The 227,657-nt window shown below is 72.9% G+C and carries 199 protein-coding genes (2 of these 199 only partly in view); 110 read left to right on the top strand and 89 right to left on the bottom strand.

Features of this window, described 5'->3' with window-relative positions; translation table 11 throughout:
* Positions 1–603 carry the 3' portion of a hypothetical protein gene (locus tag AB5J54_RS02830; RefSeq protein WP_369142251.1) on the top strand. Its footprint begins 351 nt before the window's first position, so the window shows 603 of its 954 coding nt (coding positions 352–954); its start codon lies off the left edge, out of view; it ends in the stop codon at positions 601–603.
* Positions 604–630: 27 nt separating this feature from the next.
* Here AB5J54_RS02830 and AB5J54_RS02835 read toward each other — a convergent pair whose 3' ends face one another.
* Positions 631–1,554, bottom strand: coding sequence for a zinc-binding alcohol dehydrogenase family protein (locus AB5J54_RS02835; RefSeq protein WP_369142252.1), 924 nt, complete (start codon positions 1,552–1,554; stop codon positions 631–633).
* 109 nt (positions 1,555–1,663) lie between these two features.
* Here AB5J54_RS02835 and AB5J54_RS02840 point away from each other — a divergent pair, with 109 nt between their 5' ends.
* Positions 1,664–2,107 (top strand): MarR family winged helix-turn-helix transcriptional regulator, encoded by a 444-nt coding sequence (locus tag AB5J54_RS02840; RefSeq protein WP_369142253.1) that lies wholly within the window; start codon positions 1,664–1,666, stop codon positions 2,105–2,107.
* Between the two features lie 95 nt (positions 2,108–2,202).
* The gene (locus AB5J54_RS02845; protein ID WP_369149200.1) at positions 2,203–2,718 is read left to right on the top strand and encodes a GNAT family N-acetyltransferase; all 516 of its coding nucleotides are present in this window, start codon (positions 2,203–2,205) and stop codon (positions 2,716–2,718) included.
* Between the two features lie 21 nt (positions 2,719–2,739).
* On the opposite strand, the gene AB5J54_RS02850 is transcribed toward AB5J54_RS02845, so the two are convergent.
* The 3 genes from AB5J54_RS02850 to AB5J54_RS02860 form a co-directional block, all read right to left on the bottom strand.
* A complete protein-coding gene (locus AB5J54_RS02850; protein WP_369142254.1) occupies positions 2,740–3,279 on the bottom strand; it encodes a GNAT family N-acetyltransferase in 540 nt (179 codons plus the stop codon).
* A 27-nt stretch (positions 3,280–3,306) separates the two neighbouring features.
* Positions 3,307–3,894 (bottom strand): histidine phosphatase family protein, encoded by a 588-nt coding sequence (locus AB5J54_RS02855; protein ID WP_369142255.1) that lies wholly within the window; start codon positions 3,892–3,894, stop codon positions 3,307–3,309.
* 102 nt (positions 3,895–3,996) lie between these two features.
* Positions 3,997–4,569, bottom strand: coding sequence for a TetR/AcrR family transcriptional regulator (locus AB5J54_RS02860; protein ID WP_369142256.1), 573 nt, complete (start codon positions 4,567–4,569; stop codon positions 3,997–3,999).
* A 91-nt stretch (positions 4,570–4,660) separates the two neighbouring features.
* Between AB5J54_RS02860 and AB5J54_RS02865 the strand changes: the two genes are divergently transcribed.
* Positions 4,661–5,056, top strand: a complete 396-nt coding sequence (locus AB5J54_RS02865; RefSeq protein WP_369142257.1) for a nuclear transport factor 2 family protein — start codon at positions 4,661–4,663, stop codon at positions 5,054–5,056.
* Positions 5,057–5,112: 56 nt separating this feature from the next.
* On the top strand, positions 5,113–6,123 hold the full coding sequence (locus AB5J54_RS02870; RefSeq protein ID WP_369142258.1) for an NAD(P)-dependent alcohol dehydrogenase: 1,011 nt from the start codon (positions 5,113–5,115) through the stop codon (positions 6,121–6,123).
* Positions 6,124–6,127: 4 nt separating this feature from the next.
* Here AB5J54_RS02870 and AB5J54_RS02875 read toward each other — a convergent pair whose 3' ends face one another.
* On the bottom strand, positions 6,128–6,919 hold the full coding sequence (locus tag AB5J54_RS02875) for a DUF4239 domain-containing protein (protein WP_369142259.1): 792 nt from the start codon (positions 6,917–6,919) through the stop codon (positions 6,128–6,130).
* A gap of 523 nt (positions 6,920–7,442) precedes the next feature.
* Between AB5J54_RS02875 and AB5J54_RS02880 the strand changes: the two genes are divergently transcribed.
* Positions 7,443–8,072, top strand: a complete 630-nt coding sequence (locus AB5J54_RS02880; protein ID WP_369142260.1) for a S8 family serine peptidase — start codon at positions 7,443–7,445, stop codon at positions 8,070–8,072.
* Positions 8,073–8,153: 81 nt separating this feature from the next.
* Here the strand turns inward: AB5J54_RS02880 and AB5J54_RS02885 are convergent, their stop codons facing one another.
* The 4 genes from AB5J54_RS02885 to AB5J54_RS02900 all read right to left on the bottom strand — a co-directional run bounded on the left by AB5J54_RS02885 (position 8,154) and on the right by AB5J54_RS02900 (position 12,913).
* A complete protein-coding gene (locus AB5J54_RS02885) occupies positions 8,154–9,056 on the bottom strand; it encodes a hypothetical protein (protein WP_369142261.1) in 903 nt (300 codons plus the stop codon).
* Between the two features lie 104 nt (positions 9,057–9,160).
* The gene (locus tag AB5J54_RS02890) at positions 9,161–10,669 is read right to left on the bottom strand and encodes a right-handed parallel beta-helix repeat-containing protein (RefSeq protein ID WP_369142262.1); all 1,509 of its coding nucleotides are present in this window, start codon (positions 10,667–10,669) and stop codon (positions 9,161–9,163) included.
* A 267-nt stretch (positions 10,670–10,936) separates the two neighbouring features.
* Entirely contained in the window at positions 10,937–11,344 is a 408-nt protein-coding gene (locus AB5J54_RS02895; RefSeq protein WP_369142263.1) for a hypothetical protein, read from the bottom strand.
* Positions 11,345–11,515: 171 nt separating this feature from the next.
* Positions 11,516–12,913 (bottom strand): APC family permease, encoded by a 1,398-nt coding sequence (locus AB5J54_RS02900; protein WP_369142264.1) that lies wholly within the window; start codon positions 12,911–12,913, stop codon positions 11,516–11,518.
* Between the two features lie 385 nt (positions 12,914–13,298).
* Here AB5J54_RS02900 and AB5J54_RS02905 point away from each other — a divergent pair, with 385 nt between their 5' ends.
* From AB5J54_RS02905 to AB5J54_RS02920, 4 genes are all read left to right on the top strand, one after another.
* A complete protein-coding gene (locus AB5J54_RS02905; protein WP_369142265.1) occupies positions 13,299–13,733 on the top strand; it encodes an ester cyclase in 435 nt (144 codons plus the stop codon).
* Positions 13,734–13,803: 70 nt separating this feature from the next.
* Positions 13,804–14,286 (top strand): MarR family winged helix-turn-helix transcriptional regulator, encoded by a 483-nt coding sequence (locus tag AB5J54_RS02910; protein WP_369142266.1) that lies wholly within the window; start codon positions 13,804–13,806, stop codon positions 14,284–14,286.
* Entirely contained in the window at positions 14,283–14,729 is a 447-nt protein-coding gene (locus AB5J54_RS02915; protein WP_369142267.1) for a MarR family transcriptional regulator, read from the top strand. The genes AB5J54_RS02910 and AB5J54_RS02915 overlap by 4 nt, the downstream gene beginning before the upstream one ends.
* A 306-nt stretch (positions 14,730–15,035) precedes the next feature.
* On the top strand, positions 15,036–17,018 hold the full coding sequence (locus tag AB5J54_RS02920; RefSeq protein WP_369142268.1) for an ABC transporter ATP-binding protein: 1,983 nt from the start codon (positions 15,036–15,038) through the stop codon (positions 17,016–17,018).
* A gap of 4 nt (positions 17,019–17,022) precedes the next feature.
* Here the strand turns inward: AB5J54_RS02920 and AB5J54_RS02925 are convergent, their stop codons facing one another.
* From AB5J54_RS02925 to AB5J54_RS02940, 4 genes are all read right to left on the bottom strand, one after another.
* Entirely contained in the window at positions 17,023–18,282 is a 1,260-nt protein-coding gene (locus tag AB5J54_RS02925) for a serine hydrolase domain-containing protein (RefSeq protein ID WP_369142269.1), read from the bottom strand.
* A gap of 232 nt (positions 18,283–18,514) precedes the next feature.
* Positions 18,515–19,252 carry a hypothetical protein gene (locus AB5J54_RS02930; protein ID WP_369142270.1) on the bottom strand — a complete coding sequence of 246 codons (738 nt, stop codon included), beginning with the start codon at positions 19,250–19,252 and terminating at the stop codon, positions 18,515–18,517.
* Positions 19,249–19,938, bottom strand: coding sequence for an HAD family hydrolase (locus AB5J54_RS02935; RefSeq protein WP_369142271.1), 690 nt, complete (start codon positions 19,936–19,938; stop codon positions 19,249–19,251). Before AB5J54_RS02935 ends, AB5J54_RS02930 begins: the two co-directional genes overlap by 4 nt.
* An 87-nt stretch (positions 19,939–20,025) precedes the next feature.
* Positions 20,026–21,054 (bottom strand): helix-turn-helix domain-containing protein, encoded by a 1,029-nt coding sequence (locus tag AB5J54_RS02940; protein WP_369142272.1) that lies wholly within the window; start codon positions 21,052–21,054, stop codon positions 20,026–20,028.
* A gap of 117 nt (positions 21,055–21,171) precedes the next feature.
* On the opposite strand from AB5J54_RS02940, the gene AB5J54_RS02945 reads away from it, so the two are divergent.
* Positions 21,172–22,068, top strand: coding sequence for an alpha/beta hydrolase (locus AB5J54_RS02945; RefSeq protein WP_369142273.1), 897 nt, complete (start codon positions 21,172–21,174; stop codon positions 22,066–22,068).
* Between the two features lie 8 nt (positions 22,069–22,076).
* Here the strand turns inward: AB5J54_RS02945 and AB5J54_RS02950 are convergent, their stop codons facing one another.
* The 7 genes from AB5J54_RS02950 to AB5J54_RS02980 form a co-directional block, all read right to left on the bottom strand.
* A complete protein-coding gene (locus AB5J54_RS02950) occupies positions 22,077–23,273 on the bottom strand; it encodes an IS110 family transposase (RefSeq protein WP_369142274.1) in 1,197 nt (398 codons plus the stop codon).
* Positions 23,274–23,584: 311 nt separating this feature from the next.
* Positions 23,585–24,850 carry an alpha/beta fold hydrolase gene (locus AB5J54_RS02955; protein WP_369142275.1) on the bottom strand — a complete coding sequence of 422 codons (1,266 nt, stop codon included), beginning with the start codon at positions 24,848–24,850 and terminating at the stop codon, positions 23,585–23,587.
* 86 nt (positions 24,851–24,936) lie between these two features.
* Positions 24,937–26,322 (bottom strand): aldehyde dehydrogenase, encoded by a 1,386-nt coding sequence (locus tag AB5J54_RS02960; protein ID WP_369142276.1) that lies wholly within the window; start codon positions 26,320–26,322, stop codon positions 24,937–24,939.
* Between the two features lie 102 nt (positions 26,323–26,424).
* Positions 26,425–27,333, bottom strand: coding sequence for a dihydrodipicolinate synthase family protein (locus AB5J54_RS02965; RefSeq protein WP_369142277.1), 909 nt, complete (start codon positions 27,331–27,333; stop codon positions 26,425–26,427).
* 80 nt (positions 27,334–27,413) lie between these two features.
* Complete coding sequence (locus AB5J54_RS02970) at positions 27,414–28,862, bottom strand: FAD-dependent oxidoreductase (protein ID WP_369142278.1); 1,449 nt, start codon at positions 28,860–28,862, stop codon at positions 27,414–27,416.
* The gene (locus AB5J54_RS02975) at positions 28,843–29,157 is read right to left on the bottom strand and encodes a (2Fe-2S)-binding protein (RefSeq protein WP_184930662.1); all 315 of its coding nucleotides are present in this window, start codon (positions 29,155–29,157) and stop codon (positions 28,843–28,845) included. Before AB5J54_RS02975 ends, AB5J54_RS02970 begins: the two co-directional genes overlap by 20 nt.
* 31 nt (positions 29,158–29,188) lie before the next feature.
* Positions 29,189–30,346: an NAD(P)/FAD-dependent oxidoreductase gene (locus tag AB5J54_RS02980; protein ID WP_369142279.1), complete on the bottom strand. Its 1,158-nt coding sequence runs from the start codon at positions 30,344–30,346 to the stop codon at positions 29,189–29,191.
* 218 nt (positions 30,347–30,564) lie between these two features.
* Here AB5J54_RS02980 and AB5J54_RS02985 point away from each other — a divergent pair, with 218 nt between their 5' ends.
* From AB5J54_RS02985 to AB5J54_RS03010, 6 genes are all read left to right on the top strand, one after another.
* On the top strand, positions 30,565–32,307 hold the full coding sequence (locus tag AB5J54_RS02985; RefSeq protein ID WP_369142280.1) for an ABC transporter substrate-binding protein: 1,743 nt from the start codon (positions 30,565–30,567) through the stop codon (positions 32,305–32,307).
* A gap of 8 nt (positions 32,308–32,315) precedes the next feature.
* A complete protein-coding gene (locus tag AB5J54_RS02990; protein ID WP_369142281.1) occupies positions 32,316–33,248 on the top strand; it encodes an ABC transporter permease in 933 nt (310 codons plus the stop codon).
* Positions 33,245–34,231 carry an ABC transporter permease gene (locus tag AB5J54_RS02995; protein ID WP_369142282.1) on the top strand — a complete coding sequence of 329 codons (987 nt, stop codon included), beginning with the start codon at positions 33,245–33,247 and terminating at the stop codon, positions 34,229–34,231. The genes AB5J54_RS02990 and AB5J54_RS02995 overlap by 4 nt, the downstream gene beginning before the upstream one ends.
* Positions 34,231–35,235, top strand: a complete 1,005-nt coding sequence (locus AB5J54_RS03000; protein ID WP_369142283.1) for an ABC transporter ATP-binding protein — start codon at positions 34,231–34,233, stop codon at positions 35,233–35,235. Before AB5J54_RS02995 ends, AB5J54_RS03000 begins: the two co-directional genes overlap by 1 nt.
* Positions 35,232–36,221: an ABC transporter ATP-binding protein gene (locus tag AB5J54_RS03005; RefSeq protein ID WP_369142284.1), complete on the top strand. Its 990-nt coding sequence runs from the start codon at positions 35,232–35,234 to the stop codon at positions 36,219–36,221. Before AB5J54_RS03000 ends, AB5J54_RS03005 begins: the two co-directional genes overlap by 4 nt.
* Positions 36,222–36,312: 91 nt before the next feature.
* On the top strand, positions 36,313–37,557 hold the full coding sequence (locus tag AB5J54_RS03010) for an NAD(P)/FAD-dependent oxidoreductase (RefSeq protein WP_369142285.1): 1,245 nt from the start codon (positions 36,313–36,315) through the stop codon (positions 37,555–37,557).
* A 74-nt stretch (positions 37,558–37,631) separates the two neighbouring features.
* Here the strand turns inward: AB5J54_RS03010 and AB5J54_RS03015 are convergent, their stop codons facing one another.
* The 4 genes from AB5J54_RS03015 to AB5J54_RS03030 all read right to left on the bottom strand — a co-directional run bounded on the left by AB5J54_RS03015 (position 37,632) and on the right by AB5J54_RS03030 (position 43,093).
* Positions 37,632–38,573, bottom strand: coding sequence for an ornithine cyclodeaminase family protein (locus AB5J54_RS03015; protein ID WP_369142286.1), 942 nt, complete (start codon positions 38,571–38,573; stop codon positions 37,632–37,634).
* A 5-nt stretch (positions 38,574–38,578) separates the two neighbouring features.
* The gene (locus AB5J54_RS03020) at positions 38,579–39,538 is read right to left on the bottom strand and encodes a proline racemase family protein (RefSeq protein ID WP_369142287.1); all 960 of its coding nucleotides are present in this window, start codon (positions 39,536–39,538) and stop codon (positions 38,579–38,581) included.
* Positions 39,539–39,625: 87 nt separating this feature from the next.
* Positions 39,626–41,974, bottom strand: coding sequence for a collagenase (locus tag AB5J54_RS03025; protein WP_369142288.1), 2,349 nt, complete (start codon positions 41,972–41,974; stop codon positions 39,626–39,628).
* Positions 41,975–42,196: 222 nt separating this feature from the next.
* Positions 42,197–43,093, bottom strand: coding sequence for a tetratricopeptide repeat protein (locus AB5J54_RS03030; RefSeq protein ID WP_369142289.1), 897 nt, complete (start codon positions 43,091–43,093; stop codon positions 42,197–42,199).
* A 167-nt stretch (positions 43,094–43,260) separates the two neighbouring features.
* Here AB5J54_RS03030 and AB5J54_RS03035 point away from each other — a divergent pair, with 167 nt between their 5' ends.
* Entirely contained in the window at positions 43,261–43,950 is a 690-nt protein-coding gene (locus AB5J54_RS03035; protein WP_369142290.1) for an esterase/lipase family protein, read from the top strand.
* Here AB5J54_RS03035 and AB5J54_RS03040 read toward each other — a convergent pair.
* Positions 43,947–45,278, bottom strand: a complete 1,332-nt coding sequence (locus AB5J54_RS03040) for an MFS transporter (RefSeq protein WP_369142291.1) — start codon at positions 45,276–45,278, stop codon at positions 43,947–43,949. The two genes, AB5J54_RS03035 and AB5J54_RS03040, sit on opposite strands and share 4 nt — an antisense overlap.
* Before the next feature lie 46 nt (positions 45,279–45,324).
* On the bottom strand, positions 45,325–46,386 hold the full coding sequence (locus AB5J54_RS03045) for a C45 family autoproteolytic acyltransferase/hydolase (protein WP_369142292.1): 1,062 nt from the start codon (positions 46,384–46,386) through the stop codon (positions 45,325–45,327).
* 128 nt (positions 46,387–46,514) lie between these two features.
* On the opposite strand from AB5J54_RS03045, the gene AB5J54_RS03050 reads away from it, so the two are divergent.
* Positions 46,515–47,528 carry a LacI family DNA-binding transcriptional regulator gene (locus AB5J54_RS03050; protein ID WP_369142293.1) on the top strand — a complete coding sequence of 338 codons (1,014 nt, stop codon included), beginning with the start codon at positions 46,515–46,517 and terminating at the stop codon, positions 47,526–47,528.
* A 10-nt stretch (positions 47,529–47,538) separates the two neighbouring features.
* Here the strand turns inward: AB5J54_RS03050 and AB5J54_RS03055 are convergent, their stop codons facing one another.
* The 3 genes from AB5J54_RS03055 to AB5J54_RS03065 all read right to left on the bottom strand — a co-directional run bounded on the left by AB5J54_RS03055 (position 47,539) and on the right by AB5J54_RS03065 (position 51,666).
* Positions 47,539–49,152, bottom strand: a complete 1,614-nt coding sequence (locus AB5J54_RS03055) for an FAD-dependent oxidoreductase (protein WP_369142294.1) — start codon at positions 49,150–49,152, stop codon at positions 47,539–47,541.
* A gap of 73 nt (positions 49,153–49,225) precedes the next feature.
* The gene (locus AB5J54_RS03060; RefSeq protein WP_369142295.1) at positions 49,226–50,185 is read right to left on the bottom strand and encodes a diiron oxygenase; all 960 of its coding nucleotides are present in this window, start codon (positions 50,183–50,185) and stop codon (positions 49,226–49,228) included.
* Positions 50,182–51,666 carry a flavin-containing monooxygenase gene (locus tag AB5J54_RS03065; RefSeq protein ID WP_369142296.1) on the bottom strand — a complete coding sequence of 495 codons (1,485 nt, stop codon included), beginning with the start codon at positions 51,664–51,666 and terminating at the stop codon, positions 50,182–50,184. Before AB5J54_RS03065 ends, AB5J54_RS03060 begins: the two co-directional genes overlap by 4 nt.
* A gap of 162 nt (positions 51,667–51,828) precedes the next feature.
* Between AB5J54_RS03065 and AB5J54_RS03070 the strand changes: the two genes are divergently transcribed.
* The 4 genes from AB5J54_RS03070 (at position 51,829) to AB5J54_RS03085 (ending at position 56,653) form a co-directional block, all read left to right on the top strand.
* Positions 51,829–52,509, top strand: coding sequence for a TetR/AcrR family transcriptional regulator (locus tag AB5J54_RS03070; protein WP_369142297.1), 681 nt, complete (start codon positions 51,829–51,831; stop codon positions 52,507–52,509).
* 95 nt (positions 52,510–52,604) lie between these two features.
* Positions 52,605–54,803, top strand: a complete 2,199-nt coding sequence (locus AB5J54_RS03075) for an MMPL family transporter (RefSeq protein ID WP_369142298.1) — start codon at positions 52,605–52,607, stop codon at positions 54,801–54,803.
* Positions 54,804–54,807: 4 nt separating this feature from the next.
* Complete coding sequence (locus AB5J54_RS03080; protein WP_369142299.1) at positions 54,808–56,004, top strand: sensor histidine kinase; 1,197 nt, start codon at positions 54,808–54,810, stop codon at positions 56,002–56,004.
* A gap of 1 nt (position 56,005) precedes the next feature.
* Complete coding sequence (locus AB5J54_RS03085) at positions 56,006–56,653, top strand: response regulator (RefSeq protein WP_369142300.1); 648 nt, start codon at positions 56,006–56,008, stop codon at positions 56,651–56,653.
* Between the two features lie 62 nt (positions 56,654–56,715).
* On the opposite strand, the gene AB5J54_RS03090 is transcribed toward AB5J54_RS03085, so the two are convergent.
* Positions 56,716–58,755 (bottom strand): calcium-binding protein, encoded by a 2,040-nt coding sequence (locus AB5J54_RS03090; RefSeq protein WP_369142301.1) that lies wholly within the window; start codon positions 58,753–58,755, stop codon positions 56,716–56,718.
* Between the two features lie 304 nt (positions 58,756–59,059).
* Here AB5J54_RS03090 and thpR point away from each other — a divergent pair, with 304 nt between their 5' ends.
* Positions 59,060–59,677 (top strand): RNA 2',3'-cyclic phosphodiesterase, encoded by a 618-nt coding sequence (thpR, locus tag AB5J54_RS03095; RefSeq protein ID WP_369142302.1) that lies wholly within the window; start codon positions 59,060–59,062, stop codon positions 59,675–59,677.
* Here the strand turns inward: thpR and AB5J54_RS03100 are convergent.
* On the bottom strand, positions 59,638–60,558 hold the full coding sequence (locus tag AB5J54_RS03100; protein ID WP_369142303.1) for an N-acetyltransferase family protein: 921 nt from the start codon (positions 60,556–60,558) through the stop codon (positions 59,638–59,640). The genes thpR and AB5J54_RS03100 overlap by 40 nt on opposite strands.
* A gap of 809 nt (positions 60,559–61,367) precedes the next feature.
* On the opposite strand from AB5J54_RS03100, the gene AB5J54_RS03105 reads away from it, so the two are divergent.
* On the top strand, positions 61,368–61,922 hold the full coding sequence (locus tag AB5J54_RS03105; protein ID WP_369142305.1) for a DinB family protein: 555 nt from the start codon (positions 61,368–61,370) through the stop codon (positions 61,920–61,922).
* A gap of 24 nt (positions 61,923–61,946) precedes the next feature.
* Here the strand turns inward: AB5J54_RS03105 and AB5J54_RS03110 are convergent, their stop codons facing one another.
* Genes AB5J54_RS03110 through AB5J54_RS03130 form a run of 5 tightly spaced genes read right to left on the bottom strand, consistent with a single transcriptional unit; the run spans position 61,947 to position 69,128 of the window.
* Complete coding sequence (locus AB5J54_RS03110; RefSeq protein ID WP_369142306.1) at positions 61,947–64,748, bottom strand: hypothetical protein; 2,802 nt, start codon at positions 64,746–64,748, stop codon at positions 61,947–61,949.
* The gene (locus AB5J54_RS03115) at positions 64,745–65,866 is read right to left on the bottom strand and encodes an AAA family ATPase (RefSeq protein ID WP_369142307.1); all 1,122 of its coding nucleotides are present in this window, start codon (positions 65,864–65,866) and stop codon (positions 64,745–64,747) included. The genes AB5J54_RS03110 and AB5J54_RS03115 overlap by 4 nt, the downstream gene beginning before the upstream one ends.
* Positions 65,867–65,884: 18 nt before the next feature.
* Positions 65,885–67,234, bottom strand: a complete 1,350-nt coding sequence (locus AB5J54_RS03120) for a VWA domain-containing protein (protein WP_369142308.1) — start codon at positions 67,232–67,234, stop codon at positions 65,885–65,887.
* Complete coding sequence (locus tag AB5J54_RS03125) at positions 67,231–68,625, bottom strand: hypothetical protein (RefSeq protein WP_369142309.1); 1,395 nt, start codon at positions 68,623–68,625, stop codon at positions 67,231–67,233. The genes AB5J54_RS03120 and AB5J54_RS03125 overlap by 4 nt, the downstream gene beginning before the upstream one ends.
* Positions 68,625–69,128 (bottom strand): hypothetical protein, encoded by a 504-nt coding sequence (locus tag AB5J54_RS03130; protein WP_369142310.1) that lies wholly within the window; start codon positions 69,126–69,128, stop codon positions 68,625–68,627. Before AB5J54_RS03130 ends, AB5J54_RS03125 begins: the two co-directional genes overlap by 1 nt.
* 739 nt (positions 69,129–69,867) lie before the next feature.
* Here AB5J54_RS03130 and AB5J54_RS03135 point away from each other — a divergent pair.
* The 21 genes from AB5J54_RS03135 to AB5J54_RS03235 all read left to right on the top strand — a co-directional run bounded on the left by AB5J54_RS03135 (position 69,868) and on the right by AB5J54_RS03235 (position 97,440).
* A complete protein-coding gene (locus AB5J54_RS03135) occupies positions 69,868–71,346 on the top strand; it encodes a sugar transferase (RefSeq protein ID WP_369142311.1) in 1,479 nt (492 codons plus the stop codon).
* A 73-nt stretch (positions 71,347–71,419) separates the two neighbouring features.
* A complete protein-coding gene (locus tag AB5J54_RS03140) occupies positions 71,420–72,736 on the top strand; it encodes a nucleotide sugar dehydrogenase (RefSeq protein ID WP_369142312.1) in 1,317 nt (438 codons plus the stop codon).
* Positions 72,726–73,991 (top strand): glycosyltransferase family 4 protein, encoded by a 1,266-nt coding sequence (locus tag AB5J54_RS03145; protein WP_369142313.1) that lies wholly within the window; start codon positions 72,726–72,728, stop codon positions 73,989–73,991. Before AB5J54_RS03140 ends, AB5J54_RS03145 begins: the two co-directional genes overlap by 11 nt.
* Entirely contained in the window at positions 73,988–75,355 is a 1,368-nt protein-coding gene (locus AB5J54_RS03150) for a polysaccharide biosynthesis protein (RefSeq protein WP_369142314.1), read from the top strand. The genes AB5J54_RS03145 and AB5J54_RS03150 overlap by 4 nt, the downstream gene beginning before the upstream one ends.
* Complete coding sequence (locus AB5J54_RS03155; protein ID WP_369142315.1) at positions 75,352–76,872, top strand: Wzz/FepE/Etk N-terminal domain-containing protein; 1,521 nt, start codon at positions 75,352–75,354, stop codon at positions 76,870–76,872. The genes AB5J54_RS03150 and AB5J54_RS03155 overlap by 4 nt, the downstream gene beginning before the upstream one ends.
* Positions 76,873–76,874: 2 nt before the next feature.
* Positions 76,875–78,809, top strand: a complete 1,935-nt coding sequence (gene asnB / locus AB5J54_RS03160; protein ID WP_369142316.1) for an asparagine synthase (glutamine-hydrolyzing) — start codon at positions 76,875–76,877, stop codon at positions 78,807–78,809.
* 17 nt (positions 78,810–78,826) lie between these two features.
* On the top strand, positions 78,827–81,013 hold the full coding sequence (locus tag AB5J54_RS03165; RefSeq protein WP_369142317.1) for a bi-domain-containing oxidoreductase: 2,187 nt from the start codon (positions 78,827–78,829) through the stop codon (positions 81,011–81,013).
* Positions 81,010–82,971 (top strand): alginate lyase family protein, encoded by a 1,962-nt coding sequence (locus tag AB5J54_RS03170; protein ID WP_369142318.1) that lies wholly within the window; start codon positions 81,010–81,012, stop codon positions 82,969–82,971. Before AB5J54_RS03165 ends, AB5J54_RS03170 begins: the two co-directional genes overlap by 4 nt.
* 11 nt (positions 82,972–82,982) lie before the next feature.
* On the top strand, positions 82,983–84,518 hold the full coding sequence (locus AB5J54_RS03175) for a right-handed parallel beta-helix repeat-containing protein (protein WP_369142319.1): 1,536 nt from the start codon (positions 82,983–82,985) through the stop codon (positions 84,516–84,518).
* Between the two features lies 1 nt (position 84,519).
* The gene (locus AB5J54_RS03180; protein WP_369142320.1) at positions 84,520–85,797 is read left to right on the top strand and encodes an O-antigen ligase domain-containing protein; all 1,278 of its coding nucleotides are present in this window, start codon (positions 84,520–84,522) and stop codon (positions 85,795–85,797) included.
* Between the two features lie 7 nt (positions 85,798–85,804).
* The gene (locus AB5J54_RS03185; protein ID WP_369142321.1) at positions 85,805–87,085 is read left to right on the top strand and encodes a glycosyltransferase family 4 protein; all 1,281 of its coding nucleotides are present in this window, start codon (positions 85,805–85,807) and stop codon (positions 87,083–87,085) included.
* Entirely contained in the window at positions 87,082–88,317 is a 1,236-nt protein-coding gene (locus tag AB5J54_RS03190) for a class I SAM-dependent methyltransferase (protein WP_369142322.1), read from the top strand. Before AB5J54_RS03185 ends, AB5J54_RS03190 begins: the two co-directional genes overlap by 4 nt.
* Entirely contained in the window at positions 88,314–89,108 is a 795-nt protein-coding gene (locus tag AB5J54_RS03195; protein WP_369142323.1) for a glucose-1-phosphate cytidylyltransferase, read from the top strand. The genes AB5J54_RS03190 and AB5J54_RS03195 overlap by 4 nt, the downstream gene beginning before the upstream one ends.
* Positions 89,105–89,767 (top strand): PIG-L deacetylase family protein, encoded by a 663-nt coding sequence (locus tag AB5J54_RS03200; protein WP_369142324.1) that lies wholly within the window; start codon positions 89,105–89,107, stop codon positions 89,765–89,767. Before AB5J54_RS03195 ends, AB5J54_RS03200 begins: the two co-directional genes overlap by 4 nt.
* 3 nt (positions 89,768–89,770) lie before the next feature.
* On the top strand, positions 89,771–90,796 hold the full coding sequence (locus AB5J54_RS03205; RefSeq protein ID WP_369142325.1) for an NAD-dependent epimerase/dehydratase family protein: 1,026 nt from the start codon (positions 89,771–89,773) through the stop codon (positions 90,794–90,796).
* Positions 90,793–92,067 carry a DUF4910 domain-containing protein gene (locus tag AB5J54_RS03210; RefSeq protein WP_369142326.1) on the top strand — a complete coding sequence of 425 codons (1,275 nt, stop codon included), beginning with the start codon at positions 90,793–90,795 and terminating at the stop codon, positions 92,065–92,067. The genes AB5J54_RS03205 and AB5J54_RS03210 overlap by 4 nt, the downstream gene beginning before the upstream one ends.
* A 5-nt stretch (positions 92,068–92,072) precedes the next feature.
* Entirely contained in the window at positions 92,073–93,362 is a 1,290-nt protein-coding gene (locus AB5J54_RS03215; RefSeq protein WP_369142327.1) for a hypothetical protein, read from the top strand.
* The gene (locus AB5J54_RS03220) at positions 93,359–94,306 is read left to right on the top strand and encodes a glycosyltransferase family 2 protein (protein WP_369142328.1); all 948 of its coding nucleotides are present in this window, start codon (positions 93,359–93,361) and stop codon (positions 94,304–94,306) included. Before AB5J54_RS03215 ends, AB5J54_RS03220 begins: the two co-directional genes overlap by 4 nt.
* The gene (locus tag AB5J54_RS03225; protein ID WP_369142329.1) at positions 94,303–95,559 is read left to right on the top strand and encodes a polysaccharide pyruvyl transferase family protein; all 1,257 of its coding nucleotides are present in this window, start codon (positions 94,303–94,305) and stop codon (positions 95,557–95,559) included. The genes AB5J54_RS03220 and AB5J54_RS03225 overlap by 4 nt, the downstream gene beginning before the upstream one ends.
* Entirely contained in the window at positions 95,556–96,107 is a 552-nt protein-coding gene (rfbC, locus tag AB5J54_RS03230) for a dTDP-4-dehydrorhamnose 3,5-epimerase (protein ID WP_369142330.1), read from the top strand. Before AB5J54_RS03225 ends, rfbC begins: the two co-directional genes overlap by 4 nt.
* 7 nt (positions 96,108–96,114) lie before the next feature.
* Positions 96,115–97,440 carry a glutamate-1-semialdehyde 2,1-aminomutase gene (locus tag AB5J54_RS03235; protein ID WP_369142331.1) on the top strand — a complete coding sequence of 442 codons (1,326 nt, stop codon included), beginning with the start codon at positions 96,115–96,117 and terminating at the stop codon, positions 97,438–97,440.
* Positions 97,441–97,473: 33 nt separating this feature from the next.
* On the opposite strand, the gene AB5J54_RS03240 is transcribed toward AB5J54_RS03235, so the two are convergent.
* On the bottom strand, positions 97,474–98,106 hold the full coding sequence (locus AB5J54_RS03240) for a phosphatase PAP2 family protein (RefSeq protein ID WP_369142332.1): 633 nt from the start codon (positions 98,104–98,106) through the stop codon (positions 97,474–97,476).
* Positions 98,107–98,649: 543 nt separating this feature from the next.
* On the opposite strand from AB5J54_RS03240, the gene AB5J54_RS03245 reads away from it, so the two are divergent.
* The 7 genes from AB5J54_RS03245 (at position 98,650) to AB5J54_RS03275 (ending at position 111,487) form a co-directional block, all read left to right on the top strand.
* Positions 98,650–102,321, top strand: coding sequence for an efflux RND transporter permease subunit (locus AB5J54_RS03245; RefSeq protein WP_369142333.1), 3,672 nt, complete (start codon positions 98,650–98,652; stop codon positions 102,319–102,321).
* Positions 102,318–105,485 carry an efflux RND transporter permease subunit gene (locus AB5J54_RS03250; RefSeq protein WP_369142334.1) on the top strand — a complete coding sequence of 1,056 codons (3,168 nt, stop codon included), beginning with the start codon at positions 102,318–102,320 and terminating at the stop codon, positions 105,483–105,485. Before AB5J54_RS03245 ends, AB5J54_RS03250 begins: the two co-directional genes overlap by 4 nt.
* A gap of 71 nt (positions 105,486–105,556) precedes the next feature.
* The gene (locus tag AB5J54_RS03255; RefSeq protein ID WP_369142335.1) at positions 105,557–106,483 is read left to right on the top strand and encodes a hypothetical protein; all 927 of its coding nucleotides are present in this window, start codon (positions 105,557–105,559) and stop codon (positions 106,481–106,483) included.
* Between the two features lie 76 nt (positions 106,484–106,559).
* On the top strand, positions 106,560–107,237 hold the full coding sequence (locus AB5J54_RS03260) for a response regulator transcription factor (protein ID WP_369142336.1): 678 nt from the start codon (positions 106,560–106,562) through the stop codon (positions 107,235–107,237).
* Between the two features lie 6 nt (positions 107,238–107,243).
* The gene (locus AB5J54_RS03265) at positions 107,244–108,632 is read left to right on the top strand and encodes a sensor histidine kinase (RefSeq protein ID WP_369142337.1); all 1,389 of its coding nucleotides are present in this window, start codon (positions 107,244–107,246) and stop codon (positions 108,630–108,632) included.
* A 75-nt stretch (positions 108,633–108,707) separates the two neighbouring features.
* Entirely contained in the window at positions 108,708–110,078 is a 1,371-nt protein-coding gene (locus AB5J54_RS03270; RefSeq protein ID WP_369142338.1) for a hypothetical protein, read from the top strand.
* A gap of 131 nt (positions 110,079–110,209) precedes the next feature.
* A complete protein-coding gene (locus tag AB5J54_RS03275; protein WP_369142339.1) occupies positions 110,210–111,487 on the top strand; it encodes an aromatic acid exporter family protein in 1,278 nt (425 codons plus the stop codon).
* Here the strand turns inward: AB5J54_RS03275 and AB5J54_RS03280 are convergent.
* The 4 genes from AB5J54_RS03280 to AB5J54_RS03295 all read right to left on the bottom strand — a co-directional run bounded on the left by AB5J54_RS03280 (position 111,450) and on the right by AB5J54_RS03295 (position 116,282).
* A complete protein-coding gene (locus AB5J54_RS03280) occupies positions 111,450–112,649 on the bottom strand; it encodes a lactate 2-monooxygenase (protein WP_369142340.1) in 1,200 nt (399 codons plus the stop codon). The genes AB5J54_RS03275 and AB5J54_RS03280 overlap by 38 nt on opposite strands.
* 101 nt (positions 112,650–112,750) lie before the next feature.
* Positions 112,751–114,745, bottom strand: a complete 1,995-nt coding sequence (locus AB5J54_RS03285; protein ID WP_369142341.1) for an NAD-binding lipoprotein — start codon at positions 114,743–114,745, stop codon at positions 112,751–112,753.
* Positions 114,746–114,810: 65 nt separating this feature from the next.
* On the bottom strand, positions 114,811–115,578 hold the full coding sequence (locus AB5J54_RS03290; RefSeq protein WP_369142342.1) for an NPP1 family protein: 768 nt from the start codon (positions 115,576–115,578) through the stop codon (positions 114,811–114,813).
* Between the two features lie 137 nt (positions 115,579–115,715).
* A complete protein-coding gene (locus tag AB5J54_RS03295) occupies positions 115,716–116,282 on the bottom strand; it encodes a TetR/AcrR family transcriptional regulator (protein ID WP_369142343.1) in 567 nt (188 codons plus the stop codon).
* Between the two features lie 79 nt (positions 116,283–116,361).
* On the opposite strand from AB5J54_RS03295, the gene AB5J54_RS03300 reads away from it, so the two are divergent.
* The 7 genes from AB5J54_RS03300 (at position 116,362) to AB5J54_RS03330 (ending at position 124,119) form a co-directional block, all read left to right on the top strand.
* Complete coding sequence (locus AB5J54_RS03300) at positions 116,362–117,534, top strand: FAD-dependent monooxygenase (RefSeq protein WP_369142344.1); 1,173 nt, start codon at positions 116,362–116,364, stop codon at positions 117,532–117,534.
* 33 nt (positions 117,535–117,567) lie between these two features.
* Positions 117,568–118,779 carry a macrolide-inactivating glycosyltransferase gene (mgt, locus tag AB5J54_RS03305; protein ID WP_369142345.1) on the top strand — a complete coding sequence of 404 codons (1,212 nt, stop codon included), beginning with the start codon at positions 117,568–117,570 and terminating at the stop codon, positions 118,777–118,779.
* 124 nt (positions 118,780–118,903) lie between these two features.
* Positions 118,904–120,355 carry an ABC transporter substrate-binding protein gene (locus AB5J54_RS03310; RefSeq protein ID WP_369142346.1) on the top strand — a complete coding sequence of 484 codons (1,452 nt, stop codon included), beginning with the start codon at positions 118,904–118,906 and terminating at the stop codon, positions 120,353–120,355.
* Positions 120,352–122,103, top strand: a complete 1,752-nt coding sequence (locus AB5J54_RS03315; RefSeq protein WP_369142347.1) for an ABC transporter permease subunit — start codon at positions 120,352–120,354, stop codon at positions 122,101–122,103. The genes AB5J54_RS03310 and AB5J54_RS03315 overlap by 4 nt, the downstream gene beginning before the upstream one ends.
* The gene (locus tag AB5J54_RS03320) at positions 122,084–123,022 is read left to right on the top strand and encodes an ABC transporter ATP-binding protein (RefSeq protein WP_369142348.1); all 939 of its coding nucleotides are present in this window, start codon (positions 122,084–122,086) and stop codon (positions 123,020–123,022) included. The genes AB5J54_RS03315 and AB5J54_RS03320 overlap by 20 nt, the downstream gene beginning before the upstream one ends.
* Positions 123,019–123,711, top strand: a complete 693-nt coding sequence (locus AB5J54_RS03325; RefSeq protein WP_369142349.1) for an ABC transporter ATP-binding protein — start codon at positions 123,019–123,021, stop codon at positions 123,709–123,711. Before AB5J54_RS03320 ends, AB5J54_RS03325 begins: the two co-directional genes overlap by 4 nt.
* 9 nt (positions 123,712–123,720) lie before the next feature.
* Positions 123,721–124,119: a DUF4440 domain-containing protein gene (locus AB5J54_RS03330; protein ID WP_369142350.1), complete on the top strand. Its 399-nt coding sequence runs from the start codon at positions 123,721–123,723 to the stop codon at positions 124,117–124,119.
* A 56-nt stretch (positions 124,120–124,175) separates the two neighbouring features.
* On the opposite strand, the gene secD is transcribed toward AB5J54_RS03330, so the two are convergent.
* Together secD and AB5J54_RS03340 are read right to left on the bottom strand one after the other, a co-directional pair.
* Entirely contained in the window at positions 124,176–126,458 is a 2,283-nt protein-coding gene (gene secD, locus AB5J54_RS03335) for a protein translocase subunit SecD (RefSeq protein WP_369142351.1), read from the bottom strand.
* Positions 126,459–126,599: 141 nt separating this feature from the next.
* Entirely contained in the window at positions 126,600–127,040 is a 441-nt protein-coding gene (locus tag AB5J54_RS03340; RefSeq protein ID WP_369142352.1) for a hypothetical protein, read from the bottom strand.
* Between the two features lie 185 nt (positions 127,041–127,225).
* On the opposite strand from AB5J54_RS03340, the gene AB5J54_RS03345 reads away from it, so the two are divergent.
* Complete coding sequence (locus tag AB5J54_RS03345) at positions 127,226–127,906, top strand: lysophospholipid acyltransferase family protein (protein ID WP_369142353.1); 681 nt, start codon at positions 127,226–127,228, stop codon at positions 127,904–127,906.
* A gap of 14 nt (positions 127,907–127,920) precedes the next feature.
* On the opposite strand, the gene AB5J54_RS03350 is transcribed toward AB5J54_RS03345, so the two are convergent.
* Positions 127,921–128,313, bottom strand: coding sequence for a DUF4345 domain-containing protein (locus tag AB5J54_RS03350; protein ID WP_369142354.1), 393 nt, complete (start codon positions 128,311–128,313; stop codon positions 127,921–127,923).
* Between the two features lie 93 nt (positions 128,314–128,406).
* Here AB5J54_RS03350 and AB5J54_RS03355 point away from each other — a divergent pair, with 93 nt between their 5' ends.
* A complete protein-coding gene (locus tag AB5J54_RS03355; RefSeq protein WP_369142355.1) occupies positions 128,407–129,015 on the top strand; it encodes a TetR/AcrR family transcriptional regulator in 609 nt (202 codons plus the stop codon).
* 25 nt (positions 129,016–129,040) lie between these two features.
* On the opposite strand, the gene AB5J54_RS03360 is transcribed toward AB5J54_RS03355, so the two are convergent.
* The 6 genes from AB5J54_RS03360 to AB5J54_RS03385 form a co-directional block, all read right to left on the bottom strand.
* On the bottom strand, positions 129,041–129,964 hold the full coding sequence (locus AB5J54_RS03360; RefSeq protein WP_369142356.1) for a glutaminase: 924 nt from the start codon (positions 129,962–129,964) through the stop codon (positions 129,041–129,043).
* The gene (locus tag AB5J54_RS03365) at positions 129,961–131,025 is read right to left on the bottom strand and encodes an enoyl-CoA hydratase/isomerase family protein (RefSeq protein ID WP_369142357.1); all 1,065 of its coding nucleotides are present in this window, start codon (positions 131,023–131,025) and stop codon (positions 129,961–129,963) included. The genes AB5J54_RS03360 and AB5J54_RS03365 overlap by 4 nt, the downstream gene beginning before the upstream one ends.
* A gap of 262 nt (positions 131,026–131,287) precedes the next feature.
* Positions 131,288–131,971: a GNAT family N-acetyltransferase gene (locus tag AB5J54_RS03370; RefSeq protein WP_369142358.1), complete on the bottom strand. Its 684-nt coding sequence runs from the start codon at positions 131,969–131,971 to the stop codon at positions 131,288–131,290.
* Between the two features lie 287 nt (positions 131,972–132,258).
* Entirely contained in the window at positions 132,259–132,960 is a 702-nt protein-coding gene (locus tag AB5J54_RS03375; protein WP_369142359.1) for a ribonuclease H, read from the bottom strand.
* 66 nt (positions 132,961–133,026) lie between these two features.
* Complete coding sequence (locus AB5J54_RS03380) at positions 133,027–133,944, bottom strand: AAA family ATPase (protein ID WP_369142360.1); 918 nt, start codon at positions 133,942–133,944, stop codon at positions 133,027–133,029.
* A 2-nt stretch (positions 133,945–133,946) separates the two neighbouring features.
* A complete protein-coding gene (locus AB5J54_RS03385) occupies positions 133,947–135,155 on the bottom strand; it encodes an RNA ligase (protein ID WP_369142361.1) in 1,209 nt (402 codons plus the stop codon).
* A gap of 191 nt (positions 135,156–135,346) precedes the next feature.
* Between AB5J54_RS03385 and AB5J54_RS03390 the strand changes: the two genes are divergently transcribed.
* The 3 genes from AB5J54_RS03390 to AB5J54_RS03400 all read left to right on the top strand — a co-directional run bounded on the left by AB5J54_RS03390 (position 135,347) and on the right by AB5J54_RS03400 (position 137,728).
* Positions 135,347–135,643, top strand: coding sequence for a hypothetical protein (locus AB5J54_RS03390; protein WP_369142362.1), 297 nt, complete (start codon positions 135,347–135,349; stop codon positions 135,641–135,643).
* A gap of 105 nt (positions 135,644–135,748) precedes the next feature.
* Positions 135,749–136,330: a dienelactone hydrolase family protein gene (locus tag AB5J54_RS03395; RefSeq protein WP_369142363.1), complete on the top strand. Its 582-nt coding sequence runs from the start codon at positions 135,749–135,751 to the stop codon at positions 136,328–136,330.
* Between the two features lie 219 nt (positions 136,331–136,549).
* On the top strand, positions 136,550–137,728 hold the full coding sequence (locus tag AB5J54_RS03400) for a YncE family protein (RefSeq protein WP_369142364.1): 1,179 nt from the start codon (positions 136,550–136,552) through the stop codon (positions 137,726–137,728).
* Positions 137,729–137,742: 14 nt separating this feature from the next.
* On the opposite strand, the gene AB5J54_RS03405 is transcribed toward AB5J54_RS03400, so the two are convergent.
* Positions 137,743–138,315, bottom strand: a complete 573-nt coding sequence (locus AB5J54_RS03405) for an NADPH-dependent FMN reductase (protein WP_369142365.1) — start codon at positions 138,313–138,315, stop codon at positions 137,743–137,745.
* A 123-nt stretch (positions 138,316–138,438) separates the two neighbouring features.
* On the opposite strand from AB5J54_RS03405, the gene AB5J54_RS03410 reads away from it, so the two are divergent.
* Positions 138,439–139,821 (top strand): NAD(P)/FAD-dependent oxidoreductase, encoded by a 1,383-nt coding sequence (locus tag AB5J54_RS03410; protein ID WP_369142366.1) that lies wholly within the window; start codon positions 138,439–138,441, stop codon positions 139,819–139,821.
* Between the two features lie 51 nt (positions 139,822–139,872).
* Here AB5J54_RS03410 and AB5J54_RS03415 read toward each other — a convergent pair whose 3' ends face one another.
* On the bottom strand, positions 139,873–140,670 hold the full coding sequence (locus AB5J54_RS03415) for a hypothetical protein (protein ID WP_369142367.1): 798 nt from the start codon (positions 140,668–140,670) through the stop codon (positions 139,873–139,875).
* A 153-nt stretch (positions 140,671–140,823) separates the two neighbouring features.
* Here AB5J54_RS03415 and AB5J54_RS03420 point away from each other — a divergent pair, with 153 nt between their 5' ends.
* From AB5J54_RS03420 to AB5J54_RS03430, 3 genes are all read left to right on the top strand, one after another.
* Positions 140,824–141,264, top strand: a complete 441-nt coding sequence (locus AB5J54_RS03420; RefSeq protein ID WP_369142368.1) for a GNAT family N-acetyltransferase — start codon at positions 140,824–140,826, stop codon at positions 141,262–141,264.
* A gap of 81 nt (positions 141,265–141,345) precedes the next feature.
* A complete protein-coding gene (locus AB5J54_RS03425; protein WP_369142369.1) occupies positions 141,346–142,425 on the top strand; it encodes a dihydrodipicolinate reductase in 1,080 nt (359 codons plus the stop codon).
* On the top strand, positions 142,422–142,910 hold the full coding sequence (locus AB5J54_RS03430; protein ID WP_369142370.1) for a carboxymuconolactone decarboxylase family protein: 489 nt from the start codon (positions 142,422–142,424) through the stop codon (positions 142,908–142,910). Before AB5J54_RS03425 ends, AB5J54_RS03430 begins: the two co-directional genes overlap by 4 nt.
* A gap of 55 nt (positions 142,911–142,965) precedes the next feature.
* Here AB5J54_RS03430 and AB5J54_RS03435 read toward each other — a convergent pair whose 3' ends face one another.
* From AB5J54_RS03435 to AB5J54_RS03450, 4 genes are all read right to left on the bottom strand, one after another.
* Positions 142,966–144,615, bottom strand: coding sequence for a GMC oxidoreductase (locus tag AB5J54_RS03435; protein ID WP_369142371.1), 1,650 nt, complete (start codon positions 144,613–144,615; stop codon positions 142,966–142,968).
* Positions 144,616–144,652: 37 nt separating this feature from the next.
* Complete coding sequence (locus AB5J54_RS03440) at positions 144,653–145,489, bottom strand: aminoglycoside adenylyltransferase family protein (protein ID WP_369142372.1); 837 nt, start codon at positions 145,487–145,489, stop codon at positions 144,653–144,655.
* A gap of 56 nt (positions 145,490–145,545) precedes the next feature.
* Entirely contained in the window at positions 145,546–146,979 is a 1,434-nt protein-coding gene (locus AB5J54_RS03445; protein WP_369142373.1) for an aspartate ammonia-lyase, read from the bottom strand.
* Between the two features lie 244 nt (positions 146,980–147,223).
* Entirely contained in the window at positions 147,224–148,345 is a 1,122-nt protein-coding gene (locus AB5J54_RS03450) for an asparaginase (protein WP_369142374.1), read from the bottom strand.
* Positions 148,346–148,463: 118 nt separating this feature from the next.
* On the opposite strand from AB5J54_RS03450, the gene AB5J54_RS03455 reads away from it, so the two are divergent.
* The 10 genes from AB5J54_RS03455 (at position 148,464) to ehuA (ending at position 156,601) form a co-directional block, all read left to right on the top strand.
* Positions 148,464–148,928 carry an Lrp/AsnC family transcriptional regulator gene (locus AB5J54_RS03455; RefSeq protein ID WP_024757018.1) on the top strand — a complete coding sequence of 155 codons (465 nt, stop codon included), beginning with the start codon at positions 148,464–148,466 and terminating at the stop codon, positions 148,926–148,928.
* A 174-nt stretch (positions 148,929–149,102) separates the two neighbouring features.
* Positions 149,103–149,906, top strand: a complete 804-nt coding sequence (locus tag AB5J54_RS03460; protein WP_369142375.1) for an endonuclease I family protein — start codon at positions 149,103–149,105, stop codon at positions 149,904–149,906.
* 307 nt (positions 149,907–150,213) lie between these two features.
* The gene (ectA, locus tag AB5J54_RS03465; protein WP_369142376.1) at positions 150,214–150,744 is read left to right on the top strand and encodes a diaminobutyrate acetyltransferase; all 531 of its coding nucleotides are present in this window, start codon (positions 150,214–150,216) and stop codon (positions 150,742–150,744) included.
* 62 nt (positions 150,745–150,806) lie between these two features.
* The gene (ectB, locus tag AB5J54_RS03470) at positions 150,807–152,078 is read left to right on the top strand and encodes a diaminobutyrate--2-oxoglutarate transaminase (RefSeq protein WP_369142377.1); all 1,272 of its coding nucleotides are present in this window, start codon (positions 150,807–150,809) and stop codon (positions 152,076–152,078) included.
* Between the two features lie 36 nt (positions 152,079–152,114).
* Positions 152,115–152,531 (top strand): ectoine synthase, encoded by a 417-nt coding sequence (locus tag AB5J54_RS03475; RefSeq protein WP_369142378.1) that lies wholly within the window; start codon positions 152,115–152,117, stop codon positions 152,529–152,531.
* 96 nt (positions 152,532–152,627) lie between these two features.
* On the top strand, positions 152,628–153,524 hold the full coding sequence (gene thpD, locus AB5J54_RS03480) for an ectoine hydroxylase (protein ID WP_369142379.1): 897 nt from the start codon (positions 152,628–152,630) through the stop codon (positions 153,522–153,524).
* Entirely contained in the window at positions 153,521–154,438 is a 918-nt protein-coding gene (gene ehuB, locus AB5J54_RS03485) for an ectoine/hydroxyectoine ABC transporter substrate-binding protein EhuB (protein WP_369142380.1), read from the top strand. The genes thpD and ehuB overlap by 4 nt, the downstream gene beginning before the upstream one ends.
* Positions 154,439–154,525: 87 nt before the next feature.
* Positions 154,526–155,188 carry an ectoine/hydroxyectoine ABC transporter permease subunit EhuC gene (ehuC, locus tag AB5J54_RS03490; RefSeq protein WP_369149201.1) on the top strand — a complete coding sequence of 221 codons (663 nt, stop codon included), beginning with the start codon at positions 154,526–154,528 and terminating at the stop codon, positions 155,186–155,188.
* A complete protein-coding gene (gene ehuD / locus AB5J54_RS03495; protein WP_369142381.1) occupies positions 155,188–155,823 on the top strand; it encodes an ectoine/hydroxyectoine ABC transporter permease subunit EhuD in 636 nt (211 codons plus the stop codon). The genes ehuC and ehuD overlap by 1 nt, the downstream gene beginning before the upstream one ends.
* Positions 155,813–156,601, top strand: coding sequence for an ectoine/hydroxyectoine ABC transporter ATP-binding protein EhuA (gene ehuA / locus AB5J54_RS03500; protein ID WP_369142382.1), 789 nt, complete (start codon positions 155,813–155,815; stop codon positions 156,599–156,601). Before ehuD ends, ehuA begins: the two co-directional genes overlap by 11 nt.
* 99 nt (positions 156,602–156,700) lie before the next feature.
* Here the strand turns inward: ehuA and AB5J54_RS03505 are convergent, their stop codons facing one another.
* The gene (locus AB5J54_RS03505) at positions 156,701–157,567 is read right to left on the bottom strand and encodes a SigB/SigF/SigG family RNA polymerase sigma factor (protein ID WP_369142383.1); all 867 of its coding nucleotides are present in this window, start codon (positions 157,565–157,567) and stop codon (positions 156,701–156,703) included.
* A 180-nt stretch (positions 157,568–157,747) separates the two neighbouring features.
* On the opposite strand from AB5J54_RS03505, the gene AB5J54_RS03510 reads away from it, so the two are divergent.
* The gene (locus tag AB5J54_RS03510) at positions 157,748–158,176 is read left to right on the top strand and encodes an ATP-binding protein (protein WP_369142384.1); all 429 of its coding nucleotides are present in this window, start codon (positions 157,748–157,750) and stop codon (positions 158,174–158,176) included.
* A gap of 22 nt (positions 158,177–158,198) precedes the next feature.
* Here the strand turns inward: AB5J54_RS03510 and AB5J54_RS03515 are convergent, their stop codons facing one another.
* Positions 158,199–159,674 carry a SulP family inorganic anion transporter gene (locus AB5J54_RS03515; protein ID WP_369142385.1) on the bottom strand — a complete coding sequence of 492 codons (1,476 nt, stop codon included), beginning with the start codon at positions 159,672–159,674 and terminating at the stop codon, positions 158,199–158,201.
* 231 nt (positions 159,675–159,905) lie between these two features.
* Positions 159,906–160,469, bottom strand: a complete 564-nt coding sequence (locus AB5J54_RS03520; protein WP_369142386.1) for an HPP family protein — start codon at positions 160,467–160,469, stop codon at positions 159,906–159,908.
* 172 nt (positions 160,470–160,641) lie between these two features.
* Between AB5J54_RS03520 and AB5J54_RS03525 the strand changes: the two genes are divergently transcribed.
* The 3 genes from AB5J54_RS03525 to AB5J54_RS03535 all read left to right on the top strand — a co-directional run bounded on the left by AB5J54_RS03525 (position 160,642) and on the right by AB5J54_RS03535 (position 162,680).
* Positions 160,642–161,436, top strand: coding sequence for an N-formylglutamate amidohydrolase (locus AB5J54_RS03525; RefSeq protein ID WP_369142387.1), 795 nt, complete (start codon positions 160,642–160,644; stop codon positions 161,434–161,436).
* A gap of 46 nt (positions 161,437–161,482) precedes the next feature.
* The gene (locus AB5J54_RS03530; protein WP_369142388.1) at positions 161,483–161,731 is read left to right on the top strand and encodes a DUF6296 family protein; all 249 of its coding nucleotides are present in this window, start codon (positions 161,483–161,485) and stop codon (positions 161,729–161,731) included.
* Positions 161,732–161,963: 232 nt separating this feature from the next.
* Positions 161,964–162,680: a flavodoxin family protein gene (locus AB5J54_RS03535; protein ID WP_369142389.1), complete on the top strand. Its 717-nt coding sequence runs from the start codon at positions 161,964–161,966 to the stop codon at positions 162,678–162,680.
* Between the two features lie 58 nt (positions 162,681–162,738).
* On the opposite strand, the gene AB5J54_RS03540 is transcribed toward AB5J54_RS03535, so the two are convergent.
* The gene (locus AB5J54_RS03540) at positions 162,739–163,995 is read right to left on the bottom strand and encodes an MFS transporter (RefSeq protein WP_369142390.1); all 1,257 of its coding nucleotides are present in this window, start codon (positions 163,993–163,995) and stop codon (positions 162,739–162,741) included.
* 139 nt (positions 163,996–164,134) lie between these two features.
* Here AB5J54_RS03540 and AB5J54_RS03545 point away from each other — a divergent pair, with 139 nt between their 5' ends.
* Both AB5J54_RS03545 and AB5J54_RS03550 read left to right on the top strand, forming a co-directional pair.
* Entirely contained in the window at positions 164,135–165,016 is an 882-nt protein-coding gene (locus tag AB5J54_RS03545; protein WP_369149202.1) for a winged helix-turn-helix transcriptional regulator, read from the top strand.
* A 52-nt stretch (positions 165,017–165,068) separates the two neighbouring features.
* Complete coding sequence (locus AB5J54_RS03550) at positions 165,069–165,446, top strand: nuclear transport factor 2 family protein (RefSeq protein WP_369142391.1); 378 nt, start codon at positions 165,069–165,071, stop codon at positions 165,444–165,446.
* A gap of 107 nt (positions 165,447–165,553) precedes the next feature.
* On the opposite strand, the gene AB5J54_RS03555 is transcribed toward AB5J54_RS03550, so the two are convergent.
* The gene (locus AB5J54_RS03555; RefSeq protein ID WP_369142392.1) at positions 165,554–166,366 is read right to left on the bottom strand and encodes a hypothetical protein; all 813 of its coding nucleotides are present in this window, start codon (positions 166,364–166,366) and stop codon (positions 165,554–165,556) included.
* Positions 166,367–166,549: 183 nt separating this feature from the next.
* Here AB5J54_RS03555 and AB5J54_RS03560 point away from each other — a divergent pair, with 183 nt between their 5' ends.
* The 10 genes from AB5J54_RS03560 (at position 166,550) to AB5J54_RS03605 (ending at position 177,381) form a co-directional block, all read left to right on the top strand.
* Positions 166,550–169,258, top strand: a complete 2,709-nt coding sequence (locus AB5J54_RS03560) for an ATP/GTP-binding protein (protein WP_369142393.1) — start codon at positions 166,550–166,552, stop codon at positions 169,256–169,258.
* Between the two features lie 220 nt (positions 169,259–169,478).
* Positions 169,479–170,087, top strand: coding sequence for a hypothetical protein (locus AB5J54_RS03565; protein WP_369142394.1), 609 nt, complete (start codon positions 169,479–169,481; stop codon positions 170,085–170,087).
* 88 nt (positions 170,088–170,175) lie between these two features.
* The gene (locus AB5J54_RS03570) at positions 170,176–170,316 is read left to right on the top strand and encodes a hypothetical protein (RefSeq protein ID WP_369142395.1); all 141 of its coding nucleotides are present in this window, start codon (positions 170,176–170,178) and stop codon (positions 170,314–170,316) included.
* Positions 170,317–170,374: 58 nt separating this feature from the next.
* Entirely contained in the window at positions 170,375–171,595 is a 1,221-nt protein-coding gene (locus AB5J54_RS03575) for a metallophosphoesterase (RefSeq protein ID WP_369142396.1), read from the top strand.
* A 670-nt stretch (positions 171,596–172,265) separates the two neighbouring features.
* On the top strand, positions 172,266–172,997 hold the full coding sequence (locus tag AB5J54_RS03580) for an NUDIX domain-containing protein (RefSeq protein WP_369142397.1): 732 nt from the start codon (positions 172,266–172,268) through the stop codon (positions 172,995–172,997).
* A gap of 158 nt (positions 172,998–173,155) precedes the next feature.
* Entirely contained in the window at positions 173,156–173,695 is a 540-nt protein-coding gene (locus AB5J54_RS03585) for a hypothetical protein (RefSeq protein WP_369142398.1), read from the top strand.
* A gap of 224 nt (positions 173,696–173,919) precedes the next feature.
* A complete protein-coding gene (locus tag AB5J54_RS03590) occupies positions 173,920–174,090 on the top strand; it encodes a hypothetical protein (protein ID WP_369142399.1) in 171 nt (56 codons plus the stop codon).
* 195 nt (positions 174,091–174,285) lie between these two features.
* The gene (locus AB5J54_RS03595; RefSeq protein WP_369142400.1) at positions 174,286–175,185 is read left to right on the top strand and encodes an RNA polymerase sigma-70 factor; all 900 of its coding nucleotides are present in this window, start codon (positions 174,286–174,288) and stop codon (positions 175,183–175,185) included.
* A 94-nt stretch (positions 175,186–175,279) separates the two neighbouring features.
* Positions 175,280–176,554: a VWA domain-containing protein gene (locus AB5J54_RS03600; RefSeq protein WP_369142402.1), complete on the top strand. Its 1,275-nt coding sequence runs from the start codon at positions 175,280–175,282 to the stop codon at positions 176,552–176,554.
* Positions 176,554–177,381, top strand: a complete 828-nt coding sequence (locus tag AB5J54_RS03605; protein ID WP_369142403.1) for a hypothetical protein — start codon at positions 176,554–176,556, stop codon at positions 177,379–177,381. The genes AB5J54_RS03600 and AB5J54_RS03605 overlap by 1 nt, the downstream gene beginning before the upstream one ends.
* Positions 177,382–177,481: 100 nt before the next feature.
* Here AB5J54_RS03605 and AB5J54_RS03610 read toward each other — a convergent pair whose 3' ends face one another.
* Positions 177,482–178,699 (bottom strand): MFS transporter, encoded by a 1,218-nt coding sequence (locus tag AB5J54_RS03610; RefSeq protein WP_369142404.1) that lies wholly within the window; start codon positions 178,697–178,699, stop codon positions 177,482–177,484.
* Between the two features lie 63 nt (positions 178,700–178,762).
* On the opposite strand from AB5J54_RS03610, the gene AB5J54_RS03615 reads away from it, so the two are divergent.
* On the top strand, positions 178,763–179,143 hold the full coding sequence (locus AB5J54_RS03615; protein ID WP_369142405.1) for a MerR family transcriptional regulator: 381 nt from the start codon (positions 178,763–178,765) through the stop codon (positions 179,141–179,143).
* Positions 179,144–179,250: 107 nt separating this feature from the next.
* Here the strand turns inward: AB5J54_RS03615 and AB5J54_RS03620 are convergent, their stop codons facing one another.
* On the bottom strand, positions 179,251–181,431 hold the full coding sequence (locus AB5J54_RS03620) for a hypothetical protein (RefSeq protein WP_369142406.1): 2,181 nt from the start codon (positions 181,429–181,431) through the stop codon (positions 179,251–179,253).
* A 106-nt stretch (positions 181,432–181,537) separates the two neighbouring features.
* On the bottom strand, positions 181,538–183,271 hold the full coding sequence (leuA, locus tag AB5J54_RS03625) for a 2-isopropylmalate synthase (protein WP_369142407.1): 1,734 nt from the start codon (positions 183,269–183,271) through the stop codon (positions 181,538–181,540).
* A 173-nt stretch (positions 183,272–183,444) separates the two neighbouring features.
* Between leuA and AB5J54_RS03630 the strand changes: the two genes are divergently transcribed.
* Positions 183,445–184,137, top strand: a complete 693-nt coding sequence (locus AB5J54_RS03630) for a FadR/GntR family transcriptional regulator (RefSeq protein WP_369142408.1) — start codon at positions 183,445–183,447, stop codon at positions 184,135–184,137.
* Between the two features lie 251 nt (positions 184,138–184,388).
* Here the strand turns inward: AB5J54_RS03630 and AB5J54_RS03635 are convergent, their stop codons facing one another.
* The 3 genes from AB5J54_RS03635 to AB5J54_RS03645 all read right to left on the bottom strand — a co-directional run bounded on the left by AB5J54_RS03635 (position 184,389) and on the right by AB5J54_RS03645 (position 187,753).
* Positions 184,389–184,820, bottom strand: coding sequence for a MarR family winged helix-turn-helix transcriptional regulator (locus AB5J54_RS03635; RefSeq protein ID WP_369149203.1), 432 nt, complete (start codon positions 184,818–184,820; stop codon positions 184,389–184,391).
* A 72-nt stretch (positions 184,821–184,892) separates the two neighbouring features.
* Positions 184,893–185,372 carry a (2Fe-2S)-binding protein gene (locus AB5J54_RS03640; protein WP_369142409.1) on the bottom strand — a complete coding sequence of 160 codons (480 nt, stop codon included), beginning with the start codon at positions 185,370–185,372 and terminating at the stop codon, positions 184,893–184,895.
* A 14-nt stretch (positions 185,373–185,386) separates the two neighbouring features.
* Positions 185,387–187,753: a molybdopterin cofactor-binding domain-containing protein gene (locus AB5J54_RS03645; RefSeq protein ID WP_369142410.1), complete on the bottom strand. Its 2,367-nt coding sequence runs from the start codon at positions 187,751–187,753 to the stop codon at positions 185,387–185,389.
* A 165-nt stretch (positions 187,754–187,918) separates the two neighbouring features.
* On the opposite strand from AB5J54_RS03645, the gene AB5J54_RS03650 reads away from it, so the two are divergent.
* The 3 genes from AB5J54_RS03650 to AB5J54_RS03660 all read left to right on the top strand — a co-directional run bounded on the left by AB5J54_RS03650 (position 187,919) and on the right by AB5J54_RS03660 (position 190,259).
* Positions 187,919–188,572 carry a class I SAM-dependent methyltransferase gene (locus AB5J54_RS03650; RefSeq protein ID WP_369142411.1) on the top strand — a complete coding sequence of 218 codons (654 nt, stop codon included), beginning with the start codon at positions 187,919–187,921 and terminating at the stop codon, positions 188,570–188,572.
* 447 nt (positions 188,573–189,019) lie between these two features.
* The gene (locus AB5J54_RS03655) at positions 189,020–189,802 is read left to right on the top strand and encodes a type 1 glutamine amidotransferase (protein WP_369142412.1); all 783 of its coding nucleotides are present in this window, start codon (positions 189,020–189,022) and stop codon (positions 189,800–189,802) included.
* 19 nt (positions 189,803–189,821) lie between these two features.
* The gene (locus tag AB5J54_RS03660; RefSeq protein ID WP_369142413.1) at positions 189,822–190,259 is read left to right on the top strand and encodes an OsmC family protein; all 438 of its coding nucleotides are present in this window, start codon (positions 189,822–189,824) and stop codon (positions 190,257–190,259) included.
* 23 nt (positions 190,260–190,282) lie between these two features.
* On the opposite strand, the gene AB5J54_RS03665 is transcribed toward AB5J54_RS03660, so the two are convergent.
* On the bottom strand, positions 190,283–190,975 hold the full coding sequence (locus AB5J54_RS03665; RefSeq protein WP_369142414.1) for an RraA family protein: 693 nt from the start codon (positions 190,973–190,975) through the stop codon (positions 190,283–190,285).
* Between the two features lie 322 nt (positions 190,976–191,297).
* On the opposite strand from AB5J54_RS03665, the gene AB5J54_RS03670 reads away from it, so the two are divergent.
* From AB5J54_RS03670 to AB5J54_RS03680, 3 genes are read left to right on the top strand one after another with little or no spacing between them, the layout of a single operon-like run.
* Positions 191,298–192,254 (top strand): NmrA/HSCARG family protein, encoded by a 957-nt coding sequence (locus AB5J54_RS03670; protein WP_369142415.1) that lies wholly within the window; start codon positions 191,298–191,300, stop codon positions 192,252–192,254.
* Between the two features lie 25 nt (positions 192,255–192,279).
* The gene (gene ligD / locus AB5J54_RS03675) at positions 192,280–193,221 is read left to right on the top strand and encodes a non-homologous end-joining DNA ligase (RefSeq protein ID WP_369142416.1); all 942 of its coding nucleotides are present in this window, start codon (positions 192,280–192,282) and stop codon (positions 193,219–193,221) included.
* Positions 193,222–193,254: 33 nt separating this feature from the next.
* Positions 193,255–193,872: a DNA polymerase ligase N-terminal domain-containing protein gene (locus AB5J54_RS03680; protein ID WP_369142417.1), complete on the top strand. Its 618-nt coding sequence runs from the start codon at positions 193,255–193,257 to the stop codon at positions 193,870–193,872.
* A 23-nt stretch (positions 193,873–193,895) separates the two neighbouring features.
* Here the strand turns inward: AB5J54_RS03680 and AB5J54_RS03685 are convergent, their stop codons facing one another.
* Positions 193,896–196,127 (bottom strand): sulfatase-like hydrolase/transferase, encoded by a 2,232-nt coding sequence (locus tag AB5J54_RS03685; RefSeq protein ID WP_369142418.1) that lies wholly within the window; start codon positions 196,125–196,127, stop codon positions 193,896–193,898.
* A 164-nt stretch (positions 196,128–196,291) separates the two neighbouring features.
* A complete protein-coding gene (locus AB5J54_RS03690) occupies positions 196,292–197,734 on the bottom strand; it encodes a carboxylesterase/lipase family protein (protein WP_369142419.1) in 1,443 nt (480 codons plus the stop codon).
* Between the two features lie 152 nt (positions 197,735–197,886).
* On the opposite strand from AB5J54_RS03690, the gene AB5J54_RS03695 reads away from it, so the two are divergent.
* Positions 197,887–198,252: a hypothetical protein gene (locus tag AB5J54_RS03695; protein WP_369142420.1), complete on the top strand. Its 366-nt coding sequence runs from the start codon at positions 197,887–197,889 to the stop codon at positions 198,250–198,252.
* 6 nt (positions 198,253–198,258) lie between these two features.
* On the opposite strand, the gene AB5J54_RS03700 is transcribed toward AB5J54_RS03695, so the two are convergent.
* The 8 genes from AB5J54_RS03700 to AB5J54_RS03735 form a co-directional block, all read right to left on the bottom strand.
* Positions 198,259–200,574, bottom strand: a complete 2,316-nt coding sequence (locus tag AB5J54_RS03700) for an arylsulfatase (protein WP_369142421.1) — start codon at positions 200,572–200,574, stop codon at positions 198,259–198,261.
* Positions 200,571–201,503, bottom strand: a complete 933-nt coding sequence (locus AB5J54_RS03705) for a formylglycine-generating enzyme family protein (RefSeq protein ID WP_369142422.1) — start codon at positions 201,501–201,503, stop codon at positions 200,571–200,573. Before AB5J54_RS03705 ends, AB5J54_RS03700 begins: the two co-directional genes overlap by 4 nt.
* Positions 201,500–203,365: an ABC transporter ATP-binding protein gene (locus tag AB5J54_RS03710; RefSeq protein WP_369142423.1), complete on the bottom strand. Its 1,866-nt coding sequence runs from the start codon at positions 203,363–203,365 to the stop codon at positions 201,500–201,502. The genes AB5J54_RS03705 and AB5J54_RS03710 overlap by 4 nt, the downstream gene beginning before the upstream one ends.
* The gene (locus tag AB5J54_RS03715; RefSeq protein ID WP_369142424.1) at positions 203,362–204,225 is read right to left on the bottom strand and encodes an ABC transporter permease; all 864 of its coding nucleotides are present in this window, start codon (positions 204,223–204,225) and stop codon (positions 203,362–203,364) included. Before AB5J54_RS03715 ends, AB5J54_RS03710 begins: the two co-directional genes overlap by 4 nt.
* Before the next feature lie 5 nt (positions 204,226–204,230).
* Positions 204,231–205,175 carry an ABC transporter permease gene (locus tag AB5J54_RS03720; protein WP_369142425.1) on the bottom strand — a complete coding sequence of 315 codons (945 nt, stop codon included), beginning with the start codon at positions 205,173–205,175 and terminating at the stop codon, positions 204,231–204,233.
* Position 205,176: 1 nt separating this feature from the next.
* Entirely contained in the window at positions 205,177–206,769 is a 1,593-nt protein-coding gene (locus tag AB5J54_RS03725; protein ID WP_369142426.1) for an ABC transporter substrate-binding protein, read from the bottom strand.
* A gap of 249 nt (positions 206,770–207,018) precedes the next feature.
* Positions 207,019–207,090: a putative leader peptide gene (locus AB5J54_RS03730; RefSeq protein ID WP_313896399.1), complete on the bottom strand. Its 72-nt coding sequence runs from the start codon at positions 207,088–207,090 to the stop codon at positions 207,019–207,021.
* Between the two features lie 76 nt (positions 207,091–207,166).
* Complete coding sequence (locus AB5J54_RS03735) at positions 207,167–208,399, bottom strand: ROK family protein (protein ID WP_369142427.1); 1,233 nt, start codon at positions 208,397–208,399, stop codon at positions 207,167–207,169.
* 569 nt (positions 208,400–208,968) lie between these two features.
* On the opposite strand from AB5J54_RS03735, the gene AB5J54_RS03740 reads away from it, so the two are divergent.
* Complete coding sequence (locus AB5J54_RS03740) at positions 208,969–209,910, top strand: TauD/TfdA dioxygenase family protein (RefSeq protein WP_369142428.1); 942 nt, start codon at positions 208,969–208,971, stop codon at positions 209,908–209,910.
* Between the two features lie 49 nt (positions 209,911–209,959).
* Here AB5J54_RS03740 and AB5J54_RS03745 read toward each other — a convergent pair whose 3' ends face one another.
* The gene (locus tag AB5J54_RS03745) at positions 209,960–210,331 is read right to left on the bottom strand and encodes a cupin domain-containing protein (RefSeq protein WP_369142429.1); all 372 of its coding nucleotides are present in this window, start codon (positions 210,329–210,331) and stop codon (positions 209,960–209,962) included.
* A gap of 304 nt (positions 210,332–210,635) precedes the next feature.
* Between AB5J54_RS03745 and AB5J54_RS03750 the strand changes: the two genes are divergently transcribed.
* The 3 genes from AB5J54_RS03750 (at position 210,636) to AB5J54_RS03760 (ending at position 213,129) form a co-directional block, all read left to right on the top strand.
* Positions 210,636–211,073, top strand: a complete 438-nt coding sequence (locus AB5J54_RS03750) for an SPW repeat protein (protein WP_369142430.1) — start codon at positions 210,636–210,638, stop codon at positions 211,071–211,073.
* Positions 211,074–211,289: 216 nt separating this feature from the next.
* Entirely contained in the window at positions 211,290–211,646 is a 357-nt protein-coding gene (locus AB5J54_RS03755; RefSeq protein WP_369142432.1) for a DUF805 domain-containing protein, read from the top strand.
* Between the two features lie 193 nt (positions 211,647–211,839).
* The gene (locus tag AB5J54_RS03760) at positions 211,840–213,129 is read left to right on the top strand and encodes an ATP-binding protein (protein WP_369142433.1); all 1,290 of its coding nucleotides are present in this window, start codon (positions 211,840–211,842) and stop codon (positions 213,127–213,129) included.
* Here the strand turns inward: AB5J54_RS03760 and AB5J54_RS03765 are convergent.
* The 9 genes from AB5J54_RS03765 to AB5J54_RS03805 form a co-directional block, all read right to left on the bottom strand.
* On the bottom strand, positions 213,107–214,030 hold the full coding sequence (locus AB5J54_RS03765; protein ID WP_369142434.1) for a carbohydrate kinase: 924 nt from the start codon (positions 214,028–214,030) through the stop codon (positions 213,107–213,109). The genes AB5J54_RS03760 and AB5J54_RS03765 overlap by 23 nt on opposite strands.
* A 3-nt stretch (positions 214,031–214,033) precedes the next feature.
* Positions 214,034–217,624: a glycoside hydrolase family 32 protein gene (locus AB5J54_RS03770; protein WP_369142435.1), complete on the bottom strand. Its 3,591-nt coding sequence runs from the start codon at positions 217,622–217,624 to the stop codon at positions 214,034–214,036.
* Between the two features lie 90 nt (positions 217,625–217,714).
* Positions 217,715–219,211, bottom strand: coding sequence for a glycoside hydrolase family 32 protein (locus tag AB5J54_RS03775; protein WP_369142436.1), 1,497 nt, complete (start codon positions 219,209–219,211; stop codon positions 217,715–217,717).
* Positions 219,208–220,221, bottom strand: coding sequence for an ATP-binding cassette domain-containing protein (locus AB5J54_RS03780; RefSeq protein WP_369142437.1), 1,014 nt, complete (start codon positions 220,219–220,221; stop codon positions 219,208–219,210). The genes AB5J54_RS03775 and AB5J54_RS03780 overlap by 4 nt, the downstream gene beginning before the upstream one ends.
* Positions 220,218–221,165, bottom strand: a complete 948-nt coding sequence (locus AB5J54_RS03785; RefSeq protein WP_369142438.1) for an ABC transporter ATP-binding protein — start codon at positions 221,163–221,165, stop codon at positions 220,218–220,220. The genes AB5J54_RS03780 and AB5J54_RS03785 overlap by 4 nt, the downstream gene beginning before the upstream one ends.
* Positions 221,162–222,097 carry an ABC transporter permease gene (locus AB5J54_RS03790; protein ID WP_369142439.1) on the bottom strand — a complete coding sequence of 312 codons (936 nt, stop codon included), beginning with the start codon at positions 222,095–222,097 and terminating at the stop codon, positions 221,162–221,164. The genes AB5J54_RS03785 and AB5J54_RS03790 overlap by 4 nt, the downstream gene beginning before the upstream one ends.
* Before the next feature lie 15 nt (positions 222,098–222,112).
* Positions 222,113–223,090 carry an ABC transporter permease gene (locus tag AB5J54_RS03795; RefSeq protein WP_369142440.1) on the bottom strand — a complete coding sequence of 326 codons (978 nt, stop codon included), beginning with the start codon at positions 223,088–223,090 and terminating at the stop codon, positions 222,113–222,115.
* 66 nt (positions 223,091–223,156) lie between these two features.
* Complete coding sequence (locus tag AB5J54_RS03800) at positions 223,157–224,845, bottom strand: ABC transporter substrate-binding protein (protein WP_369142441.1); 1,689 nt, start codon at positions 224,843–224,845, stop codon at positions 223,157–223,159.
* A gap of 74 nt (positions 224,846–224,919) precedes the next feature.
* On the bottom strand, positions 224,920–225,906 hold the full coding sequence (locus AB5J54_RS03805; protein ID WP_369142442.1) for a LacI family DNA-binding transcriptional regulator: 987 nt from the start codon (positions 225,904–225,906) through the stop codon (positions 224,920–224,922).
* A 206-nt stretch (positions 225,907–226,112) separates the two neighbouring features.
* Here AB5J54_RS03805 and AB5J54_RS03810 point away from each other — a divergent pair, with 206 nt between their 5' ends.
* The gene (locus tag AB5J54_RS03810) at positions 226,113–226,664 is read left to right on the top strand and encodes a YdeI family protein (RefSeq protein WP_369149204.1); all 552 of its coding nucleotides are present in this window, start codon (positions 226,113–226,115) and stop codon (positions 226,662–226,664) included.
* Positions 226,665–226,673: 9 nt separating this feature from the next.
* Here AB5J54_RS03810 and AB5J54_RS03815 read toward each other — a convergent pair whose 3' ends face one another.
* Positions 226,674–227,195, bottom strand: a complete 522-nt coding sequence (locus tag AB5J54_RS03815) for a GNAT family N-acetyltransferase (protein WP_369142443.1) — start codon at positions 227,193–227,195, stop codon at positions 226,674–226,676.
* 241 nt (positions 227,196–227,436) lie between these two features.
* Here AB5J54_RS03815 and AB5J54_RS03820 point away from each other — a divergent pair, with 241 nt between their 5' ends.
* On the top strand, positions 227,437–227,657 hold the 5' portion of the coding sequence (locus tag AB5J54_RS03820) for an NADPH-dependent F420 reductase (protein WP_369142444.1). It continues 253 nt past the right edge of the window; the window shows 221 of its 474 coding nt (coding positions 1–221); it begins with the start codon at positions 227,437–227,439; its stop codon lies beyond the right edge, outside the window.

The raw sequence follows: 227,657 nt of genomic DNA on the forward strand, positions 1-227,657 counted from the left end.
GTCGAGAAGGCCTTCGCCGATCTCTGGGAGCGGAGCGCCCGCGGCATGTCCGCACGGTGGCGGGCACGGTCCGCCTACAACTGGGAGTGGTACTTCGCGTGCCACCCCGCCGAGGCCGCCGGCCGGCTCTCCGGGCGGCTCCCGGACCGGGAGAGCTATCTGGCGCTGCGCCGTGGGACGGCGGCCATGGAGACCCTCTTCGACATGGTCGAGCGGCTCAACCGCTTCGAGCTGCCACAAGAGGTGCTGCACCACCCGACCCTCCGCCGGATGCGTCAACTGGCCGCCGACATACCGTCGTTCACCAATGACGTGCATTCGTACGCGCAGGAGCTCGCCCGCGGTGACGTCGCCAACCTGGTGATGATCGTCCGCGAGGAACGCGGTGGCACCCCCGAGGAGGCGGCGGTGCAGGTGATGCGCGAGGCCCAGGCGATGGTCGACCGCTTCGTGGCGCTGTCCTCCGAAGTCCCCGAGATCTGCGACCTGTTCGACCTCGCGCCGACCGCTCGCGAGGCGGCCCGCCGCTACGTCGACGGTCTCGCCTCCTGGATCGCCGGCTACCACCGCTGGGAGGTCGACACCGGCCGCTACGACCGCTGAGCCGCACGGCCCCTGACCCTTCAGGCCTCAGGGGACGAGGACGACCTTGCCGAGGTTCCGCCGGGACTCGACGAGTTCATGGGCGCGCGCCGCTTCGGCGAGCGGGATCTCGGCGGCGACACGGGGGCGCAGCACCCGGTCGCGGTGGAGCTGCCACAGCTCCTCGCGCCAGCGCGCGTACACCTCCGGCTCGCCCCGGGCGATGGCCGCCATCTGGAAGCCGATCACCGACGCGCCCCGGACCAGCAGCTCGTACGCGTCGATCGTGCCGCCGCCCGAGCTGAAGGCGACCAGCCGGCCACCGGGGGCGAGCGCGCGCACGGCGGGTCCGAGGAGTTCGCCGCCGACCCCGTCGATGACGATGTCGACCGGATCGCCCCAGGACTCGTCCTCGTACACCACGACCTCGTCGGCGCCGAGGGAACGCACGAACTCCGCCTTGTCCGCGCTGCTGACGGCCGCGACGACGCGGGAGGCGCCGCCCGCCCTGGCGTACTGGAGGGCGAGCGTGCCGACCGCGCTGGCCGCGGCGGTGACCATGACGGCGTCGCCGGGGCGGGGGCGGCCGGCCTCGTAGGCACCGCGCGCCACGAGGCCGCTGCGGACCAGGGCCACGGCGTCGACGGCGGTCGCCGCGTCGGGGATGCGGGAGGCCATCGCCTCGTGGACGAGGGCCAGTTCGGCGTAGGCGTGGGAGAAGCAGAGGCCGGTGACGCGGTCGCCCACGGAGAAGCCGGTGACGCCTTCGCCGACGGCGGCGACGGTGCCCGCCACCTCGCCGCCGAGCGGCCCGGGTTCGGTCCCCTCGCGCACCTTCCGTACGGCGGGCAGGGTGACCCCGACCGCTTCGGACCGGACGAGGAGCTCACCCGGGCCGGGCTCCGGCACCGGGGCCTCCTCGACGAAGAGGACCTCGGGGCCGCCGGTCACTTCATGGCGGACACGACGCATGGACACCTCCAGGTGCGGGACGAGTACAGAATCATTGGGGATCCCAACGAGTTCCACCGTAGAGGCATACCGTTGGGAAGTCCAATGAATTGGGGATAGCCTTCCGCTCATGACTCCTACGGAAGCCCCGCGCGCCCTGGCGCACATCCAGTCCCTGCCGAGCTGGCTGCTCGGCCGCGTGGCGGCGCGCGGCCGGGACCTGGTCGCCGAGGCGATCGCCGAGGAGGGCCTGAAGCTCCCGCAGCACGCCGTGCTCGCGGCGGTGTCCGAGTACGGCCCGGTCGCCCAGGCCGATCTGGTGCGCCGACTGGGCTTCGACGCGAAGGACGTGGTCCTCCTGCTCAACCACCTGGAGGAGGCCGGGCTCGCGCGGCGGCAGCCCGATCCGCGCGACCGGCGCAAGAACGCGGTGACGGTGACACCGGAGGGCGCGCGGGTCCTGGAACGGTGCGCGGAGCTGGCCGAGCGGGCCAACTCCGAGCTCTTCGCGCCGCTGGGCGCGGCGGAGGCCCGCCGCCTGATGGAGCTGCTGACCCGGTTGTACGAGGGATAGCGACGGCCCGCGCGAGGCCGTCGTCGGCGGAGAGAAATCCGTTGTCGTGGCGTCGCCGCGACCGCATGCTTCGGTGCGTGAACACCCCGCAGAACATCCCGCAGAGCGCCCCGCACGACTTCCCGCAGACGGCCGTCACCCTGCCTGTCAGGGTGCGTGATCTCCTGCCCCGGGATCTGCCGGCGTGCACCTGGTCGGGCTCGGCCACCCATCTGCGCCACGTGGAACAGGAACTGGCGCGCGCCGCGCTGGGCGAGGTGGACTACCTGGCCGTGTGCACGCCCGCGGATCTGCCGGTCGCGATCGGCGGCGTCGACTACCGGGTCTCCGCGGGAGCCGGAACCCTCTGGCAGCTCGCCGTGCTGCCGGCGCTCCAGTCCTGCGGCCTGGGAACACTGCTCGTCCGGGCAGCCGAACGACGGATCCGGGACCGCGGGCTGCGCACGGCCGAGCTCGCCGTGGAGGAGGACAATCCCCGGGCACGCGCCTTGTACGAGCGCCTCGGTTATGTCGCGTACGGCCGTGAGCCGGACGCCTGGGACGAGGGGGGGCCCGACGGCTCGGTCCGCCGCCACGAGACGATGTGCGTCCTCCTGCGCAAGTCCCTCTGAAGCCGCCGCGGCGGCCTTGGCTCAACAGCCGTGGCCAGGGGGCTCCTCGCGCAGGACCCGGATGTACCGGTCGAAGCGTGCTCCGGCGTTGCCGTGCGGCTGCCTGCCGGGACTGAATCCTGCGCGCCGCGCGACCGCGGCCGACGCGGGATTCTCGGGATCGACCTGGATCACCGCTTCCCGCGCGCCCTCGGCGGCCGCGTACCGGGATGCCAGGAAGACCGCGCGGGTGGCCAGGCCACGGCCCCTCCAGGACGGATAGAGGCCGTAGGCGACGTTCACCTGGCCGGGAGCCAAGCCCTCTCCTTCGAACCGCAGGTCGACCGTCCCCGCGAGCACCTCGTCGGCGCCCGCCCGGATGCCGAAGGCCCGGAGCGGCCCGGCCGTGTCCCACTGCTTCCGGCAGTACCGGACGTACGCCTCGACGCCCTCGCACGTACCGGGGCCTCCGTTGAGCCAGCGGACCAGCAGCTCGTCCTCCCCCGCGAGATGCGCCTCCACATCGTCCGGACACAGCGGCGACAACGTGATGATCCCGTCGGACAGCGCTGCTTCGGGCATTCCGCCCATGGGCAAGTCGGCCCTGCCCTACGGGACGTTCCAGGCCGCGACGACGGGGTGACCGTCCTCGGTGGCCAGGAAGCCGAGAGTGCCCGGATGCGGGTGGCCGAGCAGGTGGCTCGCGGACGCGTCGAGGCCGAGCCAGCGCACGGTGAGCACGCGCGCCAGGTGGCCGTGCGCGACCACCGCCACATCACCCTCCGCCAGCAGCGGACGGATGCGGTCCAGCACCGCGTCCGTGCGCGCGGCGACCTGGGCGAGCTCCTCGCCGGGGTGCTCGGCGTCGCCGGGAACGACGCCGTCGCGCCACAGGTCCCAGCCCGGCCTCGTGTCGCGAATCTGCTCGGCGGTCAGGCCCTCGTAGCCGCCGTAGTCCCACTCCAGCAGGTCGGGATCGGGCTTGGCGCCGGTGAGGCCTGCGAGTTCGGCCGTCCGCATGGCGCGGCTCAGCGGGCTGCTGAACACGGCGACCAGACGCCGACCGGCCAGTCTCGGAGCGAGAGCACGAGCCGCGGCCTCGCCCGATTCGGTCAGCGCCACGTCGGTCCGCCCGGCATGCCGGCCCGACAGGCTCCACTCGGTCTGACCGTGCCTGATCACCATCAGTTCACCCATGGCCGGGCACGCTATCCGATCTTGACGCGCTCCGAGACGGATTCCCCGTCTTCACCGTCGTCGCCGGTCCTCACCGCCCGACGCCGGGGCGCGGGGACCGCCCTACGCACGACCCGCGTCGATCAGGTACTCGGCGAGGTCGCGGGCCGCCGCCCCGGGTTCGCTGCCGGGGCGGGTCGCGCCGGCGGCGAGGAGGCCGTCGACGAGAAGGAGGAGCTGGTCGGCGGCGAAGCCGGGCCGGGGGTGCCCGAGGGCGGCGAACTCGTCCGTGAACAGGCCGTGGATGGTGTGCCGGTACGCCCTGGTGACCTCGTGACCGGGGTGGTCCGGGTCGGTGAGCGCGAGGTCGGCGGCGAGGTAGCGGCACCCGTGGAAGTCCGGGTCGGCCGCGATGCCGCCGAGCCGGTCGACGACCGCGAGGAGCCGGGCACGGGGGTCGTCCCCCGCGGCGTCCATCGTGGAGCGGTACCGCTCCACGTCCTCGGCGGTGCTGCGGCGCAGCACCTCGGCGATGAGGCCGTCCTTGCCGCCGAAGTGCTCGTACAGCGAGCGGCGGGCGACACCGGCCCCCTTGAGCAGGGCGTCCACGCCGATGCCGACACCCTGGGTGTACGTCAACTCCTGGGCGGCGAGCAGGAGTCGCTCGCGGGGGCCGGGCTTCACGGAAGTGCTCATGACTCGATTCTGCAGCACTTGACACGGTAGATCAACCGGTCTATCTATTGCCTCGTAGACCGAACGGTCTATCTCTCCCGAGGAGGCGTCCATGCCCGTACGCACCACCGCCGAAGTCATCGACCGTTTCAACCGCGCGTTCACCGACCGCGAGGCCGGCCTCCTGACCGACCTGATCGCCGACGACTGCGTCATGGAGAGCGTCCAGCCCGCGCCGCGCGGGGAGCGGGTCTCCGGCCGCGAGGCCTGTACGCAGTGGTGGACGGCCCTGGTCGACGACCTCGGCGCTCAGTTCACCCCGCAGGACGTCATCGTGGCGGGCGACCGCGCGACGATCGTGTGGACCTACCGCTTCGGCGACGGCGCCGACCAGTGGGTGCAGGGCGTCAACGTCATGCGGGTGACGGACGGCCGGATCGTCGAGGCGCTCGGCTTCAGCAAGACCGCGGGCGAGGTCCCTCTGGCCGCCGAGTCCGACGCCGAGTGACGCCCGAACCCGCACCCCCCACCGCCACCACCCACCTCGCACGAAGGGCACGAACGATGCGGAGCTACCACCTGTCGCACACCGGGGCCGGGCTGTCCGGTCTCTCCGTCCGCGAGCACGACGTCCCGGCGCCCGGCCCCGGTCAGGCCCTGGTGGCGGTACGTGCGACGTCCCTGAGCTTCCGTGAACTCATGGTGCTCGACGGGACCTACGTCCTGCCGGTCAAGCCGGACGTCGTCCCGGTCTCGGACGGGGCCGGCGAGGTCGTCGCGGTCGGCCCGGGAACCGACTCGGTACGCGTCGGGGACCGCGTGGCCGCCACGCTCTTCCCCTCCTGGCAGGACGGACCGTTCGCCGTCGAGCACGCCGCGCAGCGCGGCGGCTCGCTGGACGGCATGCTCACCGAGTTCGCCCTGGTCGACGCGGACGCGCTCGTGACCGTACCCGCGCACCTGACGTACACGGAGGCAGCCACCCTTCCCTGCGTGGCGGTCACCGCGTGGAACGCGCTGACCGGCGACGCGGCCGGGGTCCGCCCCGGCGACACCGTCGTCGTGCAGGGCTCCGGCGGGGTCTCCCTCTTCGCGCTCCAGTTCGCGAAGGCGCTCGGCGCCCGCGTGATCGCCACGACCAGCAGTTCCGCCAAGGCCGCGCGCCTGCGCGAACTCGGCGCCGACGAGGTCGTCGACTACACGGCCACCCCCGACTGGGCCGGCGAGGTCCGCGCCCTCACCGGCGGCCGCGGCGCCGACCGCGTCGTCGACGTCGCGGGGCTCCTCCACGAGTCCGTCCGCGCCGTCACCCTGGCGGGCACCATCGCGCTGGTCGGCTTCACCGGCAGGACCGCCGCGCCGCTCGACCCGCACGCCCTGTTCGCGTCCGGTGCCACCGTCCGCAGCGTGGCGGTGGGCAGCCGCGCCCAGTTCACCGCCATGAACGCCTTCATCGAGAAGCACGGGCTGCGGCCCGTCGTCGACCGCGCCTTCCCCTTCGACGAGGCCGTCGACGCCTACCGCCACTACGCCGGCGGAAGCTCCTTCGGCAAGGTCGTCATCGACCATTCCTGACCGCTCATTCGACCCAGTACCGGGCGAGCGCCCCCTCCCGGTACGGAGCGGGGCTCACGCTCAGATCGCCGGCGAACGGACGGTCGAGGACGAAGACGAGGAGCAGGCTGAAGCCGATGAGGGCGGCGACCGAGGCGACGAAGAGCAGCTGGATCCGCAGCTTGCGCATGCCGTAGAGGAAGGTCAGCGGTACGAGGACGATCGCGCCGCCGAAGGCCAGGACCTGGAGCAGGGGCGGCAGTTCCTGCTGGGCCATGGTCAGCCGGGCGCGGCGCTGGGCGGCGACGTCGTTGAGGTGGGAGACGGCCTCCTCGTAGAACACCTCTTCGCGCGGGGACTTCGGGTCGTACGTCTGCAGGACGTCGAAGGCGGCCCGGAGGTGCCCCTCGGTGGCCCCGTAGCTCGCCTTCCCGGCGCGCATGCGTGGCCACTGGTCCTCGACGACCGCGTGGACGTAGCCGCTGAGCGCGGTGTCGAGGTCGGCGCGGACGGCGGGCGGGAACGCGGCGGCGTCGCGGGCGATGAGCGCGGCGTCGGTGGCCTCGCTGGCGACGATGGTCTGCGTGCTGTCCAGCTGGGTCCAGAGGGTGACGATGACGAAGGCGAGGATGATCCCGTAGATCGCGCCGAACATCCCCAAGGTCACCCCGACCATGTCGTTGTGCTCCCCCCGGGCCAGCGACGGGTACCTGCGGCGGAGCAGCACGCTGCCGGCGACGGCCAGCACGACGGTCCCGCCGACGGTGACCACGGCCAGGGTGAAGGTGCTGAAGTGATTGAGGAGCCAGAGCGACATGTGCGGGGAGTCTAGGTGCGGCGCCAGGCCGTTCCCGGCCCACGGCGGCGATCGCCGTGAATGATCACTCGCCCGTGTCGGCGATGGAACACGATGTCGCCCTGCCGGGCCCGTGACCTTGTCGCCCGAGGGGCGGAACGGGCGGATGCGCGCCCCGGATGTCCTGCTTGGCGTGGTGCGCATGGCCGAAGACCCGCAGTGGCCTCCGCTTCGCGAACGGGACGACGGGAACCGGGCGTCCGGTTCCGCGGACCCGGCTGAACGTCTTCTGCGTGGTGACGGCCGGACCGCGACTCGCTCCCGACCACCACTGAGCGACGGGCCCCTGCGGTGGCGGACCCGCCCTCCGTCACGGAGGCTGGTCGGGGTCGGCGTGGCCGGTGGGCCGCGCCGTTCGTCCGACCGCATGACCGCGCACTCGGGGTTCGGGAGTCCTCACCATGCTGAACGCGCGTATCGGGCGCCGGACGGTGGACGAACGACGTGATGGCGGACTCCGCCCGCGAGACCGTCCTCGACCTTCGTGGCCTCCTCCGGTGACGACGGCGTCCACGACAATGGTGACGCCCCGAACGCGGCCACGTCCTCCGTCCGTACGGTCGACTGGCCCGGCAGCGACCCGAACGTGACCGCCGTCGGCGGCACCCTCGTCACCCTCGACGACCAGGGCGGACGTCTGCGGCCGGACGTGGTGTGGAACGACAACGGCGCCGCGTCGGGCGGCGGCGTCTCCGGCGTCTTCACCCGCCCCGCCTTCCAGCACGGCGTCGCACCCGTCACCGGCGCCGGCCGCGGCCTGCCCGACATCTCGCTCACCGCATCCGAGGACATGAGCACGGTGATCCGCTTCACCGACGACGTGCGGGCAGCCTGGGTCGGCATCGGCGGTACGAGCCTGGCCGCACCGCTCTTCGCCGGCTTCGTCGCCCTCGCGGACCAGCAGGCCGGCGGGCGCCTCGGCAACGTCAACACCAGGCTCTACGCCCTCGCCCGCACGCCCGAGGAGGCCAGGAAGGCCGGCATCGTCGACATCACCAGCGGCGTCAACGGCCAGGACGGCTACCGCGCCGCCCCCGGCTACGACCTGGCCAGCGGCCTCGGCACCGTCGACGCCTCGGCCCTCGTCCCGGCCCTCGCGGCGAGGACCGGCTGACGAGGCCGAGTCCTCCCCCGCCGCCGGAACGGCGACGCCCGTCGTCGGCCGCGGGGTCCGCCCCGGGGCCGACGACCTGCCTCAGAATCCGCCGCCGCAGCTGAACCCGCCGGTGAAGCCGCCCGTGCCTCCGGTGGCGGTGCCGCCCGACGGATTGCCCCGGCCGTATGAGGAACTCCGGGGCGGGGGCGGGGAGGTGACGGTGCGGTAGTCCTCGTGGAACAGGTCACGCCACCAGAGCCCGAAGTCGATGCCCGCCAGCTCGCGCTCCGTCTCGGCGAGCGCCGTCGCGTCCCACCGCACGTCGGGCAGACCGAGCTCCGTGAGCGCCCGGCGCAGGCCCCGCAGATCGACCTGGGGGCTCTCTCCCGGCACGGCCCCCGGGACGTCGTGTCGGAAGACGTACACGGCGCGTCCGCCTTCGTCGGTCACCTCCGACCAGCCCCAGACGGGCCGCGCGGCGAGCACCGACCGGCCGCGCCGGACCTCTTCCGCCCGCCGGGTCCGTTCGTACGCCTCCTCCGCGGCCCTCTCCTCCGCCTCCTGGACGGCCTGCCGGATCTCCCTGCCTACGGGTTCGTACGCCTCGGCGGCCTCCCGCATCACCCGCTCGTAACGCCTCCGGATCTCCTCCCAGTCGACGAGGGCGCGGCGTACGGCGAGGTGCCGCCACCACGGGAGGGAGGCGGCGCGCCGGTGCGCGGCGGACAGTTCGGCGGAGACCTCGTCCACGGCTGCCGCGTAGTCGATGACGGCCTGTACCCAGCGCTGGCATGCCTCCGGCGTGCACGTGACGAGGACTCCCGCGGGATGCGTCGGTCTCGGGGTCCACACGAAGAAGACGGCGGGCGCCCGTACTCCTTCGAGCAGCCGGTGGAAGACGTGTTCGTGGACACGGACCTCGTCGTTCCGCGGCTCGACCTCCTCCTGTCTGGGGTTCAGCTTGCCTTGGTTGGTGAGATCCGGCAGTTTCCGGCGACTCATCGGCTCCACCCCCGCGATCCGTCCCCTTGAGGCTTCCCCGGCCGCCCGGTGCCGAAGCCCGGGCGCCGGCCCCACCCGTCTCGGCGCCCGGTCGGAGGCAGGAGCTACAGGACCGGCCCGTTGTACGCGCCGCGGTGCGGCTTCGTGGTCGCGCTCACCGGGTTCGCCCAGTAGTCGCGGCCTCCGTTGCCGCTGATGACGGAGCCGTTGTTCAGGGCGGGGGACGTGGCGCGCAGCTTGTAGCCGTCGACGGAGTGGATGCTGTCACCGCCCGTGCCGGGGTTCACGAACTGCGGGTCGCCGACGATGCCGTTGGCGGTCGGCCGGGGCACGCCCTGGAAGACGTTCCACAGCCAGGAGATGCCGGCGCCCGTGGGCAGCCGGGAGTCGGTGGTCCCCACCCAGATGTTGTTCTCGACGACGCTCTCGTCGGGGAGCGTGATGCTGAACTTCTTGTCGGTGCAGTAGAGGACGTTGTTGTACATGTGCAGCGCCGAGCGTCCGGCACTGACGCTGCTCATGCGGCAGTCGTTCTCGGAGATGTTGTAGCGGATGAGCTGCTGAGCGCCGCCGATGGTGCCGCAGCCGTCGCAGTCGAGGAAGAAGCCGCCGATGTTGTCGCGGCTGAAGTTGTACTGGATGGTGCAGGTGCCGGTGTTGCCCCAGTCGCAGTCGAAGGCCTGGCTGTCGGCGACGGACATGCGCGTGATGCCGTACACGGCGTTCTTCTGGATGGTCGGGTTGTGGTCGCCGAGCACCCAGATGCCGGCGAAGTTGCCGCCGGAGAAGGGGTAGACGCCGTTGCCGACACCGGAGGCGTTGTTGTACTGGATCAGGGGCGCGTCGGCGTAGCTGGTGATGATGCCGTCGCCGCCGACGTCCTTGATCGTGTTGTTCTCGATGAGGACCCCGGTGCCCTTGACGGCCATGGCGCCGACGCGGATCTTGAGGCCGCCGCCGCCCGTGTTGCTGATCTGGTTGTCGTGGACGTGGACGTCGTCGAGGGTCGAGTTCGTGCCGCTCGCGCCGGTGACGATGCCGGCGGACTGGACGAAGTCCTCGGTGGTCGGGCTGTTCTTGTTCGTCTGGCCGGCCACCCGGTCGATGACGAGGTCGCCTATGTCGAACCCGCGGTGCGCCGTGCCGTCGGTGGCGGAGATCCGCAGTCCGGTGCGGCGGGCGAGTGTGGAGGCGGGGTTGGTGAGCTTGAGGCCGGTGATCCTCCAGTGGTCCTGGTTGGTCAGGGAGACGGCGTTCGGGGCGCCACCGCCGTCGATCACGGGCAGGGCGCCCGTGCCGTAGCCGGTGAGGACGATGGGGGCGGCGGCGGTGCCGCTGCCCTGCGGGGCGAGGGCGCCGGTGCAGGTGGTGCCGGCGGCGAAGGCGAGCGTGTCGCCGGGCCCGTACGTCTTCCCGTTGGCCTGTCCGACGCTGTTGAACGGCGCCCCCTGGCTGCCGTCCCCGGCGGTCGCCCGCGAGCAGTCCACGTAGGTGACGCTCCCCGCGGCCGCGGCGGGCGTGCCGGTGAGGGCGGTGGTTCCGCCGAACGCGAGGGCGGCGGCGACGAGTCCGCGGCCGAGCAACTGTCGTGCGGGCACAGCTCTGTTGGTCATGACGCAACAACCTTTCTGACGGTCGGGTGCGGCCAGAAGTTAGGTGCGTCCGGTGATCGAGTCAATGCGTTCTTGTCGATTGATCGAATTTCGATCAGGGGGTGGGCGATTGGTCGATCCCGTGGCCCTGGGTGTCGACGCGTCCCCGTCCGAGCCCGTCGACGGACGGACTGCTCGGCGCGGTCGACCGCGTGTCCCGCCGGTGCTCCGGGGCCCTGCGCCGAGTCGCAGTTCCCCGGCCCCGGTCGCGCCTCCGGGCCCCGCCCGTCAGAACCCGGCCGCCGCCGGCACCAGGCGGAGGCGGCAGGCATCCAGTGCGCTGTCGACATGAACGTCGAGGCGTGGGTCGGGGGCAAGTACGGAAAGACGGTGCATCGTCAGCATCGCGTCCCATGCCGCGGTCCCGGCCAGGGGTGACGGGCTCCAGGCGGCGTCTTCGAGATGGGTCCAGAGATGGCCCCCGAAGCCCAGATGAATCGTTCCTGCCCGGGATTCCTCCTCATCGAGGGCTCGACGGGCCGCCGCCAGGAAGGTCATGGCGTGCTCGGGCCCGAGCGCCGAGACGACGACCCGGAGGTGAGCGGCGATCAGGGACGTGACCTCGGCCCAGTCGGCCACGTCACCGAAACGCTCGCACAGACGTACGTTCAACAGGTGTTCCATGTCAGTGGTCATGCATGCACAGATACGTTTCCGCCCCCCATGGCGGCCGTCACGACACGCGGGAGCCGGGGTCCACCCCCCGTACGGAGTGATCGTCCGACATGCCGGCGCCGGCCGGGCGTACGCCCGAGGGCCGGGGCGCAGGAAGCGCCCCGGCCCTCGGGTCGGACGGTGCCGGCAGGATCAGACCTGCTCGTCCTCCGGAATGCTGACCAGCCAGCGGGTGTCCTTGCGCGGCCGCAGGTACAGCGCCCAGTAGAGGGTGGCCACCGCCGTGATGCCGCCGGTCCACAGCAGGTACTCGACGTCCTGCATGTAGAGGACGTACGCGAGGACGGCGATGAGGACCACCGGGATGGCCGGCCACAGCGGCATGCGCCACGCGGGGACCTCGCGGTGCGCGCCCCGGCGGCTGAACAGGGCGGCCACGGCGACGAGCAGGTACATGCCGGTCACGGAGACGCCGGTGACGCCGTAGAGGGTGTCGAGGTTGACGAAGCACAGGCCCGCGCCCGGGACGCCGACGAGCAGGGTGGCCACCCACGGGGAGCCGAAGCGGCCGAGGCGGGACAGGGCGTTGTTGACGGGCTCCGGCCAGGCCTTGTCACGGGCGGAGGCGAACAGCACACGGGAGTTCTGGATGACCATCACGATGCCGGCGTTGATGATCGCGAGGGCGACGCAGAGGCTGATGAAGGTGCCGACGGCCGAGTTGGACCAGGCCACGATCATGCCGCTGATGTCACCGCCGGTGAGGGTCTCCAGGTCGCCGGCGCCGAGGGTGATGGCGACGACGGGCACCAGGATGACGGCGGTCGAGATGGCGAGGGTGGCGAGCACGGTGCGGGCCACGGACTTGCGCGGGTTCTCCAGCTCCTCGGAGAGGTAGACGGCCGTGGAGAAGCCCTGGGTGATGAAGAGGGCGATGGCGAGGCCGGAGACGACCATGGCGCCGGTGACGAGCGAGTGCGTGCCGCCCTCGGCGGCGACCTGGCCGTGGACGAGGGAGCCGAGGCCCCGCTCCGAGTGGGAGAAGCCGAGGACCGCGACGATGCCCGCGGCGATCACCTCGAGGACGAGGAAGATGCCGGTGATCCAGGCGTTGGCGCGCAGGTCGAGGAGGCCCGCGAGGGTCGCGAGGAGCATGACGCCGGCGCCGGCGATCGGGGCGGGGATGTGCACCAGGGGCGCGAGGTAGTCGGCGGTCCCCATGGCGATCACCGGTGGCACGATCATCACCACCAGCAGGGACAGGACGAACACCAGCCAGCCGGCGAGACGGCCCGAGAGGGTGGAGACGATGGCGTACTCGCCACCCGCGCTGGGGATCAGGGTGCCCAGCTCGGAGTAACAGAACGCCACGCCGATACAGAGCAGCGAGCCGATGGCGATGGTGAGGGCGGCGTACGTGCCGACGCCGTCGAACAGGTCGGGTACGACCACGAAGAGGGTGGAGGCGGGCGTCACGCACGACAGCGTGAGCAAGGTGCCGCCCACGACACCGATGGAACGCTTGAGCTTCTGCGGCACGGGGCCGGTCTGGGGGGCCAACGCGTGCGGTGCGCTGAGGGTGTCGGTCATCAGGCGGTTCCGATCGATGCGAGCGGTGGTTCTGAGCGGGAGCGGTATCGCCTCCGAGGCGGCTGGTGATCAAGTGGTTCCGGGGCTCCCGGGCTGAATGGAAGCGTGAGCAGAACCGCAGGTCAATGGCCTCTTCACTGCGGAATCCGTTGCTGCGACACGCCCGAGCGGGGTCACGGGGCGCCAAGAACGCGTCAAGACGGCGGAATCGCTCCGTGCGGGAACCGCAGGTCACCGGCCAGGACTTTTCCCGCGCTTTACCGCCGCTCCACATTCCGGACCGCCCAGCGACCCCGGCGACACACGGACGCGCCGTGTCACATTCCCGGCCGCCGTGTCGTCCCAGGGGCGAAACGACCTGCCCTGACCGAGAAGGAGGCTCCGCATGCCGGCAGCCGAGGCAATGAGCAACATCGCGGTGATCCAACGCTTCCACACGGCCACGAACAGCGGCGACCCGGCCCTCGTCGCGCAGGCCGTCAACGAGCTCACCGCACCGGACCTGGTGTTCCACGCGCCGGTGGCGCTGGGCGCGACCGGTCCGGAGGCCCTGAAGCGGGTCTGGGAGGTGCTGCTGCGCGCGTTCCCCGACCTCCACGTCACCGTGGAGGAGACGATCGCGGAGGGCGACAAGGTGGTCTCGCGGAACACCGTGACCGGGACGCACCTGGGCGAGTACCGGGGCATGCCGCCCACCGGGAAGTCCGTCGGCTACGGCGAGATCTTCGTCTTCCGCTTCGCGGACGGACGGATCGCCGAGATCCGGGGCGTCGTGGACGTCCTCACCCAGCTGCGACAGCTCGGCGCCCTCCCGTCCTGACCGAGGCCAGGAGCGCGGGTGGCGCCGAAAATAGTAGCCATGGACATAGTAGCCATGTACTGTATCTCTCATGAGTTCAGCGAACGAGAGGGCCACAGCAGGCTTCCTGGTCTGGCGCCTGTCCATGAAGTGGCGGGTGGCCGTCGACCGGGCGGTCGCACCGCTGGGCCTGACCCATGCGCAGTACGCCTTGATGGGGTCCCTGTACGGCATGGCGCGCTCCGGCCTCGAACCGAGCCAGCGGCAGCTCGCCGACCACACCGGGCTCGAAGCGCTGTACGTCTCCAAGCTCGCCCGCGCGCTGGAGGCGGCCGGACTCGTCGCCCGCACCCGGGACCCGAACGACCCGCGCGCCATGCGGCTCTCGCTCACCGAGCAGGGGCGCGACGTCACACACCGTGCCATCACGGTGGTCCAGGGCCTCCTGGACCGGATGCTGGAACCGCTCGGGGGGCAGAACAGCCCGCGCGCCGAGCAGTTCACCCGCGACCTGGCGACCCTGCTCGACACACCGCTCGATCCGCACACCGAGAACGACGAGGAGCAGTCATGACCACCACCGCACCCACGACCAACGGCCGGGTCATCGCCCTGGCGCACTACTCCGCACGCGCCCTCCTGGAGGGCGTCCTGACCCGCCACGGCGCCACGTTCGAGCAGAGCGTGACGCTCCGGGCCGTCGCCGTCGCGGGCGACTCCATCGGCCGGGACGAGCTCGTCACCGACGTCATCGGCTCACTGAAGGCCGAGGAGTCGGTCGTGCGCGGAGTGATCGACGACATGACGGCCACGAAGCTGCTGGAGCAGGACCCGGCGGCCGACTCCCGGCTACGGCTCACGGACGCCGGACGGGAGCTGTACCAGTCCACCACCGCCGAGACCGCCGAGATCTCCGCCCGGCTGTACGCCGGCATCCCGGCCGAGGACCTCGCGGTCGCGGGCCGCGTACTGACCCTCCTCACGCAGCGCGCGAACGCCGAGCTGGCGGGGTCCTGAGTCGCCGCCGGGGCCGCGGCAGCGCCGGGGAGGCGCTGTCGCGGCGTTTCGGCCACGCCCCGGCGAGGCGACGACCCACCTCCCGCAAGGGTCGATGCATCCCGCACGAACGCGCATTCGCTCTGTCCCGGGGTTCGGGCACCGTCCGAAACACATGTGTTCGACCCGGCCGACCTTGTCGTTGAGCTCTCCGACAGCAAAGACCCCGGCCCCGGAGAACGCCATGTGCCCCTTTCCCGACCGTCCTCACCTCCCCCTTCCCTCAGAACACCGCCGTGCGCGCGGCCGGGATGCGAGGTGGGCGGCATGACGACCACCACCGACGACGCATCGTCCACGGCCCCCACCGAGACCGTCTCGGCCTCCGAGCGGCTCCTGTTCGGCGGCGAGCTCGCCTACGACCAGGGCTGGAGCCAGCACCGCGGCACCTGGGTGAAGCTCGGCATGTGGCGCATGGCCGTGACCTTCCCCCGCCAGGTCGGGATCGCCGTACGCCTCGCCCGGCAGGCCGACCGGCGCGCCCTGTACACGGTGGCGGTCAGCGAGATCGGCCGCGGCGTCGCGCAGGCGTTCTCCCTCGTGGCGGTGAACGCTCTGCTGACCGAGCTCCTCGCGTCGGGAATCCTCGTCGACCGGCTGAGGGCCGCCCTCCCCTCACTGGTGTTCGTCTCCGTGATGGCGGTCGTCTCCTCCCTCCTCAAGTCGGCGTCGACCGCCTCCACGGGCATCCTGGAACCCAAGGTCCAACGGGTCGCCACCGAGCGGTACCTCGGCCTCGTCGCCCGGGTCGAGATGGACGCGATCGAGGACGACGCCTTCCACAAACTGATGGACTCGGCGCAGTGGGGCGCCGACGGGGCCCGGCGCATGGTCGGCTACTGCACGGCCGTCGTCGCCTCGGCGATCTCCCTGATCGCCGCCGCGAGCGTGCTGACGGTCCTGCACCCGGCGCTCCTTCCGCTCCTGGTGGCGATGGCACTGCCGAGCGCATGGGGATCCCTGACGATGGCCCGGGCCCGGTACGAGAGCTGGCACCGGTTCGTCCAGCACGCGCGCGCCGCGCAGCTGCTCAGCCGGCTCCTGATCGACCAGCAGGCGGCCGGCGAGGTCCGGGTCCACGACGTGGGGCCGTTCCTCCTCGAACACTTCCGGGGCATGGCGGAGACGAGCGAGCGGGAACAGACCCGGCTCGCGTGGATCGGGGCCCGCACGGGACTGCTCGCCGACGGCGCCCGCGGTGTGGCCACGGTCGCCGCGTACGCGGTACTCGGCCTCCTCCTCTGGAACGGGCAGATGGCGCTCGCCGTCGGCGGCACGGCGGTGCTCGCGATCCGGGCCGGGTCGGCGAGCATCACCGACCTGGTGCTGCGCGTCGCCGACCTCCAGGAGGAGTCCCTCTTCGTCGCCGACCTGGAACGGCTCTGTACCGAGGCCGAGCGGCGGGCGATCCCGGAGGCGGGCCTGGACCTGCCCGAGGACTTCGACGCGATCCGTTTCGAGAAGGTCACCTTCTCCTACCAGGGGGCCGAGGAGCCGTCGCTGCGGGAGGTGGACCTGGTCATCCCCCGCGGCAGGACCGTGGCCCTCGTCGGGGCGAACGGGTCCGGCAAGACCACGGTGTCCAAGCTGCTGTGCGGTCTGCACATGCCCGCGACCGGCCGGGTGATGTGGGGCGAGGTCGACGCGGCGGAAGCCTGCCGGGCCCGGCTCTTCTCCCGCGTCGCGATGGTCGCCCAGAACTTCCATCGATGGCCGTTCACCGCCCGGGTCAACATCGGGATCGGCCGGCCCGGCGGCGCGATCGACGACCGCGACGTCGAGGCCGCGGCCGCCTACGCGGGCGCCGACGACGTCGTGGCGAAGCTCCCCCGCGGCCTGGACACGCTCCTCGCCCGCGGCTATCAGGGCGGTCAGGAGATCTCCGGCGGACAGTGGCAGAAGATGGGGCTCGCCCGCGCGCGGTACCGGAACGGACAGGTCCTGGTCGTCGACGAGCCGACCAGCGCCCTGGACCCGGTCGCCGAGCAGCGGGTGTTCGACCAGCTCCACCGGCTCGCCGGTACGGGCCAGACCACCGTCCTGATCACCCACCGGCTCCACAGCGTCCGCCACGCCGACCTGATCTACGTCCTGGAGCGGGGCCGGGTCGTCGAGCACGGCACGTTCGAAGAGCTCATGGACCCGGCCGGCGGCACCGGAGCCTTCCGGGAGGCGTACAACCTGCAGGCCCGCCAGTTCCTGGCGCCCACCGTCCCCGAACAGACCGGGCCGGAGACAGCTCCCCGATGACGCGCTAGCGACCCTGCCCCTGCACACGCGGGGGCGCGGTCACGTCGGTCACGTCGGTCACGTCGGTCACACCAGCGAACGCGGCGCCGGCCACGGCCTGTATGTAGTCGCCGTACTGGCGCCCCGTCCCGGTGCCGTTGGGGTTGAAGGAGTAGACGAGGCGGCGTTGGAGGTCACGGGTGGCGAACATCCCGTTCTCCCAGCCGGGGCGGGACCCCGTCTTGCCCCAGACGGTGACGCCGTTGTTCAGGGTGATCCGCATCATCCCTCCGGGGCCGAAGCACGCGGTGCCGGCCTTGAGGCAGTTCTTGTTCGCCGGGGCGTTGGGCACCTCGGGGACCGAGAACGCCACCTTCTGCTCGGCCGGCGGGAGCAGCCGGCCCCGGAAGAGGGCCGTCATGAAGCGGTCCAGGTCGGCGGCCGTGGATATCATCCCGCCCTCCGCCCACGGGTAGGGGTTCTGCTCGGTGACATCGTCGCCGTCGACGTACACACGGGTGTGCGGGCTGGGGAGGCTGATGTCGTCGGCAGCGGGCAGGCTGGTGTCCCGCAGCTGAAGGGGGCGGAGGATGCGCCGGTCGAGCTCGTGCCCGAAGGTGTGTCCGGTGGCCTTCTCCACGAGCAGGCCGACGATCACGGTGTTGATCCCGTTGTACTGCTGGACCGTGCCGGGGGCGGGCCGGTGTGCGTTCCACTCGTGGTCCCACGCGGCGAGCGCGAAGGTGTCCCGGACTCCGTCCGAGGGCGTCACGCCCTTCAGCCACCACCCCGGGTCGCCGCCGGGGCTCGGCGGCGGGCCGGGGGTGGGGGCGGGCTTCGGAAGCCCGCTGGTGTGGTCGAGCAACTGCCGCACCGTGACCGTGCCGTAGTCCGCCGGAATCAGCTCCGGGAGGTGGAGCCGCACCGGGTCGTCGAGACCGATCCGGTGCTCGGCGACCAGCTGCAGGGCCACCGTGTGGGTGAAGACCTTCGTGACACTGCCGATGCGGAAGTGGTCGTCCGCGGTGACGGGACCGGCGGTCCCCGTCCACAGCGGCCCGCGGCCCGGTCCGTCGACTCTGACGAGTACACCGGCCTGGTGACCCGGCAGGGGCGTGACCAGTCTCCGCACGGGCTCGGGGTCGAAGGCGGACGCGGTGCCCGCCGTGCGCGGTTCCCCCGGAGCGAGGGCCGTCGCGGCGGGGACGCCGGCTCCGATCGTGAGGACCGAGGCGGCGAGGCCGGCCACGGCGAGGCGGCGGAGAGTGGTCGGACGGGCGCGCACGGGCTGCTCCGTTCTGCTGAGGCGGTGGGGCTCACTGCGCCCCCCTGACACCATCAACTCTCCCGTCCGCGCAGCCCGGTGACCATCCGTGATCACCCGGAGTCGACCCCGAATCCCCCGGACCGGGCCCTGAGAGTCGACCCCGAATCCCCCGGACCGGGCCCCTGAGAGTCGACCCCGAATCCCCTGTACCGGCCTCCTGGGAGCCGACCCCGAGAACCGCCCCGTACACCTACCGTCCGCGCATCAGCTCCAGGTCCTCGCCCCACGCGTCGAGCACCCCTCCGTGCCCGTGGCGTCGGGCCGCTTCCTCCACGCGGGCGAAGAGCCCGCGTTGGGCGGGCACGTCGCTCGTCCCCGCGATGCGACCCAGGATGTCGAGCAGCGCGTCGGTGTCCCAGCCGGGCAGGGGGTACCGGACGAGCTCCCACTCCAGGTACTTGTTGTAGGGCCGAGGGCGACGGTCGAGCGCGAAGAGCAGTTCCAGCAGGTGGCCGATGCTGTCGGTGGCGTCGAGCCGGGCGGCGAGGCCGTGTCCGTCCCTGTCGTTCTTCAGGGAGCGGTAGAGGGAGTTGGCGTAGGCGTCGAGCCACGTGGCGGCTGCGCGGGACGCCTCGTCGGCGGTGAGGCGCGCCTTGGCGGCCAGGATCCGGCCGATGTCGCCGTCGAGCCGGTCCAGCACGACCCGGGCGCGGGAGAGGGCGTACCGCTCGAAACCCGGCATCCCCACGGCCCGGAAGGCGTCGAGGGAGAGGAGGACGAGGTCGAGCTCTCGGGTGCGGTGCCCCGTGTACCCGGTGAGCGGCGTCGGCACGCCTTCGGCGAGGACGACGTACAGGTCGTGGTCGGAGTGTTCGGTGGTCATGCCCTCGTGTGCCCGGGACCCTTTCAGGACGAGGCCGAGGACCGCCGGGTCGGTGGCGGCGCGTTCGACGAACGCGTCGTAGGCGAGGGGCTGTTGAGCGGTCATCGGGAGAGCCCGCAGGCGCCGAGCACCAGGTGCAGCCGTTCCTCGGTGGTCCGGGTCAGGGGCGGGAGGAGGAGGGTCGCGAGGCCGGCTTCGACGGCTCCGCCGTCGGGGGCGGATCGGTCGCCGACCATCAGGGCCTCGTCGGGGCGCACCCCGAGCCGGTCCAGGGCCAGGTCGAAGAAGGCGGGGTCGGGTTTGCACAGACCGTGTTCGAAGGAGAGGGCGTAGCTGTCGACGTACGCGTCCAGGCCGGTCGCCTCGAAGGCGGGCCGGAGGTCGAAGTGGATGTCGCTGATGACGGCCACCTTGAGGCCCGCGGCCTTCAGCGCCGCCAGGGTGGGTGCGACATCGGTCGCGAACGGGTTGCCGGCGGGGTCGGAGAGGGTCGTGTAGAGGGCGTCGGCCAGGTCGGGGTCGATCGCCGCGGCCCGCACCCAGGTGTCGTATCCCTCGCGGTGCGCGGCGGCAGACACGTCGGACCAGCGCCCTGCCACCTCCGGCCGCTTACTCGCCTCGCTCAGGGCCTCGCTGATCCGCCGTATCTCCGTCTCCGAGGCGTCACGGCCGATCCGGAGCAGGGTCCGTGCGATCCACGGGGCCCCCTTAGGCCGCTCGGGCACCGGGCCCCACTTGGGCACGACGAGCGTTCCGACCCAGTCGAACAGCACTGCTTCGAAGTAGGGCATGTCTCCCCCGAGACCGTCAGTTCATGATCGCAGGCAGATTCTCAGGCGCGTACGGAGGCGTCAACGCCTCCTCCTCGCCCAGGGTGTTCAGTCGTCGAGCAGGCGCCAGGTGGTGAGGGCCAGGCGGGCGCGGGTCAGGCCCGTGGGGGTGGTGAGGTCCAGGGTGAGGGTCTTACCGATGTGGTCGAGGCGGCGGGCGATGCTGCTGTGGTGGAGGTGGAGGACGTCGGCCGCGCGCCGGACGGAGGCGGTGGCGCAGTAGGTGTCCAGGGTCTCCAGGTCCTCCGGGGACAGCCGGGCGATCGCGGTCACGTCGGGGTTGTCCCGTACGGCTTCCGCGGGGATGTCCGCGAGGAGGGCGAGCGCGCCCAGCTCGGCGTGGTGGACGACGGGTTCGCGCGCGGAGGTGAAGCGGAGCGCCGTGCGGGCCTGACGCCACGCGCGGTCGGGGCTGTCGGTGGCGCCGATACCCGCTCGTACGCCTGCGGGGAAGCCCGTACGGTCCAGGGTGGTGGCCAGGATGACGCCCACGTCGGCGAGCGGGGCCGCTTTCACCGGGCGGGCCGGGCAGACCAGGGTGCCGACACGGTCGAGCGGCAGGCAGGTGCGTACGGCGACGACGTGGACGGGCAGGTCGGGGGCGAAGCCCAGGAGGCGGAGCGCCCGGGCCCGGGCGGCGTCGTCGCTCTCGGCGCTGACGGCCAGTTCGACGAGGGCGGGGTCGGCCATGGTGGTGCGGGCGGGGCCGTAGCGTTCGGCGGCGGCCGCGGCGGCGATGGCGAAGCGGTCGAGGAGGACTTCGTCGAGCGGGTTGGGCGGGCCGGGGCGCTCCAGCCAGACCGTGCCGATCTCCTCCTCGTCGAGGGTGATCGGCGCCTCGGTGGACGCGGGCGCTGGCGGTGTGGACGCCTGGGTGCCGTGCGGCGAGACGCGGGTCGAACGGCCGGTGCCGTGGAGCCGGATCCCGGCGACGCATTCGGCCAGGCCCGCCGAGGCGCGGGCGAGCGCCGCGAGGTCGACACGGCGGCGCATCAGGGTGTCGTAGAACGCGACGATGCGCATCGCGCCGTCGACGTACGGATCGAGTCCCGACAGCCGTACGGCCAGTGCCTCCATGGCAGAAGGATCGCAGAAGGACGGGCGGACGGGGCGCGCCGATCGGTGCGTGATCGGGGCGGGACGCGCGACGGATGGCGGGTGACCTCGCGGACGCCCGCACGGAGGATGGTCGTCATGGATCCCGAACTCGAAGCGTTCATCCCCTTCTTCCCGCGCAACGACCTGTCCGACCCCGTCGCGTCCCGCCTGCACTTCGCCTGCCTGGCGGCCGCCGTGCCCGCGCCGGACACGGCGGAGATGGAGGTCGAGGACCGTGTCGTGCCCGCCGATCCGGACGTGGTGGTGCGGATCTACCGGCCGCGCGAGGCACAGGGCGCCGTGGTCTGGCTGCACGGTGGCGGATTCGTCATGGGCGACGTGGACACCGAGCACCCGTGGGCGACCCGCATCGCGGAGAGTTCCGGCGCGGTGGTGATCTCGGTCGGCTACCGGCTGGCACCCGAGCACCCCTTCCCGGCCGCCCTGGACGACGCCTACGCCGTACTGAACTGGACCTCCGAGCACGCCGCCGAACTCGGCGTCGCCCCGGCGCGGATCGCGGTCGGCGGCCACAGCGCGGGCGGCGGGCTCGCGGCCGCGGTGGCGCTGCGGGCACGTGACGAGCAGGGGCCGCCGATCCGTTTCCAGCTGCTCAACCAGGCGGGGCTCGACGACCGGCTCGACACGTGGTCGGCACGGAACTTCACGGACACGCCGTGGTTCCACCGGGGCAAGGCGATCGCCGGGTGGCGCCACTACCTGGGCTCCCGGCCGGCCACGCCGTACGCCGCCCCCGCTCGGGCCGCCGATCTGTCCGGTCTCCCGCCGGCCTACATCGCCTCGGCCGAGTTCTGCCCGAACCGCGACGAGGACCTCGCCTACGCCCTCCGGCTGCTCCAGGCGGGTGTCTCCGTCGAGATCCACCAGTGGCCCGGCACGTTCCACGGCTCGCAGGCGATCCTCTCCGCCGAGGTCTCGCAGCGGCAGAACGCCGAACTCGGCGCCGTGCTGCGCCGTGCCCTCGCTTCCTAATGCTGTTGTCAAGCGTCCGTCGTGACCGGCGGTGTCACTTCGTAGCACCGTCGGTCACGGATCAGGGCCCAGATGACGTTGACGCGTCGGCGGGCGAGGGCGAGCACGGCCTGGACGTGTTTCTTCCCCTCGGCGCGTTTACGGTCGTAGAACTTCCGCGAGTTCGGGTCGTAGCGGACGCTGACGAGGGCGGAGGTGTAGAAGACCCGCTGGAGTCTTCGGTGGTAGGTGATCGGCCGGTGGAGATTGCCGCTGACCTTGCCCGAGTCACGCGGTGCTGGGGCGACGCCGGCGAAGGCCGCCAGGGCGTCGGGGGAGTCGAACTCGGCCAGGTCGCCGCCGACGGCGGCGAGGAACTCGGCACCGAGGGTCGATCCGATGCCGGGGACGCTCAGGAGTGTGTCGGCGAGCTCGTGCTCGCGAAACCGGCCCTCGATGAGCTTGTCCATCTCGGAAACCTGCGCGTTGAGGGCCATCACCTCCTCGGCCAGGGTGTGGACCAGCTTCGCGATGGTCTTCTCCCCGGGGACGGAGGTGTGCTGCCGCTCGGCAGCCTCGACCGCCGTCTCGGCCAGAACTCTCGCGTTGCGGACCTTGCGGTGGGCCAGCCACTTCGTCAGCCGGGCGATGCCGGCGCGGCGGATCAAGGCCGGGGTCTGGTAGCCCGTCAGCAGCCTGAGCGGGCCGGTGTTGGTCACGTCCAGGGCCCGTTCCAGGGCCGGGAACATGCTCAGCAGTGTGCCGCGCAAGCGGTTGACGACACGGGTGCGGTCCTCGACCAGGTCGGACCGGCGGCCGGTCAGCAGCTTGAGTTCGATGGCGGCTTCGTCACCGGGCCGGATGGGCCGCAGATCGCGGCGCATCCTGGCCTGATCGGCGATGACGTAGGCGTCGCGGGCATCGGTCTTGCCCTCGCCGCGGTAACCGTCGGAAGCCCGGTTCACCAGACGACCGGGCATGTAGAGGATCTCCTGACCATGGCCGACGAGGAGGGCCAGCAGCAGCGCCGGCTCACCGCCGGTCATGTCAATCGCCCATGTGACCTCGCGGCCGTCGGCCTCGTCCAGGACGTCACCTATCAGCTTCAGCAGCTCCGGCTCGTCGTTGGCGACCCGCCGCGACAGCAGCGTCTTGCCTTCCGCGTCCAGGACGAGGCCGTGATGGTGGCCCTTGCCGCTGTCGATCCCCGCCCATATCCGGCTCATCGCGCTCCTGACGTGCTCGCTCGTACGGTTCGTGCCACGGACGACCTCGCCGGCATTGCTCTACACAGCGACTTGTTCGCACTTCCTCATCGGCGGCCGAGTCGTCGTGGGGCGCTGGGCGGCGAAGCGAGGACAGCCACGAGTCGGCAGCCGACTGATAGCCACACCCAGCACCCCTGGGCGACCCAACCCTACGAATGGCTCGATCAACCCGATCAAGACGGTAGAGCCGACTGAACCCGCGGCACAGCGGTCGGTCAGGCCCGGCCCGCCGCCAGCTCGCCGACTGAGTCCGCGGCACACCGGGTCGGTCAGGCCCGGCCCGCCGCCATGTCCATCAGACGGGCGAGGACGCGGCCGCCCGAGGCCGAGAGGCCGTCGTGCTCCCACTCGTTGGTGACCCAGACGCGCGTGGCGCCGACCTCACGGGCCGTGCGCAGGGAGAGGCCCGCGTCGACGTACATGTCGTCGTGGTAGACGACCGCGGCGAGCGGCACCTCGTTGGCCGCGAGGCGGCGCGGGTCGTACAGGGGCGGCCAGTCGGTGCGCGCGGCGAGGAGGTCGGCGGCGTCCGCGAACGGGCGCAGGCCGCGGATCTCGCGGACCATCCAGGGGTACATCATCTCCCCGGTGAGCAGGAGCGGGTCGGCGTCGTCGGCGAACTCGGGAAAGTCCGCGAGGGCGCGGGCGGCCGCCCATGCGGTGGGGCCGTCGCCCTGCCCGTACAGGCTCTCCTGCAGGACGGCGAAGAGCGGGTTGTCGGCGAAGCCGGTCAGGGTCATCACCTGGTGCAGGAAGGTGTCGGTCAACTCGCCGTCGGGATCGAGGGCTTCGTCGAGCAGCCAGTGGAGGCGTTCGAAGCCGTCCCCCATGCCGAGGGCGAGTCCCAGCGTGCGCAGCCGGCGCGGGGTGAGCCGGTCCCCGTCCGGCAGGCGGACGTCCTCGGCTCCGAGGAGGTCGGCGATCTTCCGCAGCCGGGGAGCGTCCTGCGGGTACCGCCGGTAGAAGTCGAGGACCCGGTCGCGGACCCGGGGGTAGGTGCGGGCGTACACGTCGTCGGCGGCGGCGGTGAGACCGGGCAGTCCTCCCGTGACATAGCAGGCGCGCAATCCGGCAGGGGCCTGGGAGAGGTAGGTGAGGGTGAGGAAACCGCCGTAGCTCTGCCCGAGGGTCTCCCAGGGGGTGTCGCCGCAGAGTGCGCGGCGTATCAGCTCCGCGTCGGCCACGATCGAGTCGGCGCGGAAGTGCGCCAGGTGGTCGGCGAGGCGCTCCGCGGACGCGAAGCGGGCGGCGGAGCGCGCGGTGACCGGGCTGGAGCGGCCGGTGCCTCGCTGGTCGAGGAGCAGCACCCGGTGGGTCTTCAGGGCGTGGGGCAGCCAGCCGGGTGAACCGGTGGACGGACGGGGCGATCTACCGCCGGGTCCGCCCTGGAGGTAGAGCAGCCAGGGCAGTTCCTCGCTCGCGCGGGCGGGGTCGGTGACCTCGCGGGCGAAGACCTGGAGGGTGGGGCCGTCGGGGGCCCGGTGGTCCAGGGGGACGGTGAAGGTGTGGTCGGTGGTCGCGTACGCGGGATTCATGGGTCTTCTCGCTCTGTGGGCGGGGCGGGTTGTCCCTTGGTGCGTACGGTGGTGAGCCTTCGGGCCGGACTCACCACCGTACGAGGTCAGGCCGCCGGCCCCGCCGGCGCCAGGGTGTACGTCCGGCCGGACGTGTAGAACTCCAGGCCCGCTCTGCCCTGCTCGCGCGGCCCGTGGCTGGAGGCCTTGGAGCCGCCGAACGGCAGATGGAAGTCGACGCCGGTGGAGGGGGCGTTGATCCGGATCATGCCGGTGTCGAGCAGGTCGAGGCCGTGCAGGGCCGTGTTCAGGTCGGCGGTGTGGACCGAGGTCACCAGGCCGTACGGAACGGAGTTGGCGATCCGGATCGCGTGGGCGAGGTCGTCGGCGGCGAGCAGGGCCGCGACGGGCCCGAACACCTCCTCGCGCAGCAGCTTGTGTCCGGGCGAGACCTTCTCGACGAGGGTCGGTGCCGCGTACCAGCCGGGCCTGTCGAGCGCGGTGCCGCCGGCGAGCGTGCTCAGCCCGCGGCAGGCCTCGACCATCCGGTCGCGGGCGCCTTCCTGGATGAGCGGCCCGCACACGGTGGCCGGGTCGGCGGGGTCGCCGACGGGGAGGGCCTTCAGCGCCTCGGAGAGTGCCTCGCGCAGCGGGTCGAGAGCGGCACCGACCGCGATGACGCGGCTGGTGGCGGTGCACTTCTGGCCCGCGTATCCGGCGATGGAGGCGGCGATGTGGCCGGCCGCCTGTTCGATGTCCGCGTCGGGCAGGACGAGCGCCGCGTTCAGTCCGCCCATCTCGGCCTGCGCCGGGATGCCCCGGGCGGTCGCGGCCCGGGCGACGGCCTGGCCGACGGGGGTGGAGCCGGTGAAGGAGACGACGTCCGCGGCCGAGACGAGCGCGTTGCCCTCGGTGGCGCCGCCGGGGAGGACGGTGAACACCGCTTCCGGGACGGCCTTCCGGACGATCTCGGCGAGGCGCTGGGCGCACGCGGTGGCCTCGGGCGCGGGCTTGAGGACGACCGTGTTCCCGGCCGCGAGCGCGGGGGCGGCCTTCCAGGTGGGGATGGCGAAGGGGAAGTTCCAGGGGGTGATGAGCCCGGCCACGCCGTGCGGGCGGCGCCGGGTCAGGAGCAGTCCGGCCCCCGCCGCCGTCTCGTGGACGGCGCCGGTGGGTTCGTACGGGGCCTGGGCGTAGTAGCGCCAGATCGCGGCGGTCCTGGCCACCTCGGCTCTGGCTTCGGAGAGCGGTTTGCCGACCTCGCGCACGGCGAGCTCGGCGAGTTCGCCGGCCGCGGCCTCGACGGCGGTGGCGATCGCGCCCAGGGCGACGGACCGCGCGGCGGCTCCGGCGAGCAGCCAGCCGGGCTGCGCGGCACGGGCCCGCTCGACGGTGTCGACGGCGGCGAAGGCACCGGGCGCGGCCATCTGCAGGAGTACGTCGGCGGGGTCGGCCGGGTTGCGGGAGACGAGGGTGGGAAGTGCGTCGGTCACGGGGGGAGGCCTCCAGGGAAGGGGTCGTCCGGGAAGGTGCCGCGCGGCGCCGACGGCGGGTGTCGGCCACCGCCGTCGGTGAGCCGCTTCAGCGGGGGCGCGTCAGTGGTGGCCCTCCGCGACGGCCTTCTCGGTCGCCGTCCGCACCGCGGCCTCGATGGCGCCCGTCAGAGGGTGGCGCGGCGGGCGGGTGGGGCCGCCGGGGCGGCCGGCGATGTCCATGGACAGCTTGATGGACTGGACGAACTCCGTCTTCGAGTCCCAGCGCAGCAAGGAGTGCAGGGACTTGTAGAGCGGCAGCGCGGTCGCCAGGTCGCCCGCGACGGCTGCGTGGTAGAGCGTGGCGCAGCTGGCCGGGAAGGCGTTGGGGTAGCCGGCGATCCACCCGACGGCGCCCGCCACGGCCAGCTCCAGGAGGACGTCGTCCGCCCCGATCAGCAGATCCAGCTCCGGGGCGAGTTCGGCGATCTCGTACGCCCGCCGGACGTCGCCGCTGAACTCCTTCACCGCGACGATGCTGCCGTCGCCGTGGAGCCGCGCGAGCAGATCGGGGGTGAGGTCGACCTTCGTGTCGAAGGGGTTGTTGTACGCGACGACCGGGATGCCCACGCCGGCCACCTCGGTGTAGTGGGCACGTACGGCGGCGGCGTCGGCGCGGTAGGTGTTGGGCGGCAGGAGGAGGACCGAGCCGCAGCCGGCCTCCGCGGCCTGCTCGGCCCAGCGGCGGGACTCGGCGCTGCCGTAGGCGGCGACGCCCGGCATGACCCGGGCTCCGTCGCCGGCCGCTTCGACGGCGGTACGGACGACCTGGGCGCGCTCGGCGTCGGTGAGGGTCTGGTACTCGCCGAGGGAGCCGTTCGGGACGACGCCGTCGCAGCCGTTGGCGATCAGCCAGGCGACGTGCTCGGCGTAGGCGTCGTGGTCGACGGAGAGGTCCTCGCGGAAGGGGAGGGTGGTGGCGACCATGATGCCGCGCCAGGGGCGGTCGGTGTTCCAGGTGGTGGCGGTCATGTCGATGACCTTTCTATAGTGTGTGACATTTTATAGAGGGGCGAAAGCGGAGAGGCCCGCACAGGCCTCTCCTCGGGGCTCTAGGAAGCGTCGGGTTCCGGGTCCTCGTCCAGGTCGGCGAGCACCGAGAGCCGGACCGGGACGGCGAACGGGCGTCGCTCCGCGGGCGGTTCGGCGGCACCGTCGCGCGCGGCGAGGCAGGCGACGGCCGTCCCGCACATCCGCCCCTGGCACCAGCCCATGCCGGCCCGGGTGAGGAGTTTGACGGTGCGCGCGTCCCGTGCGCCGAGCTCGGTGACGGCCTCGCGGACGCGGCCGGCACTGACCTCCTCGCAGCGGCACACGTCCGTCTCGTCGGTGAGCCAGCCCTGCCATCCGGGGCCCGGTGCGTGAGCGGCGGCCATGACGTCGGCGAAGGCGCGCATCCGGTTCCGCCGGCGCCGGAGCTCGGCGACCCGGCCCGCGCCGGCGCGGCGGCCGAGGAGTCGCGCGGCGACGGCCCGGGCCGCCAACTCACCCTCGGTCCTGGCGAGTTCCGCGCCTCCCACGCCTCCGGTCTCGCCCGCTGCCCACAGGCCGGGCTCCGAGGTCTCCTGGAGGTCGTCCAGGACGAGGCCGAGGGTGCCGTCGGGGAGGGGCCGGGTGGCGCAGCCCACGGTCGTGGCCAGTTCGATCTGCGGGACCAGGCCGTGGCCGACGGCCAGGGCGTCGCAGGCGATCCGACGGCCCGTCCCCGCTACGGGGCGCCAGTCGGCGTCCAGGCGGCTGACGGTGACACCCTCGACCCGGTCGGTGCCGTGCACTTCGGTGACGGCGCTGCGCAGCCGGACGGGGACCCGGTGCCGGAGCAGTCCGGTTCCGTGCAGCAGGGCCTCGGCCGCCTTTCCCGGGTTGGCCAGGAGCGCGCGGGGGCTGCGGGCGTACCGGAGATATCCGGCGGCCTCGACCACGGCCGGTACCTGCGCGCCGGCGGCGGCGAGGGACGTGGCGACGGCGAGCAGCAGGGGGCCGCTGCCGGCCACGACGATGCGGCGGCCGGGCAGTACGAGGCCGGACTTGAGCATGGCCTGGGCTCCTCCGGCGCCGACGACGCCGGGCAGGGTCCAGCCGGGGAAGGGGAGTTGGCGTTCGTACGCGCCGGTGGCGAGCAGCAGCGCCCGGGCGCGGACGCGTACCGGCCGTTCCCCGTCGCCGTCGGCTCCGGTGACCGCGTGGACGGTCCAGGTCCCGTCGCCCTCCCGCACGGTGGACCACACGTGGTGTCCGGCGAGGTGGGCGGCGCCGCTTGCCGCGAGGCGTCGGCGGAGGTCGGTGAAGGCGGACCAGTCGTGGTGCAGCGCCTCGGGCCGTACGGCGCCGAGCGCGGGCGCGGGGTGCCGGTAGTACTGCCCGCCGGTCTGGGTGGAGGTGTCGAGGAGGGCGACGGAGAGGCCGAGTTCGGAGGCGGTGACGGCGCCGGAGAGTCCCGCGGAGCCGGCTCCCACGACCGCCAGGTCGTATGTCTGCGGCTCAGACGGTGAGGCGGTCATGGCCGTGTCCCTCCTGGGTGGTGATCGCGTCGCCGGGGCGGGCCGGGACCAGGCAGGCGCGCCGGTTGGGTTCGCCGTTGACGGTGGCGAGGCAGTCGTAGCACTGGCCGATGCCGCAGAAGGCGCCGCGCGGCCGGCCGCCGTCCCGGGTGGTGCGCCAGGCCAGGATGCCGGCGCCCCAGAGGGCGGCGGCGACGGTCTGGCCCGGCAGGGCGGTGACGCGACGGCCGTCGAAGGTGATCTCGAACGGCGGATCGGGCTGTGCGCCGACGAGGTCGGCGGGGGTGCGGGCCACGGGCCCTCCTCTCGTGACGGTGGGTGCGCGGTCAGGCCGCGGGCTCGGCGAACCGGTCCGGTCTGAACGGGTGGATGTCGAGCGGTGGTTCGGCGCCGGTGAGGCAGGCGGCGACGATCCGCCCCGTCACGGGGGCCAGTCCGATGCCCGCTCCTTCGTGGCCGCAGGCGTGGAGCAGTCCGGGGACGCGGGGGTCGGGGCCGATCGCGGGCAGGTGGTCCGGCAGGTAGGGGCGGAAGCCGAGGTAGGTGCGGACGGCCCGTACGGTCCCGAGGACCGGGAACAGCGCGGTGGCCCCGACGGCGAGCCGGCGCAGGACCTCGGTGGAGAGCGTGCGGTCGAAGCCGACCCGTTCGCGGCTGGCGCCGATCAGGACCGGGCCCGCCGGGGTGCCCTCGACGACGGCCGAGGTCTGGAGCGCGGCGGAGCCGCTGGCGACGTCGGCGACGTAGTCGGCGGCGTACACCTTGTGGCGCACCACGCGCGGGAGGGGTTCGGTGACGAGGACGAAGCCCCGGCGGGGCAGTACGGGCAGGTGTACGCCCGCGAGTTCGGCGAGGGCGCCGCCCCAGGTTCCGGCGGCGTTGACCACGTACGGGGCGTGGAGCTCGCCGCGTGTGGTCCGTACGCCGCGGACCTCTCCGGCCGCGCCGGTGAGCAGGGCGGTGACCTCCTCCCCCAGGCGCAGCCGGATCCGGTCGCCTTCCGTGCGCAGCAGCAGGGCCGCGGCCTGGGCGGGCATCACCTGGGCGTCCTGGGGATAGTGGAAGCCGCCCGCCAGGGTGGGTGCGAGGTGGGGCTCCAGGTCGTGGAGCCGGTCCGCGGGGACCTCCTGGCTGGTGACGCCCGCCTTCTCCTGGCGGGCCGCGAAGTCGCGCAGGGCGCGCATCCCGGACTCGTCCGAGGCGACGACGAGGCCGCCTTTCGCCTCGTACTCGACCTGCGGCGGGAGCAGTTCGGCCAGCTCCCGCCACAACGCGGTGGCGATCAGGGCGAGTTCGAGTTCGGGCCCTGGTTCCTTGTCGGAGACCAGGAGGTTTCCCTCGCCCGCCCCGGTCGTTCCGCCGGCGACGGAACCGCGGTCGACGACGGTGACGGAGAGGCCGGCTCGGGCGGCGTAGTGGGCGCAGGCGGCGCCGACGACGCCGGCGCCGACGACGATGAGATCCGAGGTGTTTCTCGTGGGCACGGCAGTAATATTTCACATGGCACTGGAGTTGCCAAGACCCGCGGGGAGCTTCTCAGTTGGCGCGTCGCCGCCGCTCCCGCCGCCGGGACACGGATGAGTAACGGAGCTCCCGACACCTTGTCAGTACAATTTCACATTACTATGTTACCGGTCACATTCCAGCCGCTCGCCTCGTCGACGCCGGCTGTCCGCCTGCTGCTCTCTCGGAGTGACCACCCATGAACCAGCGCACCCGCACCTTGGCCACCGCCCTGGTGACGACCCTCGCCCTCGGCGTGACCGGCTGTACCGGCGGCGGGAAGTCCGGCGGCTCCCCGGACCGCAAGAACCCCGCCACCTCCACCAACGGCGCGATCGTCGGCGGGACCCCGCAGAAGGGCGGCACGCTCACCGTCCTGTCCAACCAGGACTTCACCCATCTCGACCCGGCCCGCAACTGGGTCATGAGCGACATGGACTTCGGAACCCGGCTGCTCTACCGCACCCTCGTGGCGTACCAGGCGGAGCCCGGCGCCAAGGGCGGGCGGCTGACCCCCGACCTCGCCGAGGACCTCGGCACCTCCTCCAACGGCGCCAAGACCTGGACCTTCAGGCTCAAGCCGGGCCTGAAGTACGAGGACGGGACTCCGATCACCGCCCAGGACGTCAAGTACAACGTGGAGCGGTCCTTCTCCCCGGACCTGCCCGGCGGCCCCGACTACGCGGCCCGCTACCTCGTGGGCGCCGAGGGCTACCAGGGCCCCGCGAAGGGCAGGCACCTCGACTCCGTGAAGACGCCCGACGCCCGCACCATCGTCTTCGAACTCCGCAAGCCCTTCGCCGAGTTCCCCTACGCGACCGTGCTGCCCACGTTCGCGCCCGTCCCCAAGGCCCAGGACAAGGGACCCCAGTACGACAACCGTCCCTTCTCCTCCGGCCCGTACAAGATCGACTCGTACGCCCGGGACAAGCAGCTCGTCCTCGTCCGCAACACCCACTGGGACCCGAAGACCGACACGGTCCGCAAGGCGTACCCGGACCGGATCGTCGTCACCATGGGCCTGAAGGCCAACCAGATCGACGACCGGCTGATCGCCGCCGCCGGCGCCGACGCCTCCGCGGTCTCCTGGGACAAGCTCCGCCCCGAGTCCACCCCCAAGGTCCTCACCAGGCCCGAGGTCAGGGCTCGACTCCTCGCCGAATCGACCAGCTGCACCGAGATGGTCCAGATGCACACCGGCCGGGCGCCCTTCGCCGACGTCAAGGTCCGGCAGGCGGTGCAGTACGCGCTGGACCGCGAGGCGATCCTGACCGCCTCCGGCGGACCCGCGCTCAACGACCCGGCCACCGCGCTCATGCCCGCCTCCCTCTTCGGCGGCAAGCAGCCCGACACCCTGAAGATCCCGCTCACCGGCGACGTGGAGAAGGCGAAGCAGCTCCTCAAGGAGGCGGGGAAGGCCGACGGCTTCTCGACGAGCATCACCGTCTCCAACGGCGACAAGTCGGTGGGCGAGGCGATCCAGCAGTCCCTGGGCCGCGCCGGGATCAAGGTCACCATCGAGACCGTCGACCCCTCCGCCTTCTACGACACCATCGGCGACACCAAGAACCGCACGGACCTCGTCTACACCGGCTGGTGCCCCGACTTCCCCTCCGGGTCGACCTTCCTGCCCTTCGTCTTCGACGGCCGCTACATCAAGGAGAAGGGCAACTCCGGCAACCACTCCCTCTTCCGCGACGACGCCACCATGCGGCGGATGGACGCGATCGCCGCGATGACCGACGCCGCGCAGGCCGACAAGGCGTGGCGAGAGCTCGACGGCGAGATCCTCGCCAAGGCCCCGACCGCGCCCGTCGTCGTCGAGCGCAGGCCCCTGCTGCTCGGCACGAACATCGCCGGCGCCTTCGGCCACACCTCCTTCGGCGGACAGGTCGACTTCGCGACGGTCGGCCTCAAGGACCCGTCGAAGAGCGCGAGCTGACGGCAGCCATGACCACCACCTCGACCTCCCCGCCCATGACGCGGGGCAGCGGGCCCTGGCAGCTCGCCAGGACCGAGCTGCGCCGCCGCACCTCCGTGAAGCTCTCGCTCGCCGTCGTCGTCTTCTTCGCGCTCCTGACCGTGGCCGCCCCGCTGATCGGCTCGCTGGGCGGCTGGGGCCCGGAGGAGTTCGACAAGAGCGCCGTCGATCCGTACCTGGGCGGCCAGCCCATCGGGCCGCTCGGCGGCGTCTCGGCGGAGCACTGGCTCGGCGTCGAACCCGTCACCGGCCGCGACCTGTTCGCCCGGGTCGTGCACGGCGCCCAGGTCTCCCTGCTCATCGCCTTCTCGGCGACGGCGATCGTCGTCGTCGCCGGAACGGCGGCCGGCATCGCCGCGGGCTACTTCGGCGGCCGCACCGACACCGTGCTCTCCCGGCTGATGGACCTCACCATGTCCTTCCCCTCCCTCATCTTCATGATCGCGATGATGTCGGTGGCCAGGGACGTCAACCGGATCGTCCTCATGACCGCCGTCATCGGCCTCTTCGGCTGGCCCGGCATCGCCCGCGTCGTCCGCGGCCAGACCCTGTCGCTCAAACACCGCGAGTACGTCGACGCCGCACGCGTCGGCGGCTCGGGACCCTGGCGGATCCTCGCCCGCGACATCCTCCCGGGCGTCGCCGGACCCGTCATCGCGTACACCACCCTGATCGTCCCCGGGATGATCGCCACCGAGGCGGCCCTCAGCTATCTCGGCGTCGGCGTCCGCCCGCCCACCCCGTCCTGGGGCCAGATGATCGCCGAGAGCGTCGCCTACTACGACACGGATCCCATGTACTTCGTCGTCCCGAGCCTCTGCCTCTTCCTCACCGTGCTCGCGTTCACCCTCCTCGGCGACGCGCTGCGCGACGTCCTCGACCCGCGCGGGAGCGGCACGTGATCCTCTACCTCGGGCGCCGGCTCCTGGGCGTGCTCGGCGTCCTCGTCGCCATCGCCGCCGTCACCTTCACCATCTTCTACGTCCTGCCGTCCGATCCGGCGGCCGCGGCCTGCGGCAAGTCGTGCAGCGCCGAACGCCTGGAGGCGATCCGCGCCCACATGGGCCTGGACGCCCCGCTGTGGCGGCAGTTCACCGACTTCGTCACGGGCATCTTCACGGGCCGCACGATGGGCAGCGGCCAGTACGCCCTGCACTGCGGCTTCCCGTGCCTGGGCTACTCGTACGAGAACAGCCAGGGCGTGTGGGACCTGCTCGTGGACCGGCTGCCGGTCTCCGCCTCCCTCGCCCTGGGCGCGGCCGCGATCTGGCTGCTGCTCGGGCTCTCCGCGGGCGTCACCGCCGCCCTGCACAAGGACACGCTCACCGACCGGGCCCTGATGGTCGGCGCGGTCGCCGCCGCCTCGCTGCCCGTCTACTTCACCTCGGTGCTGCTGATCTACGGGCTGATCCGGGTCTCCGGACTGTTCCCCTACCCGCAGTACGTGCCCTTCGGCTCCGACCCGCTGTCCTGGGCCACCAACCTGCTGCTCCCCTGGCTGGCGCTCGCGATCCTGTACGCCGCGATGTACGCCCGCCAGAGCCGCAGCTCGATGATCGAGTCCATGGCGGAGCCGTACATCCGGACCGCACGCGCCAAGGGGCTGCCGCGCCGGACGGTGGTCGTCAAGCACGGGCTGCGCGCGGGCATGACACCGATCCTGACCATCTTCGGGATGGACCTGGGCGGACTGCTCGCCGGCGCGGTGATCACCGAGTCCATCTTCGGACTGCCCGGCATCGGGCGCCTCTTCTACGGGGCCCTGTCCACCGGCGACCAGCCCGTCATCCTCGGGGTGACCCTGCTCGCCGCCACCTTCATCGTCGTCGCCAACCTGGCCGTCGACCTGCTGTACGCCGTCGTCGACCCGCGAGTGAGGTACTGATGGGCGACCTGGCCCCCCTGCTGTCGGTACGGGACCTCACGGTCACGTTCCCGACCAAGCGCGGCCCCGTCCGTGCGGTCGACTCCCTCTCCTTCGACGTCCCGCCCGGGCGCACCCTCGGCATCGTCGGCGAGTCCGGCTCCGGAAAGTCGGTCACCTCGCTGGCCGTGATGGGCCTGCACACCGGCGCCGAGGTCACCGGCTCCGTCGCCCTGGCCGGCCGCGAACTTGTCGGCCTGCCGGAGCGCGAGCTCAACCGGCTGCGCGGCCGGAGGATGGCGATGATCTTCCAGGACCCGCTGTCCAGCCTGCACCCGTACTACACGGTCGGCGAGCAGATCGCCGAGCACCACCGGGTCCACTTCGGGTCCCGTCGCGCGGCCGCCCGCGAGCGGGCCGTCGAGGCGCTCGGCGAGGTCGGCATCCCCGAGCCGCGTCGCCGGGCCGGTGAGTACCCCCACCAGTTCTCGGGCGGCATGCGGCAGCGCGTGATGATCGCGATGGCGCTCGCCTGCGAGCCCGACCTGCTGATCGCCGACGAGCCGACGACGGCGCTCGACGTCACCGTCCAGGCGCAGATCCTGGAGCTGATCGCCCGCCTCCAGCAGGACCGGGGCCTCTCCGTCGTCATGATCACGCACAATCTGGGCGTGGTGGCCCGGGTCGCGCACGACGTCCTGGTGATGTACGGCGGCCGGGCCGCCGAACGCGCCCCGGTGGACGCCCTGTTCGCGACCCCGGCCCATCCGTACACCCGGGGACTGCTCGACTCGCTGCCCCGGCTCGACGACCACGACGACGCGCCGCTCCGGGCGATCCCCGGCAGCCCGCCGTCCCTGCTCGACCCGGCACCGGGATGCGCGTTCGCGCCCCGCTGCTCCCGCGCGGCCGCCGGCTCCGAGGAGGAACGGGCCCGCTGCACGGGCGAACGCCCGCCGCTCGGCGGCCCGGACGGACACCCGGCCGCCTGCCACTTCCCCGCGTACGAAGGCGTTCCCTCATGACCAGCACAGCCCGATCCCTGTTGAGCGTCCGGGACCTGACCATGACGTTCCCCGGCCGCCGGGCCCGCTCGGCGCCCGTCCGGGCCGTCGACGGCGTCTCCTTCGACGTGGCGGCGGGCGAGACCCTCGGTCTCGTCGGCGAGTCCGGCTGCGGCAAGTCGACCACCGGCCGCATGATCGTGCGGCTCCTGGAGCCGACCGCGGGCTCCGTCTCGTACGACGGACGCGACATCAGCCGTCTGTCCCAGCGCGAGCTGAAACCGCTGCGGCGCGAACTCCAGATGGTCTTCCAGGATCCGCACTCCTCCCTCAACCCCCGGCAGACCGTCGCCCGGATCATCTCCGACCCGCTGCTCGTCCAGGGGACTCCGGCCGCCGAGGCGCGCAAGCGGGCCGTGGAGCTGATGGAGCTCGTCGGGCTCATCCCGGAGCACGTCGACCGCTACCCGCACGAGTTCTCCGGCGGGCAGGCCCAGCGCATCGGCATCGCCCGCGCACTGGCCACCGGCCCCCGCCTCGTCGTCGCCGACGAACCCGTCTCCGCCCTCGACGTCTCCGTGCAGGCGCAGATCGTCAACCTCATGGAACGGCTCCAGCACGAACTCGGCCTCGCCTACCTCTTCATCGCACACGACCTCTCCGTCGTGAAGCGGGTCTGCGACCGGGTCGCCGTGATGTACCTCGGCCGCATCGTGGAGATCGGCGCGAAGGAGCGGGTGTACGCGGCGCCCGCCCACCCCTACACCCGGGCGCTGCTCTCCGCCGTCCCCCTGCCCGACCCGGCGGCCGAGCGGGCCCGGGAGCGGATCACGCTGCTCGGCGATCCTCCGAGCCCCGCCGCTCCCCCGCCGGGCTGCACCTTCCACCCGCGCTGCCCGAAGGCCCGGGAGATCTGCCGCACCGAGGCGCCGCTGCTGCGGATCGCCGTCCCGGGCGAGGCCCGGCAGGTGGCCTGTCACTTCCCCGAGGGTCAGGAGGAAACGTGAAGGCGTACCCGCACTCTTGACAACTGCTCATGTTCCTCGTCCTCATGTTCCTGACAGAAGTGTCACCAGACCACGGGGGGACGATCAGAGCATGACCAAGCCCGAGAGCGCCGGACCCGACTACGACGTCGTCATCAGCGGGGCCGGCCTCGCCGGCTGCGCCGCGGCGATCCTGCTCGCCCGGCGCGGTGCCCGCGTCGCGCTGCTCGAACGCCGTTCGCGCCCCGGGGCGTACAAGGCGCTGTGCACCCACTCCATCACCGCCAACGCCACCCCGGTGCTCGACGAACTCGGCCTCATACCGGCGCTGGAGAAGGCCGGAGCCGTGCGCAACGAGGCGCGCTGGTACACCCGTTGGGGATGGATCGAGCCCGGCGCCGCGCCCGGCCCCGAGCTGCCGTACGGCTACAACGTCCGGCGCAGCACCCTCGACCCGCTGATCAGGTCCCGTGCGGCCGAGACCCTCGGCGTCGACGTGCTCCTCGGCCACAAGGTGACCGGGCTGATCCGGGAGGCCGGGCGCACGGTCGGGGTGCGTGCGTCGACGCCCGAGGGGGAGCGCGAGATCCGGGCCCGCCTGGTGGTCGGCGCCGACGGCAAGGACTCGGCCGTGGCCGGGTTCGCCGGGGTGCCGACCCGACGGCACGAGAACGCGCGCTTCGGCTATCTCGCGCACTTCCGGAACCTGCCCCTGCGGGACGGGATCAGTCACGCCTGGTTCCTGGTGCCGGACATGGCGTACGCGTTCCCGAACGACGACGGGGTGACGGTCGTCGCGGTGCTCCCGGACAAGAAGCGGCTTCCGGCCTTCCGGGAGGATCTGGAGGGCAGCTTCCTGGAGTTCGTCCGCTCCCTGCCGGACGCGCCGGCCATCGATGCCGCCGAGCGCGTCACGAAGATCACCGGCACGGTCGACTACCCGCTCCACACGCGCAAGGCGGCCGCACCGGGGCTCGCGCTCATCGGCGACGCGGCCCTGACCGGGGATCCGCTGTGGGGCGTGGGATGCGGGTGGGCGCTGCAGTCCGCGCGGTGGCTGGCGGAGGCGGTCGCCCCGGCCCTGACCGGCACGGGCGACCTCGACAAGTCGCTCGCGGCCTACGCGCGCACGCACCGGCTCCGGCTCGGCGGGCACCAGTACCTGGCGGCCGACTTCGCCAAGGGCAGGCCGTTCAATCCCCTGGAGCGGCTGATGTTCTCGGCGGCGGCGCGCGACGGGGCCGTGGCCCGGCACATGCACATGTTCGCGTCGCGGCTGATGGGTCCGCTGGGCTTCCTGAACCCCCTGATGGTGACCAGGGCGGCGGTCGTGAACCTCAGGCATCGCGGGGCGTGACCCTGTCCGGGTCCTCCGTCCGGGCAGCCCGACGCCGGCACCGCTTCGGGCGAGCGGTGCCGGCGTCGGTGTGTTCAGGCGGCCTCGCGGGCCGCGCGGTACAGGGCGCCCGCGACGGCGAGGTCCTCCCAGGCCATGCCGACGCTCTTGAAGAGACGCGGACGCCCGGAGGGGACCCGGCCGTGCACCAGGTCGGCGAGGGTGCCCGCGATGTGGTCCTCGCCGATCGCCCCCTCGGCCAGGGGGACGAGCAGGTCGCCCGCCTCACGGAGCGCCGCCGAGCGGGCCTCGACGTGGACCTCGGCGCGGGCCACGAGGGCGGTGTCGGTCTCCCGGGCCGCCGGCTCGTGCGAGCCGACCGCGACGACGGTGGCGCCGTCGGCGACCAGCGTGCCGTCGAAGAGGGGTTCGCGGGCCGTGGTGCAGCAGACGACCAGGTCGGCTCCGGCCACGTCGTCGGCCGTGCCGGCACGGGCGGGCACGTCGAGGGTCCGCGCGTATCCGGCGAGGGCGCGGGCACCGACCGCGTTGCGTCCGACGACGACGGCCTCGGCGACCCCGCGCACGGCGAGGACGGCCTCCAGGTGGCCGTACGCCTGGGGCCCGGTGCCGAAGAGCACGAGCCGCAGGGGACGGTCGTCGGGCGTCAGATGCCGTACGGCGAGGGCCGAGACGGCCGGGGTGCGCAGCTCGGTGAGCGCCGCGCCGTCGAGCAGGGCGAGCGGCTGGAGGCTGCTGCCGTCGAGGAGCAGGTACGAGCCGGTGATGCGGGGCAGCCCGAGGGCCGGGTTGCCGGGGGCCACGCCCGCGATCTTCACCCCGGCGTATCTGTGATCGGCGGCGGGCATGAGGAGGAGCTCGCCGGCCGGGACCGGCACGACGGTGCGGGGCGGGGCGGTCTCGGGGTCGAATCCGGCGCGCAGGACGTCGGCGAGGACGTCGACGGCCGCGGCCGGGGTCAGGAGGCGGGTCATGGCGGGGGCGTCGATAGGGAGCAGGCCGGTCGTGGGCGTCATGGTGGTCACAGCAGGAATCCCGTGCCCAGCTCGTCGTGGGGGTCGAGGACGAAGGTGTGGGTGCCGGTGCGGTGCGTGGATCCGGTCACCTCCGTGATCCCGCCGGGCAGCAGTCGGCCGGTGAACACGGTGTCCGCCACGGACTCGTGCGTGAGGGTGTCCCCGGGGGCGAGCAGCCCGTCCTCGCCGAGCAGGGCGAGCCGTGCGGAGGTGCCGGAGCCGCAGGGTGAGCGGTCGATCTGCCCGTCGGCGAAGACGGTGACGTTGCGCTGGTGCGGCCCGTGGGGAGTGCGGGGCAGGTCCTCGTACAGGATGACTCCGTACACGTCGTGCTCGGGGAGCGCGGCGCGGATCTCCCGTCCGGCCCGGACGAGCGCGGGCAGGGAGCCGCGCGTGGTGTCCAGGGCGAGGGCGGAGGCGGGGACGGAGACGTAGCAGGCGCCGGAGTCGGCGAGGTCGACCTCGACGGTGCCGGAGGGGATGGTCACCGGGACCTTGCGCGCGACGACCCGCGTCGGGACGTTGCGGAAGGTGACGCCGGTGGTGCGGCCGGCCGCGCGGTGCACGGTCGCGGTGACGCGCCCGGAGGGCACGTCGATGCGGACGGGGACGTCGCCGTCGTCGGGTGCGGGGACGCGCCCGGTGTCGACGGCCCAGGCGCCGAGCGCCATCGTGCCGTGCCCGCAGGCGGTGGAGTAGCCGTCCTTGTGCCAGAACAGCACGCCGAAGTGGGCGCCGTCGTCGTCGGGCGGGACGATGAAGCCGCCGTACATGCCGGAGTGTCCGCGTGGTTCCCGGACGAGGAGGCGGCGGAGCTCGTCGAGGGGGCCGAGCCGGAGTGCGAGGGCGCGGCGTTCGGCGACGGTGTCGCCGGGGATCGGCGGCAGGTCCTCGTCGACGATCCTGAAGGGTTCGCCTGCGGTGTGGTAGTCGGTGGTGCGGACCGAGTGCGGGGTGGTGCTCACGTGGTACGGCCTCCGGAGGAAGGGGGGCGGTGCCGGGCCGGCCCCTCCCCCCGTGGAAGGACCGGCCCGGACGGGTGTGTGGTGCGGTCAGCTGCGGAGGGGGCCCTCGCAGCTGTAGCTCGACGTGCCCGCGACCTTGGTGGACCAGATGTCGATCGGTCCGAAGCTGCAGTTCATGTCGGCCAGGTTGTTCGACGCGGCGCCGGCGCGGTCGAGGAGGAAGTAGTCGACGGTCTCGGACATGTCCTTGAAGTTCTGGTCGGCGCTGGCCCAGTTGGACAGGTTGGCGGTGATCCGGCCGGTGCAGAGGAAGCGGCGCTTGCCGGGCTCGCCGTTCTCCACGCAGTCGGGGTTGCTGGCGGTGGCGGCGTAGAAGGAGGACTTCACGGATGCGAGGTCCGCGTCGCGCAGCTGGGCGTTGGGCGTGTACGTGGTGTTCGGGACGTACAGCTGGTCGACCTTGGCGATCTGCGTGTCGAGGAAGCGGTCGTAGTCGCGCTGGAGGGCGGCGTCGGAGCTCAGCCGGTCGCGCCAGGCGTCGTACGCCGTCACGTCGTTCGCCCGCAGGTGGGTGTACATCTCGCGGAGCAGCGAGGGCTTCTCGGTCCAGAGGAACTCGAAGAACGTGCCCGCGTAGTTGTAGAAGCGGAAGCCGTCGCCGTCGTAGGTGGCGTGGAGGATCTGGCGGACGTTCATCCGGGGGCCGCCGCCGGCGGTGTCGTTGATGATGCCGCGGACGAGGGACTTGCGGACGGCGATGCCATTGTCGCGGGTGGCCCCGTCGAAGAACTCGGCGGTGCCCTCGTCCATGGCGGTGGTGCGGTCGCCCTGGTACCAGGGGCCTTCGCCGAAGAAGCCGGGGACGGCCCAGCGGCCGTTGAGGTAGTGGGTGTACTCGTGGCGGAAGAGCTCTTCCAGCGTCAGCGAGGAGTCCTGGGGGACGCGCCGCTGGTACGTGTAGAAGGTGGCGCCGCGCTCGATGTAGATGCCGCCGTTGTTGGTGCCCATGCCGGTGAGGATGGGGTGGTAGTTCTCGTAGTCCGCGCGGGAGGCGTAGAGCACGATGTTCAGGGTGGTGTTGTTGTCGCCCGCGAGCGGCTGCTCGGTGCCGAGGACGCGGTGGTACTGCGCCTTGACCTGCTTGCTCGCGTAGTAGAGCTGGTCGACGGTGGCCCGGTCGAGGGCGGTGCGGACCTTGATGGCGCCGTTGTCGTAGGTGTACGTGTACGGGAAGAGCTGCTTCTCGATGTCCTCCTTGCACACGCCGTACGGCTTGCAGGCCTCGTAGAGGTTGAGCCAGGAGACGATCTTCGCCCAGGGCTCGCTGCCGCGGCCGAAGGTGCCGACGACGGTGGTGAGCATGGTGCCGAGGTCGGCGACGGTCGCGTCCCTGAGGCCGTCGACCTGGCCGAAGCGTCCGTACTCGCTGACGGCGTCGCGGGCGACCCAGGCGTTGACGGTCCCCTTCAGGTGTCCGTAGCCGGCGAAGGCCTTGAAGACCGCGCGGTACGCCGGGTCGGCGGCGACGGCCGCGTGGAAGGCGCTGTCCTGGTTGCCGGGGTAGACGCCGAGGTAGTTCACGGAGAGACCGGCGAGCGCGGCACCGGCCCAGGCCGGGTCGAGGTTCGTGGCGGTGTGCGACGGGTCCATGGTGGCCAGGACCCGCTTGATCAGGGCGAGTTGGTACTGGCGGAGGCCCGGCGCGCTGGCCGCGTAGAGGGCCTCGCGGAGGGTGTTCGCGTTCGTCTTCGTGACGTCGAAGGTGCGGGCGGCGGCGCCGAAGTCGGCGACGGCCTGCCGGATCGCGTTCACCGTGGGCGCGTCGGTGATGTCGATCTCGTCGCGCGAGTAGTCGTGGTAAGCGACGGCGTGCAGGTACGTGAACATCTCCTCCAGGTGGGAGGAGTTCCGTCCGTCGTGGGCGGCGGACAGGCTCGATATGCGGCGGGCGACGGCCTGGACGTGGGCGTCGGACATCACCGGTGCGAGCCGCGCGTCCCAGGTCCATATGAGGCCGCGCAGACAGCCGTCGGCGGTGACCGCGGGGTCGGCGAGGAAGTCGGCGAACTGTTCGGGGGCGAGGCCGGTGATCCCGTCGAGGGTGCAGGGGACGCCGGTGGTCGTGGTGGCGGCCGCCGCGAAGGAGCGTGCGGTCGTGCCGGACGGGGCCCGGCCGGGAACGCGGCCCGTGGCGTGGCCGCCGGGGGCGGGCGCGGGTCCGAAGGTGGTGCGCGGGGCGGAGGCCCGGTGCTCGACCTCGTCGAAGGGGTTGGCTCCCGGCTGTGCCTGCGGGGCCGGCGCGCCGAGCACGGGGGCCGGGGCCGACTGGTCGTCCGTGCTCGCCGCGGAGGCACCGGCCTGGCCGACGGAGGCGAGGAGGGTGACCGCGATGGCGGAGGCGAGCAGGGACGAGCGCACACGTCTGTGGAGGGACAACAGAACTCCTGCTGGTGAGGGGGGTTGGTGCGGGGATGGGTTCGCGGCACTGGTCAGGTGCGCGAACTGGTCGCTTTCGCACGGCGTATGACGGACGTTCATCAGACCGTGTGCGCTGTAACATAGTAATGTGAAATTGCACTGACAACCCCTGTGGCGGCATCACTTCCCCGCGGAGGCCCGCGGGCCTCCGCCGAAGAGGGTCAATCCGTCACACAAGCCTCAGGATTCGGCGGCCTTCCTGCGCCACGCCCGCGCCTGGCGGGTGTGGCCCTGCTCCTCCGAGAGCCGGGCCAGCTGGATCATCGCCCCGACGTGGCCCGCCTTCGCCGCCTTCTCGTACCAGCCCTGCGCCGCGTACAGATCGCCGCTCAGCTCCCTGGACCGCCCGAGCGCGACGCACGCGTCGACCTCCCCCTTCCGGGCGCGCTCGGTCAGCCGGTCCTCGAGCTCGGCGAGCGTCTCGGCGCGGGTGAGCAGCCCCGCGAGCAGGCGGCTCCCCTCGCCGTCACCGGCCGCCATCGACTTGCGGTACCAGGCCTTCGCGGCCTCCCGGTCCCCCTTGTCCTGCGCGAGGATCCCGAGGGTGTTCATCGCGGCGGTGCTACCGCCGTCCGCCGCCCGGCGGGCCCACCGCTCGGCCTCGGCGGTCTCGCCCCGCTCGTGCAGCAGCGTCCCGAGGGCGTACGCGGCATCGGCGAGGCCCGCTTCGGCTGCCCGCCGGTACCAGTCCTCGGCCTCGGACAGGGCGTCCCGCTCGCGGCTCAGCTCGCCGAGGACCGCCATCGCGTGCGGGTTGCCGCCCTCGGCCGAACGCCGGTACCAGAGAACGGATTCGGCGTGCTCGCCGCGCTGCCGCAGGAGGTAGCCGACGATCTCCATCGCCCGCACGTGTCCGGCCCCGGCCGCCGCCCGCAGCAGCGGCTCCGCCTCGGCGTGCCGTCGCCACCCGTGGAGCAGCACGCCGAGGGTCACGCCGGCCTCGGGATGCCCCGCCGCGGCGGCCCGGCGCAGCCACCGCTCGCCGCCCTCCCGGTCGTCGTTCGTCCCGAGATGCAGGCCGTACCGGAACATCGCCGTGACGTCCCCGGTCTCGGCGGCCTCGCGAAGACGCGCCACCTCGTCACCACGCCCGCCGCTCCCTCTGCTCGCCCGCACGCGCGTCCCCCTTCGCGATCACCTGACGGACCCGGGGGCCGACGAGGCCGTACAGGGGCTGGCCTTCCGCCCCCTCAACCCCCACCATGCTCGTGACTACTCGTGCGTAACTCATCTTAGGGGAGAGCGTGTTGAGACTCCGTGGCCGGACCGCCGTTGCTCTGCTCGCCGTCGCCGCGTCCCTGTTCCTGCCGACGGCACCTGCCCACGCCGAGGCGTCCGCCCGTATCCCCGTCGTCCTCGTCCACGGCTACAACGCCGATCCCGGCGTCTGGGGCGGGCTGCGTGCGGACCTCAAGGCCGACGGGTACACCGACGCGGAGCTGTTCTCCTTCGGCTACGACACGCACAGGTCCGTCAACGAGGTCCTGTCCGGCGAACTCGCCGCCTACGTCGAAGGCGTGAAGCGGCAGACCGGGGCGAGCCGGGTCGATCTCGTCGCCCACTCCTTCGGCAGCCTCGTCACCCGCTGGTACGTGAAGTTCGACGCCGCCGGCCAGTCCTCCGTCGCCCACTGGGTCTCCCTCGCCGGCCCCAACCACGGCACGAGCACCGCATGGGCCTGCGCGCTCTGGGACCAGGCCTGCCGCGACATGACCCCCGGCTCCTACGTCCAGAAGCGGCTCGCGGAGGGCGACGAGACGCCCGGGGCCGTGCGGTACGCGACCTGGTGGTCGAACTGCGACGAGGTCATCAACCCGGACAGCAGCGTGCCGTTGACCGGCGCCGTCAACAACGGCGCCGGCTGTCTCGACCACAACGAACTCCTCGGCGACGACGCGGTGTCGCAGGGGGTCCGCGCCTTCCTCCGCTCCTAGACGGGCACCCGGTCGGCGGCGGGGGCCGTGGCCGGTGCGCCGAGCCGGGCCGTCGGGGTCCGGTAGGTCTCCCGCAGGCCCCAGGCGCACAGCACGAGGACGAGGGCCGCCGCGCCGGAGTAGAGGCCGACGCCGATCGGGTCGTTGTCGTAGGCGAGGAACAGGGCGGTCGCGGCGGTCGCCGCCGTGCCGCCGCCCAGGGCGGCCCCGGTCTGGTAGGTGGCGGAGATCGACGAGTAGCGGGTGGCCGCGGAGAACTGCTCGCCCAGGAAGGCCGGGATGCAGCCCTGCGGGGCGGCCATCAGCACGTTCACCAGGACGCAGGCGAGCGTGGCCAGGACGAGGACGTGGCCGTCCACCAGGGGGAAGTACAGGAAGAAGAAGGCCGCGTAGGCGAGGGTGCCGAGGATGACGACCGGCTTGCGGCCCCTGCGGTCGGAGAGGAGGGCCATCACCGGCACGGCGATCGTGAAGGCGAGGGAACCCGCCACCTGGAGCAGCAGGGACTCGGTGGAGGTGTAGCCGCGCTCCTCGGCGTACGTGACGGTGAAGATCGTGCCGATGTACGCGAGGGTGTTGTAGCCGAAGGCCACGCCGATGGCGAGGAGCATCTGGCGCGGGTGGCGCCTGATGGAGTCCAGGATGGGGACGCGGGGCGCGCTCTCGGTACGGCGCTCCTCCTGGGGCATGCGGCCGCGGGCGACGACGCCGACCAGGACGAGGAGCCCGCCCAGCCAGAACGGCACGCGCCAGGCCCAGGCCTCCAGCTGGTCCTCCGGCAGCAGGGTGATCAGGGTGAAGACGCCCGTGCCGAGGAGGCTGCCGATGCCGATGCCGGCACTGGTGAAGCTGCCCCACAGGCCGCGCCGGTCCTCGGGGGCGTTCTCGATGCCGAAGAGGGAGGCGCCGCCCCACTCCCCGCCGGCCGCGAAGCCCTGGACGAGGCGCAGGGCGACGAGCAGGACCGGTGCGGCGATGCCCAGGGTGCCGTACGAGGGCAGGCAGCCGATGAGGAAGGTGCTGCCGCCCATGATCAGCAGTGTGAGGATCAGCATGGACCTGCGGCCGATCCGGTCGCCGAAGTGTCCGATGACGATGCCGCCGAGCGGGCGGGCGACGAAGCCGCTGCCGAACGCGGCGAAGGCGACCAGGGTGCCCACCGTGCGGTCGAAGCCGGGGAAGAAGACGGTGGGGAAGACGATCGCGGCGGCGAGGCCGTAGATGATGAAGTCGTAGAACTCCAGCGCCGTTCCGAATCCGGAGATGAGGAAGGTGCGGGAGCCTCTGGCCGCACGGGCCTTGAGGGCGGGCCGGACGGTGTCCGTCATGGCGGTTCCTTCGGGGGTGGGGAGGGAGCGGTGAGCGGGGGGAGGGTCAGAAGCGCGCGAGGCCGGCCGCCGGGGCTTCGTGCGGGGCGCCGGCCAGGTAGTCGATCGCGCAGCGGGTGACGTCGAGGCCGACGGTGAGCAGGGTCCCCCACTGCTCGTGCCGCGGCTTGTTCTCGTCGGGCCGCATGCAGACGACGGCGTCGGCCCCGCCGTCGCCGCAGAAGGCCCGCGCCCGCTCGGCGGGCGAGAGGTCCGGCATCGCGGCGCGCACCTCGCGCAGATGAGCGAGCCGCTCGGTGGTCATCGAGTCGGCCGGTCCGGTGTCCGCGGCCGCGAGTCCGGGGTCGAGGAAGTGGTTGGTGTGGAGCAGCCAGCCGTCCTCGGCCGCCGGGACCACCGCGAGGCCGGCCGGGGACAGCTCCAGGCTCGCGGCGGAGGAGGCGGTGACCACGGTCAGCGAGGTGGACGCGCTGACACGTGCCGTCGAGGCGATCTCGACGGCCTGGTCGAGGGTGTCCGCCTCGTCGAGGATGCGGCGGGCGACCGCGTGCACGGGGACGCCGCCGCTCGCGGAGTCGGACGCGTGGAAGAGGATGTTCAAGTGGACGCCGAGGCCCGCGCTGTTGACGCCGATCTTGCCGGGGGCGCCGAACTCGGTGAAGAGCTTGACCGTGCGTCCCTCGCTCGGCGTCAGCTCGTGCAGCAGCGCGTCGGGCACGAGCAGGTCGTGCCAGTCCCAGGTCTGTAGGGTCTGGGGCGCGGCTCCGGCGGGTGCGAACACCGCGGTCGAGCACTCGCCCTTCCCGGGCTGCGGGCAGCCGGCGAGGATCTCGGTGCGGGCGCCGACGGCGGCCACCGTCCACCGCTCGGCACCGGCCGCGTCGGCGCAGGCGTCGGACTCCTCGGCCAGGTGCGGCGCCCAGGCCCGCAGGGCCTCGTGGCTGCGGGTGGCGAGGGAGCGGACCTGGTCGGCGGGCATGCCGAGGAGGGCGAAGTGCTCCCGGTAGAGCTCGGCGACGCGACGGACCCGGGCGCCGAATCGGGTGCCGAGCAGGGTTCCGCGCTCGCGGGGGTCGGTCGTCTCGGTGATGAGGGTGTGCAGTTCCACGCGGGTTCCTTCGACGCTGGTGTGGCCGCATGCCAAGGGGGCGGCGCGCATCAAGCTAGGAACGTAAAACGTTTTATGCAATGCTTCGGGGAAGTATTCGGAAGTATTCGTTCGGAACGGGCGGCACGATGGCACGGACGCGGGGCATCACGATCAAGGACGTGGCGCGCAGGGCGGGGGTCTCCATCACCGCCGTCTCGCACGCGCTCAACGACAAGGGCACCCTCAGCGAGGCCACCCGCGCGCACATCCGGACCGTCGCCGACGAGATGGGGTACGAGGCGGACGCCCTGGCCCGCGGCCTCCGCCGCTCCACGATGGGGGCCGTAGGTCTCGTCCTGCGTTCGCTGGACGCCCTGGGCGACTACGCGCCGGCGGGCGTGGACGTCTTCGAGCGGTTCGTGGGCGCGGCCGCCTCACAGGCCCTGGCCCGCGGCCTCAGCCTCATGCTGGTGCCGGACCTGACCCGGGCGCCGGTCCCGCCGCTCGCCTTCTCCCTGGACGGCTACATCGTCACCAACCCGCACGTGGACGACCCGGTCATCGCCCGCCTGGAGGAGCGCGGCATCCCGTACGTGACCTACGGACGCCCGCCGGGGCGCCCGGACTTCACGCACTGGGCCTCGGAGGACGACGAGGTCGCGGCCCGGCTGGTCCTGGACCACCTGGCGGCCGCCGGGGCCCGCTCCGTCGCCTTCGTACGGGGCACCGACCCGAACGCCTGGAACCTCGAACACCAGGACATCTACCTCGGCTGGTGCGAGGAGCGGGGCAGTACGCCACGGCTGTACGAGCTCCCCGAGCGGGCGGGCGTCGAGGGCGGCGTGGCCCTCGCGCAGCGGCTCGTCGAGGACGGGCCGCCGGACGCCGTCTTCTGCCTCACCGGGCGGCACGCGGCCGGCGTGCAACGGGGGCTCATGGCCCGGGGCGTACGGGTGCCGGCCGACACGATGGTGGTCGCCGGGTCCGACTCCGAGCACGCGCGCAACAGCCGCCCCGCCATCTCCGCCCTGGAACTGAACCCGGTCGACAGCTCGGCCGCCCTCCTCGACCTCCTCCAGTCGCTGATCGCCGGCCGCCCGGCCGACTCCCCCCGCCTCACGCAGGCCCGGTTCCGCCCGAGGGCGTCGACCCGGCGGTAGTCCGGCGGGGTCAGCGAGTCGAGCGGGAGAAGAGCCGGCCGGCGGGCCGGGAAGCGGGGCCGGAGCGGGCCGCGGCGAGCAGGGCCTCCCTGTCGACGATCTTGACGCGGGGGCGGCCCTGGAGCCGGCCTTCGGCCCGCTCCTGCTCGTCGATCGCCCGCCAGCCGCCGAGGTCGACGGCGTCCGGGTGGGCGCCGGGCGCCGGGTCACCGCCGGCGGGGGCGGTGAGGAGCCCGGCTTCGAGATCGTCGAGGAGCGCCGAAACGGTCTCCTGGGCACAGGACTTGTTGGTGCCGATGAATCCGCTGGGGCCGCGTTTGATCCAGCCCGCCACGTACACGCCCGGCCGGACCCTGCCCCGGTCGTGGGGCACGGTGCCGGTGGTCCCGTCGAACGGCAGGCCCGGGACGGGCCAGGCGCGGTAGCCGATCGCGCGCAGGACGAGCGAGGTGTCGATGGTCTCGACGCTCCGGGTGTCGTGTGCCGTCCCCTCGACGGTCAGACCCGTCACCCGGTCGTCGCCGACGATCCGCACCGGCCTCGTCCGGAAGCGCAGGACGATGCGGCGCCGCCCCGGTACGGGGGTCCGCGCGGCGAGCCCGGCGAGGATCTCGGTCTTCGGCGTGGCGTCCGCGGGCAGGTCCGCCGGCCACCCCTCGACGAGGACGTCGACGCCGTCGAGGGCGGCGAGGGCGAGCAGTTCGGGCAGGGTGAAGGCGGCCTCGGCGGGTCCGCGGCGGCCGAGCACGACGACCTCCCGGATACGGCTCGTGCGCAGCGCGGCGAGTGCCCGGTCGGAGATGTCGGTGCGGGAGAGGCTGTCGGGGTCCGCGGTGAGGACGCGGGCCACGTCGAGGGCCACGTTGCCGTTGCCGATGACGACGGCCCGTTCGCCGTCCAGGGCGTAGCGGGTGGCGCTGTGGTCGGGGTGGCCGTTGTACCAGGCGACGAAGTCGGTGGCGGAGGCGCTGCCGGGCAGTTCCTCGCCGTCGATGCCGAGCCGCCGGTCCGTCGCCGCGCCGACGGCGTAGATCACGGCGTGGTGGTCGCGGAGCAGGTCCTCGTGGCGCAGGTCGCGGCCGATCTCCGTGTTGAGCCGGTACGAGAAGCCGGGCTGGCTCTCGACGGCCCGGAAGAGGCGGGCGACCTGCTTGGTGTCCTGGTGGTCGGGCGCGACTCCCGCGCGGGCGAGCCCGTACGGGGTGGGGAGCCGGTCGTGGACGGTCACCGTCACGCCGGGATACCGGAGGAGCTCGTCGGCGGCGAAGAGGCCGGCGGGCCCGGCGCCGACGACGGCGACCCGCAACCCCTGCGCGGAGGTGCGGCGTTGCGGGGGCACGACGGCCATCGGCGCCCGGTCCTCGTGCGGATGGTCGTCGTAGTAGCCGCGGTTGAGTTCGAGGAACGGCAGCTCCGCGTCGGTGAGCTTGGTGTGCGGCTTGAGCGCGTCCACCGGGCAGGCGGTCGTGCAGGCGCCGCAGTCGACGCAGGTGCGGGGGTCGACGTACAGCATCTCGGTCTGCCCGAAGTCCGGTTCGCCCGGGGCGGGGTGGATGCAGTTGACCGGGCAGGCGAGGACGCAGGAGGCGTCGACGCAGCACGACCGGGTGACGACGTAGGGCATGGCTCTCCGTTCCAGGGACCTGCGGGCCGCGTCGGGCGGCGTGCGAGGCGGGTCAGGCGGCCTGCGGGCCGCGTCAGGCGGCGTGCGGGGCGGGTTCGCCGCGGTGGCGGGACGGGCGGCCGTCGATGCGCAGCGCCTTCCACACCCGCCGTGCGGTCCTGTTCATCAGGCCGATGTCCTCGGCGAGCATCCGTACGTCGGAGAAGAGGTCGCGGAGCATCTTCTCGCCGTCGGGCGACTTCCAGAAGATGTCCTTGATCACCCAGTGGGGCACGCCGATCGTCTCGGCGGTCTTCCGGTCGGGAACCATGATGACGTCGCCGAGCACCCGCATGATCACCGGGAAGGCGACCGACAGCGCGCCCCTGCGTGCCCTGCCGTAGCCGGGGACCTTGGCGCGCAGGAACTCGTGGGCGAAGGAGATGTGCCGGGCCTCCTCGGCGACGTGGATCTGCATCAGCCGCCGCATCAGCGGATGGATGTCCTCGCCGCCGCGCAGGATCGCCTTCTGGAGGTGGTCGATGGGCTCCTCGCCGGCGAGGACGCCGGTGAAGAAGGACTCCGGGATCAGGGAGCCGGCCAGCGGCAGGAAGCGGCTGAGGACGCGGAAGGAGCGTCGCCCGCCGGGCACGTCGGCGCCCGCGCGGTTCACGAACTCCTGGAACATCTGGGTGTGGTGGCACTCCTCCGTGACCTCGTGGGTGAGGTAGCGGAACTCCGGGTCCTGGTTGCGCAGCGAGAAGAGGTAGTCCATCACGCCGCGTATGAGCACGTTCTCGAACTGCATGCCCACCTTGACGATGTTGGCGTACCGCCACAGTCCGATGCGGGTCCGGACCTCCAGCGGCTGCTCCTGGTACCACGGGTGGCCGCCCAGGGGGTCGGCCGCGGGGAGGACCCAGCGGGGGTCCGCCGGGTCGATGGCGAAGTCGGGGTGGTCCCAGTCGATGTCGGTGAACGCGTCGAAGTGGATGTGCACCGATGCCTCGGACAGGGTCCGGAGCCGCTCGTGATAGCTCTGCACGCTGGTCATGGTCGTCCTCCTTCGGTGGGCGCGGGGTCGAAGCGGAGTGCGGGGTCCTCGATCGGGGACCGCCGCAGGGCGCGGCGGTCGCGGTAGTAGTTGTTCCGGATCCGCCACGGGTCGCGGGTGCCCTGGCGGGGCATGATCGCGTCGCCGCGTGCGATGTAGCCGGAGGTCAGCGACTCGCCCATGACGGAGACGGAGGAGCGGTCGGCCTCGGCGGCGAAGGGGGTGACGGCGCCGAGCCCGTGCCGGTCCATGTGGGCGACGAGCCGGCTGATGTAGTCGGCGGCGAGGTCGGCCTTGAGGGTCCAGGAGGCGTTGGTGTAGCCGATGATCATCGCCAGGTTGGGGACGCCGTCCAGCATCACGCCCTTGTAGAGCAGGTGGTCGCGGGTGACGACGGGCTTGCCGTCGACGGCGAGTTCCATGGCGCCGGCGAGCTGCATGCGCAGGCCGGTGGCCGTGACGACGATGTCGGCGGGGATCTCCTCGCCGGACCCGACCTTGACGCCGGTCTCGGTGAACGTCTCGATGTGGTCGGTGACGACGGAGGCCCGGCCGCTCTTCAGCGTCGTGAAGAGGTCGCCGCCGGGGACGACGCAGAGCCGCTGGTCCCAGGGCTTGTAGACCGGGGTGAAGTGGCGCATGTCGACGCTCTTGCCGAGCCGGGCCCGTACCGCCCCGAGGAGCACCTTGCGCATGAGGCGGGGGGCCTTGCGGCACAGGGCGTAGAGGCCGCGCTGCATCGCGATGTTGCGGGTCCGGCCGACCCGGTGGACGACTGCGGCCGGGACGCGCAGCCTGCGCAGGAGGACCGAGAGGGGGTCGTCGGCGGGGAGGGCCAGGATGTACGTGGGCGAGCGCTGGACCATGGTGACGTGCGCGGCTTCGGGGGCCATCGCGGGGACGAGGGTGATGGCGGTGGCGCCGCTGCCGATGACGACGACACGCTTGCCGGTGTGGTCGAGGTCCCGCGGCCAGTGCTGCGGGTGCACGAGGGTCCCCCGGAAGCGCTCCTCGCCGGGGAACTCGGGGCGGTGGCCCGCGTCGTAGTCGTAGTAGCCGGTGGCGCCGACGAGGAAGCGGGCCGTGAGGACGTGGGTCTCGCCGGTGGCCTCGTCGAGGGTCTCGACGGTCCAGCGCGCCTCCTCGCTCGACCAGTCGGCCCGGACGGCCCTGCGGCCGAAGCGGATGTGGTCGGTGACGCCGTGCTCCTCGGCGGTGGCCCGGATGTAGCGGCGGATGTCCGTGCCGCCGGCGAGGACCTTGGTGCCGTGCCAGGCCCGGAAGCCGTAGCCGAAGGTGTACATGTCCGAGTCCGAGCGGATGCCGGGGTAGCGGAACAGGTCCCAGGTGCCGCCGATCGCGGAGCGCCGCTCGATGAGGGCGTACGTGGTTCCGGGGTTCCCGGCGAGCAGGTGGCAGGCGGCACTGATGCCGGACAGCCCCGCGCCGATGATCAGCACGTCGACGTGCCGGTTCTCCATGTCCATCCCCTCTGCGGCCGGTGGTGGCGGTGCATTCTCCCCCGGCACTCACCCAGGCACCGGAATTTACCTGCGTCACCGCGTCCAGGATACCGGCGGTAACGTGACGTGCGCCACCCCCGAAGCGCCGCTCCTTCTTGATCGCCGGGTACCATCCACGCCGTGGCCGAGGACAGACACACACGCAACGACGGGCGCCCCGACGGCCGCGACACCCGCTGGACCGGCCACCGGGCCGAGCGCCGGGACCAGGTCCTCACCGCGGCCCTCACCGTCATCGGGCGCGAGGGAACGACGGTCAGCGTGGCGGCGATCGGCGCCGAGGCCGGCATGCCCCGCTCCGTCGTGTACCGGATCTTCCGCAGCCGCGAGGACCTCGACGAGCAGATCCGCGCACGGATCACCGACGAGCTGATGGCCGCCCTCTCCCCCGCACTCGACCCCCGGGGCACCATCCGGGAGGCGATCGAGCTCGCCGCCGCCACGTACGTGGGCTGGGTGGCACTGCACCCCGAGCTGTACCGGTTCCTGGGCGCAGGCTCCCCCGCCGTCACGGGCACCCGCACCGCCGTCGCCCTCCACCTCGCGCGGCTCCTGGACTCGTACGCCGATCGGTTCCTCGACGGCGAACCGGCGCCCACCGGCTTCCACCTCAACCTGGCGTTCGGCATGGTGGGCCTGGTGGACGGCGTGGTGAACCAGTGGGCCGCCCGCCCCGAGTCGAGGAGCTCCCTCGACGACCTGACCCTCTTCCTGAGCGACGCCCTCTGGGGCCTCCTCGCGAGTGCCACCGCCCGCCTGGGCATCAAGCTCGACCCGGACCAGCCGATCGGGCCGACCTGACCCGAGTCGGCGGTCCGGTGTCAACCGACCGGTGGACACCGGGTTCAACCGGCCGATCCTGTCGGCCGCGGCCCTCCGCCGACGAGTCTGGGCGCATGACGAACCCGACCGTACGCATGGCCCGTCACAGCGCCCGGCACCCCTGGCGCGCGCTGATCGGCTGGCTCCTCTTCGTGGCCCTCTGCCTGGGCGCGGGCATCGCCCTCGGATCCCGCCCCGCGACCACGGAGGACTTCCGCATCGGCGAGGCCGGCCGGGCCGAGGCCCTGGCCGCCGAGGGCGGGCTCCAGCAGAAGCCCCTCGAACGCGTCCTCGTCCAGGCCGCACCCGGCACCGGCCCCGTCGACCGGGCCGAGGCCGAGGCCGCCGCGCGCGAGATCGCCTCCCGCATGCGGCAGTTGCCCGAGGTGCTGTCCGTGGCCGGCCCGGTCGCCGACGCGCACCACACCACCCTGCGCGTCGACGTCACCATGAAGGGCGCCGAGTTCGACGGGAAGAAGCACGTGGACGCGCTCCTCGCGCAGACCGCCGAGGTGCGGGCCGCCCACCCGCGGCTGCTCGTCGAGGAGGTCGGCAGCCCCTCCATCGGCAAGGGCGTCGACAAGCTCCGCGGCGACGACCTCTCCCGTACGGAGGTCATCGCGCTGCCGGTCACCCTGATCACCCTGCTGATCGTCTTCGGCTCCGTGGTGATGGCCGTCGTCCCGCTGCTGCTCGCGCTCTCCTCGATCGTGGCCGCCGTCGGCCTGTCGATGATCGCCTCCCACGTCTTCCCCGACGCCGGGGTCGGCACCAACGTCATCCTGCTCATCGGCCTCGCCGTCGGCGTCGACTACACCCTCTTCTACTTGAAGCGGGAGGGCGAGGAGCGGGCCCGCGCCGCGGACGGACGCCTCTCCACGCAGGCCGTCGTGGAACTCGCCGCGGCGACCTCGGGCAGGGCCGTGGTGGTGTCCGGCCTCGCCGTGGCCGTCTCCAGCGCCACCCTCTACCTCGCGGACGACGTCATCTTCTCCTCCATCGCCACCGGGGCCGTCGTCGTCACCCTGGTCGCCGTCCTCAGCTCACTGACCGTCCTGCCCGCGCTCCTCGCCCTCCTCGGCGAGCACGCCGAACGCCGCAGGGCCCGCAGGAAGCCCGGACCGGACCGCGCCCCCCGTACACGACGCACCGGCGGCCGGCTCACCGCCGCGGTCCTCCGTCCCGTCGCCAAGCACCCCGCCGTGACGCTCGCCGTCTCCACCCTCGCGCTCCTCGCGCTCGCCCTGCCCGTCCTGCACATCAACATCACCGAGATGAGCCGCGAGACGCACTCCCGCGCCATCCCCGCCATGCGGACCTACGACCGGCTCATGGCCGCCTATCCCGAGCTGAAGGCCATGCACCAGGTGGTCGTACGAGCGGACGCGCAGCGGGCCGACGAGGTCGCCGGCGCCCTGCGCACGCTCGCGGACCGGGCGGGCGCCGAGGACCCGGCCATCGGCGGCACTCCCGTCCTGCGGACCTCCGCCGACCGCCGCACGACCCTGCTCGAACTGGCCGTCCCGCGCTCCGTGAACAGCCCCGAGGCCAGGGCCTCGCTCGACCTGCTCCGCACCGATCTCGTCCCCGGAACCGTCGGCGCGCTCGCCGGAACCGAGGTCGCCGTCACCGGCGAGGTCGCCCGCTACGCCGACTACCCCGACCACCAGAAGCGGAAGCTGCCGCTCATCATCGGGGCACTGCTCCTCGTCACCTTCGTGATGACGGTCTGGGCCTTCCGGTCCGTGGTCCTCGGGCTCGTCGGCGTCCTCCTCAACCTGCTGTCGGCGTTCGCCTCCCTCGGCGTCCTCGTCCTGGTCTTCCAGCACCGGTGGGCCGAAGGGATCCTCGACTTCACCTCCACGGGCTCGATCGGATCCCGCGTCCCCCTCTTCCTGTTCGTGATCCTCTTCGGGCTCTCCATGGACTACCAGGTCTTCGTGATCAGCCGGATCCGTGAGGCCCGCATGGACGGCGTCCCCACCCGGCAGGCGGTCCTCCAGGGGCTCTCCTCGTCCGCCGGGGTCGTCACCAGCGCGGCCGTGGTGATGGTGACGGTCTTCGCGAGCTTCGCCGCGCTCCACCTCATCGAGATGAAGCAGATCGGCTTCAGCCTGGCGGTCGCGGTCCTCCTCGACGCCTTCGTGATCCGCGTCCTCGTGCTGCCGTCCCTGATGCTGCTGCTCGGCGAGGCGAACTGGTGGCCCGCGCGCGGCATGAGCCGGTCCGCGGAGCCCGAGCCGGCCGGGACAGCGCCGCTGTCCGTAGGCTGACCGCATGACTGACGGGACACCAGACGCGGTGACGGAGCGGCCTGCCCTCACCGCCCTCCGCCGCTGGTACACGGCCGCCTGGCTGCTCCTCGGCCTGGTCCCCTCCGTCATCGGCGTCGGCAACGACTCGGGACCCGTCAAATGGGCCTCACTGGCCCTGGTGGCGGCGGCCCTCGCGTACACCGCCGTCCACCGGGCCCGCCACCACTCGCCGGTCTACCTGGTGGCCCTGGCCGCCGGGCTCGGGGTGATGGCGGCCCTCCCAGGCGGCGGCGCGGCCCTTATGATCGCCGCCCTCCCCCAGTTCTGGTTCCAGAACCGCGGCCCCCGGACCGCCGTGCTGCTCAGCGGCTGCGCGGCGGCCGCGACGGCGGCGGGGAGCATCTGGCGCGACTCGCCGGGGAACGCGGCCGCCGCCCTGACCGGATACGCCGTGTCCGTCCTGGCCGGGCTCCTGCTGCACCGGCTCGTCGCCGACGGCGATGCCCGCGCCACTGCCCTGGCTGGCGAACTCGCCCTCACCCAGGAGCAGTTGGCGGCGGCCCATCGCGCCCAGGGCGCGGCGGCCGAGCGGGAGCGGATGGCCCGCGAGATCCACGACACCCTCGCCCAGGGCTTCGCCTCCATCATCGTCCTCGCCGAAGCCGCCCGATCCGGTCTGGACGCAGAACCGGAGCACACGGCCCGGCAGCTGCGCGCCATCGAGGCGACCGCCCGCGAGAACTTCGCCGAGGCCCGGGTCCTGGTGGGGGCGGCCCCGCACAGCGGCCTCTCCCCCGGCTCCGTCGTCCCGACCCTGCGGCGCACCCTGGAGCGGTTCGCCCAGGACACGGGGATCACGGTCGACGCGGAGCTGGCCGAGGACGTCGACTGCGACCAGCAGACCCGGATCGCGCTCCTCCGCTGCACCCAGGAGTCGCTCGCCAACGTGCGCAAGCACGCCGACGCGAGCACCGTCGGCGTGGTCCTCACCCAGGGTCCGTACGCCATCGAGCTGGAGATCACCGACGACGGGCGCGGCTTCGTGGTCGAGGAGTCACGCGGCTTCGGCCTGGACGGCATGCGCAAGCGGCTCGCCGAGCTCGACGGCGATCTGACGGTGACCAGTTCGGTCGGGGACGGCACACGCGTCCTCGCGAGCTTCCCCACGACGCTCCCCACGACCTTCCCCACGACCTTCCCCACGAACGGACGGCCCTGACATGCCCGAAGCGCACGCGCCCCTCCGGGTCGTGGTCGTCGACGACCACACCGTGATGCGCGCCGGAGTGGTCGCCCTCCTGGCGCCGGTCCCGGACATCACCGTCGTCGGCGAGGCGGCCGACGGCCGCGAGGCTCTCGGTCTCGTCGAGCGGCTGACGCCCGACGTCGCGCTGGTCGACCTGCGGATGCCGGTCATGGACGGGGTCGAGGCCACCGCCGCGATCACCGCGGGATCCGCCCCGACCCGGGTGCTCATCCTCACCACGTACGACACGGACGTGGAGATCGAGCGTGCGGTCGAGGCCGGCGCCATCGGCTACCTCCTGAAGGACACCACCGCCCACCAGCTCGCCGAGGCCGTCCGCTCCGCGGCCCGCGGCGAGACCGTCCTCGCGCCCCGCGTCGCCGAACGCCTGGTCGCCCTCATGCGCCGGCCCGCGCCGGTCGTCCTGACCGCGCGTGAACAGGACGTCCTCGGCGCGGTGGCCGACGGCCTCTCCAACGCCGAGATCGGCCGCCGTCTCGTCATCGCGGAGGCCACGGTCAAGACCCATCTCCTGCGCGTCTTCGCGAAGCTGGACGTCAGCGACCGCACCCACGCCGTGGTCGTGGCCCTGGAGCGGGGCCTGCTGCCCGGCAGGGGCTGAGGACGGGCCCGCCGGATCTCGTCCGGCGGGCCCGCTCGTCGGGAAGACCCGGCAGCGTGGGGTCAGGGGCAGCTGATGCGGGAGTCGCCCGGGTCGGTGGTGCAGGTGTCGGTGCCGGAGCCGCCGTTGGCGATGTCGTTGCCGGAGACGCCGTCGGTGGTGGTGAGGCGGTCGTTGCCGTAGTAGCCGGTCAGGGTGTCGTTGCCCGGGCCGCCGTTGAGGGTGTCGTCGCCGAAGCCGCCGTCGATGTCGTCGTTGCCGAAGCCGCCGTACGCGGTGTCGTTGCCGTAGCCGGCGCGGATGGTGTCGTTGCCGCCGAGGCCGCAGATGACGTCGTTGGAGAAGCCTCCGTTCAGGGTGTCCGCGCCGCTGGTGCCGATGACGGTGCAGCCGCGGGAGTTGTTGACCGCGGTGGTCGCGGTGGCCGTGTTGTTGGGGGTCGCCGGGTCCGGCTGGGTGGCGCTGACGCCCGCGGTGTCGGTGAGCGTGCCGGTGGCGCGGGGTTCGGCCGTCACCGTGACGGTGGCGGCGGCGCCGGGGGCGAGGGAGCCGAGGGCACAGGTGGCGCCCGTCGCGGTGGTCGTGCACGTCCCCTGCGAGGGGACCGCGGAGACGAGGGTCGCGCCGGCTCCGGAGAGCGTGTCCGTGAGCGTGACGCCGGTCGCGGTGGCGGTGGAGGACGCCGCGTTGGAGACCGTCACCGTGTAGGTGGCGCGGTCGCCGATGCTCACCGTGGTCGTACCGGACTTCGTCACCGAGAGGTCCGCGTACGGCGTGGGCGGAGGCGTACCGTCGCCGCCCTGGTAGCGGGCGAGGGTGAAGGCGAAGCCCGCCCCGTAGCCGGCCGCGACGACGGTGCCGTCCGGCTGGACGAGCACTCCGCGGGCCTCGTCGAAGTCGCCGAAGCCGGTGACCACGAAGCCGTCGCCGCCGAAGCCGGTGTCGACGGTGCCGTTCGTGGTGAAGCGGACCAGGCCGAAGTCGTTGGCCTCGGAGCTGTTCGGGTCGGTGGCCCGGCCGGCGAGCACGATCTTGCCGTTCTGCTGGAGCGCCATGGCGTACGCGATGCCGCCGTCGCCCGGGGCGTTGACCGAAGTGCGCCCGGCCGTGCCGAAGCCCGTGTCGGGGGTGCCGTTGCCGTTGTAGCGGAGCAGGGCGTAGCCGGCGCCGCCGGAGCCCGCGGCGAGGATCTTGCCGTCGGGCTGTACGGCCACGGCGTTGCCGAACTCGGTGCCGCCGAAGTCCGCGGTGACCATGCCGTCGCCGCTGAAGCCGGTGTCGAGCGTGCCGTTGCTGGTGTAGCGGGCGACGCCGATGTCGAAGGCGGTGCTGCCCACATAGCCGACCGCGACGATCTTGCCGTCCGGCTGCAGGGCCATGCTCTTGGCGATGCCGCCGGCGTCCTGGGGCGAGGTGGGCGTGAACCCGGCGACCACGGTCCCGTCGCCGCCGAGGCTGGGATCGAAGTTCCCGCTGGTGTCGAGGCGCACGAGCGCGAAGCCGCTGCCACCGGGCTTCCCCGCGGCGATGATCTTGCCGTCCGGCTGCACGGCGATGTCGGCGCCGTCCGCGGAGCCGCCGAACTCGTCGACGCGGACCAGGCCGCCGTTGCCGAAGCCCGTGTCCAGGGTGCCGTCGGTGTTGTAGCGGGCCACCGAGAAGAAGCAGCAGCCTCCGCCCTCCTCGGCGATCACCTCGGTGGTGCCCGCCACGACGATCTTGCCGTCCGAGGGCTGGATCGCGACGGCGTTGGCCGACGCGGCCCCGCCGTCGAAGCTGCTGGTCGTCGTGCCGCCGGTGCCGAAGGTGGAGTCGAGGCCACCGCCGGTGTTGTAGCGGGCGAGCGTGAAGCCGGCCTCGCTCGTCCCCACCACGACCAGCTTTCCGTCGGCCTGCCGCACGATGTCGTGGCCCTCCGCGTACCCGGTGATGGGCGTCGTCACGCGGCCGCCGGTCCCGAAGGTCGGGTCCAGGTCGCCCGGGGCGGCGAGGGCGGTGCCGGGCAGGGCGAGGACGAGCGCGAGCCCGAGCGCCAGCGGCGCCGCGGCCCTCCCGCCCGGTCTGCGCCGCCGTGCCGCGGCTCTGAGAAGTGCGTGGGTCATGGGTGGACGAACCTCCGTCTGCGCAGGTGAACAGTGTTCGAAGGTGGACAGGGGCAGCGGACAGCTTCGACCCGGAGCGCTCCGCGTCCGTGCGGACCGTGCCGCACTGCGCCCCACTGGCCCTCGGGGAACCACCCCCGCGGGGGAGCGCGAGGGAGCGTGCGGGGTCGGTGGGCGCCCCTGACGCGGAGTCGGGGGAGGTTCAGGGGGCGATCGGGGAGATCCCCGGCGCAGGTGATGGCCGGGGCACCGCGTACCCTCGCCTGCGAAGGCTGTGGGACAGACGGTGGGCAGGGTACGGAAGATGGCTGAGGCGCCCGGGCGGGGTACGGAGTCCGGCGACGGGGACAGCGCGCGGACCGCGACGGTGCGGGTGTTCGTCGCGCTCGCTCCGCCGGACGACGCGAAGAACGAGCTGGCGAGCGAGCTGGGCCCGGCGTACGAGACGTACCCGCGGATGCGGTGGAACCGGATCGAGGACTGGCACATCACGCTGGCGTTCCTCGGGGAGCTCCCGGTGGAGACCGTCCCTCTGCTGCGGCAACCACTGGCGGAGATCGCGGCGGCGCACCGGCCGTTGGAACTGGCGCTGCGCGGCGGGGGGCACTTCGACGACCGGGTGCTGTGGAGCGGGATCGACGGCGACCTCGACGGACTGCACCGGATCGCGACCGAGGTGCGGACGGTCGTCAAGGAGTGCGGCATCCCCTTCGAGGACCGTCCGCTGCGTCCCCACCTGACGCTCGCCCGTGCCCGCCGCGACGATCCGACGTCCGTACTGGAGGTGGCCGCCGGGCTGGCCGGGTTCACCGGCCGCCGCTGGCCGGCCGAGCGCCTCCACCTGGTCGGCAGCGACTACGGCCGGGGCCCTGGTCCGATCCGCTATCGCGACATCGAGTCCTGGGCCTTCGCCCGGCGGTAGCCGTGGGTGCGGCACTCGAGGGTGAAGCCGAGTGAGCCGTACAGCCTCGCGGCGGCCAGATTCTCGGCGTCGTGGTTGACCGTGACCCGCCGGAGGCCGAGCTCCGCCATGCGCCGCATGGACTCGGCCATCACCGCCCGTGCCAGGCCGAGGCGGCGGAAGGCCTCGTGGGTGCCGACCGGCTCGAAGTGCCCCAGACCGTTGCGGGTGTCGACCCAGTGGACGGTGTAGGCGCCGATGCGTCCGTCCGGGGCCTCGGCCACGATCTCGCGGGCCGGGTCGTATCCGGGCCGGGTCATCATTCCGTCCCGGTAGGCGGCGCCCGTCCAGTCGGAGCCGAAGGAGGCGTTGCGCGCGTCGGCGAGGGCCTCGGCGTCGTCGAGGGTGGCCGCCCGGACCGTGAATCCCTCGGGCACCTCGGCAGAGGGGAGATCGGTCAGGTCGCGGGTGTTCACGTCGTCCCAGACCCGGAAGCGGGTGAAGCCCAGTTCGTTCAGCAGACGACCGCGGACCGTGTCGGTCTCGAAGAGGTCGGTGAGGACGTACTCCTCGTCGTCCGCCATGTGCCGCGTGGTGGTGTCGGCGGCGAACGCCAGCATCACGCGCTCGGTGTCGGTGCCGCGCAGTTCCGGCGCGCAGAAGGCGTCGAACGCCGCGCCGAACCGGAGGCCGATCGTGACACCGCCGATCCGGCCGTCGTGCTCGTCCTCCCAGACGTGCACCAGGTCACCGACGGGTAGACCGCGCAGGTTGTCGTACACGCGGTGCGGGAGCTCGCCCACGTGGTCGTAGGCGTCGCGGCCGGCGGTCGCGATCCACTCCGCCACGGCCTCCTGGAGAAGGGGCATGTCGGAGTCGAGGAAGGGGCGCGGTCTGATCATGATCGTCTTATAGCCGGGCCTATCGGAGCGGTTCAACCGAGTTTCCGCCCGGCGCGGACGAACGGCCGAGGTCAGCGGCCGTACAGGTCGCGGCAGAGATCGGCCGCGCCCATGGGGGCCTGGATGGACTCGGCCTGGCCGCAGAGGTGCCGCATCTCGGGCGGCCGCGCATCCGTCGGGCGGTGCGGGCGGGCGGGGCCGGGCCGGTGGTTCTGCGGGGAGCGGGGGACGGTCCTCGTGACGGGCTTGCTGTTGGCAGGCTTCCTCGGTTCGTTCGGCTTGTTCGGGGTGGTGTGCGGGGGCTTCGGGGCTGCCCTGTGCGCGGGTGGGCGGCGGGCGGTGTGGGCCTCGGTGGCCCTGCCGGCGGTCTTCGGTCGGGGGCCTTCGTCGGCTGGGAAGCCGTGGGGCGGGGGTCCGTGGTGGTGAGGGCCTCGCGAGGGGCGGGCTCGGTGGGGACGGGCCAGGTGGGGAGGGGCGCGGGGGGACGATCGGCGGCGGGGGCGAGTCCACCGGGGGGCGGGGCGGTGGGGCCGGGGCGGGCCCGTGCGGGACGGCCACGCATCCGGTGGTGAGGAGCGCGATGAGCAGGAGGAACGTGGTGCGGCGGGCGTGCATGGGAGTCACGGTGCCCGAGCCTCTGCGGGCGGGGGCGGCGGCTCGGCCCGAGTCCACCGTGACGAGTGAACCGCGGCCGTGGGTGGACGGAGCCGTACCGCCGTGTGCGCCCCGGATCACGCTCGCGGCCTCGTCGGCCGTGCTCGGAACAATTTCCCTGGCGGGCCGGGGGCCTCGCGCACGAGGATGGGCCCATGAATGATCATCCCGAGCGATGGACCCAGGCGACCGTCTACCCCGACATGTGGGCCGACCCCGCCGACGACCCCCGTGACAACGGCGAGGCTCCGGAGGGCGAGCTCGCGACGCTCCAGGACTTCCTCTCCGGTTACCGTCTGACCCTGCGGATGAAGTGCGAGGGTCTGGATCCGGAACAGCTGGCCCGCCGTTCCGTTCCGCCGTCGACGATGTCCCTGCTCGGCCTGGTCCGGCACCTTGCCGAGGTGGAACGGGACTGGATCACCTGGATCACCGGTGAACCGCTTCCGAAGGTGTACGGCGAGCGGGACGCCGACTTCCACGAGGCCGTCGCCGACCAGGCGGTGGTCGACGCCTCGTACGCCGATCTGGAGCGCGAGCAGGCCGCGGCCGACGCCGCCCTCGCCGCACACACCGACCTGGGCGAGCGTCTCCCGAAGGACGGGATCGCGGTGCGGGAGCTGATGGTGCACCGGATCGAGGAGTACGCCCGTCACTGCGGGCACGCCGACCTGTTGCGCGAGTGCGTCGACGGGCGCGTCGGCCAGTAGCCGGGCATCGGACAGCCCTCTTCGTCATCGGGCCGTGAGGAGCTCCGCCAGTGCCTCGCTCGTGGCCGGGTGGGTGGCGAGGAGGACCGCGCCCGCCTCCGCCGGGGCGTTCGTCGTGGTCCATCCCTCCGTGGTGCCGAGGAGCCCCGCGAGGGCGTCGCAGGTCGCCGGGTGGGCGGGAAGGAGCGCCGCTCCCCGAGGGGCCGTGCGCGCGGGAAGGGCGCGTGGGGCGGCCGGCTGGACGTGCCAGGGCGGGACCCAGGTGTCCAGGGCCGCCAGCCGGGCCGGGAAGATCCGGCCGGCCTCCCGGATGAGCAGCGGGGCCAGTTCCGACGCGTTCGACCGGAGGGTCGTGATGAGGACCGGAAGCCACGGGAGCAGCACGGTGTCCGGCAGGCGGCCGAAGGCGTTCGACACGGCCTCCACCACCACGTCCGCGAGACCCGGCACCGGCTCCAGGGCGTGCACGAAGCCGCTCAGGTAGCGCGGGTAGGACGGCACCACCAGCGGGTTGGCGAGGAGTTCGTCGCAGCGTGCGCGCAGCTCGCCCCGGGAGAGCGTGCCCAGCTGCACCTGCGCCGCCCACAGCAGGGCCGTCTTCGCGGGGTCCTCGGGGTGTGCCTGGGCGACGGCCAGTTCCAGTTGTGTCCGGTCGCAGCCCAGGGAGAGCGCCAGGCTCTCCATGCTGAACAGGAAGCCGAGCATCGCCGCGACCTGTCCCACCGTCGCGTCCTCGTCGCGGAACGCCGTCGGCAGCAGCGTGCAGTAGTGCGCGTAACCGGTTCTGACGAAGGATTCGATCCACTGCGGCAGCGCCGGTTCGCTGGTGCGGTAGTAGGCGAGGAGTCCGCGCACCCGGCGCAGGACCTGCGGTGCCCCGTCGACCGTGCGCTCGCCCGCCAGGACGTCGAGGGCGCGGGTGCCGAGCTCCTCGGCGAGGCGCCGGCCGCCCAGGTGGAGGATGGCGTCCTCGACGGCGGCGAGGACCTCGGCGGTCGTCGCCTGCGGGCCGTACGCGGTGCGGCGCAGGCGCTGTTCCAGGACCTGTTCGAGGCTCACGCCCTCGTAGCCGAGCTCGATGAGGGCCCGTTGGTGGGTGCCGAGGGCGAGGTCCCAGGACTCCTGGATCGACCGCTCGCCGAGCCGCCGCTCCCCCATGACGGGCCGTGCCGCGCCGTGCGGCATCAGGCGGCGCAGCATCCACAGGACGTCCGAGCAGGCGCGCAGTTCGGGCCGGGAGGTCATGTCGAGGAGGGCCCGGCGGACCCCGCGCTGCTGGAGGTTCAGCTCCAGGGGGGCGAGCCGGTCGTGGACGTCGCGGGCGAGCGGCGGCAGTGCTTCGTAGCCGACCTGGCCGATCCTGTCGCCGCCCATCATGATCTCGACGAGGCGGCGCACGTCCCGGCGCCCGGGCACGCTGTCCTTCTCTATGCAGGTGACCGCGGCGTCCTGGAAGTCGTACGGGGTGGGCTTGGCCCGGTCCCGCATGCCGGCGAGCAGGATGGAGGTCTCGAAGACGGCGATCGCGTCGGCGGTGGAGGCCAGATAGCCGTTGCGGCGGGCGGCGCGGACGATGTCCACGGACCAGCCGAGGAGTTCGGTCTCGTCCAGGGTGTCGAGGACCGGGGGTCGCCGGAGGAAGCCGGAGAGGCGGTCCTCGGCGGGCGGCGCGGCCTCGGCCTCGGCCTCGGGGAGGGCGGCCGGGGTGGGGGTCTTCGCCGCTGTCTTCTTCGTACCGGCCTGGCCGTCGAGGCGGTACGGCTTCACCCGGGTGCGCTTGAGGTTCTTCGTCCACTGCGTCGCGGCGATGGACACGGAGCCGGAGGCGAGGCCGAACTGGGCCTCGATCGCCGCGTTGCTGGAGGGGATGAGGCCGTACTGCCAGGTGGTGGCCGTGCGGGGGGAGATCTCGAAGTCGTCGCTGCCGTGGACGCCGAACTCGTCGACGCGGCTGGCCGCGTGGAAGGCGCCGCAGACGTAAAGGCAGTCCGCGGGGTCGGTGCCGGTCGCGGCGAGGTGCTCGCGCATCCGGGTCCACATGTGGCGCTCGCGGTCCTCGTCGACGCGGACGCGGTCCCCGTCGCCGGGGGCGAGCCGCCGGAACAGGCTGCCGATGAGGAACATGACCTGGCGGTACGTGTCGTGGTCGCTGTCGCCGAGGGGCACCTCGACGTACTGGTGCCACCACTCCGACCAGTGCCGCACCTTGCCGTGGCGCAGCAGGTGTTCCTCCAGTTCGGCGAAGCGCGGCCGCAGGTCGCCGATCTCGACGCCGACGGCCTCGCCGTGGAGCGCCGCCTCGGCCTCGGTGCCGCCTTCCTCACGGGCGTCCGGCTCGTCGGTGCGATCGTGCCGGGAGTCCCACTGGAAGACGTGGTCGGAGGAGCGGTCGACGAGGACCAGGTCCACGCCGGGGGTGTCGAGGGCGTAGGCGATGGCCTGGTACTCGGCGGAGGCCTCCGTGATCGGGGCAACGACGGACAGCGGCGCCCAGTCGGGCGGGAAGCCGTCGACGTCGCCGGCGAAAGCCTGCACCGCGACCGGCAGCCGGCAGTTGCGCAGCTCGGTGAGGAGCGGCGTCATGTCCTCGCAGAGCTCCAGGTACACGACCTTGGGCTGCTTCTCGCGCAGTCGGCGGGCCATGGCGAGGGCGGAGGCGGGCGAGTGGTGGCAGACGGGGAAGATCTCCAGGGGTTCCGCCACGGCGCGGTCGACGTCGTCGACGAGGCCGAGGAGGATGTCCTCCAGGGCGTCCGCGCCTCCGGCGAACGCCGCTGCCGCCTCGTGGAGTTGACCGCGCAGGGCGGTGAAGGGGGTCCGGGTCACGACAGCTTCGCGATCGCTTCGCGGCCGCCCTCGAGGAACTCGGGCCACGAGCCGCCCTCTTCCTTGCCGCGCGGCTCGACGACGCCGTGCAGGTACTTGTTGAGGATGGCCAGGTCCTCCGGCTCGCGCCGGGCGAGCGTGCCGACCAGCGAGGCGGCGAGGGCGCGGGCGGTGAGGGTGCGCTCGCCGAAGAAGTTGCTGTGCAGGATCGAGTCCTCCAGGACGCCGATCTGCTCGGCGGTGGAGAGGGCGGACTCCAGCTTCTCGTCGTCGCTGCCGGCCGCGGCGGCGGAGGCCCGCAGGTCGGCGAAGCTCTGGAGGAGGACGTCGAGGAGGGTGGGCGGCACGTCCAGTTCGATGGCGTGGCGGCGCAGCAGCTCCTCGGTGCGGAAGCGGACGATCTCGGCCTCGCTCTTCTTGTTCGTCACGACCGGGATGCGGACGAAGTTGAAGCGGCGCTTGAGCGCGGAGGAGAGGTCGTTGACGCCGCGGTCGCGGCTGTTGGCGGTGGCGATGATCGAGAAGCCGGGCTTGGCGAAGACGATGTTCTCGCCGTCGGCGCCGTCGAGTTCGGGGACGGAGATGTACTTCTCGGAGAGGATCGAGATGAGCGCGTCCTGGACGTCGCTGGTGGAGCGGGTGAGCTCCTCGAAGCGGCCGATGGTGCCGGTCTCCATGGCGGTCATGATCGGCGAGGGGATCATCGAGGCGCGGGACTGGCCCTTGGCGATGACCATCGACACGTTCCAGGAGTACTTGATGTGGTCCTCGGTCGTGCCGGCCGTGCCCTGGACCACCTGCGTGGAGTTGCGGCTGATCGCTGCGGCGAGGAGTTCGGCGAGCCAGCTCTTGCCGGTGCCGGGGTCGCCGATGAGGAGCAGGCCGCGGTCGGAGGCGAGGGTGACGATGGAGCGCTCGACGAAGCTGCGGTCGCCGAACCACTTCTGCGTCACCTCCCGGTCCAGGCCGTCGGCGCGCTCGGAGCCGAGGATGAAGAGGCGGACCATCTTCGGGGAGAGGCGCCAGGAGAAGGGCTTGGGGTTGTCGTCGATCGACTCCAGCCAGTCGAGTTCCTCGGCGTACTTGATCTCGGCGGGAGCGCGGAGCAGGTCGGACATGCGAAGGGCCTTTCGGTCTCAGGTGAGGAAGGTCTTGAGTTCGTGCACGAGCTTGTCGATGTGGCCGGAGATCACCGGGGTGCCGAGCGCCTTGAACCGCTCCCGGAACCAGGGGTTGACCTCCTGCCGTCCCGAGCTGGTCACCGAGCCCACGGGGATGAAGCGCACCCCGGAGCGGTGGACCTCCTCGATGCCCTCGAACAGTGGCTGTGAGCGGTCGAACTCGTAGAAGTCGGAGATCCAGACCATGACGGTGTTCTTCGGTTCGGCGATCTTGGGCCGGGCCAGGGCCATCGCCACCGGCCCGTCGTTGCCGCCGCCGAGGTTGGTGCGCAGGAGCACGTCGAACGGGTCGTGCACCCAGGGGGTGAGGTCGATCGCGCGGGTGTCGTACGCGATGAGGTGGACGTCGACCTTGGGCAGCCCGGCGAAGATCGAGGCGAGGATGGTGCAGTTGACCATCGAGTCGACCATGGAACCGGACTGGTCCACGACGACGATCAGCCGCTGGGGCGTGGTCCTGCGGACGGTGTGCCGGTAGTAGAGGCGGTCGACGTAGAGCCGCTCCTCCTCGGGGCTCCAGTTGGTGAGGTTCTTCCAGATGGTGCGGTCGAGGTCGAGGTTCCGGAAGACCCGCTTGGGCGGCACCGAGCGGTCGAGCTCGCCGACGGTGGCCTTCTCGACCTGGGTACGGAGCACCTGGGCGACCTCGTCCACGTACCGCCTGATCAGTGCCTTGGCGTTGGCCAGTGCCACGCCGGAGAGGTTGCCCTTGTCGCGCAGCAGCTGCTCGATCAGGGACATGCTGGGGGTGAGCCGTGCGGCCAGCGCGGGATCGGCGAGGACTTCGCGCAGGTGCATGCGGTGGACGAGGTCGGCCTCGATGGCGCCGAGCTCGGTTCCGAGGCCGCCGCCGGTGAGGGCGGCTCCGGCCGCCTTGCCGCCGCGCAGTCCGCCGGGCGGGCAGCCGAGCGCGCGCTCCAGCCGGCCAGCGTCGGACTGCCAGCGGGCGAGCTGCCCGGCGGAGACGGTTCCGGAGCCGGTGGCGAAGACGTTGAGCAGCAGCTTCGAGGCGAGTGCGGCGCGGCGTACCTCGGCGGCCCGGTCGCGTGCGCCGTCCGGCTCGGGCTCCGGGGTCATCAGGCCGTCGAACTCGTCGGCGAGCTCCGGGTGGCGCTGGACGACGGAGTCCACGGAGGCGCCGGGGTCGAGGAGTGCGGAGGGCAGGCCGATGTCCTCGACGACGGCGAGGCTCGCCGATTCCAGGGCGGCCTGCTCCTCGGGGTCGAAGAGCCGGGCGAGCAGCCGCCAGTAGAGGACCTGCCGCCGGTTGTCGTCGGGGTCGGGCGTGAACGTCTCCTCGGTCATGAGCGCAGCAGCCTTCCCGCTCGTTCGCGCAGGACGGCGACCGTGTCCGTGGCCGCCTTCTCCGCGCGGACTCCGGTCTTGTCGGTGGTCCCGCCCGCCCACGCGCCCGCGTGGACGGCGACGGTCTTCTTCCGGACGGTCGTCTCGACGGCGAGCGGCTGCAGGAGGAACTCGCCGGCGTCCCAGCGGAGGAGGCCCAGGCACGCGCCGGACGCGGCGATCGCCTCCGGGGTGAGCGGGCCGGCGGCCGGTCCGCGGTCGGTGTCCACGGCCAGCCGGTGGCCCGCGAGCGTGAAGGTCAGCGGCCCGTCGTCCTCGTGCTCCGTCGCGTACCCCTCCAGGAGGACGGGGACGGCGATCCGTACCGGGTGGCGGTCCAGCGGGGCCGTGACCGGGTCGGTCGCGGTGGCGAGGGCGACCCTGGCCGTGGCGAAGGGGTCGGCGGGCTCCCCCGCGCGGGCGCGCTCGTCGTCCCAGACGAGGTCGCCCTCGGCGGTGACGGGCATGGCGTCGAGTTCCATGGCGAGGCCCTCGCTCACGGCGGTGAGGAGTGACATGCGGGGCCGGAGCAGTTGCCAGAGCCCGGCGCCGACGACGGTGTCGGGCTTGGGCGCGGACACCGCCGCCCGGACCAGCCGCGGCGCCGTACCGTCGGCCGGTTCGAACACGGCGTGGACCTGGGCCTGGACGGCGGTCGCGTGCTCCTGCACGTCGACGCCGAGGGGCAGCAGCCGGCCGGTCGCGGTGGACCCGGCGGGTGTGCGGGCGGCTCCGGGCAGGGTGAGGAGGAGGGCGCGCGCCCACAGGTCGGCCCAGCGGCGCACCGGGACGCGCTCCAGGGTGGCCCCGGGGCAGGATGCGGCGAGTTCGGCCGAGAAGCCGTCGAGCAGGGTCGCCTGTCGGCGGAGCGCGGGGTCCGGCAGCATCGCGGAGACCACGGGCGCGGCGCCGGCGACGAGTTCGTGGTCGATGCCCTGCCAGCCGGCGCGGGCGAGGTCGCACAGCCAGGCGCGGGCGGCGGCGAGCACGTTCGCGGCGGGCTCGTCCTCGCCGGTGGGCCGCGGGGGGTCGTCCTCCGTGGGGCGGCCGGTGACGTCGGCGACGCGGGCCGTCAGGGCGTCGTGGACGGAGCCCATGAGCGCGGTGCGGGCGGCCGCGAGCGCGAGGAAGTGGTCCTCGCCGGCGGCGCCGGCCATGGCCTTGTCGGCGGCCTCGGCGACGAGGGAGGCGAGCGGTGTGCCGGCGAGGGCGTCCGCGAGCGCGGCGAGTCCGGCGGTCTGGGCGGGCTGGGGACGGAGCAGGCCGGCGACGAGTGCGTCGTCGAAGGCGTCTACGGCGGTCAGCGCCTCGTCGAGTCCCTCGACGGGGTCGTCGAGCAGGTCCGTACGCATCAGGCGACCGCCCTCGTCGGCGGGAACCACTGCATCTCGGGCAGCGGCGCGGCGATCGGGTCCAGTTCGAGGTAGGCGAGGTGCCGCAGGAAGCGGCTGAACACGGGGGCGGCGGCCGAGGTGTCGCCCTGCGCGGGGCGCGTGGCGGTCATCGCCGCGACGAGCGTCTGGGCATCGGGTTCGCGGTCGGGCGTCTCGGCCTTGAGGTAGCGGGCGACGCGCGGCGCGCCGTACTGGAGGACGGCCTCGGTGACGAGTGCGCGGATGTGGTTGCAGTACGAGCCGCGCGCGCCGCCGCAGGGTCGGTTGTTGTTGGTGCTGCACGCGAACGCGTACGTCCCGGCGGCGATGGAGGACACGTACACGCGCCCTATGTCGGAGCCGCTGGACACCACGCCCTGCAGGCGTCCGTCGGCCAGCTCGACGAACGGCACCTTCGCGAGTTTCCGCGGCCGCGCGGGCGGTACCACCCGTGCCGCGCTCGACCTCTCCCAGACCGGCAACGCACTTCTCCCATGCACGTCAAAGGGGATGTTCACGCCGGAGCGGCGGAACATCGACAACGTATCCCCGCCCACTGACAACGCGTTCGGAAGCGCGTACCGGTCGCCGTGGAGGCGGTGCGCGGCGTGGAGGCGGTGCGCGGCGGGGATCCGGGTCCGGCGGATCAGGACACGCGGGGACGGTGGCGTCCCGGATGTCTCCAGAAGGTGACGGAACCGGGCGGAGGGGCGTAACCCACGGCCGAAAAGCCCGAGTTGTCCCCGCGACCGCTCGCGACCAGGTTAAAAAACAAGCCAAGCTCGACCCGTGCGCTCGTGCCGGAACGCCCTCGGATCAGCGGCGCCTACAGCCCGGTGAACACCCGTCACCACAGGTCACAAGGCACGTCTCCGCGATGAAGGCTTCTGCGGGTGATTGTCCGACGGAAGATCAACCTTCAAAGGTTCAGCACAAGTTGCCCACATCCCTCTTCTGGATGGCTTTGATGCTCTAGATTGACCTTGCTTCACAAGCCCGGACACCAGGCGACAAATCCGCCGCCTGGATGGGGTGTTCGAGTAGCGCTGCGGTACCCGGTACGTCATTCGCGGGGTGGGCGGATGGCCGGGAAGAGGAACAGCGCGGTGCGGGAGGCGGGGGCCTCCCGAGGGGAGGAACAGCGCGGGAGGCGGGGGCCTCCCGGGGGGAGGAACCGTGTGGAGCCAACACGTCGAGTCCACTGGCACCCTGGGGGGGTCCGTGCAGCAGGGGGAATTGGTCAGCCCGTTTCCATCGGCGCGCGACCGGCTGGACAGCGCAGCGATCGGCCGGACCGCGAGCGACTGGGAGCAGCGGTACCGTCGCGCGGTGATCGCCAGCGACACCGTGGCCACCGCCTTCGTCGTGGCGGCGATAGGCGGCTTCTTCGGGGCCCGGCAGGCCGCCAACTGGCATGAGAGGTGGGGCATACTCGCCTTCGGCACCGAGCTGCTCGTCCTCGGCGCGCTCGCGGTGAACCGGTCGTGGGCGCCGGCCGTCCTCGGCCAGGGCGCCGAGGAGTTCCGCCGGCTCGGGCGCTCGCTGTTCACGGCGACCATCGTGCTGGCGCTCGGCGGGATCGCCCTGACCTCCCACAACATCAAGCTGTGGATCTTCGTCGCGATCCCCGCGATCGCGCTCATCACCATGACGACGCGGTATCTGCTGCGTCTCTGGCTGCACAACCAGCGCAAGGAAGGACGGTGCCTGCGGCCGGTGCTCGCCGCCGGGAGCCCGGCCACCCTGCGCGACCTGATCTCCCGGACCCGCAAGTTCCCGCACCTCGGCTGGCGGGTCGACGCGGTGTGCACGACGGACGGTCTCGGGCCGGAAGGCGACCAGGTGGACGGGGTGCCGGTCGTCGGCCCGCTGGCGGAGGTCGCCAACCACGTCCGCCGCGACGGCTACCGGGTCGTCGCGGTCACCCCGGACCCGCACTGGTCGCCGGACCGGCTGCAGCGGCTGGCGTGGAACCTCGAGGGCAGCGAGGCGGAGATGGTCGTGGCGCCCGTGCTGATGGAGGTGGCCGGTCCGCGGCTGCACATCGACGCGGTGCTCGGGATCCCGCTGCTGCGGGTCAGCATGCCGACGTTCACCGGGGGCCGCCGGGCCATCAAGGGGGTCGTCGACCGCGTGGGCGCGGCGATCCTGCTGATGCTGTTCGCGCCGCTGATGCTGATCGTCGGGCTGCTCGTCCTGGCGGACAGCCGGGGCGGGGCGCTCTACAGCCAGCGCAGGGTCGGCAAGGACGGCCGCGAGTTCACCATCCTCAAGTTCCGCACGATGGTCGTCGGGGCCGACCGGGCACGTGCCGCGCTGGCCGACCGCAACGAGGGCGCCGGTCTGCTGTTCAAGCTCCGCCGGGATCCGCGGGTGACCCGGGTGGGGGCGGTGCTGCGCCGGTACTCGCTCGACGAGCTCCCGCAGCTGTTCAACGTGCTCACCGGATCGATGTCGCTCGTCGGGCCGCGGCCTCCGCTGCCGGAGGAGTGCGCCGCGTACGGCCCGGACGTCCGGCGGCGGCTGCTCGTCAAGCCCGGCCTGACCGGTCTGTGGCAGATCAGCGGACGCAGCGACCTGTCGTGGGAGGAGGCGGTGCGCCTCGACCTGCGGTACGTGGAGGACTGGTCGCTCGCCCTGGACACGGTGATCCTGTGGAAGACGCTGCGCGCGGTGCTGTACGGGCAGGGGGCCTACTGATGTGCGGGAACCGTCGGGCGGCCGGCACGTGGACCGCAGGCCGGGAGGGCCTGCCTGGGGGGAGGAACGGGGAATGAGAGTCAGCGTCTTCGGGCTCGGCTACGTGGGCTGCGTGTCGGCCGCGTGCCTGGCCAGCATGGGGCACGAGGTCATCGGGGTGGACGTCAACCAGGTGAAGGTCGACCTGGTCAACGACGGCAAGGCCCCGGTGGTCGAGGAGCGGATCGGTGAACTGATCGCCGACGTCGTGCGGACCGGTGCGCTGCGCGCCACCGCCGACGTCCGCGAGGCGATCGAGGCCAGCGAGGTGTCGCTGGTCTGCGTGGGCACGCCGTCGGAGCCCAACGGCAGCCTGTGCACCACCTATCTGGAGCGGGTCACCGAGGAGATCGGTGCGGCGGTGGCCGAGCGGGGCGGACGGCACACCGTCGTCTTCCGCAGCACCATGCTCCCGGGCACCTGCCTGAACCTGCTCGTGCCGATCCTGGAGAAGTACGTCGGCGGCACTGCGGGCGTGGACGTGGGGGTCGCGGTCAACCCGGAGTTCCTGCGCGAGGGCACGAGCGTGCGGGACTTCTTCGACCCGCCGAAGACCGTCATCGGCGAGCTCGACCCGGCGAGCGGCGACGTGGTGGCGGCGCTGTACGAGGGACTGCCCGGCGAGGTGTTCCGGGTGCCGGTCCCGACCGCCGAGGCGATCAAGTACGCGGACAACGCGTTCCACGGCCTCAAGATCGGCTTCGCGAACGAGCTGGGCGCGGTGTGCCAGGCGCTCGGGGTGGACTCGCACCAGGTGATCGACGTGTTCCTCGCCGACCGCAAGCTGAACATCAGCCCCGCCTATCTGCGGCCCGGCTTCGCCTTCGGCGGCTCCTGCCTGCCCAAGGACCTGCGCAGCCTGGTCCACGCGGCGCAGCGGGCCGACGTCTCGGTGCCGATCCTCTCCCACGTACTGCCCTCCAACGCCGACCATCTGCAGCGGGCCGTGGAGCTGGTCGAGCGGACCGGCAAGCGGCGGGTGGGCATCTTCGGGCTCTCCTTCAAGCCCGGCACCGACGACCTCCGCGAGAGCCCGCTGGTCGAGCTGGCGGAGCGGCTCTTCGGCAAGGGGTACGAGCTGCGGATCTACGACCCCAACGTGAACCTCTCCCGGCTGCTGGGCGCCAACCGCGAGTACATCGAGACCCGGCTGCCGCACCTCGCGCAGCTGCTCGCCGAATCCGTCGACGAGGTCCTCGACCATGCCGAGGTGTGCCTCGTCGGGACCAGGGATCCGGATGTCCTCGCGGCGCTGCCGCACGGCGAGACCCCGGTGATCGTCGACCTCATCCACCTTCCCGACGCCGAGTCGCGCCGGGCCGAACCGGGGTACGTGGGCCTTGCTTGGTGAGAAGACCAGTGGTGCCGGGCCCGCCCGGCGCGCGCTGATCCTGGTGGAGAACCTGTCGGTGCCGTTCGACCGGCGGGTCTGGCAGGAGTGCACGACGCTGCGCGACGCGGGCTGGGAGGTGCACGTCATCTGCCCGCGCGGCGAGAAGCGGGACACGGAGCCGGAGGCGGTGATCGACGGGGTGCGGATCCACCGCTACCCGCTGCGCGCGGCCACCGGAGGGCCGGCCGGCTATCTGCGCGAGTACGGCACGGCCTTGTGGCACACGGCGCGGCTGGCCCGCAAGGTCGGCCCGGTCGACGTGGTGCACGCCTGCAACCCGCCGGACCTGCTGTTCCTGCCCGCCCTGTGGCTGAAGCGGCAGGGGGCGCGGTTCGTCTTCGACCAGCACGACCTGGTGCCCGAGCTGTACCTGTCCCGGTTCGACCGCGGCAAGGACCTGCTGTACCGCGGCGTGTGCGCGCTGGAGCGGGCGACCTACCGAGCCGCGGACGTCGTGCTCGCCACGAACGAGAGCTACCGGGACGTCGCGGTGCGCCGCGGCGGCCGGCGGCCTGAGGACGTGTTCGTGGTGCGCAGCGCGCCCGACGTCGACCGGTTCCACCCCGTACCGGCCGAGCCGGAGCTGAAGCGCGGCAAGCCCCATCTGCTGTGCTACCTGGGCGTGATGGGCCCGCAGGACGGCGTCGACTACGCCTTGCGGGCCCTCGCGAAGCTGCGCGACGAGCGGGGGCGCACCGACTGGCACGCGGTGTTCGTCGGCGCCGGCGACGCCTTCGACGCGATGGTCGAGCTGTCCCGGCGGCTGGGGCTCTCGGAGCAGGTGCAGTTCACCGGGCGCATACCGGACGCGGATCTGGCGCGCTATCTGTCCACCGCGGACGTGTGCCTCTCCCCCGACCCGCGCAATCCGCTCAACGACGTGTCGACCATGAACAAGGTCCTGGAGTACATGGTGATGGGCCGGCCGATCGTCTCGTTCGACCTCCGGGAGGCGCGCGTCTCCGCCGGGGAGGCCGCCGTGTACGCGCCCGCCAACGACGAGGCCGAGTTCGCCAGGCTGATCGCGCTGCTCCTCGACGATCCGGAGGAGCGGGAGCGGATGGGCAAGATCGGCCAGGAGCGGATCGGCGGACCGCTCTCCTGGCGGAACTCCCAGCAGTCGCTGCTCGCCGCCTACGAAGCCGCCTGCCGTGACCGCGCGCCGCTGTCGGCGGGCGGCCCGGGCCGGGGACGGAAGAGGCCGCGTCGTTGAGCGATGACACGATACGCCTGGTCACGGTCGGGCGGATTCTCCGTCGGCGTGGGCGGTTCCTCGTCCTCCTCGCGATGGTGGGCGCCCTCGTCGGCTACGGCACGTCTCTGCTGCTTCCGCCGCGCTACACGACGTCGGCCTCGGTGCTGCTGCCCGGGTCGTGGGAAGAGCGTGAGCTGCTGACGCAGACGCAGGTCGCGACGAGTTCCGTGGTGGTCGACCGCGTGGCCGCCGCGCTCGGCTGGGCCGGGGTCGACGGCCTCGAGCTGAAGGAGCGGGTGACTGCCGAGGCCGCCGACGGGAACATCATCAAGATCTCGGGGACGGCCGACACCCCGGAGCGCGCGCAGCAGCTCTCCGACCAGGTGGCCCGGCAGTTCGTCGCCTTCGCCTCGAACATCGTGGGCGACAGCAGCGATCCCGAGGCGGCGGCGCGGACGGAGGCCCTGCGGAAGACGGTGGCGCAGACCAACCGCCGTATCACCGAGCTGGCCGACGAGGCGGGTCCTGGGCGCTCCGTGGAGAGCGTGCAGACCCGCACCGAGCTCGCGAAGCTGCGCACCTCGCTGCAGGAGGCCATCGACAAGCTGGACCAGGCCGGTCCGGCGACCAGCAAGGCCGGCATGGTCGTCATGGGGTCGGCGGCCCGGCCGACCGGTGAGGCGCCGCCGACGAGGCCGCAGCTCGTCGCCGCCGGGGCGGCGCTGTTCTTCCTGGTCGCGTTCATCGGTCATCTCGCCGCCGCACGGATGAGCCGCCGGCTGCGCACCGAGCCGGAGATCGCCGCGGCGCTGGGCTCGGCGCTCCTCGGCACCGTCGACGTACCGGGCGAGCGGTTCACGCACCGGCCGGAGGCCCGTGGCCCGCGGACCTGGATCCGCCGGCTCCTCGGCACCGACGTCCGGTGGGACGTACCGGCTCCGCGGACGTCCGGCGACGAGGCCAGCCGGCAGATCCGCTACCGGCGGTTGTACGCCCGCCTCCAGGACCGGATCGCGGCCCCCGGGCGGATCCTCGTCGTCGTTCCGGACGGTGACGAGATCGCCCGCCGGGCCGCCGCGCAGCTCGTCGCCGAGGCCGGGGGCGATCTGACGCTGCGGGTCGTGGAGGTCTCGGTGTCCCGGCCGATGGTGCCGGACCGGGACAAGGAGTCCGGTGCCCTGGTCGTGCTCAGCGTGGGCAGCTGGACCGCGGGCGAGCTCGCCGGCGTCGCCGAGGCGTGTGCCGACGCCCGGCACGAGCTCGTCGGGGTCGTCCTCGCCGGTCCCGTCCGGGCACCTTCGGCACGGTCCGCCGGCCGGTCCCGGCACGCCGGCACGCCGGCATTCGTGATGGCCAACGACACGACGGAAGGTTCAGGGTGACGACGAGTACGACTTCGGAGTCGTCGGCCGCCGCTCCACTGCTCGACCTGCACGTGCTGGTGGTGGCGGTGCGCAGACGGCGCCGTCTCTGGGGCTCCCTGGCGCTGATCGGACTGCTCCTCGGGGCCGCTCTGGCGATCCTGCTGCCGCCGCGGCCGACCGCGGTGGTCAAGCTGCTCGTCGCGCACCAGGCGGACCAGCCGAGCGACCCCGGAACGCTGATCCGGACCGACGTCGAGCTGCTGCGCACCACGCGGATCGCCAGTCAGGCCTTGAAGTCCCTCGGGTCCCCGGTGAAACCGGAGGACTTCATGAAGGAGTACGAGGGCGCCGGCCTGACCAACAACGTGCTGCAGATCAGTGCGACGGGTGACAGCGACGCCGAGGCGGTGGCCCGCGCCGGGGCGCTGGCCGACGCGTTCCTCGCGGACCATCTGAGCCGGATCCAGGAGACCGCGAACGCCGAGGCCAAGGCCCTGCTCGACCAGCGTGACCGCATGCGGGACGAGCTCGCGCAGGTCAACAAGGCGATCGCGGACGGCTCTTCGGACAGCGGGTCCAAGGGCTCGGCCGACTCGGAGTCGCTCTTCGCCCGCCGGGCCGAGCTCACCTCGCGGATCGCCGACTTCGACCAGCGGGCCGCGGAGGCGCGCATCGGCACGCCCCATCTCATCGCCGGTACGCAGATCGTGGACGCCCCGCGCGCGGTGCGGCACTCCCTGGCCAAGACCGCTGCCGTCAACTCGGTGATCGGGCTCGTCCTCGGGCTCGCGCTGGGTCTCGCGGTGGCCGCGGTCGGCTCGGTGGTGGCGGACCGCCCCGTGCTGCGCCGGGACATCGCGGCGAACCTCGGCGCCTCGATCGTCGCGGAGCTGCCCCGACGGCAGGCCCGCTGGTGGGGGCGTCGGCGGAACCGGGCGGCACGCGCACGGCTGACCACGTCCCTGGCCCGCACCCTGCGGGGCTCGGCGGAACCGATGTCCCTGCTCGAACTGGGCTGCGCGCGGAGTGCGAGCGAGATCGCCCTGGGGCTCGGCCGGGCGCTGACGGCGGAGGGGCCCATGGTCGTCGTCGACGGCCTGCCCGGCCCGGAGCTCGGCGACCACCGGCCGGAGCCGGGCGATCCCGTCGTCGTCAGCAGTGAGCGGGCCGCGGCCGGTGCGCATCAGGAGCGCCGACTCGGCGTCGGCTCGGTGGCGCCCGGCACGGCCTGGACCGACCTGCGGCACCTCGGGACGCGGACGGTGCTCGTCGTGCGCGCCGGGCACGGCAGCGCCGCCTGGCTGCACACGGTGGCGCGGCAGCTCTCGGAGCAGCGGATCGCGGTGATCGGCGTGGTGCTGATCGACCCCGACGCACGTGACCGGACCGACGGCACGCTGTGGGACGGGACGGGCACCGCGCCGCGCGGAAGGAACGAGCCACCGGCCCGGCAGAACGGGGCGGGCCGGTGGCGGACGGAGCGGGTGCCGATGTGGGCCGCTCGGGTCCCGGACGACGACCAGGAGGTGCGGTAGCCATGTGCGGCATCGCAGGCAGTTACCGATGGCCGGACGGGAAGGCCGTGACCGACCGGCTCACCGACACCCTCGCCCACCGCGGCCCGGACGGCGCGGGCCGGTACAGCCACCCCGTCGGTGACGGCGAAGTACACCTCGGGCACCGGCGGTTGGCGATCGTCGACCTGTCCGAGACCGGCGCCCAGCCGATGGTCTCGGGCGGCCTCGTCCTGACGTACAACGGCGAGCTGTACAACGCGCCCGAGCTGCGTGCCGAACTGGCCGCCGCCGGGGTGCGGTTCCGCGGTACGTCGGACACCGAGGTGCTCCTGGAGGCCTGGCGGCGCTGGGGCACGGACTGCCTGCCCCGGCTGCGCGGCATGTTCGCGTTCGCGGTCTTCGACGAGCGGACCGGTGAGCTGGTGCTCGCCCGCGACCAGCTCGGCATCAAGCCGCTGTTCCTGCTGCGGCGCGGTGAGGGCCTGGTGTTCGCCTCCGAGCTGAAGGCGCTCGCCGCCGCCACCGGCGGGAAGCTCGAGGTGGACCACGGAGCACTGGTGGCCTCGCTCCTCTACTACTGGGTGCCGGACTCGCGGTGCGCGCTGCGCGAGGCGGAGAAGCTGCCGCCGGGGAGCTGGCTCCGGCTGCGGCCGGACGGCCGGGTGGAGCGCGGCCGGTTCTGGAACCTGAGGGACGTGGCCGCCGAGGGCCGGGAGCGGGCCAGGTCGGGCGAGCTGCCGGACATCGCCGCCGTCGTCGAGGAGTCGACCCGGCGCCATCTGCTCGCCGACGTCCCCGTGGCGACGTTCCTCTCCGGCGGTCTCGACTCCAGCTACCTGACGGCGCTGGCCGCCCGGGAGCAGCCCGGGATCTCCGCCTACACGATCGGTTTCCGCGCCGAGGACGCCAGGTTCGAGGCGATGCCGGACGACCTGCGGTATGCCCGGCAGGTGGCGGAGCGGTTCGGGGTCGACCTGCACGAGATCGAGATCGCTCCCGATGTGCTCGATCTGCTGCCGCGGATGACGTACCACCTGGACGAGCCGATCGGCGATCCCGCCGCGATCAACACGTTCCTGATCTGTTCGGCCGCCCGGGAGGCCGGGGTCAAGGTGATGCTCTCGGGGATGGGCGCCGACGAGCTGTTCGCCGGCTACCGCAAGCACCTGGCCAATCTGATCGCGCTGCGCTACCAGCGCGTCCCGCGGCCCCTGCGCCGCGGCGTGGCCGGCGTCGTGGACCGGCTGCCGGTCGCCACGGCCCGCCGGGGGTACCGGTCGGTGCGCTTCGCGAAGCGGTTCCTCTCCTTCGCCGACCTGCCGGAGGAGACCGCGTTCCGGCGCAGCTACACCATGTACGACCAGGAGGAGCTGCTCTCCCTGGTCGATCCGGATCTGGCCGGGACGGTCGACGACGTGCTGACCGAGCACGCGGACGTCTACGAGGACAACGACCTCGACGACTTCGTGAACCGCATGTGCCTGGGTGACGCCCGGATGTTCCTGCCGGGCCTGAACCTCGCCTATACGGACCGGTCGAGCATGGCCGCGTCGACGGAGGTGCGGGTGCCGTACGTGGACGTCGAGGTGGTGAAGGCGGCGTTCGCCGTGCCCGGCAATCGCAAGATCGTCGGCCGGCAGGGCAAGGCCGTCCTCAAGGAGGCCGCCACGTCGATCCTGCCCAAGGAGATCGTGTACCGGCCGAAGGGCCTGTTCAGCGCCCCGCTGCGGGCCTGGATGAGCCGGGATCTGGCGCCGCTGGTCCGCGAGGTGGTGAACGACGGCGTGCTGGTCAACTCGGGGTTCCTGCGGCGCGACGCGCTGGCCCGCATGGTCGCCGAGGACGCCGCCGGGCAGCGGGACTTCTCCAAGCATCTGTGGCATGTGCTGACCCTCGAGTACTGGTATCGCGGCATGGCCTCCGGGGCCGGCCTGGACGCTCGCCAGACGGCGTAGAAACAAGGGGACTTCTGGTGAAACAGGTTGTGCAGAACTACAAGAGCGGCGAGCTGGCGGTTCTCGACGTGCCGGTGCCGGGGTGCAAGCCGGGGGGCGTGCTGGTCCGCACCGCCTACTCGCTGATCTCCACCGGGACCGAGCTCATGAAGGTGTCCGAGGCCGGCATGTCGATGCTGGGCAAGGCCCGCTCGCGCCCCGACCAGGTGGCCAAGGTCATGCAGAGCGTCGCCGTCAACGGGGTGCCCGCCACCTACCGCAAGGTGATGGGCAAGCTGGACTCGTACACGCCGTTGGGCTACTCGCTGTGCGGGGTGGTCGAGCAGGTCGGCGCCGGGGTCGACGACGTGAAGGTCGGCGACCTCGTGGCCTGCGCCGGCAACGAGCACGCGCTGCACGCCGAGCTGAACTGGGTGCCGAAGAACCTCTACACCCCGCTGCCGGACGGCCTCGCGCCCCGGCACGCGGCCTTCGGCACGGTCGGCTCGATCGCGCTCCAGGGCGTCCGGCAGGGCGAGCCTCAGCTCGGCGAGGTGGCCCTGGTGATCGGCCTCGGCCTCATCGGGCAGCTGGTGGTGCAGCTCCTCACCGCCTCGGGCGTCCGCGTCGTCGGCGCCGATCCCGACCCGGGGCGCTGCGAGCTCGCCGAGCGGCTGGGCGCCGTCGCCTGCGGTGACCCCGCGTCCCCGGCCGTGGAGGCCGCCGTCGTCGAGCTCACCGGCGGTCACGGCGTGGACCAGGTGTACCTGGCGGCCGGCGGGGGCAGCAACCAGCCCGTCGAGCTGGCCGCGCACCTGAGCCGGGACCGCGGCCGGGTGGTCGACATCGGCAAGTGCCGGCTCGACCTGCCGTGGAACGCGTACTACGAGAAGGAGCTCGACGTCCGGTTCTCCCGCTCGTACGGTCCCGGCCGCTACGACCCGGAGTACGAGCTGGAGGGGCGGGACTACCCGATCGGCTACGTGCGCTGGACCGAGCGCCGCAACCTGGCGTGCTTCCTCGACCTCCTCGCCCGCGGCAGCGTCGACGTGGAGCCGCTGATCTCGCACATCGCCGATTTCGACGACGCCGTCAAGACGTACCAGAGCCTGAAGGACGGCGAACTGAAGGCCGTCGCCGTGCTGTTCCGGTACCCCGACCAGGAGGAGGCGGGCGAGGCGGAGGCCCCGTCGGTGGCCGTGCCCGAGGTGCGGCGCGGCGCCGCGGCGCCCGTCCGGGCCCGGAACGCCACGTCGCCGGTGCGCCTCGCGTTCGTCGGGGCGGGCAACTACGCGACGTCGATGCTCCTGCCGCACCTGGTGGGACGTGATGGCGTCGAGCTGTCCACGGTCGTCACGACGACGGCGCTGTCGGCGGCCAACGCGCAGCGGAAGTTCGGCTTCACCGGGGCGACGACCGATCTCGACGCGGTGCTGGGCGACCCGGAGATCGACGCGGTGTTCGTGGTCACCCGGCACAGCTCGCACGCCGCGCTGACGAAGAAGGCGCTGTTCGCCGGCAAGGCGGTGTTCGTGGAGAAGCCGCTGGCGCTCGACGAGGACGAGCTGGCCGGGGTGGTCGCCGCGGTGGAGGAGTCGGGCAACGACCGGCTGCAGGTGGGCTTCAACCGCCGGTTCGCCCCGCTGCTGCAGGAGGCCCGCAAGCGGTTCGGCACCCGGACGGGTCCGGCGAGCCTCCGCTACCTGGTCAACGCCGGCCGGCTCCAGCACGGCAGCTGGTACCTCCAGCAGGGCACCGAGGGCTCGCGGTTCGCCGGCGAGGGCGGGCACTTCATCGACACGGCGAGCTGGCTGCTCGGGGCCGATCCGGTCTCGGTGTACGCGACCGCCGCACCCGGCAACGAGGACCTCCAGGTCGTCCTGCGCTACCCGGACGGATCCACCGCCACCATCAGCTACGTCACCAACGGCGCGCCGGGCTTCCCCAAGGAGACGCTGGACCTCGTCGCGGACGGCAAGGTGCTGCGGCTGGACGACTTCGTCCGGGCCTCGGTGCACGGCCCCGAGAAGTGGGTCAGCTCGCGGCTGCCCAAGGCGCGGGACAAGGGCCAGAACGCCGAACTGGCCTCGTTCGTCAGGGCCGTGCGGACCGGCGGGCCGATGCCGGTGCCGCTGGAGTCCCTGGTCGCCACCACGGCGGCCACCCTCGCCGTACAGGCCGGCCTGGCCGCCGGTGCGCCGGTGACCCTTGCGGGGGCGCGATGAGCATGAGCGCGGGCTGGTACCTGCGGCGGCTCTCCCGGATGGGGCCGCGGGAGGTCGGCGGCCGGGTGGGCGACACGCTGCGCAGGCGCCGATGGCGCTCGGCACGCCCGCAGTCCCCGGCCGTGACCGGCGCCCGGTTCACGGCGGTGCTGCCCGCGGGGACGATCGGCGCGGTGCCGCCGGACGCCGCGAAGCGTCTCGTCGCCGAGGCGGACCGGCTGATGGCCGGACACGCCGAGTACTTCGGGGTCGAGCGCGACGACCTGGTCGACCCGGACTGGTTCCTCGACCCGAAGACCGGGCGGCGGGCTCCTTCGGGGTACGCGTTCGACGTGCCGTACCGGGACGAGGAGGCGTCCGGGGACATCAAGCAGATCTGGGAGCCGTCCCGGCACCAGTACCTCACCGTGCTCGCCGCCGCCTACGCGGTCACCGGGGACGAGCGGTACGCCGAGCGCGTGGCCGCACACCTGCGGTCGTGGTGGGCGGCCAACCCGCCGCTGCGCGGTGTGCACTGGATCAGCGGCATCGAGCTGGGGATCCGGCTGCTCTCCTGGGTGTGGGTGCGGCGGCTGCTCGACGGCTGGCCGGGTGCGGCCGGTCTGTTCGAGGGCAACCCGGTGGCGGTGAGCCAGATATGGCACCACCAGCGCTGGCTGGCCGCCTTCCCGAGCCGGGGTTCCTCGGCGAACAACCACGTCATCGCCGAGGCCGCCGGGCAGTTCGCCGCGGCCTGCGCGTTCGGATGGTTCCCCGCGTCGGCGCGCTGGCGGGCCGACGCGATGCGCTCCCTCGAACGGCACCTGCGCGGCAACACCTTCCTCTCCGGCCTCAACCGCGAGCTGGCCACCGAGTACCACGGCCTCGTCCTCGAACTCGGTCTGGCCGCGGTGGCCGAGGCCGATGCCGCCGGCGTACCGGTCCCCTCGACGGTCCGGCTCGTGCTGCTGCGGATGACCGACGCGCTCGCGGCCGTCGTGGACAACCGGCTGCGGCCGCCGCGCCAGGGGGACGCGGACGACGGGCACGGTCTGATCGTGGACGGCCCGGACACCGACCGCTGGGCCTCGCTGCTCGCCACCGGGGACGCGGTGTTCGGCCGGCTCGACTGGTGGCCCGAGGTGACCGGCACCGATGTGCGCACCCCGCTCCTGGCCGCGCTCCTCCGGCCGTACGCGAAGAGCGGCACCGTGGCCCGCCCGGCGGGCCGACCGGGCCACTTCGCCGACGCGGGCATGACCATCCTGCGCGGTCCCGGTGAGATCTGGGCCCGCTGCGACGGCGGTCCGCACGGCTTCCTGTCCATCGCCGCGCACGCGCACGCGGACGCGCTGTCCGTGGAGGTGCGGCACGACGGGGTCGACGTGCTCGCCGACCCGGGGACGTTCTGCTACCACGGGCAGCCCGAGTGGCGGCGGTACTTCCGGTCGACCCTCGGCCACAACACGCTCCAGTGGAACGGCACCGACCAGTCCGTCTCCGGAGGCCCGTTCCTGTGGACCCGGCAGGCCCGTACCCGCGTCCTGGTCGCGGACCCGGCGGGCACGGGCCCGGTCGCCGGCGTGGCCCGCTGGTCCGCCGAGCACGACGGCTACGGGCCCGCCGTGCACCGCCGCCGGGTGGAGCTGACCGCCGCGAGCCGGGAGCTGCGCGTGGTCGACGAGGTCCGCGGCGACAGCGGTCCCGTGCGCCTGGCCTTCCACCTCGGCCCGGCGATCGCCGCGGATCTGGTGGGGAACCGGGCGGTGCTCGCCTGGACCGTGGACGGCGAGGACCGCTCCGCGGTGCTCGACCTGCCCGCGGGGCTGTCCTGGCGGGCGCATCGCGGTGAGACCGAGCCGCCGCTGGGCTGGTACTCCTCCGGCTTCGGCCGCAAGGAGCCCGCCACCACGCTCGTCGGCACCGGCTTCGCCGACGGGATGCAGGAGTTCACGACCGTACTCGGGTTCGACGGCTAGGGGGAGGCTCGGTGTTCGACAGGCGGCGCTGGGCGTTGCCGGCGGCGGCGCTCGCGCTTGCCCTGCCGGCGGCGGCCGGCTGCACGAGCACGCCGGACGCCCCGGCGAAGGCGGGACGTGCCCCTTCGGCGTCCGCCACGCCCGACGCCTCCTTGGCCCGGGTGTGCGACAGGCCCGCGGCCGGGCCGTCGCAGGCGCCGCCGGGCGCGGTGACGGTCGACCCCTCGGTCGTCGGTGACCTGGACACGAAGACCGAGGACAACCCCCCGCACACCACCTTCTGGCTTCTGCCGGGCACGCACACGCTCACCTCGGACCCCTATGCCCAGGTCATGGCCAAGCAGGGGAACCGCTACCTCGGCGCACCGGGCGCGGTGCTCGACGGCCGCAGGACCAACCACTACGCGTTCGGCGGCACCGCCCCCGACGTCACCATCAGCCATCTGACCGTGCAGGGTTTCACCGCGCCGCAGGACGAGGGCGTGGTCAACCACGACATGGCCGACGGGTGGGTGATCGAGCACGCGACGATCCAGCACAACTCCGGCGCCGGGCTGATGGCCGGCGCCCGGCAGCAGCTCCGTGCCAGCTGTGTGCGGGGCAACGGCCAGTACGGCATGAACGGCTACAAGACCGGTGACTCCCTCCGCGGCCTGGTGGTCGAGGGCAACGAGATCGTGGGCAACAACACCGACGACTGGGAGCGGCGGCAGCCCGGCTGCGGCTGCAGCGGCGGCATCAAGTTCTGGGCCGTCGACGGCGCCGACGTCCGCGGCAACTGGGTGCACGACAACCGCGGAGCCGGCCTGTGGGCCGACACGAACAACAACGACTTCCTCTTCGAGGGCAATGTCATCGAAGGGAACGACGGTGCCGCGCTGATGTACGAGACCAGCTACAACGCGGTCGTGCGGAACAACACGATCCGGCGGAACAACTGGGTCGAGGGCCGCAAGGAGGCCGAGGCCGGTGACGACTTCCCGTACGCGACGGTCTACGTGTCCGAGGCCGGCGGCGAGCCGCGCGTCCGGGCCCGTACGGACAGGATCGAGATCTACGGGAACGTGCTGGAGGACAACTGGAACGGCATCACCCTGTGGGAGGACGCCGACCGGTTCTGCAACAGCCCGGCCAACACCTCGACCGAGTACTGCACCCTGCTGGTGAAGGACACCGCCCGCTGCGCGCAGCCGGGGATCGCCACCGCGCCCCTGTACGACGACTGCCGGTGGAAGACCCAGCGGGTGGAGATCCACGACAACCGCTTCGTGCTCGACCCGTCCGTCGTCGGCTGCACGGCGGAGTGCGGCCGCATGGCGGTCCTCTCCAACGACGGCACCTCGCCGGACTGGTCGCCGTACAAGGGCGCACGGGTCTCGGAGGCGATCACCCTCCGGCAGCGGAACCGCTGGTACGACAACGTCTACCGCGGACCGTGGAGCTTCGTCGTCCACGACACGAGCCGGAAGCTCGGCTCCGGGCAGTGGCGGGGCGCGCCGTACGGGCAGGACGCGGGCAGCACCTTCGACGCACAGGCCGGTGGGTGACATGGCCGAACTGCTGAAGCCGGGCGGACCGGACACGGCGGGTACGCGGCCCGGTGCCGCACCGCGGCCTGGCGGCACGCCGAAGACCGTGGGGATCATCTGGGCGTTGCTCGCCCTCAACACGCTGGGCTCCGCCGGGGCGAAGACCGTGTTCACGATCCCCCGCTCCCTCATCCAGATGGCCACCATGGGCGCGCTGGTCGCCGCGTTCGTGCTGGCGCTCGCGCTCAATCTCCGGCTGCGTGTCCGGCCGAGCGCCTTCGTGTTCCTGCTCACCCTGCTGCTCGTGCCGAGTCTGATCTCCAGCGTGCAGCTGGCCGGGTTCGGCGCGCTGTTCCGCTGCACCCGGCTGGCTCTCTTCGTGGGCACGCTGTGGTTGCTCAGCCGCTGGTGGGACGGCAGCCTGACGTTCGTCCGCTACCACGTCCGGATGTACTTCGCGGTGCTGGTCCTCGTGGCCGCGGGCCTGGCGGTGTCACCGGCGACGGCCATGCCCGAGTACTACGGCGGACGGCTCGTCGGGGCGCTGTGGCCGCTCACCCCGCCGCAGATCGGGCAGTACTCCGCGGTGATCATCGGGCTCACGGTGCTGCTCCTCCTCGGCCGGCGGACCACCGGGGCCGGCGCGGCGGTGATCATCGTGCCGTCACTCGTCCTGCTCGCGATGACCCACACCCGGACGGCCACGCTCGGTCTGCTGATCGGCCTGGGTCTGGCGATCGGCTCGCTCGTTCTGACCAGTGCCGCCGCCCGCCGGTTCTTCGCCTGGGCGGTGGTGTGCGCCGCGGTGGCCGCGGTGGTGTTCAGCTCCGCGCTGCGGGCGTGGTTCCTGCGCGGGCAGAGCCAGGAGAACTTCGCCAACCTCACGGGCCGGGCCAAGGTCTGGGACTCCCTCCTCGCGGCGCCGCGGACGACCGGGGAGAAGGTGTTCGGCACGGGCCTGGGCGACAAGTCGTTCGACGGGCTGCCGATCGACAACAGCTGGCTGGCCGTCTACGACGAGCAGGGGCTCCTCGGTGTCACCATCGTGGCGGCGATGATCCTGGTCCTGGGCGGCGTCGCGCTGCTGCGGGCGCCGTCGCTCCCGAGGGCCTGCGCGATCTTCCTGATCAGCTACTGCGCGCTCTCCTCGTACACCGAGGTCGGTCTCGGCGACGCCTCGGCGTATCTGCTGCATCTGACGCTGGCCGCCTCGCTGTTGGTGGCACCCGCCGGGGCCGCGCCCCTGCCGGTCGTCGAGATCCCTCGACGGCGTGTCCCGCGATGGGCCCGGAGGTGATCTGAGCATGCATGTCCTTGTGGTGCACAACCGCTACTCCTCGGCGCAGCCGAGCGGGGAGAACCGCGTCGTCGACGAGGAGGTGGGGCTGCTGCGCGCGGCCGGCCACCGGGTCGACGTGTTCGAGCGGCGCAGCGACGACATCGCCGCGCGGTCCCTGCTCGGCAAGGTCGCGGTGCCGCTGCTCGTGCCGTGGAACCCGGCGGTCCGCTCGGAGCTCGCCGCCCGGCTCCGCGCCGAGCGGCCGGACGTGGTGCACGTCCACAACGTCTTCCCGCTCCTGTCCCCCGCGGTCCTCGCGGGCTGCGCCGACGCCGGGGTGCCCGTCGTCGCCACGCTGCACAACTACGCCCAGGTGTGCCCGCCCGGCACGCTGCACCGGGACGGTCGGCCGTGCACCGAGTGCGTCGGGTCGAAGGCGTCGCTGCCCGGGATCCGGCACGGCTGCTACCGGGACTCCCGCCTCGCGACGGTTCCGCTCGCGGTCAGCCTGTCGGTGAACCGGCGTCGTTGGTGGTCCGGTGTGGAGCGGTTCTTCTGCATCTCCGCGACGCAGCGCGACCTCCTGGTGCGCTCCGGCATGCCGGCCGGGCGGCTGACGGTGAAGCCCAACTTCGTGCCCGACCCGGGCACGGTCCGTGAGGGCGCCGGCGAGCATCTGCTCTTCCTCGGCCGGCTCTCGGAGGCCAAGGGCGTACGGGTGCTCATGGCCGCGTGGGACGAGATCGCCGCGGTCGGCGGGGTGGGCGTGCCGCTGGTGCTCGCCGGTTCGGGGCCCATGGAGCGGGAGGTGACCGCGTGGGCGGCGGGCCGGGACGACGTCCGGTACGCCGGCCTCCTGGACCCGGCGGAGTGCCGGCGGGTCACCGCGCGGTCGGTCGCCGTGGTGGCACCGTCGCTGGCCAGGGAGACCTTCGGTCTGGTGGTCGGGGAGGCGATGGCGGCGGGCGTCCCGGCCGTCGCCGCCGGCCACGGGGGCTATGTCGACCTCGTGGAGGAGGGGGTGACCGGGCTGCTGCACAGCCCGGGCGAGCCCGCCTCGCTCGCGTCCGGGATCCGGCGGATCACGGCCGACCCGGGGCGCAACCAGGAGATGGGCCGGGCGGCCCGGCGCCGGTACGAGCTGGGGTTCAGCCCCGCCGTCGGCCTCGCCCGCCTGGTGGAGGAGTACCGCACCGCGATCGCGGGGCGGTCGGGCGGCGCGCACGGCGCGCCGCCGGTGGGGAACGACAAGGCCGACTCGCGACGGGTCACCCGCGCGAGCGGAGATGGGGGGCAGCAGAAATGACACGATGCCGACTCTGCGGTTCGGCGGCGCTGGCGAGCGTCGTCGATCTGGGGGCGACCCCGCCGTGCGAGAGCTTCCTCGCCGCGGACCGGCTGGACCTGCCGGAGCCCGCGTACCCGCTGCATCTGCGGGTGTGCACCGACTGCTGGCTGGCGCAGATACCGCCGCTGATCACGCCCGAGGAGACGTTCAAGGAGTACGCGTACTTCTCCTCGTTCTCGACCTCCTGGGTGGAGCACGCGCGGGTGTTCGTCGCCGACGCCGTGGAGCGGGCGGGCCTCGGCCCCGACGCGTTCGTGGTCGAGGTGGCGAGCAACGACGGCTATCTGCTGAAGCACGTGGTGGACCGCGGGATCCGCTGCCTGGGCATCGAGCCGTCGGTGAACGTCGGTGCCGCGGCGCGGGACGCGGGGGTGCCCACGCTCACGGAGTTCCTGTCTCCGGAGACCGGTGCGGCCGTCCGTGCCGAGCACGGCCCGGCGGACCTGGTCGTGGCCAACAACGTGTACGCGCACATCCCCGACGTCGTGGGGTTCACCCAGGGGCTGCGCGCCCTGGTCGCCGACGACGGCTGGGTCTCCATCGAGGTGCAGCACCTGCTGACCCTGATCGAGGAGAACCAGTACGACACGATCTACCACGAGCACTTCCAGTACTACACGGTCGCGTCCGCGATCCGGGCGCTCGCGAGCGGCGGTCTCACCCTGGTGGACGTCGAGCTGCTGCCCACGCACGGCGGCTCCATCCGGCTGTGGGCGCGGCCGTCCGAGGTGGCCGGCGAGCCGACGGCCCGGGTGGCCGAGGTGCTCGACCGGGAGAAGGCCGCCGGGCTCCAGGAGCTGTCCGGGTACGCCGAGTTCTCCGCCCGGGTGGCCAAGGTGCGCCGGGACCTGCTGCGCTTCCTCATCGACGCGGCGGAGCACGGCAAGACGGTCGTCGGGTACGGCGCGCCGGGCAAGGGCAACACCCTGCTCAACCACTGCGGGATCCGGCCCGACCTGCTCGCGTACACGGTCGACCGCAATCCGTACAAGCACGGGAAGTTCACCCCGGGCACCCGCATCCCGATCCTGGCGCCCGAGCAGATCGCGGCCGACCGGCCGGACTACGTCCTCGTCCTCCCGTGGAACCTGCGGGCCGAGCTGGTCGAGCAGTTGTCCTTCGTGCACGAGTGGGGCGGCCGCCTTGTCTTCCCCATCCCGGAACTGAGCGTGGTCGAGGTGGAGCGATGAAGGTCGTACTGTTCTGCGGCGGTTACGGGATGCGGATGCGGAGCGGCGCCGCCGACGACGTGCCCAAGCCGATGGCGATGGTCGGTCCGCGGCCGCTGATCTGGCACGTCATGCGCTATTACGCGCACTACGGGCACACGGAGTTCATCCTGTGCCTCGGGTACGGCGCGCACCACATCAAGGACTTCTTCCTCAACTACGAGGAGACGACGTCCAACGACTTCGTGCTGCGCGGCGGGCGGACCGAGCTGCTGTCCACCGATATAGCCGACTGGACGATCACGTTCGCGCAGACCGGCATCGAGTCGCCGATCGGGGAGCGGCTGCGCCGGGTGCGGCACCACCTGGACGGCGACGAGATGTTCCTCGCCAACTACGCCGACGTGCTCACCGACGCCCCGCTGCCGGAGATGATCGACCGCTTCTCCCGGCGGGACGCGGGCGCGTCGATGACGGTGGTGCCGCCGCAGTCCTCGTTCCACTGCGTGGACCTGGCCGAGGACGGTCTGGTGGGGGGCATCACCGCGGTGAGCGACATGCCGCTGTGGGAGAACGGCGGCTACTTCGTGCTCCGCCAGGAGGTCTTCGACCACATACCGGAGGGCGGGGACCTGGTCGCCGACGGTTGCGCCGGCCTGGCCAAGGAAGGCCGGCTCGTGGCGTACCAGCACCGCGGCTTCTGGAAGCCGACCGACACCGTGAAGGAGCGGGCCGCGCTCGACGAGGCCTATGCCCGCGGCGAGCGCCCGTGGGCCGTGTGGGAACGGGACGCCGCGGGGGTGAAGGCGTGATCCGGCTGGGGTCCGGGCGCCTTGAGCGGATCGTCGCGGTGGGGGCGCACTGCGACGACATCGCGATCGGCGCCGGAGGAACTCTCCTGACGCTGTGTCACGCGCGGCCCGGCATCCGGGTCGACGCGCTGGTGCTCTCCGGCGGTGGCGGCGAGCGCGAGGACGAGGAGCGGGCCGCGCTCGCCGCCTTCTGCCCGGGCGCCGACCTGCGGCTCACCGTGCTCAAGCTGCCGGACGGCCGGCTGCCTGCGCACTGGGAGGAGGCCAAGGCCGCCGTGGAGGAGCTGCGCGAGCGCACCGACCCGGATCTGATCCTGGCCCCGCGCACCGAGGACGCTCACCAGGATCACCGCGGCCTGGCGCAGCTGCTGCCCACCGCGTTCCGCGACCATCTCGTGCTCGGCTACGAGATCGTCAAGTGGGACGGCGATCTCGGCCGTCCGACGGCGTACCAGCCGCTGACGCCGGAGGTCGCGGAGGAGAAGGTCCGGCTGTTGCAGGAGCACTACGCCTCGCAGCGGCACCGGCCCTGGTACGACCGGGAGGCCTTCCTCGGCCTCGCGCGCATCCGCGGCATCGAATGCCACGCGCGCTACGCCGAGGCGTTCGCCGTCACCAAACTCACGCTCGATCTCGGCACTTTCAATCTGGGGGAATGAACCTTGCGCGTACTGCTGACCGGACACCAGGGCTACCTGGGCACCGTGATGGCCCCGGTCCTCGCGGCCGCCGGACACGAGGTCGTCGGTCTCGACTCCGGCCTGTTCGCCGACTCCGTCCTCGGCCCGCGCCCCGCCGACCCGTCCGGGCACCGGGTGGACCTGCGCGACGTCACGGCCGAGCACGTGGCCGGGGTGGACGCCGTGATCCACCTGGCCGCGCTCTCCAACGACCCGCTGGGATCGCTGGCGCCGGAGCTCACCTACGACATCAACCACCACGCGTCCGTCCACCTGGCCCGGCTGGCCCGCGACGCCGGGGTGCGGCGCTTCCTGTACGCGTCGACCTGCTCGGTCTACGGGGCCGCCGGCGGCGACGAGCTGGTGACCGAGGACGCCCCGCTGCGACCGGTCACGCCGTACGCGGAGTCCAAGGTGCGGGTGGAGGACGACCTGCACGCGCTGGCCGACGGCGACTTCACCCCGGTGTACATGCGCAACGCCACCGCCTTCGGTTTCTCCCCCAGGCTGCGCGCCGACATCGTGCTGAACAACCTGGTGGGCCACGCCCTGCTGTCCGGCGAGGTCCTCGTCCTCTCCGACGGCACTCCCTGGCGTCCGCTCGTGCACGCCGTGGACATCGCGCGGGCCTTCACGGCCGCGCTGACGGCGCCGCGCGAGGCCGTGCACGACCGGGCGTTCAACATCGGCAGCGAGACCAACAACGTCACGGTCGCCGAGATCGCCGAGCAGGTCGCCGAGGCGGTGGACGGCGCGAAGGTGAGGATCACCGGGGAGAACGGCGCCGACCCGCGGTCGTACCGGGTGGACTTCGCCCGGTTCCGCGCCGCGATCCCCGGCTTCGACTGCGAGTGGACGGTGCGGCAGGGCGCGCTCGAACTCGCCGAGGCGTACCGGAAGCACGGTCTGACCCGGGAGGCCTTCGAGCAGCGCTTCACCCGCCTCGCCGTGCTGCGCGCGGCGTCCGAGGCCGGTGCGGTCGACGACACCCTGCGGTGGCGCCGATGACCGCGCCCGGTGAGCAGATGTACGAGCTGGTGGAGCGGCTCTACCCGCTCTGCCGGTCCATCACCGGCGACGGTGTGCGCGCCACCCTGGACATCGTCGGCGAGTACATCCCGCTCGAGGTGCACGAGGTGCCGACCGGGACGCAGGTGCTGGACTGGACGGTGCCGCAGGAGTGGAACATCCGGGACGCGTACGTCGCCGACTCCACGGGCACGAGGGTCGTCGACTTCGCCGCGTCCAGCCTGCACGTGCTCGGCTACAGCGTGCCGGTGTCGGCGACCATGCCGCTGGCCGAGCTGCGGCAGCACCTGCACACCCTGCCGGACCAGCCGGGCCTCGTGCCGTACCGCACCAGCTACTACCAGCGGGAATGGGGGTTCTGCCTGGCCCAGGACACCCTGGACGCGCTGCCGGACGGCGACTACGAGGTGCGGATCGACTCCACCCTCGAGGACGGGCACCTCACCTACGCCGAGCACGTGGTCCCGGGGCGGGTCCCGGACGAGGTGATCGTCTCCTGCCACGTCTGCCACCCGTCGCTGGCCAACGACAACCTGGCCGGCATCGCGGTGGCGACGTTCCTGGCCCGGGAGCTGGCCGAGCGGACGCCGTACTACACGTACCGGTTCCTGTTCGCACCCGGCACCATCGGGGCGATCACCTGGCTGGCCCGCAACAGGGAGCGGGTCGAGAACGTGAAGCACGGACTCGTCCTGGCCTGCGCCGGCGACTCGGGCCGGGTGACGTACAAGCGGAGCAGGCGCGGTGAGGCGGAGATCGACCGGGTGATGCAGCACGTCCTGACCGCCTCCGAACGCCCGCACCAGGTCAATGAGTTCACTCCGTACGGCTACGACGAGCGGCAGTTCTGCTCGCCCGGCTTCGACCTCGGCGTGGGCTCGCTGTGCCGGACCCCGTACGCCGGTTATCCCGAGTACCACACCTCGGCGGACAACCTGGACTTCGTCTCCCCCGAGGCGATGACGGACACCCTGGCCGTCTGCCGCGAGGCGTTCGACGTCCTGGACCGCAACCGGCGGTACGTCAACCTCAGTCCGTACGGCGAACCACAGCTGGGACGGCGGGGGTTGTACGAGTCGCTCGGCGGCCGCAGCGACGCGAAGCAGGCCCAGATGGCCATGCTCTGGGTGCTCAGCCTCTCCGACGGCGAGCACGGTCTGCTCGACGTCGCCGAGCGGTCCGGGCTGCCGTTCGACACCGTCGCCGTCGCGGCCGACGCCCTGGCCGCCGCCGGGCTGATCAAGGAATGACACCGATGACCACCGAGGAGGAGGAGAGGCCGGCGGCGCGGCGGACCGGCAGGCGGGCGCTCGTCGGCCGGCTGTCCTGGGGCCTCGCCGACCAGGCGGCCTCCAGCATGTCCAACTTCGCGGTGGGCATCTATGTGGCCCGCTCCCTCGGGGTGACCGCGTTCGGTGTGTTCAGCCTGGCCTGGGTGACGTACGGCGTGGTCCTGAACGTCTCCCGCGGGGTGGCCACCGACCCGCTGGTGGTGCGTTTCAGCAGTGTGCCGACCGCGTCCTGGCGCACGGCGGTGGCCCGGTCGTCGGGCGCCGCGCTCGGCGTCGGGACCGCCGTCGGCGTGGCGTGTCTGCTGGTCGGCCTGGCCCTCGGCGGCAGCGTGGGGTCCGCGTTCGCCTCCCTGGGCGTCGTCCTGCCGGGGCTGCTGCTGCAGGACGCCTGGCGGTTCGCCTTCTTCGCCGCCGGCGCCGGGAAGAAGGCATTCGTCAACGACCTGGTGTGGGGCGTCGCGCTCGTCCCGGCCATGGTGGTGGCGGACCATGTGGGCAGCGTGGCCGCCTTCGTGCTCGCCTGGGGCGCGTCCGCCGCGGTGGCCGCGGGGTACGGCCTGCTCCAGTCCGGGATCCGGCCCCGGACGGGCGAGGCACTCGGGTGGCTGCGCGAACAGCGCGATCTCGGGTACCGGTACCTCGTCGAGAACGTCAGCCTCAGCGGCGCGGGCCAGCTGCGGGCGTACGGACTGGGCGCGATCGCCGGGCTCGGCGCGGTGGGCGCGGTCCGGGGTGCGGAACTCCTGCTCGGCCCGTTCCTCGCCCTCCTGATGGGCCTGTCCCTGGTCACCGTCGCGGAGGCGGCGCGGGTCCTCAAGCGGGCCCCGCACCGGCTCGGCACCTTCTGTCTCGTCCTCGGCGGCGGGCAGGCCGCCGCCGCGGTGCTCTGGGGCGCGGCGCTGCACCTCGTCCCGGAAGGCATCGGTGAGCTCGTGCTCGGCGACGTCTGGCCCTCCGCCGCGAAGCTCATCATCCCGGTCACCCTCGGCCTCGCGGGCGCCGGCCTCGGCACCGGCGCGGCGGCCGGGCTGCGCGCGCTCGGCGCGGCCAAGCGCAGCCTGCGCGCCCAGCTGTTCGCCTCCCTGTGCTACGCCGCCGGCGGCCTCGGCGGAGCGGCCGCGGCCGGCGCGGCCGGCTCGGCCTGGGGCGTCGCCGCCGCGACGCTGGGCAGCTCGACCGTGTGGTGGCTGCAACTGCGGTCCGCCCTGCGCGAGCACCACCGGAACTCCATCACCGAAGTGAGGACCTCATGACCGCCCGACCCAGGCTGACCATCGGCCTGCCCGTCTACAACGGCGAGGAGTACCTCGCCGAATCGCTCGACGCCCTGCTCGGACAGACCTACGAGGACTTCGAGCTGATCATCTCCGACAACGCCTCGACCGACGGGACGCAGGACATCAGCCGCGCCTACGCGGCGAAGGACTCGCGGGTGCGGTACGTCCGGCTGCCCCGGAACGTCGGTGCCACGCCGAACCACAACCGGGTGTTCGCCGAGTGCCGCACCGAGCTGTTCAAGTGGGCCTCGCACGACGACCTGTACGCCCGGGACCTGCTCCGCCGCTGCGTGGAGGCGCTCGACGAGCGGCCGGACGTGATCCTCGCCCACGCGGACCAGGCCGTCATCGACGAGGACGGCCAGGTGAAGGTCCCGTACGAGTACGGGCTCGCCACCGCCTCGCCGCACGCGCCGGTGCGCTTCCGCAGCATGCTGTTCGAGCCCGGCGGCGACGACTTCTACGGGGTGATTCGGGCCGATGTGCTGCGCCGGGTGAAGCCGCTCGACAGCTACCACCACGCGGACCGCACGTTCGTCTGCGAGATCGGCCTGCACGGCCGCTTCCACCAGGTGCCGGAGCTGCTCTACTTCCGCCGCGACCACCCCACCCGCGCCGAGCGGGCCAACCCGTCCAAGCGCTCCCGGTGCGTCAACCTGGACCCGCGGCGGGCCGGCCCGCTGCACCCGACGCCCCGGCTGCTCGCCGAGTACGTCTGGGGTTTCATCGACGCGATCCGGCGGGCGCCGCTGTCCGCCGCCGACCGGCGCGCCTGCTACCGCCACCTGGTGGAGTGGGCGACCAGCCGGGCCCGGCCCGGCGCCGGCGAGCGGGTCGAGGACCGTGCCCCGGTCGACCCGGCCCGGCTCGAGGTCTCCGTCGACGCCCTGGTCGCCGGGCGCGAGGGCAGGCGGGCATGACGTCGCGGAACGGAACTCCGATACGCGTCGGGGTGTTCGGCCTGCTCGGCTCCGGCAACCTCGGCAACGACGGGTCGCTCGAAGCGATCCTCGGCTACCTGCGCGCCGAGCACCCGGAGGCGGTCGTGGACGCGCTGTGCGGCGGACCCGAGATCGTCTCGGCCCGCTTCGGGATCCCCGCGACACGCCTGAACTGGTACCACGGCGAGTACCGGACGGCCTCGCGTGCGGGCTCGGTCGCGGCGAAGGCCGCGGGCAAGCTCGTCGACGTCTTCCGCACCGCCGCCTGGGTGCGCCGGCACGACGTGGTGATCGTGCCGGGCATGGGCGTCCTGGAGGCCACGCTGCCGCTGCGGCCGTGGGGCTTCCCGTACGCGCTGTTCCTGCTCAGCGCGTCGGGCCGGCTGTTCGGCACCCGGGTCGCGCTGGTCAGCGTCGGCGCCGCCGCGATCCGCAACCGGCCGACCCGGGTCCTGGTGCGCTGGTCGGCACGGCTCGCCGCGTACCGCTCGTACCGGGACACCCAGGCCCGCGACGCCATCCGGGCGATGGGCGTGGACACCGCGCGCGACGAGGTCTACCCGGACCTCGCCTTCTCCCTTCCGGCGCTGCCGTCCCCCGGGCCCTCGGCCTCGCCGGGCCTGGTCTGCGTCGGCGTCATGGCCTTCCACGGCGGCAACGACGACCGCGACCGGGCGGAGGAGATCCACCGGCAGTATCTCGACGGGACGATCCGCTTCGTCCGCGCGCTCGTCGAGGACGGCAGGCCGGTCCGGCTGCTCACCGGCGACGCGGTCGACGCTCCTGTGGTGACGGCGATCCTCGACGCGGTGGACTCGCCGCTGGTCACCGCCGCCGAGACGTCCTCACTGGCCGACCTGATGAAGGAGATGGCGGACGCCGACAGTGCGGTGGCGATCCGGTACCACAATCTGATCTGCGCGCTGAAGGCCGGCACTCCGGTGCTCGCGGTCACCTACGCGGCGAAGAGCGAGGCGCTCATGGAAGGGATGGGCCTCGGCGCGTACTGCCATCCGGCGCGCGAGGTCGACGCCGGCCGGCTGCTCGACCAGTTCCGGGCGCTGGAGAAGCGATCGGCCGAACTGCGGCAGACCCTCGCCGAGCGGAACCAGGACGCCGCCCGGCGCCTCCAGCACCAGTTCGCCGCCCTGACCACGGCTCTGTTCCCGGCGACCGACAACCCCCGTACGCGCGCCCTCCCCCACACTCACGCTCGGCAGGAGACTTCATGAAGGCCACCCGAGTCCCGGCGATCGCCGGAGCGTTCCTGTTCGAGCCGACGCCGCACGCCGACGAGCGCGGCTTCTTCTGCCGCACCTTCGACGCCGACGTGGTCCGCTCGGTGGGCCTCGACCCGAACGCGTTCCTCCAGGACAGCGTGTCCCGCTCGGTCCGGGGCGTGCTGCGCGGTCTGCACCTGCGCTCGGGCGCGGGCGAGGCCAAGCTGGTGCGGTGCTCGTACGGGAGGATCTTCGACGTCGTCGTCGATCTGCGGGCGGACTCGCCGACGTACCGCAACGTGGCCTCCTTCGAGCTGTCCGGCGAGACGCAGGCGACCCTGTACATCCCGGCGGGGTGCGCGCACGGTTTCCAGGCCCTGACCGAGACCGCCGACACCTCGTACCGGATCGACCGTCCGCACGATCCGGCCGAGGACGTGACGATCGCCTTCGACGACCCGGAGCTCGCCATCCCCTGGCCGCTGCCGGTCACCTCGATGTCCCAGCGGGACCGGGAGGCGCCGCGCCTCGCCGAGGCCCTGAAGCAAGCGGAGAAGTGAGACCAGCATGGACACCGAAGAGTTCCTCCTGCCGCGGTCGCGGACGGCGAACGAGCGGCTGCACGCCCTGATTCCCGGCGGCGCGCACACCTACGCCAAGGGCGACGACCAGTACCCCGAGCACCTGGCCCCGGTCATCAGCCACGGCCGCGGTGCCCATGTGTGGGACATCGACGGCAACCGCTACATCGAGTACGGCTCCGGGCTGCGGTCGGTCAGCCTCGGCCACGCCCATCCGCGCGTCGTCGAGGCGGTGCGGCGGGAGATCGACCGCGGCAGCAACTTCGTCCGGCCGTCCATCCTGGAGGTCGAGGCGGCGGAGCGGTTCCTGGCGACGGTGCCGACCGCCGAGATGGTGAAGTTCGCGAAGAACGGCTCCGACGTCACGACCGCCGCGGTGCGGCTCGCCCGCGCCGTCACCGGGCGGCCGCGGGTGGCCATCTGCGGCGACCATCCGTTCTTCTCCGTCGACGACTGGTTCATCGGCACCACGCCCATGTCCGCGGGCATACCGGTGACGACCAACGAGCTCACCGTCTCGTTCCCGTACGGGGATCTGGCGGCCACGGAGGAGCTGCTGACCCGGCATCAGGGCGAGGTCGCCTGCCTGATCCTGGAACCGGCGGGCCACACCGAGCCGCCGCCCGGATATCTGGCGGGCCTGCGCGAGCTGGCCGACCGGCACGGCTGCGTCCTGGTCTTCGACGAGATGATCACCGGACTGCGCTGGTCCGAGGCGGGCGCCCAGGGCCTGTACGGGGTCGTGCCCGACCTCTCCACGTTCGGCAAGGCACTGGGCAACGGGTTCGCCGTGTCCGCGCTCGCCGGGCGCCGCGAGCTGATGGAGCGGGGCGGGCTGCGCCACTCCGACGACCGGGTGTTCCTGCTGTCCACCACGCACGGCGCGGAGACCCATTCGCTCGCCGCCGCGATGGCGGTGCTCGCCACCTATGTCGAGGAGGGCATCACCGCGCGGCTGCACGCCCTCGGCGAGCGCCTGGCCGCCGGTGTCCGCGAGGTGGCGGCCGGCATGGGCGTCGGCGACCACGTCGTCGTACGGGGCCGGGCCAGCAACCTGGTCTTCGGCACCCTCGACGAGAACCTCCGGCCGTCCCAGGAGTACCGCACCCTGTTCCTGCGCCGGCTCCTCGCGGGCGGGGTGCTCGCCCCGTCGTTCGTGGTGAGCAGCGCGCTCGACGAGGCCGACGTCGACCGCACGGTCGACGTGGTGGCCGAGGCGTGCGCGGTGTACCGGAAGGCGCTGGACGCCGGGGATCCCGGGCCCTGGCTGGCCGGGCGTCCGGTGAAGCCGGTGTTCCGGCGCCTGGCATGACGTCACGTCAGGGGCGGCGCCGGTGACGTGACGTCAGCCGGCCCGCCCTGGGACGCCGTCGGCGGTCCGGTCGATCAGCCAGGCCGTCGCCGGTACCACCACGAGCGCGGTGCACAGGCCGCCGACGGTGTCGGTCGGGTAGTGCGCGCGCGTCACCACCTGGGCCCAGCCCATGGCGGCGCCGGCGACGAGCGTCGTGGCGAGCACGAGCAGGGTGCCGGCCGTCCTGCCGAGGCCGAGGCGGCCGGTGGCGAGGAGCGCCACCACGAGGGCGAGCGCGGTGAGGAAGGCGGTGTGCCCGCTCGGAAAGGACAGGTTGTCGCCGTTGATGGTGCGTCCCACCAGGGACTTGAGCAGTTTCGTCGCCGCCACGCTCAGTCCGGAGCCGACGACGACGAGCACCGCCGTGCGCGGCCACCGGAGCAGCAGACAGGCGGTCACGACGGTCGCGATCGACAGCACCGCTCCGGCGGGTTCGCCGAGGAAGTCGAGGGCCTCGGCGGCGTACCCCCAGGGTGGCCGCACATCCTCCAACACCGGCTGGATCCATACGTCCACGGTGGCGGGATGGGTGTGGCCGGCGTACCGGATGGCGAGCACGAGGAGCGCCAGGGCGGCGAGACCCGCGATCGGCCCGAGCGCCGCGGGTGCCGAACTGCCCGTCACAGGCCCGCCGCGCCCGCGCGATGTGTGGTGGTGCCCCTTGCTGCCCGGCGATCCCACGCGACCCCCCCGTCGTGTCCGAACCTCTTCGTCACCCTAACGAACGAGCGCGGCGGAGCTCGCCGCGACCGGCCGAGAAGGGGCGAAATCCGGCCATGCCGCAGATAATCCTCTTTGGGGGGACTTTGACACTATCTTCACCTACGGGGTACATTTACGCCGTACGTATCCGCTATAGACATGGCTGGCGGTTCGGCCGGTTTATAGCTCTTGCCGGACATGAGTATGAGGCCGGCCTCCTCGGCCGGTACACCTCACCATCGCCGGTCGACGCCGGCGACTGATGCCGCAGCAGGACGGACGACCCTCGCACGGGGCGCCCGGTAGGCCGTCCGCCCGGCGCGCGGTCCGCCGCTCTCGCCAGGCCCTGGACAAGGACCTGGGGGCGGGGCCGGTGGAGCGCGCAGTCGCTCTGGAAGGCAGGACCCTGCCGTGGTCCACAAAATCCTTTCTCTCAGTCTTACGTTCCGGAACCTGATCCTCGGCGTGGCAGCGGCCGTGATGGCCCTGGGATTCATCCAGCTGCCACGGGCGGCGTCGGCAGACGTCTTCCCGGAGTTCGGACCGACGCAGGTGCAGATCCAGACCGAGGCGCCGGGTCTGTCGGCCGCCGAGGTCGAGCAGCTGATCACCGTTCCGATGGAACAGGACCTGCTGAACGGCGTGGCGTGGCTCGACACGATCACGTCCGAGTCGGCCCCCGGTCTGTCCTCCGTCGACCTGGTCTTCGAGCCGGGCACGAACGAGCAGAAGGCCCGGCAGGCCGTCCAGGAACGCCTGATCCAGGTGGCGGGACTGCCCCAGGTGGGCAAGCAGCCGGTGATGATCCAGCCGCTCTCGTCGACGAGCCGGGTGATGATGATCGGGCTCACCTCGAAGGACGTCTCCCGCATCGACATGTCCGTCCTCGCGCGGTGGAACATCAAGCCGCGCCTGATGGGCATCCCCGGCGTGGCGAACGTGGTCATCTGGGGTGAGCAGGACCGGCAGCTGCAGGTCCAGATCGATCCGGAGCAGCTGCGCAGCCGGGGCGTCTCCCTCGACCAGGTGGTGCGCACGGCCGGCAACGCCCTGTGGGTGTCTCCGCTGACCTTCGTGGAGGCCTCGACACCGGGCACCGGCGGATTCATCGACACTCCGAGCCAGCGCCTCGCGATCCAGCACGTGCTGCCCATCACCAAGGCGCAGGACCTGGCATCCGTGGCCCTGGAGGACACCGACGACAAGCGGCTGCGCATCGGTGACGTGGCCAGCGTGGTGGAGGACCACCAGCCCCTCATCGGCGACGTGACACTGGGCAACGGCCCCGGGATCATGCTGGTGATCGAGAAGTTCCCCGGCGCCGACACCCGTGAGGTCACCCACGCCGTCGAGGACGCGCTGACCTCGCTCCAGCCCGGACTGTCCGGCATCACCGTCGACACGCATGTCTACCGGCCGGCGTCCTTCGTCGACACGGCGCTCGACAACGTCGGTGTGTGGGCGCTCGTGGCCGTGCCCGCCGTCTCTGTGCTGCTCGGCCTGTACTTCCTGTCCTGGCGCGTCGCCCTGATCAGCCTCGTCTCGATCACGATGGCGGAGATCGCCGCCCTGTGGGTGCTCTACCTGCGCGGCTCGCCCTTCAACATGATGGTCCTGGCCGGTCTGACGATCGCTCTCGGCGCCGTCATCGACGACATCGTGATCGGATTCGATCGCATCCAGAGCCAGTTCCAGCGCGAAGGCCGGAGAACCGACGAACGCCGCTCCGTGTCCGACGTCGTGGTCGACGCCACGGCAGCGGTGCGGCGGCCCGCCTTCTTCGCCACGCTGATCCTGCTGCTCGCCGTGGTGCCCCTCGTGTTCCTGAGCGGGGTGGGCGGAGCGTTCGCCCGGCCGCTGGCCCTGTCCTACGCGCTCGCGGTGGTCGCCTCCACCGTCGTCGCCCTGACCCTCACCCCCGTGCTCGCCGCCACGCTCCTCGCGCGCACCAGGCTCGGACACCGCCGCAACCCGGTGCTCGGGTGGCTGCACCGCGGCTTCGACCGGATCGGCCCGAAGACCCTGCTCCGGCCGGGCCGGGCACTGGTCGCGGCCGCCGTGCTCGCCGGCGCCGCGTTCGCGGTGTGGCCGCAGCTCGACGGCGCGTCCCCGATCCCGGCCCTGCAGCAGCGTGCGCTGCTGATCCGTGTGGAGGCGCCGCCCGGTACCTCGCTGCCGGAGATGAACCGGCTCGGCCAGGCGGCCACCGACGAACTGCGTGCCCTGTCGGGCGTCGAGAGCGTCGGAGCCCACGTGGGCCGTGCCAGGGAGTCCGACCAGGTCGTCAACGTCAACTCCGGTGAGTTCTGGGTCAACATCAAGAGCTCGGCCGACTACGGCAAGACCGTCGCCGCGGTCCACCGCGTCATGAACGGCCAGGCCGGCCTCGACAGCGAGGTCATGACCTACCCGCAGGCGCGGCTCGACGAGGTCCGGGACGAGGACGGCGACGGCTCGCCGGTCGTCGTCCGCGTCTACGGCAATGACCTGACGGTACTGCGGCAGCAGGCCCAGCAGGTGAGCAAGGCCCTCGCGCAGGTCCCCGGAGTCGTCCGCCCGACGATCCCGAACGTGGTCGAGGAGCCGACCCTGGAGGTCAAGGTCGACCTCGCGGCGGCCCGGAACCACGGCATCAAGCCGGGTGACGTCCGCCGCACGGCCGCCACCTACTTCTCCGGCCTGCCGGTCGGCAGCCTCTACGAGGAGCAGAAGGTCTTCGACGTCGTGGTGTGGGGTTCGCCCGCGACACGCTCCGCTCCCCAGAACGTCCAGGGTCTGCTGATCGACACGCCCAGCGGCGGCCACGTGCGCCTCGGCGACGTCGCGTCCGTCCGTGTCACGCCGTACCCGACGGTCATCGAGCACGACGCCACCTCGCGCAGCATCGACGTCGTCGCCGACGTCAGCGGGCGTGACCTGAACTCCGTGCTCGACGACGTCAGGAGCCGCGTCCAGGCGATGCCGATGCCGTACGAGTACCACGCCGAGGTGCAGAGCGACGTCGCGCACCAGCAGAGCCAGGACCTGCGCATCGCAGGGCTCGCGGCCGCCGCGCTGCTCGGCACCTACCTCCTCCTGCAGGCGGCCTTCGGCAGCTGGCGTGCGGCGACGCTCGTCCTGCTGGCACTGCCGCTGGCCGGCGTCGGCGGAGTGCTGACCGCGTTCGCCGTCGACGGCATCATGTCGATCGGCGCGCTCGGCGGCCTCCTGGTCGTCCTCGGCCTCGCCGTGCGCAACCTGGTGCTGCTCATCCGCGGCTACCAGGAGACCGAGCCGCGCGCGGACGGCAGCGTCGACCCGCAGCGCATCGTCGACGCCACCCGCGACCGGGTCGGCCCGGTCCTGCTGACCGCACTGGCCACGGCCGTCGCGGTGCTGCCCGCCGTCTTCCTCGGCACCGTCGAGGGCATGGAGGTGCTGCACCCGCTGGCCGTCGTCGTGCTCGGCGGACTGGTCACCTCGACCCTCGTCACGCTGTTCATCGTGCCCGCCCTCTACATCCGCTTCTACCCCTCCCCCGGCGGCGTCAGGCGGCGTCCCACCGGCCCGGAGCCGGCTCCGGCGACGGCAGGCCCGGCACCGCACGAGGCAGCCGCGGACGACGGCAGGACGGAACGGCGCGCGGCACCCCACGGCGGATCCCGCCGGCGTCGCACCGGGCGCCGGTGGGCCGTGGGCCTGTCGGCCGCGGGGCTGCTGCTCGCCGGCGGGGCGGGCCTGACGGCCTGCGGCGACTCGGACAGCAGCTCGGCCTCGGCCGCCGAACACACGGACCAGCCGCCCGCCGAGATCGAGGAGGTCACGGAAGGAAAGATCCCCCACTTGACCCTGGCCGAAGACACGGTCAAGCGGATCCACCTCACGACGGAGCCGCTGCGGCAGGCGCCGCTGGACGGCGTCGGCCCGGCACGGACGCTCATCCCGCTGAAGGCGGTGGTCTACGACCCGGAAGGCAAGACCTTCGCCTTCACCAACCCGAAGCCCTTCGTGTACATCCGGACCCCCGTCCAACTCGGGCAGTTCGGTGAGCACGACGCGGTCGTCACGTCCGGCCTCGCGACGGGCACCCGCGTCGTGACGGTCGGGGCGGCGGAGCTGCTGGGCATCGAGTACGAGACGGACGGCGAGCACTCATGACCGAGGAACGCCGCACCCTGATGCGCTGGATCGTCGGCTTCAGCCTGCGCTTCCGCTACCTCGTGGTCGCCGCGGCCGCGGTGATGATGGTCGTCGGCATCACATCGCTGCCCCAGCAGCGGGTGGACGTCTTCCCCGAGTTCGCGCCGCCGCGGGTGGAGATCCAGACGGCCTGCCTCGGCCTGTCCACGGCCGACGTGGAGTCGCTCGTCACCGTCCCGCTGGAGCAGTCCCTCAACGGGCTCGACGCCCTCGACGACCTGCGCTCCGAGTCCGTCGCGCAGCTCTCGTCGATCCAGCTGATCTTCCACGAGGGAACCGACATCTTCAAGGCACGGCAGGAGGTCCAGGAAAGGGTGGCGCAGGTGTCGCACTCCCTGCCGACCTGGGCGGCTCCTCCGGTGATCATGCCGCCCGTCGCGGCGACCAGCCGGGTCATGAAGATCGGGATGTCCTCGCAGGACCACTCCGACAAAACCCTGATGTCCATGTCCATGACGGCGTACTGGGAGGTCAGGGCACGCCTGCTGCGCGTCCCCGGCGTCGCCAACGTGAGCATCTTCGGCGAGCGGCTGCAGAACCTGACCGTCCAGGTGGACCCCCTCAAGATGCAGGCGCACAAGGTCACTCTCGACGACGTCATGGAGGCCACCGGCGACTCGGTCGACTCCGGTCTGCTCAAGTTCACCACCGGTTCCGTCATCGGCACCGGCGGCTGGATCGAGACCCCCACGCAGCGCCTCGGCATCCGGCACGTCCTGCCGGTCGTGACGCCCGACGACCTCGCCCAGGTGCCGGTGCGCGCGGAGAACGACAGCACCGTACGGCTCGGGGACGTCGCCCTCGTGAAGGAGGCCCCCCAGCCGCTCTTCGGCGACGCCATCGTCGGCGGCGACCCCGGTCTGCTGCTGATCGTCGAGAAGCTGCCCTGGGGCGACACCCCGGAGATCACCAAGAACGTGGAGAAGGCGATCGAGTCCCTCGAACCCGGTCTGCCCGGCATCACGTTCGACACGACCGTCTTCCAGCAGGAGGACTTCATCCACACCGCGATCGACAACCTGACCCAGGCCCTGGTGCTGGGCTTCCTGATGGTCGTCGTGGTCCTCGCGGCCTTCCTCTACGAGTGGCGTGTGGCGCTGATCAGCCTGCTGACGATCCCACTGTCCCTCATGGCCGCCGTGCTCGTGCTCCACTGGCGCGGGGACACCATCAACACGATGGCCCTCGCCGGACTCGTGATCGCCCTGGGCGCCGTCGTGGACGACGCGATCATCGACGTCGAGAACATCCTCAGACGGCTGCGAGAACACCGGAAAGCCGGCGGTGACACCTCGGTGTCGAAGGTCATTCTGAACGCCTCGCTGGAAGTCCGGAGCCCGATCGTCTACGCGACGATGATCATCGTCGTGGCCATCGTGCCGGTGTTCCTGCTCCAGGGAGTGGCGGGCTCGTTCTTCCGGACGCTCGCCGTCTCCTACACGCTGGCCATCCTCGCCTCCATGGTCGTGGCCCTGACGGTGACCCCCGCCCTGTGCCTGATCCTGCTGCGCAAGGCCAAGGTCGAGCGCCGGCAGTCCCCGCTGCTGCGCTGGCTGCAGAAGGGCTACACGGGCGGGCTCCGGCGCATCATCAAGCGGCCGGTGCACGCCTACCTGGTGTCCGGCGTGCTCGTGCTCGTCGCGGCCCTCCTGGTGCCCCAGCTCAGCCAGTCTCTGATGCCCTCCTTCAAGGAGCGGGACTTCCTGATGCACTTCATCACCACACCCGGCACGTCCGTGAAGGAAGAGGAGCGCATGGTCTCCCAGGTGAGCCGTGAAGTGCGGGCCATCCCCGGAGTCCGCAACGTCTTCGGGGCCCACATCGGGCAGGCGTTCCTCGGCGACGAGATCGCCGGCGTCAACTTCGGCGAGGGCTGGATCAGCATCGATCCCAAGGCCGACTACGACAAGACCCTCGAACAGATCAAGGAGACCGTGGGGCGCTACGCCGGCGTGGAACAGGACGTCCAGACGTACCTCAACGAGCGCGTCGACGAGGTGCTCACCGGCTCCAAGTACCCGGTCGTGGTCCGTCTCTACGGCCAGGACCAGAAGGTCCTGCGCGAGAAGGGCCTGGAACTCCAGGAGAAGATCGGCAAGATCGCCGGCACCGCCGACGTGCATGCCGACCTCCAGGTCGACGTCCCCCAGGTGCAGGTGAGGGTCGACGTCGACAAGGCGGCGAAGTACGAGCTCAAGCCCGGTGACATCCGCCGCGCCGCGTCGACCCTCGTGGCCGGCGAGGAGGTCGGGGACATCTTCCGCGGCGGCCGGGCCTACGACACGATGGTGTGGAGCACCCCCGAGACCCGCAGCAGCGTGGTGGCCATCAACCGGCTCCCGATCGACACGCCCTCCGGCACCACGGTGCCCCTGGGTGACGTCGCCTCGGTGACCATCGAGCCGCAGCCGAACCTGATCGCGCGGGAGAACGGCTCGCGCCACCTCGACGTGAACGCCAGCGTCGCCGGACGCGACCTCAGCGCCGTCGTCTCGGACGTCGAAGAGGCCATCGACTCCACGGACTTCCCCCGCGGCTACCACACGGAGCTGCTCGGGGAGCACGAGGAGCGGCAGGCCGCTCAGCGGGTCCTGTTCTACGCCGCGATCTTCGCGGGTGTGGCGATCTTCGTCCTGCTGCAGGTCTCCTTCCGCAGCTGGCGGCTCGCGCTGCTGTCCTTCCTGACCCTGCCCATGGCCCTGGTCGGCGGCGTCCTCGCGGTCTGGATCGCCGGCGGGAACATCACGCTGGGTTCCCTGGTCGGCTTCTTCACGGTGCTCGGCATCGCCGCGCGCAACGGCATCCTGCTGATCAACCACTGCCAGCACCTGGAGGAGCACGAGGGCATGGAGTTCGGGCCCGCCCTGGTGCTGCGCGGTGCGCGGGAACGGCTGTCCCCCATCCTGATGACCTCGCTGGCGACCGGCCTCGCCGTGCTGCCCCTGGTCTTCCTCGGGAACCGGCCGGGTCACGAGATCGAGTACCCGCTCGCCGTGGTCATCGTGGGCGGTCTGGTTACGTCCACCTTGCTGAATTTGCTCGTCGTGCCTTCCCTGTACCTGCGTTTCGGCAAGGGCTTCAGACGCCACCGGCCGCAGCATGAGGCGGTCGCCACGCACTGAGGCAGGCGGCGGACGGGGCCGCCGCCTCTCGGTGGAGCCCCACCCAGGCTCCATCGAGAGGATCAAGCTGAATGCCCCCTGTCTTCCGCACGAGCGCTGCCCTGCTGAGCCCGATCGTCGCCGCGCTGCTGCTGGCCCCCGGCGCGGAGGCCACCGGCACGCCCCAGGCACCCGCCGCCGCCCCGGTGAGCGGCCCGAGGGCACAGGGCAACTGCGGAAATCCCCCCGCCCTTCGCCCGTACAGGTTTCCCGCCCGCCCGAAGGTGAACAACACCTTCCTCCCGCTGAAGCCCGGAACCCGGCTGGTCCTCACCGGCGACGTCGCCGGTGAGGACCACACCGTGGTCACGACGGTGACCGATCTGACCAAGGTCATCGACGGTGTGCGCACCGTGGTGGTGTTCGACCAGGACCTCAACGGCAAGAAGGTCCAGGAGTCGGAGCTGGCGTTCTTCGCCCAGGACTGGCGCGGAGCGGTCTGGCGCCTCGGCGAGTACCCGGAGATCTACGAGAACGGCAAGCTCGTCGGCGCGCCCGACACCTGGATCTCCGGCGTCCAGGGCGCCAGGGCGGGGATCGCCATGCTGGCCAGGCCGCGGGTGGGCAGCCCCACCTACACCGAGGGGCTCGCGCCCGAGATCGACTTCCTGGACTGCGCCACGGTGTCCCAGACCGGTCAGAGCGTCTGCGTGGAGGCCGGCTGCTTCGACAACGTCCTCGTGACGGACGAGTTCGCCCCGCTCGACCCCGAGGGCGGTCACCAGCTGAAGTCCTACGCGCCGGGCGTCGGCAACATCAAGGTGGAGCCCGTGGGCGAGGAGAACCCGGAGACCCTGTCCCTGACCGAGTACACCCGGCTCACCCCCAAGGAGCTCGCGGCCGTCGACAAGGAGGTCCTGAAGCAGGACAAGCGCGGCTACAGGATCAGCCCCGACGTGTACGGGACCACCCCGCCCGCGGAGCCCGCCCTCGTGAAGGGACTCGTGCCCGCGCTGTAGTACCGGCAGGGCGGAGGGCGCGCGGCACCGCGCGCCCTTCAGCCCGGGTTCAGGTGACGCGGGTCACAATCGGGACATGCGGGTTCTGATCGTGGACGACGAGGAGCGCTTCGCCGAGGGTCTCCGCAACGGCCTGGAGGCGGAGGGCTTCGCCGTCGACGTCGCCCTGGACGGCACGGACGGCCTGTGGCGGGCGCGCGAGCACGCGTACGACGCGATCGTCCTCGACATCATGCTCCCCGGCCTGAACGGCTACCGCGTCTGTGCCACCCTGCGCGCCGAGGGGAACTGGACCCCGATCCTCATGCTCACCGCCAAGGAGGGCGAGTGGGACGAGGTGGAGGGGCTCGACGCCGGCGCCGACGACTACCTGACGAAGCCCTTCTCGTACGCCGTGCTGCTGGCCCGGCTGCGGGCGCTGCTGCGCCGCGAACCGCGCGAACGGCCCGCCGCCCTCACCGCCGGCGACCTGCGGCTCGACCCGGCGGCCAAGGAGGTGTCGCGGGGCGGGGTACGGGTCGAGCTGACCGCCCGCGAGCTGGCGCTGCTGGAGTTCCTGCTGCGCCGGCGCGGCGAGACCGTGTCGAAGCGCGAGATCCTCGCCCACGTCTGGGACGACGCCTTCGAGGGCGACCCGAACATCGTCGAGGTCTACGTCCGGCACCTCCGGAACAAGCTGGACCGGCCCTTCGGCCGGTCGTCCATCGAGACCGTACGGGGCTGCGGCTACCGCCTGGCTCCCGACGGGGGGTAGGCGGCCATGGGCGTACGGTTCCGGTCGACCGTGGCGGCCGTCCTCGTCGTGGCGGTGGGCGTGGTCGCGGGAGCGGTGGCCCTGGTCGCGCTCATGCGGGCCGAACTCACCGACGACGTACGGCAGGCCGCCCGGGCCCGCGCCGAGCAGGTGGCGACGGTCATCGAGGCGGGGCGCGGGGTGCCGTCGCTGGCCGTGAGCGAGCCGGACGAGGAGTTCGTCCAGGTCCTGGACGGCCGGGGGGCGGTGATCGCGGGCAGCCCGAACGTCAAGAATCTGCCGGCCCTGGCCGACCCGCGGCAGGGCTCCGAGTCCACCGTCACCACCCCCCTCGACGAGGACCGCTTCCTGGTGGTGGCGGTGGCCGCCGAGGGGCCGGGCGGGGACCGGACCGTACTGGTGGGTCGGACGGTGATCGCGGTCGCCGAGGCGACCCGGATCGTCACCCGGCTGCTGCTCGTGGGGCTGCCGCTGCTGATGCTCGTGGTGGCCGGGGCGACCTGGGTGGCGGTCGGGCGGGCGCTGGCGCCCGTGGCCGCCATCAGGAGGGAGGTGGAGGCGATCTCGGCGGCGGAGCTGCACCGCAGGGTGCCACTGCCGCCGGGCCGCGACGAGATCGGACGCCTCGCCACCACGATGAACCGCATGCTGGACCGGCTCGAACGGGCGCAGGGCGCCCAGCGCCGGTTCATCTCCGACGCCTCGCACGAGCTGCGTTCCCCGGTGGCGTCCATCCGCCAGCACGTCGAGGTCGCGCTCGCCCACCCCGAGCGGCTGACGGACCGGGCGGCGAGCGAAGGGCTGGCCAGGACGGTGCTGGCCGAGGATCTGCGGATCCAGCGGCTCGTCGAGGACCTGCTGCTGCTCGCCCGTGCCGACGAGGACGCGCTGCGCCCCCGGCTGCGGCCGGTGGACCTCGACGATCTGGTCCTGGACGAGGCGCGTCGGCTGCGGGCGGCGGCGCCCGGGCTGCGGATCGGTACGGCCGGGGTGTCGGCGGCGCGGCGGCGCGCGGACCCCCGGGACCTGGGCAGGGTGGTGCGCAACCTGGGCGAGAACGCGGCCCGGCACGCGCGCTCCGAGGTCGCCTTCGACCTCGCCGAGCTGCCGGACGGCCGGGTGGTGCTCGGCGTGGAGGACGACGGTCCGGGGGTGCCGCCGGCGGACCGCGAGCGGGTCTTCGAACGGTTCGTACGTCTCGACGAGGCGCGGTCCCGCTCGACGGCCGGCGGCGGCGATGCGGGCGAGGCCGTCGGCAGCGGTCTCGGGCTCGCCATCGTCGCCGAACTGGTCGCGGCGCACGGCGGCACGGCGACGGTGACCGACGGGCGCCTCGGCGGCGCCCGCTTCGAGGTGGCGCTGCCGGCGGACCCCGGTCCGGAAGACCGCTCCTGAAGGCCGGTTCAGTTCCGTTCAGGCTCCCTTCAGGACCCGGGTGCCAGCGTCGGAGTCGGGGCAGAGGAGGCAGCCATGAGGAACAGACATCCGGCGGCCGCGGTGAGCGCGGTCCTGGCCGCGGCCCTCGCGACCGGCGTCTGCACCGCGTGCTCCGCCGGTGCCGTCGGCGGTCGGGGCGCGAGCGGGATCCCCTCGTCGAGCGGCGACTGCATCCGGGCCGTGGACACCGAATCCGGCAAGGAGGCCCACGGATGCCTGCCGCTGGCCCCGGAACAGGACCGGGTCGACCGCGTCACGCCGGTGTTCAGCCGCCCGACCGACATCACCAACCCGCTCCACGCCAGTTCGAAGCTCCAGCAGGTGATCTACGGCGGCCAGGTCGACGGGAAGCCGTTCCGCACCGAGCTCACGCTGCTGCCCGACATCAAGACCATCACCGTGAACGGCGAGCAGGTCCGGGCACGCACGCTCCAGTACCTGTCCTTCTCGGACGGGCGGATCAAGGAGGTCGCGTTCGACTGGTTCGCGCAGGCCGACGACGGATCGGTCTGGTACCTCGGCGAGGACGTCTTCAACTACGAGGACGGGGTGGTCGCGGACACCGGCGGCACGTGGCGGTCCGGGAAGTCGGGGCCGGCCGCGATGATCATGCCCGCCCATCCGAAGACCGGTGATGTGTACCGGCCGGAGAACAGCCCGGGGGTGGTCTTCGAGGAGGTCACCGTCAAGGCCGTCGGGGAGACGGTCTCCGGGCCGTACGGACCGGTCAAGGGCGCGATGACGACGACCGAGATCCACATGGACGGTACGCACGAGGACAAGGTCGTGGCCCCCGGGTACGGCGAGTTCGTCATCGACGAGCCGGGCAGCGACCTGGAGGCGGTCGAGCTGGCCGTACCCACGGACGTCACCCAGGGGCCCGCACCGGCCGAGCTCGCGGCCCTCTCGGCGGCGGTCCGCGCGGCCCACACCGGGGCGACCGAGGCGACCGTGGCGAAGGTGCGCTCCGCCTGGGACGCGTACCGGGCCGCCGACCACGTGCCCGCGCTGCTCGTCCGGCAGATGGACCGGGACGTCGACTCGCTCACCACGGCCGTCAAGGCACGCGATGCCGATCTCACCCGCGGCGCGGTGCTCCGGGTCGCCCAGAACGACCTCGACCTGCACCTGCGCTACGAGCCGCTCGCGACGGTCGAGGCCGCCAGGATGGGGCTGTGGGCGCGCCAGTCGACGCTGGACGGCGCCGCCCGGGACGCGGGCGCGATCGCCGGTGACGTGACCAGCCTCGAACTCACCTGGGACCGCGTCAAGAACGGCACGGACCCCGCCCGTGCGGACCGGGTCGCCGCCTCGTTGCGTGCCCTGCGCGACGCGGCCGACCGCAAGGACACGGCCGTCGCCCAGCAGGCGGTGGAGCGACTCAACTCGGCCCTGTCCGGCTGACCCGCGGTACCGACCGACCCCGGCCTGCCGCCGGGGTCTTCGGCGCGTCGGCGCGCCTGTGGCCTCGACAGCACGGAGCATCGTGGCGGCGGGCAGGCACCCGCAGGTCCCCGGCCGCCGGAGGAGGATCCATGCCGCACCGCTCCGTCCCCCACGTCCGTTCCCGCCCGTGGCGCCGCTGGAGGTGGTGGCAGCGATGGGGGCGGGACCCGGTCGTGGTGCAGACGGTGCGGTCCACGGCCGCGGCGACGATTTCGTACGTCGTGGCCCTCCAGCTCAGTACGGAACCGGCGCCGCTGACCGCCCCGCTCACCGCGCTGCTCGTCGTCCAGGTGACGCTGTACTCGACGCTCACGACGAGCCTGCGGCGGGTGAACTCCGTCGTCGTGGGCGTGCTGATCGCCATCGCGTTCAGTGCGCTCGTGGGACTCAGCTGGTGGAGCCTCGCCCTGGTCATCCTGGCGTCCCTCGTCGTGGGCCGGTTCGTGCGGGTCGAGGAGTTCGTGCCCGAGGTGGCCATCAGCGCGATGCTGGTCCTCGGCGTCACCCAGGTCGCCGACACCGCCTGGGACCGCGTCCTGGAGACGCTGATCGGCGCCGTGGTGGGCCTGCTCTTCAACGTGCTGCTCGTCCCGCCGGTCTGGGTGGACACGGCCGGGGACTCGATCGTGGACCTGGCCCGGCGGATGCGCCGCCTGCTCCTGGACGTCGGCGAGGAGCTCGCCGACCCGGACGCCCTCCCCGAGTCGGCCCCGGTTCCGGAGGCGGCCTCCGCCCGCGCTCCGGTGGAGCGGGCGGCGGCACGGCTGCACGAGGCGCGGCGCCTCGACAACGACGTCGCCGACGTCGACGCGGCCCTGCGCCAGGCGGAGGACAGCCTCCGGCTCAACCCGCGGGTCAAGGAGGGGCTGCTGCACCGGATCGTGCTGCGCACGGGCCTCGACACCCTGGAGATCTGCGCGGTCGTGCTCCGCGTCCTCACCCGCTCCCTGACCGACCTCGCGAAGGAACGGCGCGGGGCCGCCCTCGTACGCCGGGAGACGGGTGTCGCCCTGCGGGAGACCCTGCAGCACCTCGGGGACACCCTCGTGAGCTTCGCCGTCCTCGTGAGCTCGCCGTCGAGCGCGGGGGCCGAGACCGCGGAGGGCCGCCTCGGCGAGGAGCTCGGGGCGGCCCGCAGCGCCCGTGAACACACCGCGCGGCTGCTGGAGGAGGAGGCGGCGCACGATCCGGAGCGCTGGCAGTTGTACGGCGCGCTGCTCGCCGAGATCGACCGTGTCCTCGACGAACTCGAACCGGATCACCGCGGCCGGCGCCTCATGGAGGAGCTGGACCGGCACACGCGCGCGCGTGAGGAACGGCGCCGCCGCGTCACCTCCCTCGCGGGCCGGGCGCGCCGTACGTCGTGACGGGGCGCAGGGCACCGTCCGAGCGGAGGTCGCCCAGGGTCGGATAGCCGTCGACGGCGAGGATCAGATCGGTCTCGGCGAGGAGGGAGCGCAGGACGTGGACGATGCCGTCCTCTCCGCCGAGGGCGAGGCCGTACGCGTACGGGCGGCCGATGCCGACCGCCGTGGCGCCCAGGGCCAGGGCCTTCACGATGTCGGCGCCGGTGCGGACACCGGAGTCGAACAGCACGGGCAGGCCCTCGGCGGCGGCGACCACGCCGGGGAGGGCGTCGAGGGCGGGCAGGCCGCCGTTGGCCTGGCGTCCGCCGTGGTTGGAGCAGTAGATGCCGTCGACGCCGCCGTCCCGGGCGCGGCGGACGTCCTCCGGGTGGCAGATGCCCTTGAGGAGGATCGGCAGGTCGGTGAGGGAGCGCAGCCAGGCGAGGTCGTCCCAGACGAGCGGCTTGCCGAAGATCCCGGCCCATTCCGCGACGACGGCGCCGGGGTCCTCCTCGGGGGCCTTGGCGAGACGCGCGCGGAAGACCGGGTCGGAGGTGTAGTTGGCCAGGCAGTGTCCGCGCAGCTGCGGGAAGTTGCTGGTGGTGAGGTCGCGGGGGCGCCAGCCGGTGATCCAGGTGTCGAGGGTGACGACGATGCCCCGGAAGCCGGCGGCCTCGGCGCGGTGCACGAGGCTCTCGGCGAGGGCGCGGTCGGTGGGGGTGTAGAGCTGGAAGAAACCGGGGGTGTCCCCGTACGCGGCGGCGACCTGTTCCATGGGATCGACGCTCAGCGTGGAGGCGATCATGGGTATGCCGGTACGTGCGGCGGCCCGGGCCGTCGCGAGGTCGCCGTGGCCGTCCTGGGCGCAGAGCCCGATCACTCCGACGGGTGCCATGAACAGCGGGGAAGGCAACGTGAGGCCGAAGAGGTCGACGGAGAGGTCGCGCTCGGCGGCGCCGACCATCATGCGCGGGACGAGCCCCCACTGCCGGAAGGCGGTGACGTTGGCCTCCTGGGTGTGCTCGTCGCCCGCGCCGCCGGCCACGTACGACCACAGCGAGGGCGGCAGCGCGGCGCGTGCCTTCGCCTCCAGGTCGGCGAAGGTCATCGGCAGGGTGGGTGTGACGCCGAAGAGCCCGTTGAGATAGATCTCGTTCTGGTAGTCGCCGTACTGCTGGGGCATGAGGGGCGTCGTCCCTTCCGGTGGCCGGGTGCTGTCCCGGCCACCCTGCCCCAGCACGCGCGCGCGTGACCAGGTGCTGTGCCCGGGTTGCCGCGGGCGGGTCAGGGGCGGCCCCGGGCGATGACCACGATCTCGTCCTCCGGGTGCCAGTACCGGACGTGGTCCTTGGGCGGGTTGAGGCGCAGGCCGTGGTCCGGGGCGGTCGTGGCGCGGTAGCCGATGGCGCAGGCGCCCTGGCGGGCCGCCGACGCGGCGACGGCGGCGAAGGGGGTGGCGCGTCCGGCCGTGACGTAGTGGGACGCCGGGCGCAGATGGAGGCTGTTGCCGTCCGGGGCGAGGAGTTCCTCGAACACGGCGGCGAGGTGGGGGTTCTGGGAGATCTGGGTCATCAGGAGTCCGATGAGCCTGCCGCTGACGACGAAGTCGGCTCCGGGGGCCGGCGGTGCGATGAGCCGGTTGCGGTCGTCGGTCATCTCGGTCACCACGGGGAGGGAGAGGCCGCTCGCCCGTTCTCCGGCCCGCAGGTGGAGCAGGGTGACGAGCGTCCGGTCGTCCGGGTCGGCGTGGCCCGGCCGGTGGTCGGGGCCGAGCACGATCACCGCGTCGTAGCGGGCCAGGTCGAGCGCGTCCGTGGTCGCGCGCAGCGTGGGGTCGCCGGGCCGGTGGAGCACCGTCACGCGCGCCCCGACGGCTTCGGTGACGGTCCGGATGCCGGTGAGGGTGGCGGTGCGCGGCTCGGCCACGATGTCGAGGGCCGAGCCGGGTGGCGCGCCGTCCGCCCACCGGGCGGCGACACGGGGGGCCCTGCGGTTCCAGCCGAGGAGGAGGACGTGTGCGGGCCGTGCCGGGGGCTCGGGCGGTGCGTGCGTGAGGGCTGTCGGGTCGTAGGGGGCGGGGGTGACCGACAGTCGGGTCGACCGTTCGTCCTCGGCGATCACGAGGAGGGTGTCGTCGGCGAGGATCCGGGTGGAGCGGGGCGGGTTGAGCGTGACGGTGCCGTCGCCGTGGACGAGGCCGACGGCGGTCGACACGGGGCAGGCGCGGGCGGCCTCGTCGAAGGTGCGGCCCCATGACGCCGGTTCCCGGACGGTGTGGAACTCGTGCCCGGCGAAGTCGAGGAGTTCCTGGTGGACGAGGGAGAGTCCGGGCCGGCGTACGCAGTCGACGAGGAGCCGGGCCGCGATGTCGTCCATGTCGAGGACGGTGGCCCGGGGCCCGCCGGCCAGCCGGGCGGCGTGGAGGTGGCGGTCGTCGCGGACGGCGGCGACGACGCGTAGGGGATCCGTCTCCCCCGTGGACGCCGAGAGGCAGAGCAGGGTTTTGACGACCTCGGCGTCGTCGCGGGGGTGGTCACGGGGCAGGACGAGGACGCAGTCCGCGGTCGTCGGGCTCACGCGCGCGAGTGCGGCGGGATCGGTGGGGCGACCGGTGCGGCAGACGATCCTGGTGCGGCCCGTGGGGCCGAGGGTGGCGTGGAGCTCCTCCTCCATGGCGGGTTTGTCGCGGTCGGCGAGGACCGCGATGACCCGGCGGTACCGGTCGGTGCGGGCGGCGACGAGCTCGGAGACGACGGTCGGGATCTGCTCGGACCAGCCGAGGACGACGGTGTGTCCGCTCTCCAGGATCTTGGCGTGACCTCGGTTGAGGGCGATGAGGCGGTCGGTGAGGCCGGTGGTGATGAGGCTGACGAGGGTGGAGACGTAGAAGAGGGCGATGAGGGCGAGGAGTACGGACAGGGCGACGCGCAGCGGGGGTCCGACCTCGCCGCCCAGCCGCATGGTCTGTCCGGTGTTGCGCCACACGGCCGCGATCCGGGAGCCGAGGGAGGCGGGAGTGCGCTGGTCGGTCCAGGCCAGGACGGTGCTGACGGGGACGACGAGCGCCAGACAGACGAGGGCCAGCCAGCCGCAGAGCGCGGCGGTGCCACGGGTGAGGGTGGTGTCGAACCAGTACCGGAGGCGTTCCTCGGCGGAGCGGGTCCGGTGGTTGGGCAGGGGCCGGGGGTCGACGGGCGAGGTTTCCCCGGGCGGGTCGGCATCGGGTCCCTGTGCGGCGCCCCGCTGCCCGGGAACGACCTTTTTGTCTTCTTTTCGCACGTCAGCAGCGTGCCGCCCCGCCGTCGGCGGCGGGGCGGCATCGGGGCATGTTCATCCCTTCGTGATCAGGCGTAGGGGTCGAAGGGGATTCCGGCCGGCTTCGCCTTGGCCAGGTGGGAGGCGAGGTTCCCGTCCTTGAGGCCGAAGACCGCGCTGCCGAAGTCGGCCTGGGTGAGCTTCTCCCGGATGCCCGCGGGGTAGCCGTTCCAGCCGACCAGGGCGGGGAACTGCCAGGTGTGCTGGTGGTTCTCGGGCGGTTCGTCGTGGGAGTTCGCCGGGCGGAAGCAGTGGGTGCCGATGCCGTCCTTGTGGTAGACGATCTTCGGGTGGGTGCCGTCCCAGCGGATCCGGTCGCGGGCGTAGATGTCGAAGTCGCCGTGGGCGGAGGTGGAGACGTACTGCGCCTGGTCGTTCTGCACCCAGACGACGACGTGCTCCCAGTCGTGGCGGTGTCCGCCGAGACTGCTGCCGGCCACGGCCTGGTCCTTCTCGAAGTAGAGCCCGTAGATGACGGCGCACCAGCCGTTGTTGCACTTCGCGCGCGCGTACCCGTTGGTGTTGGTGAGGTCCCAGGCGTCGCGGCACTGGCCGTTGAGGGCGCCGGAGGGGTTGAGGCCGCCGTTGAGCGTCCCGTCGGGGCCGATCGCGGGGGTCGGGTAGCAGCCGTCCGTGTCGTAGTCGTAGGCCGGCTGGAAGGTCTGCTCCAGGCCGTCGGCGTTGGCGGGCAGGGCGGTGGGCGGTGCGGCGAGCGCGCTGGCCGGCAGGGCGATGATCAGCGCGAGGGCGCCGGCGAGGGCGAGGGCGCCCCTGGTGGCGTACGCGGGTGTCTTCACTGCGTCCCCCTGGGTCGGTGGGCTTGGACCGACCCGCATCCTGGCATGCACATCTCAAGTACGCGAGGGTGCCCGAGCCGCCCGGGGCAAGCCTTCACCCCGCCGCCACCTCCGGTCGGCCGCCCCCGTGCACGGCCTCACCCCAGCGCGGCCTCCACCAGGCGGCGGATCTCCTCGGCGGGGACGGTGCCGCCGTTGACCAGGCGGTCGAAGACCAGGCCGTCCACACAGGTGAGCAGGGTGACCGTGCGCGCACGGGCGTCCGCGAGCCCCCGGGCGGCGAGGAAGTCCTCGACGGACTGCCGGGCGGCGTTGTCCCGCGGCACGAGGATCTCCCTCAACTCGGGGTGGTGCACGCTCTCCAGGGCGCACGCGTAGCGCGCGAGGGAGCGACGGCGGCCCTCCCCCGCGAGCCGGAGCCCGGCGAACGCGGTGAGCCCGGCGACGAGTTCCCCGGCGTCGCGCGGCGCACCGGCCCGCTGCCCGGCCTCCTCGATCTCCGCCTGGTCGCGCTCGACGAGTCGGCGGACGAGCGCGGTCAGGAGCGACTGACGGGTGCGGTGGTACGCGGACGTGGTGCCCGGCGGCAGGCCGGCGGCCCGGTCGACCGCGCGATGGGTGAGCCCGCGCATGCCGTGCTCGGCGAGCACGTCGATGGCGGTGTCGGCGAGGAGGGTGCGTCGGGCGGTGGCGTCGGCGGGCATCCCCCCTTTCTACACCTGTAGAGGCGAGGAGTACGGTTCTTCTACGGCTGTAGAAGAACCGTGGAGAGAGGTGCCTGGCATGGACGGCGGGAACGCGGTGGTGGTCGGTGGCGGGATCGGCGGCCTGGCGGCGGCGATCGGACTGCGGCGGGTCGGCTGGGAGGTGACCGTCCTCGAACGCGCCGCCGCCCTCGGTGACGCCGGCGCGGGGATCTCCCTCCACACCAACGGCATCCGCGCCCTGGACGCGCTGGGCGTCGGCGCGGGCGTACGGGAGGCGGCCCGGCCCCAGTACACCGGCGGCACCCGCGTCCCGGGCGGCGGCTGGCTGGCCCGGATGGACGGGGCCGCCCTGGAGCGGGCGCTCGGCACCCCGATCGTCGGGATCCCGCGCGCCGACCTGCACCGGCTGCTGCGCGCGGCGCTGCCCGACGGGTGCCTGACCGTCGGGGCGGAGGTGACCTCCCTGGATCCGACGGGGCCGGACCGGGTGGGCGTGGTCACCGGGGACGGGATACGGGAAGCGGATCTGGTGGTCGCCGCGGACGGCGTGAACAGCGGCCTGCGCAGGCTGCTGTTCCCCGGGCACCCGGCTCCGGCGTACAGCGGATCGACGGTCCTGCGCGCCCTCACCGACTCCCCCGTGACACCGGCATCCGACTTCGAGCTGACCTGGGGCCGGGGCGCCGAGTTCGGGCACATCGCCCTCGCCGACGGGCGGGCCGAGTGGCACGCCGTGCTCAACTCCCCGCCGGGGGTACGCCATCCGGATCCGCTGGAGGTGCTGCGGCGGCGTTTCCGGGACTGGCACGAGCCGATCCCGGCCCTTCTCGCGGCCACCCGCCCCGAGGCCGTGCTGCACCACGACATCCACGAACTGACCACCCCGCTGCCGGCGTTCACCACCGGCCGGGTCGCCCTGCTCGGCGACGCGGCCCACGCCATGACCCCGAACCTCGGCCAGGGCGCCTGCCAGGCCCTCGAGGACGCGGTGTCACTGGCCGCCGCGCTCGCCGCCGCACCCGACATCGGCACGGCGCTGTCCCGGTACGACACGGAGCGGCGCCCGCGCAGCCAGTCCGTCGCCCGCGCCGCCCGCCGGGCCGGCCGGATGGGCCAGCGGCTCGCGCATCCCCTCGCCGTCGCCGTACGCAACACGGCCCTGCGGGCGGCGCCGGACGGCGTGACCCTGCGCGCCATCCTGCGGCACGCCGACTGGACACCGCCGAGCCTGCACCCGCGAAATGAATAGACGATACGTATCGTCTCGCCTAGGGTGGTCGACATGACCACCCCCGCACACATCGCCATGTTCTCCATCGCCGCCCACGGCCACGTGAACCCGAGCCTGGAAGTCATCCGCGAGCTCGTCGCACGGGGCCACCGCGTCAGCTACGCCGTCCCCGCGTCCTTCGCCGAGAGGGTCGCGGAGACCGGGGCGACGCCGGTCGTCTACACCTCCACCCTGCCGACCGACGACGACCCGGACGCCTGGGGCACCGAGCTGATCGACAACCTGGAACCGTTCCTCGCCGACGCGACGCAGGCGCTGCCGCAGCTCGCCGAGGCCTTCGACGCGGACCGGCCGGACCTGGTGCTCCACGACATCACCTCCTATCCGGCCCCCGTCCTCGCCCACGCCTGGGGCGTGCCCGCCGTCTCGCTGTGGCCGAACCTGGTGCCGTGGGAGGGGTACGAGGAGGAGGTCGCCGAGCCGATGTTCGCCGAGCTCAAGGCCTCGCCGCGCGGCAAGGCCTACTACGCGCGCTTCGAGGAGTGGCTCCGCGCGCACGGGATCGACACCGACCCGGACCGGTTCGTCGCCCGCCCGCGCCGGGCGATCGTCCTCATCCCCCGGGCCATCCAGCCGCAGGCCGACCGGGTCGACGAGTCCGTCTACACCTTCGTCGGCGCCTGCCAGGGCTCGCGCGCCGAGCAGGGCGAATGGCAGCGGCCGGCGGGGGCGGAGAAGGTGGTCCTGGTCTCGCTCGGCTCCTCGTTCACCAAGCAGCCCGGCTTCTACCGCGCCTGCGTGGAGGCCTTCGCCGGCCTCCCGGGCTGGCACGTCGTCCTGCAGATCGGCAGGTTCGTCGCCCCCGAAGAGCTCGGCGAGCTGCCGGAGAACGTCGAAGTGCACTCCTGGGTGCCCCAGTTGGCGATCCTTCGACAGGCCGACGCCTTCGTCACCCACGCAGGCGCGGGCGGCAGCCAGGAAGGGCTCGCGACCGCCACCCCCATGGTCGCCGTGCCGCAGGCCGTCGACCAGTTCGGGAACGCCGACATGCTTGAGGCCCTGGGCGTGGCGCGGCATCTGCCCATGGCGGAGGCCACCCCCGAGCGGCTGCGGGAGGCCGTGCTCACGCTCGTCGGCGACCCGGAGGTGGCGCGCCGCGCACGGGAGGTCCAGGCGTCGATGGCCCGCGAGGGCGGCACGCTCCGCGCCGCCGACCTGATCGAGGCGGAGCTCGGCCTGCGCTTCCGAGGGACCGTTAAATGAAAATGATTGTCATGATGCTAAGGTCGGGGCGTCCCCGCACGTCGCTCCCCTGAGGACCCCTGTGTTCCGCCTGCCTTCGCACCGTTCCCGCCCGTCGTGGCGCGGCCCCTCGTCCCTCGTCGCCGTGGTCGCGGCGACCGCCCTGCTCGGCGGCTGCTTCGCCGGGAGCGGGGCGGGAGGTGAGGACGCGAGCGGGCGGATACGGGTCGCGATGATGCAGCCACCCCGGTCCGGGCTGTCCCCGCTGTCCGACGACGCCTTCAAGCTGTCGCGCTGGTCCACCGCCGAGACCCTGGTCCGGCTCGACCGCGACGGGAACGCCGTCCCCTCGCTGGCCACCGGGTGGCGGCGGTCCGGGCGCACCTGGACGTTCACCCTGCGCGAGCGGGTGACGTTCCACGACGGGACGATCCTGACCGCCGAGGCCGTCGTCCGCTCCCTCACCGCCGCCGTACGGGCCTCGCCGAAGCCCCGCATCCTCGACGGGGTCGACCTCACCGTCCGCGCGGCGGGCCCTACCGCGGTCACCGTCACCACGGGCGCCGCCGACCCCCTCGTACCGCAGCGGCTCAGCTCGCCGCAGCTCGCGATCCTCGCCGCCAAGGCGTACGCGGGACGGACCGTGAACCCCGTCGGGGCCGGGACGGGACCGTTCGTGCTCGTCCGGGCCGACGGGACCGCGTCGGCGACCCTCGACCGGTACGAGCGGTACTGGGGCGGGCGCGCCAAGGCCACCGGCATCGACGTCCGCTACGTCCCCGACGGCACCGCCCGGGCCGCCGCGCTGCGCACCGGTGAGGCCGACATCGTCGAGGCCGTCCCCGTCGCGCAGGCCCGGCTGCTCGACCAGGAGCTGCTCACCGAGGTGCCGATGCCGCGCACCAACACCCTCTACCTCAACACCCGGCGCGGCCCGTTCAAGGACCCGGGCCTGCGGGCCGCCGCCCGGGCCGCCGTCGACGCGCGCGGTCTGGTCGCCGGGGTGTACGAGGGCCGGGCCGACCTCGCCACCGGGCTCCTCGGCCCCGCCCTGCCGTGGGCGGCGCCGCTGCGCGCACCGGTGCGGCACACCCCCGCGGCCGCCCCGCGGGGCGCCGCGATCACCATCGGCACGTTCACCGACCGGGCCGAGCTGCCCGAGGTCGCTCAGCTGCTCCAACAGCAGCTGGAGAAGGCCGGGTTCAGAGTGCGGCTCGACGTGCGGGAGTACGCCGCCGTCGAGGCGGACGCGCTGGCCGGGAAGTTCGACGCGTTCGTCCTGTCACGGGCCACCGTCCTGGACTCCGGCGACCCCGCCGCCTACCTGTACAGCGACTTCGCGAGCGACGGCTCCTTCCACCTCTCCCAGCTCTCGGACCCGGGCGTCGACCGGGCGCTCGCCACCGCGTCGGCGGCTCCCGTCGGCGAGGCCCGCCGCCGGGCGATCGTCGCGGCGGAGGCCGCCGTGCTCGCCACCGACGCGGCCGTGCCGATGCTGCACGAGCGCGTCGTCCAGGGCGACGCCGCCGGTGTCGTGGGCGCCGCGCACGACCCCCGCGAACGCGAACTCGTCACCGTCGACACGTACGTACGGTGAAGGCCGTCGCTGTCAGGGCGGGAGCGCTGCTCGGCGTCCTGGCCCTGGTCGGACTGCTGCCCCTGCTCTCCGGCGAGGACCCCGCGCTGCGGGTGCTGCGCGCCCGGTCCGCCGAACAGGAGCCGACCGCCGAGGCGCTGGCCGCGATCCGCGCCGACCTCGGGCTCGGCTCCGGACCGTGGGCGCTGCTCGGCGACTGGGCCGGCGGGGTGCCGCACGGCGACCTCGGGACCTCCTGGGTGTCGGGCGCGGAGGTACTGCCGTCGGTCACGGCGGGACTCGGCGTGTCGCTGACCCTGATGGGGGCGGCACTGCTCGTCGCGCTCGTCGTCGGGGCGCTGTTCGCCGCCCCGGTGCTGCTGCGGGGCCGGGCCACGGGTGGCGCGGTGGCCGCGATGCTGACCTCGGTGCCGGAGTTCCTGCCGGCCCTGGCGCTGCTGATCGTCGTCGGGGTGTGGCTGGGATGGCTGCCCACCTCGGGCTGGGTGGGCCCGGCCCATGTGGTGCTGCCCGCGCTCGCCCTGGGCCTCCCGGCCGGCGCGCTGCTCGGCCGGCTCGTCGCCGACGCGCTCCCCGCCGTCCTGGCGGAGCGCTGGGTCGAACTGTGGCGCGGGGCGGGCACCGGCACGGCCCGGATCCGGGCGGCCGCGCTCCGGCGGACGCTGCCCGCGCTCGCCGGGCAGTTCGGCATGGTGGTCGTCGGGCTGACCGGCGGGGCCGTCGCCGTGGAGACCGTCTTCGCCGTGCCGGGCATCGGGCGTACGGCGCTCGGCGCGGCCCGGTCGCAGGACCTGCCGCTGCTCCAGGGCTGTGTCCTCGTGCTCCTCGGACTCGGCCTGCTCACGGGCGGGTCGGCATCGCTGGTGCGGCGCGTGCTGCTCGGGCCCGCGCTGCGGGAGGCGGGCCTCAGCCTGCCGCCGCCCCGGCCCCGGCGGATCCCCGTCGCCGTGCCGGTGGCGCTCGCCGTCGTGCTCGCCGGGGTGATCGGCTGGGGGCTGCTGCGCGATCCGTACGCCGTCGACCTCGGCGCGCGCCTCGCCGGGCCGTCGGCCGAACGGCCGCTGGGCGCCGACGCGTTGGGGCGCGACGTGCTGGCCCGCCTCGGGCACGGCGCGGCGGCGACGGTCGGCACGGCCGCCGCCGTGACCCTCGCGGCCCTGGTGGTCGCGCTCGTGCTCGGACTCCTCCCGGGGCCCGCGGCGGCGTTCGCGGACGTCGCCAACGCGCTGCCGCCCGTCGTCCTCGGGCTCCTGGTGGCCGCCGTGACCGGGCCCGGCGCGGGAGCGGCGGCGCTGGCCGTGACGCTCGGCGCCTGGCCGCCGCTCGCCTCCCACGCGGCGGCGCTCGTCCAGGAGGTGCGGGCGTCCGGGTTCCTCGTCGCCCAACGGGCGCTCGGCGCGGGGCCGTGGTGGGTGTGGACCCGGCACGTCCTGCCGTCGGTGGCCGGTCCGGTCGCCCGGCACGCGGTGCTGCGGCTGCCCGGGGTGGCCCTGGCGCTCGCCTCGCTCGGCTTCCTGGGGCTCGGAGCACAGCCGCCGTCGCCCGAGTGGGGGCTGCTCCTGGACGAGTCGGCCGACTACGTCGAGCGGGCTCCGGTGGCCGCGCTCGCCCCGGCCGTGGCCCTCGCCCTGCTCGCCGCGCTCGCCGTCTCCCTGTCGCAGGGCTCCCCGCGGCTCCGGCCCGCCCGACCCCGTACCCGTACCCGTACCGCACGAAAGGTCCCGTCCGTTGCCGCTCCCTCCGTCTGAACCCCTGCTCGTCGTCGAGGGGCTGCGCGTGTCCTTCGCGGGCGCCCAGGCCGTGCGCGGGGTCTCCTTCGACGTCCACCCGGGTGAGGTCCTGGCGCTGGTCGGCGAGTCCGGCGCGGGCAAGTCCCTGACGGGCCGGGCGCTCCTCGGCCTCGCGCCGCGCGGGGCCGCCGTCTCCGGCCGCGTGCTGCTGCGCGGCGCCCCGGTCACTTCGGCCGACCTGGGTCGGCGGCTCGCGTGGATCCCGCAGGACGCGATGGCCTCCCTCTCCCCCGTCCACCGGGTCGACGCCCAACTGGCCTTCGCAGCACGGACGTCGACGGGGAGGCGGCGCGGTGCGGCCCTGGCGGTCGCGCGGCGGGCCCTCGCGGAGGTCGGCCTGACCGGCGCGGCGGCGTCCGCGTATCCGCATGCCCTGTCGGGCGGGATGCGGCAGCGTGCGGTCATCGCGATGGCGCTGGTCAACGGGCCGGACCTGGTGGTGGCCGACGAGCCGACGACCGCGCTCGACCCCGAGCGGCGGGATCAGGTCCTCGCGCTGCTGCGGGAGCGCTGCACGGCGGCCGGGGCGGCGCTGCTCCTGGTGAGCCACGACCTGGAGTCCGTACGCCGGCACGCCGACCGGGTCGCCGTGACGCACGCGGGCCGGATCGTCGAACTCGGCGCGGCCGAGGCGGTGCTGGGGCGCCCGGCCGCCCCGTACACCCGCGGCCTGCTGGCCTCCCTCCCGACGGCCGGGTTGCCGCACCGCTCGCGGCTCCCCTCGTTCGAGGGTGTTCCACGGCTGCCCGCCGCGGGGTGCGCCTTCGCCCCTCGGTGTCCGCGCGCGGACGCCCTGTGCCGGGGTGAGGATCCCGGGACGAGGGCGTTCGGGGGCCGGCTGGTGGCCTGCCATCACCCGGGGGAGGCGGCCGCGTGAGCGCCCTGCTCGACGTGCGGGACCTCGTCGTCCGGCGCGGGGCACGGACGGTCCTGGACGGGGTGTCGTTCACGGTGGCGGCGGGGGAGGCCGTCGGCCTGGTGGGCCCGTCGGGGTGCGGGAAGTCGACGACGGCCGCGGCCGTGCTCGGGCTGCTGCGGCCGGACGCCGGTTCGGTCCGCTTCGACGGGGTCGAGCTGACGGCGCTGCGGGAGCGGGAACTGCGGCCGCTGCGGCGCCGGTTCCAGCCGGTGTTCCAGGATCCGTACGGTTCGCTCTCCCCCCGGCGCCGGATCCGCGAGCAGCTCGCCGAGCCCCTGCGACTGCACGGCCTGTGGTCGGCCGCGGAAGGACCCGCGCGGGTCGCGGAGCTCCTCGGGCTCGTGGGCCTGGACCCGGCGCTCGGGGCGCGGCTGCCGCACGAGCTGTCCGGCGGCCAGTGCCAGCGGGTGGGCATCGCCCGGGCCCTGGCCGGCCGGCCGGAGCTCCTTGTGCTCGACGAGCCGACCTCGGCCCTCGACCCCACGGTGCGGGCGGGTGTCCTCAATCTCCTGATGGACCTTCAGGACGACTTGGGGATCGGCCTGTTGTTCGTCTCCCACGACACGGCTACCGTGCGGCACCTCTGCCACCGCATGCTCACCCTGCGCGGAGGACGGCTCACCGCCGAGGGGCGGGACGAGGCGTAGGGTCGTGTCATGTCCAAGACCGAGATTGACCAGGTGACCGCCGAGTTCTACGGCGCGTTCGACAACCGGGGCGGCAAGGCACCCGACGTGGAGCGGATCCGGCGACTCGTCCTGCCCCAGGGGGTCATCGTCTGCACGGCGCCCACCTTCACCACGTACTCCGTGGAGGAGTTCGTCGTGCCGCGCGAGCGGCTGCTCTCCGACGGGCGGCTCGTCGAGTTCTCCGAGTGGGAGACCTCCGAGGAGACGCGGATCGAGGGCGACATCGCCTCGCGGTTCGGCACCTACGCCAAGTCCGGGGTCCTCGACGGGAAGCCCTACGGCGGGGAGGGCACCAAGACGATGCAGTTCGTCCGGACGCCGGAGGGCTGGCGGATCGCGGCCCTCTCCTGGTTCGACCACTCCTGACCTGGACACCGGCCCGTCGCCCCCTCCTGTACGGGGAGGGCGACGGGCCGGCTCCGTCAGACCACGGCGCCCGCGCGCCGGCGCGGCGCGGTCGCGGCCGGCGCCGGGTTGCGGGTCTCCAGGCCCACGGCCAGCGGCATCGCCGTGAACACCGTGGACGCCATGCCGAGCACGACGCCCGCCAGGAGCGCGACGGAGAAGTCCGTGAGCGAGTCCCCGCCCAGGACCGCGAGCGCCACCAGGACGAAGAGCGCCCCCATGCCGGTGTTGACCGTACGGGGCAGGGTCTGGGCGACGGCCCGGTCGGCGAGGTCCGCGAGCGGCACGCCCCCGCCCCTGCGGCGCAGCTCCCGCAACCGGTCGAGGACGACCACGGAGTCGTTGACCGAGTAGCCGACGACGGTCAGCAGCGCGGCGAGGAAGACGCTGTCCACGGGCTTGCCCAGCCACGCGAACAGGCCGACCACCAGCAGGACGTCCTGCGTCATCGCCGCCACGGCCGCCGTGGCGTACGTCCAGCGGAACCGCACCGTCAGGTACAGGAGTTGGGCCGCGACCGCCAGGCCGAGCGCGAGGAGGGCGTGGGTGCGGAGCTCTCCGCCGAGGCTGGGGCCGATCAGGTCGTCGCGCTCCACCTCCACCGGGCCGGCGACCCGGGTGAGTGCCTCCCTCATCTCCCGCTGCTCGCCGTCACCGGTCTCCCGCACCCGCACCGAGACGTCGCTGTCGCCTGTCGTCTGCACGACGGCGTCGGGGAAGCCGGCGGCCGCGACGGCCGTACGGGCCGTGTCGGCGTCCACCGGGCGTTCGGCGGTGTACTGGACGACCCGGCCGCCGGTGAACTCGACGCCGAACTCCACTCCGCGCACGCCGATTCCGGCAAGGGCCACCAGCAGCAGCCCGGCGCAGCCGGTCAGCCAGCGGCGCCGGTGCCCCATCAGGCGCGGCACACGGCGGGTCAGCCGGGTCCGCAGCCGGCCGAGCGATGCCATGCCGGTCACGGCCGGCCGCCTGCGAACGGCGGGCAGGCCCAGCGTCAGGTCGGCGAGGAGCCGGGTGATCACCATCGCGGTGATCAGTGAGGTGAGGACACCGATCGCGAGCGTCACGCCGAAGCCCTTGACCGGTCCCGTGGCGAAGACGAACAGCAGTCCGGCCGCGAGCAGGGTGGTGATGTGGGAGTCCGCGACGGCACTCCACACCTTGCCGAACGCCGTCGCGACCGGCCGCCGCAGATCCCGTCCGGCGGACCGGCCGAGCAGGGCGTACTCCTCCCTGGCCCGTTCGAAGACCAGGACGTTCGCGTCCACGGCGATGCCGATGGCCAGGACGAAGCCGGCGAGACCGGGCAGCGTGAGGGTGGCTCCCACGGCGACGACGGCGGCGTACGAGATCAGTCCGTACAACAGGAGCGCGAGGGTGGCGAGGACGCCGAGGAGCCGGTACACCACCATCACGAAGAGTCCCGTGCAGGCCAGGCCGATGGCGGCGGCCAGGGCGCTGGCGCGGATCGCCTCGGCGCCGAGCGTCGGGCCCACGGTGCTCTGCTCGACCGTCGTCACCGGCACGGGCAGCGCGCCGCCCTGCACGAGCGCCGCGAGGTCGCGCGCCTCCTGGGCGGAGAACCCGCCGGTGATCTGCGCGGAGCCGCCGCCGATGCCCGCCCCACAGGGGACGCCGGCCTGCATGCCGGGTGCGGAGACGATCCGGTCGTCGAGGACGATCGCGACACGGCGCGCCGGGTCCGCAGGGGCGGCGCAGGCGGCGTCGCCGGTCAGCTTCGCCCAGCCGGCGGCCGCTCGGTCGCGGAAGACGAGGTCGACGGTCCAGCCGCGGCCGGTGGCCGTGTCGAGGACGGCCTCGGCGCTCTTGACGCCGTCGCCGGTGAGGGCGGGTGCCGCGAGGGCGAGGAAGCTGCCGGGGGCGTCCGGGTCGGCCAGGACGCGCGTCCCGCCGGCGGCCGCCGGTCGGGCCGGTCCCTGTGCCGTGCCGGTGACGGCGTGGAAGGTGAGCTGCGCCGTACGGCCGATGGTCTCGGCCGCCTGGCGCGGGTCGCGCAGGCCGGGCAGTTCGACGACGATGCGGCGCTCGCCGGAGCGGGCGAGGGAGGGTTCCGCGACACCGAGGCCGTCCACCCGCTTGCGGAGCACCTCCAGGGCGCGGTCGGTGGCGGCGGCGTCGGCGCGGACGGTGGGGCCGTGCTCGGTCTGCAGGACGATGCGGGTGCCGCCGCGGAGGTCGAGTCCGAGGCGGGGCGGGGTGGTCAGGGTGATCCAGAGGGAGAGCGCGACGACGGCGAGCGCGAGGAGCGCGCGCCGGAGCGAGGCACGAGAGGACATGGGTTCTCCACGGGCGTGCGCACGGCTCGGCGGGCGCCGCCTCTGCGGGACGGCGCCCGCTGTCCGTGCGGGGCGTTCGGTCGGATGCGCGTCGGGGCCGGGCCGTGGACATGCCGAAGGACCGGACGGCGACGCGGGACGTCAGCTGTGCCGGGTGGAGGGTGGTCCGCGCGACTCACGCGGGCGACGGGGGCCGCCGGGCGGCGCGCGCTCACGGCGCGGGTCGCCTTCGAGGAGACCGCGCGCCGGTACGGAGACGTCGACGGGCGCGGCGGCCGGGGCGGCGGGTGCCGCCGGGAACCGCACGGGGTTCTCGACGGCGGCCGGAAGCCCGACGACTGCGGCGGGCGCGAGACGCGGCTCGGCCGAGTCGGCGCGCGGGGCGGCGGGCGAGGGGCTTCGGGGGCTGGTGCCCGCGGTGAATGCCGCGGGGCCCTGCGGTGCGGTCGTCGACGTCGGGGCGCCCTGCGGGGCGGCGGTCGACGTCGGGGCGCCCTGCGGCGGCACCGGGGATGCCGGGACCAGTAGGAAGGACCAGAGTACGCAGAGGATCGCGGGCACGAGGGCCGCGATTCGACGCACCGGACGCCCCACCGTCCCCTCCCCCACCCCTGGTCGCCGCCCTGTCAGGACTCAGCGTAGACGGGGCTCATGACGACGCGGTACCCGGTACGCACGGCGGTTGAGTACGGATGCTCATGTCCGGTCCTCGGGGTCCCCGGACGATGGTTCCGTCATCGTTCCGCCTCGGCTCCAGGGGGCCTTCCGTGCTCAGCCGTCTCGCCGCCCACGTCGTCCCGTTCTTCGGACGACTGACCGTCACCTCGGACCCCGGGGCCCGGTTCGCGCCGGGCAGCATCCTCGTCGTGAACCACACCTCGCCGGCCGACCCGGCGCTCGTGCTCGCCGCGCTGCGCAGACGACTCGCCGTCGAGCCGGTCCTCCTCGCCACCTCGGGGCTCTGGCGGGTCCCGCTGCTCGGCCGGGCGCTGACCCGCGAGGGTCATGTGCCCGTCCACCGCAACTCGGCGCGCGCCGCGGCGGCCCTGGACCACGCGGCGGTGGCGCTCGCCTCGGGACGGCACGTGATGCTGTACGCGGAGGGGCGCATCCCGCCGCGCCGGGACGCCGCCGAGAACCCGCCGGAGATGTTCCGTACCGGACTCGCGCGGCTCGCGCGGGCGACGGGTGCGCCGGTCGTGCCGATCGGCCAGGCGGGTGCCCGGCGGATCACCTCGGGCGGGCGGGCGAAGCAGCTCGCCGGAGTGCTCACCGCGCCCGTCCGCCGGCCGGGCCTGCACGTCCACATCGGTGCGCCGCTGTATCTGCCCGACGACGTGGCCGCGGCGACGGAGCTGGCGCACGGCGCCGTGACCGAGGCGTGGCGGACGGCGGCGGCCGCCCTGGGCGAACCGGCGGCTCTCGGCGGCGGGGGGACGACCGGCTGATTCCGGGGCCTCGGTCAGGCGGCCCGCGCCTCCTCGTCCGCGTCCGCCAGCCAGAACAGCAGCGGGGAGAGGGCGAGTTCGAGGGCGGCCAGCGCGAGCTGGAACCAGTGCGGCCGGCCCTCGACGGCGAGGGACAGCAGTCTCCCGAGCGCTCCCAGCAGGAACACGGCGGTGAGACCGCGTACGGCCGCGGCGGGGATCGGTGACCGTCTCGCCGCCCAGAGCCAGGCGAGGCCGTAGCCGGCGAAGATCGCGCCGAAGAACCGTCCGAGGCTGTCGACGGTCGCACCGGCCGACTCGGCCCCCGGAATCGCGGCGTTGCCGGCCAGGACGTGGAGGAGTCCGATGGCCACGCAGGCGTAGCCCATGGTCAGGGCGAGCCCCCGAAGCGCCTTGGCTCTGCTCATGTCCGCGACCCCCATCAGTAGACACGCATCTAGTAGTGGTGCGCGTGCCAGCGTACGGCCGCTTACTGGACACCTGTCAAGTAAGCTGGTGGCGTGCCTCCCCGCAGACGCCTCAGCCCCTCCGACCGCCGCGCCCAGCTCCTGGACGTCGCCGCCCGGCTCTTCGCGGCGCTGCCGTACGACCAGGTGCTGATGGAGGAGGTCGCCGAGCGGGCCGGGGTCTCCCGCGCCCTGCTCTACCAGCACTTCCCCAGCAAGCGGGATCTCTTCGCCGCCCTCTACCAGGAGGTCTCCGAGCAGCTGCTGGCGAAGACGCGGCTCGACCCGGCCGACACCCTGGTCGAGCAGCTGACGCAGGGCCTCGACGCGCACATCGACTACTTCGCGGAGAACCGCCACACCGTTCTCGCGGCCAACCGCGTCCTGGCCGGGGACCGGCTCGTCCAGACGATCATCGACGGTGAACTCGACGTCCTGCGCGAGCGGTTGCTCGGCGCGCTGCCCCTCGCCGACGACCCGACCCGGGCGGCCGTGTCGGGGGTCCTGAAGAGCTGGCTGGTCTTCGTGCAGGTGCTGTGCGTGGACTGGCTGACCCACGAGACCTGTACCCGCACCGAGCTGCGCGACGTGTGCGTCGGAGCGGTCGTGGGCGCCCTGCGGCCCCTCCTCGACGAGGACCCGGCGCCGGACTGGCCCCGCTGACCACGGGGCGCACCCGCGCCGCCCGTCAGAAGACCGAGAGTCCCGTGATCGTCGTGAACCGGTCGAGTGCCGTCACGCCCGCCACCGAGTTGCCCCGGCTGTCCAGGCCCGGGCTCCACACGCACAGGGTGCAGCGGCCCGGGACGACGGCCACGACCGCCCCTCCGACGCCGCTCTTGCCGGGGAGCCCGACGCGGTAGGCGAAGTCCCCGGCCGCGTCGTAGGTGCCGCAGGTCAGCATGACGGCGTTGACCTGCTTGGCCTGACTGCGGGTCAGCAGGCGGCTGCCGTCGGCGCGGAGCCCGTGCCGGGCCAGGAAGCCGGTGGCGAGGGCCAGGTCGCCGCAGGAGGCCTCCAGGGAGCACTGGCGGAAGTACTCGCGGAGCAGGTCGGGGACGGGGCCCGTGATGTTGCCGTACGAGGCCATGAAGTGGGCGAGGGCCGCGTTGCGGTCGCCGTGGGACGCTTCGGAGGCGGCGACGCCGGCGTCGAAGGCGAGGTCCGGGTTGCCGCTCTCGGCCCGCAGGAAGTCGAGCAGGGTTCCGGAGGCGTCGCCGGTCAGGCGGTGCAGCCGGTCGGTCACCACGAGGGCGCCCGCGTTGATGAAGGGGTTGCGCGGGATGCCGTGTTCGTACTCCAGCTGCACGAGGGAGTTGAACGGGTCGCCGGACGGTTCCCGGCCGACGTGCGCCCAGAGGGCGTCGCCCTCCCCGGCGAGGGCGAGCGCGAGGGTGAAGACCTTGGTGACGGACTGCGTGGAGAACGGGCGCCGCCAGTCCCCGACTCCGTAGACCGTGCCGTCGAGTTCCGCCACGGCCATGCCGAAGTCGCGCGGGTCGCCCGCCGCGAGGGCCGGGATGTAGTCGGCCGGGGTACCGCGGTCGGTGAGTTCGGCGAGCTCCTCGGCGATGCGGTCGAGGACGGGCTGGAAGGAGGTGCTCGCGGTCACACGCCACCCCGCGGCGCGAGGCCGAGGTCGCCGCCGTCCGGCACGGCGAAGTAGCGGGCGACGTCGGCCTCCGTGACCTCGGCGAGGGTCGCCGGGGTCCAGTGGGGGTCGCGGTCCTTGTCGACGACCTGGGCGCGGATGCCCTCGACGAGGTCGGGGGTGGTGAGGGCCGCGCAGGAGACGCGGTACTCCAGGTCGAGGACCTCCTCCAGGCCGGGGAGGGCGCGGGAGCGGCGGAGGGTGGCCAGGGTCGCCTTGAGGGCGGCCGGGGACCGCGTGAGGAGGGTCTCCGCGGTCTCCTTGGCGGTGGGCACGCCGGTGTCGAAGAGGCGCTCGACGATCTCCTCGACGGTCGGGGCGGTGTAGCAGGCGTCGATCCACTCCCGGTGCTCGGCGAGGACGCCCTCAGGCGGCGCGACGGCGTGGCGGGCGAGGGCCTCCTGCGCCGGCAGCTCCGTCAGATCACGGGTCAGCGCGGGGAGTTCGGCGGAGGGTACGAAGGCGTCGGCGAGGCCCGTGAGGATCGCGTCGGCGGCGCCGATGTGGCCGCCGGTGAGGGCGAGGTGGGTGCCGAGCTCGCCGGGGGCGCGGCCGAGGAGATACGTTCCGCCGACGTCGGGGACGAAGCCGATGCCGGTCTCGGGCATGGCGACCCGGGAGCGTTCGGTGACGACGCGGACGGAGCCGTGCGCGGAGACGCCGACGCCGCCGCCCATCACGATGCCGTCCATGAGGGCGACGTAGGGCTTCGGGTAGCGGGAGATGCGGGCGTTGAGCCGGTACTCGTCCCGCCAGAACGCCGCGGAGGCGGAGCCCCCGGCGCGTGCGTCGTCGTGGATGGCGCGGATGTCGCCGCCGGCGCAGAGGCCTCGCTCCCCGGCGCCTTCGATGACGACCGTGGTGACGGCCGGATCGTGCTCCCAGGCGGTGAGGGCGTCGTCGACGGCGAGGACCATGGCGTGGGTGAGCGCGTTGATGGCGCGGGGCCGGTTCAGGGTGATGAACCCGGCGCGGCCCTCCGTCCGGAGGAGCACGTCGGGGGTTCCGGTCGGCACGGTCACTCGGTCCCTTCGGGTGGCACGACACTGTGTCCCGGCCACCGTACCGGGACGCGTCGCACCCTCCGGAGCGGGGTGGAGGGGCGGGAAGGACTCATCCGCTTCTCGCGGATCCTGATTGCACGGTGCGCGGTCCGGTGACGGCCGCTACTCCGCGTCCTCACACCGAGTCCTTCCCGTCACCTCCATGGAACCACCGGTGGGACGGCGGCGCGAGCGCCGGTCACGGGACGTGGTCACGGGGTGACCACGTCCCGCCCCGGCCTCAGGCCGGCAGCAGGTCCTGCGGGATGCGCACCTGCCGGGGGGTGGAGAGGCGCAGCTCGATGATGTCCCGGACGGTGGGCCATTCCTCGTCGAGGATCGAGTAGAAGGCCGTGTCCCGGACGGCGCCGTCGAGGCCGCGGGAGTGGGCGCGCCGGATGCCCTCGCAGGTCGCTCCGAGGCGCTCGATGGCGATTCTGGAGCGGGTGTTGCGGGCGTCGGCGCGCATGGTGATGCGGCGGACGCCCCAGGCCTCGAAGGCGTGCCGGAGCATGAGGTACTTGGCCTCGGTGTTGATGCCGGTGCCCCGGGCGTCGCCGGCGATCCAGGTGTTCCCGATCTCGGCGGCGTCCGGGACGGCGGTCAGCGGATCGCCGTGGGGCATGCCGGGGACGGGAGGCCAGATCAGCGGGCCCCGCCAGTAGTCGAGTTCGAGGAAGCGGGTCGAGCCGATGACTCGCTCGTCGGCCGTACTGACCAGGGCGAAGGGCAGGCACCGGCCTGCCGCCTGATCGGTGAGGGCGCGGGCGATGTAGTCGAGGGCCGATTCGAGGCCGTCGGGTACGGGGGTGAAGGCGTAGGCCGCTCGGTCCGCCCCGCCGGCCCGGGCGAGGGCTTCGGCGTGCCGCATCGCCAGCGGCTCCAGGCGCACGGAGCGCCCGGTCAGGAGAACAGGTACTGGCACGGATCCTCGGGTCTTTCACGGGCAGGGACGACTCCCGCCGCGGGGTGGCCGCGGCGGCAGCAGGAGGGGGTTCTCGCCCGGTGCCGGAGGTGTCGTGAGAACGACAAATGAGCAGGTAAAACGGTTCGCCACCGGGTGCGAGGAGGATCAGTATGCAGCCACAACCGCTCCGAGAACAGAACCCGGGGAGAACCTGCGTCCACGCGAGGGTGAAGCCTGCCGTACGTCCGGTCCGGACGGTCTCACGGGCCGGACGGGGCCGCCCGCCAGTCGGACGGCCCCACGGTTCAGACGCAGGTGGGATGGCCCCAGCCGTCGGAGTTCTTCGCGATGGTCTCGCCCTTGTCGTAGGCACGACCACAGCGGCAGCGGCCCGGGAATTTGGCGTTGAGGGTGCCGCCGGACGGGCGACTCCTGCGGGCGGATCCCCCTCCCGCGCTCGCGGAGCCCGTACGGGGCGCAGAGGCGCGCGCCCGGGGCGTGGAGGCGCGCGAGGCGGGCTCGGCCGGGGGCAGTTCGGCCCCGGCGGCGGAGTCCAGGGGCTCTTGCGTACGGGCGGAGTGGCTGGCCGCGCGGTCGGCGGCGTCGTTGAGGGGGTCGCCGTCGACCTGGTGCGCGGGGACGTACACGAAGTCGACGTCCCGCCCGGTGAGCAGCGCGTCGATCCGCACGACCAGGTCCTTGTTGGCGACCGGGGTGCCCGCGGCGGTCTTCCAGCCCTTGCGGCGCCAGCCGGGGAGCCAGGTCGTGACGGCCTTCATGGCGTACTGCGAGTCCATGCGGACCTCGGCGGGCACGGCCGGGTCGAGGGCCTCCAGGAGGCGCTCCAGGGCCGTGAGTTCGGCCACGTTGTTGGTCGCCCGGCCGAGGGGGCCCGCCTCCCAGCGGTCGATCGCTCCGTCGGCGCGGCCGATGACCCATGCCCAGGCCGCGGGGCCGGGGTTTCCCTTCGACGCGCCGTCGCACGCCGCGATGATCTTCTCCACCATCCCACGATCCTGACACGGCGACGGGGGTGGGCGGTCCCACCCCCGTCGGCGGCCGGCCGGGACGGCTCAGAAGGCGCCGTAGTTGACCTGCCAGGTGGGCAGGCCCATACGGCGCCAGAGGGCGACGACCCGGTCGCGGTCGTCCAGGGAGACCCGGACCGCGTACCGGTGGCGGACATGGGCGTCGAAGAGCTCCGCCTTCACGAGGTCGTCGCCGCGGCCGTCGCCGGAGGCGCGCATCCACAGCTCGTCGTAGGGCACCTCGTGGCGGGCGAGCCAGCTCTCGGTGAGGGCGCGGTGGTCCTCGCTGCGCCCGGAGAGCAGCACGATCCGGTCCCGCTCGCTGTGCCGGAAGGCCCGCAGGGCGTCGCGCACGGAGGGGTTGATCAGGTCGCGGTCGCAGCGGCTGAAGTCGTACGGGCCCCGGTCCACGCGCAGCGCGAGGGTGCCGTCGATGTCGCACATGACGGCGGTGGGGAGCGCCGGGTCGGGGACGTAGGGCTCGCCGACGGTGGGGCGGTCGTTGAGCCAGTCCGCGGTGAGCCGCCAGCCGCCCCGGGTGGCCTTGGCGTGCTTCTCGGCGAGGATGCGGATGATCTCCTCGCCGACGGGCCGGTCGCGGGCCGCGTCGCGGCGGACGCATTCGTCGACGGGCACGTCGGTGAAGTCGTGGACGACGAAGGTGGCGAGGCCGCCGACGGCCGCCTTGAGCCGCTTGGGGATGTGCGGGGTCAGATGCGTGTTGTCGACGACGACGTCGAAGCCGTCGTCGACGGCGGCACGGACCGCCGCGTCCTGGATGCCGAGCACGGTCTGCTCGTGCGTGTGGGAGCGGCCGCGCTCCGGCGCGGGAATGTCGAGCATGGCGCGGAGGTCGTCGAGGTTGACGCGGCGCACCCGCCCCTCGGCGGCGGCCTGCAGGGCGCGGGCGGCGGTGGTCTTCCCGGAGGCCGGGAGGCCGGTCATGAGGTGGACGACGGGCACGGTCAGTTCTCCTGGTCATGGGCGAAGGGGTCGGTGGCCTCGGGGCGCAGCTGCCGCCAGACGAGGAGGTCGGTCGGGCGCCCGTCGAGGCGCAGGAAGAGGAGGGCGCGCAGGGCCCGGTCGCCGAGGCCCGTGGCGGCGCGGGCGAAGGCGGCCCGGTCGCCGGCGAGGTGGGCCAGTTCCGCGTAGGCCTCGTCGACGGTCCGCTCGCGGTCCGCCGCGGCCGTTTCGAGCCGGTCGATCACCTCGCGGACCCAGGCGTCGAACTCGTCCGGAACCTGGTCGAGGAGGGCGTCGAGGGGCTTGCCGCCGGAGGCCTCGACGTCGGTGACGGCGCAGCCGAGGCCCTTGGCCAGTTCACCGGCCGGGAGGCCGGCGAAGCGCTGGATGCCGTGGCCGCGCCAGATGTCCCGCTCGGTGACGCCGGTGAGCACCTTGTGCAGGCGCACGTACTCGCTGAGCTTGGCCTTGGCGCGCAGGCCGGAGGCGAAGCGCAGGACGAAGCCCTCGGCGTCGGTGCCGGTGGCGCGGTGGCCGCCGGGGAGGGTGTTGGACTCGGTCAGGGCGACGAGCTCGTCGACGCGCATGGCGGGCCAGGTGCGCACGACGGAGCCCAGGGGCTGCCATCCCTCGGCGGCCTCGGCGAGGGGGAGCTCGGTGCCGTCCGGGCCGAAGGCGGCGAGCAGCACGAGGTCGCGGCGCTCGCCGTAGTTCACGACGATCCGGTTGCCGGGGTAGAGCATCTCGGCGAGGTAGGTGACGCCGGCGGTCAGACCGGTGGTGTCGGCGGCGTCGAGGCGACGCTGGGCCCAGGTGGCCTGGGAGCTGGTGAAGGAGCCCTTGGAGGCGACGTGCCAGCGGCCGGCGTAGTGGAAGACGACGGCGAGGCTGCCGTCCACCTTGTCGTAGACCTCGAAGGGCTCGTCGGGCAGCGGGGGCGCGTAGGGGCGTCCGCCGGCGTGCTCGGAGAGGTTGAAGAACTTGGGGAGGGGGAGCGCGACGATCCGCCCGGTGGCGTCGTCGGCGACGAGCCCGCGGCACCGGGTGGTGGCCCGGTTCCAGTACTGGGCGTACTGGCACGCGCGCGTGTACGTGTAGATCGACAGCGGCAGCTCGGGGTGCTGCTTGCGCGTGACGTGCCCGTCGGCGAGTGCGGAGGCGAGCTCGTCGGACGGCATCAGGTCATGGAGAGTCAGGGTCGCCTGGCTCATGGGGTCCCTCCCGTGTGTTCGATGCTCCATGATCGGGCGGGAGACCCCCGGAGGACAGCGAATTTCACCGTGGGGGCACGCGCGCGGGGGTGCCGACCGGGCTCCCGATCCGGGGCGTGTCGGTGGCGCCCCGTAGACTCGCCGTCTGCCCGTCGGTGACGGATCCGGCGCAGTCACAGGAAGCGAGCCCCATGAACCACGCGGACGGCACGGCACCGATCTATGCCGAGCTCATACGGGAGCGGGGGGACGTTCCCGGTGACGTCCGCCAGGTCGCCGAGGAGGTTCTGCGGGATCTGAGCCGTGTGATCCAGATGCCTCCGCAGGGGATCCCCGCGCCGCAGCAGGGCGCCGTCGCGCACGCCGGTGCGGGCGCTCCGATGGGTGCCCCGGGACCGATGGGTGCCGTCGGTCCCATGGGCGTCGGCGGGCCCGCGGGCATGGTGGGCCAGGCGGGCGCCGTCGTCCCGCACCGGCCGATGCTCTGACCTCGTCCTCCGCGCCGTTGTCAGTGGCGTGCGTCATGCTGCCTTCCGAAGTGGCCCGGGCCGCGACGCGGGCGGGCCTCGTACGGTGACACAGGGGATGACGACATGGCCGAGGTACTGCTCTTCCACCACGCGCTCGGGCTGACCGAGGGCGTCGGCGCGTTCGCCGACGGGCTGCGGCGGGCCGGGCACACGGTGCACGTGCCCGATCTGTACGAGGGGCGTACGTTCGAGGACCTGGAGGCCGGCGTCGGGTACGCCCAGGAGGTCGGCTTCGACACGGTCGCGGCCAGGGGCGAGAAGGCGGCCGAGGGGCTCCCCGAGGAGATCGTGTACCTCGGGCTCTCGCTCGGCGTGGTGCCCGCGCAGAAGCTGGCGCAGACGCGGCCCGGCGCCGCGGGCGCGCTGCTGCTGAGCGCCTGTGTGCCGGAGACCGCCTTCGGCACGGCCTGGCCGGAGGGCGTTCCCGTGCAGGTGCACGGCATGGACGCCGATCCGTACTTCGTCGGCGACGGGGACCTGGCGGCGGCCCGCGAGCTGGTCGCGGGCGCCCGCGACCGCGAGCTCTTCCTGTACCCGGGGTCGGCCCACCTGTTCGCCGAGCGGGGGACGCCGGAGTACGTGCCGGAGGCGGCCGCGCTGTGTGCCGAGCGGGTGCTGTGCTTCCTGGACGCCCTCAAGGGCTAGCGCCCTCGGGGACGGCCTCACGGCGTACGCCCCTCGGGGACGGCCTCAAGCGGTAGGCCCCTCGGGTCAGCCGATCGGTGGACCCCCGTGTCGGCCGTCCCGCCGCCCGGGAGGGGCCGGGCGGCGGACCGGTCGGGGGCGGCGGCGGGCGGAGGATCGGGGCAGGGCGCGGACCCCCGGCGGGGCCGTCCGCGCGGTCGCCGTACCGAGGAGTCCGTCATGCCGAAGTTCCGCCGTTCGTCCCGTGCCGCCCGGGTGCTCGCGCCCGGGGCGGTGGCCGTGGCGCTGCTCGCGGGCTGCGCCCAGGGCTCCGGGGGCACGGCCTCCGCTACAGGTACGAGGACGCCCGCCGGGACCTCCCCCTCGGCCGGATCGCCCACCCCCGGCTCCCCCGTCACCGTGGCGCCCGATCCGGACGGCACGGTCGCCCCGGGCACCCTGCTCGTGACGGACTTCGGCTCCGACACGGTCACCTTCGTCGACCCGGCGCGCGGCGCCACCGGTTCCGTGCGGGTCGGCACCGCGCCGTACGGTCTGGTCGTCGGCGAGGACGGCCGCGCCTGGGTGGCGACCGCCGAGGGCGTGGCGGTCGTGGACACGGCGAGCCGCGAGCGCCTCGCGCTGATCCCGTACCGGACCGACACCGGCCCGGTGACCACGGGCGAGTACCGGGGCGGCGGCATGGGCATCGCGCTCGAGCCCGACGGGCGGCGGGTGTACGTGGGGGTCAACGTGCCCGGGGGGAACGGCACTCTGGAGGTCGTCGACACGGCGGCGCTGAAGGTCACGGACGTCGTCCCGGTCGGCCGGCGCCCGTTCGACGTGGACGTCTCGAAGGACGGCACCGAGGTGTACGCGACGAACCACGACTCCTTCGACGTCACGGTCGTCACGGCGGGGACGCTGGCGCCGCGCCGGATCGAGGTCGCGCCGTACGGAACGGAGGGCGGGCTCGGTTCCTGGCTCAAGCCGCACTACGCGGCCGTGCGGCCCTCGGACGGGAAGCTGCTGCTGCCCTTCGAGGGCGAGCGGCTCGCGGTGGTCGACCCCCGGACGGGCCGGACGACGATCGAGCCGATGACCGCGAACACGCATCAGCACGGCACGGCCGTGACCGCCGACGGGACGCTCCTGACCGTGGGCACCGGGCCGATCGACCCGGACGTGGACGAGGGGCCCTCCCTGACGGTGCGCACGCCCGGCGGGGCGGAGCGGGTCTACCCGCTGGAGGGCCCGCACGAGAGCGTGGCCGTGTCCCGGGACGGCCGCACCGCCTATGTGACGGGCGGCTTCACCCGGGACGGGTACTGGGACGGTCTGACCGTCGTCGACCTCGGTACCGGCGACACCCGCCGTCTTCCGGCGGGCTCGCGGCCGCTGGGGATCGCGGTCCTCTGACGCGCGCGCACGCCTCAGCGCTGGGGCGGCAGGACGGTGAGGACGCGCTCGACGAAGGCCTTGAAGTCGGCCATGAAGTCGCTCAGGAACTGCTGGGTCGTCGGATCGGTGACCTCGCCGTCCTCGTCGAACAGCCCCGGGGTGAACTGGATGTACGCCTCGGGGGCGTTCATCTGCGGGGAGTTGCAGAAGGAGAGCACCGACCGGAGGCTCTGCTGGGCGACGGCCGTGCCGATCTTGCCGGGCGAGGCGCCGATGACGGCGGAAGGCTTGTGGGTGAAGGAGTTCGTGCCCCAGGGGCGGCTGGCCCAGTCGATGGCGTTCTTGAGGGCGCCGGGGATGGAGCGGTTGTACTCGGGTGTCACGAAGAGGACCGCGTCGACGGCCGCGATGGCCTCCTTGAGCGCCCTGCCCTCGGGCGGGTAGTCGGCGTCGAAGTCGTGGTTGTAGAGCGGCAGGTCCTTGATGGGGATCTCCTGGAAGTCCAGGCCGGGCGGCGCCACGCGGAGGAGTGCGCGGGACAAGATCCGGTTGATGGACTTCTCCGACAGGCTGCCGATGAAGTAGCCGACCTTGTACGTGGTCATGCGCGCTGTTCCGCCTTCCCTGGGGGTCCGTGAGATCTCCTTCGGCAACGTAACCCGAAGAGCGATACGTCACCAATCACGATAAAAAGGGGGAAACGACGCTCATACGGAAGGGCGGACAGCGTGACGCGACCGAGGATTCTCGTGGTGGGCGCCGGTTTCGCCGGAGTGGGCTGCGTGCGGCGGCTCGAACGGCGCCTCACGGCTCGGGAGGCGGTGATCACGCTCCTCTCGCCGTTCTCGTACCAGCTGTACCTGCCGCTGCTCCCCCAGGTGGCCGCGGGCGTACTGACCCCCCAGTCGGTCGCGCTGTCGCTGCGCCGCAGCCAGCGGCACCGGACCCGGATCGTGCCGGGCGGTGTGGTCGGGATCGACACGGCGGCGAAGGTCTGTGTGGTGCGGACGATCTCCGGGGAGTTCGTGACGGAGCCGTACGACCATCTCGTCCTCGCGCCCGGCAGCGTGACACGCACCTTCGACATCCCGGGGCTCGCCGAGTACGCGCGCGGGATGAAGACGCTCGCGGAGGCCGTCTACATCCGGGACCACGTCATCGCCCAGCTGGACCTGGCGGATGCGAGCGACGACGAGGAGGAGCGGGCCGCCCGGCTGCGGTTCGTCGTGGTCGGCGGCGGTTACGCCGGGACGGAGACGGCGGCCTGCCTCCAGCTGCTCACGGCGAACGCGGTCAAGCGGTACCCCCGGCTCGATCCCGACCTCATCAAGTGGCATCTGGTGGACATCGCGCCGAAGCTCATGCCCGAACTGGGCGAGAAGCTCGGCGCCGCCGCCATGGACATCCTGACGAAGCGCGGCATCGAGGTGTCCCTCGGCGTGTCGGTGGCCTCGGTGGACGAGGAGACGGTGACGCTCACGGACGGGCGGGTGCTGCCGAGCCGGACGCTGATCTGGACGGCCGGTGTGGCCGCGAGTCCGCTGATCGGCACGCTCGGCGCGGAGACCCTCCGGGGCCGGCTCGTGGTCTCGGCCGAGATGGCGGTGCCGGGCCTCGACGGGGTGTGGGCGCTCGGCGACGCGGCGGCGGTCCCCGATCTCGCCAAGCGCGAGAAGGGGGCGATCTGCCCGCCGACCGCGCAGCACGCGATGCGACAGGGCAAGGCCGTCGCCGACAATCTCGTGTCGACGCTGCGGGGCGAGCGGACCCACCCGTACACCCACAAGGACCTGGGGCTCGTGGTGGACCTGGGCGGCATGGACGGGGTGTCGAAGCCGCTCGGTGTGGAGCTGCACGGGGCGCCCGCCCAGGCCGTGGCCCGCGGCTACCACTGGGCGGCGCTGCGGACGAATGTGGCCAAGACCCGGGTGATGACAAACTGGCTGCTCAACGCGGTCGCCGGCGACGACTACGTACGGACCGGGTTCCTGGCCGCGAAGGCGGGAACGCTGCGCGACTTCGAGTACACGGACGCGTATCTGACGCCGGAGCAGGTCCGCGAGCACACGGCCTCGTTCCGCGGGGCGGTCGGCTCGAACGGCGGGACCTGACTCCGTACGGCGCCGGGAATCGGAAGTGGACTCCCGGCGCCGCACAGGCCGTCAGCGGGCGAGGACCGGGGCCGGGCCCATGACGACGACGGGTTCCGCGGCCGGGTCGAGGGCGCGCAGGAGTTCACGCAGCGCCTCCCGGTCCAGGGCGATGCAGGCCTGGGTCGGGCCGCCGTGGTCGACGTGGATCCAGACGCCGCCGCCCTTCTCCTCGCCGAGGGGGCGTTCCTGGTCGAGCGGGGTGCGGCCGGGCACCCGGTTGTAGTCGATGGCGATCACATGGTCGAAGGAGCCTTCGAGGGGTTCGCCGGAGAGGCCGGTGCCGCTGATCTCGAACTGGTCGTCCTGGTCGTACGGGAGCCGTGAACCGGGGTCGGGCAGCAGACCGCCCGCGTCGCCGATCCGGAAGACCCCGATGGGGCTGCGGAGGTCGCCGGCGGTGTGGTCGTCGGTCCAGCCCTGGAGGGCGTTGTGGCCGCGCCAGGGTCCGGCGGTCTCGGTCCACCGGCCGGCCCGGTCGCGCCGGTAGAGGGTGACGGTCGCCGTGCTGGAGTCGGCGGTGGGGCCGGTGGCGACGAGGACCTGGGTGGTGCCGTCGGGCACGAGGGCGTGGGTGGCGGGGCCGATGCCGGGGATCCGGGGTGCGGGGACCGGGGCGGAGGCGAGGTCGTTGGCGGCCCTGCCGGGCGGTCCCGGCGCGGGGCGGCTGTCACCCGCCGCCGGCGCGGACGACGCCGGGACGGGTGCGGCGGGTGAGGGCGGTGCGGGGCTCGCGCAGCCGCTGAGCAACAGGGCCGCGCACAGTGTGCCGGCGCTCAGCAGCGCGGGGGCGCCCTTGCGGACGGGCATGGGACGGCATCCTCCTGGCCGGGGGCAGTGCAGCGATCCGTACCCGCTCGGCGGGCGGCGCTGCCGCCCCGACGGCGCCCTCACCCGGACGGACGCGCTTCCGCCTGCGGGAAAGAGGTTGACCGGTCGCGGCAGGCGCGCTTTTCTGCCGGGATGAGTGATCTTCGTATCGAACGGGCGCGGACCGAGCGGCAGCTCGCCGACTGGCGGGCCGTGCACAACACGATCATCCCGACGGCGGTGCTCTCCCCCGAGGAGGTGCGGGAGCGGGCCGGCCGGAACCGGCTGGACGTCGCGTACCTCGGGGAGGTGGCGGTGGGCTGTTCGACGGTGCGTCCGCCGGACGAGGAGACCCCGGCGGCGACCGTGATCGCGCGGACGCTGCCGGAGTACCGGGGGCGGGGGTTCGGGACCGCGCTGTACGAGCGGGGGCTGGCGCACGCGCGGACGCTGAGCGACGAGGGCGTGGAGACCGTGGTCCTCGCCTCGAACGAGGAGGGGCTGCGGTTCGCGCTCGCGCGCGGCTTCGTGGAGGTGGAGCGGTACGTGCTCCCGGGTGACACGATTCCGTTCGTGGCGCTGCGGCTGGCCTGACGGACGACCATTTCTGACGATCCGTCAGAACATCGTGTCACGGGTCTGGGAACCTTCGGGGCCCGGCGCTACCCTCCGCGCATGATTCGGACGGTGGTGTGGGGTACCGGAAATGTCGGGCGCGCGGCCATTCGCGCCGTGGACGCCCATCCGGGGCTCGAGCTCGCGGCCGTGCTCGTGTCCGATCCGGCGAAGGTGGGCCGGGACGCGGGACGCCTCGCGGGGCTCGGCCGCGATCTCGGGGTGTCGGCCGGCGACGACGTCGGCGCGGTGCTCGACGGGCGGCCGGGGGCGGTGGTGTACGCGGCCTCCGGCGACACCCGGCCCGACGGGGCGCTCGCCGACGTGGCGCGGGCGGTGGCGGCGGGCGCGGTGGTGGTGACACCCGCCCTGTATCCGCTGTACGACCAGCGGAACGCGCCGCCCGAGTTCCGGGACCCGGTGCTCGCGGCGGTGGCGGAGGGCGGCGGTTCGCTCTTCGTGTCGGGCGTCGACCCGGGCTGGGGCAACGACGTGCTGCCGCTCCTGGTGAGCGGCCTCGCCGCCACGGTGGACGTGATCCGCTGTCAGGAGATCTTCGACTACTCGACGTACGAGCAGGAGGAGTCGGTCCGCGAGCTGGTGGGCATGGGCCGGCCGATGGAGTACGAGCCGCCCATGCTGTGGCCCTCGGTGCCGACGATGGTCTGGGGCGGGCAGATACGGCTGATGGCCCGGGCGCTCGGGGCCGAGCTCGACGAGATCCGCGAGACGCTGGAGCGGCGCCCGCTGGAGTCCACGGTGAAGACGCGGACGATGGGCGTGTTCGAGGCGGGGACGCAGGGCGCGGTCCGCTTCGAGGTGCAGGGCATCGTGGGCGGGGAGCCCCGCATCGTGATCGAGCACGTCACCCGCATCCATCCCTCCTGCGCGCCGGACTGGCCGGTGCCGCCGGACGGGGCGGGCGCGCACCGGGTGATCGTCGAGGGGAGCCCCCGCATCGAGGTGACGGTGGCGGCGACCGACGAGGGCGAGAACCGTTCGGCGGGCGGGAACGCCACGGCGGTGGGCCGGCTCGTCGGGGCGATCGAGTGGCTGGCGGCGGCCGAGCCGGGACTGTACGACGCGCTGGACGTGCCGCTGCGGCCGGCGGTCGGGAAGCTGGGAAGGAGACCACGGTGATCATCGACATTCCCGAGGGCCAGGAGCCGATCGGGTACGTGTGGGGCGACATGGTCCCGGAGATCGGGACGGCGGCGGCGAACTTCTCGCTGTCGGTGTACGCGCACACGACCCTGGGGCTGCGCGAGTTCGAGGCGGCGCGGCTGAGGATCGCGCAGATCAACGGCTGCGGCTTCTGTCTGGACTGGCGTACCGACCGGGACGGGGAGAAGGTCGAGGAGGGCTTCGACGAACTCGTCGCGGCGTGGCGCGAGACGGAGGTCTCGGAGGCCTTCGACGAGCGGACGCGGCTCGCGGCCGAGTACGCGGAGCGGTACGCGCTCGACCACCACGGCCTCGACGAGGAGTTCTGGGCGCGGATGACGGCCCGCTACAGCCAGGCGGAGATCGTGGAGCTGACGATGAGCCTGGGGTCGTGGCTGGCGTTCGGTCGGCTCAACCGGGTCCTCGGCCTCGACGAGGTGTGTGTGCTGCCGACGCACTGAGGTCGGTGCCCGGAAGGGCCGGCCGGGACTCCCCGGCCGGCCCTTCCGCTTCCCGTCAGAAGTCCTCGGCGACGATCCGTTCGATGTTGCGTTCGGCGAGGGCCGTGATGGTGACGAACGGGTTGACGCTGGTGTTGCCGGGGATCAGGGACCCGTCGATGGCGTAGAGGCCGGAGTAGCCGTGGAGTCGGCCGTAGTTGTCGGTCGCCCGCCCCAGGACCGCGCCGCCGAGCGGGTGGTAGGTGAGGTGGTCGCCCCAGATCTTGTACGCGCCGAAGAGGTCGGTGCGGTAGATCGTGCCCTCCTTGCTGTTGATCTTGTCGAAGATGGACTTCGCCATGTCGATGGACGTCTGCTTCCAGGCCCGGTCCCAGCTCAGGTCGACCTTGCCGGTGGTCGGGTTCCAGCTGAACTCGGCACGGCGCGGGGTGCGGGTGATGGAGAGGTAGAACGAGGCGTAGGTCTCGATGCCGGTGGGCAGCGGGGCGACCTCGGCGAAGGCCCCGCCGGCGTTCCAGTTGTCGATGCCGGCGGTGGGCATGGAGGACTGGAGGGTCCCGGTGGGGTCCCACATGTGGTTGGCGCGCCCGCACATGACGTTGCCGTTGTCGCCCCAGCCCTTGCCGATCTCGTCGTTGAGGGCGGGCAGGGCGCCGGTGGCCTTGAGCCGGGTGAGGAGCTTGCTGGTGCCGACGCTGCCGGCGGCGAAGAAGACCCGGTCGGCGCGGACGGTCTTGGTGACGAGGGTGGCGCCGGTGGTGTCGATCTGGTCGATGACCACGGTGTAGCCGCCCGCGGCCGCGGGGCTGACGGAGGTCACCCGGTGGAGCGGGGAGACGCTCACGCGGCCGGTGGCGGCGGCCTGGGCGAGGTAGGTCTTCTGGAGGCTCTTCTTGCCGGCGTTGTTGCCGTAGATGACCTCGCCCGCCAGGGCGGACTTCTGGACCGTGCCGGCGGCCTCCTGCTTCATGTAGTCCCAGTCGTAGACGTTGGGCACGAAGACGAAGGGGAAGCCGGAGCGCTCGGCGTGCTTGCGTCCCACGCGCGCGTACTGGTAACAGTCCTGGCTCTCCCACCAGTTCACGTCCACCGAGGTGACGCCGAGGCCCGCGTTGGCGCGCGGGTAGTAGGTGGAGTACATCTCGGCCGGGTCGACGGTGGGGAGGATCGCCGGGAAGCGCTCCCGGAGCGGGGTGACGGCCATGCCGCCGTTGACGAGGGAGCCTCCGCCGACACCACGCCCCTGGTAGACGGTGATGCCGGCGAAGTCCTCCGCGTCGAGGATGCCGGTGTGCACCGGCACGTCCTTGTCGAGCGGGAAGCCGAGGAACTGGCTCAGCGGCTGCTTGGTGCGGGTCCGCAGCCAGAAGGAGCGGTAGTCGGGCTTGGTGGTGTTGGCGAAGATCTTGCCGTCGGGTCCGGGGGTGTCCCAGGCCATGCCCATCTCGATCATGTGGACGTCGACGCCGGCGCGGGCGAGCCGCAGGGCGGCGACGGAGCCGCCGTAGCCGGTGCCGATGACGAGGGCACGCACCTGGGAGCCGTCGGCGATGGGGGTGCAGTTCAGGCCGGGGACTTCGGCGCGGGCGGGGGCCGTGATCGTGCCGGCGAGGGCGGCGGCACCGAGAACAGAACCTGTTCCCGTGAGAAAACGGCGGCGGCTGACCCCGTGAATTCCCTGGGAGGACGAGGGGTGTTCACTCATGTGATCTTCCTCACTCGCGAGTGAATGGGAACATGTTCTACGACCGGTCATCGAGGAAGTCACGAGAAACTCGCGGGTAACTTCCGGCCGGAGACGCCCTCTTGATCGCCTGTGCTACGTGCGCGGCGTGGGCCCGCGCCGCGGGCAGCAGTTCGTCCCATTCTCCGAACTCCCCCGCCAGGTACTGGTCCCGGGCGGTGGCCAGCACCGGTCGGTGCTCCTCGGGCAGCTCGCCGAGGAGCAGGTCCGCCGCCCCGTCCTTCGAACGGATCCGGCCGGTGCGCAGGGTGGTGAGGATCCGGGCCAGGGTGAGCAGCACGTTGCGGGTGTCGCCGTCGAGGTCGGCGAGCAGTCCGGGGACGCCCGCGACGATCGCGGCCCGCAGATCGGCCTCCGGAACCGGGTCGAAGAGCACGGACGGACGGGGGCCGTACAGGGACAGGTCACCGGTGCGGGCCATGGTGAGGAGCGGGGCGAGGTCGGGGCAGGGGGCGGGCGCGGGCGTGAGGCCCCGCTCGAAGTCCTCGCGCAGCCACTCCCCGTACAGGTACTCGCAGACCGGCGGATGGCGCCAGGGCCGCACCTCGGTGTGAACGACCAGGCTCAGTTCGACGGGCCGCGCGGGGCCCTCGTACGCCCGCTCGCCCGAGACGGCGAGCAGGGCGTCGGTGAGGGCGCGGCGCTCGCCCTCGGTGGTGGGGCGGGTCAGGGCGACGAGGACGTCCACGTCGCTGGTGGGGCGCAGGCCGCCGAGGACGGCGGAACCGTGGAGGCAGGCGCCGAGGACCGCGTCCGCGCCGAGCGTCTCGTGGACGATCCGCACGACGCGGCGGGCGCTCTCGTGGCCGGTGTCCTCGCGGGCGTGGGCGGACATGCGGCGGCTCCTGGTGGGTGACGGGCGCGGGGCCCGTCACCGTACCGGACGCCGCGTCAGACGGTGGCGGGGCCCGGGGCGCCGGTGAGGCGCTCCGGGGTGAGGAGTTCGGCGAGGCGGTGGGCGGGCAGCAGGCCCTTCTCCACGGTGAGTTCGACGACCCCGCGGCCGGTGGCGAGCGCCTCCTGGGCGATGGCGGTGGCCGCGGTGTAACCGAGGTGCGGGTTGAGCGCGGTCGCGAGGCCGATGGAGTTCTCCACGGCCGCGCGGAGCGCCTCGGTGTTCGCGGTGATGCCGTCGACACAGCGCTCGGCCAGGGTGAGGCAGGCGGCGCGCAGGGAGAGCAGGCTCTTCGAGAGGGCGTGGAAGATGACCGGCTCGAAGGCGTTGAGCTGGAGCTGACCCGCCTCGGCCGCCATGGTGATGGTGATGTCGTTGCCGATCACCTCGAAGGCGACCTGGTTGACGACCTCGGGGATCACCGGGTTGACCTTGCCGGGCATGATGCTGGAACCGGCCTGCACCGGCGGCAGGTTGATCTCGCCGAGGCCCGCGCGCGGCCCCGAGGAGAGCAGCCGCAGGTCGTTGCACGTCTTGGAGAGCTTGACCGCGATCCGCTTGAGGACGCCGGAGAGCTGGACGAAGGCGCCGCAGTCCTGGGTGGCCTCGATGAGGTTGGCGGAGGTCACGAGCGGCAGGCCGGTGAGCTCGGCGAGGTTGCGGCGGGCGGTCTCGGCGTAGCCGGGGGCGGCGTTGAGGCCGGTGCCGATGGCGGTGGCCCCGAGGTTGATCTCGTGGATGAGCTCGATCGCCTCGGCGAGCCGGCCGCGGTCCTCCTCCAGCATCACGGCGTACGTGGAGAACTCCTGGCCCAGCGTCATGGGCACCGCGTCCTGGAGCTGGGTGCGGCCCATCTTCACGACCTCGCGGAACTCCAGGGCCTTGGCGGCGAAGGCGTCCTGGAGGACGGCCATGGCCTTCAGCAGCTCGCGGGCGGCGCCGATCGCCGCGATGCGGATCGCGGTCGGGTAGACGTCGTTGGTGGACTGGCCGAGGTTGACGTCCTCGTTGGGGTGGAGGTGGGCGTACTCGCCCTTGGCGTGGCCGAGGAGCTCCAGGGCCCGGTTGGCGACGACCTCGTTGGCGTTCATGTTGGTGGAGGTGCCGGCGCCGCCCTGGACGACGTCCACGACGAACTGGTCGTGGAGCCGTCCCGTACGGATCTCCCGGCAGGCTCCGGCGATCGCGTCGGCCTTGTCGGCGGGGAGCAGGCCGAGCTCCTCGTTGGCGCGGGCGGCGGCCTCCTTGACGGCGGCGAGCGCGTCGATCAGGAGCGGGTAGACCGAGATGGGCGTACCGGTGATGGCGAAGTTCTCGGTGGCGCGCAGCGTGTGGACGCCCCAGTAGGCGTCGGCGGGGACGTCCCGGTCGCCGAGCAGATCGTGCTCGCTACGGACGGGGAGGTCGTGCGGGGCCGGTGCGGGAGCCATGAAGGGCCGTCCTTGGGGAGGGTGGGGAGGGTGGGTGTACGCACGGCGGTGCGGGGCCTGCGTGGGCGCCGGGAGCGCTCGGCCGCGACCACGCGTGCGCGTACGGCGTCGGCGGCCGTTTCCGGGCACGGCGAAGCCACCGGGCGGGCCCGGCGGGCGCGGGGCGCCGGTGGAGGGGGTTGATTCCGGCTCGCGGGCGGGCGGGGGGAGGCTCCGTCCGCGAGCCGGGGTTCTGGGGGCGTCGTCAGACGCGGGCGGCGACCGCCGAGGCGGACCGGGAGTGGCCGGTGGCGAGGGCCGGTTCGTCGCGGACCGGTCCTTCGAGGAGGCGGCGCAGGAGGGCGGTGCTGCGGGCGGGGTCGCCCGCACCGCCGGTGCCCTCGGCTAGGAGCGTGGCGAGCAGGGCGATCCGGGCCTGGCCGGCCCGGAGGGTGCCGGTGAGGAGGGCTCCGGAGGCGACGAGGTCGACCGCGCCGCCGCCGGTGTATATCTCGGCCAGCGGCCCTGCGGGGACCCGGGTGGTGACGGCGACGAGGACGCCCTGGGCGACCGCGTCCGCGACAGCGGCGGCGATCTCGGGGGTGGCGTTGCCCGCGCCGGTGGCGACGAGGACGATGCCGCGGGCGCCGGCGGAGACGGCGGCGTTCAGGAGGAAGGGGTCGCCGTCGGAGTGGTGCGTGATGATGTCGACCCGGGGCAGCGGGGTGGCGTCGGGGCCGGTGGCCCCGGGGTCCGCGGTCCGCGCGGCGGCCGGCAGGGGCAGCGGGGCGGGGCGCTCCGGCTGCCGCTCGATGTCGACGCGGGAGAACCCGACGCGGCCGAGGCGCTCGGCGGAGGGGTCGGAGAAGGCGTCGGCGGCGAGGGTCTGGGTCTTCACCGTGCCGCGCGCGGCGTGGACGCGCCCGTCGAAGACGACGAGGACGCCGAGGTCGCGGACGCTCGCGGCGACCTGGAGCGCGTCGTAGAGGTTGCCGGGGCCGTCGCCGTCGCCGGTGCCGAAGGGGCGCTGGGCGCCGGTGAGGACGACCGGGCGGGAGTCGGAGTGGTGCAGGTCCAGGAGGAAGGCCGTCTCCTCCAGGGTGTCGGTGCCGTGGGTGACGACGATGCCGTCGACGCCGGGGTCGGCGAAGGTCTCGTGGACCGTGCGGAGCAGGGCGAGCTGGTGGGCCGAGGTCATGCGGGAGCTGTTCACGTTGAACAGGTCGACGACCTCGACGGTGACGCCCTCGGGCAGGGGGGCGGTGGCCAGGACGTCGTTCCCGGAGGCGTCGGCCGCGTAGCCGGTGCCCTGCCAGCGGCTGGCGATCGTGCCGCCGGTGCTGATGACGACGATCCGGCGTGCTCCCCCGTCGTGCGTCCGCTTCATGCCTGCCGTCCTTACTCCGTACCCATATCTCCTGCGTCCGCAACGATAGGACAGGAGGCGCGCAAGGCGATTGCGAAATCCGCCCCTGCCGTGTTGCACCGTGGTAGATAATTGCGCCATGGACCGGATTGATCTCCACATCTTGCGCGAGCTTCAGAACGACGGCCGGCTGAGCAACCAGGAGCTGGCCCAGCGGGTCGGTCTCAGCCCCTCCCCCTGTCTGCGCCGCGTGCGCCAGCTGGAGCAGGACGGGGTGATCCAGGGCTACCGGGCGATCATCGACCCGGAGGCGGTGGGGCGCGGCTTCGAGGTCCTCGTCTCGGTGGAGGTGCGCCGGGACCGGGAGACGGTGGAGGCCTTCGAGGAGGCGCTCCAGGACGTGCCGGACGTGATCGAGGCGTACCGGCTGTTCGGGAGCCCCGGCTGCCTGCTGCGGATCGCGGTGGCCGACCTGGCGGCGTACGAGCGGCTGTGGATCGAGCGGCTGACGACCCTCGCCGGGGTCACCGAGGTCAATTCGCAGATCATCATGAAGCGGATCAAGGAGCCGAAGGGGATGCCGGTGGACGTCCGGGGCGCCTGAGGCTCCCGGTTCCGCCGTATGCGAGAACGTCATGGAACAGCCCCCTGCCCGTTACATGACAGGTACCTGACGTGTGCCACCCTCCCGGTGACACGTAGTCAACACGCGTAGACCACAGGGGCGTCGAGCCGCGCCCGCGGTCCCACGCGTGCCGTCCCCGGGAAAGGGCCCCCCATGTCCGTTGTGCGGATCGGCAGATGGAAGATGTGGGCGGCGGCCGTCGCCACCGCCCTCGTCGGCATCACGCTCCCCGCGGTCACCGCGACTCCCGCGAGCGCCACGACCACCGCGTACGACTCCACGTACTACAAGGACGCGATCGGCAAGACCGGCACGAGCCTCAAGTCCTCGCTGCACACCATCATCAGCAGCCAGAACAAGATCTCGTACGACGCGGTCTGGAACGCGCTGAAGGTGACCGACCAGGACCCGAACAACACCGGCAACGTGATCCTGCTCTACAGCGGCGTCTCGCGCAGCAAGTCCCTCAACGGCGGCTCCGTGGGCGACTGGAACCGCGAGCACACCTGGGCGCAGTCCCACGGCAACTTCGGCACCTCGGCCGGCCCCGGCACCGACCTGCACCATCTGCGCGCCTGTGACGTGCAGGTCAACAGCACCCGCGGCAACAAGGACTGGGACAACGGCGGCAGCGCGGTCAGCGGCGCGCCGGGCAGCTACACGGACAGCGACTCCTTCGAGCCGCGCGACGCGGACAAGGGCGACGTGGCCCGCATGATCCTGTACATGGCCGTCCGCTACGAGGGCGACGACGGCTGGCCGAACCTGGAGCCCAACGAGTCCTCCACCAACGGCAGCGTGCCCTTCCACGGCCGCCTCGCGATCCTGAAGCAGTGGAACGAGCAGGACCCGCCGAGCGCCTTCGAGGAGCGTCGCAACGACGTCATCTACACCACCTACCAGCACAACCGGAACCCGTTCATCGACCACCCGGAGTGGATCGAGGCGATCTGGTAGTCCGGGCGCCACACGAGTGACGGAGCCGGGCCGGGTGCATCGCACCCGGCCCGGCTCCCCGTTTCCGGCGGCTTCAAACGGGCAGTCCCGGATGTTCTCACGTTCTTGAGAGATCACATCAAACCACCCGGAGACGTTACCCAGCCGTTATAAACGGGTAGTTTGCACGCTTTCGACCCTCTTCATCGCGTGTCCTTGTGGACAATCCCTCCACGAAGGCAACCGACGCACCTATCACGTCCCAGCGGGGCCGAACAAGCCCTCCGGCCCAGGAAGTTCCGCGGCCCGCTCGGTAGCTTCGGCGCCCATGACCACTGCCCCCCAGAAATCCCAGGTCGGCGGCCTCTCCGTCGGACCGGCCGAGATCGCGGACGGCGCCGACCTCTGGCGGATCGCCCGCGGCTCGGGAGAACTCGACCTCAACTCCCCGTACAGCTACCTGCTGTGGTGCCGCGACTTCGCCGACACGACCGCCGTCGCCCGTGACGCCTCCGGACGACCGGTCGGCTTCGTCACCGGCTATCTGCGGCCCGACGCGCCCGGGACGCTCTTCGTCTGGCAGGTCGCCGTGGAGGGTTCGCACCGCGGAAGCGGGGTAGCCGGGACCCTGCTCGACGCTCTGTCCGCCCGCGTGGCGGCCGAGCACGGACTCGACCGGGTGGAGGCGACCGTCACACCGGGAAACCTGGCGTCCGACCGGCTCTTCCGGTCCTACGCCCGCCGGCACGGCGCGGACCTCACACGCGAGGTCCTCTTCCCGTCCGCCTCCTTCCCCGTGGCGGGACACGAGGCCGAGGTGCTCTACCGCATCGGCCCCCTCGCGCCCCCTGCGTCCTGAGCCGACCCCGGCGCCCCCGGCCCCGCACGACTCCCCGCACCACACCCTGGAGAAGAGACCTCGTGACCCTGACCGACATCGCCGCCCCCTCCGTCTTCGAGACCGTCGAATCCGAGGTCCGCAGCTACTGCCGTGCCTGGCCCGTCGTCTTCGAGCGCGCCAGCGGGAGCCGGCTGTACGACGAGGACGGGCGTCCGTACCTGGACTTCTTCGCCGGGGCGGGCTCGCTCAACTACGGCCACAACAACCCGGTGCTCAAGCGCGCCCTCCTCGACTACCTCGCCGACGACGGCATCACCCACGGCCTCGACATGTCGACGACCGCCAAACGCGCCTTCCTGGAGACCTTCCGCTCGACGGTCCTCGAACCCCGCGCCCTGCCCTACAAGGTGATGTTCCCCGGCCCCACCGGCACCAACGCCGTGGAGGCCGCCCTCAAACTCGCCCGCAAGGTCACCGGACGCCAGACCGTCGTCTCCTTCACCAACGCCTTCCACGGCATGTCGCTCGGCTCGCTGGCCGTCACCGGCAACGCCGCCAAGCGCGCCGGAGCGGGCGTCCCGCTCCACCACGCCGCCCGGATGCCCTTCGACGACTACCTCGACGGGCAGGTCACCGACTTCCTCTGGTTCGAACGGCTCCTGGACGACGCGGGATCCGGCCTCGACCACCCGGCGGCCGTGATCGTCGAGACCGTCCAGGGCGAGGGCGGCATCAACGTCGCGCGGGCCGAATGGCTGCGCGCGCTGGCGGAACTCTGCCGCCGGCACGAGATGCTCCTCATCGTCGACGACATCCAGATGGGCTGCGGGCGCACCGGCGACTTCTTCTCCTTCGAGGAGGCCGGCATCACGCCCGACATCGTCACCCTGTCCAAGTCCATCAGCGGCTACGGCCTGCCCATGTCCCTCTGCCTCTTCCGGCCGGAGCTCGACCTGTGGGAGCCCGGCGAGCACAACGGCACCTTCCGCGGCAACAACCCCGCCTTCGTCACCGCCACCGCAGCCCTCGACGCGTATTGGCGCGACGGCACCCTGCGCGAACGCACCCTGAACCGGGCCGACCGGATCGAGCGCGCCCTCCTCGACCTGTGCGGCGACGACGCCCGCTCCGGCCTGGCCGTGCGCGGACGCGGCCTCGTGTGGGGCCTGGAGTTCGCCGACGGGGAGCGTGCCGCGGCCGTGTGCCGGCGGGCCTTCGAGATCGGTCTGCTCCTGGAGACCTCGGGGCCGCGCGGCGAGGTGGTCAAGCTGCTGCCGCCGCTGACCGCGACGGACGACGAACTCGACGAGGGACTCGGCATGCTGGCCCGCTCCGTACGCCACTCCGCCTGAGACCGCACCGACAGAACCACCCGAAAGGCCATCGCCATGATCGTCCGTACCTTCGACGAGCTGGAGAACACCGAGCGGCATGTGAGGGCCGCGTCCGGGACCTGGGAGAGCAAGCGCATCGTCCTCGCCCGCGAGCGGGTCGGCTTCTCCCTCCACGAGACGGTGCTGTACGCCGGCACCGAGACCTCCATGTGGTACGCCCACCACGTCGAGGCCGTCGTCTGCACCGCCGGCGAGGCCGAGCTCACCGACCACGAGACCGGGCGCACGTACACGATCCTGCCCGGAACGATGTACCTGCTCGACGGGCACGAGCGCCACACCCTCAAGGTCAAGCGGGACTTCCGCTGCCTGTGCGTCTTCAACCCGCCCGTCACCGGGCGCGAGGACCACGACGAGAACGGCGTCTACCCCCTCCTCTCCGAGCCCGAATCCGAACCCGGCCAGGCCTGAGACCCGCCCGGGACCACCACGAGCCCCACCCGGCCGGGCCCGAGAGCGGCCCGCGCACCGACGACATCCGTACGCGAAAGGAAGGCATCCCGCCCCATGGCCTCCGCACCCACCCGTCCCGTCGACCTCTACCCCACCCGCGGCTCCCGGGAGGAGCTCATCGGCCGCAAGGACCCCGTCGTGTGGTCCGAGCCCGGCACGCCCGGCCCCTTCTGGGCCAGGGAACTGGAGGAGTACGACCGCGACGGCTTCGTCACGGTGGACGAGCTCGTCACCCCGGACGAGGTCGACGGGCTCCGCGCCGAGCTGGACCGGCTCGTCGCCGACCCCGCCGTACGGGCGGACGAGCGGGCCGTCGTCGAGCCCCGCTCCCAGGAGATCCGCTCCGTCTTCGAGGTGCACCGGATCAGCGAGGTCTTCCGCCGGCTGGCCGAGGACCCGAGGATCGTCGGGCGGGCCCGGCAGATCCTCGGCTCCGACGTCTACGTCCATCAGTCCCGGGTCAACGTCAAGCCCGGCTTCGGCGCCAGCGGCTTCTACTGGCACTCCGACTTCGAGACCTGGCACGCCGAGGACGGTCTGCCCCAGATGCGGACCGTGTCGGTGTCGATCGCGCTCACCCCGAACCACACCACCAACGGCAGCCTGATGATCATGCCGGGCTCGCACCGCACCTTCCTGGGCTGCGCGGGCGAGACGCCCAAGGACAACTACAAGCAGTCGCTGCGGATGCAGGACGCCGGGACCCCGTCCCACGAGGCGCTCACCACCTTCGCCGACGCCTGCGGCATCCGGCACTTCACCGGCCCGGCGGGATCGGCCACCTGGTTCGACTGCAACGCCCTGCACGGCTCCGGCGACAACATCACCCCGTACCCGCGGAGCAACGTGTTCCTCGTCTTCAACAGCGTCGAGAACGCCCCCGAGGCACCCTTCGCCGCCCCGGTGCGCCGCCCCTCCTTCATCGCCGCCCGCCCGGAGGACCTGGCATGACCGGCTCCGCGCCGCTCGACCGCCGCCGCTTCCTCGCCAGAGCCTCGCTCCTCGGCGGTCTCGCCCTGGCGGCCGGGCCGCTCACCGCGTGCACCCGCACCCAGGCCGGGACGGGAGCGCCGGCGGACGACGGGAAACTCCTCGCGAACCTGCGGGAGCAGGGCTTCGTGCGGGTCGGCTTCGCCGGTGAGGCGCCGTACGGCTTCCAGGACGGCGGCGAGCCGGCCGGCGAGGCCCCGACCCTCCACCGCGAGATATTCACCGCGCTCGGCGTGCGCGAACTGCGCCCGACGCTCACGGAGTTCGGCGCACTGATCCCCGGACTGCTCGCCGGCCGCTTCGACGTGGTGAGCGCCGGCATGTCGATCACGCCCGAGCGCTGCGCCAAGGTGATCTTCTCCGAGCCGGAGTTCGTCTCCCCCACCGCCCTCATGGTCCGCAAGGGCAACCCGAAGGGGGTGAGCGACCTGAAGTCCTGCGCGGCGAAGGGCGCCACCGTCGGGGTGCTGACCGCGGCCGTGGAGGCGTCCTACGCCAAGGCGGCGGGCGTACCGGACGGATCGGTGAAGACGCTCGCCAAGCAGCAGGACGGGCTCGACGCCCTCCTGGCCGGCCGGATCGACGCCTTCGCGCTGACCGCGATCTCGCTGCGCTGGCTCGCCCGGACGAACGCGGGCGCGCCGGTGGAGGTGGGCGAGGCGTTCGTGCCGGTGGTCGGCGGCGTACAACAGCTCGGCGCGGGCGGAGCGGTGTTCCGGCCCGGGGCGAGCGGACTCAGGGACGCCTTCGACCGGGAGCTCCTGAAGATCACCGGCTCCCCGGAGCGGTTCGTCGGGCTCCTCGGGAAGTACGGCTTCACCGCGCGCGAGGTGCCGCCCCGGTCGCTGCGGACGGCCGACCTGTGTGCCGGGTGAGGGGCGCGTGGCGTGACTGACGTCCTGTCCGTCGGGGCCGGCGCGCAGCCCGCCGGGCCCGGCTCCCTGCCCGTCGCCGCCGGCTTCCTGCCCGAGTTGCGGCGCGCGCTGCCCCGGCTCGCCGAGGGTCTCCTCGTCACGGTCGAGGCCACGGTGCTCGGCGCCGCGCTCGCCCTGCTCCTCGCGTACGTCCTCGGGCTGCTGTCCCGGTCGGCGCGGCTGCCGGTGCGCGGCGCGGCGCGCCTCGTCGTGGAGTTCTTCCGGGGGACCTCGCTGTACGTGCAGCTGTTCTGGCTGTTCTTCGCACTGCCGATGGTCGGCTTCCGGCTCGAACCGCTCGCCTGCGCGGTGCTCGCGCTCGGCCTCAACTACGGGGCGTACGGCGCCGAGGTGGTGCGGGGCGCGGTGGCGGCGGTCCCCCGCGCCCAGACCGAGGCGGGGATCGCGCTCGGCATGGGGGCCGGGCTGCGCATGCGGCGGGTCGTCCTGCCGCAGGCGCACGCCCTGATGGTCGCGCCGTTCAAGAACCTGCTCGTCCAGCTCCTGAAGGCGACACCGCTGCTCTCCCTGGTCACGGTCTCCGATCTCACCTTCCAGATCGACCAGTTGCGCTCGGCGACGGGCGCGACGGCCGCCTCGTACCTGCTGCTCCTCGGGCTCTACTTCGGCATGGCCGTCGTGCTGAGCCTCCTCATGAACGCCCTGGAGCGGGCGGCGAAGGCCCGGCTCGGGCAGGAAGGCGGTGTCTGATGTGGGACGGGGAGGCGGCCCGGGCCGCGCTGCCCGCCGTACTGGAGGGGTTCGGCGTCACGGTCCTGGCGACCGTGCCGGCGTTCGCCGTCGCGATGGTCCTCGGGCTCGTCCTCGCCCTCGCCCAGCGGGCGGGCCCCCGGTGGCTGGCGCTTCCGGTGCGCGGGGCGGCCGCGTTCGTCCGCTCGACACCGCTCCTGGTGCAGCTGTTCGCGGCCTGGGTGCTGCTGCCCGCGCTCGACGCGCCGGTGCTCGGCGTCCTGGTGCTGGGCACGCACTACGCCACGTACCTGTCGGAGGTGTACCGGACGGGCATCGACGCCGTTCCGCGCGGGCAGTGGGAGGCCTGCACGGCGCTGTCGCTGCCGCGCCGGAGGGTGTGGCGGGCGGTGGTGCTGCCGCAGGCCGTACGGAACGTGCTGCCGCCGCTCGGCAACTACGCGGTGTCCATGTTCAAGGAGACGCCGCTGCTCTCGGTGATCACCGTGCACGAGATGGTCCACGAGGCGAACACCTTCGGCAGTACGCACTTCGCCTATCTGGAGAGCTTCACCCTGGCCGCCGCGGTGTTCCTGCTCGCGAGCTGGCCCACGTCCGTGCTGGTACGACGACTGGAGACACGCCTTGCGCACTGAGGAACGGGACCGTCCCGCGGTCCGCTTCGACCGGGTCACCAAACGGTACGGGGACCACACCGTGCTCGACGGCCTCGACCTGGAGGTCGGGCACGGGGAACGCGTGACGCTGATCGGCCCGAGCGGCTCCGGGAAGACCACGATCCTCCGGCTGCTCATGACACTGGAGCGGGTCACCGACGGCGTCATCCACGTGGACGGGGAGCCGTTCTCGCACATGCCGGGAGGGGCGGGCGGGAAGCTGGTGCCGGCGAGCGAGCGCCATCTGGCGGTGCGCCGACGGCGGATCGGCATGGTGTTCCAGCAGTTCAACCTCTTCCCGCACATGAGCGTCCTGGAGAACATCGTCGAGGCGCCCGTCCACGTGCTCGGCGAGAGCCGGGAGGAGGCGGACCGCCGGGCGCGGGACCTGCTCGACCTGGTCGGGCTCGGCGACCGGGCCGACGCGCGGCCGACCCGGCTCTCCGGCGGCCAGCAGCAGCGCGTGGCCATCGCCCGCGCCCTCGCGATGCGGCCGGGGATCCTGCTCCTCGACGAGGTGACGTCCGCGCTCGATCCGGAGCTGGTGGCGGAGGTGCTCGACGTGCTGCGGGACATCGCCCGCTCCACCGACATCACCCTGCTGTGCGTGACGCACGAGATGGGCTTCGCGCGGGACGTCTCCGACCGGATCCTGATGTTCGACCGGGGCCGGATCGTGGAGTCGGGCCCGGCGGACGAGCTCCTGGAGTCGCCCGCGCACGAACGCACGCGCGCGTTCCTCGGCTCGGTCCGGTGATACGAGGGTACGTACGGCGGTGATACGAGGGTGCGTACTGCGGGGGTACGAAGGTACGTACTGCGGGGTACGCCCGGGAGGTCCCGGGCGTACCCCCTTTCAGGCTCCAGCCTCGACCATGCCGTCCCGCAGCCTGTTCAGGCTCCGGGCCAGGAGCCGCGAGACGTGCATCTGGGATACGCCGAGGCGCTCGCCGATCTGCGTCTGGGTCAGCTCCTCGACGAACCGCAGGTGCAGCAGCACCCGGTCCCGCTCGCCGAGGGCCGCCACGAGCGGGGCGAGGGTGTGGAAGTCCTCGAAGAGCGCGAGCGCCGTGTCCTCCTCGCCGATGAGGTCGGCCAGGGCCGCGTCGTCCGTGTCGTCGTCGCCCCCGCCGATCGCGGCGTCCAGGGACGTGGAGTGGTAGCCGTTCGCGGCCAGCTGGGCCTCGACCACCTGCTCCTCGGACAGGTCCATGACGGGCGCCAGTTCCGCGACCCGGGGCGCGCGGCCGAGCCGTGAGCTCAGTTCGTCGGTCGCCTTCGCCAGCTCGACCCGCGCCTCCTGGAGCCGGCGGGGGACGTGCACCGCCCAGGAGGTGTCGCGGAAGAACCGCTTGATCTCGCCCACGATGTACGGCACGGCGAAGGTCGTGAACTCCACCTCGCGGGCCAGGTCGAAGCGGTCGATCGCCTTGATCAGGCCGATCATGCCGACCTGGACGATGTCCTCCATCTCCTCGGCCCGCCCGCGGAACCGGCCCGCCGCGTACCGCACGAGCGTCATGTTCATCTCGATCAGGGTGTTCCGGACGTACTGGTGCTCCGGCGTCCCCTCCTCCCGCGCCGCGAGTTCGCGGAGGAACACTCTCGACAGGGCGCGCGCGTCCCGGGGCGCGACCTCGTGGGGGGCCGTTATGTCGGGCAGCCCCTCCCCCGTACCGCTCGTCACGCACGTCTCCGTCGCCTTCGGCACCTCGGTCCGCACGGGGACGACCTCCTCCTGCTCTCTGTCCGTTCGGCGGTCCCGGTCCGCTTACCCGCTCCGTACGGACGCATTCCTCTCCGTGACGCCCCTTCTTCGGCCCGGGCGGGAGGCATCACTCGGGCGTGACCGGGCAGGCGTAACCCGTCACCCCTCGACGTATCGGGAAGAAAGGGACCCGCGATGAACAGCCGGAGCGAAACCAGGTCCCGCATGGACGCCGCGGGTCCCCGGGCCGCCGCCGGGGGGGCCGGCACCTCACCGCTCGTCACCCCGGCGCAGGCCAGGCAGCTGGTGCGCCACACGCTCATGGCCCTGGGTCCCCTGCGGGCCTCCCAGGTCGACGACCTGCTGCTCGTCACCTCGGAACTGGTCACGAACGCCCATCGTCACGGCGGCGGGGTCACCTCGTTCGGGATCGCCGTCGGCAGTGACCGGGTCACGGTCTCCGTGGCCGACGCCAGCGAGGAGCCGCCGCGCCACGAGCTCCGCGAGAACCTGCGGCCAGGCGGCTTCGGCTGGCCGATCGTGCTGCGCCTGTGCCGCGAGGTGACGGTGGACACCCGGCCGGACGGCAAGACGGTCCACGCGGCGGTGATGGTCGACCGCTGAGCCGTACCCCGGTGGTCCGCCCTCAGACGTGCCGCTCCGGCGGCCCGTGGAGGTGTACGGAGGCGGGGCCGCCGCTCGTGCGGTGCCGCTCGGCCCAGGAGTCGAGCGCGGCCCGGCAGGCGTGGTCCAGGTGGTGCAGCCCGGAGAGGTCCAGGACGACCGGGCGGTCGCGCGGCAGGGCTTCCAGGGTGTCCAGGATCTTCGGCAGCCGCAGGAAGGTCACGGTGCCGGACAGCCCGACGCGCACGGGCCCTTCGCCCTCGTCGCTGTGGTCGACGCGGAGGTGGGAGGCGTCCCAGGCCGCTTTGGCGACGGAGACGACGAGTCCGACGAGGACGCCTTCGAGCATGTTCAGGGTGACGATCGCCAGGGCCGTCACCACCAGGACGAGCGCCTCGCCGCGGTGGCCGCGCCAGAGCGTGACGAGGCCCCGGAAGGGGATCAGTTTCCAGCCCGCGTGGACGAGGATGCCGGCGAGGGCCGCGAGCGGCACGTACTCCAGGGTGCCGGGCAGCAGGGCGGCGAAGAGCAGCAGCCACAGCCCGTGGAGGACGCGCGAGGCCTTGGTCCTGGCGCCCGCCTGGACGTTGGCCGAGCTGCGGACGATCACGGCGGTCATCGGCAGCGCCCCGAGCAGTCCACAGAGCGTGTTGCCGCATCCCTGGGCGAGGAGTTCCTTGTCGTAGTCGGTGGGCGGTCCGTCGTGCAGCCGGTCCACGGCCGCCGCGCTGAAGAGGGACTCGGCGGAGGCGATCAGCGCGAAGGCGAGGACGGTGCCGAGCAGGGCGACGTCCGTCAGGGCGGCGAGCCCGTCCGCTCCGGGCAGTCCCACGGCGTCCAGGACCCCGCTGACCCTTACCGTCGCGACCGGCAGGTCGAGCAGGGCGGTCGCGAGCGCCGCGAGGAGGACGGCGACGAGCGCGCCGGGGACGGCCCGGGCCCGGCGGGGCAGATGCCGCCAGCCGACGATCACGAGGACCGTGGCGGCGGCGACGGCGAGCGGGACGAGGGTGGCACCGGTCGTCACCGCGCGCCCCAGGGCGGCCGGCAGTCCGGCGAGCCGGGCCGGGCCGGAGGCGGGGGCGCTGAGGCCGGCCGCGGCGTAGAGCTGGCCGGCGACGATGACGAGGCCGATCCCGGCGAGCATGCCCTCGACGACGGAGAGGGAGATGGCCCGGAACCAGCGGCCCCAGCGCAGCAGGCCCATGGCGACCTGGAGCAGCCCCGCGAGGAGGACGACGACGCCCAGCGCGGCCGGGCCGAGCGTCCGGACGGCGTCGAGGACGAGGACGGTGAGGCCGGCGGCGGGGCCGGAGACCTGGAGGCTGCTGCCCCGCATGAGGCCGGTGACGGCGCCGCCGACGATGCCGGTGACGAGACCGAGCTCGGCGGGGACGCCGGAGGCGACCGCCACGCCGATGCAGAGGGGGAGCGCGACGAGGAAGACGACGAGGGAGGCGGCGAAGTCCTGCCGGAGGTACGGAAAGGAGGAGGCCATACACAGGGTGATACGCGCTCGTCGGGGCCCGCTCGGGACGGACCGGAGCCGACCGGCGCTTTCCGTCCGGAACCGGCCGGAAGGTGACGCGATCACCCCGGGGGAAGGCGCCCGGAGGTGCGGACCCCCGGGGCGCACCGGGCCGCAGGCGCCCGCACACGCGATCAGGCGGAGGGCGTACGGTCGCCCTGCCGGGGCGCAGGGGCTCGGAGCCTCACGGGGCGGGGGTGCTCACCACCAGTACGCGGGGTACTTCGGTGCCGCGCGGCGGATGCGGGAGGCGGCGTACGCGGTCAGGACGAGCAGCACCGTGGACCCGAACAGCAGGGGGACGAAGCGGGCGGGCGCGGGGGCCTGGAGCACGATGACGACGGCGGTCGCGCAGGCCGGGGAGTGCGGGGTGCGGGCCAGGGTGTTCAGGGCGAGGGCGATTCCGGCGGCGACGGCGGCGGCCCAGGCGCTGCCGTGCGGGGCGAAGGCCGCCACGGCGTATCCGGCGGCGGCGCCGATGAGGTGGCCGACGACGACGCTCCGGGGCTGGGCCAGGGGCAGCGCGGGGGCGCAGTGCACGAGCGCGGCGCTGGCGGCCAGCGGGGGTATCAGCACCGGCTCGTGGATGAGGGCGCCGAGCGCGACGAGCCCGAGGAGGGCGGCGGTCGCGGCGCTGACGTTGTGGACGGCGGCGCCGGGCGCGGGCCGGGCCGGGGCGCGGCCGGCGATCCACGGCAGGCGCGCCTCCCGGCGGGCGTGGGTGTCGGGGTCGGTGTCGGGACGCAGGGCGGTGTCGGTGCTCATGGGATGCGCGGGTTTCCGGGGCAGGGACGGGCAGGTCTGGTGGTCGTACGGGTCCCTGTGGTCGACAGTCGGCCCGGTCTCACGCCTGCTCCTGGTGCGGCGGCGCGACCTCGCACCACTGTAACCAGCGGTTTCGCCACGGCGCGGGTGGGGTCGGGGGCAAGATCGCTGCATGACCGAGACCGCGCCCTCCTTCCGCCTCCTCCCCGGAGCCCCGGACTCCCCCGTCCTCCTGCACGTGCCGCACTCCTCGCGCGAGGTTCCCCCGGACGTGCGGGAGGGGATCCTGCTCGGCGACGCGGAGCTGGCCCGGGAGCTGGACCACATCACGGACTCCCACACGGCGGAGATCGCCGCCGTGGCCGCGGCGGCGGCCGGCGTGGCGCCCTGGCGGTTCGTGAACGGGCTCTCGCGGCTCGTCGTCGACCCGGAGCGCTTCCCGGACGAGCGCGAGGAGATGCTGTCCGTCGGGATGGGCGCGGTGTACACCCGCACCACCCACCGCGCCGCGCTGCGGGCGGACGCTTTCGATCCGGCGCCGCTGCTCGACCGGTACTTCGCCCCGTACGCCCGGGCGATGACGGAGGCCGTGGCCGGGCGGCTGGCCGTGGCGGGACGGGTGGTGATCGTCGACGTCCACTCGTACCCGACGGAGCGGCTGCCGTACGAACTGCACGGCGAGGGGCCGCGTCCGCCGGTCTGCCTCGGCACGGACGCCTTCCACACCCCGCCCGCGCTGCTCGACGCGGCGCGGGAGGCGTTCGGCGGGTTCGGCGGCGTCGGCACGGACAGCCCGTTCGCGGGGACGTACGTGCCGCTGGCGCACTACGGCCGGGATCCGCGGGTGAGCGCCCTGATGGTGGAGATCCGCCGCGATCTGTACATGAGCGAGCCGGGCGGTGCGGCGGGCCCGGGCGCCGAGGCGCTGGGCCGTGCCCTGGCGGCGCTGGTCGACGCGGTGGCCTGAGTCCGTCCAGGGGGTGGCCGCGCCCGATCGGCGTAAAATCGGGGAGATGAACCCACTCCGCTACGAGCTGGTGTTCTCCGACAGCACAGGCTCAGCCCGGGACGTCGTGATCGTGGAGCGCACGGACCTCAAGGGGGCCGGGGGCCACCCCGTCTACAGCGACGCCACCGGCATCATCAAAGCCGAGATCAGCGACCGGGACGAGGTGCGCATCCTCGCGTCGGGCGGCCATCAGGAACCCTCCCAGAGCGTCCGGGCCCGCCCGCTTCCGGACCCCGCCGGCTCCTCGGCCTGAGGCCGCGCTCCGGGCCCCTCGTGCGATCGGTCGCTCGCCTGTCATAGGTGCGGGGCCATGCGGGTGATCGGGGGGCCGACTCCGTGACCGTTGGCGCGGCATTCGATCATTCCGCCCCACGAGGCGGGACAGTGGACGGGATGTGCGGCCGGACCGGCCCGGGGCCCTCTCGACGTCGGCAGCCGGGTGCCGCGCCGCCCGACCACCCACTCGTCCGCAAGGGGACGCATCGATGACCGACACCGGCACGTCCTACCGCGATCTCCGCGCCCTGGTGATCAACTGCACTCTCAAGCGGTCGCCGGAGCGCAGCCACACCCAGGGCTTGATCGACATCAGCACCGGGATCATGGAGCGCCAGGGCGTGCAGGTCGAGGTGCTCAGGGCGGTGGACATCGACATCGCGACCGGTGTGTGGCCGGACATGACCGAGCACGGCTGGGAGACCGATGAGTGGCCCGTCATCTACTCGAAGGTGATGGCCGCGGACATCCTCACGCTGGCCGGACCCGTATGGCTGGGAGACAACTCCTCGGTCATGAAGAAGGTCATCGAGCGGCTGTACGCCTGCTCGTCGATCCTCAACGAGCGCGGCCAGTACGCCTACTACGGCCGGGTCGGCGGCTGCCTGATCACCGGCAACGAGGACGGCGCCAAGCACTGCGCGATGAACGTCCTCTACAGCCTCCAGCACCTCGGATACGTCCTTCCGCCGCAGGCGGACGCGGGCTGGGTCGGCCCGGCCGGCCCGGGACCGTCCTACCTCGACCCCGGCTCCGGCGGTCCGGAGAACGACTTCACCAACCGCAACACGACCTTCATGACCTGGAACCAGCTCCACCTGGCGAAGATGCTCAAGGACGCCGGCGGCATCCCCGCCCACGGAAACCAGCGCTCCGAGTGGGACGCCGGCTGCCGCTTCGACTTCGAGAATCCCGAACACCGCTGAGTGCGGGCCGGAACGGTCGCGGGTCCGGTGGCAGTCGCGGTGCCATGGCGCCCGGGCGTCAGATGAGGTCGCGGTGGCGGCCCACCTGGGTGGAGAAGAGGTAGAGCGGGGGCAGGAAGGCGGCGGCGCAGACGGCCCAGAGAGCGGTGTGGGCGCCGGCGACGGTGGCGAGGAGGCCGGCGGTGAGCGCACCGAGCGGCAGCGCGCCCCAGGAGACGAAGCGGACCGTGGCCATCACGCGGGACAGCAGCTCCGGGGGCGACTGGGTCTGCCGGTAGGTGCGGGTGGTGATCGAGCCGATGACGGTGCCGAAGGCGAAGCCGGCGTTGCCCAGGGCGAACCAGTAGGCGTCCCCCGCCGACGTGGTCAGCGGGGCGAGCAGGAGCAGCGCGCCGCCGGTCAGGTCGGCCGCGATGACGCCCCACGCGGTGCCGAGGCGGGTGGTCACCCGGACCGCGACGGCGGCGCCGGCGAGGGCGCCGACCCCGTCCATGGCGAGGACGAGGCCGAGCTGTACGGAGTCGAGGCCGGCCTCGCGGACCAGGTAGAGGGGGGTGAGGGCGACGAGGGCCGCGTTGAGGAAGTTGGCGGCGGTCGCCCAGATCATGCAGGGCCGCATGACCGGGTGTCTGGTGACGTACCGCCAGCCCTCGCGCATCAGCCGGAGCACGCCCTCACCGGTGCGGGGCGCGGGGCGGCTCTCGGGGAGGGTGCGCAGGAGCACGGCGGAGGCCAGGTAGCTGGCGGCGTCCACGACGAGCGCGCCGACCGGGCCCGTCGCGCCGATCAGGACGCCGCCGAGGGAGGGGCCGCCGGTGTCGGTGACGGCGTGCGTGCCCGACATGACGCTGTTGCGGGCGGCCAGCTGTCGGGCCGGGACGACGGCGGGCAGGAAGGTCGAGTTGCCGATGTCGAACAGCACCGTCGCCGCGCCGGTGACGAGCGCCGCGCACAGCAGGTGCGGATACGTGAGAGTACCGGTCCACCAGGCGAGCGGCAGCGATCCGAGCGCCGCGAACCGCACGAGGTCGAGCGCGACCTGGAGCCGGCGCAGCGGTACGCGCTGTGCCACGACGCCCGCCGGGAGGCTGAGCAGCAGCCAGGAGACCTGTCCGGCGGCGGCGAGCAGGGCGACCTCGAAGGCGGTGGCGTCGAGGACGGTGAGGGCGACCAGGGGCAGGGCGAGGGCGGTGACGGCGCTGCCCGCGCCGCTGACGGCGGAGGCGGCCCAGAAGCGCCAGAAGACGCCCGGCGGCGAGGTCTCCTGCTCGTCCTCGCGTCGGTCGTGCTCCGGGATCGCTCGTGTCCCGCTCATACGGCGCCCACCCCCTGGGTCTCGTTAGTCTCTTTTCGGAACTCACTCGCTCCGAGTGAGTTTTTATCGGGAACCGACCTCATGACGCAAGATGGTCCCGAGGAGCGGCCGCCGTGCGCGGAGGAGGGGAGACGTGGTGATGAGGTCGGTGCCCGAGCGGGACGCGGCGTGCGCGATCGCGCATGCGGCGACGGTGGTCGGCGACTGGTGGAGCCTGCTCCTGATCCGGGAGACCGCGCGCGGGCACCACCGGTTCGACGCCCTCCAGGAGGAGCTGGGCATCTCCCGGAAGGTACTCACCGAGCGCCTGGCGCACCTGGTGGAGACGGGGGTCCTGGAGAAGGTCCCGTACCAGGACAGGCCGGTGCGGCACGAGTATCGCCTGACGGAGAGCGGCCGGGGGCTGCTGCCGGTGCTGCTGTCGATGCAGGACTGGGCGGACCGCTGGGTCTTCGGCGACGGCTCGCTCAGCGGCACCGCCGACGAGGCGAGCGCGGAGGCGCGGCGCGTCGCGGGCCTGGCGGGCGAGCGGCTGCCGCACCTGGAGCTGCCGGGCCACCGGGACGGCGCGCCGGTGGACCCGGTGACCGGCGGCACGGCCACCGTCCTGTTCTGCTATCCGGCGACCGGAAGCCCCGGTCCCCTGCCGGACGGCTGGTCGGGCATCCCCGGCACCGTCGGCTGCACGCTGGAGAACCGGCTCTTCCGGGACGCGTACGAGGACTTCCGCGCGGCGGGCGCGGAGGTGCACGGCGTCAGCACCCAACGCCCCGACGAGCAGCGGGTGTTCGCGGTCGAGGAGGGCCTTCCCTTCACTCTCCTCTCGGACGTCGACCTGCGCCTCGCCGCCGCCCTGCGACTGCCCACCTTCCGCGCCGGGCAGCTGCTGCGGCTGAAGCGGGCCGTGCTCGTGGTGGACCGCGACCGCGTGGTGCGGCACGCACGCTTCCCGGTGACGGACATCCCGGCGGCGGTCGACGAAGCGCTGACGGAGGCGCGGCGCCTGGCGGCGGAGGACTGACGACATCCGCTCGCGGGACGAGCGCACGCGCAACGGCTGGTATTACTGGGGCATGCAGGAAGAGACGGCACGCTCCGCGATCGACACGTTCATCTCCGCGTTCAACGCCTCGGACGACAGCTATGTGACTGCCCTGCTCTCCCAGGCCCTGACCTCGGACGTGGTCTTCTGGGGGCCGTTGGGTCGCAGCGAAGGAATCGCGGCGGTCGAGCGGTTCGTTCTGGACATCCGGCGCCACCCGGCGGGGAGCGGCACGATGGTGCGCTGCTCAGCGGTGGACATGCCGGACGAGTGGGCCCGGTACCAGTGGGCCTTCACCACGCCGGACGGAGGCCCCCGCCTGACGGGGACGGACGTCGTCCATCTGCGGCGGAGCCTCATCGACCAGGTCATCGTCTTTGCGGGGGAGATCGAGCCGTCCGCCTCCTGAGTTCTCCTTCTGTCACCCTTCTCGCCGCGGACAAGGGCGCGTTTCTTGCGTGGGGCGGCAAGTCCAGTCGGGGCGACGGGCGTTGACGCTGCTCCAGCACCTCGACATCAGACATGTGCCGCCTGGGCCAGGGCGGTGAGAACGCGACTGGTCTTGCTGTCAGGGTGTCCGGCCGGCGTCACCCCCCGGTCCAGCACCGCCTCCTCAAGCTTGCGCAGCTTGCGCTCGGCCCGTTCCCTGAACTCCTCGGCGTCTTCCCCGTGTTCGGGCTTGACCCGGGTCGACACCTCCAGGAACTCCATGCCGGCGGCCGACCACACCTCCAGGCCGACCTCCAGATCGTCCAGCGGGACGTCGTCGATCTTCATCGAGACGATCGGGCCCAGCGCGACGAGCCCGCCGATGTGGACGGTGGGCGCGCAGGCGTGCAGGAACTGGTCCTGCAGGGCGTCGATCGGCACGGCGGGGTCGCCGCCGCCTTCCACCGCGGCCGCGAGCGTCCCGGACGGGTGAACGTGCGTCAGAGAGGCTGCCAGCACACGGGTGTTCCTCGACCAGTCCTCCTCGATCTTGTACGTGACAGGCTCCACCTCGAACGCGTCGGAGAACCGGCCGACCAGCTTCTCCCGGCTGGTGGGGCGCAACTTGACGACCAGGTCGTCCCGTCCCCCGCCTGCCCTGAAGCGCACGATCACGCCGCCCTCCAGAAGCCGCACCCGCCCCTCGGCCACGCCGTCGCGGTCCTCGGCGAACCAGATCCGACGCCTCATCAGTGCGCCGTGGGAACCGTCGAGAGTCGTCAGCGCGCCCGGCACGTCACCCTCGACGTTGACCTTGATCTCGACCGGCAGCAGGTCCATGCCCTTACTCCTGCACATGTCTGAGAATCTGGCGAATTCATTCCATTCCAGGATATCCATCCCTCCTTCGGGTCGCAGGACGGACCGCCGACGGGGGCCGGCCGCTCGTCTTCCGACGGGTGTTGGCCGTCACCGTTCCCGGCTGAGACAATGTCCGCCGGTCGGGTGGGCTGCCGGAAGAAGGCCCTCGGCCGGCGCCGGCGCACAGGTCGCGCCCGGCAGTGATCACCTTTGGGGGCGGGTGTGACGCGGGATCTGCGGATGCTGTTCGGGTCGAACGACCAGGAGTTGAGTACCGACGAGGCGTTCACCGACCGCCAGGCGCAGTGGGCTCACGTCACCGCCGCGCTCACCGAGCATCTGCGGCAGGTGAGTGCGCCAGGGTTCGATGTCGAGGATCTGGAGGCGCCGCGTCGCAACGTGCTGCATTTCCACGGCGTCGGCGGGATCGGGAAGTCCACGCTGTCGCGGAAGATCGAGGCCGCGCTCGCGGGTTCCGGCCGGCCCGCGCACTGGCCGGAGGCCGGCCCGCCCGGCGTCCGGGTCGTGCCCGTTCGCATCGACCTGGCCCGCTCGGCCGGCATGGACTTCGAGCAGATCGTCCTCACCCTGCGCCTGGCCCTCACCCGGATCGGGCGGCCTCTGCCCGCCTTCGACGTCGCCCTGCGTCGCTACTGGGAGACCGTCCACCCGGGCGAGCCCCTCGAGGAGTACCTGAAGCGTGGCGGCCTGGCCCGCACCTTCGGGCAGGCACTGCCGCAGCAGATGAAGTCCGCGCTCGCCGACGTCGCCCAGGCGCTGCTGCTGCCCGGCACGATCGGCACGGTCGTCGGCGAAGTCGTCGGCTCACTCGTGACCGCACTGCGCGAGCGGCGCCAGACCGTGCGCGCGCTGTCCGGTTGCCGCAGGCTCGCCGACCTGCTGGAGGCCGAACCCGACCTCGACGCGCTCTCCTACTACCCGCACCTGCTCGCCTGGGAGATCGCCCGGCTGCCGGGCGAACGCGTCGTACCGGTGGTCCTGTTCGACACGTTCGAGGACACCGGCGACCGCACCCGCCGCGAGATGGAGCGGCTTCTGCAGCGCGTCGTGTGGCTGATGCCCAACGCCCTGTTCGTCCTCACCGGTCGCTCCCGTCTCGAATGGGCCGAGGACGCGCTCGCCGGCCAGCTCGACCACACCGGTCCGGCCGCCTGGCCGGACCTCGCCGATCCCGCCACCGTGGTGCCCGCCCCGCGCATCGCCGGCTCGCCCCGGGTGCCCGAGCGCCAAGTGCTCATCGGCGACTTCAGTCCCGAGGACTGCGACGGCTACCTCGCCCGCCGCCTCACCCGTAACAGCCGGCCTCTCATCGACGCCGCCCTGCGCCAGGTGATCAGCGACCGCTCGCACGGACTGCCCCTCTACCTCGACCTCGCGGTGATGCGCGTCCTGCAGCTGCACCGCACGGGACGGACGCCCACCCCCGCGGACTTCGACGCCGACTTCCCCGCGCTGATCTCCCGCACCCTGCAGGACCTCACCCCGGACGAGAGGCACGTCCTGCGCTCGGCCACCCTCTTCGACTCCTTCGACATCCCGCTCGCGACCAAGGCCTCCGGCCTCGCCCACGAGGCCGCCGCCCTGCGCCTGACCGAACGCCCCTTCATCCGCCACCACCCCTTCGGCCTGTGGCCCTATCACCTCCACGCGCTGATCCGTTCCACCCTGCGCACCGCCGACGACCCCACCGACGACCGGTGGAGCCCCACCGACTGGCAGCACGCCGCCGAGCGCGCGTTCGCCGCGCTCGGCGACCAGTGGCACACCGACACGCGCGACCGGCTGCTGCTGGTGGGATGCCTGCGCCAAGGCCTCGCGCTCGCCCGCGACTTCCGCCTCTCCCCCGGCTGGCTCACCGACGCCGCCTTCGCCTACGTCGGCGACTCCGTATGGGAGCCCATCACCCTGTCCGCTCCGATCACCACCGGCCCCGAAGGCCCCGAGCGCTCCGAGGGCATGGGCGCGGCCACGCCGGCGGACCTGGTGGTCGACTTGCTCTCCACGCTCGCCCGCCGCCAGCGCGAACACCGCGGGCACACCGTCGACAAGCTCACCCGCCTCATCGACTCGGGCCTGCTGGGCGACGACCTGACCGTGATGGCCGTGTACTACCGGGCGAAAGCCCGGCGAGACATCGGTCACCCGGAGGCCTCGCGCCGCGACTACCAGCACGTCGCCGACCACGGCGGCCGCCTGGCTGCCGCCGCCCGCCGCGGCCTCGCGAAGGCCGCCCACCTGGCCGGCGACTTTCCCACCGCCCACACCGCGGCCCAGCAGCTCGGATGGGAGGGCCGCCACCAGCGCGTCCTCGGCGGCCTGTACTGGCTCCAGGGCGAGCCGGAACGTGCCGCCGCCGCCTACCTCGCCGGACGCACCGAGGCCGAAGAGCACGCCGTCCGCGGCGAAGCAGCCCACAACCAGGCCAAACGCGCCCTGGCCATCGCCTTCACCGACCCCCACCTGGCCGACGACGAACTCGACCTGGCATACCACCTCCTGACCGGACTCGACCTCCGCGCCACCACCATCAACACCGAGATCGCCGCACTGGTCCGTGACGCCGGCCACGACACCGTCGACGACCGCGTCCGCACGCTGCGCGCGGAACTCGACATCGCGGGCCTGATCTCGAAACTGCCCACCCTGGAGATCGCCGCCGCTTTCCACCAGGCCGTCCTCGACGACGACCAGGCCCTCAGCGGCACCCTCGGGCGGCTCCGCGAACAGACCCGCGGCGGCATGCACACGTACGCCATCGACATCGTCCACTTCATGGCCGGCCTCCCCCTCCCCGACGGCCACGCCCCGGCTCGCTGGCTCGACGACGAACAGACCACCCGCAGCCGATGGCGAGGACTCGTCATCAGGCGGCAGAACCTCCTACGGACGCGCCGGTCCACATCGGGGTGAGGACGTCGACCACTGCGGTCGGCGAACTCGCGCGGTCCTGCGCCCCCACCACTCCCTGCCGACCGGACGCCGGTGGGGCCGGGTTCCCAGGCCATGCTCAAGATGATCACCGGTCAGGGCCGAAAATCGCTCGCTCCCCGAGGCGCACCTGCCCTCCCCCACCGTCCCCGTCGACAACAACGGCTCCGTCGCGGCCGCCGCTCGAACTAGTCTTCGCACCATGGCTTTGCGACCTGACGAGTTCTACGACCACGCCCTCGCGGCCTCGGACGCCGAGCGCCGGCTTCCGCTGGCGCGGATGACCGGCTGGGACATCAGCCCGTTCGAGGAGGAAAGGCTGCGTGTCTCGCCCTTGCGGCCTCCCGTCCTGCCCGAGCCGGCACGGCACGGTGAGGATCCGACCGATTGCGATTCCTGCCGCGAACGCGGTGAGGGCATCTGGTTCAACGACAACTGGCGGCTGACACGGATCACGGGCGTCGGGGTGCCGCTGGTGCTGATGCTGCATCCGCTCGACCACCATGACATGGCCGATCTGCCCGACGAGCTGGCGGCCGAGCTGGGCGTACTGACCACGCACATCGTCCGTCACGTGCAGGCTCTGGAGCACATCTCGCGCGCTCACGTCTACCGGATCGGGGACGGCGGGGCGCACCTGCACATCTGGTTCTTCGCCCGGCCCGCGGGCCAAGCGCAGCTGTACGGTTCGTGGCTGCCGGTGTGGGACGACCTGTTGCCGGAGTACCCGGCGGATGTCGCGGAGGCGGACGCGGCGGTCGTCGCGGACGCGCTGGTCGCCTCCGCGGGAGGGCGCCGTCGGGCCGACTGAGAGGCGGCCGGCGGCTGATCACCGAGGCGCGCGAGGGGGAACGCACAGGGTGGGCACGCCGGGCCGTGACCGGGAAACGGCTCCACTGGTGGGACGCCGGCAGGCTCTTCAGGTCGTGTCGGCGGCCGTCGGCGCGGCCGTGGCGGGAGCGGGCACGCGGGTCCTGACCCGGGACGCCCGGCTCGTCGCAGCCGCGATCGAGGACGTCACGAGACGAGCGGGCCGCTGACGGCGCCCGGGTCCGCTGCTCGTACGATCCGTCCGCGGACAGAACCTCTGGAGGACGTATGGCTGACACCAGCAACACCCGATCTGCCGCCGGGGAGGCGCCTGGGGCGTCACGGAGCGGGTTGCAGCGCCTGATGCGGTACATCCCCTTGATCGCGCCCCTGCTTCTGTGGTCCGTGCCCTGCTGGGTCCTCCTGTACGCGGGACAGCACTGGCCCCTGCCCGTGGCGGTGAGCGGCACCGTACTGTTCGCCCTCGGCCTGGTCGGGATGCCGCTCGCGATGGTGCGCGGCCACGGGCGGCGTCAGCAGGACCGGGCCGCGATCGTGGGCGACGCGTTGCTGGGCGGGTCTTGGGTGCTGTTCACCTGGTCGGTGCTGTTCGGCGTACTGCTGCGGCTCGCGCTGACCGTGGCCGGTGTCGGTGACGGACAGGACCGCGCGCGGATCGTCACCTGGGCGGTCCTCGGCCTGACCGCCGTACTGCTCGGATGGGGGTACTTCGAGGCCCGGCGCGTGCCGCGCGTGCGCCGGCTCGATGTGCGGCTCCCGCGTCTGGGGGCGGGGCTGGACGGCACCCGGGTCGTCCTGATCACCGACACCCACTACGGCCCGCTCGACCGCGCCCGCTGGTCGGCCCGGGTCTGCGAGACGGTGAACGCCCTGGAGGCGGACCTGGTGTGCCACACGGGCGACATCGCGGACGGCACCGCCGAACGCCGCCGTGCCCAGGCCGCTCCTCTGGGCACCGTGCGGGCGACGCGGGCCCGGGTCTACGTCACCGGCAACCACGAGTACTACAGCGAGGCCCAGGGCTGGGTCGACCTGATGGACGAGCTGGGCTGGGAGCCGCTGCGCAACCGCCACCTGCTGCTCGAACGCGGCGGTGACACCCTCGTGGTCGCGGGCGTGGACGATGTCACGGCCGAGTCCTCCGGACTCGCGGGACACCGCGCCCACCTCGCCGGAGCCCTCCAGGGCGCGGATCCCGACCTGCCCGTCCTCCTCCTCGCGCACCAGCCCAAGTTCATCGACCGGGCGGCGGCCCACGGCATCGACCTCCAGCTCTCCGGCCACACCCACGGCGGCCAGATCTGGCCCTTCCACCACCTGGTGCGCCTCGACCAGCCCGCGGTCGCCGGCCTCAGCCACCACGGCGCCCGCACCCAGCTCTACACCAGCCGCGGCACCGGCTTCTGGGGCCCGCCCTTCCGCGTCTTCGCCCCCAGCGAGATCACACTGCTCGTGCTCCGCTCCCCGCAGCAGTCCACCTCGCCCTGACGAGCTCGTGGGTGGTCGGCGGTACGGCGCCGGGTCGTGATCCCTGGTCATGTTCGTGTGGTGGGGGCCAGTCGGGCCTGGTCAACCGCCTGGCAGCTCCGTGCGCCGTCCGCAGGTCGGGCAGGGGGTGTCGAAGCCCGAGTCGTAGACGGACTCGCAGACCGGGCAGACCTCCAGCGGGATGTCGTTGCAGCCGCACCGGCCATCGGTGCATGAGGACGGCCCGGGACACACGTACGGCTCGCGCTCGGGTACCGGGCGCGGCCGGCGCGCCCGCATGGGCAGCGTTTCCAGGTACGCGATGCAGTCCGGACGCGCCCGCGTTGGCCCCCCCTCCGGGCAGGGGCCCGAAAGCCACGGATCGTGACCGGGAACGGGGCCGGCCACCTCGCACCGGGGAGCGACCCACGGGTCCCGGACAGCGCGGCTGTACGATCGGCGTAGGGCCTTGGCGGCGTCGGTGTACGACTCCCCCGTGGCCGCCTGACGACGGCGCGCGCTCATCGCTGTCGCTGTCACTGTCGCCGTCCAGACCGTCGGGCAGCGCGTCTGCGGCGAAGGCCCCGGCTTCGTCGCCTTCGTCGTCGACACGCCCGACGGTGCCGCCCTCGCCTCCTGCACGGTCGGCACCTAGGCCACCGAGCGCCCCGACGGGCGGGAAGGACCTCCCATGCAGCCCGGGCATCTCCCTGTCGAGTTCCTCGACGCGCACCGGATCGACTTCGTCGAGCACCCTCCCCCGGCCCTGTCAGCGCGGGAACGAGGCGAAGTCGACCGTCTCTGGGCGGAGACGAAGGCCCGCAACCCCACCACCTTCGACGGGCCGCTCGTCGCGAGCCTGGGCATCGACCTGCCCGGGCACGGCCCGTCGGTCGTGCGGTGGGCAAGGATGACGTACCGGCATCGAGCCCTGCGGCGACTGCGGCCGGCCGAAGAGGTCCCCGGGTCCGTCTTCGTCACCGTCCTGTTGCCGACGGAGGCCGGACTCGCGGTCGGACGCGGGTCCCCCACCACCGCGGCGCCCGGCCGCTGGAGCCTCCCCGGCGGCTCGGCGGAACCCCCTGCGGCGGGCCGCCCGCTGGAGATGGCGTCGCTCCGTCGGCATGCCGCCCGCGAACTGGCCGAGGAGCTCGGCGTAGCCGCCTCCGACGAGGAGTTGCGGCTGTGGGGCCTCACTCGGGGAACACGATTCGGCAGCCTCGGCTTCCACTTCCTCGCGCCGCCCGTGCCCAGCGCACTCGTACGGCGCCGGCATGCGGAGCTCGCGGTGTCGGAGAGGGAGAACGGGGTGGAACCCGAGCTCGACGAGATCGCGTTCGTCCCCTCGGCCGAACGGGCTGCCCGCCTCGGCCCGGGCGCGGACTACCTGCACCAGGTCCTGGGCCGATGCTTCTCGACCTGAACCCGCGACCAGAAGGCGGGCCTCCCCCGCCCCGCGCACCGCTGAGCAGGCCTTCCGAGGGCTGGGACGTGCACCACACCGGCTTGACGTGCAGACAAGGAAGAACTTAGCTTCGCCTTACCTAATTTATGCCGCTCATACGTCCGGAAGATCAACGCATGTCCAGAACCGCGCCGGAGCTCACCCCCTCATGGCTCCTCACCGCCCTCGGGCTCGTCGCCACCGCCGGCATCGCGGCGGCCTGCTGGACCGCCGGACACGTCCACGCGGACGCCTCCCTCCTCACGGTCGCCCGCTTCTTCCACGTCGCCTTCCTCGTCGTCGGGCTCGGTTCGGTGCTCGCCGTCGACTGGTTCGCCGTGCTCTGGCTGACCGGGAAGCGGCCCCTCGCCGGCGTCCTCGACACGGCCATCGCCCTCCAGACGCCGATCTGGGCCGGCCTCGGCGGGCTCGTCGTCTCCGGCCTCTTCCTCCGCCCCGACCTCCACTCCCCGCTGACCCTCGTCAAGCTGGGGCTCGTCGTCGCCGTCACCCTCAACGGCCTCTGGGCGCACCGCCTCGGCCAGCTCCTGGCGGCCCACCGCGCCGGCCCCGTCCCGCGCCGGCTGCTCGTCCGCTCGGGCCTGGCCGCGACCGTCAGCCAGACCGGCTGGTGGGGCGCCTGCCTCATCGGCTTCCTCAACAGCCAGGGCTCCTGAGCTCAGGCGCCGGCCCCCGTGCGGGCGCCGAACCTCCCGCCCCGGGACGCCAGCTCCTTGATCACGACCGCCGGGGACGCCCGACACGATCGCCCACAGGGTGAGGTTCGAGCCGAACTCCGCTCCCGACCGCAGGCGCACGACGCCGTCCGCCACCTCCGTGACGCCGTCGTCGACGATCTCGACCCCCAGCCGCCCGAGTCCGGACCGGATGGACCACCGACGTGATCCCGTCCCGCAGCACCGACGCGAGGGGCGTCGTCGCGGCGGCGGTCCCGGCGATCCGCTGGTGGAGCCGTACGCGCTCCACGAAGTCGGGGCGCGGGTTGATCACCGTGACCTGCGCCGCCTTCACCTTCCCGGCGATCCGGTTCGCCGCGAACGCGCCCGCGTAACCGGCGCCCACCACTACCACCTTCATGTCGTCCTCCTGTCTCGCTGACGGGTCGTACAGGAGATGCCAGGCTGCCGGAGCCCGTGACAGTCCTCCGGCGTGGCGCACGTCACAGGGCGGGCGGTGTCACGGAACGGCGGGGTGCGCCGTCTCGGGGGTGACATCACCACGCGCGACAGAAGCAGGAGACACCGGCATGAGCGACGACGGCCGCCGCCTCGACCCCGCCACGGAGGCCTTCGTCAGCCACCGCAGTCTGCTCTTCACCGTCGCCTACGAGATGCTGGGGTCGGCGGTGGACGCGGAGGACGTCCTCCAGGAGACCTGGCTGCGCTGGGCGGGCGTCGACCTCGGCACGGTGCGGGACCGGCGCGCGTACCTCGTGCGGATCACCACCCGGCAGGCGCTCGACCGGCTGCGGACGCTGGGGCGCCGCAAGGAGTCGTACGTGGGCCCCTGGCTGCCCGAGCCGCTGCTCACCGCGCCCGACGTGGCCGAGGACGTCGAGCTGGCCGACAGCGTCTCGATGGCGATGATGCTCGTCCTGGAGACCCTCGCGCCGACCGAGCGGGCGGTGTTCGTGCTGCGCGAGGTGTTCGGCCTCGGGTACGACGAGATCGCGGAGGCCGTCGACAAGCGCCCAGCGGCAGTCCGTCAGATCGCCCACCGGGCACGGTCCCACGTCGCCGCGCGCCGCCCGCGCGGCGTCGTCTCCACGGCCGAGACCCGGGCCGCGCTCGCCGCCTTCCGGCGGGCGGTCGAGACCGGCGACCTGCAGGGCCTGCTCGACCTCCTCGCGCCGGACGTCGTCGCCCTGAGCGACGGCGGGGGCATCAAGCAGGCCATGCCACGGCCCACCGTCGGAGCCGGGAAGGTGGCCCGTCTGCTGGCCGCCGGCGTCGCGGCCTGGGGACCCGTGGCGACCGTCGAACCGACGCACGTCAACGGCCACCCGGCGCTGACCCTGCGGATCGACGGGGAGATCGACCTGGTCGTGGCCCTGCGGATCGAGGACGGAGCCATCACCGGCATCTACTCCGTGCGCAACCCGGAGAAGCTGACGCACATGGTGCGGGAGACCGCCCTGAGCCGCTGAGAGGGACCCCGGGCCGGGCCGTTCCGACGGCGTCTCAGGCCCTGGCCCCCACCCTCGTTTTGGTTTGTCGCACGATCATCAATACGATCCGGCGATGATCACGAGAAAACGGCTGGCGACCGGGGCCTGCGCGCTGCTCGCCGCCCTGAGCGTCGCGCTTCTGCCGACCGGCGCGGCCGCCGACGAGCCGGCGGCGAAGGAATCCCCCAAGGTCGAGCTGGTCCTGGACGTCAGCGGCTCCATGCGGGCCAAGGACATCGACGGCAAGTCCCGCATGGCCGCCGCCAAGCAGGCCTTCAACGAGGTCCTCGACGCGGTGCCCGAGGAGGTGCGGCTCGGCATCCGGACGCTCGGCGCCGACTATCCCGGCAACGACCGCAAGCGCGGCTGCAAGGACACCCGTTCGCTGTACCCGGTCGGGCCGCTCGACCGGACCGAGGCCAAGACCGCCGTCGCCACTCTCGCCCCGACCGGCTGGACGCCGATCGGCCCGGCGCTGCTCGGCGCGGCCGACGACCTCGGCGAGGACGGGGCGACCAAGCGGATCGTGCTCATCACGGACGGCGAGGACACCTGCGCCCCGCTCGACCCGTGCCAGGTGGCCCGCGAGATCGCGGCGAAGGGCATCCACCTCGTCATCGACACCCTGGGCCTGGTGCCGGACGCCAAGACCCGGCAGCAGCTCACCTGTATCGCGGAGGCCACCGGAGGCACGTACACCTCGGTCCACCGCACCGAGGAACTCTCCCGGCGTGTGAAGCAGTTGGTCGACCGTGCGGCCGACCCGGTCGTCACCCCCGTGGCCACCGAGGGCGCGGCGCAGTGCGAGAAGGCGCCGCAGCTGAAGCCCGGCCTCTACACGGACCGCGAGTCCTTCGGCGAGCACCGCTGGTACCGGGTGGACCTGCTGCCCGGCCAGGAACTGCGCGCCTCCGTCAGCGTGTCGGCCGACCGGGCCGTCAACAACGACTACGGGGTGCTGCTGCGTGCCGTCACCCTCCACGGCCGGGAGATCGTCCGCGGCTCCGAGGCGGGCGACGGGCGCACCGACGTGATCTCGACCGGACTGCGCTACCCGAAGCCGGAGGCCGACGATGGTCCCGGCGACGCGAAGCCGGCGGCCGAGACCGTGTGTCTCCAGGTCAGCAATTCCTTCTCCGCTCCCCCGTCGGTCAAGACGACCCCGGGCATGCCGGTCGAGCTGACGGTGGACGTCGTCGACGGCCCGTCGAGCGCGTCGGACGTCGCCTCGTTCGGTCTCGGCCGCGGCTGGTGGCTGCTCGGCGTGCTGGTGCTCGCCGGCTTCCTCGCCGGTCTGCTCTGGGGCTGGCTGTCCCGCTGGCGCGTCGCTGTCTGGAGGACCAACTGATGCGTACCGTACGCATGCTCGCCACGGCCGCGCTCGCGGGCGCCGCCCTGCTCGGCCTCGCGGCCCCGGCCGCCCTAGGGGACACGCCCAGCGCGTCCGCCTCCCCCTCCGAGGAGGCCGGGCCCACGGAGGCCGGCACCACCTTCCGTACCGCCGCGCGGTTCCTGCCGGGGCAGCAGGCCACGGCACAGGCCGCCACGGGTGACTACCTGTACTGGGTCTTCCCGGCGGACACCGGCGAGCGGCCGACCGTGAAGGCGACGGTCACGCTCCCCGACGCGGCCCTCCGGCACGGGGCCGCCACCTGGCGGATCGACGTGTACGACGGGCTGCGGCGGCGCCAGCCGTGCATGTACGGGATGCAGTCCCGTACGGCGGCGAAGGAGGCCTCGGCCGTGGAGCTGGCCTGTGTGCTGCGCCCGGTCCGCGCCTCGGCCGACGCCTGGGCGAACGACCCGCTGCCCGGCAGCTACTACGTCCGGCTGACCGTCACCGGCCTGCCGGACGAGGACCTCGGCCAGCCGTTCACCGCACGGCTGGGGGCCGACGTCCTGGACAAGGGCGGCGCCTACGCCACGGACGGCTCGCTCGCCGCGCCGCTGGTGCCGGGGGCGACCACCGCCGACCAGGCCAAGGCGGACGAGGACGCCGGCCGGAAGACCGCCGTCGAGGCGGCGGCCCCGGAGGACGGCTGGTCCTCCGGCTGGTGGTCGGACCGCTGGATCTGGACCGTGGTCGGCGGCGTCCTGGCCGCGCTCGCGGGCATCGGCGGCTACGTCCTGACGCGCGGCGCGGGCCGCCCGTCCCGGGTGCCGCCGGCCGCCTGACCCCGCAGCACGCTTCCGGAACGTACGGAGGCCCCCACCGCGCGCGGTGGGGGCCTCGGTGCGTCCGGTGGGACAGACCGTCCGGTGGGACGGGCGGGGTTCACCCGCGGGCCGGGAAGCCGTGGGTGCGGGCGCCGGTCACGACGGCGACCACCGGGACGAGCAGGACCAGGACGCTCCAGGGCAGGGCGCCGGCGCCGAGCCCGTCGAGGAGGAGGCCGCCGGCGACACCGCCCGCCGCCATGGCCGCGTTCCAGAGGCTGACCAGCATCGTCTGCGCGGTGTCCGCGTCGTCCCCGCCCGCCTCGGCGACGGCCGTCTGCAGGAGCGTGGGCGCGCCGCCCCAGCCGAAGCCCCAGAGCGCGGCGGCCAGGAGGACCAGGGCGGTGCTCGCCGCCGGGACGGCGAACGCGGCGGCGGCGACCGCGAAGAGGATCGTTCCGGCGAGGGTCAGGGCGCGGAGCCTGCGGTCGATGTGACGGCCCGTGAACCAGATCCCGGCGAGCGAGGCGGCGCCGAAGACCAGCAGGACGAGGCCGGTGGAGCCGCCGAGGCCGAGGTGGTCGAGGTAGGCGGCGACGTACGTGTAGAGGACGGTGTGGGCCAGGACGAGGGTGAAGGTGACCGCCAGGACCGGGAGCACGCCGGGGACCTTCAGGGTGCGGGCGACCGGGGCGCGCCCGCCGCGCGGTTCGCCCGGAAGGTCGGGGACGGCGAGGGCGATCCAGCCGAGGAGCACGACGGCGATCACGGTCATGGCGGTGAAGGCGGCCCGCCAGCCGACGGCCTCGCCGAGGAAGGTTCCGGCCGGGACGCCGAGGGACAGCGCGAGCGGGATGCCGGTCATCGCGACGGCGACGGCACGGCCCTGGAGGCGCGCCGGGGCGATGCGGCGGGCGTAGCCGGCGAGCAGGGCCCAGGCGACGCCCGCGGCGACCCCGGCGAGGAAGCGGGCGCCCATGGTGAGGGCGTACGAGGAGGAGACCGCCGTGACGGTGTTGGCGGCGGCGAATCCGGCCATGGAGGTGAGCAGCAGGCGCTTGCGGCGCCAGCCGGCGGTGCGGGCGGCCAGGGGGACGGCGGTGAGGGCCGTACCGAGGGCGTATCCGGTGACCGACTGGCCCATGGCGGCCTCGCCGACGCCGAGGTCGGCGCTCATGCCGGGCAGGACTCCGGCGGGGAGCGTCTCGGTGAGGCTGGTGACGAAGACGGCGGTGGCGAGGGCGAGTAGGGCCGGCAGGGGCAACCGGCCGGAGGCGGGGCGGTGTTCGGGCGCGTGGGTGGCGGGACCTGCCGCCACTGTCGTGTCGTGGGTCATGTCCGTATGCTCGAACCCTCACATTGATGTGAAGGTCAAGCGATTCCCTGGAGGGGGCTTCCCATGCGGATCGGCGAGCTGTCCGAGCGCACCGGAACACCGCGCAGACTGCTGCGCTACTACGAGGAGCAGGCTCTCATCGTCGCCGACCGGCTGCCGAACGGCTACCGCGTCTACGACGAGTCGAACGTGGACCGGGTCCTGCAGATCCGGGGCCTGCTCGACGCCGGTCTGCCCACCCGGATCATCAAGCAGATCCTGCCGTGCCTGAACAAGCCTCGGATGATCCACTTCCCGGACGCGACGCCGGAGATGCTGGCGACCCTGGAGGACGAGCGGGACCGGATGACCGACCGGATCCGCTGCCTCACCCGGAACCGGGACGCGGTGGCGGAGTATCTCGACGCGGTACGCGAGAAGCTGGCGGCGGGCTCGTCGGCCTAGCCCTTGCGTCGAGGGCGAGGACGCCCCTGCGCACGGCACGGAGGGGGCCCCGCGGACCATGTGGTCCGCGGGGCCCCTCTCGACGCGCGCGGCGGCTCTACCGGGCGCTACGGGATGCCGGGCGGTGCGCCGCCCGAGGTCGCCAGGCTGAACTTGTCCTGGTCGACGACGCGTTCCTCGCCGTAGAACTTGCCCAGCAGACTGCCGCTGTGCGAGTTCTGCTTCGCGTCGATCATGCAGACGCTGTATCCGTCGGGGCCGGTGGTGATCCTCAGGTCCTTGACGTTGCAGTTGTCGTGAACGGTGCGGCCCAGATCGGGGTGGGCGGCCGCTCCTTCGTTGCTGGACGCGAACGGGTACTCGTCGCAGGACCGGCCGGTCAGGCGTCGGGCGTCGGCGACCGCGCCCTTACGGGGGCAGGAGTACTGACGGTTGATGTCCCGCTTGGATTTGTCGGCCTGCCGGTGCAGGGGCCTGGCGGCCGAACCGGGAAGACCGGACGCGATCGCCTCGGCGACGTGCCAGGTCTGCTCGGGGGTGACGGACGTCAGCTTGAACTCGGGTGTCGCACCGGGGAACACACACCCCTGGCGGAAGGTCCCGTTGGACAGCTTCATGGTGGAATCGCACCGCACGTCGGCGACTCGGATATTGCCCCACTGCCGGCCGGGGATGATCTCCGGGTCCAGGTTCCCGAAGTTCCACGCGATGTTGACGACCGGGTACTTCAGCGCCTGGTCGGCCATCGTCTGTTGCTTCCACTTGACGACGATGACCTTCGACTGGCCCGACTTGATCAGTGATCCGTCGGCGGCTCCTTCGACGCCGTACGACCCGGCGGGCGTGTTGTTGTACGTCAGCTTGTACCGGAACGTCGGCTTGCCCGTCTTCCCCGTCAGACCGTGGAAGTCGACGCGGAACTCCTGCTGGAACTCGCCCGACTTGTGCGAGGTCAGGACGCCGGTCTTCACGGTGAAGGGGATCGACCCGACTTCGGCGCCCTTGGCGTCGATGACATCGACGTCCAGGTTCTTCCAGATCATGCACGCGTGCTTGCGTCCCGTACGCCACTGCCCGTCCCAGGGCTGGTCGAGGCAGAGCGGGGAGATGAACGTCCCCTGCGTGTCGGGGCCGTCGATGATCGGATCGTCCGGCGGGTCGTCGGCGGCGACCGTCGTCGCGCCGTCGTGCATGCAGGACTCGCCCGCGGTACAGGGCTCCAGCGTGCCGGGCCTGTCCTGGACCACCGGCCTGCCGGCACCTTCGGTGCCGGCGTCGGCGGCGAAGTCCGCCCAGGTCACCGGGACCTGGTCGCCCACGGTCGGGTCCGCGTCCCCGTCGTCGGGGTCGGCGGCCGCGACCGGATCGGTCGGGAACCCCATCGTCCCGAACTGGAAGTCCTGGTCCCACGCCGATCCACGCGGCTGCTGGTCGGCGACCGGATACCCGTACGGGCCCTTCTCGTAGCCGGACAGCTCCCACTTGGCCAGCAGCCCGCCGCTGACCGGATGTGCCCCGTACGCGGCGGTCCAGTAGATCATTCCGTGCTCGAACCGGGCGCCGCTGCCGATCCCGTCCGGCGTGGCGAACTCGTCGGACACGGGATAGCCCAGATAGCCGGCCTCCCATCCGGCTTCGGCCCACTTGTCGCGGATCGCGCCGCGCACCGCGTACGCCTCGTTCAGCTTCCAGTAGATGTCGCCGGATGCGAAGTGCTGGCGGCGGCCGACGCCGTCAGGATTCACGATCTCGTCCGACGTGGGGTAGCCGAGCGGTCCGGCCTCCCAGCCGTTGCGGGACCACGCCGCGAAGAAGTGGTTCACGACCGGGTGCGCGCCGCCCTGCGGGGACCAGTAGATCGGCCCGTTGATGAACTCGGTGCGCTTGCCGACCCCGTCGGGGTTCGTCAGCTCGTCGGATTTCGGGAACGACAGGAAGCCGCCCGGGCCGCCGAGCTCGTTGTACTTGTCGCGGATCGCGCCACAGACCTCGTAGGGGGCGGGCCAGTACACCTGGCATCCGTCCGTGGCGCGGGCCTCCATCGTCTCCGCCCTGTCGGCCTGCTCCTTGCTGAACCCCCTGGGTAACAGGTCCCGATCGGACCGCATCCGCCCCGGGGTGATCGTCGCGTGCGGCCGTGAGGTCGGCTTCCACCCCGGCGCCCCTGGGCTGCCGCTGTCGGCGGTCGCGGTGGTCGTCGTCGCGGCGATCAGCAGTGCTGACACCAGGGCAGCGGCAGCGGCCTTCAGCAGGGGCACGGTCTGGGCTCGCAGTCTTCTTCTCGTCATCCCACCAGTAGCGAGAGGAAAAGTCCGGAAGGCAAGACCGTGTGGCCGACCGTGGATCACGCAGCAGGGGCCGGGGGTTCGGGCATGGCCACGCCCCGGGACCGGCTCACGCCTCGTACGCCCGGTTCACGGCGGAGAGGACGGCCTGGACCGAGGCGGTGAGGACGGAGGTGTCCAGGCCCGCGCCCCAGGCGGTGCGCTCCCCGACCCGGCACTCGGCGTAGGCGGCGGCCTCGCCCGCGCTGCCGGTGGTGACGGCGTGCTCGGTGAAGGCGAGGACGTCGACGGGGACTTCGGCCCGGGTGAGGGCGTCGGCGAGGGCGGAGAGCGGTCCGTTGCCCTTGCCCTCGGCCGGTGCGGTGCGGTCGCCGACGCGCAGGACGCAGGTGAAGCGGTGTTCGCCCGCCGTGTCGCGGTCGGTGCTCCAGGACTCCAGGGCGATGGGGCCGGCGCCCCGGCCGGGCTCCAGGTAGTCCCTGCGGAAGATCGCGCGGAGGTCCTCGGGCGTGGCCTCGCGACCGCTGTCGTCGGTCACCGCCTGGACGGCCCGGGAGACGTCCGGACGCATCCGCTCGGGCAGGTCGAGGCCGTGGTGGGTGCGGAGCAGATGGGCGACTCCGCCCTTGCCTGACTGGGAGTTGACGCGGATGACGGCCTCGTAGCCGCGGCCCAGGTCGGCGGGGTCGAGCGGCAGGTACGGCACGTTCCAGGGGGCGAGCTCCGGCGGGATCCCGGCCTCGGCGGCGTCCTTGGCGTGCCGGGCGAGGCCCTTGCTGATGGCGTCCTGGTGGGTGCCGGAGAAGGCGGTGTGGACGAGGTCGCCCGCGTAGGGGTGGCGGGGGTGGACGGGGATCCGGTTGCAGTACTCGACGACGTCGCGGACGGCGTCGATGTCGGAGAGGTCGAGCATGGGGTCGACGCCCTGGGCGTAGAGGTTGAGGGCGAGGGTCACCAGATCGACGTTGCCCGTCCGTTCGCCGTTGCCGAAGAGGCAGCCCTCGACGCGTTGGGCGCCGGCGAGGACGGCGAGTTCGGCGCAGGCCACGCCGGTGCCGCGGTCGTTGTGCGGGTGGACGGAGAGGATCACGGAGTCGCGGCGGGCGAGGTGACGGTGCACGTACTCGATCTGGTCGGCGTACACGTTGGGGGTGGAGATCTCGACGGTCGCGGGCAGGTTGTGCGTGACCGGCCGGTCCGGGCTCGCGTCCCACAGCTCGGTCAGGCCGTCGCAGAGCTCCAGGACGTAGTCCGGTTCGGTGAGGTTGAAGGTCTCCGGGGAGAACTGGAAGCGGATGTCGGCGCCGGGGCGGGCCTCGGCGAGCCGGGCCATCAGGGTGGCGGCCTCGTGGACGGTGCGGCGGACCTCGGCGCGGTCGCGGCCGAGGACGGTGTCGCGCCAGACCGGCGAGGTCGCGATGTAGAGGTGGACGACGGCGCGGGGCAGGCCGTCGAGGGACTCGAAGGTGCGCTCGATGAGTTCGGGGCGGGCCGGGGTGAAGACGACGGGGGTGACGTCCTCGGGGACGGCCCCGGAGGCGACGAGGTCGGCGAGGTGGCGGACGAAGTCGAAGTCGGCGCGGCTGGCGGAGGGGTAGCCGACCTCGATCTCCTTGAAGCCGGTGCGGACCAGCAGCTGGAAGAAGCGGCGCTTGCGGTCGGTGTCCATGGGCTCGGCCAGTGCCTGGTTGCCGTCGCGGAGGTCGACGGGGACCCAGAGCGGGGCCCGCTCCAGACGGGCGGTGGGCCACTGCCGGTCGAACTCGGGGACGTGGACGCGGTCCTGGAAGGGGCGGTAGCGGTGGTACGGCATGGGGCTGGGGCGCTGGGGATTGTGGATCATGGCGGGTACCGTAACCACTCCTCAGCTCCTCAGACAAGTACTCCTCAGACAAGTTCGGGTAGATTCCTCCGCAGCGTCCCCCGCGATCCGGGGAACGCGCCCGACGGTCCGGACCTCCGCAGAACCTCCGGCCGCCGGAGAAACACCGGACCAGCAGAGAATCAGGTGACCCCATGTCGCTCGGTGCCCTACGCCCCAGCCCCTTGGTCGAACAGGCCGCCGAGCGGCTCCGCGAACAGATCGTCAGCGGCCACTGGCCGGTCGGCACCAAGCTCCCCGGGGAGACGACGCTCGCCAAGGAGCTGGGCGTGGGGCGCTCCACGGTCCGCGAGGCGCTGCGGGCCCTGACGGGCGCGGGTCTCGTCCAGCCCCGGCAGGGCGCGGGCGTCTTCGTGATCGCGACCCGGCCGACGGAGGACTGGCCGGCCCGGCTGCGCAGGGCGGCGGTGACGGACGTGTACGAGGTGCGGATGCTGGTCGAGGTGGAGGCGGCGCGGCTCGCGGCGGAGCGGCGGACCCAGGAGGACGTGACGGCGATGCGGGAGGCGCTGGCGGGGCGGGTGGCGGCCGCCGAGGGCGACGACGCGGCCTTCGTCGACGCCGACATCGCGCTGCACGCGGCGGTCGTGGCCGCGGCGCGCAACCCCGTCCTGACGGACCTGTTCGGGGAGTTCGCGCCGGTGCTCCGCGAGGGCCTGATCGAGCTGCTCGATCTGCTCGGGCTGCGGGGCACCGACCTCCGGCACGGGGAGGACGCCCATGCGGACGTGGTCCGGGCGGTGGAGGCGGGCGACCCTGAGGAGGCCGCCCGGCTGACCCGCCAGGAGCTGGAGTCCACCCTGGCCCTGCTCCAGTCGACGCCCTGACCCTGCGGGGCGGAACGGGGCTCGGCCCGCGGCGTGCGCCGGCGCCGGGCCCACGGCATGCGTCGGCGCCGGGGCGCGCGGCGCAGGCCCACCGCGCGGCTCACGCCGGGGCAAGGCACAGGCCCAGCGCCCGGCTCAGGCCGGAGCGTGCAGCTCCGGCCCGGACGCGCGGCTCAGGGACAGCGCCCGGCCTTGGCCCGGACGCGCAGCTCAGCCCCGGACCCGCAGTGCGGCCGGCCCGGGCCTGCGGCTCACGACGGGTCGACGAAGACCACCGGGACCTCGTTGTCCTGGACGACCCGGCCGAGCAGGCCCGCCAGCTGTTCGCGTTCGGGGGCTTCGAGGCCGGAGGGCAGTTCCTCGATGCGGCGGCAGGTCTCGGTGTAGAAGTCCTCGGCGACGCGCGCGCCGTCCCCGGTGAGCGCCACCCGCACGGCCCGCCCGTCCTCCGGGTCCGGTTCGCGGCGCACGAAGCCGAGGCGGGCGGTCCGGTCGACGAGGCCGCTCAGGCTGGACTTGGCGAGCCCCAGCTTGGTGCCGAGCTCGCCCATCCCGGACGGGCCCGGCATCAGGACGCACAGCAGCTGGCCCTGCTGCGGCGTCAGCCCGTACTCCCTGCCCGACTCCGCGTAGACCGCGTTCACGAGGAACGCGCCGCGCACCAGCGCGGTGACCACGCTCATCTTCCCGCCGTCGTCTCTCGCCATACGGCAAGAATACCTTCGTGGTGCGAACCAATCCCACGCCGTCACCTGTCACGTCATCCGGCGGGCACCCTCCAGGACGGCCTGCCGGATGCGGTGGTAGGTGCCGCAGCGGCAGATGTTGCGGATGGTGTCGAGGTCGGCCTCGGTGACCTCGCGCCCGGCCTCGCGCGCCCGGCGGACGGTGGCGACCGCGGCCATGATCTGGCCCGGCTGGCAGAAGCCGCACTGGGCGACGTCGAGGTCGAGCCAGGCCTCCTGCATCGGATGGAGCTCGGCGCCGACGGTGTCGGGGAGGCCCTCGATGGTGGTGATCTCGTCGGTCGGGGCCACGTCGTCGACGCGGACGGCGCAGGGCGTGAACGCCTTGCCGTTGAGGTGGCTCGTACAGGCCCGGCAGACGCCGACCCCGCAGCCGTACTTGGGGCCGGTGACGCCCAGGACGTCCCGGAGGACCCAGAGGAGCCGGACGTCGCCCTCGACGTCGGTGGTGACGGCCTTGCCGTTCAGGATGAAGGTGTGCTGCGGCACGGGGGCTCCAGGTCTCAGATGGTGCGGTCGCGGCCGTCGGTGGGCGAGGCCGGGACGGGCGGGACGGTCGGCAGGGGCGTGAAGGCGAGCGGCTCGGCGTGGTTGACGGGGAAGACCGTCGGCATCCTGCCGGTGGCCCGGCCGTAGGCGCAGGCCACGGCGGCCATCGCGCCGGCGACCGCCAGCTCGCCGGCCCCGCCCGGCTTGTCGCCGCTCGGGGGCATCACGATGATCTCCAGCTCGGGCGGGGTGTTCCACTGCCGGGTGTAGAAGTACTGGTCCCAGCTGCCTTCGAGGAAGTGTCCGTCGCTCAGGTGGAGTCCGGAGGTCAGGGTGATGGCGATGCCGTCGGCGATGCCGCCCATCATCTGGGCCTCCAGGCCGCGCGGGTTGACCGCGAGGCCGACGTCGACGGCACAGACGATCTTCGTCACGCGCGGTCCGGTGTACGCGCCGGGGATCTTCCGCCCGGTGGTCTCGGGCCGGCAGTCGATCTCGGCGAGGATCGCGACGGCCGAGTGGTACTCGGTGTGCACGGCGATGCCCTGGCCCGTGCCGGCCGGCATGCTCCGGCCCCACTCCCCCACCTCGGCGACCTTGTCGAGGACGGCGCGGGCCCGTGCGTCCTTCACGAGCCGGCGTCGCATCGCGTACCCGTCCTGGCCCGTCCGCCGGGCCAGTTCGTCCATGACGAGTTCCTGGGCGCAGCGGACGTTGGGCGAGTAGATGTTCCGCATGGAGCCGGTGTTGAAGCCCTTGTCGGTCTCGGCGAGGAGCTGGGTGGTGACGCCGAGGTGGTACGGGCTGATCTGGGTGAGCTGGAACATCGTCTCGGAGAAGGTGGCGTCGGCGACGGGCAGCCGGGCCGCCTCCGCCGTGAGGACCTCGCCGACGCCGTGTCCGAAGTCGGTGGCCACGGAGGTGTGGCGCTGCTCGTACGTGAGGACCTCGCCGAGCGAGTAGGTGGCCCGGACCCGGGAGGTGGACATCGGGTGCGTACGGCCCTGCCGGAAGTCGTCGGTACGGTGCCACATCAGCTTCACCGGCTTGCCGAGGGCCTTCGAGATCTCGGCGGCCTCGTGGGCGGCGTCGGAGAACAGCTTGCGGCCGAAGGAGCCGCCGCCCTCCGTGACGTGGACGCGGACGGCGGTGGGCGGCAGGCCGAGCTTGAGGGCGATCTGCTCCTGGGCGACGATCGGCGCCTTGAGCGAGGCCCAGATCTCGGCGGAGTCCTTCCGCACGTCGGCGATCGCGCAGTTGGTCTCCAGGGCGGCGTTGCTGGCGAAGTGGAAGGTGAAGCGGGCGTCGACGGCCTTGGTGAGGAGCGGCAGCGGCGGGACGACGAGCGGGAGTTCGGCCCGGCGGAGCTTCTCCAGGATCGTGGCGTCGGAGGCGCCCTCGGCGGTGCCGGGTCCCCAGTCGACGCGGAGGGCGCGGACGGCGTCGACGCACTGGCCGAAGGTCCGGCCGCGGACGGCGACGCCGGTGGAGACGGTGACGACGTCGGTGATGCCGGGCATGGCCCGGACCTCGGCGAGGTTGGCGACGGAGCGGACCGTGCCGTTGATGGTGGGAGGACGGCAGACCATGGTGGGCAGCGCGTCCGGGACCTGGAGGTCCATGGCGAACTTCTTGCGCCCGGTGACCGCTTCGAGGGCGTCCACGCGGCGCTGTGCGGTGCCGATGACGCGGAAGCGGTCCGGGTCCTTGAGCGTGACCTCCACGGCCGCGTCGGTGACGGCGGCGGCCTTCACGGCCAGTTCGCCGTAGCCGAGCAGCGCACCGGCCGGGGAGAGGACGGTGCCGGCCTTCGTGGTGAGGGTCTCGACGGCGTCGCCGAGGACGAGGGAGGCGGCGTGCAGCAGCCGGGCCCGGGCGAGGGCGGCGGCGACCCGGATCGGGGTGTAGGTGGAGTAGGTGGTGTTGGAGCCGCCGGTGAGCTGGTTGAAGAGCAGCTCGGGGCGGGCGTCGGCGAGGGTGACCTTCACCTTGTCGAGGGGGAGGTCGAGCTCCTCCGCGACGATCATGGCGCTGGAGGTGGTGACGCCCTGGCCGACCTCGGCGCGGGGCAGCGCGAAGTGGGCCGTGCCGTCGGTGTCGATCCGGATGGTGATGAGGTCGCTGGTGGGCAGCGCGGCGAGGGTGAGCAGCTCGTTGAGGTCGAGGAGTTCGGCCGGTCCCGGCAGCGAGGGGATGAGCGCCGGCGCCGCGGCGGCCTGCCGCGGGGCGAGGGCCTCGGCGCCGAGCTGGGCGGCGACGGTCAGGGTGGGCGCGGCCAGGACGTACCCGAGGAACCGACGCCGTCCGATGCCGCGTTCGTCCGGACGTCCGTCCCCGGTGCTCGTGTGGTGCTCGTCCCGCGCGGGGTGCCGCCTCGCCATTCGGTGTGCCCTTTCGCCGTGGACCCGGCCTGCTACCGCCGAGTATTCTCAGTGGCGACGATCATCGCGCATGTGGGTGACCTCCGGGAGCCGTTCGGAGGTGGACGTCTTGTGGGGACGTCCTGCGCGGACACCGTGGCGCGGACGCTGCCCTAGGGTCCCGTCATGACCGAAGCCGCGCACATCACCGCCACCCGACGCTCCTACGACACCGTCGCCGTCGACTACGAGCGGCTGCTCGCCGACCAGTTGGCGGCGACACCGCTGGACCGGGCGGTGATCGCCGGCTTCGTGGAGAAGGTGGAGGCGGCGGGCGGGCCGCGCACGATCGGCGACCTCGGGTGCGGGACGGGGCGGGTGACCTCCCATCTGCGGGACCTCGGCGCCGACGCCTTCGGCGTGGACCTGTCTCCGGGGATGATCACGGTGGCCCGGGACACCTACCCGGGGCTGCGCTTCGAGGTGGGGTCGATGACCGCGCTCGACCTGCCCGACGCCTCGCTCGGCGGGGTCCTCTCCTGGTACTCGACGGTGCACATGCCCCAGACCGAACTCGCCGCCTCCTTCGCCGAGTTCCACCGCGTCCTCGCGCCCGGCGGCCACGCCCTCGTCGCCTTCAAGGTGGGTGACGAGCGGGTACGTCTGGAGCGGGCGTACGGGCACGAGGTCGCCCTCGACGTGTACCGCTGGTCACCCGACCGTCTCGCGGACCTCCTGTCCGCGGCGGGCCTTGTCGAGTCGGCCCGGCTGGTACGCGAGCCGGACCCCGCGGAGAGCACCCCGCAGGCCTTCCTCCTGGCGCGCAGGCCGCGCGACTGACGCACGGCGGCGTGCGGGCAGTCTGCCGGGCCGCAGGCGGGTGCCGGGCCGCAGGCGGGCGCCCGAGCGGAGGTGGGCGGGAGAGATGCGGGCGCGTTGGCCGCCGCCCGCGATCAGGGCGTTGACCGAGGCCATCGGGTCCCCTCCGACCGACCTGGCGAGCAGCGCGCCGAGAACCAGCGGGCCGAGGGCCACCGCGAGGGCCGAGCCGGTGGCGGTGACGTGCTGGAGGCGGCGGGCGCGCCGGGCGTCGAAGGTCATGGCCCCAGTCCAGCAGCGGGCGGCGGCCCGCCGGATCGGTCGGCGTACTCAGCTGCCCGTACCGCGCTACTCAGATGCACCCACGCACGCGTCCCCAGGGGCTCCCGCACCGGCTCCGCTTCGGCGATCCTCGGGAGGGCGAACGCGCCTGGGCGTTCCCGGGGACGCACAGGAGGCGGGGCGACCGTGACGACGGAGACGCAGGAGACGGGGCCGGCGGTGCTGGTGGTGCAGCACGAGGAGGACGCCGGTCCGGGCCTGGTCGGCGAGCACCTCGTACGGACCGGGCTCCGGCTCGACGTGATCCGCGCCTGGAAGGGCGAGCCGCTCCCGGAGAGCCTCGACGGCCACGCGGGACTCCTCGTCCTCGGCGGGTCCGTCAACTGCGAGGACGACGGGGCCGCGCCGTGGCTGCCCCGGGTCCGTACGCTCGTCCGCGAGGCCGTGGCGGGGGAGATACCGCTGCTCGGGATATGTCTGGGCGGCCAGATCGTCGCCCACGCCCTGGGCGGTTCGGTCGCACGGCGGGCCCAGGGCCCCGAGGTGGGGGCCGTACCCCTGCGGAGGCTGCCGGCCGCCGAGGGCGATCCGGTGCTCGGCGCGGTTCCGGACGGCGCCCCGGCGGCGCAGTGGCACTGGGACGAGGTGGACCGCCTCCCGGCCGGGGCCGTACCGCTGCTGACCGGGGACGACTGCCCGTACCAGGCGTTCCGCGCGGGGAGCGTGGGCTGGGCGCTGCAGTTCCATCCGGAGGCGGACGCGGACACGCTCACGGCCTGGGCGGCCGCCGACGACGGGCACCTCCGCTCGGCGGGCATCGACCCGGCGGCCACGGTCGCGTCGGTACGGGAGGCGGAGGGGGAACTCCGTACGGTCTGGGGAGCCGTGTCCGAGGCCTGGGGCGCCGTCGTCCACGCCCGCGCCGACGCGCGCGTGCCCGGCGCGTACCGTACGAGGACACGCACGTGAACGAAGGAGCTTCGCCGCCATGGCCGACTACCGGATCGAGACCGTCCGCACCGGGTACCGGAACTGGACCGCCCGCAACGACCGGGGCGCGGAGGTCCGGATGGCCGCCGCCGACGACGCGGACGCCCAGCCCTCGTTCACCCCGGTGGAGTTGCTGCTCGCGGCGATGGGCGGCTGCGGCGGCCTCGTCATCGACCGGACGGCGCGGGCCGTGGACCACGACGACCTGAGGATCGTGGTGGAGTCGGTGTCGGGGCCCGAGGACGACGGGCGCCTGGGCCGGATCCGGGTGAGCTACGAGTTCGACCTGCCGGACAACAACCCGAAGGCGGCCGAGGTGTTCGCCCGCGGGGTGCGCCTGACGCACGAGAAGTTCTGCACGGTCAGCCGGACCGTGGAGCACGGCGCGCGCGTGGAGGCGATCCTGCCGGACGGCACGGTCGGCTTCGAGGGCTGACCGGCCGGACCGCGGACCGCCCGTCACTCCTCGATCGCGCCGCCGATCCGGCGCAGATGACGGCGGAAGGTGTACGAGGGGTCCTCGGCGCGGCCCGCGAGGTACTCGTCGAACCGGGTCTGCGTGCGCAGGGTCTCCCCCGCCCTGATCCGGCGGGCCTGCTCCCGCTCGGTGCGGAAGAGGGCCCGGGCGGCTTCCAGGACGGCGTCCGCGCGGTCGGCCGCCACGAAGAGCACGCCGTCGTCGTCGCCGAACACCACATCGGCGGCGGTCGCCTCGTGGTCGCCGAACCGCGCGGTGGTCAGCGCGTCCGGGTCCCGGTCGTCGAGGCGCACGGGGCCGGGCGCGTGGCGTCCGTACGAGAACACGGGCAGTCCGATCTCCACCAGGTCCGGGGTGTCCCGGTGCAGCCCCCACACGACGACGCCGGCGACGCCCGCCGCCTCGGCCTCCAGGACGGCGAGGTCGCCGATGCAGGCCTCGTCGCGTCGGCCGGCGTTGTCGATGACGAGGACGTCGCCGGGTTCGGCCCGCGTGAAGGCCTCCAGGAAGACGTCGACGCTTCCGTAGTGGCGGGCGGGCAGCACCCGTCCGGCGACCCGCTGTCCGGGGACGACGGGCAGGATCCCGGCAGGCGCGGTCCGCAGCGGTTCCCCGAGCCGTACACAGGCGTCGGCGATCAGCGGCGTGGAGAGCTCGGCGAATTCCTTCAGCATGGGCGTTCCGATCCGTCCGTGGCGGGTGCGGTGTGCTGAGCGCGATGCTAGCGACGTGCTCCGGCGCCTAGGCCGTCTCTTCCGGATCTTGCCTGACCCGCGGCGTCTGGCACCGCACCTCGCCGCGTTGTCGGGCCCGCCCAAGGACGTCCAGTAATCGGGCGACCCTCCGCCTTGCGATGCATGGCACCAGACGCCGCGGGCTTAACCGGCAAGATCCGAAAGAGACGGCCTAGGGCGGGATTCCGGCGCATGAGGAGGTGCACCGCGGGCAGGTGCCGAACGGTGGAGCGTGGAGCCGGGCTGCGAGGCGGGACGAGTCATGGCCGACAGGAAGATCATCACAGTGATCGGGGCGACCGGCAGCCAGGGAGGCTCCCTCGTGCGCGCCGTCCTGGCCGAGAACGATCAGGAGTTCGCGGTGCGGGCCGTCACCCGCCACCCCGAGGGCGAGCCCGCCCGGGAACTGCGGCGCATCGGCGTCACCGACATCGTCCGGGCCGACATGGACGACCCGGCCGGCCTCGCCCCGGCCTTCGCGCACGCCTACGGCGCCTACCTGGTCACCCCCTTCTGGGAGCACATGTCCGCCGAACGGGAGAAGGCGCAGGCCCGCGCGCTGGCCAGGGCCGCCGCCCACGCGGGGGTCCGGCACGCGATCTGGTCCACCCTGGAGGACACGCGCGCGTGCATCCCGCTCGACGACGACCGGATGCCCACCCTCCAGGGGCACTACAAGGTGCCGCACTTCGACGGCAAGGCCGAGGCGGACCGGTACTTCACCGAGGAGGGCGTCCCGACGACCTTCCTGCGCACCACCTTCTACTGGGAGAACCTGTTCGGCCCCTTCGCCGCCCGGCGCGGCGAGGACGGCGCGCTCCGGCTGGTCCTCCCGATGGGCGAGCACCGGCTCTCCGGCATCGCCGTCGCGGACATCGGCCGGACGGCGCTGGCCGTCCTGCGGCGCGGTACGGACCTCATCGGTGCCACGGTCGGCATCGCCGGAGAACACCTCAGGGTCGCCGACATGGCGGCCGCGCTCACCGGGACCCTCGGCGAACCGGTCCGGTACCGCCCGCTGACCCCCGACGAGTTCCGGGCCCAGGGTTTCCCCGGCGCGGACGAGACGGGGAACATGTTCCAGTACTACGCCGACTGCGAGGAGCGCGTCACGGCGGCCCGCGACCTGGCGGCCGTACGCGCCCTGAACCCGGCCCTGCAGTCCTTCTCCACCTGGCTCGCGGCACACCACGAGCGCCTGCGCACCGTGTGGCCCTGAGCCGCCCGGAGCGGCGTGCACGGGGATGCATGGGGGCCCCGGAAGCGGGAAGCCGCGCAGTGTGACCCCACGAGGCGAGCGCGGGACGGGACGGCACTCCGTCACGGTCAGCAGGCCGGAGAAGGTGCTCTTCGCGGAGGACGGCATCACCAAGGCCGACCTGGCGGCGTACTACCGCACGGTGGCCCCGCGGATGCTGCCGCAGCTGCGCGGCCGGCCCCTGATGCTGGAGCGGCACCCGGACGGCACCGGCGGCCGGGGTTTCCTGCAGAAGGAGATCCCCGAACACTTCCCCGACCGGGTCCACCGCGCCGAACTGCCCAAGGAGGGCGGCACCGTCACGTACGTCCTGTGCCAGGACACGGCCACCCTCGTCCTCCTCGCCGACCAGGCCTGCGTGACCCTCCACCGGTGGCTCTCCCGGGCCGACCGGCCCGACCACCCCGACCGGCTGGTCTTCGACCTCGACCCGCCCGACGACGACTTCTCCCGGGTACGGGAGGCCGCGCGGTGGCTCCACGGGCTGCTCGACGAGCTGGAACTGCCCTCCCTGGCGATGACCACCGGCTCGCGCGGCCTGCACGTCCTCGTCCCGCTCGACCGGCGCGCGCCCTTCGACGACGTACGCGCCTTCGCCTCGGACGTCGCCGCCGTCCTCGCCGGCCGGCACCCCGGCCGGCTCACCACCGAGGCGCGGAAGAAGGCCAGGGCGGGGCGGCTGTATCTGGACGTCCAGCGCAACGGCTACGGGCAGACCGCCGTCGCGCCCTATGCGGTACGGGCCCGCCCCGGTGCTCCCGTCGCGGCCCCGCTCACCTGGGACGACGTGGAGGATCCGGACCTCGGCGCCCGCCGGTGGACCCTCGCCGACGCGGAGCGGCTCCGCAAGGAGAACCCCTGGAGCCCGGCGCCGCGGCCCCGCTCGCTCACGGCGGCCGCGGCCCGTCTCCGCCGGCTCGGCCCCTGATCGGCACGGGCCCGGACACCCGAGGAGGTGGCCATGACCGCCCGGCAGACGCTGGCGACGTACCGCCGCCGGCGCGACTTCTCCAGGACGACCGAGCCGAAGGGCGGGACCCGCGGCAGGCCCGGCGACCGGCCCTGCTTCGTCGTGCAGATCCATGACGCGACCGCCATGCACTTCGACTTCCGGCTCGAGGTGGACGGGGTGCTGAAGTCCTGGGCGGTCCCGAAGGGCCCGTCCGCCGACCCGCACGACCGGCGCCTCGCGATGCCGACCGAGGACCATCCGCTGGAGTACCGGGATTTCGAAGGGGTGATCGCGGCCGGCGAGTACGGAGCGGGGACCGTGATCGTCTGGGACGAGGGCACGTACCGCAACCTGTCCACCGACCGCCACGACGACGCCCTGCCGATGGGCGAGGCCCTGGAGCGGGGCCACGCCTCGTTCCGGCTCGACGGCCGGAAGCTGCACGGCGGGTACTCGCTCACCCGCATCCGCACCGGCGACGACGGGGACCGGGAGGCGTGGCTGCTCGTCAAGCACGACGACGAGCGGGCCGGCACCGGCGGCGGCCCGGACCCGAGAAGGGCCCGCTCGGCGCGCAGCGGCCACACGCTCGGCCAGACCGCCGCGGCCGGGGACGAGGCCTCCTGAGCGGTCCCCGGTCCGTCCCCGGTCTACCCGACCGTGACGCGGGCCAGGGCCCAGGAGGTGTGGTCGAAGGAGGTCTTGTTGTTGGCGTCGGTGACCTCCAGGCGCAGGACGCGGACGCCCCGGACGTCGACGTCCACCGGCACGGGGCCGGTGGCGGCCGTCAGGGTGGGGGTGGTGAGGAGGATCCGGTCGTCCCCGTAGACGGTGGCGCGGGTGGCTCCGGCGGAGCTCTGGCGGGCCGAGAAGTCGTCGATGCCGACCAGGGCGGTGAACCGGTCGCCGACGCCGCCGAGGTGGAAGGCGATGTCGCTGTACGCGTGGACGCCGAGGCCCTTGGGGTAGGTGGTGCCGCCGAAGGCGATCGGGGTGCCGTCCCCGGCGGCGTTCTTCCCGTTGGAGGTGTCGCGTTCGACGGGCCCCCAGCCGTTGACGGCACGGATCCAGGGCAGGTCGGAGAGGTAGCTGTCCCGGACGGGCGCCGGGGGCGGGGTGGTGACGGTGCCGTCCGCGGCGTACCGCACGGGGCCGCCCGGGGCGAGGGCGGTGCCCTCGGCGGTCAGCGTCCACGGGGTGGCCGTCGGGGCGTCGTCGGGCGGGGTGACCTGCCAGGTGGCGGCGAGCCGCGCGCCGGGGGCGAGCTGCCCGGCGGTGGTGGCCGTGGTGGCGCGCACGGTCCACCCGGCGGGGGCGCGCAGGGTGAGGGCGGCGGAACTCCAGGCCTTGCAAGCGCCGTTGGCGAGCGTGGCGGTCGCGGTGAACGCCTGTCCCGGCACGGCGAGCGACGGCACCGCCAGCGTCGCGCCGAAGGCGGCGCGGGGGTACGGGTCCTGCCAGGAGGAGCGCATCAGGGCGACGAGCTCGGCGGCCCGGGCGGGGTGGCGGGCGGCGAGGTCGGAGGTCTCGCCGAGGTCGGTGGCGAGGTCGTACAGCTCGACCTGCCACTGGTCGTCGGGCAGGGCGTGGTCGCGTACGGGGGCGAACCTGACCGCCTTCCACCGGTCCCTGCGGAGCGCTTCGGCGAGCCAGGTGGAGCGCTGCTCGTCCTGGGCGTCGGCGCGGGAGGTGACGCCCCGCTCGTCGCGGAACCAGTACAGGTGGTCGTGGCGGGCGACGGCCGCTCCCCCGCCGGTCAGGAGGGGCGCGGCGGACAGTCCGTCGACGTCCGACGGGGCGGGCGCGCCACCGAGTTCGGCGAGGGTGGGGAGGAGGTCGGTGAGCGGGGTGGGGCGGTCGCTGGTGCCGGGCGTGACGCGGCCGGGGCCCCAGGCGACGAGGGGGACGCGGATGCCGCCCTCGTACAGATTGCGCTTGTATCCGCGCAGCGGCCCGTTCGCGTCGAACAGGTCGGGGTTGACCCCGCCCTCCTCGTGGGGGCCGTTGTCGCTGGTGACGAGGAGGACGGTGTCGTCCTCCAGGCCGAGGGCGCGGAGCCGTTCGACGACGTCGCCGACGAGGGAGTCGAAGAGGCTCACCTGTGCGGCGTGCCCCTTGTTGGCCGCGGTCCAGCTGCGGGAGGCGTAGGCGCCGGTGTCGGGGATGTCGCTGGGGGCGTGCGGGACGGTCGGGGTGAGCAGCAGGAGGAACGGCTCGGCGGCGTGCCGGTCGAGGAAGTCGAGCGCCCGCTGCCGCAGCAGGTCCGGCGCGTACACGCCCCGGGCGCCGTTCTCGTTGGCGGGGATCGGTTCCTTGACGCCGTTGTGCCACAGGTACGCCGGGTAGTACTGGTGGGCGTGGGTGTGGTCGATGTAGCCGTGGAACTCCTCGAAGCCACGGGCGTTGGGATGGCTGTCCTGGCCGGCGCTCTCCGGCCCGAAGCCCCACTTCCCGATGACGCCGGTGCGGTAGCCGCGGGCCCTGAGCACCTCGGCGAAGGTGGTGTCGGAGGCGGTGAGGGAACCCTGCGCCCCGGACGGGTTGGCGCGGACGGTCGCGTGACCGGTGTGTAGGCCGGTGAGGAGCGAGCAGCGGGAGGGGGCGCAGACGGCCGCCGCCGAGTACGCGTCGGTGAACCGCAGTCCCTCGGCGGCGAGTCCGTCGATGCGCGGGGTGGCGATGAGCTTCTGGCCGTACGCGCCGAGCTCCCCGTACCCGAGGTCGTCGGCGAGGACGACGACCAGGTTCGGCGGGCGGGTGGTGTCCTCCGGGACCGCCGCCGCTGCCTGGGCCACCGCGGTCCCGGCGGCGCCGGTCGCGGGCAGGGCCCCGAGGCCGAGCGTGGCGGCGGACCCGGCGAGGAAGCGGCGGCGGCTGGACATGTCGGGGCTCCTTGGGGAGGCTGCGGGGGCGATGGACGACGTCGTCCGAACAGCGGTCCCTGGTACGGACCTTGGACGTCAGTCGATCATCGGCGCACCCGCCCCGCGGGACCATGCACGGCGCATGAAGAACGTGTGACACGGTCCCGGGGAGGCCGCCCGGCTCAGTCGAGCCAGAGCGCGCGGACCCTCCGCACGGGGTCCGAGTCGACCCGGGGCTCCGCGTCCCAGATCTTCGTGGCGCGCTCGGTGGAGGTGTAGCGCGGCCAGTCGGCGCCCGGGTCCTGGTCGGTGACGAAGGCGACCCAGGCCCGGTGCATGGCGTCGGCGAGCGCGCGCGGCGGCTCGTCCCCAGCGACGGCCGTGACGCCCTCGGCGTCGAGGAGGTCGAAGGCGAAGGGCAGGTCCAGGCAGTGGAAGGCGAGGCCGAGGGCGGGCGACTGCCAGCGGAACTCGTAGAACCAGGTGGGCCGTTCCCGCGCGGCGCGGGCGTCCGCGACGGCGAGGTTCGGGGCGCGGAAGACGGTGTCCGTCAGGGCCTGGCCGAAGTACCGCTCCTCGCCGCCCGCGGCGTACGCCTCGGCGAAGGCCCCGGCCCTGGCGGGGTCCAGGCCGAGCCCGCCGAGGAGGACGGGCAGCGGCGGGCCGTCGGGGCCGGGCGCGGGGAACATCGAGAACTCGTCCTCGGTGAAGCCGAGCATCAGGGGCACGTCGGCGCCCGCCTCGCCGCTCGTCAGGGCGTCGAGCACGGGTACGGGGATCAGCTCGCCGTCGGCGAAGGGGGCGAGGGCCAGCATCGGCGGCAGGCCCTCGCGGTCGGGTCCGGGCTCGCCCAGGCGGTCCTGGAGGTCGAGGAGCTCGTCGTCGGTCAGGTCGCGCAGGGCGGCGACGGTCGCCGGGACGCCGGTACGGGAGGTGAACAGGCGGGCCGCGGCACGGGCGACCTCGGGCCCGTCGGGCCGCATGACGGCACCGGAGACGGAGAGCGCGCCCCGGAAGAGTCCCTGCGCCGAGGGGACGGCGAGCAGGGTCTGCACGGCGCCGCCGCCCGCCGACTGGCCGGCGACGGTGACCTTGGCGGGGTCGCCGCCGAAGGCGGCGATGTTGTCCCGCACCCACTCCAGGGCCGCTATCCAGTCCCGCACCCCCCGGTTGTCGGGCGCGCCCTCCAGGTGCAGGAACCCCTCGACGCCGAGGCGGTAACCGACCGAGACGAGCACGACCCCGTCCCGGTTGAACGCGGCCCCGTCGTACCAGGGGCTGGCGGCCGACCCCGCCACGTAGCCCCCGCCGTGGATCCAGACCAGGACCGGCAGCCCGGCCTCCGGGTCCGCCTCCGGCGTGAACACGTTCAGGTTCAGCACCCCGGCACCCGGGATCGACGGCTCCGGAATCGTCGTGACCTCCGCGAACGGACGCCGCTGCGCCGTCGGCCCGTACGCCGTCGCGTCCAGCGGCTCCGACCACGCCTCCGGCGGCACCGGAGCGGCGAAGCGGAGATCACCCACCGGCGGCTGCGCGTACGGGATGCCCAGGAACCGCAGACTGCCGTCCGCACGGCGCTCGCCGCGCACGGGTCCTCGGGCGGTGGTGACGACGGTGCTCATGGGTGCTGCTCCTTCTGCGCGGGCACACGGGGCCGAGGAAAGGAGCCTGTCACCGCTTACTTACACGTGTCAACACGGGGAGGGGCGGGCCCCGGCCCCTAGACTCGGAGGCTCGGACAGGACCCGCGGGTCCAGGGGGAAGGCGGCCGGCGATGAGGTGGGACCCCGATGCCGTCGTGGGGGTGCTCGTCGTCCTGCTCGGCGCGGGTCTCATCACCGCCGGCATGGTCTGGAAGGGCCGGTCCGTGCGGCCGTTCGCGGCCTCGCGGGCGCGGTCCGTCGCCCAGCGCGCGTACGCCCGGGACCTCCAGCGGGCGGCCGACCACGTGATCGCGGCGGCCCGCCGGTCCGCCGGCGAGGGCGAACCGGCGATCGTCACCGTCGAGGCGGTGATGCGGATGACCGAGGACCGGTACGGCTACGCGGGAGTGGAGCGCCGGCACGCGGCGGCGGCGCTCCGCCGCCGCTTCGAGCACGGGCGGTGCGCCGCCGACTGCGTCACCGACGCGTACGGATAGGGATGGTCACTCGAAGGCCGCTGCCGCCTCCTTCAGGGCCGCCGCCACCGTTTCCGGGGCGTCGGGGCCCGGGGCGCCCGGACGGTAGGTGACCGAGTGGAGGCGGCCCGTGTAGCGGAAGGAGCGATGGCGTTCGTAGAGGGGCCAGGAGACCGGGGACTTGCGGTCGATGCCGACGCTGATGCCCTGGAAGGGTGCCATGCCGATGAGCTGGTGGACGCTGTCCGGCGTGGCGCGGTGTTCTCCGTCGACGGTGACGGTGAAGCGCCAGCGGAGGCCCTCCTCGGCGGTGGCCGTGAGCAGGATCGCGTGGGGGCCGGGGGCGAGCGGGCCCGCGTCGGTCTCGTGGAGGTCGCCGTACTCGTTGTACGCGAAGGTCAGCCGGCCGTTCTCGACGTACAGGCTGTAGCCGCCGCCCTGGTCGCCGTGCGAGACGAGGACGCCGTCGCCGGTCTCCTCGACGGCCACGGCGATCTCGAAGGAGCGCAGGGAGACGAGCCGTGAGGAGCGGTAGCGCTCCAGTTCCGGGGTGCCGGGGAGCAGGGTGAGGGGGCGGGTCAGGCGCTCCTCGGCGGGGTTGCGGCGGGCGAGGGCGCCGGTGTGGTCGGGGAGCGGGAAGACGCCGTTGCGCCAGGCGGCCTCCTCCCAGGCGGCCGAGAGTTCCTTGACGAGTCCGGGGTTCTGCGCGGCGAGGTCGTGGATCTCGGTGGGGTCGGTCCGGATGTCGTACAGGGCCCATTCGGAGTCGTCGTAGGGCGCCCCCGGCTCGTGGAGGGTCACGAGTTTGTGGCCGTCGCGGTAGTGGCTGCGGTTGCCGGACATCTCGCAGTACTGCTCGGGGTGGGTGGAGTCGTGGGCGGGGTCCGCGAGGACGGGTGCGAAGCTCGTGCCGTCCAGCTCCTGGAGCGGTGTGCCCCGGCGGGTCTCGGGGCGGGTGAGGCCGGCGAGTTCGAGGAGGGTCGGGGCGATGTCGGTGACGTACTGGTACTGGGGCCGGTGTCCGCCGGTGAGCCGGCCGTCCCTGACGCCCGCGGGCCAGGAGAGGACGAAGGGGACGCGGACGCCGCCCGCGTAGGTGTCGCCCTTGTAGAGGCGGAAGGGGGTGTTGGAGGCCATGCCCCAGCCCCGGGGGTAGTGGACGAGGCTGCGGGGGCCGCCGATGAGGTCGTGGTCGCGGTCGACGTCCGGGTTCCAGTCGCCGGGCAGGTGCGGGTGGTGGACGAAGCGGCTGAAGTAGGAGCGTGTTCCTTCGATGCCGCCCTCGCCCGTGCCGCCGTTGTCGGAGGTGAAGACGACGATGGTGTTGTCGAGTTCGCCGAGTGCGGCGAGGGTGTCGGTGAGCCGGCCGAGGTTCTGGTCGATGTTGTCGACGAGGGCGGCGTACACCTCCATGTAGCGGGCGTAGAGCCGCTGCTGATCCTCCGTCAGGGAGTCCCAGGCGGGGACGTCGAGTCCGGCCTCGCTGTTGCGGGCGGGGAGTTCGGTGCCGGGCGGGAAGAGTCCGGCGGCGATCTGTGCGGCGAAGCGCCGCTCGCGCAGGGCGTCCCAGCCCTCGTCGTAGCGGCCGCGGTGGCGGGCGATGTCCTCGGCCTTGGCCTGGAGGGGGCCGTGGACGGCGTTGTGCGCGAGGTACAGGAAGAAGGGCTTGTCGGGGTCGTGGGCGCGCAGCGACTTCACCATGGAGATCGCCTGGTCGGTGATGTCGTCGGTGTAGTAGTAGTCGTCGGGGAACTCGTCGATGTCGAGGGGGCTGTTGTCCCGGACGAGCTGGTGCGGGTGGAAGAGGCTGGTGAGGCCCTCCAGGACGCCGTAGTACTGGTCGAAGCCCTTCTGCAGGGGCCAGTTGCCCCGGTGGTCGGCGGCGTTGGAGGCGGAGTCGCGGACGAGGTGCCACTTGCCGACGGCGTAGGTGGCGTAGCCGGCGTCGTGGAGGAGTTCGGCGAGGGTGGGGATGTCCTCGGCGACCTCCATGCCGTAGCCGGGGAAGCCGGGGTCGAAGTTGGCGACCATGCCGTAGCCGACGCGGTGCGGGTTGAGGCCGGTGAGCAGGGCGGCGCGGGCCGGTGAGCAGAGCGGCATGGTGTGGTAGTTGCCGAGCCGCACTCCCCCGTCGGCAAGGCCGTCGAGGACCGGGGTGGGGATCTCGGAGCCGAAGGGGCCGATGTCGCTGAAGCCCATGTCGTCGACGAGGACGACGACGATGTTGGGGGCTTTCGCGGGCGGGGTGGTACGGGTCGGCCAGGCGGGCTCGGACTCGGCGAACGTGCGGCCGACACGGCCGCCGAAGCCCTCGTAGGGGTCGCGTCGGGGGGCGGTGCTCATGCGGGGACGGGTCCTTCCGGAAGGGCGAGCGAGCGGGCGACGCGGAAGCCGCCGTGGCCGGTCGAGGAGTCGGGCGTGTTGTGGGAGCGGGCGGCGACCCGGTAGCGGTTGCAGTAGGAGACGTGGCAGAGGTGGGAGCCGCCGCGGATGACGCGTTCGCGGCCCTCCTCGTCCCAGGGGTCGGCGCACCACTCCCAGACGTTGCCGGAGGTGTTGTGGAGGCCGTACCCGTTGGGTTCGTACGCCGTGACGGGGACGGTGCCGACCCGGCCGCCGGGGCGTTCCGAGATGTGCGGGAAGGTGCCGATCCAGGTGTTGCACATCTCGCGGCCGTCCGGGGTGAAGTCGTCGCCCCAGGGGTAGCGGGCGCCGTCGAGGCCGCCGCGGGCCGCGTACTCCCACTCGGCCTCGGTGGGCAGCCGGACTCCGGCCCAGGCGCAGTAGGCGAGGGCGTCGTCGTGGGAGATGTGGACGACGGGGTGGTCGGCGCGGTCTTCGACGCCGGAGCCGGGGCCCTCCGGGCTGTGCCAGGCGGCCCCGGAGACGCCGAGCCACCAGGGTGCCTGCGGGACCCGGCCGAGGACATGGCGCTCGGCGGCCGGGTGGAGCAGGAGGTGGAAGACGAAGGAGGAGCCGAAGCGTTCGGCGTCGGTGCGGTACCCGGTGGCCTCGACGAACGCGGCGTAGCGGGCGTTGGTGACGGCGGTGGCGTCGATCGCGAAGGGGGCGACGGTGACCTCCCGTACGGGTCCCTCGCGGTCGGCGGGATAGCCCTCGCCGAAGGAGTCGCCCATGCGGAAGGTGCCACCGGGCAGCTCCACCAGGGGATGCGCGGGCGGGGCCTTCCGTACGGTGGGCAGCGGAAGGAGTCCGGAGGCCGCGGGCCGGTGTCCGGTGCAGCCGCGTCCGGGGGTGCAGCAGGCGCTCATGCGGGCACCGCCTCGGCCACGACGCGTACGGGTCCACGTACGGGTACGGGTTCGGGCGCGGCGGCGAGCAGTGCCCGGGTGTACGGGTCGCGGGGGCGCTCGCACAGCTCGTCGGCGTCTCCGGTCTCCACGATCCTGCCTCCGTGCATGACGGCGATGCGATGGCTGACCTGGCGGACGACGGCCAGGTCGTGGGCGATGAAGACGAGGGCGAGGCCCAGGTCGCGCTGGAGGTCGGTGAGCAGGCCGACGATCTGGGCCTGGACGGAGACGTCGAGGGCCGAGACGGGTTCGTCGCAGATGAGGACGGCCGGTTCGGGGGCGAGGGCGCGGGCGATGCCGATGCGCTGGCGCTGGCCGCCGGAGAAGGAGCGCGGGTGCCGGTCGGCGGCGGCCGGGTCGAGGCCGACGAGGCGGAGGAGCTCCGCGACGCGGTCGGCCCGCTCCCCGGGGGCGCCGATGCGGAAGGCGCGCAGCGGTTCCGCGACGATCTCGCCGACGGTCATGCGGGGGTTGAGGGAGGCGTAGGGGTCCTGGAAGACCATCTGGACGCGGCGGCGTACGGCGTGCAGCTCGGCGCGGCGGGGGCGGGTGACGTCCTGGCCGTCGAGGAGGACGCGGCCGCCGTCGGCGGGATGGGCGTGGGCGAGGACCCGGGCGAGGGTGGACTTGCCGGAGCCGGACTCGCCGACGATGCCGAGGGTCTCCCCCGCCGCGAGGGTGAGCGAGACGTCGTCGAGGGCGGCGAAGCGGCGCCGGCGGCTGCCGTACGTCTTGCTCAGCGACTCGGCGGCGAGGACGACGGCGCCGGGCGCGGGGCGGTCGATCCGGGCGGGCGGCGGGGCCGGCGGGAGCAGCGGTTCGGCGTCGTCGGCGTGTGCGGCCCGCTCGACGACGGGCAGGCAGGCGACGCGTACGGTGCCGGTGACCGCGGTGAGCTGGGGCACGGCCGTGTGGCAGCGGTCCTCGGCGAGGGCGCAGCGGGCGGCGAAGGCGCAGCCGGCGAGCGGGAGGCTCAGGTCCGGCGGGGTGCCGGGGATGCCGGTGAGGCGGGTGCCGGAGGGTGCGGAGAGGCGGGGCACGGCGGCGAGGAGGCCGGCGGTGTAGGGGTGGCGCGGTCGGGTGAGGACGTCGGCGGTGGGGCCGTCCTCGACGACGGTGCCGCCGTACATGACGAGGACGCGTTCGCAGGCGCGGGCGACGACGCCCATGTTGTGGGTGATGAGGACGAGCGCGGTGCCGGTGGTGCGGGTGAGTTCGCCGAGGAGGGTGAGGATCTGGTCCTGGACGGTGGCGTCGAGGGCGGTGGTGGGTTCGTCGGCGAGGAGGACGTCGGGTTCGCCGGCGAGGGCCATGGCGATGAGGACGCGCTGGCGCTGGCCGCCGGAGAACTGGTGCGGATGGTCGTCGAGGCGGCGCTCGGGGTCGGGGATGCCGACGAGGCGCAGGAGTTCGACGGCGCGGGCCCGACGGGCCGGCTTGTCGCGGCCGCCGTGGGCGCGGAGCACCTCGTCGAGGTGGCGGCCGACGGTGAGGACGGGGTTGAGGGCGGTCATCGGGTCCTGGAACACCATGCCGATCCGGGCGCCGCGGACGGCCCGCAGCCGGTCCTCGCCGGCCGTGGCGAGGTCCTCGCCGTCGAGGCGTACGGCGCCGCCGGTGATCCGGCCGGTGCCGGGGAGCATCCGCAGCAGGGCGAGCGCGGTGGTGGACTTCCCGGAGCCGGACTCCCCGACGACGGCGAGGGTCTCGCCGCGCCGGAGCGTGAAGGAGACGTCCCGGACGGCGTGCAGGGTGCCGCCGTCCGGGGTGGTGAACTCCACGTCGAGGCCCTGGACTTCGAGGAGGGGCGGGGTGGTCATCGGCGTATCTCCCGGTTCAGCGCCTCGGCGGTCAGGGAGAGGCCGAGGACGAGCGCGGTCACGGTCACGAGCGGTCCTGCGGCGAAGTGCGGTGCCTGGGCGAGGTAGGGCATGGACTGGCTGAGGACGGCTCCGAGGGTGGGCTCGGGGGGCCGGACGCCGACGCCGAGGAAGCTCATGGCGCCTTCGATGAAGACGGCGACGGTGAGGGAGACGGCGATCTGGACGACGAGCGGGTCGGCGGCGTTGGGCAGGATGTGCCGGGTGAGGATCCTGCCCCCCGAGGTGCCGCCGACGCGGGCCGCCGTCACGTACTCCCGGCCGCGCTGGACGAGGATGCCGGTGCGCAGGAGCCGTCCGAAGACGGGGATCTCGGCGAGGGCGATGACGAGGATCACGGGCAGCCGGCCGGGGCCGAGGATCGCGGTCACGGCGAGCGCGAGGATCAGTCCGGGGAAGGCGAGGATCAGGTCGAAGGTCCGCTGGACGACGGTGTCGAGGACCGGGTGCGCGGCCGCGGCGAGGGCAAAGAGGCAGCCGAGTGCGGCCCCGAGGGGGACGGCGGCGGCGATGATGCCGAGGTCCGCGCGGATGCCGTACAGGAGGCGGGCGAGGAGGTCGCGGCCGAGGTCGTCGGTGCCGAGCGGGTGCCCGGGGGTGCCGGGCCCGGCGAGCGCCAGGGCGCTCTGGTCGGTGGGGCCGTGTCCGGTGAGGAGCGGGGCGAGGAGTCCGGCGAGGACGACGACGCCGACGAGGGCGAGGCCGGTGCGGCCGCGGGCGGTGGCGAGGGCGGCGAGGTAGGGGTGGCGGGGTCGTCGCGCACGGGGCGTCGCGGTCTTGAGGAGCGTGGTCGTGGTCATGGCGGTCACTCCCACCTGATCCGGGGGTCGAGCCGGGCGTGGACGAGGTCGGTGAGCAGCTGGACGAGGACGAAGGCGGTGACGAGGAGGAGCAGGAGGTCCTGGACGACGGGGTAGTCGCGGCGGATCAGGGCCTGTTCGGCGAGCTGTCCGAGGCCGGGCCAGGCGAAGATCGCCTCGACCAGCACGGCGCCGCCGAGGAGGTTGCCGGTCTGCATGCCGAGGAGGGTGACGACGGGCGGGAGGGCGTTGGGCAGGGCGTGCCGCCACAGCAGCCGTCGGGGGGCGATGCCGGCGGCGGTGGCGGTGCGCACGTAGTCCTCGGCGAGGGCGCGTTCGATGCCGTCCTTGAGGTAGCGGCCGAGGACGGCGGCACTGGGCAGGGCGAGGCAGAGGGAGGGCAGCAGCAGGTACTGGACGCCGAGGTCGGGTGCGGTGAGGAGGGGGACGCGGCCGCCCGGGGGCAGCACGCCGAGGAGTACGGAGAAGAGGAGGACGAGGAGGACGCCGGTGACGAAGGGCGGGACGGCGAGGGCGCCGGTGGTGAGGATCCGTACGGTGCCGAGGACCCAGCGGTTGCGGGAGGTCGCGCCGAGGATGCCGAAGGCGGCGCCGAGGACGACGACGAACAGCAGGGCCCCGAGGGTGAGTTCGACGGTGGCGCCCAGTCCGTCGCCGATGAGGTCGGCGGTCTGTCCGCCGATCGCGTAGGAGGGTCCGAGGTCGCCGGTGAGGAGGTCGCCGAGCCACCGTGCGTACTGGGTGGGCAGCGGCGCGTCGAGGCCGAGGCGGGCCCGGATCGCGGCCTCGGCCTCGGGGCTCGCGTCGGGTCCGGCGAGGACGGCGGCGGGATCGCCGGGGACGAGCCGGAGGACGGCGAAGGCGAGGACGGAGGCGATGAGGAGGACGAGGAGGGCGGAGGGGAGCCTCCGCAGGAGGTAGCCGCGCACGTCAGCCCGCCAGGTAGGCGTCGTCGAGGTTGAGGTAGGAGAACTTGTTGAGGGTGACGCCGTGCAGCTTCTTCGCGGAGACCTGGACGGAGCCGCGGATGACGAGGTCGATGATGAACGCCTCGTCGAGGAGGGTGTCGGTGATCTGCCGGCGCAGCGCGTTGGCGCGGGCGTCGGTCTCGGGGGTGGTCCAGGCCTCGCGGACGACCTCGGTGTAGGCGGCGGAGCGGAACCTGGAGGTGTTCTTGGCCTCGTTGAAGGGGTAGGCGCTGACGGCGAGGGTGGAGGGCTGCACCTGGGCGAAGCCGTGGCCCATGGTCCAGAGGGCGGGCATGGACTGGGAGATGAGCTTCTTCTGGGCGGTGGCCGGGTCGGTGGGCTGGAGGGTGACCTGGACGCCGATCTGCTTGAGGTCGTACTGGATCGCTTCGGCGACGGCGGTGTCGCCGGGCAGGCCGAGGTGGAGCAGCGGGAGGTCGAGCCGGGAGTGGCCGGCGGACTTGAGGAGTTCGCGGGCCTTGCCGGGGTTGTACGTGTAGTGGGTGCGGCCTGCCTCGCTGAAGGCGGGTGAGGACTTGGGCCAGGGGGTGGCGGACGCGAGGCCGTGGCCGCCGAGGACCTGCTTGAGGATGCGCTCGCGGTCGACGCCCTGGGCGAGGGCCTGCCGGACGGTCTTGTCGTTCAGGGGGGCGACCGTGGTGTTGACGCCGAGGTACAGGGCTCCGGCGCCGGTGGCGTACTCGCTGAGGGTGAGTTCGGGGGTGGCGGTGACGGTGGCGAGGTTGTTGCCGGGGACGTCGAAGGAGAGCTGGGACTGGCCGGTGCGCAGGGAGGAGAGCAGGGCGTCGGCCTGCGGCACGACGCGGAACTCGACGGCGTCCAGGTAGGGGCGGTCGGGCTGCCAGTACTTCTCGTTGCGGGTGAAGGCGAGGCCGGCGCCGGGGCTCCACCTGGTGAGCTTGAAGGGGCCGGTGCCGTTGAGCTTCTTGCCCGTCACGGCGTCCTCGACGCTGTTCCGGTCGGTGAGGATCATGAACTCGAAGAGGTCGAACAGGTTGTTCACCGGATGCGCGAGCTTGAGTACGAGCTCGTGGTCGCCGCGCTTCTCGAAGCCGGCGACGGCGGCGGCCGTCGCTCTCAACTGGGAGGCGCGGAGCGGGTTCTGAAGGTTCTTCACCGCGAAGATCACGTCGTCGGCGGTGAAGGGACGCCCGTCGTGGTAGGTCACTCCGGTGCGCAGCTTGAGGGTGAGGGAGCGGCCGTCCTTCGCGTACTCCCAGGAGGTGGCGAGTTCGGGCTGCGGCTTCAACCGGTCGTCGTACCGGGTGAGCGTGTTGTAGACGAGCCGCTGCTGGAGCGACTGGCCGCTCTGGGCGAACAGCAGGCTCGGCGTGAAGTCCGAGTTGATGGCGACCGTGAGGGTGCCGCCGCGCTTCGGTGCCGCGGCCGCCTGGCCGGCCGGCGCCTCGGCCTCGGAGACGGCGGAGCGGCACCCCGCGAGGCCGAGACCGAGCAGCAGGGTGCCGCCACCCGCGGCGCGCAGGGTGGTGCGCCGGGAGAGGGCGGTGGGCGTGGAGGGGTACAGCTCGGTCATCGATGCCTGCCTGTGAAGGAGAGTGTGAGGCCGCAGGGTGCTGGGTGCTGGGTGCACAGATTTGTTCCGCTGCGGAAGGAAGAAGGCGCGCAGAGACGCCCGCGGGGCCGGGAAGGCGCGCGGAGGTGTACGGGGAGGGGGCACGCCACTGCGCCGGATCGGCGCACGGCGTCTCAGCGGGAGAGAGGCGAGGGGCCCGCGTGCGGCAGGACCGGGGCGGGGGCGGCGGGGCCGGTACCGGCGCCTGGATCAGGCGCGAACGGCACAGACCGCGCTGGCCTGTCGACAGAGGTCGACGTGCCTGCGGGAGATGAGACGCATGCCCTGATTCACGGGAGCAATATGACAGCGGCTTCGCGGAGCGGTCAACTTCCCTTGACCGCATACCGAGACGGGATCACCTCGCGCCGCTCGCGGACAGCAGCTCGCCGATGGTCTCAAAAGGCCTTCTGAACAGGGGATTCAGCAGTACCGTGCCCGCCGCGACGGGCAGCGTGGCCGGTCCGGCATGTGGACTGACGATGCGTTCGGGGTCGTCGCAGACATGCGAGAGGTCGATGGCGGCCCCGCGGATCTCCTCCAGGTAGTCGGGTTCGAGGACGCTGGACTGCTCGGTCACGACGACCAGATCGGGGTTGAGGACGTCGAGCAGGAGCGCGACGGCGCGTCCGACCGCACGGGCGCGTTCGCGCAGCAGCCGGTCGGCGCGCCGGTCCCCGGCCGCGGCCGCGTCCACCACGAGGGAGGTGTCGGGCTCGGGCACGATGCCCCGGCGGACGGCGGTGGCCGCGAGGGCGGTGTTGGACGCCGTGGCCTCCAGACAGCCGGAACGCCCGCACGGGCAGGGCGCGGTGGAATCCGGTACGGGGAGGTGGGCCACGTCTCCGGCGGCGGCACCCGGTCCCTGGTGCACGACCCCGGCGAGGCCGACGGCCGCGTCGACGACGTTGCCGACGAAGAGGTGGACCAGGCTCCGGCGGGCGGCGGGCCGGCCGAAGAGGATCTCCGACTGGGCGATGGAGCGGGCGTGGTTGTCCAGGCGTACGGTGCGGCCGCCGAGGCCGCGGGCGAGTTCGGCGGCCAGCGGGCGGCGCTGCCAGCCCAGGGCGTCGTGACGGACCACCACCCCCTCGGCGGGGTCCACCCAGCCGCCGACCGCGGCGCCGACGCCGAGCAGGGGGCGTCCCCGCGCGTGGGCGTCGAGGAAGCCGCGCAGTTCACGGGCGATCGCGCCGGGCAGGGCGTCCGGCGCGATGCCGCCGTGCGGGTAGGTGCGCCGGGCGACCACCTGTCCGCGCAGATCGACGAGGGCGAACGTCGAGCCGGGGACGCCCAGGTGGACACCGCCCGCGACGGGTCCGCCGGTGGCGCCGATGTGCAGGTCGACGGGGATCTGGGGCCGTCCCACTCCCCCGCCTCCGGCGAGTTCGGGCAGCTCGCGCAGGAGCCCGAGCCGGGTCAGGTCGGTGGCCTGGCGCGAGACGGCGGCGGGGCTGAGGCCGGAGAGCCGTGCGACGGCGCTGCGGGCGACCGGGCCGTGGTCGAGGACGGTCCTCAGCACGGTGGCGGCGTTGGCCTCGCGCCGGCCGTCGCCCGCCATGCGGGAGCCGTGCGGGGTGGTCGTCGTCATCGTCGCCTCTCTGGTCACTGTTGCGGTGGTGTGAAATCCCGGGGCGGCCGGACGCGGGCCCGCCGGCCGCCCGTTCGGCCCCGGCCGGCCCCTCCGGCCGGAGGGGAGTCGTCGCAGGTCAACGGCGGTTCCGCCGAGTGCGCGGAGTCCGGCCCCCGGCGCCGGGCAGGCGCCGATTCAACCATCGCGAGCGGTGGTTCGGGGCACGGGCGGCCGCTTGACGTCCGGCGGCGGCCGCTGCGAGTCTCCGGGACATGTTCGCGACCTCGTCCTGTACCGCCGTCTGCGGCGCCTGATCCTCGCGACCCTCGCGCGGTGACCGGCCCGCCGGTCCGGCCGCCGCCCTCGTACGAGCCTGCCTGTCGTACAGCCTCCCTCGTACGCCCTGCCTCTCGTACGGTCCTCCCTCTCGTACCCCTCTGTCTCGTACGGCCCGCCGCCGCGGCCCCGCCTCATCCTCGGCCCGGCGTCCGGCTCGTGCCGCCCTCCTCGGGCATCCGTCACTTCATTGCTTCCGCTCCGAGATTAATTCCTCCGGGACTTCCCCGGACCGCCGAAAGGACCGCGTCATGTCGACCGCGACCACCTCCGTCACCGTCCAGAAGGTCGGCGGCCGCCTCGGCGCCGTCATCTCCGGCGTCCGCCTCGGCGGCGACCTCCCCGCCGAGACCGTCGCCGAGATCCGGGCCGCGCTCCTCGCGCACAAGGTCGTCTTCTTCCGGGGCCAGGACCACCTGGACGAGGAGGCCCACGAGGCCTTCGGCCGGCTCCTCGGGACGCCCGTGGCCCACCCCACCGTGCCGTCGGCCGACGGCCGTTACTCCTTCCCGATCGACTCCGACCACGGCGGCCGGGCCAACCAGTGGCACAGCGACGTGACCTTCGTGCCCGCCTACCCCGCCTTCTCCGTCCTGCGCGCGGTCGTCATCCCGCCCTACGGCGGCAACACCCTCTGGGCCAACACCGCGACGGCGTACGAGAAGCTGCCCGAACCGCTGCGCGCCCTGGCCGACGGCCTGCGCGCCGTGCACTCCAACGACTACGACTACGCGGCCCTGCGCCCCGGGGTCCTGCCGGAGCAGCTCCAGCGCTTCCGCGAGGTCTTCGCGTCGACGAAGTTCCTCACCGAGCACCCGGTCGTGCGGGTCCACCCGGAGACCGGGGAGCGGACCCTGCTCCTGGGCAACTTCGTCCAGCGGATCAGCGGTCTGACGGGCGCCGACTCCCGCACCCTGCTCGACCTCTTCCAGGGCCACATCGAGCGCCCGGAGAACACGGTGCGCTGGCAGTGGCAGGTCGGTGACGTCGCGATCTGGGACAACCGCGCCACCCAGCACTACGGCGTGGACGACTCCGACGACCACGAGCGCAAGCTGCGCCGGGTGACCATCGACGGCGACGTGCCGGTCGGCGTGGACGGCCGCTCCTCGGTGCTGCTCGCACCCGAGTCGGTGCCGGAGCCGGCGTTCGGCATCGCCTCCGGCGACTCGGCGGCACCGGCGGCGGTGTGATCCGTGTCCGCCCCGGGTGGCCCGCACCCGGGGCGGGGGTGCGCGGGGGTCAGGAGGACGGCGGCAGGGCGTAGTCGGTGAAGCCGAGCCAGTCGAGGGTCACGCAGGGTTCGTCGCCGAGCACCCAGGCGTCGTGGCCCGGCTTGACCTCCATGTAGTCGCCCGCGGCGAACTCGGCCGTCTCGCCGTCGTCCATGACGACCTTGATGCGGCCGCTGACCACGTATCCGACGTGCGAGGCCTGACAGCTGTCGGTGCCGGCGATGGGCTTGACGTGCTTGGACCACTGCCAGCCCGGTTCGAAGACGGCGCGGCCGACCGAGCCGCCGTCACCGACGAGCAGGTCGAGCCTGCCCTTGCCCTCCTCGAAGGGACGCGTCTCGTCCGCTGAGTCGAAGCTCTTCCGTACGATCCCGGCCATCGCGCACTCCCGGCGGTGGAAAGGGTGCGGTCCCCGAGTCCGCTTCCAGGCTACGCCGGGGCGGCGCGGGCCGCCGTGCCCGGCGAGCGCATACCGATACGGAGAATGGTCAATCCTTGCATTGAATTTTTGTTGAACGAGAATCGCCATTTGGTGGATCCGTGCACATTCGCGGCCCTTTTTCTGTGCGCATCCCTTACTGGACAGACCTACACATAAAGCCCAGATAAGCGCACAATGAAGCAGCGGCGCGATTGCCGCAAGTGCAGTCAGACGTGCATACGCCAGAAGGAGGCGAGGTCGTATGTCTGACGTCTCTCACCGTCGTGGTGATATCGCAGGACACCCGGACGCGACGGAAATGCGGGAGCGGTATGCCCGCGTACTCCAGACCAGAGGTGTCACGGCGGTCGAAGAACTCGTGATCCTCGCCGGCGTCTACGCCGCGATCTCCCCGTGGGTCGTTCACTTCTCCGCCGCCATGCCGACACTCGCCATCACGAACCTGGTCGTCGGCATCGCCCTCGCGGTCCTCGGCCTGTGCATGTCGATGGCCCCCGAGCGGTCGCAGGACCTGAACTTCGTCGTCCTGCTGCTCGGCGCATGGCTGATCATCGCTCCATGGGTGGCCGCGCGGAACCCCGACACCGGCACGATCCTCAGCAATGTGATCACCGGTGCGTGCGTCTGCCTGTTCTCCCTGACGGCCGGTGGACTGCTCATGACCAAGAGAAGGACGTGACGTTCTGATCGTCCGACACCCTGACCTTCGCTGATCCTCTCCCGGAACGGCGGCATCTCCTCTCCCGGAGGTGCCGCCGTTCACCGCGTTCTGTGCGTGAACTGCAACTACCGGGTAACGAATTGACCCACGTGGTTTCAGCCACATAAGTTCTGCGTAAAGCTTGCTCCACAGGGACAGGCTCCCGCTCGCATACCCAGTCCTTGGGGGGACAAAGTGAACTGGTACCTCGACGTTCTCAAGAAGTACGCGGTGTTCAGCGGCCGTGCGCGTCGCCAGGAATTCTGGATGTTCTTCCTGTTCAACGCCATCGCGGCGATCATCCTCATGATCGTCGACTCCCTGCTCGGCACCTACCCGCTGCTGTACGGCATCTACGCCCTGGGCGTCCTGATCCCGGGTCTCGCCGTGACGGTCCGCCGCCTGCACGACACCGGCCGCTCCGGCTGGTGGATCCTCATCGACCTCGTTCCGCTGGTCGGCGCCATCATCCTGATCGTCTTCCTCGCCACCGAGGGCGAGCAGCACCAGAACGCGCACGGCCCGAACCCGAAGCTGGCCCCGGCCTACTGACGGTCCCCGCCTGCTGAAGGACCCGCTCACGCGCGCGGCCCCCGGAGTTCTCCTCCGGGGGCCGCACCCGTTTCCTGCCCAGTGCCGGTTCGGCGCGTTTCCCCGCGCCGCCTTGTGCAGGATGGCGCACGACCGGCCCCCGCGGCCCCGCCTAGCCTCGCCGCAACAGCACGAACGAGGGGCGGTACCACCGGTGAACTGGCACATCCACGACTATCGCGAGAGCGATCTCGCCGCCGTCGTCCATCTGATCGACACCACCGCCGAGCTCGGGCAGGAGTCCGTGTTCTCGCTCGCCGAGTGCATCGGCGCCCTCACCACCCGTCAGCCGGCCGTGGTCGCCGTGCACCAGGGCGCCCCCATCGGCGCGGCGCTCGCCTGTGTCTCCGGCGAGCGGGCCTGGGTCATGCGGGTCGCGATCTCCTCGGCGTGGCGGGGCCGCGGCCTCGCCAGCGCCCTGCTCGTGGAGCTGGAGCGGCGGCTCGTCGCGGCCCGCGTCGGGCGCATCGCCTACGTCCTGCCGGAGGAGGAGCTCCTCGGCGAGGGCCTGCTGAACGCCGGGTACACGCGCCAGCCGGCCGTCGCGTACTTCGAGAAGGTGGAGCCGCTGCACGGCCCCGCCGCGGGTCTCCTCGACGACCTGGGCGGCCGGCTGCTCCCTGGCGACCTGTGGGCGAAGGTCGCCGGCATGGAGCGGGAGAAGGACCTGATCGAGCGCCGGGTGGTGCTGCCCCTGGCCGAACCGGAGCGCGCCACCCGCCACGGGGTGCGACCGCCGCGCGCGGTCTGTCTGTTCGGCCCGCCCGGCACCGGCAAGACCACCTTCGCGCGCGGCATCGCGTCCCGGCTCGGCTGGCCCTTCGTGGAGATCCTGCCGTCCCGCCTCGCCGACGAGGGGAACCTCGCCGCCGCCCTGCGGTCCGCGTTCGCGCGGATCGCCGAGCTGGAGCGGGTCCTGGTCTTCATCGACGAGGTCGAGGAGATCGCCCCGGTCCGCTCGGAGCCCGCCCAGCCCGGTGGCATGCACGGGGTGACGAACGAACTCCTCAAGCTGATACCGGGCTTCCGGGAGCGGGACGAGCGGCTGCTCGTCTGTGCGACCAACTCGATCCGCTCCCTCGACCCGGCGTTCCTGCGCCCCGGCCGCTTCGACTACCTCATCCCGATCGGTACGCCGGACAAGGCGGCCCGCGCCGCGATCTGGGCCCGGTACACGGACGGGCGGCCGGACGTCGACATCGACGAGCTGGTGCTCGCGAGCGAGCTGTTCACGCCCGCCGACATCGAGCACGCGGCCCGGATCGCCGCGCAGGCCTCCTTCGAGCGGGACCTCCTCGCGGTCGGCGGGCGCGGCGGCGACGACCCGGCGCCCGGCGCGAGCACGGCGGACTACCTGGAGGCCATCGCCGAGTGCCGGCCGACGGTCACGCCGGAGATGGTCGAGCAGTTCGCCGCGGACATCACCTCACACGCCCGCACCTGATGGTGAACTTCTCCCCGGCCGCGTCCAGTTCGTCCCGGTCGGGCGGCTGGGCGCCGGCCCGGGAGACGGTGACGGCAGCCGCCGCGGCCGCCCTCCGCAGCAGCCTCGCCAGGTACTCGGCGCCCAGCCCGTCGAAAGTCTCCCGGCCGGCCAGGACGTCGAGTACGGCCGACATGAAGGAGTCACCCGCGCCGACCGTGTCGACGACGGTGACCGGCGGCGCCTCCGAGGTGACCGTCTCCCGCCCGGTGAGGGCGAGCGACCCCGCCGCGCCCCGGGTGACCAGGACGACGGCCGGGCCGAGCGCCAGCCAGCGGGCGGCGACCGCCTCCGGCTCCTCGCCGGGGTACAGCCAGGCCAGGTCCTCGTCGCTCGCCTTCACCAGGTCGCTCAGCGCGACGCAGCGCTCGACGCGGGCGACGGCCTCGGCGTGCTCCCCCATCAGTTCGGGCCGCACGTTGGGGTCGTAGCTGACCGTGGCCCGGTCGCGGAGCCGCTCGACCTCGGCCAGGACGGCGGCCGCGCCGGGGGAGGTGACGGCGGCGATCGAGCCGATGTGCACATGGACGGGCCGCTCCTCGCGGAGCTCCCCCGCCTCCAGGGTCCAGGCGATGTCGAAGGTGTACGAGGCCGCTCCGTGCGCGTCGAGCGCGACGACCGCCGACGGGGTGCGTACGGGAGCGCCGCCGACCTCCACCCGTACCCCCGCGCCCTTCAGATGGTCCGCGATCAGCCGGCCGGTGGGGTCGTCGGCGAGCTGGGTGAGCAGGGTGACGTCCCGGCCGAGGCGGGCGAGGCCGTAGGCGACGTTGGCGGGGCTGCCGCCCGGGTGGACCCGTTCGCTGCCGTCGGCGCCGCGCACGATGTCGGCGACGCACTCGCCGATCACCAGGATGGACATGGGTCAGAGCTCCTTGGCGTAGGTGTCCTGGTAGCCGGCCCGCCCGCCGAAGACGTTGAGGCCGACGTGGCCGTCGGTGTAGGTGGCCGCCGGTTCGGTCAGGTCGATGATCCGGTTCCCGTCGAGGAAGACCTGGATACGGGTGCCCTGGTGGACGACCCGCAGATCGTACGTGGCGCCGTGCCGTACGAGAGCGGGGACCCGGGCGAGGGCGGCGGCGTCGTCGAAGGAGCCGCCGCGCCGGACGACGAGACGGACGGCCCGGAGGTCCGGGTCGACGTTGAGGACGTACCCGTCGGCGCCGTCGGCTGAGGCCCGCCAGATCAGGGAGGCGGCGCCCCGGGTGCCGTCGGGGCCGCCGAGCCGTAGCAGGGTGGTGAGTTCGAGGTCGGCGAAGCGGCGGGTGGACATCGCGTCGCTGTCGCGGTCGAAGACCCCGGTGTGCCCGGCGCCGGTGGCCTGCCAGCGGCCGGCGGGGACGGCGGTGAGGGTGCCGAGGTCCGTGCGGAACTCCCCCGGCGGCGGGGGCCCGGGCAGGACGGGGAGCGTCTCGGAGAGGCGGCAGGTGGAGGCGAGGCGGTGGAGGGCGAGTTCCGCGATCCGGACCGTGCCGCCGTCGGCCGTGAAGGCGATCCCGTCGGCGTCGGGGTCGGGCAGGACCAGGCTGGTGACGACGGCCTCGCCGGCGCCGCCGAAGACCTCCACGGAGGAGGAGTCGACGAGGATCCGCAGCCGGACCGTCCGGCTGCCGTCGGCGGCCCGGGCGGCCGCGAGCGGGGCCTCGGTGCGGCCCGCGAAGGAGCGGGTGAAGTCGGTGCGTCCGGAGGCGGTGCGGTCGACGTAGAGGCGTTCGCGGACGGCGTCGTAGCCGACGAGGGTGGCCTGTCCGTCCTTCGTCCGCAGATGAAACGCGCAGCCGGTCGCGGCGCCCGTCGGCGGCAGCAGGAGCTCGGCCTCCAGGTCGTACGTGGTGCCGGTGAGGCCCGCGCAGGGGTCGGGCGCGCCGGGTCCTGCGGTCAGGTCCCGCCGTACGGTCGTGTCCGTGCGCAGCGAGGCCAGTTCGGCGACGGGCCACTGGCGCAGGACGGGGCCGTCAGGGCCGTCGGCGAGGGTGAGTTCACGGGGAAGGGAGTGCTGGCCGTTCCACGGGTGGGTGGGGGCGCTGAACGGATAGTCCCAGTTGGTGGTCCAGCCGAGCCAGACGCGGCGCGCGCCGGGCAGGTCCGCGAAGGTGATGGCCGCGTAGAAGTCGCGCCCGTGGTCGCTGCGCGGGGCCGGGCCCGGGGCCTGGTGAGCGGTGAAGGCGGTGCCGTCCCAGTCGCCGGTGAGGTGGCGGGCGGTGGAGCCGTCGGTGGAGCGGAGGGCGCCGGTGCTGAAGGTGAGGACCCAGACCGTGCGGGCGGGGTCGCCGTCGACGGGGAGCGGGATGAGGTCGGGGCATTCCCAGACCCCGCCGCCGGCCACCCAGTCCCCGTAGCCGAACGAGCTGGCACGGGTCCAGTTGAGGAGGTCCCGGGAGGTGAAGAAGCGCACGTGGTCGCCGCCGGACACCACCATGACCCACTGGTCGCGGGCCTCGTCCCGGACCACCTTCGGGTCGCGGAAGTCCCAGCCGCCGTCCGGGCCGCCGGGGTTGCCGACGAGCGGCCCGGGACCGCCGTAGGGCTGCCAGGAGCGGCCCCGGTCGGTGCTGTAGGCGGCGCGGACCGCCTGGTTCCCGCCGATCCTGTCCGGCTGGTAGCTCGTGTAGTAGGCGATCAGGCCGGAGCCGCCGCCGAACAGGCCGGAGGCGTCGCCGTGATCGGCGACGGCCGATCCGGACCAGCGGTGGCCGTACTCGTTCCATTCGAGGGCGATCGGCAGCGCGCGCCAGTGCAGGAGGTCGGTGGAGACGGCGTGCGCCCAGCGGCCTTCGGCCTGGTGGAAGAGGTGGTACTCCCCGTCGAGGTGGACGAGCCCGTTGGGGTCGCTGCCCGGTCCGGAGCGCGGTGAGTGGTGGACGGCGGGGCGGTACGGCTCGGTGTAGTGGTCGCGTACGTCGGCGGCGTACACGTCCTGGAAGTACGCGGTGCCGCCGGCCGCGACGAGCCCGACGGTGTCGCCGGTGGCGCTCGCCGGGGCGCGCAGGGCCTCCACGCCGTCCACAAAGGCGGTGAACTCGCCTCCGAGGAGGTGGACTTCGACGCGGTACGGAGTTCCCGTGCGGAGCGGGCGTACGGGCGGGGGCGCGGTGGCGAGGACGGCGCGGCTCGTGTGGTCGAGGAGCCGTATCGAGCCGGTCGTGGTGTCCAGGAGGAGCTCGTGCCCGCGGACGAGGAGCCCTGCCGCGTCCGCCCCGGCGAGCTGCACGTCGGCGGAGACGACCAGGTCGGGGCCGTCGGGGGCGGGCGCGGTGCGCAGCCCGCCGTTCCCGCGCAGGCCCTTGAGGTCGCGGGTCCAGGTGCCGGAGAGGGTGGTGGCGCCCGGGAGTCCGTCGGGCGGGCCGGCGGCGGTGACGTTCTCGAAGGAGACCCGGCCGTTGTAGGCGAGGAGCCCGGGGCGGCCGGAGAGGTGCGGGGCGGGCGCGGGGTCCTCGGTGTCGATGACGGGTGCGTAGCCGTCGGGGCGGAGGAAGTCGCTCTGCCAGTGGACGCGGAGGCGGCGGCCCTCGGCCTCGACGCGCAGGCGGTGGACGGTGCCGGGCGTGATCGGGGTGGAGTGGGTGGCGAGGGTGACGTCACCGTCCACGCGGTAGAGGCGGAGGCGGCCCAGGTTGGGGTCGGCCTCGACGGCGTAGCCCCGGGTGCCGGTGGCGTCGGCGCGGACGAGGAGGGCGGCGACGGCGTACGGGTCGTGGACGAGGACGTCCGCCTGGAGGGAGGTGTCGTACGCGTCCTCGGCGGCGATCGTACGGATGTTGGCGCCTTCGGGCGCGGCCCCGGTGAGCCCCAGTGGGGTCGGGGTCCAGGTGCCGGTGCCGGTCCAGCCGCTCAGGTCGGTGGTGACGGTCCAGGTCCGGGGAGGCCCGAAGGTGACCGAGCCGCCGTCGGCGAGCAGGCCGACGTGGCCCGTGGTGTGGCGGTGGTCGACGGTGGTGAGGACCTGTTCGCCGTCGACGTGGACGGTGAGGGCGGGCCCGTCGACGGTGACGTCGAGGGCCGTGCCGGGGCCGTTGCCGCCGGTGGCGAGGGTGGTGCCGTTCGCCAGATCGACCAGCTCCACCTGGCCGTTCGCGGGTTCCAGGAGGACGGCGTAGCCGGTGGAGCCGTCGGCCTCGGCCCGCAGGACGAGTCCGCCCCGGGCGTGCGGGGTGGCCGGATCGGCCGTGATCCGGACGGAACACCCGGCGCGGGCGCCGATCCGGTGCTCGGCGACGGCGAGCGCGGTGCCGGAGGCGGTGGAGGCGCGTTGCCCGCCGTCCGGGGTCCGCTGCCAACTCCCCTGGTACGGGAGGGGGTCGGGGAGCGGCGAGGTGACGGCCTCGGGGAGCGTCGCGGTCCGGCGGCGCGCGGGGGCGGCCTCGGCGGTGCGGGAGGCGACGAGGGCGGGAAGGAGGGCGAGCCCGCCGGCCCGGAGCAGGGTGCGGCGGTGGAGGGGGAGCTCGGGGATACGCATGGGGCCTCCTCGGCGGTGGGGTGGCGCCGGTACGAAAGAAGGAAGGGGCCGGTGCCGGGGGTCCGTGCCCGGCACCGGGCGGAAGGACCGCTACGGCCAGAGCGGGCGCGGGCTCGTCTCGATCGGGGCCATGTGCCAGGCGTCGAGGCGGGTGACGGTCGCGCGGCCGGTGGTGGTGAGCGAGACGCCGGTCGCCTCGTGGGGGCGGGTCGGGTAGACGCGGGCGGCCAGGGCGCGGCCGTTGGCGAAGATCTCCAGGGCGGAGTGGTCCACGAGGACGCGGAGTTCGACCGTGCCGTCCGGGCCGAGGGGCAGGTCGCCGTGGCGGGGTGCGGTGTCGACGTCCGGGTCCAGGCTGCTCGCCTCGCGGTGGAGGCGCAGGGTGCCCGAGGTGCCGGAGGCGTCGCGCGCGAGCTCGATGACGGTGCGCTCGGCGCCGTCCGGGGTCTCCCGTACCCCGAGCCGTACCGTGGCGCCCGGGGCGAGGCGCAGGGTCGCCTCCAGGTCGAGCTGGTCGCCACGGATCGCGTCCAGGTCGGCGTCCCCCTCGAAGGGCCCCAGGGCCACGTGGTCGCGGCGCAGGCGCGACAGCTCCGGCACGGGCGCCTGGGCGAGGGCGCCGTCGGGGCCGAGGGTGACGAGGCGCGGCAGGGACATGACCCCGGACCAGCCGGCGTGGGCGGTGGCCTCCTCGCCGCGGCCCTCCTGGAGCCAGCCGAACATGATGCGCCGGCCGTGCGCGTCGCGCATGGACTGGGGCGCGTAGAAGTAGTTCTGTCCGTGGTCGAGGCGGTGCAGGGCGCTCGGCTCGAAGCGGTCGCCCTCGTAGCGGCCGGTCCAGTAGAGGGGGTGGTGGGTGGCGCCCTCGTCCCAGGCGGAGAAGGCGAGGACGTCGGTGCCGTCGACCCGGAAGAGGTCGACGCACTCCCACATGGTGCCGGTCCAGTCGGGGTCGGCGGCGGTGCCGAGGCTCGCGTCGCCGGTCAGGAGCGGGCCCACGTACCGCCAGTCGCGCAGGTCGTGGGACTCGTACAGGAAGGCCGTGCCGCCCTGGCCGCGGATGCCGGAGCCGACGAGCTGGCGCCAGAGGTCGCCCTCCTTCCAGACGCAATGGTCGCGGTACGCGGTGATGTCGAGGCCCGCCGGGGGCGCGGCGATCACCGGGTTGGCGGGGTCCTTCGTCCAGTGCCGCAGGTCGGGGCTGCCGGTGGCGACGCAGGGCAGCTCGCGCTCGCCGTGCCGGCCCGAGTAGACGAGCGTGGGCACTCCCCCGTCGTCGACGAGGACGCCGGACCAGCAGCCGTCGCGGTCGGGTCCGGTGGTGCCGGGGACGAGGGCGACGGGTTCGTCGGTCCAGGTGACGAGGTCGGTGGAGGTGGCGTGGCCCCAGTGGATGCGGTGGTGGGCGGGGGCGAGCGGGTTGTACTGGTAGAAGAGGTGGTAGACGCCGTTCCAGTGGCTGAGCCCGTTGGGGTCGTTGAGCCAGCCGCCGGGGGACGTGAAGTGGAAGCGGGGCCGGTGCGGGTCGCGGAAGGCCCGCTCGGCGAGGCCCTCTTCGACGGCGGGGGCGATCAGGTCGTGTGTCATGCGGCGGTGTTCTCGGCTTCCGGGGAGGCGTCGTCGGCGGGCTGGAGCACGCGGTGGGCGATCTCGTGGGCGGGCGCGTAGAGGTGGCAGCGCACCCAGTGCGGCTGCCCTCCGTCCTCGCCGACGGTGTGGCGCACGGGGGTGGTGCTGCTGCAGGTGCCGTCGTCGTACGGGCAGGACGCGGGGTTCAGGACGGCGGCCCGCAGCCTGGCCCGCTCGGCCTTGTCGTAGCCGGTGCGGCGGGCGGGGTCGGGCACGGCGGAGAGCAGCAGCCGGGTGTACGGGTGGGCGGGGGCGTCCATGACGGCGAGCGCGTCGCCGCCCTCGACCAGTTCGCCGGCGAACATGACGGCGGTGGTGTCGGCGAGGTAGCGGGCCGAGCCGAGGTCGTGGGTGATGTACAGCATGGACAGGCCGCGTTCGTCGCGCAGGCGGCGCATCAGGTTGAGGACGCCGACCCGGACGGACACGTCGAGCATGGAGGTGGGTTCGTCGGCGAGGAGGACGCTCGGTCCGACGGCGAGCGCGCGGGCGATGGCGACGCGCTGGCGCTGTCCGCCGGACAGCTCGTGCGGGTAGGAGTCGAGCATGTCCGGTGCCAGGCCGACCTCCTCCATGAGGGCGGCGAGCCGTCCCCGGTCGGCCGCGTGGCCGTGGAGGACGAGGGCGCGGGTGAGGAAGTGCTCGACGCGGTGGACGGGGTTGAGGGAGCCGAAGGGGTCCTGGAACACCATCTGGACCGTGCCCCGGTACGTACGGGAGGCGCGGCGGCGCTCGGTGCGGAGCACGTCCTCGCCGTCGAGGAGGATCTGTCCCGAGGTGGGCCGTTCGAGGCGGGCGAGACAGCGGGCGAGGGTGGATTTGCCGCTGCCGGACTCGCCGACGAGGGCGGTGACACGGCCGGGGGCGAGGTCGAGGTCGACGCCGTTCACGGCGCGGACGCGGCGGCGGGAGAAGACGCTGCCGACCGGGAAGTCCTTGGTGAGCCCGCGGATCTGGAGGAGGGTCATGCGGCGGTGCCTTCGGTGAGGGCTGCCCAGCGACCGGGCGCCACCTGGCGCAGGTCCGGGATGTTCGTGGAGCAGTCGGCGCGGTCGTCGGGGCAGCGGACGTGGAAGCCGCAGCTGTCGGCGGTGCGCGGGGCGTCGAAGAGGCCGGTGAGTTCCCGGCGCGGTCCGGTGAGCGGCGGGAAGGCGTTCATCAGGGCTTCGGTGTACGGGTGGAGGGGGCGGGCGAACAGCTCCTTGGCGTCGGCGAGTTCGACGAGGCGGCCGCCGTACATGACGCCCATGCGGTCCGACAGCTCGACCATCAGGGACATGTCGTGGGTGATGAAGAGGACGGAGAAGCCGAGCGTCTGCTGGAGTTCGCGGATCTGGGCCATGATCTCCTGCTGGACGACGACGTCGAGCGCGGTGGTCGGCTCGTCCATGATGAGCAGGGCGGGCCCGAGGGCGACGGCCATGGCGATGACGACGCGCTGGCGCATGCCGCCGGAGAGCTGGTGCGGGTAGGCCTTCAGCCGGTCGGGCGAGATGCCGACGAGGTCGAGGAGTGCGGCGGAGCGGTCGCGGGCGGCGCGCTTCTTCAGCTTCTCGTGGGTGGTGAAGATGTCGCCGATCTGTTCGCCGACCGTGAGGACCGGGTTGAGGGAGTTCATCGCGGACTGGAAGACCATGGCGATCTCCCGCCAGCGGAAGGCGCGCAGTTCGCGGGCGTCCATGGCGAGGACGTCGCGGCCCCTGAAGGTGACGGAGCCTGCGGTGATCTCGGCCGGCGGCTTGAGGAGCCGCATGACGGCGTTGGCGACGGTGGACTTGCCGCAGCCGGACTCTCCGGCGAGTCCGAAGATCTCTCCGGCTCCGATGGTGAACGACACGTCGTCGGCGCCGACGACGCTGCGGCCGTCGCCCTGGTACTCGACCCGCAGGCCCTGGACGTCGAGGACGTTCATTTCTTCCCCTTCCGGCGGGCGCGCAGGCGCGGGTTGGTGATCTCGTCGACCGCGTAGTTGACGAGGGCGAGCCCGAAGGCGACGAGCGCGATGCACAGGCCGGAGGGGACGAACGCCCACCAGGTCCCGGTCATCAGGGCGCCGTCGTTCCCGGCCCAGTAGAGGTTGGTGCCCCAGCTGACGACGGAGGCGTCGCCGAGGCCGAGGAACTCCAGGCCCGCCTGGGCGCCGATGCCGAAGATGACGCAGCCGAGCAGGGTGGTCATGACCACGGACGCCATGTTGGGGAGGATCTCCCGGAACATGATCCGCAGCGGTCGCTCGCCGGTGACGACGGCGGCCGCGACGAAGTCCTTGCCCCGGATGGAGGTGGCCTGGGCGCGCAGTACGCGGGCCGAGCCGGCCCAGCCGGTGACGGTGAGGACGAGGACGACGGTGGCGGTGCCGGGCGGCAGGAACGCGGCGAGGATGACGAGCAGCGGCAGCCCCGGCAGCAGCAGGAAGACGTTGGTGACGAGGGTCAGCAGGTCGTCGACGAGCTTGCCGAGGTAGGCGGAGGCGAGGCCGACGAGCAGGGCGACCAGGGTGGCGGCGATGCCGACGGTGAAGCCGACGAGCATCGAGCTGCGGGTGCCCCACAGGGTGAGGGCGAGGACGTCCTGGCCCTTGGCGGTGGTGCCGAGCCAGTGGCCGGCGGAGGGCGGGGTGGCGCCGAGGTCGGTGATGAGGGACGGGTCGCCGGGCGCGAGGACCGGGGCGAGCGCGCCGAGGAGCGCGAAGACGGTGAGCAGGAGGAGTCCGGCGCGGGCCTTGCGGTCGGCGAGCAGCCGGCGCCCGAGGCCCTGGCGGGCGGTGCGGGTGGTGCCCGGCGGGCCGGGCGTCGGGTCGTGGGACACGGCCGTGGCGGTGTCCGGGGTGTCGAGGACGGACATGGTGGGGCTCCCTCCTCAGCGGACGCGGACGCGCGGGTCGAGGCGGACGTGGATGAGGTCGACGACGAAGTTGGCGAGCAGGACGGCCGCCGTGATGGTGAGGAAGATGCCCTGCATCAGCGGGTAGTCGAGGGCCTGGACGGAGGCGAGGAGCTGGTAGCCGATGCCCGGGTAGGCGAAGACGACCTCGGTGAGGAGGGCGCCGCCCACCATGAATCCGAGGGCCATGCCGAAGTTGGTGACGGACGGCAGCAGGGCGTTGCGGGCCGCGTACCGGAACATGATCCGGGCGGGGCCGAGCCCCTTCGCCTCGGCCATGGTGATGTAGTCCTCGGCCGCGGTGGCGATCATGGTGTTGCGCATGCCGAGCATCCAGCCGCCGATCGAGACGAGCACGATGGTGAGGGCGGGAAGCACCAGGTGGGTGGCGACGTTCCCGAGGAAGACGGCGTCGAAGCCGGGTTCGAGCCCGACGTCGTACGCGTGCCGGAGCGGGAACCAGCCGAGCGTGACGCCGAAGAGGTAGAGGGCGCCCATCGCCAGCCAGAAGTACGGGAACGAACCGACGAAGATCAGCAGCGGCGGGAGCGCGGAGTCGAGGATCCCGCCCCGGCGCCAGGCGGCGAGGACGCCGAGGAGGTTGCCGACGAGGGCGGCGACGACCAGGGCGGTGAGGCCGAGGAGCAGCGTCCAGCCGATCTGGGAGCCGATGACCTCGGAGACCGGGGTCGGGAACCGCGAGATGGAGATGCCGAGGTCGCCGGTGGCGACGCTGTGGAGGTAGTCGACGTACTGGCGCCACAGCGGGCGGTCGTCGAGACCGAAGAGTTTCTGCAACTGGGCGATCTGATCGGGCTGCATCGGCCCCTGGGCCTGGGCGAACATCCGGGAGACGGGGTCTCCGGGCATGAAGCGCGGCAGCAGGAAATTGAGGGTGACGGAGGCCCAGAAGGCGATCAGGTAGAACCCCAGGTTGCGCAGGACGAGACGCACTGCTCTTCTCCCTGTCGGGTGTTTCGGGGCGGGGACGGCCCGGTGGGGCCGTCCCCCTGGGGCGGGCTAGCCCTTGACGGGCTGGAGGGAGGTGAGCACGAGGACGGTGGTCACGGACCGGTTGGAGAGGGTCGCGTACGGGTCGTCCTTCGTCGGCCAGCCGGTGAAGCGGGCGTCGGTGTACGCGCCCCACTCGGGTCCGGGGAAGAGCGGCACGACGGGGGCGTCGGCGGCGAACAGCTTCTGCAGCTCGCCCGCCCTGGCCTGCTGGGTCTTCGGGTCGGTGGTGGCGGCGAAGGCGTCGATGAGCTTGTCGGCCTTCGGGTCGCCGAAGCGGTGGTAGTTCTCGGTGGCCTTCTCGCCGACGGGCTTGACCTGGGTGGTGGCCATGGCGCCGCGGTAGAACTCGTACGGGGTGGCGCCGTTGTTGCTCCACACGATGCCGCTGTCGAAGGTGCCCGTCTCGTACGCGGAGACGACGGCGGACCAGTCCGGGGACTTCACGGTGGCGGTCACGCCGACCTCGGCGAGGTTCTGCTTGATGATGTTGGCGACCGAGATCCAGTCGGAGGAGGCGGAGCCGACGGAGATGTCGAGGGTGAGCGGCTTGCCGTTCTTCTGGGTGCGGCTGCCGTCGGCGCCTCTCTTGTACCCGGCGGCGTCGAGGGCCCGGGCGGCGGCCTCGGTGTCGTACGTGGTCCAGTCGCAGGAGGCGGCCACGGCCTTGTCGCGCCAGGTGTCGTAGGCGTTCGACAGGCCGGTGCAGTCGGCGGGGGCGGTGTAGCCGTTCATGGCGACCTTGGCGATCTTGGCGCGGTCGACGGCCCGGCTGAGCGCCTTGCGCAGGGCGGGGTCGTCGAAGGGCGCCTTGGCCGTGTTCAGCTGCCAGTTGATCATCGCGCCGGTGGTGGGGAACCAGTAGTGGTTCGTCTTCGGGTTCTTCGCGACGAAGGACTTCTGGATGTCGGGGACGAACGTCTGGGTCCAGTCGACCTCGCCGTTGGTGAACGCGAGGTTGGCGCTGTCGTTGCCGGAGAAGGCGAGCAGGCGTATGCCCGCGATCCGCTGCTTGGCCGGCTGCCAGTACGAGGGGTTCCTGCGCAGCTCGTACGACTGGCTCTGGAAGTGGTCGACCTGGGTGTACGGGCCGGTGCCGACGGGCGCGGGGTTGGTGTCCTTGGCCGGGTCGGCGATCTTCGACCAGATGTGCTTCGGGACGATGAAGTGCCCGCCGATCTCGTAGAGCGAGGGCGAGAACGGCTTGGTGAAGTGGAAGGTGACCTTCTGCGCGCTGTCGGCGGTGACCTCGCGGAGGTACTCGAATCCGCCGAGCAGCTTCTTCTGGAGCTCGAAGGTGTGGACGACGTCCTCGGCGGCGAAGGGCTGACCGTCGGACCACTTCACACCCTCGCGGAGGGTGAAGGTGACGGACTTCCCGTCGGGCGCCTGGGTCCATGCGGTGGCGAGCCAGGGGGTGTCCTTGCCGTCGGCCGGGTTGTGGACCATGAGCGGCTCGTACACCGCCTCCTTGGTCATGGGCGCGGCCTTCGGGGAGAAGGGGTTGAAGTTCCGCGTGAAGGTGCCCATGTCCTCGCGGGGGATGGTGAGGAGCTGGTTGCCGGAGGTGTCTCCGGCGCCGGCTGCTCCCGCGCCGCCGGAGCAGCCGGTCAGGAGCAGGGCGGTCGCCGCGGCGCCCGCCAGGAGGGCGGGGCGGAGCCCCCGCGGCGCTCGGCCGCGGGCAGGGGAGGGTGTCATAATGGTGGCTCTTTCCTCTCTTCAACACACCGGACGAAGACGGGACGGAAGATCTCGACGGGCCTGATTCGCGGTCAGACCGACGAGCGTTCGAGCAGCGGGCAGTCGACCGTCACCCTCTGGGTGTCGAGCGGCTGCCCCGCTGCGAGAGCGGCGAGCATGTCCACGCCCTTGGCGCCCATGGCCTCGAACGGCAGGGCGAGCGTGGTCAGTTTGGGCCGCAGGTAGGCGGCGATGAGTTCCTGGTTGTCGTAGCCCACCACGGCCACGTCGTCCGGGATCCGCAGCCCACGTTCCTTGATGGCGTCGTACGCGCCCATCGCCATCCGGTCGTTCCCGCAGAAGAGCGCGGTCGGCCGGTCGGCGCGGTCGAGCAGTTCGCAGGCGGCGGTGTAGCCGCCGTCGGCGGTCGCGTGGCCGGAGACGACCAGCGACGGGTCCAGCGGCAGACCGGCCTCGCGCAGCGCCCGCTCGTAGCCCTCGCGGCGGCCGAGGGCGGCGGGGATGTCCGGGTCGAGGTTGATGAACCCGATGCGCTCGTGGCCGGCCTCGACGAGTCGGCGGGCGGCGCGGTGGCCGCCGCCGATCTCGTCCGGGACGACGGAGGGCAGTTCGCCCTCCGCGTCGTAGCAGTTGACGAGGACCGTGGGAACCTCGCGGGCCGCCTTGGGGAGCGTGACCGCCCGGTGCCAGGTCGTGGCGTAGAGCAGTCCCTCGACCCGCTGTTCGAGGAGCTTGTCGAGGGCGGCGGCCTCCTGGGCCCGGTCGCCCTCGCTCGCGGTGATCAGCAGGAACTTCCGGTCGAGCCAGGCACGGTCCTGGGCGCCCTTGATGACGTCGACGGCGAAGGGCGCGGTGACGATCTCGGTGATCAGTCCGTACCACTCGCTGCGCTGGGCGGCGAGGGCACGGGCGCCCGCGTTGGGGCGGTAGCCGAGCTCCTCGATCGCGGCGAGAATGCGCCGCCTGGTCTCGTCCGGGATGGCCGCGCCGGGGCGGTCGTTCAGGACGAAGGAGACGGCCGTGCGCGAGACCCCCGCCCGCCGGGCGACATCACTCATGGTGACGCTGCGAGGACTGCCGGCCGCCATGTCGTCTCCCCTACCCTTGCCGCTTCTCTTGGTTACGCGCTTTAGTAACGCGCGTTAGTACGACGTTGCAGGCAAGTTACGACCGCCTTCCGGCCACTGTCAATATCTTGGCCACCAGGGATGTCCGACGGTGGGGAAGAGGGGTGCCGGTGGAGACGGTCGAGGGGCTCGCGGTCATGGCGTTCAGCGGCGGGGCGGAACTGGAGGCCTGGCTGGAGAAGCACCACGGGGACACCCCCGGCATCTGGCTGCTGCTCGGCAGGAAGGGCTCGGACCTCGCCTCGCCGAGCGCGGACGACATCCTCGACGGCACGCTCGCCTACGGCTGGATCACCGGCAAGCGCATGGCGCGCGACGAGCGGAGCTACCTCCAGAAGATCACCCCACGGCGGCCCCGCAGCCTCTGGTCCCAGGTCAACGTGCGCCAGGTCGAGGCGCTGACCGCCGCCGGACGGATGCGGGAGCCCGGCCTCGCCGAGGTGCGGGCGGCCCGGGCAGACGGCCGGTGGGAGGCCGCGTACCCCTCCCAGAAGGACGCGACCGTGCCGGACGACCTGGCGGCCGCCCTGACGGCGGAGCCGGGCGCGGCGGAGGCCTTCGAGGCGCTCGGCAGGACGGACCGCTACCTGGTGATCCTCAGCCTCTGGCAGGCCCGCACGGCGAAGACGCGGGCGGCACGACTGGAACGGGCGGTGGCGGCACTGGCGGCGGGAGAACGACCGAAGTAGGGCGGGGCGTCATCGGCGCAGGCGGTACAGGACCTGGTGGGCGTCCCATTCGACGAAGGACTCGGCGTGCTCCAGGCCGACGGCCTCCAGGAGCCGGCGGGAGCGGTGGTTCGCCTCCTGGGTGACCGCGACCACGCTCGGCACGGACTCCAGCGCCCGCGCCACGGCCGCGCCGACGGCCTCGCGCGCGTACCCCTGCCCCCAGTGCTCGGGCAGGAACTGGTACGAGACCTCCGTCTCGCCGCCGTGCCCCTCGGCCTCCACCGTGACGAGCCCGAGCACGACCCCGTCCTCGGCCCGGACCACCGCGTGGAAACCGGCCGCCCCGACGATCCGCCGCTGCCGGATCCGGATGACCGTGTCGATCACGGGACCGCCGAGGTGGCGTCGTACCTCCGGGTCGGTCCACAGCCTCGTCACGGCCGGCAGGTCCGCGCTCCGGACGGGCCGCAGCACCAGCCGCTCGGTGAGGAGCGGGCCGGCGGGGAGGGCGGGCGCCGGGGCGGGGACGGGGTGCGGGGAAGCGGTCACACCTCCGATCATCGCAGGCTCGCGTCCTTCCGGAGCCGGGACCGGCGCCGGTCCTAGACCCATCGGCCGAGGGACGTTCGACTTCGCGGCCGAGGCGCGGCCGGTGCGGGCCGGCCACGACGTGGTCATCGGGTCGCGGCGGCCGGGCGACCCGGAGCTTCTGGCAGCGCTGAAGGAGCTCGTCGCGGCGGGATGACGGATCGAGGACTCGGCGGCGGCCGCCGCGCACGCCGAGGTCCTTGTGAACGCCACCCCGGGCACGGCCTCCGTGGCCCTGCTCGGCACGATCGGGGCCCCGGCGCTCGCCGGGAAGGTCCTGCTCGACGTCGCCGTCGGCTTCCTCGCGGACGGCACGCTCTCCCACCCGGTCGTGAGCCTCGGCGAGGAGATCCAGCAGGCGTTCCCGGAGACCCGCGTGGTGAAGACCTTCTCCACGATCGACCGGGGCGTGATGGTCGCGCC

This window comes from Streptomyces sp. R44 (genome assembly GCF_041053105.1).
GTDB lineage: Bacteria > Actinomycetota > Actinomycetes > Streptomycetales > Streptomycetaceae > Streptomyces.

Coding starts and splice junctions, on each gene's coding strand:
- AB5J54_RS02835 (WP_369142252.1), bottom strand. CDS start 1,554: ATGCGTCGTGTCCGCCATGAAGTGACCGGCGGCCCCGAGGTCCTCTTC.
- AB5J54_RS02840 (WP_369142253.1), top strand. CDS start 1,664: ATGACTCCTACGGAAGCCCCGCGCGCCCTGGCGCACATCCAGTCCCTG.
- AB5J54_RS02850 (WP_369142254.1), bottom strand. CDS start 3,279: ATGCCCGAAGCAGCGCTGTCCGACGGGATCATCACGTTGTCGCCGCTG.
- AB5J54_RS02855 (WP_369142255.1), bottom strand. CDS start 3,894: ATGGGTGAACTGATGGTGATCAGGCACGGTCAGACCGAGTGGAGCCTG.
- AB5J54_RS02860 (WP_369142256.1), bottom strand. CDS start 4,569: ATGAGCACTTCCGTGAAGCCCGGCCCCCGCGAGCGACTCCTGCTCGCC.
- AB5J54_RS02865 (WP_369142257.1), top strand. CDS start 4,661: ATGCCCGTACGCACCACCGCCGAAGTCATCGACCGTTTCAACCGCGCG.
- AB5J54_RS02870 (WP_369142258.1), top strand. CDS start 5,113: ATGCGGAGCTACCACCTGTCGCACACCGGGGCCGGGCTGTCCGGTCTC.
- AB5J54_RS02875 (WP_369142259.1), bottom strand. CDS start 6,919: ATGTCGCTCTGGCTCCTCAATCACTTCAGCACCTTCACCCTGGCCGTG.
- AB5J54_RS02885 (WP_369142261.1), bottom strand. CDS start 9,056: ATGAGTCGCCGGAAACTGCCGGATCTCACCAACCAAGGCAAGCTGAAC.
- AB5J54_RS02890 (WP_369142262.1), bottom strand. CDS start 10,669: ATGACCAACAGAGCTGTGCCCGCACGACAGTTGCTCGGCCGCGGACTC.
- AB5J54_RS02895 (WP_369142263.1), bottom strand. CDS start 11,344: ATGACCACTGACATGGAACACCTGTTGAACGTACGTCTGTGCGAGCGT.
- AB5J54_RS02900 (WP_369142264.1), bottom strand. CDS start 12,913: ATGACCGACACCCTCAGCGCACCGCACGCGTTGGCCCCCCAGACCGGC.
- AB5J54_RS02905 (WP_369142265.1), top strand. CDS start 13,299: ATGCCGGCAGCCGAGGCAATGAGCAACATCGCGGTGATCCAACGCTTC.
- AB5J54_RS02910 (WP_369142266.1), top strand. CDS start 13,804: ATGAGTTCAGCGAACGAGAGGGCCACAGCAGGCTTCCTGGTCTGGCGC.
- AB5J54_RS02915 (WP_369142267.1), top strand. CDS start 14,283: ATGACCACCACCGCACCCACGACCAACGGCCGGGTCATCGCCCTGGCG.
- AB5J54_RS02920 (WP_369142268.1), top strand. CDS start 15,036: ATGACGACCACCACCGACGACGCATCGTCCACGGCCCCCACCGAGACC.
- AB5J54_RS02930 (WP_369142270.1), bottom strand. CDS start 19,252: ATGACCGCTCAACAGCCCCTCGCCTACGACGCGTTCGTCGAACGCGCC.
- AB5J54_RS02935 (WP_369142271.1), bottom strand. CDS start 19,938: ATGCCCTACTTCGAAGCAGTGCTGTTCGACTGGGTCGGAACGCTCGTC.
- AB5J54_RS02940 (WP_369142272.1), bottom strand. CDS start 21,054: ATGGAGGCACTGGCCGTACGGCTGTCGGGACTCGATCCGTACGTCGAC.
- AB5J54_RS02945 (WP_369142273.1), top strand. CDS start 21,172: ATGGATCCCGAACTCGAAGCGTTCATCCCCTTCTTCCCGCGCAACGAC.
- AB5J54_RS02950 (WP_369142274.1), bottom strand. CDS start 23,273: ATGAGCCGGATATGGGCGGGGATCGACAGCGGCAAGGGCCACCATCAC.
- AB5J54_RS02955 (WP_369142275.1), bottom strand. CDS start 24,850: ATGAATCCCGCGTACGCGACCACCGACCACACCTTCACCGTCCCCCTG.
- AB5J54_RS02965 (WP_369142277.1), bottom strand. CDS start 27,333: ATGACCGCCACCACCTGGAACACCGACCGCCCCTGGCGCGGCATCATG.
- AB5J54_RS02970 (WP_369142278.1), bottom strand. CDS start 28,862: ATGACCGCCTCACCGTCTGAGCCGCAGACATACGACCTGGCGGTCGTG.
- AB5J54_RS02985 (WP_369142280.1), top strand. CDS start 30,565: ATGAACCAGCGCACCCGCACCTTGGCCACCGCCCTGGTGACGACCCTC.
- AB5J54_RS02990 (WP_369142281.1), top strand. CDS start 32,316: ATGACCACCACCTCGACCTCCCCGCCCATGACGCGGGGCAGCGGGCCC.
- AB5J54_RS03000 (WP_369142283.1), top strand. CDS start 34,231: ATGGGCGACCTGGCCCCCCTGCTGTCGGTACGGGACCTCACGGTCACG.
- AB5J54_RS03005 (WP_369142284.1), top strand. CDS start 35,232: ATGACCAGCACAGCCCGATCCCTGTTGAGCGTCCGGGACCTGACCATG.
- AB5J54_RS03010 (WP_369142285.1), top strand. CDS start 36,313: ATGACCAAGCCCGAGAGCGCCGGACCCGACTACGACGTCGTCATCAGC.
- AB5J54_RS03015 (WP_369142286.1), bottom strand. CDS start 38,573: ATGACGCCCACGACCGGCCTGCTCCCTATCGACGCCCCCGCCATGACC.
- AB5J54_RS03040 (WP_369142291.1), bottom strand. CDS start 45,278: ATGACGGACACCGTCCGGCCCGCCCTCAAGGCCCGTGCGGCCAGAGGC.
- AB5J54_RS03050 (WP_369142293.1), top strand. CDS start 46,515: ATGGCACGGACGCGGGGCATCACGATCAAGGACGTGGCGCGCAGGGCG.
- AB5J54_RS03055 (WP_369142294.1), bottom strand. CDS start 49,152: ATGCCCTACGTCGTCACCCGGTCGTGCTGCGTCGACGCCTCCTGCGTC.
- AB5J54_RS03060 (WP_369142295.1), bottom strand. CDS start 50,185: ATGACCAGCGTGCAGAGCTATCACGAGCGGCTCCGGACCCTGTCCGAG.
- AB5J54_RS03065 (WP_369142296.1), bottom strand. CDS start 51,666: ATGGAGAACCGGCACGTCGACGTGCTGATCATCGGCGCGGGGCTGTCC.
- AB5J54_RS03075 (WP_369142298.1), top strand. CDS start 52,605: ATGACGAACCCGACCGTACGCATGGCCCGTCACAGCGCCCGGCACCCC.
- AB5J54_RS03080 (WP_369142299.1), top strand. CDS start 54,808: ATGACTGACGGGACACCAGACGCGGTGACGGAGCGGCCTGCCCTCACC.
- AB5J54_RS03085 (WP_369142300.1), top strand. CDS start 56,006: ATGCCCGAAGCGCACGCGCCCCTCCGGGTCGTGGTCGTCGACGACCAC.
- AB5J54_RS03090 (WP_369142301.1), bottom strand. CDS start 58,755: ATGACCCACGCACTTCTCAGAGCCGCGGCACGGCGGCGCAGACCGGGC.
- thpR (WP_369142302.1), top strand. CDS start 59,060: ATGGCTGAGGCGCCCGGGCGGGGTACGGAGTCCGGCGACGGGGACAGC.
- AB5J54_RS03100 (WP_369142303.1), bottom strand. CDS start 60,558: ATGATCAGACCGCGCCCCTTCCTCGACTCCGACATGCCCCTTCTCCAG.
- AB5J54_RS03105 (WP_369142305.1), top strand. CDS start 61,368: ATGAATGATCATCCCGAGCGATGGACCCAGGCGACCGTCTACCCCGAC.
- AB5J54_RS03115 (WP_369142307.1), bottom strand. CDS start 65,866: ATGTCCGACCTGCTCCGCGCTCCCGCCGAGATCAAGTACGCCGAGGAA.
- AB5J54_RS03120 (WP_369142308.1), bottom strand. CDS start 67,234: ATGACCGAGGAGACGTTCACGCCCGACCCCGACGACAACCGGCGGCAG.
- AB5J54_RS03125 (WP_369142309.1), bottom strand. CDS start 68,625: ATGCGTACGGACCTGCTCGACGACCCCGTCGAGGGACTCGACGAGGCG.
- AB5J54_RS03140 (WP_369142312.1), top strand. CDS start 71,420: ATGAGAGTCAGCGTCTTCGGGCTCGGCTACGTGGGCTGCGTGTCGGCC.
- asnB (WP_369142316.1), top strand. CDS start 76,875: ATGTGCGGCATCGCAGGCAGTTACCGATGGCCGGACGGGAAGGCCGTG.
- AB5J54_RS03170 (WP_369142318.1), top strand. CDS start 81,010: ATGAGCATGAGCGCGGGCTGGTACCTGCGGCGGCTCTCCCGGATGGGG.
- AB5J54_RS03180 (WP_369142320.1), top strand. CDS start 84,520: ATGGCCGAACTGCTGAAGCCGGGCGGACCGGACACGGCGGGTACGCGG.
- AB5J54_RS03185 (WP_369142321.1), top strand. CDS start 85,805: ATGCATGTCCTTGTGGTGCACAACCGCTACTCCTCGGCGCAGCCGAGC.
- AB5J54_RS03190 (WP_369142322.1), top strand. CDS start 87,082: ATGACACGATGCCGACTCTGCGGTTCGGCGGCGCTGGCGAGCGTCGTC.
- AB5J54_RS03195 (WP_369142323.1), top strand. CDS start 88,314: ATGAAGGTCGTACTGTTCTGCGGCGGTTACGGGATGCGGATGCGGAGC.
- AB5J54_RS03210 (WP_369142326.1), top strand. CDS start 90,793: ATGACCGCGCCCGGTGAGCAGATGTACGAGCTGGTGGAGCGGCTCTAC.
- AB5J54_RS03215 (WP_369142327.1), top strand. CDS start 92,073: ATGACCACCGAGGAGGAGGAGAGGCCGGCGGCGCGGCGGACCGGCAGG.
- AB5J54_RS03220 (WP_369142328.1), top strand. CDS start 93,359: ATGACCGCCCGACCCAGGCTGACCATCGGCCTGCCCGTCTACAACGGC.
- AB5J54_RS03225 (WP_369142329.1), top strand. CDS start 94,303: ATGACGTCGCGGAACGGAACTCCGATACGCGTCGGGGTGTTCGGCCTG.
- rfbC (WP_369142330.1), top strand. CDS start 95,556: ATGAAGGCCACCCGAGTCCCGGCGATCGCCGGAGCGTTCCTGTTCGAG.
- AB5J54_RS03235 (WP_369142331.1), top strand. CDS start 96,115: ATGGACACCGAAGAGTTCCTCCTGCCGCGGTCGCGGACGGCGAACGAG.
- AB5J54_RS03250 (WP_369142334.1), top strand. CDS start 102,318: ATGACCGAGGAACGCCGCACCCTGATGCGCTGGATCGTCGGCTTCAGC.
- AB5J54_RS03255 (WP_369142335.1), top strand. CDS start 105,557: ATGCCCCCTGTCTTCCGCACGAGCGCTGCCCTGCTGAGCCCGATCGTC.
- AB5J54_RS03260 (WP_369142336.1), top strand. CDS start 106,560: ATGCGGGTTCTGATCGTGGACGACGAGGAGCGCTTCGCCGAGGGTCTC.
- AB5J54_RS03265 (WP_369142337.1), top strand. CDS start 107,244: ATGGGCGTACGGTTCCGGTCGACCGTGGCGGCCGTCCTCGTCGTGGCG.
- AB5J54_RS03270 (WP_369142338.1), top strand. CDS start 108,708: ATGAGGAACAGACATCCGGCGGCCGCGGTGAGCGCGGTCCTGGCCGCG.
- AB5J54_RS03275 (WP_369142339.1), top strand. CDS start 110,210: ATGCCGCACCGCTCCGTCCCCCACGTCCGTTCCCGCCCGTGGCGCCGC.
- AB5J54_RS03280 (WP_369142340.1), bottom strand. CDS start 112,649: ATGCCCCAGCAGTACGGCGACTACCAGAACGAGATCTATCTCAACGGG.
- AB5J54_RS03295 (WP_369142343.1), bottom strand. CDS start 116,282: ATGCCCGCCGACGCCACCGCCCGACGCACCCTCCTCGCCGACACCGCC.
- AB5J54_RS03300 (WP_369142344.1), top strand. CDS start 116,362: ATGGACGGCGGGAACGCGGTGGTGGTCGGTGGCGGGATCGGCGGCCTG.
- mgt (WP_369142345.1), top strand. CDS start 117,568: ATGACCACCCCCGCACACATCGCCATGTTCTCCATCGCCGCCCACGGC.
- AB5J54_RS03330 (WP_369142350.1), top strand. CDS start 123,721: ATGTCCAAGACCGAGATTGACCAGGTGACCGCCGAGTTCTACGGCGCG.
- secD (WP_369142351.1), bottom strand. CDS start 126,458: ATGTCCTCTCGTGCCTCGCTCCGGCGCGCGCTCCTCGCGCTCGCCGTC.
- AB5J54_RS03350 (WP_369142354.1), bottom strand. CDS start 128,313: ATGAGCAGAGCCAAGGCGCTTCGGGGGCTCGCCCTGACCATGGGCTAC.
- AB5J54_RS03375 (WP_369142359.1), bottom strand. CDS start 132,960: ATGGTGGAGAAGATCATCGCGGCGTGCGACGGCGCGTCGAAGGGAAAC.
- AB5J54_RS03385 (WP_369142361.1), bottom strand. CDS start 135,155: ATGAGCCAGGCGACCCTGACTCTCCATGACCTGATGCCGTCCGACGAG.
- AB5J54_RS03390 (WP_369142362.1), top strand. CDS start 135,347: ATGAACCACGCGGACGGCACGGCACCGATCTATGCCGAGCTCATACGG.
- AB5J54_RS03395 (WP_369142363.1), top strand. CDS start 135,749: ATGGCCGAGGTACTGCTCTTCCACCACGCGCTCGGGCTGACCGAGGGC.
- AB5J54_RS03400 (WP_369142364.1), top strand. CDS start 136,550: ATGCCGAAGTTCCGCCGTTCGTCCCGTGCCGCCCGGGTGCTCGCGCCC.
- AB5J54_RS03405 (WP_369142365.1), bottom strand. CDS start 138,315: ATGACCACGTACAAGGTCGGCTACTTCATCGGCAGCCTGTCGGAGAAG.
- AB5J54_RS03415 (WP_369142367.1), bottom strand. CDS start 140,670: ATGCCCGTCCGCAAGGGCGCCCCCGCGCTGCTGAGCGCCGGCACACTG.
- AB5J54_RS03420 (WP_369142368.1), top strand. CDS start 140,824: ATGAGTGATCTTCGTATCGAACGGGCGCGGACCGAGCGGCAGCTCGCC.
- AB5J54_RS03425 (WP_369142369.1), top strand. CDS start 141,346: ATGATTCGGACGGTGGTGTGGGGTACCGGAAATGTCGGGCGCGCGGCC.
- AB5J54_RS03435 (WP_369142371.1), bottom strand. CDS start 144,615: ATGAGTGAACACCCCTCGTCCTCCCAGGGAATTCACGGGGTCAGCCGC.
- AB5J54_RS03440 (WP_369142372.1), bottom strand. CDS start 145,489: ATGTCCGCCCACGCCCGCGAGGACACCGGCCACGAGAGCGCCCGCCGC.
- AB5J54_RS03445 (WP_369142373.1), bottom strand. CDS start 146,979: ATGGCTCCCGCACCGGCCCCGCACGACCTCCCCGTCCGTAGCGAGCAC.
- AB5J54_RS03450 (WP_369142374.1), bottom strand. CDS start 148,345: ATGAAGCGGACGCACGACGGGGGAGCACGCCGGATCGTCGTCATCAGC.
- AB5J54_RS03455 (WP_024757018.1), top strand. CDS start 148,464: ATGGACCGGATTGATCTCCACATCTTGCGCGAGCTTCAGAACGACGGC.
- AB5J54_RS03460 (WP_369142375.1), top strand. CDS start 149,103: ATGTCCGTTGTGCGGATCGGCAGATGGAAGATGTGGGCGGCGGCCGTC.
- ectA (WP_369142376.1), top strand. CDS start 150,214: ATGACCACTGCCCCCCAGAAATCCCAGGTCGGCGGCCTCTCCGTCGGA.
- AB5J54_RS03475 (WP_369142378.1), top strand. CDS start 152,115: ATGATCGTCCGTACCTTCGACGAGCTGGAGAACACCGAGCGGCATGTG.
- thpD (WP_369142379.1), top strand. CDS start 152,628: ATGGCCTCCGCACCCACCCGTCCCGTCGACCTCTACCCCACCCGCGGC.
- ehuB (WP_369142380.1), top strand. CDS start 153,521: ATGACCGGCTCCGCGCCGCTCGACCGCCGCCGCTTCCTCGCCAGAGCC.
- ehuD (WP_369142381.1), top strand. CDS start 155,188: ATGTGGGACGGGGAGGCGGCCCGGGCCGCGCTGCCCGCCGTACTGGAG.
- AB5J54_RS03510 (WP_369142384.1), top strand. CDS start 157,748: ATGAACAGCCGGAGCGAAACCAGGTCCCGCATGGACGCCGCGGGTCCC.
- AB5J54_RS03515 (WP_369142385.1), bottom strand. CDS start 159,674: ATGGCCTCCTCCTTTCCGTACCTCCGGCAGGACTTCGCCGCCTCCCTC.
- AB5J54_RS03520 (WP_369142386.1), bottom strand. CDS start 160,469: ATGAGCACCGACACCGCCCTGCGTCCCGACACCGACCCCGACACCCAC.
- AB5J54_RS03525 (WP_369142387.1), top strand. CDS start 160,642: ATGACCGAGACCGCGCCCTCCTTCCGCCTCCTCCCCGGAGCCCCGGAC.
- AB5J54_RS03530 (WP_369142388.1), top strand. CDS start 161,483: ATGAACCCACTCCGCTACGAGCTGGTGTTCTCCGACAGCACAGGCTCA.
- AB5J54_RS03535 (WP_369142389.1), top strand. CDS start 161,964: ATGACCGACACCGGCACGTCCTACCGCGATCTCCGCGCCCTGGTGATC.
- AB5J54_RS03540 (WP_369142390.1), bottom strand. CDS start 163,995: ATGAGCGGGACACGAGCGATCCCGGAGCACGACCGACGCGAGGACGAG.
- AB5J54_RS03545 (WP_369149202.1), top strand. CDS start 164,135: ATGAGGTCGGTGCCCGAGCGGGACGCGGCGTGCGCGATCGCGCATGCG.
- AB5J54_RS03550 (WP_369142391.1), top strand. CDS start 165,069: ATGCAGGAAGAGACGGCACGCTCCGCGATCGACACGTTCATCTCCGCG.
- AB5J54_RS03555 (WP_369142392.1), bottom strand. CDS start 166,366: ATGGATATCCTGGAATGGAATGAATTCGCCAGATTCTCAGACATGTGC.
- AB5J54_RS03565 (WP_369142394.1), top strand. CDS start 169,479: ATGGCTTTGCGACCTGACGAGTTCTACGACCACGCCCTCGCGGCCTCG.
- AB5J54_RS03575 (WP_369142396.1), top strand. CDS start 170,375: ATGGCTGACACCAGCAACACCCGATCTGCCGCCGGGGAGGCGCCTGGG.
- AB5J54_RS03580 (WP_369142397.1), top strand. CDS start 172,266: ATGCAGCCCGGGCATCTCCCTGTCGAGTTCCTCGACGCGCACCGGATC.
- AB5J54_RS03585 (WP_369142398.1), top strand. CDS start 173,156: ATGTCCAGAACCGCGCCGGAGCTCACCCCCTCATGGCTCCTCACCGCC.
- AB5J54_RS03595 (WP_369142400.1), top strand. CDS start 174,286: ATGAGCGACGACGGCCGCCGCCTCGACCCCGCCACGGAGGCCTTCGTC.
- AB5J54_RS03600 (WP_369142402.1), top strand. CDS start 175,280: ATGATCACGAGAAAACGGCTGGCGACCGGGGCCTGCGCGCTGCTCGCC.
- AB5J54_RS03605 (WP_369142403.1), top strand. CDS start 176,554: ATGCGTACCGTACGCATGCTCGCCACGGCCGCGCTCGCGGGCGCCGCC.
- AB5J54_RS03610 (WP_369142404.1), bottom strand. CDS start 178,699: ATGACCCACGACACGACAGTGGCGGCAGGTCCCGCCACCCACGCGCCC.
- AB5J54_RS03615 (WP_369142405.1), top strand. CDS start 178,763: ATGCGGATCGGCGAGCTGTCCGAGCGCACCGGAACACCGCGCAGACTG.
- AB5J54_RS03620 (WP_369142406.1), bottom strand. CDS start 181,431: ATGACGAGAAGAAGACTGCGAGCCCAGACCGTGCCCCTGCTGAAGGCC.
- leuA (WP_369142407.1), bottom strand. CDS start 183,271: ATGATCCACAATCCCCAGCGCCCCAGCCCCATGCCGTACCACCGCTAC.
- AB5J54_RS03630 (WP_369142408.1), top strand. CDS start 183,445: ATGTCGCTCGGTGCCCTACGCCCCAGCCCCTTGGTCGAACAGGCCGCC.
- AB5J54_RS03635 (WP_369149203.1), bottom strand. CDS start 184,820: ATGAGCGTGGTCACCGCGCTGGTGCGCGGCGCGTTCCTCGTGAACGCG.
- AB5J54_RS03645 (WP_369142410.1), bottom strand. CDS start 187,753: ATGGCGAGGCGGCACCCCGCGCGGGACGAGCACCACACGAGCACCGGG.
- AB5J54_RS03650 (WP_369142411.1), top strand. CDS start 187,919: ATGACCGAAGCCGCGCACATCACCGCCACCCGACGCTCCTACGACACC.
- AB5J54_RS03660 (WP_369142413.1), top strand. CDS start 189,822: ATGGCCGACTACCGGATCGAGACCGTCCGCACCGGGTACCGGAACTGG.
- AB5J54_RS03665 (WP_369142414.1), bottom strand. CDS start 190,975: ATGCTGAAGGAATTCGCCGAGCTCTCCACGCCGCTGATCGCCGACGCC.
- AB5J54_RS03670 (WP_369142415.1), top strand. CDS start 191,298: ATGGCCGACAGGAAGATCATCACAGTGATCGGGGCGACCGGCAGCCAG.
- ligD (WP_369142416.1), top strand. CDS start 192,280: ATGCATGGGGGCCCCGGAAGCGGGAAGCCGCGCAGTGTGACCCCACGA.
- AB5J54_RS03680 (WP_369142417.1), top strand. CDS start 193,255: ATGACCGCCCGGCAGACGCTGGCGACGTACCGCCGCCGGCGCGACTTC.
- AB5J54_RS03685 (WP_369142418.1), bottom strand. CDS start 196,127: ATGTCCAGCCGCCGCCGCTTCCTCGCCGGGTCCGCCGCCACGCTCGGC.
- AB5J54_RS03690 (WP_369142419.1), bottom strand. CDS start 197,734: ATGAGCACCGTCGTCACCACCGCCCGAGGACCCGTGCGCGGCGAGCGC.
- AB5J54_RS03695 (WP_369142420.1), top strand. CDS start 197,887: ATGAGGTGGGACCCCGATGCCGTCGTGGGGGTGCTCGTCGTCCTGCTC.
- AB5J54_RS03700 (WP_369142421.1), bottom strand. CDS start 200,574: ATGAGCACCGCCCCCCGACGCGACCCCTACGAGGGCTTCGGCGGCCGT.
- AB5J54_RS03705 (WP_369142422.1), bottom strand. CDS start 201,503: ATGAGCGCCTGCTGCACCCCCGGACGCGGCTGCACCGGACACCGGCCC.
- AB5J54_RS03710 (WP_369142423.1), bottom strand. CDS start 203,365: ATGACCACCCCGCCCCTCCTCGAAGTCCAGGGCCTCGACGTGGAGTTC.
- AB5J54_RS03715 (WP_369142424.1), bottom strand. CDS start 204,225: ATGACCACGACCACGCTCCTCAAGACCGCGACGCCCCGTGCGCGACGA.
- AB5J54_RS03725 (WP_369142426.1), bottom strand. CDS start 206,769: ATGACCGAGCTGTACCCCTCCACGCCCACCGCCCTCTCCCGGCGCACC.
- AB5J54_RS03735 (WP_369142427.1), bottom strand. CDS start 208,399: ATGACGACGACCACCCCGCACGGCTCCCGCATGGCGGGCGACGGCCGG.
- AB5J54_RS03740 (WP_369142428.1), top strand. CDS start 208,969: ATGTCGACCGCGACCACCTCCGTCACCGTCCAGAAGGTCGGCGGCCGC.
- AB5J54_RS03745 (WP_369142429.1), bottom strand. CDS start 210,331: ATGGCCGGGATCGTACGGAAGAGCTTCGACTCAGCGGACGAGACGCGT.
- AB5J54_RS03750 (WP_369142430.1), top strand. CDS start 210,636: ATGTCTGACGTCTCTCACCGTCGTGGTGATATCGCAGGACACCCGGAC.
- AB5J54_RS03765 (WP_369142434.1), bottom strand. CDS start 214,030: ATGTCCATCCTGGTGATCGGCGAGTGCGTCGCCGACATCGTGCGCGGC.
- AB5J54_RS03770 (WP_369142435.1), bottom strand. CDS start 217,624: ATGCGTATCCCCGAGCTCCCCCTCCACCGCCGCACCCTGCTCCGGGCC.
- AB5J54_RS03775 (WP_369142436.1), bottom strand. CDS start 219,211: ATGACACACGACCTGATCGCCCCCGCCGTCGAAGAGGGCCTCGCCGAG.
- AB5J54_RS03780 (WP_369142437.1), bottom strand. CDS start 220,221: ATGACCCTCCTCCAGATCCGCGGGCTCACCAAGGACTTCCCGGTCGGC.
- AB5J54_RS03785 (WP_369142438.1), bottom strand. CDS start 221,165: ATGAACGTCCTCGACGTCCAGGGCCTGCGGGTCGAGTACCAGGGCGAC.
- AB5J54_RS03790 (WP_369142439.1), bottom strand. CDS start 222,097: ATGTCCGTCCTCGACACCCCGGACACCGCCACGGCCGTGTCCCACGAC.
- AB5J54_RS03800 (WP_369142441.1), bottom strand. CDS start 224,845: ATGACACCCTCCCCTGCCCGCGGCCGAGCGCCGCGGGGGCTCCGCCCC.
- AB5J54_RS03805 (WP_369142442.1), bottom strand. CDS start 225,906: ATGAGTGATGTCGCCCGGCGGGCGGGGGTCTCGCGCACGGCCGTCTCC.
- AB5J54_RS03810 (WP_369149204.1), top strand. CDS start 226,113: ATGGCGTTCAGCGGCGGGGCGGAACTGGAGGCCTGGCTGGAGAAGCAC.